Here is a 230686-nt window from a genome sequence, read left to right as displayed (position 1 = left end):
CGCCGTTGCCACCCCCGACAAGCCCGCCGTCATCATGTATCCGTCCGGGACGGTGGTCACGTTCGGCGAGTTGGAGGCCAGGGCCAATCAGCTTGCGCACCTGTTCCGGGATGCGGGTCTGGTCGAGGGTGACGCCGTCGCGATCCTGATGGAGAACAACCACCACATGCACGCCGTCATGTGGGCGGCGCGACGGGCCGGGCTGTACTACGTCCCGATCAACACCCACCTGACGGCGGCGGAAGCCGCGTACATCATCGACAACAGCGCGGCCAAGGCCATCATCGGCTCGGCCGCCCTCACCGAGACCCTCGCGGGCCTGGCCGCCGAGCTGCCCGGCGGGCTGCCGGGTCTGCTGCTGATCGCCGACGGCGACCTCGATGGCTGGCAGCGGTACCCGGAATGCGTTGCGGATCAACCCGATACCCCGATCGCCGACGAGATCGAGGGTGATCTGCTGCAGTACTCGTCGGGAACCACCGGCCGCCCGAAGGGCATCAAGCGCGACCTGCCGCACGTACCGCCGTCGGAGTGGCCCGGCCTGATGGCCGCCCTGGTCGGGTTCTGGATGCATCCCGACACGGTCTACCTGAGCCCCGCGCCGCTCTATCACACGGCGCCCTCGGTGTGGTCGATGCAGACGCAGGCCGGTGGCATCACGACCGTGGTGCTGGAGAAGTTCGACGCCGAGGGCGCGCTGGACGCGATCCAGAAGCATCGCGTCACGCACGGCCAGTTCGTCCCGGTGATGTTCACCCGGATGCTGAAACTCCCTGAGAGCGTGCGCAATTCGTACGACGTCTCCAGTCTGGAGCGAGTCATGCACGCGGCGGCGCCGTGCCCTGTGGAGATCAAGAAGCAGATGATCGACTGGTGGGGTCCGATCGTCGACGAGTACTACGCCTCCTCCGAGGCGATCGGTTCGACGCTGATCGTGGCCGAGGACTGGTTGAACCACCCCGGTTCGGTCGGCAAGCCGATGGCGGGGGCCATCCACATCCTCGACGAGGACGGCAACGAGTTGCCACCGGGTGAGGCGGGCGAGATCTTCTTCGAAGGCGGCATGGACTTCGAGTACCTCAACGATCCCGGTAAGACGGCGTCGTCACGCGATGAGCGCGGCTGGAAGACGGTGGGGGACATCGGCTACGTCGACGAGGAGGGCTATCTCTACCTCACCGACCGGCGTCACCACATGATCATCTCCGGTGGGGTGAACATCTACCCGCAGGAGGCGGAGAACCTGTTGGTGACGCATCCCAAGGTGATGGACGCCGCCGTGTTCGGCATCCCCGACGACGAGATGGGCCAGCGGGTGAAGGGCGTGGTCCAGACCGTCGACCCGGCCGACGCGACCGAGGCGTTCGGGGAGGAGTTGCAGGCCTGGCTGCGAGACCGTCTAGCGCATTACAAGTGTCCGCGGTCGATCTCGTTCGAGGCCGAGTTGCCGCGCACCGACACCGGCAAGCTCTACAAGCAGGGGCTCATCGAGAAGTACTCGTGACGGTCGAACTCGCCGGGGGAGTGCTGGTGGGAACCGGAACCCCCTCCGACGAGGCGACTTTCACGCTCACCGAGGAGCCGATCGCGGATCGCCGGGCGGTGATGGTGCCGTCCGTGGCCGACGCGCTCGCGGTGCTGACCGAGCGGTGCCTGCGCTGGCCGCAGGCCGCGGCGGTGTGCGACGACGTCCTGCGAGCGGTGGACGTCGCCGCACCGGCCTTCGGCGGCGTCATCACCGAGTCGCTCGCGTACTCCACGCTGCAGTCCGGCCCCGAGTTCGCCCGCTGGCTGGCCGAGCGCGGCCCGAAAACGGTTCCTGCGCTGCCGGACCCGGTCGTCGCCGACCGGGTGGACGACGTGCTGCTGGTGAACTTCAACCGGCCGACGCGGCACAACGCCTTCTCCACCGATGCGCGCGCCGCCCTGCTCGAGGCACTCGAGGTGGCGCTCGTCGACCCGTCGGTGACCGAGGTCGTACTCGGCGGCAACGGGCCGTCCTTCTGCAGCGGAGGCGATCTCGCCGAGTTCGGCTCCTTCGCGGACCCGGCGAGCGCGCATCTGGCCCGCACCCGGCACAGCCCGGCACTCGCCCTCGACGCGCTCACCACCCGGCTCGGTCCGCGGTGTCGCGCCGAGATCCACGGTCAGGTTCTCGGCAGCGGGCTCGAGATGGCCGCGTTCTGCGGGCACGTCACGTGCGCACCCGATTCGACGCTCGGCCTTCCGGAGCTCGAGCTGGGGTTGATTCCCGGCGCCGGCGGCACCGTGAGCATCACCCGTCGCATCGGCCGTTGGCGCACCGCCTACCTGGTGCTGTCCGGGGAGTTCATCGACCCCGTGACCGCCCTGGACTGGGGCCTCGTCGACGCCCTTGCCGAAATCACCGGAGGCCAGAACGCCGCAAGGTGACGCGGTAGGTGTACTGCTCGGGCAGGAAGTGGCTGACGGCCAGTTCGACCGGAGTGCCGGTGGCGTCGGAGTAGAGCCGGTCGACTCGCAGCATCGGGTGGCCCGCCGCGCAACCGACACCGCCGGCCACCTCGTCGTCGGCGGGCGCGACGGTGATCGACTGCGCCGCTTCGGTGATGGGTGTGCCGAGGTGCGGCTCGAGCAGCGCGATCACGGTGGTGGTGCTGACGGCGCCGGTGCGCAAGTCGGCGGAGTCGACGACCGACTGCGCGACGGGCTCGGGCAGATGCACCCGCGTGACGACGAACGGCACACGGGAGTGCAGCCGCCGGAACGTCACGGTGAACACCACGTCGTCGTCGAGGCGCAGCCGGGCCGCCGCGTCCACGTCGACGCGGCGCTGCAGCCCGGCGAGCACCTCCATCGAGGTGTCGTCGGACAGGCTCATCAGGTCCTCGATCGAACCGAGCTGGCGCAGATAGCGGCGGCCCGACTCGGTGGCGTAGGTGCCGCGGCCGGGCACCCGGTAGACGACGCCCTCGGCGACGAGATCCTGAAACGCTCGTCGCACGGTCTGGCGGGACACCCCGTGCTCGGCGACGAGTTCGGATTCGGTGGGCAGCCGGGCACCCTCGCGGTAGGTCCCCGCCGCGATCTCCTCGCGAAGTCGTTGCGACAGCGTCTGATACGCGGGAGCAGCTCGCACGAGTCAGATCCCGCCGCGCGCCACCAACTGAGCGGCGATGACGTTGCGCTGGATCTCGTTGGTGCCCTCGCCGACGATCATCAGAGGCGCGTCACGGAAGTAGCGTTCGACGTCGTACTCGGTGGAGTAGCCGTACCCGCCGTGGATCCGGACGGCGTTGAGCGCGATCTCCATCGCGATCTCGGAGGCGAACAGCTTGGCCATGCCCGCTTCCATGTCGGCGCGTTCGCCGCTGTCGTACTTCTCGGCGGCGTGCAGCGTGAGCTGCCGCGCCGCGGTCAGCTTGGTCGCCATGTCGGCGAGGTAGTGCCCGATGGCCTGATGCTTCCAGATCGGTTGGCCGAAGCTCTCGCGGTACTGTGCGTAGGCCAGCGCGTCCTCGAGCGCGGCCGACGCCACGCCCAGCGCGCGTGACGCCACCTGAATGCGGCCCGTCTCAAGGCCTTTCATCATGTGGCCGAAGCCCTTGCCCGGCACGCCGCCGAGCACCGCGGAGGCGGGCACGCGGCAGTCGTCGAAGGACAGCTCGCAGCTCTCGACGCCCTTGTAGCCGAGCTTGGGCAAGTCGCGGGACACCGTCAGCCCCGGTGTGGGGTTGTCCACCAGCACCACCGAGATGCCCCGGTGCCGCGGCTCGGCGTGCGGATCGGTCTTGCACAGCAGCGCGATCAGTCCGGACCGCCGCGCATTGGAGATCCACGTCTTCGCCCCGGTCAGCACCAGGTCGTCGCCGTCGGTGTGGGCGGTCGTCGTCATGTTCTGCAGATCGGAGCCGCCACCGGGTTCGGTCAGCGCCATCGTGGCCCGCACCTCACCGGTCGCCAGCAGCGGCAGGTAGCGCCGCTTCTGTTCCTCGGTGCCGAACAGGGTCAGCAGCTTGGCGACGACGGTGTGCCCGCCCATCGCCCCGGCCAGGCTCATCCACCCGCGTGACAACTCCTGAGTGACGTGCACGTAGCAGGCCGTCGACACGGGGGAGCCGCCGTACTCCTCGGGAACCGCGAGACCGAAGATCCCGATGTGCTTCATCTGCTCGATCCACGCCTCGGGGTAGGTGTTGGCGTGCTCGACGTCGCGGACGGTCGGTTTCACGTCGCGGTCGATGAACGACCGGACGGTGTCGACCAGCATGACTTCTTCGTCGGTGAGTCTCATAATGTACGGCCATATTGACACGCTCACGGCGATACTGCCAGCATGTGACCCTGTGACTTTGTACGGCCAAATCCCCGGCGGTCCCCACTTCGAGGATCTGCGCGTAGGTCGGGTGTACGACACCGCGCCGGCGATGACGCTGACCTCCGGCGCCGCCGCCGTGCACCAGAGCATTCTCGGCGACCGTCTCCGACTGCCCCTGGACGCGGAGTTGAGTCGCGCGGTGACGGGTGCCCACCTCGCCAACCCGGCTCTGGTGTGCGACGTCGCGATCGGGCAGAGCACGCTGGTGACGCAGCGCGTGAAGGCCAACCTCTTCTACCGCGGGCTGCGGTTCCATCGCTTCCCCGCCATCGGCGACACCCTGCGTACGACGACGGAAGTGGTTGGCCTGAAGCAGAACTCGAGCAAACCCACCGGCCTGGCGGCGCTGCGGGTGACGACCGTCGATCAGCAGGGCCGACTGGTGCTCGACTTCCACCGGTGCGCCATGCTGCCGCTGCGCGACCCCGCCGCCGACACCGGGCACGCCGACGACCTCGCCGCCGTCGGCGCGGACATGGCCGCACCGTCGGACCCCACCCGCGACTGGGACGCCGACGCCTACCGGGCGGGGGCGCCGGGCCCGCGCTTCGATCCCGAACTCAAGGGCACCGTCATCGCCACGACCGCCGACGTCGTCAGCAGCGCCCCCGAACTGGCCCGCCTGACCCTCAACATCGCCGCCACGCATCATGATTCGCGCGTAGGAGGGCAGCGACTGGTGTACGGCGGGCACACCATAGGCCTCGCGCTCGCGCAGGCCACCAGGGTGCTGCCGAATCTGGTGACTGTCCTCGGCTGGGAGTCGTGTGACCACACCGGTCCGGTGCACGAGGGCGACACTCTGTACAGCGAGGTGCACGTGGAGGGTGCCACGCCGCTCGGCGCCGGCCGCGGAGGTGTGCTGCGCCTGCGCTCGCTGGTCTTCGCCGCCGCCGAGGAGCCGCGCCAGGTACTGGACTGGAGATTCTCCGCCCTGCAGTTCTAGCGACCGCCACAATAGGGGGGTGGATGCTGCTGCGCGGGGCTGGGCCGCGAGCGGCCTCGCTCATCTCACCGGCGAACCCGACGGACCCGCCGACTTCTCCCGCGCGGCCGTCCTGAGCCGTGCGCGTGCCGCCGCCGAGCAGTTCAGCGCATACACGGGGGTGGCCGTCGACGCCGCGGAACTGCTGGCCGGCCGCGCCGCCCTGCTGGGACTGACGCGGCGCGGGCGCGTCTCCGCGGGCGGCGCCACCCGACTGTTCTCCGCGCGCGACGGCTGGTGTGCGCTGACGCTGTCGCGCCCCGACGACGTCGACGCTGTCCCGGCCCTCGTCGAGGCCGACCCGGCCGATCCCTGGCCCGCGGTCGAGACGTGGGCGCGCACCCGTTCGGCGGCCGACGTCGTCGGGCGCGCCCGGCTGCTCGGACTGCCCGCCGCGGTACTCGGTGAACATCGCGGGGCCGCGGTCGAACGGACCGCGCTCGGCGACCGCGCGGAACCCGATGACCTCCTCGTCGTCGACATGTCGTCGATGTGGGCGGGTCCGCTGTGCGGGCAGCTACTGCGTCGTGCCGGTGCCACCGTGGTGAAGGTCGAGAGCCCGCAGCGGCCCGACGGCACCCGCCGCGGTGACGCCGCGTTCTTCGACTGGATGAACAGCGGAAAGCTCTCGTATGCGGTCGATTTCGCCGACACAGGGGCGCTGCACGACCTACTGGGTGCCGCCGACGTGGTACTCCAGTCGGCGCGGCCCGCCGCGATGGCCCACCGCGGGCTGGGCCCGGACGACGTGCCCGCACGTCCCGGCCGGGTCTGGCTGCGCATCACCGGCTACGGGGCCGTCGGCGAGCCCGCGAACCGAGTGGCGTTCGGTGACGACGCCGCGGTCGCGGGCGGCCTCGTCGGCACCGCCGGCGGCGTCCCGGTGTTCTGCGCCGATGCCGTCGCCGATCCACTGACGGGTCTGCACGCCGCGCTCAGCGTCGTCGAGTCGTTGCGCGCGGGCGGCGGGGAACTGATCGACGTCACGCTGGCCGGGGTGGCCGCCGAGTACGCCGGGCTTCCACTTGAGGAGAGCGAGAATGATTGTCCCGCAACGGTTCCCCGACGACCACCGCAGGCCAACCCCGCCGCGGTCCTCGGTGAGCACAACCACGACATCGCCCGACTCATCGACGAGAGGCTTCGAACACCGTGTTGATCCAACGCGCCACCCTGCTGGACGGCACCGTCGTCGACGTTCGCGTCGCCCACGACATCGGTGAGGTGGCGGCACACCTCGACGCCGCACCCGGCGAACAGGTGCTCGACGCCGCGCACCGCACCCTCATCCCCGGTCTGCACGACCACCACGTCCACATGCACTCCGCCGCAGCGGCACTCACGTCGGTACCGGTGGGCCCGCGGGAGGTCGCCGACCGCGACGCGCTGCGCCGGGCCCTGACGACGGCGACCGTCGGCGAGGACGGCTGGATCCGGGCGATCGGCTACCACGAGGCGGTGGCGGGCCCACTCGATCGGCACGCCCTCGACGAGGTGTCACCCGCGGTGCCCGTCCGCGTGCAGCACCGAAGCGGCGTGCTGTGGACGTTGAACTCGCCGGGCCTGGAGCGTGTCGGTTTGCCCGATCACCCGGACGGGAGGTTGCGCAGCGCCGACCCGAACTGGTCGAACAGCCTGCAGCGCAGGGAAACCGGGCTGGAGGCGGTGGGCCGCAGGCTGGCGTCGTACGGAGTCACGGGCGTCACCGATGCGACTCCCGACTTCGGGCTCGACGACGTCGTCAAGTTCGCCGAGGCACACCAGCACGGCGAACTCGCACAGCGCGTGCACTGTCTTGCGCCCGGCAAGGTGATCCTGCACGACGACGGTCTCGACGTCGACGGGCTCGCGCGGTGGATCGGCGGCAGGCACGAGGCGGGCGGCACCGTCGCCGTGCACTGCGTGACGGCCGCGCAGCTGGTCGTGACGCTGGCGGCGCTTCGCGCGGCGGGCACCCGGCCCGGCGATCGCATCGAACACGCCGCCGTGGTGCCGGATGACTGCCTCGCGGACCTGGCCGGACTGGGGGTCACGGTGGTGACGCAGCCGAACTTCGTCGCCGAGCGCGGCGACCAGTACCTGCTCGACGTGCCCGCCGATGAGCAGCCTCAGCTGTGGCGGTTCGCCTCGCTGCTCGCCGCCGACGTGCCGGTCGTCATGTCGACGGATTTCCCGTTCGGCGACGCCGATCCGTGGGCCGCGATGCGCGCCGCGGTCCGTCGCCGCACCGCCACCGGAGCGGTGCTCGGCGCGGACGAGGGCGTCCCCGCGCGCACCGCGTTGACGGGGTTCTTCGGCTCGCCAGAGGATCCCCGGACACCCCGTTCGGTGTCAGCAGGCGAGATCGCCAACCTGTGTGTGCTCGCGGGTTCGCCCGAGGACGTGCTGCACGAGCTCGACGCCGAGATGGTCGCCGTCACCGTCGTCGAGGGCAGGGTCGTGTACGAGCGAGAGGGCTGAGGGGTTTCCAGCCGCCTGCAGCAGGCGGCCCGAGCTCAGGCGCCCGCCGTTTCCGTCTGCGTGAGCGTCCGTCGGAGGAAGTCGAGCTGGCTGCCGAAGAACGCCCGTGACACAGGCGCTTTCGCGGCGATGCCGTCGAACCCGTGGAACGCGCCCTCGACGACCTCGACGTCGCAGGGCACTCCCGCGGCCCGCAGTCTCTCGGCGTACTCGAGGTCCTCGTCGTGGAAGAGGTCGAACGTGCCGACGCCGATCCAGGCCTGCGGCAGTCCGCTGAGGTCCTGGCGCCTGGCGGGAACCGCGACGTTCGGATCGGCGTCGCCGAGGTAGCTGCGCCACCCGTACCTGTTGCTGGACCTGGTCCACAGCCGGAACTTCGAATCGTGCTCGCCGACCCGGTCGCTGGACCTGTCGTCGAGCATCGGGTACACCAGCAATTGCGACGCGACGGGCACCTCGGCGCGGTCACGGGCGAGCAGCGCCAGCGCCGCCGCGAGTCCGCCGCCCGCGCTGGCACCTGCGATCGCGATGCGCTCGGGATCCACGGCGGGCAGGCCGTGCAGCCAGGTGAGCACGGAGTAGCAGTCCTCAAGCGAACTGGGATAAGGGAATTCGGGTGCGAGCCGGTAGCGCACCGCGGCCACCGTCGCGCCCAACTCGCGGGCCAGCACCCGGCAGGCGGCGTCGTCCTGAGCGGGTGTGCCGATGAGGTAGCCGCCACCGTGGATCCACAGCACGGCGGGCCCCGGCCCGGTGCCGAACGCCGGACGGTGCAGTCTGACGCCGGCCCCGGACGGCAGTGTCAGCACCTCGATGTCGGGCGGCACCCGCCTGCTGAACAGCCGCTGCGCGCCGCGGATCATCGGCAGCGTCTTCGGGTTGATCATCGTGCGGGGGCTGAGGCGCGCCGCACGCTGCAGGTCGGGGTGGAAGTCGGGGCGAGCGGAGCGACGGGGGACATTCGAATCAGCCACGATCCCGACGTTACCGGCCGTCAGTCGCGGTCGGTGAGAGACGCCTCGAACGCGACGCGGTCACCGCGATAGAGCGCGCGCACCACCTCGATCGGCCCGCCCTCGATGTCCAGCGAGCGGCGGTGCAGACGCAGCATCGGCATCGCGGTCGTCGACTCCAGCAGCGCCGCCTCGCGGGGTGCGGCCAGCACCGTCTCGATCCGCTCGACGGCGGACCCGAAGTGCACGCCCGTCGCACGCACGGCGGCGTACAGCGACGTCGTCGGGTCGAAGGTCTCCCGGAACCCGCCGAAGCGCGCAACCGGCAGGTACGTGCTCTCCAGACCGATCTTCTGACCGTCGGCGAGCAGCACGCGCTCGAGGTGCATCGCCGCATCGCCCTCGGCGATCCCGAGTGCCTCGGCGAGGTCCGCGCTCGCGGCGACGTCCTCCCAGGTGACCAGCAGACGCCCCGGCTTGCGGCCCATTCGCAGCGCGCCCTCGGTGTAGGACTTCAGCGAAAGCGGTTGCACCAGTTTGGGTGTCGACACCACGGTGCCGCGGCCCCTGCGCTCGATGCGACCCTCGACGAGCAGCTCGTGCAGCGCCTGCCGGACGGTCTCCCGCGCCACGCCGAAACGCGTTGCGAGTTCGCGTTCAGGTGGGAAGGGATCGCCTTCGACCAATCCGTCGAGCAGCCCGTCGAGTTCGGTGCGGATCGCGTGCGGCTTGCTCACGGCCCGGTCACATCCTTTGCCCCACAATCCGTTCCGCGATCACCAACACGTCCTCGATGGTAGCGCTCGCTGCGCCGGGCACTTTCGCGGCGTCGTCGTAGCGGCGCAGTCGCAGTGCGTCCGGCCACCACGGATGGGCGATCCGCGCCGCGTCGACCCCGGCACCGCCCTGCGCGCGCAGTGACACGACCGACGTCGGCGACAGTGCCGCGGCGTACGCGGGGTCGGTGTCGGCGAGGTAGCGCTTGGCGGCGACGTGGGCACCCGCCAACCAGCCCACTCGAGGGCCGAACCGAGGGGTGAGCCAGTCCTGAGCGAACCGGTCGTGGGCGGGCGGCGAGTCGAACAGCGGGCTGTGTGCGAGGTCGTGCAGGGCCGACGCCAGCACGAGTTCGTCGTCCGCGGCGTCGTCGATCGCGCGCGCCGCGGCCTGCAGTGCGTGGTCGAGTTCGTCGACCGCTTCCTCATCCCATACGCCTCGCAGGGAACGGAGTAGCGCCTCTGTTGCGGCGAGCACGGTCATGCGCGAAACTTTACCGCAATTGGTCTATACCAATTGTTAACCCGCTGTTCCCGCAGGCAACACCACACGGTTGAGCCGCGGATGCAGTGACTCTGAAAGGTGCCTGACCATGCGTGTGACGATCATCGGCGGCGGGATTCTGGGAACCGCCCACGCGCTGGAGGCGATCCAGCGCGGCCACCACGTCACCCACCTCGAACGCGAAACCGAAGCCCGCGGCGCGACCGTCCGCAACTTCGGTCTGGTCTGGGTGTCCGGGCGCTCCGAGATCGAACTCGACGCCGCGCTGCGGTCCCGCGAACTCTGGGAGCGCTACGGCGAGCATATCCCCGGCATCGGCTTCCGGCCCGCCGGGTCACTGACGCTGCTTCGCACCCCGCGCGAGATCGCCGTCGCCGAGCAGGCGGTGGCCCGCACCGACGCCGCGGTTCGCGGGTTCGAACTGCTCGATCCCGACCGGGTCCGCGCACTCAACCCGGCGCTGCGCGGCAAGTTCCTCGCCGGTCTGCACTGCTCGCGCGACGCCGCCGTCGAGTCGCGGCAGGCGCTGCCGGCGATCCGCGCCCACCTCGACGCCAGCGGGCGCTACGACTTCCGGCCCGGCACTGAGGCGCGGGCGATCGACGGGCGGGTGGTCCGCGACGACCGCGGCGCTCGGCACGAGAGCGACCTGGTGCTGGTGTGCCCCGGCGCGGCGCACGGCGGCCTCACCCGCGAGATCGCAGGTGAGCTCCCGGTCCGCCGCGTCCGGCTGCAGATGATGCAGACCGAACCGCTCGACGAACCGCTCACCACGGCGATCGCCGACGGCGACAGCTTCCGCTACTACCCCGGCTTCGCAGGCTCGGCATTGGATGCCCTGCGGGACAACGAACCTCAGGATCCGGTGGCCCACGACCAGCGCATGCAGCTGCTGTGCGTACAGCGCCTGCACGGCGGACTGACCATCGGCGACACCCACGAGTACGACGAGCCTTTCGCGTTCGACGTGTCCGAGGGCCCGTACGCCTATCTCGTCGCGCTCGTCGAGGAGTTCCTCGGCCGTCCGCTCCCGCGCGTTCGGCAGCGGTGGGCGGGCGTCTACAGCCAGTGCGTCGATCCGCAGCAGCTGGTGTGCCGCACCGAGGCCGCCGACGGGGTCTGGGTGATCACCGGGCCCGGCGGCCGCGGCATGACCCTTGGCCCGGCCATCGCCGAGCAGACCGCCGAGCTGATCCAGCTCTGAGAGGAATGACATTGTCCAGCAGCAGTATTCAACTCGCCGTCATCGACATGGCGGGCACGACCGTCGCCGACGACGGACTGGTCGTCGCATCGTTCGAGGCCGCCGCGACGGCCGCGGGCCTTCCGGAGACCGGGCCGCAGCGCGAGCAGGCCCGCCAGTACGTGCTCGACACCATGGGTCAGTCGAAGATCGTCGTCTTCCGCGCCCTCTTCGGTTCCGAGGACGTCGCGCAACGGGCCAACGTCGCGTTCGAGGCGGCCTACGAGGCCGAGATCGACAACGGCCGCGCCACGCCGATCGACGGTGCCGCTGAGGCGATCTCGCGGCTGCGGGAGGCTGGTATGAAGGTCGCGCTGACCACCGGGTTCAGCGGCGGCACGCAGGAGAAACTGCTTGCAGCGCTGGGTTGGCAGACGATCGCCGACCTGGTGCTCGCACCGGGTGACGGGGTGCGCGGCCGCCCTTACCCCGACCTGATCCTCACCGCGCTGATCCGGCTTCAAGCCGACTCCGTGGCGAACGTCGCCGCCCTCGGTGACACGAGCAACGACGTCGACAGCGCGCTGCGAGCCGGCTGCGCGATCGCCGCGGGCACGCTCACCGGCGCGCACGACGAGGACCAGCTACGCGCCGCGGGCGCCACCCACGTCGTCGGCTCCGTCGCCGACTTCGCCGACCTCCTGCTCTCCACCTAACCCGAAAGGCACACCCATGACACTGCGCACGTTCCTGGCTGCGCTCACGGTCGCCGCCACCGCGATCACGATGACCGCCTGCGGCGGCACCGGATCGTCCGGCTCCGGCGGCGGCGAGACGTTGACCGTCTACAGCGCCGACGGCCTGGCCACCTGGTACGAGGGCCAGTTCACGAAGTTCACCGAGGAGACGGGCGTCAATGTCAACCTCGTCGAGGCGGGGTCGGGCGAGGTGGTGTCGCGGGTCGAGAAGGAGCAGTCCAACCCGCAGGCCGACCTGTTGATCACGCTGCCGCCGTTCATCCAGAAGGCCGAGCAGTCCGGGCTGCTTCAGCCCAGTGGCGTTGACGCCGAGGGTATTCCGGACGACCAGGTCGGCCCGGACGCCAGCTACCTGCCGATCGTCAACAACGCGCTGAGCTTCATCGCGAACCCCGGTGCCAACCCGCAGCCCGCCACGTGGGACGACCTGCTCCGGCCGGAGTTCAAGGGCAAGCTGCAGTACTCGACACCCGGCCAGGCAGGCGACGGCACCGCCGTGCTGATCCTGCTGCAGCACCTCATGGGCAAGCCCGGCGCGCTGGACTACCTCACCCGGCTGCAGGCCAACAACGTCGGCCCGTCGTCGTCGACGGGCAAGCTGCAGCCCAAGGTCAGCAACGGCGAACTGCTGGTGGCCAACGGTGACGTCCAGATGAACCTCGGTTCCATCAGGGACGACGGCTCGAAGTTCAACATCTTCATCCCCGCGTCGGCCGACGGGAAGAAGGTCACCGTGTCGCTGCCCTATGTGGCGGGTGTGACCAAGGGTGCGCCGCATGCGGATTCGGCCAAGAAGCTGCTGGCGTTCCTGGTCTCCGAGGACGTCCAGAAGACCGTCGGGCCCGATGCGCTCGGCATCCCGGTGCTGGACTCGCTCGCCACGGTGACCGGTGAGGCCGCGGGCCCGAGCACGCCTGAGGGTGTGTTGAAGGACGCCGAGGTGTGGGTGCCGGATTGGAACACCGTGCTCGCCGAGCTCGACGCCGACGTGGCCGCCTACGAGAAGGCCACGGGCAGCTGACATGACCGAGGCTCGACTGGGCCGAACGAAGGCCGCAGCGCAGATACTCGACGAGTCCACCGAGAGCGGGCCGCCCGCAATCACGTTCGACCGGGTCGGCGTCTCCTACGGGCGCGGGAGGAAGACGACGGCGGCACTGGTCGACTTCACCCTCCGGGTCGCCGGCGGTGAGACGGTGGCGCTCCTCGGGCCGAGCGGGTCGGGCAAGTCGACCGCGCTCAACGCGCTCGCGGGTTTCGTGCGGCCCACGTCGGGCTCGGTCCGGTTGGGGGGACGCGATGTCACCAACCTGCCGCCCGCCAAGCGCGGGATCGGGGTGGTCCTGCAGTCCTATGCACTGTTTCCGCACATGCGGGTGTCCGACAACGTGGCGTTCGGCCTCAAGTCGCGGCGGGTGCCGCGCGCGGAGTTGACCGCGCGGGTCACCGAGGCACTCGACATGGTGGGTATGTCGGCGTACGGAAAGCGGCTTCCCCGTGAGCTTTCCGGTGGTCAGCAGCAGCGGGTCGCGATCGCGCGGGCACTGGCGATCCGGCCGGGTGTGCTGCTGCTGGACGAACCGCTCGCGGCGCTGGACGCGCAGTTGCGGCAGTCGATGCTCGCCGAGCTGCAGCGGCTCAAGGAGGCGCTGCCGGACACCGCCATGCTGTACGTGACGCACGATCAGGCCGAAGCGCTGGCGCTGGCCGATCGCATCGTCGTCATGAACAACGCGCGGCTGATGGACGTCGACACCGCCGAGAACCTCTGGAAGCGGCCCCCGACGAGCTTCACCGCCGCATTCCTCGGCGGTGCCAACCTCATCCCGTGCAGTGTCGGCCGCGTGATCGGCACGTCGGCGCTGGTGTCCTTCGCAGGAAAGACGGTGAGCGCCGAGGCGCCCCAGCCCGCGGTGGGAAAGGCGGCGTGGGCGCCGAAATCGGAAGCGCTGCTGTGTGTCCGGCCGCACGCGCTGAGGATCGGCGCGCTCAAGGAGCGCGGCGCGGTGCGGGCCACGGTCAACGCGGCCGTCTGGCGCGGCGCCACCACGCGGCTGGTGCTGGCCGTGACCGACCTGCCCGATCAACTCCTCGAGGTCGACGTGCCAGGGCACGTTCGGTACGACATCGGCAGCGACGTCGGCGTCCACTTTCCCGACCCCGCAGGTGTTCTGGTGCAGGCCGCCCCGTGACGGCGACGCTGGATCGGCCCGGCACCGCGCCGCCCGACACCGCCGGGGCGCCTAGATCGGTCGCGGTGTGGTGGGTGCTGCCGCCGCTTCTGATAGTGGCGTTCGTCGTCGTGTACCCGCTGGTGCGGGTTGCGCTCGAGTCGCTGGCGCCGACGGATTCCGGTGGTGGCGCGCAGACCTGGACCGGGGTGCTGACGTCCGGGGTGTTCCTCGACGCGCTGTGGCGCACGGTCGCGATCGCCGTCACCTCCACCGTCGGCTGCCTGATCCTCGGTACGTTCCTGGCGATCGTTCTCGCCTTCGTGCCGTTCCCCGGATCGCAGCTGGTGGGCAGGCTCATCGACACCGTGCTGGCGTTGCCGTCGTTCCTCATCACGCTGGCGTTCACGTTCCTCTACGGCACGGCGGGCGCGGTGAACGCCCTGCTCGCCGGCATCACCGGAGCGGACTCGCCGATGCTGAACTTCCTGTACACGCCGGCGGGTGTCATCGCCGCTGAGATCACGTTCTTCACGCCGTTCGTCATCCGGCCGCTGCTCGCGTCGTTCTCGATGCTGCCGCGGGCTCAACTCGACGTCGCCGCCAGCCTGGGCGCGTCACCGTGGCGGGTGCTGCGCACCGTCATCGTGCCCGAGGCGTGGCCCGCGCTGATGGCGGGTGGCAGCCTCGTTCTCCTGTTGACGCTCAACGAGTTCGGCATCGTGCTGTTCACCGGTGCGAAAGGGGTGATCACGCTGCCGGTGCTGATCTACACCAGGGGCATCGTGACGTTCGACCTGCCGGGTGCGGCCGTCATCGCGACCGTGCAGATCGCGTTGTCGCTGTCGCTGTACGTCGCCTACCGGGTGATCTTCGCCCGCGTCATGACCGCGCGCGGAAAGGGGGATTCCGATGTTGTTGTGGACCCCGCGAAGTAGAGCCGTCCTGATCGGCATCTTCGCCCTGGTCGTCGGGGTGGTGTTCGTGCTGCCGCTGGTGACCGTGGTGCTCGCCGGACTGGCGGGTGCGTGGAACGGCCCGCTGCCGTCGGATCTCGGGTTCACCCGGTTCGACCGCGCTCTGTCCGGGGAGAACGTGGCCAGCCTGTCGGTGAGCCTGCAGACCGCGTTCGTGGCGGGCGGTATCGCGCTGGTGCTCGGCACCTGGGCGGCGCTGGCGGCGCGTGAAGCGCCGATGTGGTTGCAGCGCATCACCGATGCGGTGTTCCACCTGCCGATCGCGGTGCCGTCGGTCGCGATCGGTCTCGGCCTGCTGATCGCGTTCAACGAGCGCCCGCTGCTGCTCGGTGGCACGCGGTGGATCGTCATCCTCGCGCACGCGGTGCTGGTGCTCGCGTTCGCGTTCAGCGCCGTGTCGGCGGCGCTCGATCGACTCGACCCCGCCTACCGACAGGCCGCGGAGTCGCTCGGCGCAGGCCCCGCCCGGGTGCTGGCCCGCGTCACGCTGCCGTTGCTGCTGCCCTCGCTCGGGGCGGCGGCGGGCCTCGCCGTCGCGCTGTCGATGGGCGAGCTGGGCGCCACCGTCATGGTCTATCCGGCGACGTGGAAGACGTTGCCCGTCACCATCTTCGCGCTGACCGACCGCGGTCAGGCGTTCCAGGCCGCGGCCTGCACGACCCTTCTGCTGCTCGTCACGCTGCTCGCGCTGGTGCTGCTGGGCCGGATCCGCGGCCGCGCCGCTCTCCGCTGACCCATCCCTTTCGCGCGAACGTTGGTTACCGCTACGCGAAACCGCGCTTTGGCGTAGCGGTAACCAACGTTCGGCGGGGAATCAGGGCGCGGGCGGCGGCGGTGGTGGTGGGGGTGGGGGAGCGAATCCCGGCAGCGTGATCGGCGGCAGGCCGGGCACCAGGATGACGCCGGGTGGGGGCGTCTCCTCGGGCAGCGGTTCACCGGGCGCGGGGCCGGGCGGCGGACCCAGTTCGGGCGGTGTCGGGGACGTCGGGGTGCTCGGCGTGGTCGCGGCGGGCGACGCGGGAGCGGGCGACTCGGCCGGCGGCGGGGGAGCCGGAGTCGCGCTGGTGACCACGGGGGCCGCCGTCGTGGTGGTGGTCGTCGCCGCGGGAGGGGGCGGTGCCTGTTCGGTGGTCTCCGGCGGCGGTGGTGGCGGCGGCGCCTGGTCACCGGGCGCCGGGTTGCGCACACTGCCCACCAGCGGGTTGAGCCCCTGCTCGCCGGGCGAGACGAGTCCGCACGACACCTGGCGGCTGCCCGCGTTCCAGCTGGCGGGCGCCAACGTGCTGTAGTTCAGCGCCAGCCCGGTGGCCTGCAGCGGGACCGGCGCGAGGTAACCCTCGGTGAGGCGGGTGCACAGATCGCGGATGTAGGCGTCCTGCTCGGGCTCGGGCGGCGGTCCGCCGGGGAAGCGTTCGGCCAGGCCGACGGAGCCGGTGACCTCCACGGCGTGCTCCTTCGCGCAGTCGACCGGGATGTCGGTCGAGCGGCGCGCGGCGGTGTCGATGCCCAGGCACGTGCCCGGGATCCACACCTTGGACTGGTCGAGTTCGGCGACCGCGCCCTTGAAGGCCGTGGGTTTGCCGTCGATGCCCAGAAGCTGCAAGCCGCACAACAGGTTTCGAGACCCCTGCGCGTCGCCCGCCCACAGCACGCCGATGGTGAACCGGCTGTTGGGGTCGTACCTCGGCCCGAGGTAGGAGCGCACCGCCGCCTGGCACGGCTCGCCGAAACTCGACATGTCGACGGACTTGGCGACCTCGAACATGTGGTCCTCGCGGCACTGCACGAACGACGGCCGATCGGGCGCGTCCGGCGGCCAGCCCAGGCAGGCCCCGGCCTGCGCGTTGCCGAAGACGACGGCGGCGCGGCTGCCGGTGTTCGGTTCGTCGCGCAGATCGGGCGTGACCGTCAGCACCTGGATGACACCGGCGATCAGCAGGAAGACCAGTGCCAGGCCGAGGGTGGCGCGGCGGTTGGAGCGCGCCGAGCGCACCGGCTCCTCGGCCACCGGCCGCGCGATGGGCCCGGACGGATCGCGCCGCTGGATGGCGGCAAGCGCCGACTCGAGGTCACCCGTGTCCTCGGTCGATGCGGTCGAAGACGATGAGTCCGTCACCGTCAACGACGCCCCCAGCGTTTGCTAGCCACGACCATCAACCCTGGCACAGCTGCCCGGATCCTGCTACGCGGGGCATCAGACGGCTCCCCGAATGTGGCCGTCCCGTTACTTGAGCAGGGGATCTCTGGGCAGGCCGAGGATGCGCTCGGCGATCGTGTTCCTGGTGATCTCGGAGGTGCCGCCGGCGATGGTCATCGCGCGGTTTCCGAGATACGCCTGTTCGACCTGCGCGGCCCCGCCCACCACGGCGGCGGTGCCCGCCAACTCCATACCCAGCTCGGTGAGCCGCTGGCACTGCTCGGCCACCAGCAGTTTCGTCACGTTGCCCTCGGGCCCCGGCTCGGCGCCCTCCAGCGCGCGGGTCACCCGCCGCAGGTTCAGAAGCCGCAGCGTGTGGCCCTCCGCGATCACCTCGCCGGCCTGCCGGACGTGGGCCGCCGCCGTCTCGACGGGCGCGTTGTCGAGGAGTTTGATCAGGTCGTCGGCGGTGAACCCGGTCGGCGCTCCCGAGCCGCCGCCGATCGAGATCCGCTCGTTCCCCAGTGTGGCCCGTGCGACCAGCCAGCCCTTGTTGACGTCTCCGACGACGTCACCGTCCGGGACGAACACGTCGTCGAAGAACACCTCGTTGAAGTGGGCGTGGCCGGTGATGCCGCGCAGTCCGTTGATCGTGACGCCGGGTGCCTTCATGTCGATGGCGACCATCGTCACGCCCGCGTGCTTCGGCGCATCGGGGTCGGTACGCACCGTGGCGAGACCCCACTGGCATTCGTGGGCCAGGCTGGTCCAGACCTTCTGGCCCGTGATGCGCCACCCGCCGTCGACCTTCTTGGCCGACGTGCGCACCGCGGCCGCGTCCGACCCCGCACCCGGCTCGGAGAACAGCTGGCACCACATGACCTGGCCGCGCAGTACCGGCTCGACCCACCGCTCGCGCTGGTCGTCGTTACCCGCCTGCGCGATGGTCAGCGTGACCCAGCCCGTGATGCCCATGTCCGGCCGCTTGATGTCGGCGAACTCCTCCTCGATCACCAGCTGTTCGAGGACACCCGCCGCGCGTCCCCAGGGCTTCGGCCAGTGCGGCACCAGATATCCGGAGTCGACGAGGTAGTCCCGCCGCTTCTGCTCGTCGAGGCCGCGCGCCGTCGTCGCCGCCTCGCGGGCGGCTGCACGGAACTCCTCGGCCTCGTCGGGCAGGGCGAACGACGCCCCCTGGGCCCGGCCACTGCGCTGGCCTTCGACGACGTCGAACAGCGGGTCTGCCCCGTCGCCGATGAGGGCGGCCAGGGTGCGCGCCCGTCGCAGATAGAGGTGCGCGTCGTGTTCCCACGTGTAGCCGATCCCGCCGTGCAACTGAATGTTGTACTGCGCGTTGAAGATCTGGGTGCGGATTGCGTGCGACGCGGCGACGGCCGCGGCGAACCAGGCGCCGTCGAGGTCGTCCGCTCGCGCGGCGTCCCAGGTGGCCGCGGTGGTCTGCTCGGCGTTCACCAGCATGTTGGCGGCGTGGTGCTTGACGGCCTGGAACGTCCCGATGGTGCGGCCGAACTGCTCGCGCACCTTGGCGTACTCGACCGACATCTCCAGGGTCGCCCAGCTGATCCCGACGGCCTCGGCCGACGCCAGCGTGCGGAACACCGTGCGCGCCCGCGTCGCGGCGCCCGGCAGCGTGGTGACCCGCGCCCCGTTCAGCGTGACCGAGCCGATGCTGCGGGTGGTGTCCGTCGAGGTCAGTGGGGTGACGGTGACTCCGTCGGCAGTCGCGTCGACGACCACGACGTCGTCGCCCCCGAGCAGAACCAGCACATCGGCGTCGGGGGCGCCCAGCACGGCGGGCCATTCGCCGGTCCCGTCGGCCAGCGTTCCGGCCAAGCCGAGCCCGGCGACGGTCGAGCCGTCGGCGAGGCCCGGAAGAAGTTGGGCGCGTACGGAATCCGGTGCACAGCGATCGATCACCACCGCGGCGGCGACGGTGGGGAGGAAGGGGCCGGGACTCAGCTGACGCCCCTGGGCCTCGAGCACGATCGCCAGTTCGGCGAGCCCGAACCCCGATCCGCCGTGCTCCTCACCGATGGCGAGGCCCTGCCAGCCGAGCTGCGCGGCACCTGTCCAGAGATCGCTCGGGTGGGAGGAACCGGCGTCGAGGGTGGCCCGTGCCGAACCGAGGGCGTTCAACCGGGTCAGCAGACCCGTCGCGGATTCGGCGAGGGCGCGGTGTTCGTCGGTGATGGCGAGGGCGGCGGTGACCATAAATCCACATAACCACGCCGAACCCCAGGTCAGTACCTGTGATACGAGTCACAGTCCTGTCGAGGCGGTGACGATTGGTAGACAAGTTCGCTGAAGTGTCGATTACCCGTGGGTAACCGCGGTACAGTCGCGCGATGACGGCACGACCGGACACCCGGTACCCCGGTCCGACGCTGACCACCCGCATCAAGTGGCTGATGGACGCGAGCCCCTCCGATTATCTGCTCGCGATGAGTGTCGGCGCCACGTCGCTGCCCGTGATCGGTAAGCACCTCGAACCTCTCGGCGGCATGACCGCGATGAGCATCTGGGGAATCCGGCACATGCCGGATTTCGTTGGGGCCGCGGCGAAGTCGTTTCTCACGCCGGGTAACGGCGAGCAGAAGCAGCGGGACCGAGATCAGACCAACGAGGTCGTCGAGTCAGCGCTGCGCGGCGTCGTCGCTCCCGAGGCGCTCGACATCGACTGGCCCGCGCCGGATTCCACGCCACCGGTCTGGAAGGCGTTCGAGCACCGCCGCAGGATCTACCGCACCTCGGTGCGGTACGGCGACAGCCCGGCGCAGTTGCTGGACGTGTGGCGGCCGAAGGAACTGCCCGCCCAACCGGCGCCGGTGATGATCTTCCTCCCCGGCGGCGCGTGGGTGCACGGCAGCAGGATCCTGCAGGGCTACGCGTTGATGTCGCACCTCGCGGAGATGGGCTGGGTGTGCCTGTCCATCGACTACCGCGTCGCGCCGAATCACGCCTGGCCGAAACACATCACCGACGTGAAGACGGCGGTCGCGTGGGCGCGGGCGAACGTCGACAAGTTCGGCGGCGACCGCAACTTCGTCGCCGTCGCGGGCACGTCGGCGGGCGGCCATCTCGCGGCGCTGGTGGGGCTGACGGCCGATGACCCCGACCTGCAGGGTGACCTCCCGGAGGGTTCCGACACGTCGGTCGACGCGGTCGTCGGCATCTACGGCCGCTACGACTGGGAGGACCGCTCGACGGTCGAGCGCGCCCGCTTCGTGGACTTCCTCGAGCGCGTCGTGGTCAAGCGCAAGATCGCCAAGCACCCGGAGATCTTCCGCAAGGCCTCACCGATCGCACGGGTGCGCCCGGATGCGCCGCCGTTCCTCGTCGTGCACGGTTCCGGCGACACCGTCATCCCGGTGCAGCAGGCCCGCGACTTCGTCGAGAAGCTGCGCAGCGTCTCGAGTTCATCGGTCAGCTACGCCGAACTGCCGGGTGCCGGCCACGGTTTCGACATGACCGACGGTGCCCGCACGGGATCCACCGCGACCGCAATCGGCTTGTTCCTCAACCAGGTTCACCGAAACCGGACGCTGGTCGGGGATCAGCAGGTTATATAGCCCCGTGAAGAGGCTCAGCGGTTGGGACGCCGTCCTGCTGTACAGCGAGACGCCCTCAGTGCACATGCACACGCTGAAGCTCGCGGTGATCGACATCTCCGAACTGAAGGGGCGTCAGTTCGGGATCGACGAGTTCAGGCGGGTCATCCACGGCAGGCTCTACAAGCTCGACCCGTTCCGCTACGAGTTGGTCGACATCCCCTTCAAGTTCCACCACCCGATGTGGCGCGAGAACACCGAGGTCGACCTGGACTACCACGTCCGGTCCTACCGGGTGAAGAGCCCCGGCGGTCGGCGCGAACTCGACGACGCGGTCGGCGAGATCGCCAGTACACCGCTCGACCGATCGAAGCCGCTCTGGGAGATGTACTTCATCGAGGGTCTGGCCGGCGGCCGGATCGCGGTGCTCGGCAAGATCCACCACGCGCTGGCCGACGGGGTGGCGTCGGCGAACCTGCTGGCGCGCGGAATGGACCTCACCGCCGATCCGCAGAGCGACCGCGACTCGTACGCAACGGATCCCGCGCCCGGTCGAGCCGAGTTGGTACGCACCGCGTTCGCCGACCACATGCGGCAGATCCGGCGCATCCCCGGTGTGGTGGCGTATACGGCGAAGGGACTCAACAACGTCCGCAAGAGCACCAGGAAGCTCTCGCCGGAGTTGACCCGACCGTTCACCCCGCCACCGTCGTTCATGAACCACCGGGTCGACGCGCAGCGGCGCTTCGCGACGGCGACGCTGGCCCTGGCCGACGTGAAGGAGACCGGTAAGACGCTCGGCGCCACGATCAACGACATGGTGCTGGCGATATCGGCGGGTGCGCTGCGGCAGCTGTCGCTGAAGTACGACGGGCACGCCGACCATCCGCTGTTGGCCTCGGTGCCAGTCAGTTTCGACTTCTCCCGCGATCGAATCTCGGGTAACTACTTCACCGGCGTCATGATGGTGGTGCCCATCGAGATCGAGGATCCGCTCGAGCGGGTCCAGGCCGTGCACGACGGAGCCGTCGAGGCCAAGGAGACCCACCACCTGATGGGACCGGAGTTGGTCAGCCGGTGGTCGGCCTACTTCCCGCCCGCGCCGGCCGAGAAGCTGTTCGGCTGGCTCGCCGAGAAGGACGGTCAGAACAAGGTGCTGAACCTGCCGATCTCCAACGTGCCGGGTCCGCGCGAGCACGGCCGAGTGGGCGGCGCACTGGTCACCGAGATCTACTCGGTGGGACCGCTGACCACGGGCAGCGGCCTGAACATCACCGTGTGGAGCTACGTCGACCAGCTCAACATCTCGGTGCTGTCAGACGGTGCGACGCTCGCCGACCCGCATGAGCTCACCGACGCGTTGATCGAGGCGTTCATCGAAATCCGCAGAGCAGCAGGGCTTTCCGAGGAGCTGACCGTGGTCGAGTCCGCGATGGCCCAGTAGTCAGCCCGTCTTCGCCCGCACCCAGTTCAGGAAGTTCTCGACCGCGTCGGCGGTGTAGTGCCCGTGCGGCGAGCCGAAGAAGTCGAATGCGTGCTGCGCGTGCGGGATCTCGGAGTAGATCACCGGATTGGCCGACACCTCCTTGAGGGCCGCGGCGAAATCGCGGCCCTCCTGCACCGGGATGATCGAGTCGTCCTCGCCGTGCAGGATGAAGAACGGTGGAGCGTCGGCGCGCACCCTGGTGATCGGGGACGCGTCGAGGTAGATCTGGCGGTTGTCGGCGAAGCGCTTCTTGACGATGAAGCGCTGCAGGATCGAGATGAACTCGGGCCGACCCGAGCCCTCGTCGGTGTACCAGTCGTAGCGCCCGTAGATCGGCACCGCCGCGGCCACCGAGGTGTCGGCGTCCTCGAAACCCGGTTGCCACACGGGCTCGTTCGGCGTCAGCGCCGCCAGCGCGCAGAGGTGTCCGCCCGCCGACCCGCCGGTGACCGAGATGTTCTCGGGATCGCCGCCGTAGTCGGCGATGTTCTCCTTGATCCACGCCAGCGCGCGCTTCACGTCGACGATGTGGGCGGGCCACGTGTTGCGCGGGCTGATTCGGTAGGCCATCGAGACGCAGATCCAGCCGCGCTCGGCGAGATGGCTCATCAGCGGATAGGCCTGCGGCCGCCGCATGCCGATGGCCCACGCACCGCCGGGGATCTGCAGCAGCACCGGAGCCTTGCCGTCCAGCGGCAGGTCGGTGCGGTGCCAGATGTCGGCGACGTTGACGCTGTGCGGGCCGTAGCGGACGGTGTCCGACTTCTTGACGTACTGCCGCCGCGACCACCCCGTGCGGAACACTCCGCCCGGTCGCCGTTTGCGTTCCCGTTCGGCGACCACCTCGTAGTTGTCGCCCAACTCCTTGCGCAGCGGCTCCTCGAAGGATGGCCGGGACTTCGCGTTGCGCCCGTAGACGTAACCGAGCAGCGCCCAGCTGGCGGCAGTGAGAAGCAACGCGATCCGGCCGCGAGGCCCCGCGAAGTCGCCGCGCCTGCCGCGGCGCAGCGCGTCGAGCATCGAGGCTCCGACCACCACCGGGGCGGCCTCGCCGGTGGGCCAGCCGAGGAAGAACACCGGGATCGTGGAGTAACCGTCGCGGGCCAGCGGGTGGGCCGCGTTCGCGGCGTTGGCCAGTTCGGCCGTCGCCCGCAGCAGCGGAAAGCGCCGACGGGACTTAAGACTCATCAACGAGTTCTTGAAGCTCACGACGAAGGATCTTGCCAGTGCTGCCCCGCGGCAAACTCGTCAGCACTGTGATGCTGCGCGGAACCTTGTAGTTGGCGAGATTCCCCCGCACGTGCGCCTTCAGGTCGTCGGGCGTCGCCGCGGAACCCGATGTCAGCACGACGAATGCCGCCAGTCGCTGTCCGTACTGCTCGTCCTCGACTCCCATCGCGTGGGCTTCGGCGACGGCGGGATGCGCGGCCAGCGTCTTCTCCACCTCGATCGGGTAGACGTTCTCGCCGCCGGAGACGATCATCTCGTCGTCGCGGCCGACGACGAACAGCCGCCCGGCCGCGTCGAGGTAGCCGAGGTCGCCGCTCGACATGTAGTCGTCGTGAAAGTCCTTGGTGGCGCCCGAGGTGTAGCCGTCGAACTGCGTGCTGTTGCGTACGAAGATCGTGCCGGTCTCGCCGGTCGGCAGTTCGCGGCGGTCGGCGTCGAGGATCTTGATGTCGGTGCCGTCGGCGGGCCTGCCCGCGGTATCCGGCGCGGCGCGCAGGTCGGCGGGCGTGGCGGTGGCGATCATGCCGGCTTCGGTGGCGTTGTAGTTGTTGTAGATGACGTCGCCGAAGCGGTCCATGAAGGCGGTCACGACGTCGGGGCGCATCCGCGAGCCGGAGGCGGCGGCGAAGCGAAGGGTCTTGGCGCTGTAGCGGTCGAGGATCTCGGGCGGCAGGTCCATGATCCGGTCGAACATGACGGGGACGACGCACAGGCCGGTGGCCCGGTGCGTGTCGATCAGCGCGAGCGTGGCTTCGGGGTCGAACCTGCGGCGCGTGACGATCGTGCACGCCATCGAGGCGGCGAAGGCCAATTGCGAGAATCCCCACGCGTGGAACATGGGGGCGACGACGACCGTCACCTCCTCGGTATGCCACGGCGTGCGGTCGAGGATCGCCTTCAACGTCTCGGGACCGCCGCCGGAGTGCTTGGCGCCCTTGGGTGTTCCGGTCGTACCGGACGTCAGCAGGATGGTGCGCGACTTGGTGTTCGAGCGCTGCGGCTGCGCGCCGTCGTGCGAGCGGATGAGCTTCTCGACGGTACGGCCGGGCTGATCTGAGTCGGTCCACGCGACGATCCGCACGGTATCGGGCGTCTCGGCGAGCGCCCGGTTGACGGTCTCGGTGAACTCCTCGTCGTAGATCACCACGTCGGCACCCTCGCGTGCCACGACGTCGGCCAGCGCGGGACCCGCGAACGACGTGTTGAGGAGCAGAACGTCGGCGCCGATGCGGTTGGCGGCGATCAACGACTCGACGAAACCGCGGTGGTTGCGGGCCATGATCCCGATCGTGCGGGTCTCGACGGGCAGCGACTGCAGTGCGGCCGCGAGCGCATCGGCGCGTTCGTCGATCTCACGCCAGGTGAGCGAGCCGAGCTCGTCGATCAGCCCGATGCGGTCCGGGCACCGCTGCGCCGCCGCTGCGAAACCCGATGTGATGCCCATGTTCTCGCGCGCCATGGCGGCGCCGATGCGGACGTACCGGTCGGGGCGCAGCGGTGCGATGACGCCCGCGCGCACCATCGTGGAAACCAGGCCGAAGCCGCCGCCCCAGCCCACGATCAGCGCTGTCTCTTCTTCGCGCAAGCGCTCATCAGCGCTGTCTCTTCTTCGCGCAAGCGCTCATCAGTGCTGTCTCTTCTTCGCGCAAGCGCTCATCAGTGCTGTCTCTTCTTCGCGCAAGCGCTCATCAGCCGATCACCGGCAGCTTGCGTTCCTTCGCCAGCTCATCGAGCGCGACCTGCATGACGTGCCGGACGTGCGCGTCGACCTCGTCGACATCGGGGTCCTCGCCGAACTCCGCGACGATGTCGATGGGCTCGAGCACCCTGGTGACGATCTTCGTCGGCAGCGGCACGTTGACGGGCAGCACCGCGGACAGGCCGAACGGGAACCCGAACGAGATCGGCAGGATCTTGGCCCGCAGCAGCTTGTCGAGGCGCAGGAGCTTGGCGACCTCGGTGCCTCGGCTCAGGTAGAACTGCGATTCCTGGCCGCCGATCGACACCGACGGCACGATGGGCACGCCCGCGTTGAGCGCGGCGCGCACGTACCCGGTGCGTCCTCCGAAGTCGATCGTGTTCTGCGACAGCGTCGGTCGGTACACGTCGTAGTCACCGCCGGGGAACACGACGACGACGCCACCCGAGCGCAGCGCCTCGTCGGCGTTCTCGTGGTTGGCGCCGATGAAGCCCGTCTTCCGGAAGAAGTCGCCGGTGGGTCCGGTGAAGATGATGTCGTGCGACAGCGTGTAGACCGGCCTGCCGTAGCCGAACTTCTCGTAGAAGCCCGTCGCGAACACCGGCACGTCCATCGCGAAGAGGCCGCCGGAGTGGTTGCCCACGACGAGCGCCCCGCCGGCCGGGAAGCCGTCGAGACCGCGCACCTCGGCGCGGTGATAACCCTTGATGATCGGGCGCAGCAGGCCCATCACCTTCTCGGTCAGGGCCGGATCCCACTTGGTGATCTCGGACGTGGTGATGTCGTTCGCGCTCACGGGACCCCTCGGTGAAATTGGAACGTGTTCTAGTTTGAGGGTACCGCCAGGTCCGCCGTCTGGGAAATCTAGCCGGTCAGCGACTGTATTTCGGCGGTGACGTTGGCACGGGCGCGGTCCTTCCACAGCTCGCGGCCGCGCGCGGTGTGGAACATCGCCCCGTCCGACAGCGCCGTGAGCAACCGCGCGCGGTCGAACGCCGGGCCGTCGTCGGCGAGGGTGGCCGCAGCGGCGAGCACGTCGTACAGGTGCGCGACGTTGTGGTGCCTGCGGTGGGGTTCGGACCAGCGCGTCAGCAGCTCGGTCCGCAGTTCGTCGGACAGCGTCACGGCTACTCCGGGCAGACCTCGCGCACCCACGGATCGATGTGGTCGGTGACCAGGTCGAAGTCGGGGCCGTCGAACTTCACGCCGCCGGCCTCGACGATGTGGTCGACCGCGTCCTGGACGTCCGCAGGCGGGCTGTACTCACCGAACACGCCCGCGGCCGCTCGGGCCTGCTCTCCGCTCGTCGCCGTGGCGAGGTCGAGGTTCGCGTCGGTCAGGTTGGCGCACGCGGCGGAATCCAGCGTGGCGGCACCCGCAGCCTCGGTGGACGTCGGCGCATCGGCATCGCTACCGCAAGCTGTGAGCACCAGCGCGAGTGCCGCGGCGAGTGTGACGATCCGGCCGTACGAGATGTTCCGCTGTTCTCCCTATTCGACGACGCCTCAGTGCCGCCGAAACGTAGCAGGGCGCACCCCCGCGCTCCCAATTCAGAGGGAGGCGATGAACTCCGTGGTGTAGAACTCCTCGGGAGTCTGTGAGTACGCGGAGGGCCGTTCGACGATCACCCAGGCGCCGGTCTTGCCCGATTCGACGGGTCCCTGCAGCGTCACCGAACCGGCCCCGACGCCGTCGGTCTGGATGCTGCCGGTGAGGACGCCGGCCTGGCCGGGGGCGCAGCCCAGCGACGGCCGCGGGGCCTGGATGACGCGGACGTCGTAGCGGGTGTTGGGCACGGCGGTCGCGATGTCGACCTTCGCGACCATCGAACCGTCGCCCGCCGGACCCACGTAGGCGATGGGGCGGGCGTCGCCGACGGCGTCGACCCACTTCAGCTGCGAGAAGTCGCAGGCGCGCCACTTGCTGGACATGGGCATCGGCGAGGCGGCGGAGGCGGTCGCCGTTCCGAACGCTGTGCCGGCAACCGTCAACGCCGCCGCGACGGCGGCAACTTTCGAGAACGTCAATTTGGGCATGAGTCCCATAGTGCTCTTTCTTGAACACCTGTGCAGTAGCGGGGGTCACAAATTCGTTGTGACTTTCGGCCCCGATCCCGCCTGACGCCGCAGGATGGGGTTCATGAGCGACGTTGCCGAATCCGTTGACCCGGCCGCCTACTTCGCCCGCATCGGCTACAGCGGCCCGACCGATGCGACGGAAACCGTTCTGCGCGACCTGGTTGCCGCGCACGGCCGCACCATCCCGTTCGAGAACCTAGATCCACTAATGGGTGTTCCGGTGGATTTGCTGGGCCCTACTGTCCTCGCCGAGAAGCTCATCGAACGGCGGCGCGGGGGGTACTGCTACGAACACAACGGACTCGTCGGGTTCGTGCTCGAAGCGCTGGGTTACGGCGTCGAGCGTCTCGCCGGCCGGGTGGTGTGGATGCGCGACGAGGACGCCGCGTTGCCCGCGATGACCCACAACGTGCTCGCCGTGACAGTGCCCGGCGAGGCCGAGCGCTTCCTGGTCGACGTGGGGTTCGGCGGCCAGACGCTGTCGTCGCCGATCCGACTGGTGTCCGGTCGCGTGCAGCGGACCCGCCACGAGCCCTACCGGATCGTCGACGCCGGCGCGCACCTCGTGCTGGAGGCGCTGGTGCGCGACACGTGGCTCCCGCTGTACCTGTTCACCACCGACCCGCGTCCGCGCATCGACCTGGAGGTCGGCAGCTGGTACGTGTCGACGCACCCGGCGTCGACGTTCGTCGTCGGTCTCAGCGCGGCCCTGGTCACCGACGAGGCGCGGTACAACCTGCGTGGCCGCAATCTGGCGATCCACCACCCCGACGGCAGCGAGCGGATTCGGTTCGACACGGCGGGCGAGGTGCTCGACGCTCTCGGGGAGCGCTTCAACATCGACGTCGACGACCTCGGTGAGCGCGCTGTCGTGGAAGCCAGGGTGACGCAGGTGCTCGACAACTAGACCCGGCCGACGACCAGCTCCCACGGATCGTCGGAGGTGAGCGCCGCACGCCCGAGCGCCCTGGCGTGCTGACCGGGCGTGCCGAACTCGTCGGCCCAGCTGCGCGCTCGCATGGTCGCCCACCACAGGTCGTGCTCGATCGTCACGCCGATGGCGCCGTGCAGCTGATGGGCGATGGTGCTGACGGGGTCGACGGCACGGCCGACGGCCACCTTCGCGAGCGTCACCGCGTACTCGGCTTGCGGGCTGTCGAAGCCGTAGTCGCACACCGCGGCCGTCGCCAGCGCCGCGGCGGCCCGCGCCCGCTCGAGCTCACCCGCCATCGTCGCCAGCGAGTGAGCCACTGCCTGAAAAGCGTTGAGCGGCTTACCGAACTGGACCCGGTCGCGGGTGTGCGCGACGGTGAGATCCGTGGCCTTCTCGAGAGCGCCGACGATCTGCACGCAGCGTGCCCAGGCCCCGCGGAGAGTCAGTTCGCGGAACACGTCGAGGGGGAGTTCCACGGTGTCCGACAGGTCGACGACGATCGTCCCGCGCGGCTCTCCCGCCAGGTTGTGTCCGTCGACGACGTCGGGGCGGTCGAGCCAGCCGACGCGCAGCGCATCCGCGGTTCGGGCGGCGAGGAGAACCCGGCCGTCGTGCGGCCACGGCACGTCGTACGCCGTCGCTCCGTCGTCGGCGATCGCGATCGTGAGCGGTCCGGCCGCCGGCACCTCGAGACCGGCCTTCGCCGCCAACCACGCTGCCAGCACGTCGGTTTCGGCTGCGGGCACCGCGGCACTCCAGCGCGCCAGCCCACCCAGCACGACGGCCGCCTCAGCGAGTCCGGCGTCCTGCGCCGAGGTGAGGCGACTCAACCCGGTGTCCTCCAGCGCGCGCCACAGCACGTCGTCGAAGGCGTTGGGCAGGGTGCGCGGGCCGGTTTCCGCTGCGCGCCTGCCGATGTCGTCGACGAGGAGGCGCAGTTCGTCATCGGGAGTCTCGGTTCCACCACGCGCCAGGTCCTTCGCGACGACACCGCGCAGCACCTCGTTGGTTCCGCCGCGGAGGGTGAACAGCGGCGAGTGCACCCTCGCGGCGGTGAGCATCGCCCGCAGGTGGCCGTCGTCCTTCGCGTACTCGAGCAGCTCGGCGGCGATCTCGACCGAGTCCTGTTCGAACCGGGTGCCGAGATCCTTGACCAGAGCCGCCCGTGACGCGGCGTCGTGCCCGGCGGTGAGCGCGCGGGCCACTGAGATCGACAGCTGTCGCAGCGACGCCATCCGTGCGATCAGGTCGCCGACGGCGGTGGGGTCGGCATCCGGGTCGAGTGCGTCGATGATCGCGAAAAGCAGTGTGGCGGTGGACAGGATGCGTTCCGGGCCGCTGCGCTCGAAACCGAGCTCGGCGGTCACCTGATGCCACCCGTCGCCGATCTCGCCGAGCTCGTCGGCCTCGGTGAGCACGACGTCGTCGAACTGCACCTCGTTGAAGTGGTGCTCGCCGTTCATCAGCACGATCGGGCTGATGGTCACGCCCGCGCGGTCGGTCGGGACGATGAACTGGCTGAACCCCGCGTGCCGGTGCTGGGGGTCGAGCGGGCTGGTGCGCGCGAGGACGACGACCTGGTGTGCGAGGTGGGCCCCGCTGGTCCACACCTTGGTGCCGTTGAGCAGCCAGCCGGAGTCGGTTCGCGTGGCGCGGGTCTGCACGGCGGCGAGGTCGGAGCCCGCGCCGTGCTCGCTCATCCCGATCGCGGAGTACAGCCTGCCCTGCGCGATGAGGGGGAGCAGTCGGCTGCGCTGTTCCTCGGTGCCGTAGGCGAGCAGCGCCGGTGCCACCTGCCGGTCGGCGATCCAGTGCGCGCCGACCGGTGCGCCGTGCGCCAGCAGTTCCTCGGTGACGACGTAGCGGTGCAGGTAGCCCAGTCCCCGCCCGCCGTACTCGGCGGGGATGGTCAGCCCCACGTAGCCGGCGTCGGCCAGCCGGGTGCTGAACTCGGTGTCCCATCGGGAGAGCCAGCAGTCGACGGCGGGCTGCCAGCCGTGGCGTTCGCGGTCGTCGGCGAGGAAGCGCCGCACCGCCGAACGCAGTTCGGCCAGATCGGCGTCGTCGGCGCGGAGGGAGTCGTATTCGGTCACTGGAAAGTCGAGTCTAGTGCGGCGCGCTGGAGAGCAGGAAAAGTCATGTCCGCGCTGAGCTCACCGTTGCGATACTCGGTGACTGTGAGCGATGGACCGGCGAGGCGCGACCGCCTGAGGGAACTGCTCGATGCAGTGGTCGACTCCGGTAACGCCGACGTCGCGGACATGGCGCGCAGCAGCTTCGCCTCGGAGTTCCACTTCTCCCGACAGGTCAGCAGGCTCACCGGCGAGCCGCCCGCCGCACTGCGCAGGCGGGTGATGCTCGAACGGGCCGCGTGGCGGCTGCAGCGCGGCGAGGGGGTCGCGACGGTCGCGGCTGACGAGGGCTGGTCGTCGCCGGAGGTGTTCTCGCGTGCGTTCCGGCGGTCGTACGGGGTGCCCCCGTCGCAGGCCGCCGACGTCGACTTCTGGCTGGCCGCCCCCAACGGGTTGCACTTTCATCCGCCCGAGTCCCTGTGGCTGCAGGACACCGGGGGCGCTGAGCCGCCCGACGTCTCGCAGCTCATGGTGGCGCACGACGTCGCCGACACCGAGTACCTGATCGGCCGGGCGGCGGAGCTCACCGAAGAGCAGTGGGCCGAACCGCTTTCGCCCGGCCAGGTCGTCCTCGACTGGGACGGCGAGGAGCCCAGCATCGCGGCGGTGCTCGGCGCGATCGTCTGGACGAAACGGGTGTGGCTGGCCAGCATCGTCGGTGCCGACCAGCCGGAGCGCGGGTCGGTGGGCACGGCGGCGGAGCTGGCCGAGGAGCACCGTGCGGTGTCCGCTCGATGGACGACGATGATCGCCGACTGCGCGGCGCAGGGCCGGCTGGGCGACACCGTCATCGACGCGCTGTGCGATCCGCCCGAGTCGTTCCAGCTGTACGGCATCATCGCCCACGTTCTCACCTACTCGGCGCACCGCAGGGGTCTGGCGCGCGCGATGTTCACCCGCCACGGCCTCGTCGTCGGCCGTGGCGACCCACTGGAATGGATGAGAGGCGATAGCTCGTGAGCTGCATCTACTACACCGCGTCGAGCCTGGACGGATACGTGGTCGACGAAGCCGACAGCCTGGACTGGCTGATGTCGCGCGACGTCGACGCCGACGGTGCGTTCGGATACGAGGCGTTCGCGAAATCCGTTGGGGCGCTTGTCATGGGCTCGGCGACCTACGAGTGGATCGTCAAGAACGAACCGGGTGACTGGATGTACGAGCAGCCGAGTTGGGTGCTGACGTCGCGTCCGGGCATCGTCGTCGACGGTCACCCGGTGCGGACCGTCTCCGGTGACGTCGCCGAGATCTACCCCTCGGTGGTCGAGTCCGCCGGTGACAGGGACGTGTGGCTGGTCGGCGGGGGCGTCGTCGCGGCGCAGTTCGCGGCGGCCGGCCTGATCGACGAGATGGTGGTGACGTACGCGCCGTGCACGCTCGGCAGAGGCGCACCGGTGCTGCCGGTCCGATCCGAATGGGCGCTGCACGAGGTCGCGCGCAACGCCGACTTCGTCTGTGCGCGGTGGGCCAGAGCCGCTTAAGCCGTCTTGACGAGCTGGAACGGCCGGTTCAGTGCCTGCTCCGCCGATCGGCCGCAGCCGTCCCCGGTGGTGGTCGCGACGGCGTCCCCGGCAAGTGATTCGGCGTTGAAGGTGTAGGTCATGACCACCGGTACGTCGCCGCCACCGACCGGACACGGAATCCGGTGCGGGCCGCTGTAACTCCACGTGCCGTCGACGAGCTGGAAACGCCAATCGGACACGAAGCTCGAACCGGGCGAACTCGCCAGGGTGCAGTCGACGCCGCAGGGTGTGAACTGCCAGGCGATGGACTGTCCGTCGGCGTAGCGGATGTCGTAGGTCCCCGACGGCACCTCCGGCTCCGCCGACGCGACCGCGGGCGTCAGACCTCCGACGACGGCGAGCGCCCCGGCGAGCAGTACGGCCCGGAACGCCATCAGGCGGTCCTGGTCAGCTGGAAGGGTCGCACCATCGTCTTGCCAAGGGGCGCACCGCAGTTGTCAGTCGCCAGCGTGGCCTGCGCCTGGCCGGTGAGGGTCGCCGCGTCGAACCCGTAGACCACGGCGATCGGGGCGGTGTCACCGGCGGGACAGTTCAGCACGTTCGGCCCGCTGTAGTTCCAGCGACCGTCGGCCAGCTGGAAACGCCAGTCCGTGACGAACGGGTCGCCCGGCGCACTCGCGGCCGTGCAGTCGGGTCCACAGGGGACGAAGACCCAGTTGCCGGTCTCGCCGTCGGCGTACCGGATCGAATAGGGACCGTCGGGAACGGAAGGCTCGGCGGCGGCCGTTGGCGCACCGACGACGCTCACGGCGCACAGTGCACCGACGACCAGGCTGCGAGCGAACACGTCAGCGAGCTTACGACGGCTTGTGCGGCATCCCGTAGCGCTTGATGAACTCCCTCGATTTGACCAGGAACTCGATCTGATCGGCGACATCGTGCAGGGGTGCGACACTGCCGCCCGCCCGGCACAGCACCACGGCGCCCTCCAGTGAGGCGATGCAGGTGACGGCCAGCGACCGCGCCTCCGACTCGTCGAATCCGTCGGCGACGAACGCTCGGCCGAGCGCAGCGCGCCAGTGCCCGAAGATCTCGCCGGCCGTTGTTCGCAGCGCGGGATCGTCATCGGGCGACGACCCGATGGCGGCCGCGACGACCGGGCAGCCCGCCGCGAAATCGCTGTCGGCGAGCGTGCGCTCCCAGAAGGCGACGAACTCGCTCACCAGCGCGGCGCCGCCGCGGTGGACCGCAGCGTCGATGAGCGAGGTGATCGAGTCGCCCGCGAATTGCAGCGCCTCGGTGATCAATTGGGCTCTGCCGTCGGGGAAGTGGTAGTACACCGAGCCGCGCGGTGCGCCGCTGCGGGCGAGCACCTCGTCGATGGTGACCCCGGCGGCACCGCGTTCGCGCAGCACCTCGGCGGCGGTCACCAGCATCCTGCGCCTGGTGGAGCCCTTCGCGGATGCGGTCGCCGCCGCCATCAGGCGGCAGCCCGCGGCAACGCGCGAATCAACTGCGTCAGCCGAGTCTGGACGGAGCGCCGCGTAGCGGGGAAGGCGCCCCGCCGGAAGTGCACCTCGCGCGTGAATCTGCGGCCCGGGATGTTGATCTCAACGAGCCACATGGCGGCGCCTTTCGTCTATGCCTTCGAGCATAGAATCCACAACACACGTGTGCAATAGATGTATTCCCCATCACATCCACGGGGCGTCGGCATCGCTCGATTATGGTCTCTTGCATAATCGCGCGGGCAGGAGTTCACTGCTGACATGACCACCCCGCACGAGGACCTCCCGGCCCTCGACACCGTGACGCTCGAGCGGGACGGACACGTGCTCGTCATCGGCCTCAACCGGCCGGCCAAGCGCAACGCCTTCACCGTCGCGATGCTTCAGGACCTGTCGAGGGCGTACGCACTCCTGGAAACCGACGACACGCTCCGGACCGGCGTGCTCTTCGCGCACGGCGAGCACTTCACCGCCGGTCTCGACCTCGTCGACGTCGGGCCCTACCTCGCCGACGGCCGCGACCCGATGCCCGACGGCGGCCGTGACCCCTGGCGCCTGGACGGCGCGTGGACCAAACCCGTCGTCGCCGCGGTCCAGGGTCGGTGCCTGACCCTGGGCATCGAGTTGCTGCTGGCCGCCGACATCCGAGTCGCAGCGGCCGACACCCGATTCGCTCAGTTGGAAGTGCTGCGCGGGATCTATCCCTTCGGCGGCGCCACGGTGCGGTTCCCGCGGCAAGCCGGCTGGGGCGATGCGATGCGGTGGCTGCTGACCGGCGACGAGTTCGACGCCGAGGAGGCGTTGCGGATCGGCCTGGTGCAGGAGGTGACCGCGGATGCGGCGGGCGCGCTGGCGTGGGCGCGCGAGGTCGCGCACCGCATCGCGGATCGGGCGGCGCCGCTGGGGGTGCGCGCCACGCTGGCGTCGGCCCACCTGGCGGCGAGCGCCGGTGACGCCGCGGCGGTCGACGCCCTGCGGCCCGAGGTCACCCGGTTGTTCGGAACCGCCGACGCCGCCGAGGGAGTTCAGTCGTTCATCGAACGCCGACCACCCCGGTTCGCCGGTTGCTGACCCGTCTGCAGGGCTAGGCTCGGTGCCGCGGGTTCGCAGGTGAAGGCGCGACGGGAGAGCTCGATGGGCCACTACAAGAGCAACGTGCGTGATCTCGAGTTCAACCTCTTCGAGGTGCTCGATCTGGAGAAGGTCCTGGCGCGCGGCGAGTACGGCGACCTCGACGTCGACTCGGTCCGCGAGATGCTCGCGGAGGCGGCCCGGCTGGCCGAGGGGCCGCTCGCGGAGTCCTTCGCCGAGGCCGACCGTCATCCGCCGACGTTCGACCCGGATACCCACGCGGTGTCGATCCCCGAGCCCTTCAAGAAGTCGTTCCGCGCGTGGCAGCAGGGCGAGTGGTTCCGAATCGGCATGTCGGAGGAGGTCGGCGGGGTGCCCACGCCGTCCACGGTGGCGTGGGCGATCAACGAGTTCGTGCTCGGTGCGAATCCGGCCGTGTTCATGTACCTGGCGGCGCCGTCGCTGGGCAACATCCTTTACGGCATCGGTAACGAGCAGCAGAAGCGCTGGGCCGCAATGGCGATCGAGCGCAACTGGGGCGCGACGATGGTGCTCACCGAACCCGACGCGGGCTCCGACGTCGGTGCCGGCCGCACCAAAGCGGTGCCCCAGCCCGACGGCACCTGGCATCTGGACGGCGTCAAGCGGTTCATCACCAGCGGGGATTCCGACGACCTCTTCACCAACATCGTCCACATGGTGCTGGCCCGGCCGGAGGGCGCGGGCCCCGGCACCAAGGGGCTCAGCCTGTTCCTGGTGCCGAAGTTCCTCCTCGACCCCGAAACCGGCGAACCGGGCGAACGCAACGGGGTCTTCGTCACCGGTGTGGAGCACAAGATGGGGCTCAAGGTCTCGGCGACGTGTGAGCTGACCTTCGGACAGCACGGCACCCCCGCCGTCGGATACCTGGTCGGCGACACTCACAACGGCATCGCGCAGATGTTCAAGATCATCGAGTACGCGCGAATGATGGTGGGCACGAAGGCGATCGCGACACTGTCGACCGGCTATCTGAACGCGCTGGAGTACGCCAAGACCCGCGTACAGGGTGCCGATCTGACGCAGATGACCGACAAGTCCGCACCGCGGGTGACGATCCTGCACCACCCCGACGTCCGACGTGCGCTGCTGTTGCAGAAGTCGTACGCCGAGGGGTTGCGTGCGCTGTACCTCTACACCGCCGCGCATCAGGACACCGGCGCGGCGGCCGTGGTGTCGGGGGCCGACGAGCAGATGGCCGAACGCGTCAACGACCTGCTGCTGCCGATCGTCAAGGGCGTCGGGTCCGAGCGGGCCTACCAGTGCCTCACCGAGTCGCTTCAGACGTTCGGCGGGTCGGGCTTCCTGCAGGACTATCCGATCGAGCAGTACATCCGGGACGCGAAGATCGACTCGCTGTACGAGGGCACCACCGCGATTCAGGCCCAGGACTTCTTCTTCCGCAAGATCGCCCGTGATCAGGGTGTCGCGCTGGGCCACGTCGCCGGGCGGATTCAGGAGTTCCTGGACAGCGAGTCGGCACGACCGGAGCTGGCATCGAGTCGGGCGCTACTCGGCGGTGCGCTGGCCGATCTGCAGGGCATGGTGGCGGCGATGACCGGCTATCTGATGGGCTCCCAGCAGAATCCGCGCGAGCTCTACCGTCTCGGACTCGAGTCGGTGCGCTTCCTGATGGCCGTCGGTGACGTGCTCATCGGGTGGCTGCTGCTGAACCAGGCCGAGATCGCCCTGGCCGCACTGGACACCGACACCTCGGATCGTGATCGCGCCTTCTACCGGGGCAAGATCGCGGGCGCGGTCTTCTTCGCCGAATCGGTGCTGCCGCGGTTGGCATCCGACCGCAAGGTCGTCGAATCGGTCACGCTCAACGCCATGGAACTCGCCGAGGAGTCGTTCTAACCAGTGAGCCATTACCGAAGCAATCTGCGCGACCTCGAGTTCACGCTCTTCGAGATGTTGGACCTCGACAAGGTGCTCGCCACCGGGGCGTTCGGCGATCTGACCGGCGAAGGCGTCCGAACCCTGCTTGCCGAGAGTGCAGCCGACGCGGAAGGCGTTCTGGCGCGGGCCTATTCGGATGGCGATCGGCATCCGCCCACGTTCGATCCCGACACGCACGCGGTGACTCTGCCCGCGTCGTTCAAGGAGAGCGTGCTCGCCTGGCAGCGGGCCGGCTGGCTGCGCATCGGAATGCCGGAGGCGCTGGGCGGCCGACCCGCACCCGCTGCGGTGAAGTGGTCGATCAACGAGTTCCTCGTCGGAGGTCAACCCGCCGCGTTCTTCTACCTCGACGGCCCACCCATGATGGACGTGCTGTACAGCGAAGGCAATGCGCAGCAACGGCATTGGGCCGCGCTCGCCGTCGAACGGCACTGGGGCGCCACGATGGTGCTCACCGAGCCCGATGCGGGCTCCGATGTCGGCGCGGGCCGGACGAAGGCGGTGGAACAACCCGACGGCACGTGGCACCTCGACGGGGTCAAGCGCTTCATCACCTCGGGCGACTGCGACGACCTGTTCGAGAACATCGCGCACCTGACGCTGGCCAGACCCGTCGGTGCCGCGTCGGGCACAAAGGGCCTCAGCCTGTTCCTGGTGCCGAAGTACCTGCCGGATCCCGAGACTGCGGAACCCGGCGCGCGCAACGGCGTCTTCGTCACCGGCCTCGAGCACAAGATGGGCCTCACCGCCTCGGCGACGTGCGAGTTGACGTTCGGCCAGCACGGCACCCCTGCCGTCGGCTACCTGGTGGGCGACGTGCACAACGGGATCGCGCAGATGTTCAAGATCATGGAGTTCGCCCGAATGGCCGTGGGCTCCAAGGCGATCGCATCGCTGTCGTCGGGCTACCTCAACGCGGTGGCGCACCTTCGCGCGCAGCCGACGGGTCTGGCCGATCCCGAGGTGCGGCGCTCGCTGCTAACGCAGAAGTCTTACGCCGAGGGGATGCGCGCCCTCTACCTGTACACCGCCGTGCATCAGGATCCGGTGGCTGCCGCGGTGGTGTCCGGCGCCGACGAGGGGATGGCGCGGCGGGTAAACGATCTGCTGTTGCCGCTCGTCAAGGGTGTCGGCTCGGAGCGGTCGTACCAGTTGCTCGCCGATGCGCTGCAACTCTACGGCGCGGACGGTTATCTGCAGGACCACCCGATCGAGCAGTACCTGCGCGACGCGAAGATCGACTCGCTGTACGAGGGCACCACCGCGATTCAGGCCCAGGACCTGTTCTTCCGGAAGATCATGCGGGACAGGGGAGAAGCCCTCGGCTTCGTCTCGGCGCGGATCACCGAGTCCCTCGCGGGAGGGCGTGCCGAACTCGCGTCGGCGCGGGCGGCTCTGGCGACCGCGCTGGCGGACGTCACCGCGATGGTGGCCACGCTCACCGGGTACTTCGCGGGTGCGCAGACCGAGCCGCGCGAGATCTACCGCGTCGGGCTGAGCTCGGTGCCGTTCCTGTTGTCGCTCGGCGATCTGCTGATCGGGTGGCTGCTGCTGTGGCAGGCCGAAATCGCGCTGGCCGCACTCGAGCGCGGGGCGGCGGGCGACGACGCGGATTACTACCGGGGCAAAGTCGCCGCCGCGAAGTTCTTCGCGGCCAACGTCCTACCCCGGCTTTCGGCCGAACGTCGCATCGTCGAGCTGAGCGACCTGCAGGCGATGGACCTCGCGGAGGCCGGGTTCTGACGAAATCAGTGCGCGGACCGTGCTGGCAGCCCGCTTAGGGTCGTGATCATGGGATTGGGAATCGTCACGCTGCTCATCGGGATACCGATCGGGTTGCTGATGCTGTTCAGACCGCGTGAGGTGTGGAAGTTCACCGAGGGGTGGAAGTTCCGCAACCCGGAGGCCAACGAGCCGAGCGGCGTCGCGTACGCGCTGAGCGGCGTCGGCGTCATCGCCGTGACGCTCATCCTCGCGGGACTGGCGTTCACCAAGCCGGACGACAACGCATCGGTGGCGTCGACAACCACCCGGAGCAAGCCGCCGACCACCCGGAGCCAGCCGACGACTCCGTCGTACTCCAATGTTCCGCGACCGCCTGCGCCGTTTACGGCACCGAAACCGCAGAGTCGCGGCGCACTTCCCGTGATCGGCTACATGACGAATGACGGTGTCACGACGGTCTACTACTACGCACCGGTGCTCGCGTCGGCGACTGCGCCGCCGGACCGCGCCCGCCCGTGCGATGTCGCGCCGCGGATCGAGGGCGTCGATACCGAGCACGTCGTCGTCAATGTCGACCTGATGTGGGCGCCGACGCTGCAGGAGGACGTCCCCCAGGGCTGGAATTGCCGTGTCGAGAACAACGACGATCCGCTCGTCGCGCGGTCGCTGGTCATCGGCGTCATCTCGCCGACCGCCGAACTGATCACCAGCAAGCCGGTTCCGAACATGCGGCTGCCGAAACTCGCCGAGCCGCCCCGCCCGCTCGCGGATCCGCCGCCGGCGATCGCACCGTAGACAGTCAAACCGGCCCCGCTCGCGGAGGAGAGCCAGCTACTCCGGCTTGTACCCGAACGGCAGCAGCACGCTCTTGGCCTGGGTGTACTGCTCGATACCCTCGGGCCCGTTCTCGCGGCCGATGCCGGAGTTCTTGTAGCCGCCGAACGGCGCACCCGGATCGAACGCGTACATGTTGACCGCGTAGGTGCCGGTGCGGATCTTCGAGGCGATCTTCATCGCCTTGTCGTTGTCGGTGGTGAACACCGAGCCCGCCAGGCCGTAGGGGGAGTCGTTGGCGATCCGCACGGCGTCGTCCTCGGTGTCGTAGGGGATCACCGCCAGCACGGGTCCGAAGATCTCCTCCTGGGCGATCGTCATCGAGTTGTCGACGTCGGCGAACAACGTCGGCTCGACGAACCAGCCGCTTTCGAGGCCCTCGGGGCGGCCACCGCCGGTCACCAGTCGCGCGCCTTCTTCGACGCCCTTCTTGATGTAGCCCTCGACGCGCTCGCGCTGCTTCTCACTGATCAGCGATCCGATCATCGCGCCCGCGTTGTCGGGCAAGCCGACGGGCATGCCCGACACCGCGGCGGCGAGCTTCTCGACGATCTCGTCGTAGCGCGACCGGGGCGCCAGGATGCGGGTCTGCGCGACGCACGCCTGCCCGGTGTTCATCAGGCCCGAGAACACCAGCATCGGCAGCGTGGCGTCCAGGTCGGCGTCCTCGAGGATGATGGCCGCGGACTTTCCGCCCAGCTCCAGCGAACAGGGCTTGAGCTTCTCGGCGGCGATCTTGGCGATCTCCCTGCCGACCGCGCTGGATCCCGTGAACGTGAACTTGTCGATCTCCGGGTTCGCGGTCAGCGCGCGGCCCGTCTCGGGGCCACCCGGAACCACCGAGAGCACGCCCTCGGGCAGTCCGGCCTCGGCGAAGATGTCGGCCATCGCGAACAGCGACAGTGGCGTCTCGGCGGCGGGCTTCACCACGATCGTGCAGCCGGCGAGCAGCGCGGGCCCCAGCTTGTTGGCGGCCAGGAAGAACGGCACGTTCCACGCGGTCACGGCGGCGACGACGCCGATCGGCTCGCGCAGCACCATGGTCTGCCCGTAGGCGCCGTCGCGGAAGTCGCGCCAGGTGAACTTGTCGGCGGCGCCCGCGAAGAACTGGAACGACGCCATCGCCGCGCCGTACTGCATCATGTCGACGATGGTCGGTGGCTGACCGGTCTCGGCGGCCAGCAGGAACTTCAGTTCCTCGGCCCGCTCCTCCAGGATCTTGACGGCGCGGCCCAGAATCTCGGCACGCTCGGTAGGCGTCATATGCGGCCACGGACCCTCGTCGAAGGCCTTGCGGGCGGCCGCGCACGCGGCGTCGACGTCGGCGGCCGCCGCCAGCGGCACCTTGCCGACGAGCTCTCCGGTGGCAGGCGAGTGCACCTCGATGACCTCGTCGGTGGACGGCTCGACCCACTTGCCGCCGATGAACAACTTGTCCCACTCGGTCTTGAAGGCGGTGCTCTGTGTCATGGCCGTCACATTACCCACGAATAGCGGAAACGAGAACCTGTTGCAGTTCAGCCTTTCAGGACGGCTGTAACACCAGCACCAGATTGCTCACCGTGAATTCCCGCAGACCCGGCACGCCGACCATCCACCAGGCCCATCGCGGGTGGTAGCGCGGGAATGCGGCGATCAACGCGCCCGTGCCCGCAGCCCACTTCAGACCCGCCGACGCCGAGACTGCGAACAACGACGAGCCGTAGTCGTTCTTCGGTCGGTGGCCGTGTGCGCGCGCGTAGCGATCGGCGGCGCGCCGACCGCCGAGGTAGTGCGTCAGCCCCATCTCGTGGCCGCCGAACGGACCGAGCCACACGGTGTAGGACAGCACCGCCAGCCCGCCGGGCCGCGTCACCCGCAACATCTCCGCACCGAGCCGCCACGGCTCCCGGACGTGTTCGGCGACGTTCGACGACAGGCACACGTCGACGCTGTCATCGGCGAACGGCAGCGCCATCCCGGAGGCGCGGACGAAGGCGCCCGCCCCGCGCACGCCCGCCGGGCCCGCATGCATCTCGCGGGGATCAGGTTCGACGCCGAGGTAGTCGAAGCCGGCGTCGGCGAAGGCGTCGGCGAAGTAGCCGGGACCGCCGCCGACGTCGAGTACGGTGCGGCCGTCGGGCGACGTACCGCACGCTCCCGACCACAGCGATGCGACGAGGTCGACGGTGTCCTCAGCGAGGGCACCGTAGAAACGCGCGGGGTCGGTCTGCTCGAACCGGAACTCGCTCAGCAGCCGCACCGACCGTGCAAGGGTCGCCCGGTTGGCGAACGAGTCGGTCACGGCCACCCGGAGAGGGTAAGCCCGCGGGTTGACCTGAACTACGCTCGACAGCGATGTCCGCCCCCGTGAACTCCGTGCTGCTGCTCTGCTGGCGCGACACCGGCCACCCTCAGGGCGGCGGCAGCGAGACCTATCTGCAGCGGATCGGCGCCCAACTCGCGGAATCGGGTGTCGACGTCACGTTGCGCACGGCCCGCTACGACGGTGCGGCGCGCCGAGACCTCGTCGACGGCGTCCACGTCAGTCGCGGCGGCGGCCGGTACACCGTCTACATCTTCGCGATGGTCGCGATGCTCGCCGCCCGGATCGGCCTCGGACCACTGCGGCGGGTGCGACCCGACGTCGTGATCGACACCCAGAACGGCGTGCCGTTCCTGGCGCGGTTGGCGTACGGACGGCGGGCCGTCGTGCTCGTGCACCACTGCCACCGCGAGCAGTGGCCGGTTGCGGGGTGGCTGATGAGCCGGGTGGGCTGGTTCGTCGAGTCGAGGGTGTCGCCGCGCGCGCATCGCCGCAATCAGTACGTGACGGTGTCGCTGCCGTCGGCACGCGATCTGGCCGACCTCGGGGTGAATCCCCGACACGTCGCAGTCGTGCGCAACGGTCTCGACGAGGCCCCCGCCGCAACGCTCACGACCGCCCGCTCGGACACGCCGCGCATCGCCGTGCTCTCGAGGCTGGTGCCGCACAAGCAGATCGAGCACGCGTTGGATCTGGTCGCCGAACTGCGAACGACGCTGCGCGACGTGCACCTCGACGTCATCGGCGGAGGCTGGTGGGCGCAGCCGCTCGTCGAGCGCGCCGAACTGCTGGGCATCGCCGACGCGGTCACCTTCCACGGTCACATCGACGACTACGCGAAACACGAAGTGCTGCAACGCTGCTGGGTGCATCTCCTGCCGTCGCAGAAGGAGGGCTGGGGGCTGGCCGTTACCGAGGCGGCTCAGCACGCGGTGCCGACTATCGGCTATCGCACGTCGGGCGGGTTGACGGACTCGATCGTCGACGGGGTCACCGGCGTGCTTGTCGACGATCACGCCGGGCTGGTCGACGCAACCCGCGAGCTGCTGACCGACCGGGTGCTGCGCGAGCAACTGGGCGCCAAGGCGCAGGTGCGCAGCCTCGAATTCTCCTGGCGCATGAGCGCCGACGCGATGCGCGATGTGCTGGAGTCGGTCGCCCGCGGCGACCGCGTCAGCGGCGTGGTCTAACCGGCCTGTTGCTGCGGTGGATCCGTCGACGTCGGTGTGCCGCCGATGAAGTCGTCCCAGTGCCGCCGGATCGGAGCCCACCGGTCGTCGAACGCCGCGGCGCGCCGCTCAGCGCGAGCCTTCCTCTTCGGGCTGTAGCGCCAGCGGGCCCACGGCGACGTCGGGCGCGCCAGCCGGACGGCACCCACCCAGGCGACCGGCCCGATGAACAGACCGAGGAGCGCGGTGGGGTACTTGCCTTTCAGCGCGGTGATCGCCACCAGGACGAAGTTGACGAGCAGCACCGCCACCACCGCGGTGCGCACCGCCGTGACGTCGCGCGGCAGATCGTCGACGGGTGACACGCCCGCGACGGCCAGGCCGACGCAGGCAGCTGCCAGCGTCACCATGTTCACCGAAAGTTGGCCCTCCTGCGACCAATAGACGTCCTGCAGCCGGAAGATCATCGCGAACTCGTCCAGCACGAGCGACGCGCCGACGCCGATCAGCAGGCCGGCCAGATAGGTCCACGCCGACATCGGCGGTGCGCCGACCGCCGTGAAGCCGCCGGTGATCAGCAGCACGACGCCCGGAGTCGAGTGGTGCATGTGCACGCCGCCGCTGCTGATGTTGTGGAACGGACCCCTGCCCGCCCGGATCAACCGGGTGATGGTGCGGGTGGTCAGGAACGTCACCACGAACGCGGTGAAGCTCAACAGCAGCGGGCCCTTGTATCCGCCGACGACCTCGTCCTGCCACCATCCGCTCAGCCAGCTCACGACCGGATGCTACGGCGACGGGCCCACGCCGACCCGGCGATTCCGATGACGAGCGTCGCGAGCCAGACCAGGTGGGTCGCGATCATGAGTGCCCGGTGTGGGGCGGGAGCACCGGTCCCGCCGACTCGGTACAGCGCGATGTCGGCGTCGCGGTGCACCACGGGCAGATCCAGCGGCGCAGCGGCCCCCTCGACCACCACCCAGCCGACGCCGTTGCGCAACAACTCGTCGGAGTCGGCGCCGTCGGCCAGCAGACGTTGCACCGCGCGTGCTCGAGTCCCCTCGCCGGGTACGGTCTGCCCGCCGATGACGAGGTCGCCCGTCGTCAGCACGTCGGCGGACACCCAGCGCGGCAGCGGATCGAGCACGGGAGCGGTTCCCGCCCAGGCGAATTCGCGCATCACATCGGGCGGCAGCACGGCCACCGGCCGCGGATCGGCGTTGATCTCAGCGGCCACGGCCGCCCACCCCGGCGGATAGCGCACCGCCACGACCTTGCCGCCGACGCCCCACGCCAGGTCCGGCAGCACGGCGAGTAGCGCGGCGCAGCAGACCGCCGCCGCGGCGACCGGGGGTACTCGGCGTCGCAGCGTGAGTACCGCGGCGCCACCGGCCAGCGCGTAGCCGGGCGCAGCGAGTGCGACCCACTTCTGGCCGTCGCGCAGGACCCCGAGGCCGGGCACCGTGCGGATCAGCGCCTCCAGGGCCGCGAGTCCGGGCCCCGTCGCGGCGACTGCGGGAAGCACGACCGCCACGGCGGCGAGCACCAGGAACGGCACCGTCGCCGGTGTGCGCAGCGCCGTCGGCAGGCCGAGAGCCACCACCGCGAGCAGCACGGCGGTGCCGACCACGGCGAAAAGCGTTGTCCGCGAATCCGGTACGGCCTGGCCGTTCCAGATGCCAGCCAACCCGGCCAGGCTGCCGAGGGTCCCCAGGCCGGGCTCGGCCCTGGCGGCGAACGCCGTGACCCCGGTCGCCTGCGTCGACGACAGCGACCCCGCCGCCGCCGAGGCCACCAGCCACGGAGCCGACGACAGCACCGCCACCGCCAGGCTCACCGCCGCGCACGCTCGGCGCGACCGGCCCGTGCCCGGCACCGCGACGGCGACCAGGGCGACCACCGCCGCGAGCATCAGGCCCGTCGGGGTGAGCCCCGCCACCGCGATCCAGGCGACCAGTGGCCACCACCCGCCCAGCCCGGTACGCAGCCGCGTCACCGCGACGCCCACCCACGGCAGGCAGCCGTAGCCGACCAGCAGACTCCAGTGGCCCTGCAGCAGCCGCTCCGCGACGTACGGGTTCCACACCGCGACCGTCGCGGCGACGAACTCGCCGGGCACCCCCGCGGCGGGCAGCGCGGTCGACACCAGCCGTGCGGCGCCCCAGCCGGCGAGCCACAACCCCGCCACCAGCAGCGCCTTGACCACGACGCCGCCGTCCACCGCCCACGACGCCACGGCGATCGCGAAGTCCTGCGGCAGGGCACGCGGCGCCGCCTCGGACAATCCCAGTGCGGCGTCGGAGAGGTGGGAGCGCGGCGTCGACACCGCGTCGCGCAGCAGAAGATAGCCCGGTCCCAGCAGGGGGGCCGTCACCAGAAGCGCCAGTGCCAGCGCGTACGCAGGCACCGCCACGCGGTCGCGACGGCTCAGTGGCGGTCCGGGGGCCGCTGCGACGGCAGCTTCTCGGTCTGGGCCTCGGCAGCGGGCATCGGACCCGAGTCGGTGGGTCGGCGCCCGAAGAAGCCGTGGTCCGGCTCGTCGAGACCCGGATCGATCAGCGCCCGCTCGGCCCGCAGCGTGAATGCGCCGAGCAGGACGCCGCCGACCAGTGCGACGAGGCCGAGCGCGGTGAACGAGATGGGCAGGATGCGGCTCCACAGCGCCACCACGTCACCCTCGTCGCGTGCACTCGCGACCTGCGACTCCACCGTGTCCTCGGTGGATTCGACGGTGAAGTCGGCGAACGTCACCTCGGGCTTGAGCGCGTCCCGAGCGTAGTAGTGGAAGCCGTGTTCCTTGGACTTGACGATGGTGCCCGACACCGGGTCGACCCAGAAGGTGCGCTGCGCCGCGTAGTAGCGCGTCATCGTGATCGGCTCTTCGGGATCCTCGGCCTCGACGCCCCAGAGTGCGGCGCGGGCGGTGACCTGACCGTCCTCGTCGTTCTCGTAGAGCGATGCGTACTTCAGCGGGTCGGAGAGCTTCGCGTCGGGACCGTTGCCGTCGTACCCGACGTCCTGCGTGAACCGGTACGCCGCCAGTCCGTTGACGTCCTCTTCGCCGTCGTAGTTGGCGTCGTAGGCCTTCTGCGCGATCGGGTCGAACACCGGGTAGGTCTTCTTCTCCGTGTCGTACGGGAACCGGTAGGACAGACCGTCGTGCGGCAGCGCGATGTTGGTCGGCGGGTTCTCTTCCTCGATGCTCCGGGGCTTCTGCACCGCGCCACCGGGGTTGGTGTCGCTGGACACCGCCATCGCCGTCGAGCGGTCCAGCGTCACCGTGTCGACCATCGCGAGCAGCAGGCCGTTGTCCTGCTGCTGGTCCGTGCGGCGCAGCGTGTCGCCGACCTGCAGCGTGACCACGTCGGCGTTGGACGGGGCCTCCACCGTGATCTGCCGCTGCAGCACCACGGGGGTGTTCTCCGTGATGACGAACGGGTCGCCCGTCGTGAGAGACGTGGGGTCGAGCGCTGTCGCAGTGCCTTCACTGACCAGCGTGGTGTCGATGTTCAGCGGGATCTTGGCGACCCGGCCCGAGGTGTACATCGTCAGCAACAGGGCTGCCATGAGCAGGGCGGCGCCCAGTCCCATCAGCCCGCACGCCGCGATGCGCAGCGCCACAGCGCGGTTCAAACCGTGCCTCCTTCGCCTGCCGGACGGCAAAACCCGTCTGACCCTAACAGTCCAAACTAAGGTGCCTGCTTACTACGAGTCCCATCCGGCAGACTGTCGCGCATGACCACCGACGACCAGGACAGCACAGTCGGCGGTACGCGCGGTTTCCTGCCCGCCGTCGAGGGGATGCGCGCCTGCGCGGCGATCGGGGTCGTCATCACGCACGTCGCGTTCCAGACGGGCCACTCCACCGGCGTGACGGGGCGCCTGCTTGGACGTTTCGACCTGGCGGTGGCCGTGTTCTTCGCGCTGTCGGGGTTCCTGCTCTGGCGCGGCCACGCGGCGGCGGCGCGCGGGCTGCGGCACCGGCCGCCGACGGGGCACTACCTGCGGTCGCGCATCGTGCGGATCATGCCGGGCTACCTGGTGGCGGTGATCGTCATCCTGACGCTGCTGCCGGATGCCAACGCCGATGGCACCGTCTGGCTGGCCAACCTCACCCTCACCCAGATCTACGTACCACTGACGCTGACGGCCGGGCTCACCCAGATGTGGAGTTTGTCGGTCGAGGTCAGCTTCTATCTCGCGCTGCCGCTGCTGGCACTGCTGGCACGCAGGGTTCCCGCGCGCGGCCGGATCGCCGCAGTGTCCGCCCTGGCGGTGCTCAGCCTGGGGTGGGCGCTGCTGCCGTTCGACCCGCCGGTCGGCATCAACCCGTGGAACTGGCCGCCGGCGTTCTTCGCGTGGTTCGCCGCGGGCATGCTGCTCGCCGAGCTGACTGTCAGTCCCGTCGGCTGGGTGCACCGGCTGGCCCGGCACCGGGTGCTGATGGCGCTGATCGCGCTGGCCGCGTTTCTGCTCGCAGCATCACCGTTCGCGGGCCCGGAGGGGCTGATCCCCGGCACCGCGGGCCAGTTCATCGTCAAGACGACGTGCGGGGCGGTCGTCGCGGGCGCGCTGCTGGCGCCGCTGGTGCTCGATCGGCCCGACACCCCGCACCGGATCCTGGGCAGCGGCGTGATGGTGACGCTGGGCCGGTGGTCCTACGGGCTGTTCGTCTGGCACCTCGCCGCGCTGGCGATGGTGTTCCCCATGATCGGCGAGTTCCCGTTCAACGGCCACATGCCCGTGGTGTTGGTCCTCACCGTGCTGTTGGGCTTCGCGATCGCTGCCGTCAGCTACGCACTGGTGGAGTCGCCGTGCCGGAACGCGCTGCGGCGGTGGGAGAGACGCAACGATCCGTCACCGCTGGACAGTTCGGCTACCGACTCGACGGAGCCCGCCGCCGCGCGCTAGCTCGATTGCGCGGCCCGCGCGATGACCTCGTCGCGCACCGCCGTGCGGCGCGCCTTGCCCGCGTCGTCGCGCAGCGGCCGGTCGACGAACTCGACCGCGCGGGGAACCTTGTAGGCGGCCACCCGGTCGACGAGAAACGTGCGAATCGCGTCCTCGTCGAGTGCGGTCGAACTCTGCACCAGCGCGTGCGGGACCTGACCGAGGTCGTCATCCGGGACTCCGACGACCAAGCAGGACAGGATGTCCGGGTGCTCGGCGAGCGCCGCCTCGATCTCGGCCGGGTACACGTTGCGGCCGCCGACGGTGAACATGTCGACGCGGCGGTCGGACAGGTAGAGGAACCCGTCGGCGTCGAAGTGCCCGAGGTCGCCGAGGGAGTCCCAGCCGTCGCGACTCTTCGCGGTGACGCCGACGTACCGGTAGGTGGGCGCACTGCCGGGCGCGGGCCGCATGTAGATCTCGCCGACGACACCGGGCGGGCATTCGTTGCCGTCGTCGTCGAGTACCTTCATCTCGCCGGCCACGACGACGCCCACCGACCCCGGATGCGTCAGGTACTGGTCGCCGTTGATGAACGTCAACGCCTGAAGTTCGGTGCCGCCGTACAGTTCCCACACCGCCTCCCCGCCGAGGATCTCGATCCAGGCGAGCTTGATGACGGGCGGGCACGGCGCGCCGAGGTGCCAGAACCGGCGGATCGACGACAGGTCGTAGGACGCCGGATCCGCCCGGTACACCGGCAGCAGGCGCTGCATGACGGTGGGCACGGTGGTCAGGAACGTGACGCGGTGCTCGGCGATCAGGCCGAGGAACGCGTGCGGGTCGAATCGCGGCATCACCACCAGGTGGTGGCCCTGCAGCAGGCCGACGGCCGCCGTGGTGAACCCGGTGTTGTGGCTCAGCGGCACGGAGATCAGGTTGACGTCGCCCTCCTGCGCGCCGAGTGGATAGCCGATCGCCGCCGGGATTCGGCTGTCGCCGCCCGCCTCGATCAGCTTGGGCCGCCCGGTGCTGCCGCCCGATGTCATCGACTTCCACACCGGGGACACCGCGTCCGGCAGGGCGTCATCGGATAGGGCGGCGGGGGTGAAATCCATTGGCACGCTGGGGACCAGGCCCCGCGGGTCGGTGCGACCGACGATCAGGGCACGCGGCTTCAGATCGAGGATGCCGGTGAACTCGGCGTCGGGCAGCCGAGCCGACAGCGGTTGTGGTACCGCCCCGAGCTTCCAGCATGCGAGGATCGCCTGAATCCACTCGATCGAGTTCGGCATCGCGATCGACACGTAATCGCCGACCCCGACCCCGAACTCGGCGTACGCGCGCGCCAACCGGTTCGTGCTGCGGTCGAGTTCGGCACGGGTCAGCGTGCGTCCCTCGCAGGTGACCGCCGGGGCGTCGGGGTCGGTCCGCGCCAACTCCGAGACCTGCGCGCTGATCGGCGGAACCCCGGCGACCATCAGTAGCCGCCCGTCCGCTCGAAGATGCGGCGGGGGTTGTCCACCAGCATCGTGGTGAGTTGCTCGTCGGTGACGCCGCGGGCCTTCAGCGCGGGGATCACGTCGTTGTGGATGTGCAGGTAATGCCAATTCGGCAGCACCACCGGCAGAGTGGCCTCGGGCAGCGCGTCGAAGTAGCACGACGCGTCGTGGGACAACACCATCTTCTCCGCGTAGCCGCGCTCGCACATCGCGGCGACCGTCGCCACCCGGTCTTCAAACGGCAGGTAGACGTCGACGCCGAACCTGTCCATCCCGATGTAGGAGCCGGCCTCGATGAGTTCGGTCAGGTAGTCGAGGTCGGTGGTGTCACCGCAGTGGCCGATGACGACCCTACTCAGATCGACACCCTCCTCGGCGAACACGCGCTGTTGGTCGAGTCCGCGCCTGGTCTCGGCGTGGGTGTGTGTCGAGATCGGCACCCCGGTCTGTCGGTGCGCCTGCGCGACCGCGCGCAGCACGCGCTCGACTCCGGCGGTGAGACCCGGTTCGTCGGTGGCGCACTTCAGGATCGCCGCCTTGACCCCCGTGTCCGCGATGCCGTGCTCGATGTCGCGGACGAACATCTCGGTCATGATCTCGGGCCCGTCGAGCGGAGCGCCGGGGCCGCGGTAGTGGAAGTACATCGGCAGGTCGTTATAGGTGTACAGCCCGGTCGCGACGACGATGTTGAGCTCGGTGGCCGCGGCGATGCGGGCGATCCGCGGCAGGTAGCGGCCCAGCCCGATGACGGTCAGGTCGACGATGGTGTCGACGCCGCGGCCCTTGAGTTCGTTGAGACGGTCGATCGCGTCCGCCTCGCGTTTCGCCCCGTCACCCCACGCCTCCGGATAGTTCTCGAGGATCTCCGTGGTCATGATGAACACGTGCTCGTGCATCAGCGTGACGCCCAGATCGGCGATGTCGATGGCGCCCCGCGCCGTGTTGACCGTGCTCATGCGCTCACCGTGCTCACCGATGCGAGCATCGCACGAAGAGTTTTGTCCACGCGCTGAATTCAGGTCTTTCGACGGTCCCGCCGGCGTCGGCGTCGGAGTATCCGCGGCACCGATCACTGAGTCGCACGTAGCCCGTCGAGTGTCCGAACCGACCAACTGGGTTTGCTCCAGAAACTCCGACCCATCCCAAAATTGGGCAAGAACGTAAACAAAGATTTGCTGGACCAACTTACTGTCGGCAGCGTAAATTGTTGTGAGCACTCTCGGGGGGTGCGGCTGGACTGGTGACCTGGACGACGTTCGAGCGATACCGCGTCGGCGGTCTGCCTCAGTGGGCTACCACGGCAACGAGGCCTGCGTTGGACAGCTTTGCGACAAATGCGCTGCTCAAACTGGTCCCAGGCAGCAGAGGTGACACATGGACCCGTCGGCCCGCCAACGTGCGCATGGAAAGAAAGCCCGCCATCGCAAGGCCAAGGGGTTCACCGAACGCCAGGAGATCCAGCTGAGCTTTCGTCTCGGCACCGACGCCGCGGCCCCAATCGAACCTCTAATACCCGTTTGCGCTAATGGTGGAGCCGGTAAATACATCGGCCGAGTCGGAGCGTTAGCCGTCGCTCTCGGTGTTGGTGTGGCAATGGCGACCGGCCATGGTCTCGGGTTGGGCATCGGCCTTGGTGAGGCGCGCGCCGAAACCGATTCAGACGGATCGGAATCGTCGACATCCGATTCCGGTTCCTCCCCGCAATCAGGGGGCGCTCAGTCGGCGGAGGACCCCTCTGCCGCCGCGGAACCAACGCCGGATTCGAGTTCGACGTCGACCGCTTCGGCTGGTCAACCCGCGTCGTCGAGCGCTGCGGGTGAACCCGACACCTCGCCACCCGACATGCAGGTGGCGAACTCCGGCGGCGTGATCGATTCGACGAACGACGCGGGCCAGGCGACCGACGACGACACCTCCTCGCCGTCGGAACCCACGTCAGACCCGGTCGGCGACACCGAATCGCCGTCCACGGAGTCGACGAACTCGGACGTTGCCACAACCCCCGCAGAGGGCTCTGAGCAACTTTCCTGGCCAACCGACGAGTCACCCGTCGCGACCGCCCCGCAGGGCGACTCCTCGCCGAGCGGCGCGGCCGACACCGGCGATGCGTCGAGCCCCGACCCCGCGACGACGCCGGTCGTCACCCAGATCCCCGAAACGGAACTATCCGTCGCCGCGCCGGGCGATGAGCTGTCGCTCGCCGAACCCACGGTGGAGGGTCTCGCCTTCAGCTCGACCGCTGAGGGCTCCGAGCCGGAGACCACGGCGACGTCCGAGATGGTCGACGTCGCGAGCATGGTGGTGTCGGTGTATCTGTCGCCGTTCGCGGAACCCGGAGCACCGGTCAGTCCGGTGCAGCCCTCCATCGTGTGGGCGGTTCTGGCCTGGATCCGTCGGGAGATTCAGTACACCTTCTTCAACCGCACCCCGCAGGTGAGTCCGCAGGACATCACCCTCGTGCTCGGCCCCGGCGAGGTCAGTGAGCCGATTCCGTTCTACGGATACGACGCGGACGGCGATCACATCAGGTATCGGGTGCCCACCCGCGGTCATTGGGGCGGACCATCCCACGGCACCGTCACCGTCGACCAGATGACGGGGACGTTCACCTACCAAGCCGACGCGGGTTACACCGGACCGGACGAGTTCACCGTCATCGCCAGCGACGTCGCGAACTGCTTCCACATTCACGGACTACTCAGCTTCCTGAGCCCCCACTTCGCCCACAAGGACACCGCGGTCATCAGCCTGATGTCGTTCGCGCCGAACGCCGTCCCCGTCACCGTCGCGGACAGCTACACGACCAACGAGGACGGCACCCTGACGGTCAGTGCGGCTGCCGGCGTTCTCGCAAACGACAGCGACCCCGACGCCGAACCGCTGAGCGTCGCCGAACCGGGCGTCATCACCACCGCGCACGGATCGGTGAACCTGGCCGCCGACGGATCGTTCGTCTACACCCCGACCCCCGACTACGCCGGCTCGGACTCGTTCACCTACTCCGCCACCGACGGAATGGGCACCAGCGCCCCGGCTACGGTGACGATCACCGTCACGGCCATCAACGACGTTCCCGTCGCCGCCGGCGACACGGTGACTACCGCCGAGGACAACGCGGTCTCGGGCAACGTTCTGAGCAACGACATCGACGTCGACAACGCGCTGCTGACAACGTCTCTGGCGAGCGGTCCGACCCACGGCACCGTGACGCTCGGCCTCGACGGATCGTTCATCTACCGGCCCGACGACGACTACTACGGCCCGGATTCCTTCACCTACACCGCGAGCGACGGCTGGTCTACGAGTGCCCCGGCGACGGTCGCGATCACCGTCACCCCCGTCAACGACGCCCCGGTCGCGGTCGGCGACACCTTCACCACCACCGAGGACGACGCGGTCTCGGGCAACCTCGTGAGCAACGACACGGACGTCGACAACGCCCTGCTGACAACGACTCTCGCGAGTCAGCCGACGCGCGGCACCGTGACGCTCGGCCTCGGCGGCTCGTTCATCTACACCCCCACCGGGAACTATTACGGCATCGACAGTTTCACCTACACCGTCAGCGACGGGACGGTCAGCAGCGCGCCGGCCACCGTCACCGTCACCATCACCGCCGTCAACGACACCCCGGTCGCCGTCGGCGACACGTTCACCACCGCCGAGGACTCAGCCCTTGCCGGGCACGTGCTCGGCAACGACACCGACGTCGACAGCGCGATACTCACGACGACTCTGGCCGATGGACCCAGCCACGGCTCCGTCATCCTGGGGCCCGACGGGTCGTTCATCTACACTCCCGACGACGACTTCTACGGCTCCGATTCGTTCACCTACACCGCGAGCGACGGGACGGCCACCAGCAGTCCGGCGACGGTGACGATCACCATCACGGCGGTCAACGACGCCCCTATCGCCGTCGGTGACACGTTCAGCACCGCCGAGGACGTCGCCCTCGCAGGCAACGTCCTGGGCAACGACACCGACATCGACAGTTCCTCGCTCACAACAGTTCTCGCGAGCGGGCCGACCCGAGGGACCGTCGTGCTGGGGCTCGACGGCTCGTTCATCTACACTCCGCCCGACGACTACCGCGGCTTCGACTCGTTCACCTACACCGTGTCCGACGGGGCGATCACCAGCAGTCCGGTCACGGTGACGATCACCATCACGGCGGTCAACGACGCCCCTATCGCCGTCGGCGATACGTTCAGCACCGATGAAGACGCCGCCATGGCGGGCAACGTCCTCGGTAACGATCTCGACGTCGACAGTCCCTTCCTCACGACGAATCTGTCGAGTGGGCCCAGCCACGGCTCCGTCATCCTGGGGCCCGACGGATCGTTCATCTACACACCCGACGACGACTTCTACGGAAGCGATTCGTTCACATACACCGCCAGCGACGGGACGGCCACCAGCACGCCCGCCACCGTCACCATCACCGTCGCCGCCTTCAACGACACTCCCGTCGCGGCGGGTGACGGCTACGCCGTGGCGGAGAACGGCACCTTGGTCGTCATCACCGATGTCGGGGTGCTGGCCAACGACTCCGACGTCGACGGCGACACTCTCACAGCGACTCTGGTGAGCGGCCCGGCCCACGGCACCTTGACGTTCAACACGAACGGGTCCTTCACCTACACGCCCGACGCGGCCTTCAACGGCGTGGACTCGTTCACCTACCGGGCCTCCGACGGCCAGGTCACCAGCAACCTGGCCACCGTCTCCATCTCCATCACCGCGGTGAACGACACCCCGGTCGCGGTCGGCGACGCGTACACCGTCGCCGAGGACGGCACGCTCAACCAGGGCACCGGCACCGGGGTGCTGGCCAACGACACCGACGTCGAGAACAGTGCGTTGACAGCCACTCTGGTGAGCGGCCCGGCCAACGGCACGCTGACTCTCAACGCGAACGGGTCGTTCACCTACACCCCGACGGCGAACTTCAACGGCACCGACAGCTTCACCTACACCGCGACCGACGGTCAGGCCACCAGCACCGCGGCCACGGTCACCATCACCGTGACTGCGGTGAACGACGCCCCGGTCGCGGTCGGCGACTCGTTCACCACTAACGAGGACACTCAGCTGGCCGGTGGTGTCCTGGCCAACGACTCCGACATCGACAGCGGGTCGCTGACCGCATCGGTGGTCACCGGCCCCAGTCACGGCACGCTGAGTTTCAACACCGACGGGACGTTCACCTACAGCCCGAACGCCAACTACACCGGTGCGGACTCGTTCACCTACCGGGCCTCCGACGGCCAGGTCACCAGCAACCTGGCCACCGTCTCGATCTCCATCACCGCTGTGAACGACGCTCCCGTTGCAGTCGGCGACTCGTTCACCGTCGATGAGGACACCGAACTGGTCGGCAACGTCCTGGGTAACGACACCGACGTCGAGAGTAATTCTCTCACTGCGACTTTGGCGAGTGGTCCGGCCAACGGCACGCTCGTCCTCAACGCGAACGGGTCGTTCACCTACACCCCGGACGTGGACTTCAACGGCACCGATAGCTTCACCTACACGGTCTCGGACGGTCAGGCCACCAGTACCGCCGCCACCGTCTCGATCTCCATCACCGCGGTGAACGACGCTCCCGTTGCAGTCGGCGACTCGTTCACCGTCGATGAGGACACCGAACTGGTCGGCAACGTCGCCGGTAACGACACCGACGTCGAGAATAATTCGCTCACTGCGACTTTGGCGAGTGGGCCGGCCAACGGCACACTCGTCCTCAACGCGAACGGGTCGTTCACCTACACCCCGGACGTGGGCTTCAACGGCACCGACAGCTTCACCTACACCGTGAGCGATGGCACCGACGCCAGTGCCGCGGCGACCGTGACCATCACCATCACCGCGGTCAACGACGCTCCCGTCGCGGTGGACGATGCGTTCACCGTCGATGAGGACACCGAACTGGTCGGCAATGTCCTGGGTAACGACACCGACGTCGAGAATAATTCTCTCACTGCGACTTTGGCGAGTGGTCCGGCCCACGGCACGCTCACTCTCAGCGCCAACGGGTCGTTCACCTACACCCCGGACGTGGACTTCAACGGCACCGACAGCTTCACCTACACGGTCTCGGACGGCACCGATGCGAGTGATCCGGCCACCGTGACGATCACCATCACCGCGGTCAACGACACCCCGATCGCAGTGGACGACTCGTTCACCGTCGATGAGGACACCGAACTGGTCGGCAACGTCGCCGGTAACGACACCGATGTCGAGAACAGCACGTTGGCGACGACTCTGGACAGTGGGCCGGCCAACGGGACCCTGACCTTGAATGCGAACGGGTCGTTCACGTACACACCCGATGCGGACTTCAACGGCACCGACAGCTTCACCTACACCGTGAGCGATGGAACGGACGCGAGTGACCCGGCGACGGTGACGATCACGATCACCGCGGTGAACGACGCTCCCGTCGCGGTCGGCGATGCGTACACCGTCGCCGAGGACGGCACGCTGACCGTCCCGGTAGGAACCGGGGTGCTGGGTAACGACACCGATGTCGAGAACGGTTCTCTGACCGCCACTCTGGCGAGTGGTCCGGCCAACGGCACGCTCACTCTCAGCGCCAACGGCTCCTTCACCTACACCCCGGAAGCGGACTTCACCGGAACCGACAGCTTCACCTACACCGTCTCCGACGGCACCGATGCGAGTGATCCAGCCACGGTCACCATCACGATCACCGCGGTGAACGACGCTCCCGCGGCGGTCAACGACTCGTTCACTGTCGCTGAGGACACCGAACTGGTCGGCAACGTCCTGGGTAACGACACCGATGTCGAGAACAGCACGTTGACCGCGACTCTGGCGAGTGGTCCGGCCAACGGCACCCTGACCTTGAATGCGAACGGCAGCTTCACCTACACCCCCGACACCGATTTCAACGGCACCGACAGCTTTACCTACACCGTGAGCGACGGTACCGACGCGAGTGATCCGGCGACGGTGACGATCACCATCACGGCGGTGAACGACGCCCCGGTCGCGGTGGACGATTCGTTCACCGTCGATGAGGACACCGAACTGGTCGGCAACGTCCTGGGCAACGACACCGATGTCGAGAACGGTTCTCTCACCGCCACTCTGGCGAGTGGCCCGGCCAACGGCACCCTGACCTTGAATGCGAACGGCAGCTTCACCTACACCCCCGATGCGGACTTCACTGGCACCGACAGCTTCACCTACACCGTCTCGGACGGCACCGATGCGAGTGATCCAGCCACGGTGACCATCACGATCACCGCGGTCAACGACGCTCCCGTTGCAGTCGGCGACTCGTTCACCGTGGCCGAGGATACTCAGCTGACGGGCAATGTCCTGGGTAACGACACCGATGTCGAGAATAATTCTCTCACTGCGACTTTGGCGATTGGTCCGGCCAACGGCACGCTCGTCCTCAACGCGAACGGGTCGTTCACCTACACTCCGGATACGGACTTCGCTGGCACCGACAGCTTCACCTACACGGTCTCGGACGGCACCGACAGCAGTGGTCCGGCGACGGTGACGATCACGATCACGGCGGTGAACGACGCTCCCGTGGCGGTGGACGATGCGTTCACCGTGGCCGAGGATACTCAGCTGACGGGCAATGTCCTGGGTAATGACACCGATGTCGAGAACAGTTCGTTGACAGCCAGTCTGGTGGCCGGCCCGGCCAGCGGCACGTTGACCTTCAACGCCAACGGCAGCTTCACCTACACCCCCGACACCGACTTCACCGGGACCGACAGCTTCACCTACACCGTCTCGGACGGTCAGGCCACCAGCACCGCCGCCACCGTCTCCATCTCGATCACCGCGGTGAACGACGCTCCCGTTGCAGTCGGCGACTCGCTCACCGTCGATGAGGACACTCAGCTGACGGGCAACGTCCTGGGTAACGACACCGACGTCGAGAACAGCACTCTGACGGCGACTCTGGACAGTGGGCCGGCCAGCGGCACCCTGACCTTCAACGCCAATGGGAGCTTCACCTACACCCCGGATGCGGACTTCGCCGGGACCGACAGCTTCACCTACACCGTCTCCGACGGCACCGACGCGAGTGATCCAGCCACGGTCACCATCACGATCACCGCGGTCAACGACGCTCCCGTTGCAATCGGCGACTCGTTCACTGTCGCTGAGGACACCGAACTGGTCGGCAACGTCCTGGGCAACGACACCGACGTCGAGAACGGTTCTCTCACCGCCACTCTGGCGAGTGGGCCGGCCAACGGCACCCTGACCTTGAATGCCAATGGCAGCTTCACTTACACCCCCGATGCGGACTTCGCCGGGACCGACAGCTTCACCTACACCGTCTCCGACGGCACCGACAGCAGTGGTCCGGCGACGGTGACGATCACGATCACGGCGGTGAACGACGCTCCCGTGGCGGTGGACGATGCGTTCACCGTGGCCGAGGATACTCAGCTGACGGGCAACGTCCTGGGTAACGACACCGATGTCGAGAACAGTTCGTTGACAGCCAGTCTGGTGGCCGGCCCGGCCAGCGGCACGTTGACGTTCAACGCCAACGGCAGCTTCACCTACACCCCCGACACCGACTTCACCGGGACCGACAGCTTCACCTACACCGTGAGCGACGGAACCGATGCGAGTGATCCAGCCACGGTGACCATCACGATCAACGCGGTGAACGACGCTCCGGTCGCCGTCGACGACTCCTTCACCGTGGCTGAGGACACTCAGCTGACGGGCAACGTCCTGGGCAACGACACCGACGTCGAGAACAGCACGTTGACCGCGACATTGGACAGTGGGCCGGCCAACGGGACCCTGACGTTCAACGCGAACGGGTCCTTCACGTACACCCCCGACACCGACTTCACTGGCACCGACAGCTTCACCTACACCGTGAGCGACGGCGCGGATACCAGCACCGCGGCCACCGTCACCATCACCGTCACCGCGGTGAACGACGCCCCGGTCGCGGTCGATGACGGCTTCACCGTGGCCGAGGACACTCAGCTGACGGGCAACGTTCTCGGCAACGACACCGATGTCGAGAACAGCACGTTGACCGCGACATTGGACAGTGGCCCGGCCAGCGGCACCCTGACGTTCAACGCGAACGGGTCCTTCACGTACACCCCCGACACCGACTTCACTGGCACCGACAGCTTCACCTACACCGTGAGCGACGGCGCGGATACCAGCACCGCGGCCACCGTCACCATCACCGTCACCGCGGTGAACGACGCCCCGGTCGCGGTCGATGACGGCTTCACCGTGGCCGAGGACACTCAGCTGACGGGCAACGTTCTCGGCAACGACACCGATGTCGAGAACAGCACGTTGACCGCGACGCTGAACAGTGGCCCGGCCAGCGGCACCCTGACCTTGAATGCGAACGGCAGCTTCACTTACACCCCGGATGCGGACTTCGCCGGGACCGACAGTTTCACCTACACCGTCTCCGACGGCACCGATGCGAGTGACCCGGCGACGGTGACGATCACGATCACGGCGGTGAACGACGCTCCCGTGGCGGTCGGCGACTCGTTCACTGTCGCCGAGGACACCGAGCTGACGGGCAACGTTCTTGGCAACGACACCGACGTCGAGAACAGTTCTCTCACGGCGACTCTGGACAGTGGCCCGGCCAACGGCACCCTGACCTTCAACGCCAACGGCAGCTTCACCTACACCCCCGACACCAACTTCAACGGAACCGACTCGTTCACCTACACCGTCAGCGACGGCACCGACACCAGCACCGCCGCCACCGTCACGATCACCATCACGGCGGTCAACGACGCTCCCGTCGCAGTCGACGACGGCTTCACCGTGGCCGAGGACACCGAGTTGACGGGCAATGTCCTGGGTAACGACACCGACGTCGAGAACAGCACCCTCACCGCGACATTGGACAGCGGTCCGGCCAACGGCACGCTCGTCCTCAACGCGAACGGCTCGTTTACCTACACCCCGGATGCGGACTTCAACGGCACCGACTCGTTCACCTACACGGTGAGCGATGGAACCGATGCGAGTGATCCGGCGACGGTGACGATCACCGTCACCGCGGTGAACGACGCCCCGGTCGCCGTCGACGACTCCTTCACCGTGGCTGAGGACACTCAGCTGACGGGCAACGTCCTGGGCAACGACACCGACGTCGAGAACAGCACGCTGACGGCGACTGTGGCGAGTGGTCCGGCCAACGGCACGCTCACTCTCAACGCGAACGGCAGCTTCACCTACACCCCCGACGCGGACTTCACCGGCACCGACTCGTTCACCTACACCGTCTCGGACGGAACCGATGCGAGTGATCCAGCCACGGTGACCATCACGATCAACGCGGTGAACGACGCTCCGGTCTCCGTCGACGATGCGTACACCGTCGCCGAGGACGGCACGCTGACCGTCCCGGTAGGCACCGGGGTCCTGGCTAACGACACCGACGTCGAGAACAGCACCCTCACCGCGACATTAAACAGTGGGCCTGCCAACGGCACCCTGACCTTCAACGCCAACGGCAGTTTCACGTACACCCCGGACGCGGACTTCAACGGCACCGACAGCTTCACCTACACCGTCTCCGACGGCACCGACACCAGTGCCGCCGCCACCGTCACGATCACCATCACGGCGGTGAACGACGCTCCCGTCGCGGTGGGGGACTCGTTCACCGTCGCTGAGGACACCGAACTGGTCGGCAATGTCCTGGGTAACGACACCGATGTCGAGAACAGCACGTTGACGGCGACTCTGGACAGTGGCCCGGCCAACGGCACGCTCGTCCTCAACGCGAACGGCTCGTTTACCTACACCCCGGATGCGGACTTCAACGGCACCGACTCGTTCACCTACACGGTGAGCGATGGAACCGATGCGAGTGATCCGGCGACGGTGACCATCACGATCAACGCGGTGAACGACGCTCCGGTCGCCGTCGACGACTCCTTCACCGTGGCTGAGGACACTCAGCTGACGGGCAACGTCCTGGGCAACGACACCGACGTCGAGAACAGCACGTTGACCGCGACATTGGACAGCGGTCCGACCAACGGCACGCTCACTCTCAACGCGAACGGCAGCTTCACCTACACCCCCGACGCGGACTTCACCGGCACCGACTCGTTCACCTACACCGTCTCGGACGGCACCGATGCGAGTGATCCAGCCACGGTGACCATCACGATCACGGCGGTGAACGACGCTCCCGTCGCGGTCGGCGACGCGTTCACCGTGGCTGAGGACACCGAACTGGTCGGCAACGTCCTGGGTAACGACACCGACGTCGAGAACAGCACGTTGACCGCGACGCTGGACAGTGGTCCGGCCAACGGCACGCTCGTCCTTAACGCGAACGGGTCGTTCACCTATACCCCGGATGCGGACTTCGCCGGCACCGACTCGTTCACCTACACCGTCTCGGACGGCACCGACACCAGTGATCCAGCCACGGTGACCATCACGATCACGGCGGTGAACGACGCTCCCGTCGCGGTCAACGACTCGTTCACCGTCGCCGAGGACACCGAACTGGTCGGCAACGTCCTGGGTAACGACACCGACGTCGAGAATGATTCTCTCACTGCGACTTTGGCGAGCGGCCCGGTCAGCGGCACGCTCACTCTCAACGCGAACGGCAGCTTCACCTACACCCCCGATGCGGACTTCGCCGGGACCGACACCTTCACCTACACCGTCTCGGACGGCACCGATGCGAGTGATCCAGCCACGGTGACCATCACGATCACCGCGGTCAACGACGCTCCCGTCGCGGTCGGCGACTCGTTCACCGTGGCCGAGGACACCGAGCTGGTCGGCAACGTCCTGGGCAACGACACCGACGTCGAGAACAGCACCCTCACCGCGACTCTGGACAGTGGGCCGGCCAACGGGACGCTCACGTTCAACGCGAACGGCAGCTTCACCTACACCCCCGATGCGGACTTCGCCGGGACCGACAGCTTCACCTACACCGTCTCGGACGGCACCGATGCGAGTGACCCGGCGACCGTCACGATCACAATTGCCGCGGTCAACGACGCCCCCGTCGCGGTGGCCGATGCGTACACCGTCACCGAGGACGGCACGCTGACCGTCCCGGTGGGCACTGGCGTCCTGGGTAACGACACCGACGTCGAGAACGGTTCTCTGACCGCCACTCTGGACAGCGGTCCGGCCAACGGCACCCTGACCTTCAACGCCAACGGCAGCTTCACCTACACCCCCGACACCGATTTCAACGGCACCGACAGCTTCACCTACACCGTCTCCGACGGCACCGATGCGAGTGACCCGGCGACCGTCACGATCACGATCACCGCCGTGAACGACGTTCCGGTCGCGGTCGCCGACGCGTACACCGTCGCCGAGGACGGCACTCTCACTCAAACCAGCGGCACCGGGGTCCTGGCCAACGACACCGACGTCGAGAACAGCACCCTCACCGCGACATTGGACAGCGGCCCGGCCAACGGCACCCTGACCTTGAATGCCAACGGCAGCTTCACCTACACCCCGGATGCGGACTTCAACGGCACCGACAGCTTCACCTACACCGTCAGCGACGGCACCGACACCAGCACCGCGGCCACCGTGACCATCACGATCACCGCGGTCAACGACGCCCCCGTCGCGGTCGACGACTCCGTCACCACCAACGAGGACACCCAGGTCTCCGGCGGTGTCCTGGCCAACGACTCCGACATCGACAGCGGATCCCTGACCGCGGCGGTCGTCACCGGCCCCAGTCACGGCACGCTGAGTTTCAACACCGACGGGACGTTCACCTACACCCCGAACGCCAACTACACCGGTGCGGACTCGTTCACCTACCGCGCCTCCGACGGCCAGGTCACCAGCAACCTGGCCACCGTCTCCATCTCCATCACCGCGGTCAACGACACCCCGGTCGCGGTCGCCGACGCGTACACCGTCGCCGAGGACGGCACGCTGAACCAGGGCGCCGGCACCGGGGTGCTGGCCAACGACACCGACGTCGAGAACAGCGCGTTGACAGCCACTCTGGTGAGCGGTCCCGCCAACGGCACGCTGACTCTGAACGCGAACGGGTCGTTCACCTACACCCCGACGGCGAACTTCAACGGCACCGACAGCTTCACCTACACGGCCACCGACGGTCAGGCCACCAGCACCGCGGCCACGGTCACCATCACCATCACGGCGGTGAACGACGCCCCGGTCGCGGTCGGCGACTCGTTCACCACCACCGAGGACACCCAGCTGGCCGGTGGTGTCCTGGCCAACGACTCCGACATCGACAGCGGGTCGCTGACCGCGGCGGTGGTCACCGGCCCCAGTCACGGCACGCTGAGCTTCAACACCGACGGGACGTTCACCTACAGCCCGAACGCCAACTACACCGGGGCGGACTCGTTCACCTACCGGGCCTCCGACGGCCAGGTCACCAGCAACCTGGCCACCGTCACCATCTCCATCACCGCCGTGAACGACACCCCGGTCGCGGTCGCCGACGCGTACACCGTCGCCGAGGACGGCACGCTGAACCAGGGCGCCGGCACCGGGGTGCTGGCCAACGACACCGACGTCGAGAACAGTGCGTTGACAGCCACATTGGTTAGCGGCCCGGCCAACGGCACGCTCACTCTGAACGCCAACGGCAGCTTCACCTACACCCCGACGGTGAACTTCAACGGCACCGACAGCTTCACCTACACCGCGACCGACGGTCAGGCCACCAGCACCGCGGCCACGGTCACCATCACCATCACGGCGGTGAACGACGCCCCGGTCGCGGTCGGCGACTCGTTCACCACCACCGAGGACACTCAGCTGGCCGGTGGTGTCCTGGCCAACGACTCCGACATCGACAGCGGGTCGCTGACCGCGGCGGTGGTCACCGGCCCCAGTCACGGCACGCTGAGTTTCAACACCGACGGGACGTTCACCTACACCCCGAACGCCAACTACACCGGGGCGGACTCGTTCACCTACCGGGCCTCCGACGGCCAGGTCACCAGCAACCTGGCCACCGTCTCCATCTCCATCACCGCCGTGAACGACACCCCGGTCGCGGTCGCCGACGCGTACACCGTCGCCGAGGACGGCACTCTCACTCGAACCAGCGGCACCGGGGTCCTAGCCAACGACACCGACGTCGAGAACAGTGCGTTGACAGCGACTCTGGTGAGCGGGCCGGCCAACGGCAGTCTGACGCTGAACGCCAACGGGTCGTTCACCTACACCCCGAATGCCAACTTCAACGGCACCGACAGCTTCACCTACACCGCCACCGACGGTCAGGCCACCAGCACCGCGGCCACGGTCACCATCACCATCACGGCGGTGAACGACGCCCCGGTCGCGGTCGGCGACTCCGTCACCACCAATCAGAACACCCAGGTCTCCGGGGCTGTGCTCGCCAACGACACCGACATCGAAGGCACGACGCTGACCGCCGCGGTCATCACCGGCCCAAGCAACGGCACGCTGAGCTTCAACACCGACGGAACGTTCACCTACACCCCGAACGCCAACTACACCGGGGCGGACTCGTTCACCTACCGGGCCTCCGACGGCCAGGTCACCAGCAACCTCGCCACCGTCTCCATCACGGTGGTCGACAACGTTGCGCCGACTGCGGTCGGGGTGCAGACCACCAACAGCGGCACACTCGGGCGTGCCGAACAGAACGACACCATCGTCTACACGTTCAGCGAGCCGATCGATCCCGGCACGATCCTCGCCGGCTGGGACGGCAGCGCGACCAGCGTCGTCGTCCGGATCTGGGACGGTGACATCCTTCTCGGCATCCTCGGCGGCAACGACACCCTCCAGGTCTACGACGCGACCAACACCACGGCTATTGGACTGGGGACGGTCAGCCTCGGTGGTGATAGCTACGCCAACGGACTGCTCGGCGGACTACTGGGATCCAACATCCGCTTCGGCGCCACCGGGACTGCGTCGACGATGACGATGAGCGGTAACACGGTCACGATCGTGCTCGGGACCTACAGCTCATCGAACTCTCTGCTCGTCGGCCAAGGCACCGAAACGACCGCGGGGACGATGGTGTGGACGCCGACGACGGGGCCGGAGGACCTTGCGGACAACCCGCTCACGATCGCTACCGCGACCGAGTCCGGAGGCTCGGACAGGGAGTTCTGACGCCCCGACAGACGCCCAGTCAGCTCTTCGGCGGGTCGCGCCAGATCACCAGCGTCGACGCCAGCATCGCCACCGACGTCAACGCCAGCAGCTGTAAGCCCCAGTGGTGGCCGATGTATCCGTCCACCGAGCGCCACGGGTAACGGCTCAGCGTCGCACCGGCCAGGATGAGTCCGCCCGCGGTCACGCCGACGGTCACGCGGTCGCACCACGGTTCCCTCAGCGCCCGCCGCACGCCGAGCGCTGCCAGCACCACCACCGCACCGACCCAGCCCGAGATCATCACGCCCATGGCGACGACCCCGACGGAAAGGACTGCCGGAGCGGGCTGCCACGGCCGTGGTGTGGCCGTCGGAACACGCTCGCGGCGGACCGGCCAGAACGCCAGCAACAGCAGGACCGGCAGCAGCGCGAGCCCGCCGATGAGCCCGATGCGGTACGGCGTGTTCGACGCGAACTCCAGCGTGACCTGACCCGAAGTGCTCGGCGGCAGCACCCAGCCCTGCTGCCAGCCGTTCACGGTGACAGCCGTCAGTGCCGAGCCGTCGGCGGTGTGCGCCGTCCAACCGGGATTGACGCTCTCGGGCACCACCAGCACGCGCGACCGCTCCGATGCCGTGATGTCGACGACGCGCTCGTCGTTCGACCAGCGCGCCACCCCCACGGGCGTCGTCGGGGCGCTCGTCACGCCCGCGGCCTCGGGACCGGCCAGTTGGACGCCGTCGACCACGAACGCCGAGCCGGGGCTGATGAGCAGTTCCTGTGCGCCTGCGGGAATGGCGATCGGATCGGTGCGGCACGGCCGCGCGGGGATCGGCGCGCCGTCGAGAAGTGCGCTGACGGTGGTCGTGACCGACGTCTGTACGAACTGGCCGGCGACGCCGATGATCGGGCCCTTCCCGCACGGCAGTGCGATGGCTCGCTTCCGGTTGGCCGCCGCGTCGGCCGCGCCGACGGGGTCGCCGCGGTCGTCGAGCACCTCGACTTCGGCGAACCCCGGCGGTTTGACCTGATCGAAGCCGAGTGCGGTGCGGTCGATGACGTCGCGCCAGTCCAGAATCGACAACCGGACGGTGTCGGTGACGCGCGGGTGCAGCGAGACATCCACGGGCGCATCCGGATTCAGCCGCCGGACCTGAGGGCCGTCGCCGAGGTCGATCGCGACCAGCGTCGGGTGGGCGGGTAGGGGCGCCGCACTGGGTGTCAGCCGCAGTCCCGCGACGCGCGCCGGACCGGGCAGCTTCAGCACGAGGTTGGCGGGCGAACGGAACTGAGCCACCCGCTGCGGTGCGGTCCACGAGGTGCGCGGGTCACCGTCGGCTGCGGCGTAGGCCGAGCCCAGCACGTCGATGGGGTCGGCATCGCCCGTCGCGACGACGCTGCCGGGCGCGCGGATCAGGTCGGCGAGGTTGGGTCCCTGCCTGGCCCGCACCCACACCGTCGGGGTCAGCGTGGTCGACTCCGGCACGGTCAGCGTGCGACTGAGGTTGACGGGTTCCTCCGGCGACAGCGCCATCGTCGCCGCGCAGAGCACGGCATCGGGGCCGTCGGCGCAGCCGGCCCGGCCCAGCAGATCAGCTCCCAGGTCCCATTGGGCGACAGTCGATCCCGCCGGTGGTCCCGGCACGACGACGGTGTGTCGCAGGTTGACGGGCTGTGCGAAACCCGAGGCGTCGTACTGGGTGATGTTGAAGTCGGTGATGCCGAACTGGACGCCCGGTGAACCGTCGTCGGTGCCCGTCGCGGTGAAGCGCACCCAGGGCGTCTCGCCGTAGGGCAGCGCGACCGTGACCGGCTCACCCGGCTCGTCGAACCGCAGCGTGCTCGTTCCGTTTGCCGTCGACACCTCGATGCGGCGCACCTGCGCACCCACCGCGGTCGCGCTCGGCGTGATGGTGACGGCCGCGTTCGTGATGGGGCGGTCGAAGTCGACCTGCAGCCACTGGCCGAGCGCGGTCTGCAGCGAGTTGGACACCCAGCTCGTCGACGGATCGCCGTCGATCGCCGCAGCGGGACTCGCTGCGGGCGAAACATAGGGCAGCGCAGTGGAATCCGCCGCGGAGCTCGACACTGTGACTCGCCCGCCGGGCCACTTCCCGTAGACCAGGTCGGCACCGGGAGCGGGGTAGTCGATGACGCGGTTGAACGTCTGCCGCTTGTCGTCGGGTGTGCGCACGGCCGACGAGTGGTCGTCGACGCGGCCGTAGTCGGTCTCCCTGGCCGTCGGGGTGTCGGTGACCGTGACGAGCGGTACGGGCAGGCCCGCGCGCTGCGCATCGGACGTGAGCAGCATCGGACCCAGTGGCGGGCGGTTCAGCAGGCGCCGGCGTTCGTCGAGGCGCAGCAGTGCCTCGGGGGCGCCGTCGACGCGGGCCATCGCGTCGGTCTCGGTGAGGTAGGGCCGCAGGGCGTTCGCGGCGCCGTCGACCCGGTAGATCTCCACCGCCGGGTACCGCGGCCGCAGCCCGCTGTCGGTGATGAACCCGTCGAGGGTGCCCGGTCCCACGGGATCGCCGAACTGGGCCACCCTCGTCAGTCCCGGCGAGCCGTCGATCGCGCGGTGCACCAGCAGCGGCCGCGCCGACCGCGACGTCTCCGGATCGAGGTCGTTGCGCACCACGACGTACGAGATGCCCTGCCGCGCAAGCGTGTCCGCGAGTCCCGCGGACGGTCGGCCCGCCGCGAACAGGCGCTGCACCGAATCCAGGGCGCGGATGGTCGCGGGTGGTGTCAGCGGAATCGAGTCCCGAACCCCCCACGGGCTGTGCCCCAGCACCTGCAGCGGCTCGTCGTGGCTGTTGCCCCACGTCTGGGTGGCGAACGGCGCTCCGGGCGCGACCAGCACCCTGCCGTCGGAGCCGTTGTGCTCGTCGAGCCAGTCCGCGGCATCGTGCCAGTACTGCGGTATCGCGGTGAACGACCCCGCCGGACTGAGCCGACCCGTCCACGCCAACGAGGTGGCGGTGAGGATCGCGACGAGCACGACCATCCCGACGGCCACCCGCTTGTCGCGTTCGGGGTGGGCGAGCGCCGCGACCCACGTCGGCCGCGGCACGCTGCCCGGCAGCGGCACGCGGCTCAGCAGATGAGCCAGCCCGAGGACGAGCGGAAGTCGCAGCAGCGGTTCCAGTTTGTGCACGTTGCGCAGTGGTGTGCCCGACGCGTCGAGGAAGAGCTGCACCTGGTGGGCGATCGGTGAACCGAGGCCGCCGGAGTAGGCGAGCGCGAGCAGCGTCAGGCCGGACAGCAGCATCGCGATCAGCAGCCGGCGCGACGGCATGCTGCGCAGCGCCAGGCCGGCCAGCCCCGCGGCGGCCACCAGCGTGGTGGCGAGCACCGCAACCGAGCTGGTCACCAGCGACGAGCCCGCGGTCGCCGTCGGAGCGACGAACGGCGTCCAGGCGTAGGTGCCGCGCAGCACCTCCGTGAGCGACAGCCACCGCGTCGTCACACCCGAGGATTCGATGTAGTCGAGGAACGGCGGGCTGACGCGGCCGAGCATGCCCAGTGCCACGACCCACCAGGTGACCGCGAGCGCCGAGCACAGCGCCCACCATCCGGTGAAGCGCCACCACAGCCGGTTGGGCCGGTGGGCGGCCCACCACACGATCGCGGCCAGGCACCCGGTCAGGGTCGCGACGGCGTTCACCGCGCCCATCAGCGCAACGGCGAGCGCCGAGCGGGCCGCGAGCACCCGGATGTTTCCCTCACCGCGCAGGGCCAGGATCACCGGAAGCAGCACCCACGGCGCGAGCATCATCGGCAGCGTCTCCGACGAGATGGCGCCCAGAGTGGTCAGCGCCCTCGGTGACAGGGCGAACGCCGTGGCCGCGACGACACGGGACGAGGTGGTGCCGATGCCGAGCGCCTCGGCGACCCGCAGGACGCCCCAGAATCCGACGATCAGCAGCAGCGCCCACCACAGCCGCTGCGTCACCCAGCCGGGCAACCCGAGGACGTCGCCCGCCAGGAAGAAGGCACCGTGCGGGAAGAGGTAGCCGTAGGCCTGGTTCTGCGTCTGCCCGAAGGGCAGCTCGCTGTTCCACAGGTCGGCGGCCCGCGCCAGGAAGCGCAGCGGATTGGCCGTCAGGTCGAGTTTGGTGTCCGGCGCGATCTCACCGGGGGACTGCGCGAACGCGCAGACGAGTGCTACACCGGATACCAACCAGAGCCAGCCCCTGGACAGGCGCTCGGCACCGGGATCAGGAACGGTCGCCGTACTCGACCCTGTTGAGCACCGACGACGCCGGGTCGCCCGCCTGCAGCGGAGGCTTGGTGTCCTGCTGGATCATCAGCGTCACACCGAAGACGGCGGCCGCGCCGAGTAGGAGCCCCACGACGATGCTTGCCGCGGCGGGCAGGGCGAACTGATCCACGCGGCCAACGTAGCACGGCGGGAACCGACGGCTGGCCGGCGCGTTACGATGCGGCGCATGTCGCCGCAGCGCAGTTCTTCGCCCCGCGCGCTCACGGTCGTCGGTGCTGTGCTCGCGATCCTGGTGGTCGTCGCCGTCGCCGTGTTCTTCTTCCGTGACCGCTACTACCAGAGCCACGCGGCCCCGCCGCCGGTCGACGTCATGTCGACGCCCGCCGCCGAGCTCCCGCCGCCGGGGCCGGCCGCGTGCGGTGAGGGTGACGCGCTGCTGTCCCAGATGTCGACCCGGCAGAAGCTCGCGCAGCAGCTGATGGTCGGTGTCACGGGCCTCGACGACGCGCAGTCGGTGGTGGCGCGCGAGCAGGTCGGCGGCATCATGATCGGCAGCTGGACCGACCTCACGATGATGGGCGCGCCCCTGCAGCAGCTCTCCGCGTCGGCGAGCCCACTGCCGCTGTCCGTCAGCACCGACGAGGAGGGCGGCCGGGTGTCGCGGCTCAAGGGCCTCATCGGGGTGCAACCTGCCGCGCGCGAACTGGTGGCTCAGGGCAAGACCGTCGACGAGGTCTACGCGATCGCGCGCGACCGCGGCGCGGCGATGCGAAACCTCGGAATCACCGTCGACTTCGCTCCTGACGCGGACGTCTCGGATCAGCCCGACGACACCGTCATCGGCGACCGGTCGTTCAGCGCCGACCCGCAGGTGGTCACCGACTACGCGGGTGCGTACGCACGCGGCCTGCGCGACGCCGGAGTCATGCCGGTGCTCAAGCACTTCCCCGGCCACGGGCACGCCTCGGGCGACTCGCACCAAGGCGGCGTGGTAACCCCGCCACTCGACGCGTTGCAGGACAACGACCTGGTGCCGTACCGAACGCTGGTCGCGCTCCCCGGCACGGCGGTGATGGTCGGCCACATGGACGTGCCAGGCCTCACCAACGGCGAGCAGGCCAGCCTGAGCCCGGCGGCCTACGGGCTGCTGCGCGGCGGATCCGGCTACGGCGCACCGCCGTTCGGTGGGCTGGTGTTCACCGACGACCTGTCGAGCATGGGTGCGATCAACCAGAGCTACACCGTCCCCGAGGCGGTGCTCAAGGCGCTGCAGGCGGGGGCCGACGTGGCGCTGTGGATCACCACTGACGAGGTGCCCGCGGTGCTGGACCGGCTGGAGGCCGCCGTCAACGCCAACGAACTGGACCCGGCGCGGGTGGACCAATCGGTGCTGCGCATCGCGGCTGCGAAGGGCAAGAAGCCGGACTGCGGGGGCTGACATGGCAGGTGGAACGAAGCGCTTGCCGCGCGCCGTCCGCGAACAGCAGATGCTCGATGCCGCGGTGCAGATGTTCTCGGTCAACGGCTATCACGAGACGTCGATGGACGCGATCGCCGCGCAGGCCGAGATCTCGAAGCCGATGCTCTACCTGTATTACGGGTCCAAGGAGGAACTGTTCGGGGCGTGCCTGGACCGCGAGCTGAGCCGGTTCGTCGAGTCGGTGCGCGCGGACATCGACTTCACCCAGAGCCCGAAGGACCTGCTGAGCACCGCCGTGGTGGCGTTCCTCAGCTACATCGACGCCAACCGGGCGTCCTGGATCGTGCTCTACACACAGGCGACCAGCTCACAGGCGTTCGCGCACACCGTTCGTGAGGGCCGCGAGAAGATCATCGACCTTGTCGGCAGGCTCCTGACGTCCGGCACGCGCCATCCGGAGCCCGGCACCGACTTCGACATGATGGCCGTCGCGCTCGTCGGTGCGGGCGAGGCGGTGGCCAACCGGGTCAGCACCGGCGACACCGACGTACACGAGGCCGCCGACCTGATGATCAACCTGTTCTGGCGCGGACTCAAGGGCAAGCCCACCGACAAGGACATCAAGGACACCCCACCGACTCCGGGTTAGTGTGGTCGAGCCGGGTCAAGATCAGTGTCGGGCGGAGGGCGATATGCGCGCGACGGCTCTGTTCTCACGCAGCCTGGGCATGCTTCGCAGCGTGCGCGGCATCATCGCGGCCTCGGTGGTGACCGGCGTGATCGCGTCGGCCCTGCCGTACGTGACCGCGGCCGCCTTCGGGCCCATGATGCAGGTCGTGGCCGACGCCGGGACGAGCGGGAACATCAGCGGGGTGTGGGACTTCGAGGGACCCCTGGTGGCCCGCGAGGACGGGTTGTTGAAGTCGCTCGCCGGCCCCGTTCCGTTCGCCGTGCTGCTGACGGTGTGGGCGGCGTCGCTGGTGCTGACCCAACTGATGTACTTCGTGAACGCCTGGGTCGGGACGAAGGCGGAGCAGAGGCTCGCCATCGACGTCCGGCAACGCGTGCACGATCACGTGCTGACGCTGTCGGGCGACTTCTTCGCGTCATCGCGCAGCGGGGAGTTGATGCAGCGCGTGATGCGCGAATCATCCGGCGTGCAAAGGCTTCTCACCGACTGCCTGCTGCCGCCGATGATCGACGTGGTGGTGTTGGTCGTCGCACTGGCCTATCTCATGGCGATCTCCTGGCAGATGACCGTCGCCGCACTGGTGCTCACGCCGCTGGCGTTGCTCGTGCTGCGGTTCGCCGGCGGTCACGTCCAAGCCGAGGTGGAGGGGGAGATGCTCGCCGACCGGGCGATGGGTTCCGAACTGGAGCAGACGATCAACGGCATCGCCGAGATTCAGATGCTCAACGCGCAGTCGTTGCGCAGCAGAAGATTTCGTGGGGTATCCGAGCGCGCCGCCGAATGCTCGGCGCGGACCACCGTGTGGATGCAGGCGACGGCCAACGGTTCGCAGATCTTCGTCGCGCTCAGCACGGTGCTCGTGCTCCTCGTCGGGATCGGATTCAGCGATCGCTTCGGACTGACCTTCGCGGCCCTCATGATCTTCGCGGGAATGGTCCCGACCATGTTCGGGGCCGCCCAGCGCGTGATGGGCGCCTACACCACCTACCAGGCGGTGGCACCCAACGCCCGCTCGACGTACGAATTGCTCGATACCCGTCCGTCCGTTCGGGATCGGGACGACGCGACACCGCTCGGCGCGGTGCACGGCAACGTGGTGTTCGATGACGTGCGGTTCGGCTACGCGCCGGGCCGGCCGGTGCTCGACGGGCTGACCTTCTCGGTGCGCGAAGGCGAAACGGTGGCAGTGGTCGGCGGAATCGGATCGGGCAAGTCGACGGTCTTCAACCTGCTGCTGCGCTTTCTGGAGCCCCAGGGCGGCCGGATTCTGCTCGACGGCCACGATGTCACCGCGGTGACCATCGACTCACTGCGCGATCAGGTGTCAAAGCTCGCGCAGTTCCCGTTCTTCGTCAAGGACACGATCCGGGAGAACGTCCGGTTGGCGCGCCCCGCCGCCGACGACGCGGCGGTGGCACGGGCGTGCGCGCGGGCGAATATCGACTCCGTCATCACCGATCCTGAGCGGATGCCCGCCGGCTACGACACGGTGGTGGATGTCCAGGTGCCGTCGGGCGGGCAGAAGCGGCTCATCGCGTTGGCGCGCTCCCTGTTACGGGAACCGGAGGTGCTGCTGCTCGATGAGCCGACCGAGAACCTCGACGCCGACGAGCGGGCTCGACTGACCGGGGTGATCCGCGGCTACGCGAAAGACCGAACCTGTCTCGTCATCAGCCACGACATGGACTTCATCGCCGCGGCGGCGGATCGCATCCTGGTGCTCGAACACGGTCGCATCGTCGCCGACGGCGACCACGCCACCCTGATCGCGCAGGGCGGCCTCTACAAGCGGCTGTACGAAGCGCAGAACGCGACTAGCGTCCCGTGACCGTCGCGGTCAGGTGCGGGTAGCCCTTCGACAGGTTGCGCAGCGTCAGATCCCAACCCGAGCCGGTCCGTTCGACGTACAGTCCGGCCTTGGCGGGGAGGACCACCGGCTTGCCGAACCGCACCGAGTAGTCCACCTCGGAGGGCAGCTGCCCTTCGATGTTGGCGAGAACGGCGGCAGCGCTGAACATCCCGTGAGCGATCGCCGTGGGGAAGCCGAACAGCTTGGCGCCGATCGAGCTGGTGTGGATCGGGTTGTGATCGCCACCGACCGATGCGTAGTGCCGGATCTGGCCCGGCGTGATGGTCAGAATCGCGTTGGGCGGCGGGAGCTTCGGCTGTTTCTGCTGTTCCGGCTTCGGTTCGTCGGACAGGCTGGTGCGCTGCTGATGCAGGAACGTCGCAACCTGGTGCCACGCCAGGTCGTTGCCGATCCTGATGTCGGTGACGGCGTCGACCAGCAGTCCGCGCCGGTGCTCACGCAGGTTCTCGGCGCGCACGTCGACGTCCAGCACGTCGGTGACCGCGATCGGCCGGTGTCTGGTGATGCGGTTCTCCAGATGCACCGAACCCATTGCCGCGAAGGGGAAGTCGAAGCCGGTGATGAGCGACATCATCGCGGGAAACGTCAAGGCGAACGGGTAGGTGAGGGGGACGGTGTCGTCGAAGCGCAGTCCGGTCACCGACGCGTACTCGGCGACGTTGGCGGGGTCGATGCTCAGGTCCTTGACCGTCACCGTGCGCGTCGACAGCCCGGCGGGACGCGAGACGAACGGCAGCGCCCCGGCCGCCGCGCGGGCCAGGTTCAGCAGGCCGTTGGGTTGACCCGCCACGTCAGGCTCCCAACATCATTTGACCGCAGACCCGGATCGTGTTGCCGGTGACGGCATTCGAGGCGGGGCTGGCGAAGTAGGCGATGGCCTCGGCGACGTCGACGGGCTTGCCTGCCTGGAACAGCGAGTTCATCCGGCTGCTCACTTCGCGGGTGGCGAGGGGAATCGCCTCAGTCATCTTGGTGGCGATGAACCCCGGCGCCACCGCGTTGATCGTGATGCCCTTCTCGGCGAAGCCCGGTGCCAGCGCATCCGTCATGCCGATCATCCCGGCCTTGGTGGCGGCGTAGTTGGTCTGGCCGCGGTTGCCCGCGATACCCGCCATCGAGGACAGGCCGACGATGCGGCCGCCCTCGCCGATTGCACCGCTGTCGACCAGGCCCTCGGCGAGTCGTTGCGGGGCAAGGAGATTCACGGCGACAACGGAATCCCAGCGGGCGTCATCCATGTTCGCGAGCAGCTTGTCTCGGGTGATGCCCGCGTTGTTGACCAGCACGTCGGCCCTGCCGCCGTGGTGCTCGGTTAGGTGCGCGGTGATCTTCTCGACCGCGTCGGGGGCGGTGACGTCGAGGGTCAGTGCCGTCCCGCCGACCTTCGCGGCGGTGTCGGCCAACGCCTCGCCGGCCTGTTCGACGTCGATCGCCACCACGCTGGCGCCGTCACGCGCGAAGACCTTCGCGATCTCCGCGCCGATGCCGCGCGCGGCGCCGGTGACCAGCGCCACCTTGCCCGCCAGCGGCTTGTCCCAGTCGGCGGGCGGGGCCGCGTCGTCGGCCCCGACGTAGAAGACCTGGCCGTCGACGTAGGCCGACTTCGCCGACAGCAGGAAGCGCAGGGTTGACTCGAGACCGGTCGCCGCCGGCTTGGCGTCGGCGGCGAGGTAGACCAGACCGATCGTGGCGCCGCGCTGCAACTCCTTGCCGAGTGAGCGGGTGAAGCCCTCGAGGGCCCGCTGCGCGATGCGCTCGTCGACGCTGCCCGTCTGCTCGGGTGTCGTGCCGACGACGACGACGCGGGCGCACGGCGCGAGGTTGCGCAGAACCGGGGTGAAGAACTCGTGCAGCGCCTTGAGCCCCTCGGGGGTGGTGATGCCGGTGGCGTCGAACACCAGCCCGCCGAACGTGTCGGCCCAGCGGCCGCCGATGTTGTTGCGCACCAGCTCGTAGTCGTCGGCCAGCGCGCTGCGCAGCGGCTCGGTGACCCGGCCCTCGCCGCCGATCAGCAGGGAGCCGGGCAGCGGGGGATCACCGGCGCGATACCGCCGCAGTTCCTGCGGTTGCGGGACGCCCAGCTGCTTGGCCAGGAACGAGCCGGGCCCGGAGTTGACCACGGAGGAGAACAGGTCGGAAGCCACGTCGCTGCCTTTCGAATCATTGTCGTGTCGGTCACCGAACTTACTCCAGAGTAAGAACGGTGGGTAGTATGACCCTCGACACGCTTCACCCATACCCGTCGAACACAGAGGTACGCAGTGGCTGACACCAGGAACACTCGCAGAGTCGCGATTCTCGGCGGCAATCGGATCCCCTTCGCGCGGTCCGACGGCGCCTACGCCAACGCGTCCAATCAGGACATGTTCACCGCGGCGCTGGACGGCCTCATCGACCGCTTCAACCTGTCCGGTGAGCGGCTCGGCGCCGTCGTCGGCGGAGCCGTGCTCAAGCACAGCCGCGACTTCAACCTGATGCGCGAATGCGTGCTCGGCAGCGCGCTGTCGCCGTACACGCCCGCCTACGACCTGCAGCAGGCGTGCGGCACCGGGCTGCAGTCGACCATCGCCGTGGCCAACGCGATCGCGCTCGGTCAGTACGACTCGGCCGCGGCGGGCGGGGTGGACACCACGTCCGACGCCCCGATCGCGTTCGGCGACGACCTTCGCCGCGTCCTGCTCGGGCTGCGCCGCGCGAAGTCCAACGTCGATCGGCTCAAGCTCGTCGGCAAGCTGCCTGCGGCCGTCGGCGTCGAGATCCCGACTAACGGCGAACCCCGCACCGGCCTGTCGATGGGCGAGCACGCCGCGATCACGGCCAAGAAGATGGGCGTCAAGCGCGTCGACCAGGATGAGCTGGCCGCGGCCAGCCACCAGAACATGGCTGCCGCCTACGACCGCGGCTTCTTCGACGATCTCGTCACGCCGTTCCTCGGGGTGTACCGCGACAACAACCTGCGCGCCGATTCGTCGGCCGAGAAACTCGCCAAGTTGAAGCCGGTCTTCGGGGTCAAGAACGGCGACGCCACGATGACGGCGGGCAACTCGACGCCGCTGACCGACGGCGCCTCGGTGTCGCTGCTGGCGAGTGAGGAGTGGGCCGCCGAGCGCAACCTGCCGGTGCTCGCCTACTTCGTCGACGGCGAGACCGCTGCGGTGGACTACGTCAACGGCGACGACGGCCTGCTGATGGCGCCGACCTACGCCGTTCCCCGCCTGCTGGCCCGCAACGGCCTGACCCTGCAGGACTTCGACTTCTACGAGATCCACGAGGCGTTCGCGTCGGTCGTGCTGGCGACGCTGGCCGCGTGGGAGTCCGACGAGTACTGCAAGGAGCGGCTCGGCTTGGACACCGCGCTGGGCTCGATCGACCGGGCGAAGCTCAACGTCAACGGCTCGTCGCTGGCCGCCGGGCACCCGTTCGCCGCGACGGGCGGCCGCATCGTGGCCCAACTGGCCAAGCAGCTGGCCGAGAAGAAAGTCGAAACCGGTAAGCCGGTACGCGGCCTGATCTCGATCTGCGCGGCCGGTGGCCAGGGCGTGACCGCGATTCTGGAGGCGTGAGGATTTCTTTCGAAACCGTGTAACGCTCCGCGGAGAACCGTCGATACGTAAATAGCCCCGTGCTGCCGTCTGACCCCCCGACCCGACGACAGTACGGGGCTCTTACGTGTTCTGGGGCTGGTCCTTGCTGGCCTTGATGGGCCCGGCGGGCGCCGGCTTGAACAGGCTGCCCGCGACGCTGCCGCGCGCGGTTCGCACCGCCACCAGTCCCCAGGTACCCAGCAGCGCCACGTAGGCGATCACCGCGGCGATCTCGAACGCGGGTAACCCGGTGTGCTTGGCCAGCTGCGTGGTGCCCGTCACGAAGGTGCCCACCGGGAACGTGAGGCTCCACCAGGTCAGAGCGAACGGCATGCCGCGCCGCAGTGTCCGCACCGTCAGCTGAGTGGCCAGCGCGATCCACAGCACCGCGAATCCCCACACCGGCACCCCGAACAGCACGGCGAAGACGTTCATGGCGCTGGCGAGTTCGGCGGGCACCGCGAGGTATGCGACCCCGCCCAGCAGGCCGGCCGCGGTGATGCCCTGGCCGAGCGGACCGAGCACGATCCACAGCGTCGGCACGCGTGCCGTTCCCGAGGTCCCGTACAGCGCGAGCCTGCTCCAGATCATCGTGATGATGATCAGCGCGGCGATGAGCGAGAGCCCGAACATGGCGTAGCAGCCGTAGAGCATCGTCGTGCGCCCGGTACCGGGGGCCATGTGCGGGAGCAGCAGTGCCCCCGACGCCGCCGACACCATCGGCGGGACGACCGGCATCAGCCAGCCGCCGAACGCCGCGTCGGGTTCGACGTTCAGCTGGGTGAACATCAGGAACGGGATCGTCGCGGCGGTGAACAGGCCGCCGATGGTGCCCGCCGTCCACAGCACCCACGCGAGGTCGACGGCCAACCGCTCGCCGATCAGATCGGAGCCGCTGAGCAGCGCGCCCGAACCGACCGTCATGAGCGCCATCGGCGCGGCTCCGTAGAAGTGCGCCATCTGCGGGTTACGGCTGTGGCTGCGCGCGACCGTCGGGTGCCGGACGCGCTGCACGGTCACGGCCACCACCAGGACCACCAGCAGCACCGCGGCCACGACCCACACCACGTGTGAGAACCCGCGCAGGCCCGGCACGTGCACGGGCAGCCCGGCCCCGGCGGTGGCGACGATGCCGGTGCCCATCACCGAGGCGAACCAGTTCGGGCCGAAGTGTTGCAGCCGAGCCGCCTCGCCGGTGTCAGCCGTCATGGTTCGATACCAGTCATGCGGGTCAGTATGTTCGGGCAGCTCAGTGGAACGGGCGAGGAATCGCCGATCGACGTGACGATCGCCAACCTCGCCATGCTTCGCGACGAGGGTTTCGGCCGCGTCTGGATGAGCCAGATGCCTTACGAGCCGGACCTTCTCACGATTCTGGCCGTCGCGTTGCGCGAGGTCGACACCATCGAGGTGGCCTCGGGTGTGGTCCCCATTCAGAACCAGCACCCGATGAACCTCGCCCAGCGGGCACTGACGGTGAGCCTCGCATCGGGCGGCCGGTTCATCCTGGGGTTGGGCATGACGCATGCCCTGGTGACCGAGGGCATGTGGGGCATTCCCTGGGACAAGCCGGTGCGCAGGCTCAACGAGTATCTCGACGGGCTGCTGCCGCTTCTCGCGGGTGAGGCGGCGGCCGCCGAGGGGCAGACGGTGACCACTCGCGGGGCGCTCGCGTTCGCAGCGCCGCGGCCCGAGGTGTACATCGCCGCCCTCGGCCCGCAGCTGTTGAAGATTGCCGGTAAGCGGACCTCGGGCACCTGCACGTGGATGACGGGGCCCGCGACGCTGGCGGGACACGTCGTACCGACGCTGCGGCAGGGCGCCGCCGCTGCCGGCCGCGCGGAGTCCGACGTGCGCGTCGCGGCGTCACTGCCCATCAGCGTCACCGACGACGTCGACGCCGCACGCGCGCAGGCGGCCGCCCAGTTCGCAATGTACGGCCAGCTGCCGTCCTACCGCGCCATGCTCGACCGCGAGGGCTACGCCGGACCGGAGGACGCCGCGATCATCGGCGACGAGGCCACCGTGCGCGCGCGCCTGGACCAGCTGCGCGATGCGGGAGTCGACGAGTACGTCGCGGCGACCTTCGACGCCGACCCCGAGGGCCGGGCCCGAACCCGCGCGCTGCTGCGCGAGTACGCGGGCTGACCAAAGCCGCTGACAAGACGCAAAAGCCCCTGAATCGCGTGGATTCAGGGGCTTTTACGTCTGCTCGCGCAGGAACTAGAAGGAGGCCTCGTCCAGCTCCATGACCTCGTTGTCGATGGTCTCGATGATGAGCTTGGTGCTGGTGAGCAGCGGAAGGAAGTTCTTCGCGAAGAACGACGCGCTCGCGATCTTGCCCTCGTAGAAGGACTTCTCGGAACCGGTGGCGCCCTCGTCGAGCTTGGCGATCGCCACGACGGCCTGCTTCTGCAGGAGCCAGCCGAGCACCAGATCGCCGACGCTCATGAGGAAACGCACCGACCCGAGGCCCACCTTGTACAGGCTGGCCGGCTCCTCCTGCGCGGCCATCAGGTAGCCGGTCAGGGTGGCGGCCATGCCCTGCACGTCGGCGAGCGCCGTTGCCAGCAGCTCGCGCTCGGCCTTCAACCGGCCGTTGCCCGACTCGTTCTTGACGAAGGTGTCGATCTCGTTCGCGATGTACGCCAGGGCCTGGCCCTTGTCCCGGACGATCTTCCGGAAGAAGAAGTCCTGGGCCTGAATCGCCGTGGTGCCCTCGTAGAGCGAGTCGATCTTGGCGTCGCGGATGTACTGCTCGACCGGGTAGTCCTGCAGGAAGCCCGAACCGCCGAAGGTCTGCAGGCTCTCGGTCAGCTTGGCGTATGCCTGCTCGGAACCGACGCCCTTGACGATCGGGAGCAGCAGGTCGTTCACGCGGGGCGCCAGGCTGGGCTCGATGCCGTGGACGGCCTCGGCTACGGACGCGTCCTGGAACGTCGCGGTGTACAGGTACAGCGCGCGCAGCCCCTCGGCATAGGCCTTCTGCGTCATCAGCGAGCGACGAACGTCCGGGTGGTGCGTGATGGTCACGCGCGGCGCGGTCTTGTCGGTCATCTGGGTCAGGTCGGCACCCTGCACGCGGTCCTTGGCGTACTCGAGGGCGTTCAGGTAGCCGGTCGACAGCGTCGCGATGGCCTTGGTGCCCACCATCATTCGGGCCTGCTCGATGACGTCGAACATCTGCGCGATGCCGTCGTGCACCTCGCCGACGAGCCAGCCGACGGCGGGGGTGCCGTGCTGGCCGAGCGACAGCTCACACGTCGCCGAGACCTTGAGGCCCATCTTGTGCTCGAGGTTGGTGACGTAGACGCCGTTGCGCTCGCCGAGCTCGCCGGTCTCCTTATCGAAGTGGAACTTCGGCACGAAGAACAGCGACAGACCCTTGGTGCCGGGGCCGGCGCCCTCGGGGCGGGCCAGCACCAGGTGCATGATGTTCTCGAACAGGTCGTCGGAGTCACCCGAGGTGATGAAGCGCTTGACGCCCTCGATGTGCCAGGTGCCGTCGGCCTGCTGGGTGGCCTTGGTGCGGCCCGCGCCGACGTCGGAGCCCGCGTCGGGCTCGGTCAGCACCATGGTGGCGCCCCAGCCGCGCTCGGCTCCGAGGACCGCCCACTTCTTCTGCTCGTCGGTGCCGTTGTGGTAGAAGATCTCGCACATGCCGGAACCCATGGCGTACATGTAGGCCGCCGGGTTGGCGCCGAGCACGTGCTCGATCAGGGCCCACTGCAGTGCGCGGGGCATCGGCATGCCGCCGAGTTCCTCCGCGAGGCCGACCTTGTCCCAGCCGCCGTCGAGCAGCGCGCGCATCGACTTCTTGAAAGCCGCGGGGAGCGTGACGGTGTGGGTCTCGGGATCGAATGTGGGGGGATTGCGGTCACCGTCGGCGAACGATTCGGCGATCGGTCCCTCGGCCAGTCGGGCGATCTCGGCGAGCATCTCGCGGGCCGAATCCTCGTCCAGATCGGCGAACCCCTCGGTTCCGAAGACCCTGTCGATGCCGAAGACCTCGAAGAGATTGAACTCCTGGTCACGGACGTTGCTCTTGTAATGGCTCACGATGTCTCCTCGCTGAGATGCCGTCTTCGGTTGGGTACTTCCGATAAGTTACCCACCAGTAACTGCGGCTAACTATACCGGCCGGTAACCCCGCCGCAAAGCCGTCTAGAGCAAATTGCTGCCAGCTAATGGGCCGACACCCGCGTAGGCCCTGCCCAAACGGTTGGTTGGGAGCGGTGACCTGGTATTTCGTCCAGATGTGATGTCTGCCACGAGGGGCCGCAGCACGCCCGCTAGGGTAGGCGAAATGACACGTGTTGCAGTTTGGGGAACCGGCAATATGGGGGCTACCGCGATCCGGTCCACGGTCGCGTTTCCGGGCCTCGCGCTCGCGGCCGTCATCACCTTATCGGACGAGAAGGCCGGAAAGGACGCGGCGGAGTTCGCCGGCTTGCCCGATCCCACCGGCGTGCCGGCCACCACGGACGTCGACACGGCGCTGGCCGAATCCGACGCGGTGGCCTACATGGCGTCCGGCGATATCCGGCCCGACGAGGCGATTGCGGACATCGAGCGCTGCCTGCGCGCGGGCAAGCACGTCGTCACACCCTCGCTGTACTCGCTCTACGACCCGGCGTCCGCACCGCAGGAGTGGGTGGACCGGCTCACCGCCGCGGCCGAGGAGGGCACGGCCACGCTGCTGGTCAGCGGCGTCGACCCCGGCTGGGGCAACGACGCGCTGGCGGTGACGGCCGCGAGCCTCTGCACCCGCATCAACACCATCACCTGCCAGGAGATCTTCGACTACTCCACCTACAACCAGCCGTTCGCGGTCAAGGTTTCCTGCGGCTTCGGCGGATCGATGGACGAGACCCCGATGATGCTGCTGCCCACGATTCCGACCATGGTGTGGGGCGGCAACGTGCGGCTCATCGGCCGCGGGCTCGGCATCGAGATCGACGAGATCACCGAGGAACTCGAGCGACTTCCGCTCGAGGAGACCGTCGACACCGTGATGGGGCCGTTCGAGAAGGGCACCCAGGGCGCGTTCTTCCTCAAGGTCATCGGCTGGTCGGGAGGCAGGCAGCGGGTGATCATCGAGCACATCACCCGGATCCATCCGTCATGTGCTCCGCACTGGCCGCAGCCGGACCAGGGCGCGGGCGATCACCGGGTGATCGTCGACGGGGACCCGCAGCTCACCATCACGACCCGCGCCGACCTGGTGGGCGGCAATCGCGCCGACGGCGGTAACACGACCGCCGCCAATCGGCTGCTCGGCGCACTCAACTGGCTCGCGGACCAGAAGCCCGGGATCTACGACGGCCTCCAGGTGCCGCTGCGCTCGGTGCTGCCCGCCGAGGCGGAAGCCGCCCGCTGGGCGTAGGGTGCTCAGGCGTTCAGCCGCCACACCGCGAAGTTCAAGCACAGGGCGAAGGCCGACCACGCCACGTAGGGCAGTAGGAGCGCTCCCGCGACGACGCTGCGCCGCCAGAACGTGATCACCGTGGCGATCAGTACGACCAGCAGGGTGGCCAGTTCGAAGAACGCGATGCCGCGCCAGCCCAGGCCGAAGAACAACGGCGTCCACGCGGCGTTCAGCACCAGTTGAACGGCGTATAGGGTGAGCGGCCTGCGGGTGTCGGACCAGGGTCCGGACCGCCAGACCAGCCACGCGGCGACGGCCATCAGCAGGTACAGCACCGTCCACGTCGGCCCGAAAACCCATGCGGGCGGCGCGAATCCGGGCTGTTGGAGCCGACCGTAGTCCTCAGCCGTGGTACTCGACGCCAGCCCGCCGAGCCCGGCGACGATTGCCACCAGAACGACGGAACCCGCCAGCACCAGCAGCGACGTCGGGCGAGCACGCGGAGAATCAACGACCATGCACCGCAGGCTACCGGCTCAGACGGACGCCTCCTCCTTCGGTACTTCCGCGTCGGGCAGCTGACCCACCAGGTACTCGGCCAGCCCGCCGATGGTCGGGTAGTCGAACACCGCGGTGGCGTTGATGGTGAACTTGCCGCCGAACTGGCTGTGCAGGCGGTTGCGCAGTTCGATCGCCATCAGGGAGTCCGTGCCGAGGTCCAGGAACCGACTCGTCGCGGCAGGCGGTGATGCCAGCCGCAGGAAGTTCTGCACCTCGCGCTGCAGGAACTCGGTGACGAACCCGGCGCGCTGCGACACCGGAATCTCCATCAGCTGCTTGAGCATCTCGCTGTCACCGGCCAACTCGCCGACCGCGCTCGGCAGCACCAGGTCGAGGATCGGCGGACGCGAGGTGCCGAGCACCTTCGCCGCACGCTGCCAGTTCGCCTTGATGACAGTGGCCTGACCGGTGCCGTTGGCGACGACCTCGGCGAGAGCGCTCAACGCCGCCGACGGGTCCAGCGGAATCAGGCCCTGCGCACTGATGTTGGCGGTCGCCGCCTCAGATGACGCCATGCCGCCCCGAGCCCAGGGCCCGAAGTTGACGCCGGTCGCCGGTAGACCCTGCGCACGCCGCTGCGCGACGAGGCCGTCGAGCAGTGCGTTGGCGGTCGCGTAGTTGGCCTGGCCCGGCGAGCCGAACAGGCTCGACACCGACGACGACACGATGAAGAAGTCCAGGTCGTCGTCTCTGGTCAGCATGTCCAGATGACCTGCGCCGAAAGCCTTGGGCGCCAGGGTCGTCCGGAATCGATCCACACTCTGCTGACCCAGCAGCGCATCATCGAGCACACCGGCCAGATGTACCACGCCCGCCAGTGGCGGCAACTCGGCGCGGATCCGGACCAGCAGGGCCGCGACGTCGGATTCCTCGCCGACGTCCGCTGTGAAGACGTGCACGCGCGTCTTGTAGCGCTCGGTGATCTCGTCGATCGCCGACTGCGCGTCGGCATCGGCGGGCCGCCGACTCGTCAGAACGACGTCACCGGCGCCGAGCTGGGCGAGGTACGCCGCGGTGTGCAGGCCGATCGCGCCGAGCCCACCGGTGATCAGGTAGCTCCGATCGGCCTTGGGCTGAAGCGGATTCGGGATCTGCACCACGATCTTCCCGATGTGCCGCGCCTGCTGCATGCGGCGGAACGCGGCCCTCGCCTCGGTCAGCGGGTAGATCTCGGCGGGCAGGGGGCGCCACTCGCCGTTGGCCAACCCCTCCGACACCTCGGTGAGCAGGTCGCGAATGCGATCGGGTTCGGTGAACATCACCGTGTCCAACGCGACGATCTCGTACGCGACATCGGGCCGGGCGTCGGCCATCTGCGCGTGCGTCCAGATGTCGCGCTTGGCGATCTCGGCGAAGCGGCCGTGTTGTGCGGTGGCTTTCAGCGTCGCCTCGATGAACCCCTCGCCGGTCAGGGAGTTCAGCACGACGTCCACCCCCGCGCCGTCGGTGTCCGCCAGGATCTGATCGGCGAAATCCGTTGTGCGCGAGTCGTAGACGTGCTTTACACCCAGCTTGCGCAGCGTTGCACGCTTGAAGGTGCTGGCCGTGGCGAACACCTCGGCGCCGAACTGCTGGGCCATCTGGACGGCCGCCAGTCCGACGCCGCCGCTGGCGGCGTGGATCAGCACCTTGTCGCCCGGCTTGAGTTGCGCCCAGTCGAACGACAACCGCACCGTGAGCGCGGCGGCGGGGATCGTCGCGGCCTGAACCGCGCTCACCCCGTCCGGGATCGGCGCCAGGAACTGGGCGGGCACGTTGAACCGGCTGGCGAACGCACCCTGCATGGAGCCGTAGACGCGCTGGCCGACCTCGAGTCCGGTCACACCCTCACCCGACTGCGTGACGACACCCGCGAAATCTCCGCCGATCGGTCCGGGGTCGCCGGGATAGAGGCCGAGCACGTTCAGCACGTCGCGGAAGTTGAGGCCCGCGGCCTCCACTCGCACCTGCACGTAGCCCTCGTCCGGCGGCGGGACCTCGGTTTCGGTCAGCCGCAGGTTGTCGATCGCGCCGCGTTCGGTGGGCGCCAGCACGTAATCGCCCCCGCGCGGCACCGTGAGGTGGCCACTGCGCGCCCAGGGCAGCAGCCGGGACGCCAACAGCTTCCCCTGCCGCACAGCCAGTTCCGGCTCCTCAACGGGAGTCGCCAGCAGGTTGGCGACAGCCTGCACGGCCTCCGGCGACCCGTCGACGTCGACGAGTCTGGCGCGCAGCGCCGGTTCCTCGTTGATCGTGGTGCGCCCGAATCCCCACAGAGCGGCCTGCACCGGGTCGACCGGCTCACCCGATTCGGTGGCCACGGCCCGCTCGGTGACGATCCACAGCCCGCCGGGCAGCTTGACCGCACCGCTCTGCACCGCGTGGACGGCGCTGAGCAGGTTGGCGATCTCGGTCTCGATCCGCTCCTCGACGTCCGAACCCGACTCGTTGCCGGTCGGTCCCGCGCTGCGCCAGACGACGCCGGAGAAGCCCGCACCGGAGTCATGGGCGTGGGTCAGCACCTGCCCGAGGAGTTCCGGATCGACGGTCCGCTTCAGCGGAACGCAGCCGGGGACCTCGGCGGCCAGGTCGTCGAAGCCGGCGATCAGCCAGTTGCCGCTCACGCCCGAGCCGGTCTCGCCCGACACCGGTACCTCATGCCAGCCGAGGGTGTAGAGCAGCCGGGTGGCGTCGCCGCCGAGGCCGCGCAACAGGGCTTCGCGGGGGGCCCGCTTGACCGTGAAATCGCGAATCCCGCCGAGCTGGTTGCCATCTCGATCGAGGTAGTCGAGATCGAACACCTGAGTCTCGTTGTCCAGGGCGTTCTCGTGCCACCGCGCGCGGCAGTAGAACCGACGCGGCATCTTGTCCCGCAGTGTCACCCGCCCGTACCTCAGCGGCAGGAACAGATCGCTCACGCCCTGCTCGGCCGCGAGCAGCGCGGGGAACGCCGGGAAGGCGACGCCGGTGCAGAGGTCCATCAGCACCGGGTGCATGGGTTCGGTGCCGAGCTGTTCGGCCAGTTCCTCGCCGACGAGGACGTCGCCGATCGCCTCGCCGTCGCCGAGCCACAGTGACTTCAGCGAACCCGACCACGTCGGTCCCCAGGCGAGTTCGAGGTCGGCGAACGTCTCGAACAACTCCTGGGGGCGCATCCGCTCGAGCCGCTCGACGGCTTCGTCGACGGGCTCGCTCTCAGCCGCCGGGGGTTCGGAGACGCCGCCGATCACCGTGCCCTCGGCGTTCAGAGCCCACTCGGCACCGCGCTCACCGTAGCTGCGGCTGTGCACCCGGAACGTCCACTGGCCGTCCTGCTCCAGCGGATGCAGGGTCAGCTGCACCTCACGGGAAGCCTTCTCCGGCAGGATGATCGGCTCGTAGAAGAACACGTCCTCGGCGTGCGCCGGGGTACCCACCGCAGCAAGGGCCATCGCCGCGTACGTCGCGCCGGGAACGACGACGGTGCCGTAGATGACGTGGTCGGCGAGCCACGGCTGCGACTTCACCGAGATCCTGCTGGTATAGACCGTGTCGCCGGACGCGAGTTCCTTGGCACTGCCCAGGATTCCGGAGACGGCGGGACCGACACCACCCTCGACGGCCATCCCCGAGGACTTGGGCCAGAAGCGGCGCCGCTGGAACGGATAGGTGGGCAGGTCGAGAACCCGGCGCGGTCGATGTGCCAGCGCAGCGAAATCGGGCCGATGTCCGCCGACGTAGGCCGCAGCCAGCGCATCGGCGATCTGACGCCGGTCGCCGACGCCCTTGCGCAGCGAGACGATCGCCCGCGGCGCGGCGAGGTGCTCGGGCCACACCTGCACCGCCGCCCCGGTGAGCACGGGCTGCGGGCCGATCTCGACCAGAACCGAGCAGCCGAGCGCGGCCGCGGTGCGCACGCTTTCGGCGAACTGCACCGGCTGGCGCGAGTGCCGCCGCCAGTACCGTGCGTCCATCGGGGTCTGCGCCGTGAGTACCGCGCCGGTGCGGTTGCAGACGAGCGGCAGTGTCGGAGCGGCGAACTCGACCTGCGCGGCGTAGGCCTCGAATTCGTCGAGGACGGGTTCCAGCAGTTCCGAGTGGAAGGCGTGGCTGGTCTCCAGCCAGGTGCAGCGAATGGCCTCCTCCTCGAACCGGGAGACGACCTGTTCGAGGTCCGCACCGGGACCCGACAGCACGGTGTTGGGTCCGTTGTAAGCGCCGACCGACACCCGCGGGAACTCGGCGGCGATCTCCTCGACCTGCTTGGGGTCGGCGAACACCGCCACCATGCGTCCGCCGTCGGGGAGGCTGCCGAACAGCCGGCCCCGCTCGGCGATGAGCCGGGCGCCGTCCTCGATGCTGAACACCCCCGCTACGCACGCCGCCGCGTACTGGCCCACGCTGTGGCCCAGCACCACGTCGGGCTCGACACCCCACGACTGCCAGAGCCGGGCCAGACCCATCTCGACCGCGAACAGCGCGGGCTGCGCGAACGACGTGTGCCGCAGCACCTCGCCGGCCTTGCCGCCGGTTTCGCGGTCGGTGGCGAACATCACCTCGAGAAGCGGACGGGTGACGATGTCGCTGACCGCCTCCGCGCAGCGTGTCACGGTCTCCGCGAAAACCGGTTCGGCGGCGAACAACTCGCGTGCCATGCCGGGGTACTGACTGCCCTGCCCGGTGAACAGCCACGCCGTCGTCGGATGGTTCACGTGCTCGCCCCGGATCACGCCGGGCCGCAGCCGGTTCTCCGCCAGGTCGGCGAGGCCCGAACGCGCGCCGTCGATCGAGTCGACGACCAGTGCGGCACGGTGCTCGAAGTGCGACCGGCCGGTCCCCGCGGTGGCGCAGACGTCGGCGAGGTCGGAGTCCGGGTTGGCGGTCAGCCACGCCTCGTAGCGCTGCGCCAGCGCGGTCAGCGCTTCAGGGGTTCGGGCGGACAGCGGGAGCACGTTCACGGTGTCGCCAGGGGTCTCCGCGTCGGCCGGGATCGCCGGCGCGGGTGCCTCTTCGATCAGCACGTGCGCGTTGGTCCCGGTGAAGCCGAAGGAGCTCACGCCTGCGCGCCGCGGCCTGCCGTCGGCCTGCCACGGAGTCGCCTCGGACACGACCCGCACCGGCAGTGAGTCCCACGGGATGTGCGGTGACGGGGTGTCGAAGTGCAGGCTCTTCGGCAGCACGCCGTGCTGGAGCGAGAGCACCACCTTGATCAGACCCGCTGCGCCGGAGGCGGATTCGGTGTGGCCGATGTTGGTTTTCACCGATCCCATCAGCAACGGCCGGTTCGCCTCGCGCGCGTCGCCGTACGCCGCCGCTGCGGCTTGCACCTCGATCGGATCGCCCAGCGGGGTGCCCGTGCCGTGCGCCTCGAGGTAGTCGACGTCACCACCGGTCAGCCCGGCGCGCGCCAGGACCGTTCCGATGAGGCGCTGCTGCGCACCGCCGTTGGGGACGGTCAGACCGCTGGACGCGCCGTCCTGATTGACCGCGCTGGCCGAGATGACCGCGTGGATCCGGTCGCCGTCACGCTCCGCGTCGCTGAGTCGCTTGAGCACCAGAATGCCGCAGCCCTCGCTGCGCACGTAGCCGTCGGCGGACGCGTCGAAGGTCTTGCAGCGTCCGACGGGGGAGAGCATCCGCGCCCGCGAGGCGGCGATCACGGTGACCGGGCTCAGCAGGACGTTGACCCCGCCCGCCACCGCCAGGTCGCAGTCACCGGACCGCAGGGCCTGGCACGCCTGGTGTACGGCCACCAGCGCGGAGCTGCAGGCGGTATCGACCGCCATGGCGGGACCCTCCAGTCCCAGCGCGAAGGCGACGCGGCCGGAGATCGCGTTGAGCGCGTTGCCGGTGATGAAGTACGGCTCGATCTTGTCGAGCGATTCGGCGGATAGCAGATGGGCGTACTCGTTGGCCGCAACGCCGGCGAAGACGCCGGTTCGGCTGCCGCGTAGGCCGGCCGGCGCGTAGCCCGCGCGTTCGAGGCCCTCCCACACGGTTTCGAGCATCAGCCGCTGCTGCGGCTCGATCCACATCGCCTCGCGCGGCGAGATGCCGAAGAACTCGGGATCGAATCCGTCGATCCCGTCCAGGAATCCGCCGAACCGCGTGTAGGTCTTGCCGGCGGCGTCCGGGTCGGGGTCGTAGAACTCGTCGATGTCGAAGCGGTCCTCGGGCACCTCGCGGATCGCATCGACGCCGCCGGCCAACACCTCCCAGAAGGCCTCCGGGTCGGGCGCACCGGGGAACCGGCACGACACCGAGACGATGGCGATCGGCTCGTCGGCGCTCGTCGTGGCCACCGAGGCGGTCCGTGTCGCCGCCGGAGCGTCTTTCAGTTCGAGCACGTCGCCGAGCAGGTAGTCGGCGACGTCGGACAGCCGGGGGTGATCCATGACCAGCGTGATGGGGATCTCCCTGCCGACGCCCTGCTCGATGCGCCGCCGCATCTCGACGGCCATCAGCGAGTCCATGCCGAGGTCGAAGAAGCCCGCGTCCTCGCGGATGTCGGCGACGTCGACGCGCGTCACCTCGGCGACCGCGGTGAGCAGGTAGTCGGTGAGCAGTCGTTTACGCTGCTGCACAGGGGCGTTCACCAGCCGTTCGACCAGCTGGGTGCGTCCCGACGGCGACACGGCGGGCACGGCGGCCGGCACCTCGCGCTCCAGTTCGGCCAAGAACGCGCGTCTGCCCGCCTGTTCGAAGAGCGGCAGGAAGCGGGCCCAGTCGATCCGCGCGACGACACCCTGCGCAGTGGGCGCCGCGGCGGCGTCGGTGAGGCCCGCCAGCGCATCGGCGGGCGACAGCGTCTGGACCCCGCGCTGCTCGAGCCGCGCGCGGGACTCCGCATCGGCCATGCCCGCGGCCCACGGTCCGAAGTTGACGCTGGTGCCTGCGACGCCGCGCTCGCGCAGACGCCAGGCCATGCCGTCGAGGAACGCGTTGGCCGCGCCGTAGGCGGTCTGGCCGAACCCGCCCCAGACCGACGCGATCGAGGACGTGCTGATGAAGAAGTCCAACTGCAGATCGTCGATGGTCTCGCTGAGATGCCATGCACCCCAGACTTTTCCGGCGAAGACCCGATCCACCTCGGCGTCGTCCAGCGTTGCCAGCGGGGTGGTGCCGATCTCGCCTGCCGCGTGGACGACGCCGGCCAGTGGCGGGAGTTCGGCCCGCACACCGGCCAGCAGTCGTGCCACGTCGTGTGCGTCGGCGACGTCGGCGGTGACGACGCGGATATCGCAGGTGTGCTGCGCGGCCAACGTGTCGATGCGCTGCCGCACGGTGTCGTCGGGGCTGCGGCGACTGGTCAGAACGAGGTGTCCGGCACCGTGGGCGGCGAGGTGGCCTGCGATCTCGAGTCCGACGGCCCCCAGTCCGCCGGTTACCAGATACGTTGCATCGGAGCGGATTTCGATCGATGCACCGCTCGTCGTCTCCGTTCGGCGGACCAGCCGGGGCACGTACACGATCTGCTCCCGCACTGCGACCTGGTCCTCCCGAACGGGGGAGTCCGAGGTCGTGGCGATCCGGCCGATGAGTCGTGCCCATTCGTCGGTCGACCCGACGGACAGGTCCGCGAGCCCACCCCAGACCTGAGGATGCTCCAGCGCCGCGGCGCGGCCGAAGCCCCACAGCGCCGTCTGCTCCGGCGCCACGGTGTCGGTGTCCGTGACGCGTTGTGCGCCACGGGTGACGATCCAGATCGGGGTGCGCAGGTCGGCGGCGACGGCCGCGCGGAACAGTCGACGCGCGCCGCCGAGGGTGTGGTGCTGTAGGCGCAGGAGTGCTCGGGTCGAGGAGGCGCCGTCGGCGTCCACCGCGGCGAGGACGATGCGCAGCCCATCGGCGGCGGCGGCACGCAGGGTGGCGGCGAGTTGTTCCTCGTCGGCGTCGGACGAGGGAAGGCCGACGAATCGATGCCGCTGGTGTCGAGCGGCGATCGCGTCGACCAACGGCTGCACCGCGGGAGACTCGGCGCCGACGAGCACCCAGCTGGCGTCCTCGCCGGCCGCGGTGAGCGGGGTCGGGGACTTCTCCCAGCGGATCTCGTAGCGGTCCTCGGCGATCGACTGGGTGGTCAGTTGCCGATTGTGTTGTGCCGCAAGCCTGGTCAGTACGTCGACGGTCTGCCGGTCGTCGGCGGCGCTTCCGAGCAGTGCAGCCAGTTCCTCGACGCGGCCGTCCTCGAGAAGCCGTACGGCGTGCGTGCGCGGTGCGGACGGGTGCTCCTGCTGCGGCTGCGCTGCGTCATCGCGGTTATCGGAGAACCAGTAGTGGCGGTGTTCGAACGGGTACGTGGGCAGGTCGAGCTTCTTCGCGTTCGCGTGCTGGACGGCACCGAAGTTTGGCAGGTGACCGAGGACGTATGCGTCGGCGACGGCTTCGGTGATCTGCCGTTGGCCCGCGGTGTTGCGACGCAGGGACGCGATCGCGCGCGGCGCGGTGGCCGCGTCGGGCCAGGCCCGCAGCGCCGTCGCGCTGAGCACCGGTTGCGGTCCGATCTCGAGCAGCACCTTGCAGTTCAGCCGGGCCAGGGTCGCGACGCTCTTGGCGAACTCCACCGGTTGCCGTGCGTGCCGGCGCCAGTAGGCGCCATCGAGTTGCACGGTCCAGCCGAGTTGGTCTCCGGTGCGGTTGTCGATCAGGATCCGTTGCGGTACCGCGTAATCGAACTTCTGCGCATACGCCTCGAACTCGTCGAGGATCGGGTCCAGCAGCGCCGAGTGGAACGCGTGGCTGGTGTCCAGCCAGTCACATCGGACGCCGTCGGCGGTCAAGCCGGCCACCGCGCGCTCCAGGTCGTCGGCCGGGCCCGACAGGACGGTGTTGGCGCCGTTGTACGCCGCGACCGACAGGGCGGGCAGATCGTCGGTGACGCTCTCAACGCGCTCGGCGTCGGTGAACACCGCGACCATCCGGCCGCCTCCGGGCAGGCTGCCGAACAGGCGGCCGCGTTCGGCCATCAGGCGGGCACCGTCCTCGAGGCTGAACACGTCGGCGACACAGGCCGCCGCGTACTGGCCGACGCTGTGGCCCAGCACCACGTCCGGTTCGAGACCCCACGACTGCCACAGCCGGGCCAGGCCCATCTCGATGGCGAACAGCGCCGGCTGTGCGTACGACGTCTGCCGTAGCGTGTCCTCGTTCTCGAGATCGAAGATCACGTCCAGCAGGGGGGTGTCGAGGGCGCCGTCGACCGCCGCCGCGCACCGGTCCACCGTTGCGGCGAACACCGGCTCCGCCCTGTACAGCTCCTCGGCCATGCCCGCGTACTGGCTGCCCTGGCCCGTGAACAGCCACGCCGTCTTCGGGGCCTCGTGGGATTCGCCGCGAACCAGGCCCGGTGCCGGGCGGTCCTCGGCGAGCGCGCGCAGCAGGTCGATCGCGGCGTCCCTCGAATTGACCACCAGCGCGGCCCGGTGTTCCAAGTGGGCGCGCCCGGCCCCGGCGGTGAAGCACACGTCGGCCAGGGCGGCTTCGGGATGGGCATCCAGCCAGTTGCGGTACCGATCGGCGAGCTGGACCAGCGCCGCGGGAGTGCGCGCCGAGAGGGGAAGCACCGTGAACCCGTCCGACTGCTCGGCGTCGGTCGGCACGGCCGCCGGCGCCTCTTCGAGGATGACGTGCGCGTTGGTGCCCGCGAAGCCGAACGAGCTGACGCCCGCGATACGCGGCCGATCCCCGCGCTGCCACGGGGTGGCCTCGCTGACGACCTGCACGGGAAGGCTGTCCCACGGGATGTGCGGCGACGGGTGCTGAAAGTGCAGGTGCTGCGGCAGCAGTTCGTGCTCGAGCGACAGCACGACCTTGAGCACGCCCGCGATGCCGGCGGCGGCTTCGAGATGCCCGATGTTCGTCTTCACCGAGCCCATCAGCAGCGGGTCGCCGGCGTCCCGTCCGGCGCCGAACGCCGCACCGGCGGCCTGTGCCTCGATCGGGTCGCCCAGCGAGGTCCCGGTCCCGTGCGCCTCCAGGTAGCTGATGTCGCGGGGTTCGAGATCGGAGCGCTTCAGCGCATCGGCGATAACCCGTTGCTGTGCAACACCGTTCGGCACCGTCAGGCCGCCCGACGCGCCGTCCTGGTTGACGGCGCTACCGCGGATGACGGCACGGATCCGGTCACCGTCCCGGACGGCGTCCTCGAGGCGCTTGATGACGATGACGCCGCAGCCCTCGCCGCGCACGTAGCCGTCGGCGGCCGCGTCAAACGTCTTGCACTTGCCGTCGGACGACAGCATGTGCGCGTGCGAGAACGTGATCATGGTCGCCGGGGTGAGCAGCACATTGGCGCCGCCGGCGAGCGCCAGGTCGCATTCCCCGAGGCGCAGCGCCTGGCAGGCCTGATGGATCGCCACCAGGGACGAACTGCACGCGGTATCGACGGCGACCGCCGGACCCTGCAGGCCCAGCCGATAGCTGATCCGACCTGCCGCTGCGGCGTTCGACGTGCCGATTGCCAGATACGCCTCGATCTCGGGATAGGTCAGCGCGTCGGAGGCCATACCCAGGTAGTCGTGGGTCGCCAACCCGATGAAGACACCGGTGTTGGTGTTCGCCAGATCCGTTGGGGCGGTACCCGAATGCTCCACCGCGCGCCACGCCGTCTCGAGCAGGATCCGATGCTGCGGATCCATCATCCGGACCTCGCGCGCCGACATGCCGAAGAACGGGGCGTCGAAGCCCGTCACGTCGGCGACGAAGCCGGCCCTGCGGGTGACGACCTTGCCGGGCACTCCGGGTTCGGGATCGAAGAACTCGTCGCTGTTCCAGCGGTCCGCGGGGACCTCCGACACGGCGTCCCGGCCATCGCGCAGCACGTTCCAGAACTCGTCGACGTCCGGGGCGCCCGGAAAGCGCGCGGCGTAGCCGACGATCGCGAAACGCGGGGCGGACTCGTTCGGATTCTCGCCGGATCCCATGCCGGATTTCCTTCCTTACTCCGCGGTCAGTTAGACTTGCTCAGCGGTCAGGATTACACGCGGGGCGAAAAATTGTTGGGCTGGGGCGGCCAACGTCGACGCACAACTATGGCACGGCATCCAGGGCTGCGGGGGACGTCGCCGTCGGGCTCCGGTCCGGTGCCGGGCCGCAGTAGGTGATGCGCAGGTATCTTGTACCCGCAACGCGCGATGCCGGATCGAGGTGCCGGCAGCAGCGGGGAGAACGGGAGAGGACCAGGTTTTGCGCATCGGCAAGATAACGGTTGGCGCACTTGAGGAGTGGTCGCTGACCGCCGGTACGGTCACCTCCTGGCACCCGACGCCGGCAGCTCTGGCGAAGGCCGCGCGAGCAAATGTAAGTTCCGTGCCTGTCAGTTACATGCAAAGCCAGCATCTGCGCAACTACAGCGAGCGTGCGGCGGCGGGGCTGAACTTCTCCCGGCAGATCATCGCGAGCTGCGAGGTAGCGGGCCAGTGCGACATCGCCGCCATGGATCACGCCGTCAACGCCTACCTGCGCAGGCACGACACCTTTCGGAGCTGGTTCTCCCGAACCGATGACGGCGGCTTCGTCAGGCACGCGCTCGACGACCCGGCGGATATCGAGTTCGTGCCGGTTGAGCAGGGCCACCTGAGCGTCGACGAGATCCGCGCCCACGTCGTCGACATCCCGAGCCCGCTCGAATGGGGGTGCTTCACGTTCGGCATCGTGCAGAACGACGATCACTTCACCTTCTTCGCGGCGATGGACCACGTCCACGGGGACGCGACGCTGATCGGCACCACGATGATGGAAGCCAACGGCATGTACTCGTCGATGAGCGGCACCGGGCAGGCCCTCACGTTGCCCGAGGCCGGCAGCTTCGACGACTTCTGCGTCCAGGAGCGGCAGTACACCGACACCCTGACGATCGATTCGCCGGGCGTGCAGAACTGGCTCGACTTCGCGGAGAACAATCGCGACGGCTTCCCGGAGTTCCCCCTGCCGCTGGGCAATCCGAACGAGGCGATGACCAGCGCCTGGTCTTCGCATGTCCTGATGAGCAACGAGCAGACCGAGCGCTTCGAATCCGCCTGCGCGGCGGCGGGTGCGCGCTTCGTCGGTGGCCTGTTCGCGTGCCTCGGTCTGGTGGAGCACGAGTTCACCGGTGCCGTGACCTACTACGGGCTCACGCCGAGGGATTCCCGCACCGCGGGCGCCAACTACATGACGCAGGGCTGGTTCACCGGCCTGATCCCGATCACCGTGCCGGTGGCGGCGACGTCGTTCGCCGAGGCCGCGGCCGCAGCGCAGGCGTGCTTCGACTCGAGCCTCGACATGGCGCGCGTGCCCTACTACCGCGTGCTGGAACTCGCGCCGTGGCTGAAGTGGCCGCAGCCGAACTTCCCGGTGTCGAACTTCCTGCACGGCGGGGCCGCACCGCTGAATGCGATCCTCGCCGCGGGTGAGATGGGCCTGGCGAACAACATCGGGATGTATCCCGACAACCGGTTCTCCTACCAGCTGACGATCTACATCTTCCGGTACGGCGAGGGCACGGTCATGGCGATCATGCACCCCGACAATCCGGTCGCCGCGAAATCCGTCGCCCGATACATGGAGGCGATGAGCGCCGTGTCGGTGCGCGTGGCCGACAGCGGCCACTGGGGCCGCGTGGCGTAGTGATGGAACGCGCGATATGAGACGGCTGGCCGATCTGGTGGTCCGATGGCCACTGGCGGTGATCGGGATCTGGGTCGCGCTCGCGGTCGCCCTGCCGTTGACTTTCCCCTCGCTCGGCGAGATGGCCCAGCGCAACCCGCTCGCGATCCTGCCCGGCGACGCGCCCTCGAGCGTCACCGCCGCGAAGATGACCGAGGCTTTCCGCGAGCCCGGTAACGACAACCTCCTCGTCGTCGCCCTCATCAACGAGAACGGCCTGACAGCGGCCGACGAGGCCGAGTACCGAGGACTCGTCGACGCCATTCGCGACGACGTGACCGACGTCGTGTCGGTTCAGGATTTCGTCAGCACGCCGCAGTTGCGGCAATTCCTGACGAGCGAGGACAAGACGACGTGGGTGCTGCCGGTCAGCCTCGAGGGCGAGCTGGGCACGCCGCGGGCGTACGAGGCGTTCAACCGGGTCTCCGACATCGTCGCGCACAACACCTCGGACGGTCCGCTCGCGGTGCACGTGACCGGTCCGGCGGCCACGGTCGCCGACCTCACGGTGGCAGGCGAGCAGGACCGCCTCCCGATCGAGATCGCCATCGCGGTGCTCGTGCTGCTGGTGCTTCTCATCGTCTACCGCAGCCTCGTCACGATGCTGCTGCCACTCGTCACCATCGGCTCCTCGTTGGTGATCGCGCAGGGGCTCGTCGCGGGATTTTCTCAGCTGACCGGGGCGGGCGTCTCGAACCAGTCGATCGTCTTCCTCAGCGCGATCATGGCCGGTGCGGGCACCGACTACGCGGTATTCCTCATCAGCCGCTACCACGACTACATACGAGCCGGCTACGACGAGAAGAAGGCGGTCGTGGCGGCCGTCATCTCGATCGGGAAGGTCATCACCGCGTCCGCTGCGACGGTCGGCATCACGTTCCTTCTGCTGAGCTTCGCGAAGATGGGCGTTTTCAAGACCGTAGGAACATCGTCGGCGATCGGGATCGGCGTCGCCTACCTCGCTGGCATGACGCTGCTCCCGGCGATCCTCGTGCTGGCGGGCCCGCGCGGCTGGGTGAAGCCCCGGCGCGAGCTCACCGCGACGTTCTGGCGGAAGTCCGGGATCCGCATCGTGCGAAGGCCGGTGCCGCACCTCGTCGCCAGTCTGCTGGTCCTGGCGATTCTCGCCGGGATCGGAACGCTCGCTCATTTCAACTACGACGACCGCAAGGTCGTCTCGGCGTCCGCTCCGAGCTCGATCGGCTACGCCGCGATGGAGAAACACTTCCCGATCAGTCAGGCGATCCCGGAGTACATTCTGGTCCAATCGCCTCGCGATCTGCGCTCACCGCAGGCGCTCGCCGACCTCGAACAGATGGCGTCGCGCGTCGCCCAACTGCCGAACGTGGAGATGGTCAACGGCATCACGCGGCCGCTCGGCGAGGTCCCGCAGGAGTTCAGGGCGACGTTCCAGGCGGGCATAGTCGGTGACCGGCTGGCCGACGGGTCTGCGCAGATCGACAAGCGCAGCGGAGATCTCAACAAGCTGGCCGCCGGCGCCGATACCCTCGCCGACAACCTCAGCACCGTGCGCGCTCAGGTCAACCAGATGGCGCCGAGCATCCAGGGCCTTCTCGACGCGTTCTCGTCGGTGAAGACCAAGGAGGGCGGCGACAAGCTGGTGCGTGACGTCGAGAACGCCGCCAAGCTGGTTCAGGCGGCGAACCGGCTCGGTAACGCGATGGGCATCAACTTCGCGAACGTCAGGGACATGTTCGCGTGGATCGGGCCCGTCCTGACGGCGTTGCAGGGCAATCCCGTCTGCAACGCCGACCCCTCCTGCACCGACACCCGCAACCAGTTCGAGAAGATCGCGGCGGCGCGCGACGCCGGGGCGCTCGAGGACTTCAACGAGGCCGCGCGCCAACTCCAGGGCTCCAGCGACAAGGAGACGCTCACCGCGACGGTCAGCAAGCTCAACAACGCGATGGCGAGCATCTCCAAGGCGGCCAAAGCCGCGGGACTCGACCGGCCCGGCGGCCCGCAGACCGGCCTCGCTCAGTTGCAGCAGGGGGCCAACCGCCTCGCCGGTGGCAGCCGTGAGGTGGCCGGCGGCGTGGACGAACTGGTCCAGCAGGTCAAGGTGATGGCCGACGGGCTCAACCAGGCGTCGTCGTTCCTGTTGACGATGCGCAGTCAAGCCGCCGACCCGTCGATGGCCGGGTTCAACATCCCGCCCGAGGTGCTCGGCCTCGCGGACTTCAAGAAGGTGTCCGCGGCGTTCATCTCGCCGGACGGGCACTCTGTGCGGTACCTGGTGCGGACGAAGCTGAGCCCGTTCAGTTCCGAGGCGATGGACCAGGTCAACGAGATCAACGACGTCGCCAGGGGCGCCCAGCCGAACACCACGCTGTCCGACGCGACGATCTCGATGGGTGGTCTGCCCGCGGCGCTGCGCGACACGCGCGACTACTACCAGCAGGACATCCGGTTCATCATCGCCGCGACGCTGGTCGTCGTGCTGCTGGTCCTGATGCTGCTGCTGCGCTCCGTCATCGCACCCCTGTACCTCGTCGGGTCGGTGGTGGTCTCCTACTTCGCGGCGATCGGGATCGGCGTGCTGGTGTTCCAGGTCCTCCTCGGCCAGGAACTGCACTGGAGCGTGCCGCCACTGGCGTTCGTGGTGCTCGTCGCGGTGGGCGCCGACTACAACATGCTGTTCGTCTCGCGAATGCGTGACGAATCCCCGAACAGCCTGCGCTACGGCATCATCCGGACGCTGAGTACGACGGGCGGCGTGATCACCGCCGCGGGCCTGATCTTCGCCGCGTCGATGGCCGGCCTGATGTTCTCCAGCATCGGCATCGTGGTGCAGGGCGGTTTCGTCATCGGCGTCGGAATTCTGCTCGACACCTTCGTGGTTCGGACCATCACGGTGCCCGCCGTCGCGACGCTGGTCGGTCGCGCGAACTGGTGGCCGTCACGTCCCGACGGCCGCAGAGTCGCGCCCGTCGAGTCAGCGAACGTCGGATGAGCGAGGGTCTGCGATGCGGATGAAACTACGAAAGACGGGGAGGGACTCGTGACGCCGGCACCCCAATCATCGGTGATCTCCATGCTTCACGGACGCGCCAGCATGCGCCCCGACGACGCCGCGCTGACGTTCATCGACTACACGCACGATCCGGCGGGAGTCGCCGAAACGCTCACGTGGTCGCAGCTGTCGCGCCGCACGCTGGGCGTTGCGCGCGAGCTCAGCCACCACGCGTCGGTCGGTGACCGGGCGGTGATCCTGGCACCGCAGAGCCTCGACTACGTCACCGCGTTCCTCGGTGCCATGCAGGCCGGGCTGATCGCGGTCCCGCTTCCCCTGCCGCATCGCGGCTCGACGCACGACCGCGTCAGCACGGTGTTCGAGGACACCTCACCCGCCGTCGTGCTCACGACGGCAGAGGTCGCCGGGGACGTCGGCGACTACGTCGACCAGTCGCGGTTGGACACGGCACCGAAGCTCATCGAGGTCGACAGGGTGGCGCAGTCCCAAGAGGACGGAGCCGGTCCCGCGGGCCCGCTGCCCGCCGACCTGCCCAGCGTCGCGTACCTGCAGTACAGCTCGGGTTCGACTCGGTCGCCCGCCGGGGTCATGCTGTCGCACCGCAACCTCACGGCGAACTTCGACCAGTTGATGCGAAGCTTCTTCGCCGAATCCAAGGCTCCCGCTGACATGACGATCGTGTCGTGGCTGCCGTTCTACCACGACATGGGTCTGGTGCTCGGAATCTGCGCACCGATCCTCGGCGGTTTTCACGCCGTGTTGACCAGTCCCGTTGCGTTCCTCGAGAAGCCGTCCCGCTGGGTGCGCGCGCTGGCCGAGTATCCGCACGCGTGGTCGTCGGCGCCGAACTTCGCGTTCGACCTGGCGGCCAGGAAGACCACCGACGCCGACCTCGCCGGACTCGATCTCGGAGGTGTGCGCGGCATCATCAGCGGCGCCGAGCGGGTCGAACCCGCGACGCTGCGGCGGTTCGTGGATCGGTTCGCGCACTTCAACTTCCGTGACGACATGATGCGCCCCTCGTACGGCTTGGCGGAGGCGACGGTCTTCGTGACGAGTGGAGTGTGGAACGACTCGACCGCCGAGGCCCACTTCGACGTCGACGCGCTGGCGGCGGGCCGAGTGGAGCCGACCACGCGGAGAAAGGGCACGTCGCTCGTCAAATACGCTGTGCCGCAATCCCCGTCGCTGCGCATCGTCGACAACGAAACGCGGCACGAGGCCGCACCGGGCCTGATCGGTGAGATCTGGGTGTGCGGCGAGAACGTGGCGGAGGGCTACTGGAAGAAGTCGCCGCAGGAGCAGTTGTGCTTTGGCGCAGAGATCGTCGATCCGTCCACGGGCACGCCGACAGGGCCGTGGCTGCGCACCGGCGATCTCGGGTTCGTTCACGACGGTGAACTGTTCATCGTGGGCAGGATCAAGGACCTGCTGATCGTGCGCGGCCGCAACCACTATCCCGAGGACATCGAGGCGACGGTGCAGGAGATCACCGGTGGCCGGGTCGCCGCGCTGGCGGTTCCGGTGCGCGGCACCGAGGAACTCGTCACCGTCATCGAACTCAAGATGCGCACCGACGGCAACGGGGATCCGGTCAGCTGGCTCAGCGGGGTCAAGAACGACGTCACGTCGGCGATCTCCAATGCGCACGGCTTGAACGTCGGGGACCTGGTGCTGGTGCAGCCAGGGTCGATCCCGACCACGACCAGCGGCAAGATCCGGCGCGCGGCGTGTGCCGAGCAGTATCGGCAGGACCAGTTCGAGCGGCTGGACGCGTAGGGTGGCTTCCGTGGACGCTGTGAAACGCTTCGCGCCGGTCGCTGTGCTGGTAATCGGCGGCGCTACAGGCCTTTTCGGTGCAGGCAGCGCCGTCGCGGACGACCCGCCTGCGCCGCCGCCCCCGGCACCGGCGCAGATCGGCACGCCGGGCAAGGGGTACGCGCTCGGCGGAGCGCATGTGCTCGGAATCCCCTACGACCAGTACATCATCGACACCGGCAAGAACTGGTTCCCTGGAAACCAGGAGCAGAAGCAGATCGTCCGCTATCCCGCGGGTCAGGTGCAGGGCCACACGCTCGAACGTCTCTTCCCCGGTATCGGCGCCGTCGGGGAGCAGATCCTGCCGGGACTGGGCCTCGACGGTCCCAGCGTCGAGGAGTCGATAAACGAGGGCGCGCCGCACACGATCGCGCAGATCAAAGCGGGTGGACCCGGCACCGTGATGGGCCTGTCCGAAGGCGCGATGGTCCTCAACGAGGTGCAGGCGCAGCTCGCCAACGACCCCGATGCGCCGCCACGCGATCAGCTGAGCTTCGCCATGTACGGCGACCCGGTGGGCAAGCACGCGTTCGGCGAGGGCTTCCTGACGCAGATGTTCCCCGTCGGCGCCGTCGTGCCGTCGCTCGACTACCGGATTCGTCCTCCGGTCGAAAGCCAATACGACACTTATCAATTCGTGTCGCCCTACGACAGCATCGCCGACTGGCCGGATCAGGCGGACCAGAGCTGGATGAGCGTCGTCAACGCGGTGTTCGGTCTCGCGACCGGCCACACCGCGGTGGCGTTCACCGACCCGAGCAATATCAGCGTGCCCGCCCGCAACATCCGTACGACGGTGAACTCCAAGGGTGCGAAGACGACGACCTACATGGTGCCCGAGCAGCATCTGCCGATCGTGATGGGATTCAAATACCTCGGCGTCGACGAGGGCACGCTGAACAAGCTCGACTCGGTGCTGCTGCCGATGGTCGATGCGGGCTATTCGCGCAACAACGATCCGGCGACGGCCCCGATCACGGTGGATCCGGTGCACGGTTACGACCCTGCTGAGGTCACCGCTCCGTCCACCGACGCGTCGTTCGGCGGTGGTGCCACCGACCCGATTTCGCAGCTGCTCGCCGGCGCGCAGTACGTGTTGAACAACCCGCCGAAGCCCGCGCCGGGCGGTTAGAGGCTCACCAGCCCGACCGTGATGAGGATCGCTCCGACGATTCCGAGCAGTGCGGCCACCTCGCGGCGCCTGCGGCACCGGATCCAGTTGTTGAGGGACGTCATCGCCGCTAGGGTGCGTTGCGGCGCAACGAGATACGCGACCAGCGGGAGCTCGACGAGCATGAACGCCACGACCTGGAACAGCGCCAGCGCCGCCACTTGAGTGGCCGCACCCGCTCCGGACGCCAGGATGACGGCCAGCACCGCGAGGAAGTCGACCGACGGCAGTGCGATCGCCAGCCCGGCCGCCGCGGCGACCCACAGCGAACTGCCGCGCGTCACCCGGTCCACCAGCCGGGACATCCAGCCGTCCCCGTCGCGGCGGGCGGGTCCCGGCCGCAGCGCGAGGTAGGCGCCGATCGCCAGCGCCAGGCTGCCGATCACCAGCTGCACCCGTGGCAGGGTGAAGTGCGCGTTGTCGACCAGATGCTCACGGAGGCCGAACAACACCACCAGACCGACCGTCGTACCCATGGCGAACCCGCCGCACAGGAAGGCGAACAGCTGCAGTTGAGGCCGCGGCCGGCTGAGCATCAGCACCGTCATCCCGATCCGGAAGGGCTCAAGGCCGATGGCGATCGCCATGACCACGACGGTGATCCACATGTCGCGCGACACGTTACCGCTCACGCCGATTCGGAACCTGGCCGCCGGCGCCGACCTCGGCGATCATGGGTGGGTGTCCACCGTCCTGACCGCGCTGCCGATCGTCGACCTGCGCGATGACGACACCGTGCTGCGCTCGCGGCTGCGCGAGGTCGCCCACGAGGTGGGGTTCTTCCACCTCACCGGCCACGACGTTCCCGATGCGTTGACGCGCCGCCTGCTGGCCGCGTCGCGGGCGCTGTTCGCGCTGCCGCAGCCCGCCAAGGACGCCGTGGCGATGACCAACAGTCCGCACTTCCGCGGCTACACCCGGCTCGGCGGCGAACTCACCGGCGGCGAGACCGACTGGCGCGAGCAGATCGACATCGGCCCCGAACGCGTGCCGCTGGTCGACCCGACGGAGGACTACCTGAGGTTGCAGGGCCCGAACCAGTGGCCCGCGGGGTTACCCGAACTGCCCGCGGTGATCGCCGAGTGGGACGCCGCGCTCGCCGATGTCGGACGGCGGCTGCTCCGCCACTTCGCGGCATCGCTGGGCAGCCCGGCGGACGTCTTCGAGGCGGCGTTCGCGCAGACGCCGGCGACCCTGATCAAGGTGGTGCGCTACCCGGCCGTCGCGGACTCCACCCAGGGCGTCGGCGCGCACCGCGACGCAGGTGTGCTGACGCTGCTGCTGGCCGAACCGGGCACGACGGGCTTGCAGGTCAAGGGGGCCACCGGCTGGATCGACGTCGACCCGGTGGCGGGGGCGTTCATCGTGAACATCGGCGAGATGCTCGAGATCGCGAGCGGCGGCTACCTGCGCGCCACCGAGCACCGCGTGAAACTGTCCAACGCCGAGCGCATTTCGGTGCCGTACTTCTTCAACCCCCGGCTCGACGCCACGCTGCCCGTCCTGACGCTGCCGAGCGAGCTGGCGGCCGGGGCCCACGGGGTGACGGCGGACCCGTCGAACGAGCGGATCTTCGCGGTGTACGGCCGCAACGCGTGGAAGAGCAGGCTGCGTGCGCACCCGGACGTGGCCGCTGCCAACGGGTACGTGTCAGGATGAACTGGTCATGAGTAGCACTGATTTGAGCCCGGCCTCGCTGCGCGAGGCGTTCGGCCACTTCCCGACCGGGGTTATCGCGATCGCCGCCGAGGTCGAGGGTGTTCGCGTCGGCCTCGCCGCGAGCACGTTCGTCCCGGTGTCCCTGGACCCGCCGCTGGTGTCGTTCTGCGTGCAGAACAGCTCCGAGACGTGGCCGAAGCTGAAGGACCTGCCCGCTCTGGGCATCAGCGTGCTCGGCGAGGCGCACGACGCCGCGGCTAAGACGCTGGCGGCCAAGACCGGGGACCGCTTCGCCGGGCTCGACACGGAATCGCGGACGAGCGGTGCGGTGTTCGTGCACGGCACCAGCGTCTGGCTGGAGAGCGCCATCGAGCAGTTGGTGCCGGCGGGCGATCACACCATCGTGGTGCTGCGCGTGCACGAGATCACGGTGCACGACGACGTGGCGCCCATCGTGTTCCACCGGAGTACCTTCCGGCGGCTCGGCGAATAGCTCAGCTAGGGCCGCGCGCCCAGTTCGGTGCGGTAGCCGTCGACGCGCTGCTCGAGTTCCGCGGCGTCGGCGTCGCGGCCTTCCTTGCGGGCCAGTTCGGCGCGTGCGCTCAACTCCCGGATGGCCGTGCGAATGTCGTTGACGCTCTGGGTTTCTCCAGTGCTCATGGGGTGTGCCCCTTTCATCGTCGAAAGGTCGAACATGGGTGCACACCCCACCGTACGCCGCGCTACCGCCTCGTGAAGCGCTCTACTTCTTCTTGAAGAGCACCTTGCCGAGCCACACCACCGGGTCGTACTTCCGGTCGGCGACGCGCTCCTTCATCGGAATCAAAGCGTTGTCGGTGATCTTGATGTGCTCGGGGCACACCTCGGTGCAGCACTTGGTGATGTTGCACAACCCGAGGCCGTTCTCCTCCTGAGCCATGTCGCGGCGATCGATGGTGTCCAGCGGGTGCATCGACAGCTCGGCCTGACGCATCAGGTACCGCGGCCCGGAGAACGCTTCCTTGTTCTCCTCGTGATCGCGCATGACGTGGCAGACGTTCTGGCACAGGAAGCACTCGATGCACTTCCGGAACTCCTGGCTGCGGTTCACGTCCTCCTGCTGCATGCGGTAGTCACCGGGCTGCAGGTCCTTCGGCGGCGTGAACGACGGGATCTCGCGCGCCTTCGTGTAGTTGAACGAGACGTCGGTGACGAGGTCGCGCATGACCGGGAACGTGCGCAACGGCGTGATGGTCACGGTCTCGTCCTGGTCGAACGTCGACATTCTGGTCATGCACAGCAGTCGCGGCCTGCCGTTGATCTCCGCAGAGCACGAGCCGCACTTGCCCGCCTTGCAGTTCCACCGCACGGCCAGATCGCCGGCCTGGGTGGCCTGCAGCCGGTGGACGATGTCGAGCACGACTTCGCCGTCGTTGACCTCGACGGTGTAGTCCTGCAGGTCGCCGCCCTCGGGGTCCCCGCGCCAGACCCGGAGCTTCGCGTTGTAGGGAGCCATGATCAGGCCTTCCGTTCCGGGTGCTCGAGCAATTGGTCGTCGGTGTAGTACTTCTCGAGTTCGGAGAGCTCGAAGGTGGCCAGCAGATCGGCCCGCATCTTCGGCTGCTCCTCCGCCACGACGTCGACATCGGGCACCACTGCGGCGACTCCGTCTTCGGCGGGCTCGGCGACCTTGCACACCAGCAGCTTGTTGCGCCAGTGCGAGTCCATCTTCGGGTGGTCGTCGCGGGTGTGGCCGCCGCGGCTCTCGGTGCGCTGCAGTGCGGCCTTCGCCACGCACTCGCTGACGAGCAGCATGTTCCGCATGTCGATGGCGAGGTGCCAGCCGGGGTTGAAGACGCGGCCGCCCTCGACCACGACGTTCGCGTAGCGCGTCTTGAGTTCGTCGATCTTGGCGAGCGCCTCTTGAAGCTCGCCCTCCTTGCGGATGATGCCCGCGAGGTCGTTCATCGACTGCTGCAGTTCGGCGTGCAGGGTGTACGGGTTCTCGCCGTTCTCCTTGGGCTCGAACGGATCGAGCGCCAGCTTGGTGGCCTCGTCGACCGCCGCGTCGGACACCCTCGGCCGGGTGTCGTCGGACAGCGCCCGCACGTAGTCGGCGGCGCCGAGACCGGCACGACGCCCGAACACCAGCAGGTCGGACAGCGAGTTGCCGCCCAGCCGGTTGGAGCCGTGCATGCCGCCGGAGCACTCACCGGCGGCGAACAGGCCGGGGGTGGCCGCGCCGCCGCTGTCGGGGTCGACCTCGATACCGCCCATGACGTAGTGGCAGGTCGGGCCGACCTCCATCTCGTCCTTGGTGATGTCGACCTCGGCCAGCTCGATGAACTGGTGGTACATCGACGGAAGCCGGCGCTTGATCTCCTCGGCGGGCATGCGCGAGGCGATGTCGAGGTAGACGCCGCCGTGCGGGGTACCGCGGCCGGCCTTGACCTCTTCGTTGATGGCGCGGGCGACCTCGTCGCGGGGGAGCAGGTCAGGCGTGCGGCGTGCGGAGTCGTTGTCCTTGAGCCACTGGTCCGCCTCCTCCTCGGTTTCGGCGTACTGACCCTTGAACACGTCCGGGATGTAGTCGAACATGAACCGCTTACCCTCGGAGTTCTTCAGCACTCCGCCGTCGCCGCGCACGCCCTCGGTGACGAGGATGCCCTTCACCGACAGCGGCCAGACCATGCCGGTCGGGTGGAACTGGATGAACTCCATGTTGATCAGGCCCGAACCCGCGCGCAGCGCCAGCGCGTGGCCGTCGCCGGTGTACTCCCAGGAGTTCGACGACACCTTGAACGACTTGCCGATGCCGCCGGTGGCCAGCACGATGGCCGGCGCCTCGAACAGCACGAAGTTGCCGGTCTCGCGGTAGTAGCCGAACGCGCCTGCGATCTTCCCGTCGGTCTTGATCAGATCGGTGATCGAACACTCGTGGAACACCCGGATGCGGGCCTCGTAGTCGCCGAGTTCCCTCTTGTCCTCCTGCTGCAGCGACACGATCTTCTGCTGCAGGGTGCGGATGATCTCCAGGCCGGTGCGGTCGCCGACGTGCGCGAGTCGCGGGTAGGTGTGCCCGCCGAAGTTGCGCTGGCTGATCTTGCCGTCCTTGGTGCGGTCGAACAGCGCACCGTAGGTCTCCAGCTCCCAGACCCGGTCGGGCGCCTCCTGCGCGTGCAGTTCGGCCATCCGCCAGTTGTTGAGGAACTTGCCGCCGCGCATGGTGTCACCGAAGTGCACCTGCCAGCTGTCCTTGGTGTTGACGTTGCGCATGGCGGCCGCGCAGCCGCCCTCGGCCATCACGGTGTGCGCCTTGCCGAACAGCGATTTGGTCACCACCGCGACGCGCAGGCCGCGCTCGCGGGCTTCGATCACCGCGCGCAGTCCGGCGCCGCCGGCACCGATCACGACGACGTCGTATTCGTGCCGTTCCAGGTCAGTCATTGATCAGTGCCCTCGTTCGTTCGTGAATTGAGCTGTCTGCCAACCGGATCAACCGACGAATCGGAGATCGGAGATGGTGCCGCTGGCGACCAGCATGACGTAGAAGTCGGTGAGCATCAGCGTGCCGAGCGTGATCCACGCGTACAGCTTGTGCCGGGTGTTCAGCTTGCTGATCTGTCCCCACATCCAGTAGCGCACCGGGTGCTTGGAGAAGTGCTTGAGCCGACCGCCGACGACGTGGCGGCAGGAGTGGCACGACAGCGTGTAGATCCAGAGCATCACGACGTTGACCACGAGGATCACGTTGCCCAGGCCGAAACCGAAGCCGCCGGGGCCCTCGTCGGAGTGGAACGCGACGATCGCGTCGTAGGTGTTGATCACCGAGATGATCCCGGCGATGTAGAAGAAGTACCGGTGGGTGTTCTGGATGATCAGCGGGAACTTCGTCTCGCCGGTGTAGTGCGCACGCGGTTCGGCCACCGCACAGGCGGTCGGCGACTGCCACACGGAGCGGTAGTAGGCGCCGCGGTAGTAGTAGCAGGTCAGGCGGAAGAGCAGCAGGAACGGCAGCGACAGGAACGCGTACGGGATCAGCGATAGCGGCCCGGTGGCGGGCAGCAGCTGCGGCCAGAAGTCGCTGGCCTCGCCGCACGCCTGGCTCAGGCACGGCGAGTAGAACGGCGTCAGGTAGTGGTACTCCGGCACGAAGAAGTGATCCCGCTGGAAGGCGCGCACCGTCGCGTAGATCACGAAGGCCGCGAAGCCCAGGTCCGTCAGGATCGGCGACTTGAGCCAGTTGTCCGTGCGCAGTGTCTTCTGCTTGATCTGCGCTCGGCTGGGTGAGAAGACGCCTGTGCCGGGGCGGTTCGCGGCTGGTGCGCTCACTGCGGTTCCTCTATTTCGTTTGGGCTGTTGCTTTGGGACGTTAACGAAGCGCTGAAATGCGCCCGAAGTCAGCGGACCCTAAGTTGGCTAGCGAACTCCACCGAGACCCTCGTCGTCCACGTCACGCCAGAAGTCGCTGGCGTACTGGGTGTCCGGAATGGCGATCTTCTCTCCCACATGGTGGTGGCTTACCCCGCGGGTGAGTTCTAATTCCTCTGCATCGATGTCCAACCGGTCGATGTCGTTCATGATTCGCTCGGCGTCGTTGACGATCCTGCGCATGGCGGGGGTATCGCCGTAGCGTGATGACAGCGAGGAGACGCAGCGACGCAGGCCGCCGATCAACTCGTGCAGCTGGGCGAGTTCGGTGGTGTTGGAAGATACGGACAAGAGGCTGACCTCCTCGGGCTGAAGGGTGTCGCGAATCACATTACGACAATTAATGCTAGCCACATCATGGCTTCGAAGTGAGACAGGTCACGTAGCAGTAAGGAGTAGGTAAGTGGTTTCTCAGGCCCTGCAGGAGCGCGCGACCACGTTGTTGGCGCTACACGTACCCGGCAAGCCGGTGGTTCTGCCCACGGTGTGGGACGCGTGGTCGGCCACGGTCGCCGTCGACGCCGGCTTTGCTGCGCTGACGGTCGGCAGCCACCCGGTCGCGGACTCGGTGGGCAAGGAGGACGGCGAGGGCATGTCGTTCGACGACCTCACCACCCGCGTCGCGCAGATCACCGGCGCGGTCGACGTCCCGATCTCGGTCGACGTCGAGTCGGGTTACGGCGAGTCGGCGCAGCGGCTGATCGACGGTCTCCTCGAGGCGGGTGCCGTCGGCCTCAACATCGAGGACACCGTGCATAAGGACGGTGGTCGCATCCGGTCCGACGAGGATCACGCCGCGCTCATCGGCGAGCTGCGCAAAGCCGCCGACGCCGCCGGCGTACACGTCGTCATCAACGCGCGGACGGATCTCTTCCTGCGTCAGATCGGTGACGAATCCGACCGGTTCGAACGCGCCGTGCGGAAGCTGAAACTGGCCGCGGAAGCGGGTGCCGACAGCCTGTACCCCGTCGGCAGGCACGACGACGACACCTACCGGCGGCTCGCCGATGAGTTGCCGCTGCCGATCAACGCCATCGCCCTGCCCGACACCGACGACCCGGCGTCGTTCGGTCCACTGGGCGTCGGCCGGATCAGCTTCGGGCCGTTCTGGCAGCGCGCACTGACCGCGCGATCCGAGGAGATCCTGGCCCGCTGGAAGTAACCGGCCATACGATCCGGCGGTGGAAGACGAGTTCCGGCTCCCGGAGGACTGGCACAACAGCCCACCCGTGGCGATCGCGGGCGGCATCGCCGCGGCAATCCTGCTCTGCATTCTGATCTACGCCGTGGTGAGCGTGTCCGACGACTCCGTGACACCACCCCCCGCGCCGTCGTATCCGGTGTCGTCGACCGCGACGACGACGTCCTCGCTGCGCACACCCGCGTCGACGTCGAGCTATTCGCCGCGCACGACGACGTCGACTACAACGACGACGACGACGACAACGACGACGACGACGGCCGAGGAGACCGAGACCACCTACGAGACGACCGACGAGGAGACGTCGGACACGCTCACAACGACCACCGACACGCCGTGAGCACACCGTGACGGCCGCTTCACACGACGCGACACTGTGGCAATCTGCGCTGCCTAGCCTTCGGTCATGCACTATCCGAGACGTGTGGTCGTCGTGGGCCACGGCATGGTCGGACACCGTTTCGTCGAAGCACTGCGAGCGCGCGACAGCGACGGGACGTGGCAGGTCACGGTCATCGCCGAGGAGGCCGACGCCGCGTACGACCGGGTGGGGCTGACCGGCTACACCGAGCACTGGGACCGCGGCAGGATGGCGCTCGCGGGCAACGGCTACGAGGGCGACGACCTGGTCGAGGTCGTGTTGCGCGACAAGGTGACCCGGATCAACCGCGCGTCGAAGTACGTGACGACGGTGCTGGGCCGGCGCTTCGGTTACGACGCCCTCGTCCTCGCGACCGGGTCGTACGCGTTCGTGCCGCCGATCCCCGGCCACGATCTGCCGCACTGTCACGTCTACCGCACGCTCGACGATCTGGACGCCATCCGGGCGGGAGCGCTGGCCGCGGCCGAGTCCAAGACGCCGGTCGGTGTGGTGATCGGCGGCGGGTTGTTGGGCCTGGAGGCCGCCAACGCCCTGCGCGGTTTCGGCCTGACGACCCACGTACTGGAGATGTCGCCGCATCTGATGGCGGCCCAGCTCGACCCGGCGGGCGGCGCGCTGCTGAAGCGGATGATCGCCGCGCTCGGCATCGAGGTGCACACCGGTGTCGGCACGGAGAGCATTCAGCCCTCGCAGCGGAACACACCGTTGCGGAAGTCCGATGCCGACGACTCGGTGCGGTTGTCGCTCAACGACGGCAGCAGCATGACCGCGGGCCTGGTGGTGTTCGCCGCGGGCGTCCGACCCCGTGACGAACTGGGTCGGCAAGCCGGTCTCGACGTGGCGCAGCGAGGTGGTGTGCTCACCGATCTGTCCTGCGTGACAAGCGATCCGGACGTCTACGCGATCGGCGAGGTGGCCGCGATCGAGGGTCGCTGCTACGGCTTGGTGGGGCCCGGCTACACCAGTGCCGAGGTGGTCGCCGACCGTCTGCTCGGCGGCGAGGCGCAGTTCGGTGAGGCGGACATGTCCACCAAGCTGAAGCTCCTCGGGGTCGACGTGGCCAGCTTCGGTGACGCGCAGGGGCGGACCCCCAACAGCCTCGACGTCGTCGTCAACGACGCGGTGAAGCAGACCTACGCCAAGCTGGTGCTCTCCGACGACGCCAAGACGCTGCTGGGCGGCATCCTGGTCGGCGACGCATCCGCGTACGGCGTGCTGCGCCCGATGGTCGCCAGCGAGCTCCCCGGCGACCCGCTGTCGTTGATAGCGCCGGCGCAGGAGGGCGGCGCGGCAGCCCTCGGGGTGGGGGCGCTCCCGGACATCGCGCAGATCTGCTCGTGCAACAACGTCACCAAGGGCGACCTCAGGGAGGCCATCTGCGGTGGCTGTGCCGACGTCGCGGAGCTGAAGAAGTGCACGCTGGCGGGCACGTCATGTGGCTCGTGCGTCCCGCTGCTCAAGCAGCTCCTGGAGGCCGAGGGGGTCGAGCAGTCCAAGGCGCTCTGTGAGCACTTCGGGCAGTCGCGGGCCGAGCTCTACGAGATCATCTCGGCGACCGAGATCCGGACGTTCTCCGGGTTGGTCGAGAAGTACGGCAGCGGAAGTGGTTGCGACATCTGCAAACCCGTCGTCGCGTCGATCCTGGCGTCGACGAGTTCCGATCACATCCTCTCCGGTGAGCAGGCCTCGCTGCAGGATTCGAACGACCACTTCCTGGCCAACATCCAGAAGAACGGCAGCTACTCGGTGGTGCCGCGGGTGCCCGGCGGCGACATCACACCGGAGCAGCTGATCCTGATCGGGGAGATCGCCCGCGACTTCGGCCTGTACACGAAGATCACCGGCGGCCAGCGCATCGACATGTTCGGTGCGCGAGTGGATCAGCTGCCGCAGATCTGGGCGCGGCTGGTCGACGGCGGCATGGAATCCGGTCACGCGTACGGGAAGTCGCTTCGCACGGTGAAGAGCTGTGTCGGTAGCGACTGGTGCCGCTACGGCCAGCAGGATTCGGTGCAGATGGCCATCGACCTCGAAATGCGCTACCGCGGCCTGCGCGCGCCGCACAAGATCAAGATGGGCGTCTCGGGGTGTGCCCGCGAATGCGCTGAGGCGCGAGGCAAGGACGTCGGCGTCATCGCCACCGAGAACGGGTGGAACCTCTACGTCGGGGGCAACGGCGGCATGACCCCGAAGCACGCCGTGCTGCTGGCGGGAGACCTCGACGACGCGACGCTGATTCGCTACATCGACCGGTTCCTGATGTTCTACATCCGCACCGCGGATCGCTTGCAGCGCACAGCGCCGTGGGTCGAGGCGCTCGACGGCGGCATCGACCACTTGCGTGAGGTGGTGTGCGACGACTCCCTCGGTCTGGCAGCGGAATTCGAGGCGGCGATGGAGCGCCACGTCGACGGTTACGCCTGCGAGTGGAAGGGCGTCCTCGACGATCCCGACAAGCTCGGACGCTTCGTGTCGTTCGTCAACGCACCCGAATCACCCGACCCGACCGTCACGTTCACCGAGCGCAACGGCCGGATGGTGCCGATGGGATTGCCGAGCTTCACGATGCAGGAGACGTCATGACACTCGTGGACGATCGGGAAACCGATTCCCGCGCAGACGATTCCAGGTGGACGACTGCGTGCCCCTACGATCGACTGCTGCCCGGTCGCGGCGTCGGCGTGCTGATGCCCGACGGTGCTCAGGTCGCGCTGTTCCGGCTCGACGACGGTTCCCTGCGGGCGATCGGCAACATCGACCCGCTGTCGGGTGCAGCGGTGCTGTCCCGCGGCATCGTGGGGGACCGCGGCGGCCGCGTGTGTGTCCAGTCACCGATCAAGAAGCAGGCCTTCGCTCTCGACGACGGCACGTGCCTCGATGACGACGCCGTACGGGTGCCGGTCTACCGCACTCGGCTCACGGACGCCGGCGAGGTGCAGATCGCGGGCTGAAAATTTGTCGTACCGGCGTGCCAGTATGGGGTCATGTCCACGGCGGCAGCGTCTTACGGGCCCGACCTCAGTCGCGGCGAGCGCCTCGACGCGTTGTTCGCCGAACTCGCCGAGATCACCGGACAGCGCAACGCCCTCGACGGCCGCATCGTCGACATCGTCGCCGAGATCGACGGCGACGGCGTCTACGGCCTCTGGGGAAACACCGGCTGCCGCTCGATCGCCGCACTGGTGGCCTGGAAGACCGGCTGCTCGCCGCGCAACGCCGAAACCGTCGTCGCGGTCGCCAAACGCGCCTCCGAGTTCCCGCAGTGCACCGACGCCCTACGCGAGGGCCGGCTCTCACTCGATCAGGTCGGCGCGATCGCCGAGAAGGCCGGCGACGGTTCCGACGCCCACTACGCCCACCTCGCCGACAGTGCGACCGTCACCCAACTGCGCACGGCCATCAGCCTGGAATCCACACCCGACAAGCCGGCACCCGAACCGAAGCGCTCCATCACGAAGTCCGAGCACGGGGATCACACCACCTGGAAGATCACCCTCCCCAAGCTGGACGCCGCCCGGTTCGACGCCGCGCTGGGCTCGCACCGAGACGCGCTGATCGCCGACTGGACACGCGATCACGCCGACCGCGAAACCGGGCAGACCCCGCCGATGCCCACCACCGTCGATGCGTTCATGAGCCTGGTCGACGCCGGCTGGGACACCGACGCCGCGGCCCGCCCGCACGGGCAGCGCACCACCGTGGTCGCGCACCTCGACGTCGACAAGCCCGCCGCATCGCTGCATCTGGGGCCGCTGCTGTCCGACGAGGAGCGCCGCTACCTGCTCTGCGACGCCACCTGCGAAGTCTGGTTCCAACGTCACGGCCGGGTGATCGGCACCGGGCGGGCCACCCGCACCGTGAACCGCCGCCTGCGCCGCGCTCTCGAGCACCGCGACCACGGCACCTGCGTCGTCCCCGGCTGTCACGCGACCCGCGGACTGCACGCCCATCACATCAGACACTGGGAGGACGGCGGACCCACCGAACTCGACAATCTCGTCCTGGTCTGCCCGTACCACCACCGCCTGCACCACCGCGGTGTCATCACCATCGGCGGCGACGCCCACCACCTCACCGTCACCGACCGCCGCGGCCGAACACTGACCAACGCCTCCCTCGCCCGACCACCCACACAACCCCCACCCGCGGTCGCCCCCTACAAAGGGCCGACCGGCGAACGCGCCCACTGGTGGTGGTACGACCCCTTCAAACCGAACCCACCACCGGCGACTGATTAGCCGGGACACTAGAGAGCCTTCAGTACGTGTTCCTCACCGGCGGTGCAGGATTGGTGCTCGGCGCTGTCGGCCGGCGGGTTCCACTTCTCGACGGTCTGCACGGCCCAGTAGACGAAGAACTCGGCCAGCAGCACGATCTCGACGATGATGACGACGTGGCTGAACTCGCTCAGCGCGTAGTGCGCGACGACGGCGGCGATCAGCGTGATCGCCATGACGACCGCTATCCACCGGTAGAGCCATTGGTAGAGAGCGGGATTCGGGCTGTCCACCACGCCCTTGTCCGCGACGAACGCGGTCAGGAAGACCGTGGCGATGATCGCGGCGAACAACGCGACCGCCGCGATGCCGTGCGCATTCGCGACGAACCAGTGCGGAGCAGCGACGAGGGTGACCACGCCGGCGAGTAGTAGGAGGCGTTGCATCCACATCGCGGCCCGCGCGATCGGCCCGAGGTCGGGTGCGGTCCGTGTCCGCCGGTACAGCGCCCACGACGCGATGCGGGACACCAGCAGCGCCACCGTCAGCGCCCACACGTTCGCGGTGACCGTGGCATCGGGCACCAGACCGATGGCCACCTCGGGCTCTGGTCGCGTCGTCGGGACGAAGGCGACCACGAACGCCAGGACCCCCGCCAGGTTCAGCAGGACGTCCTCGGTCGGTTTCACGCCTCGGTAGACGATGAGAAGTGTTCCCATCGCGCAGATGCTTCCGATGAACACGGCGTGTGCCGACGTGAAGTAGTACGCGCTGATCGACGTCAGCCAGTGGCCCGTCCGAGCGACGTCGATGGCGATCGCGACCCCGAGCATGATCAGCATCACCGGGATCCCACCGCGCAGGTACCGGTAGGTGTCCAGCGCCGCGTCGCGATCCATCGCTCGAATTTACTCGCGAGGTTAAGCGGCCATCGGAATCAGGGCCCGGCGGAACCGTGATGCGATGAGTCGCACCACGCCGGGGTGATTGCCGAGCGGGGCGCTCACCACGTCGGCGCCCGAGTCGCGTAGGCGGTCCTGAAAGAGCCCGTCGGCCAACAGGTACGACGCGACCGCGACGCGGCGGGCACCAGCGGCTCGGAGGTCGGCGACCGCAGCGGCGACGCCCGGTTCCCCCGTCGCCGCGTAGCCTAGTTCGACGCGGGTTCCGATCGCCGCCGACAGCATCGCCGCGGTGACCCGCAGGTCGCGCTGTGCGCAGGGGTCGGATGATCCCGCGGCCGCCAGCACCACCGAATCGGTTGGCCGCCAGCCGGATTCGATGAGTCGGTCGACGATCACCCGAACCATTGAGGTGGATGGTCCCAGCGCCTCGGTGACGACGACGTTCGGGTGCCCGCTTGCGGCCACGTGGGCGGGGATGTCGCTACGCACGTGATACCCGCTGGAAAGGAACGCCGGCACCAGAACGGCGGGAACGTGTTGGGGGAGTGTGTGCAGCACCTCGGCGGGGGTGGGGCCCAGCACGTCGACGAACGCGGTGCGCACCCGCGTGCCGAGCACGGCGCTCACCCGGTCGGCGAGGTCGCCGATCATCGCGACGCCAGGGGCCTTCCGTGTGCCGTGGGCTACCAGGATCGGGTTCACGCGGCACCGATCGGGTAGGGGTCGTCGACGGCCAGTCGGTAGCCGCGTTTCACGACCGTGGACACGATCTGCTTGTCGCCCAACGCCGTTCGCAGGCGCAGTACCGCGGTCTCGACCGCGTGGGTATCGGAGCTGGAGCCGGGCAGCGCGCTGAGCAGATCGCCGCGCGACACCACGGAGCCGGGCCGAAGCGCGAGTGCGCGGATGGTCGCCATGCCGGTGGGGGACAACTCCTTGACCTCGCCGTCGACCATGACGCAGGTGCCTCGGATCTCGAGGCAGTGCCCGGCGACCTGCACGGTGCGCGCCTGCAGCAGCGGTAGCTCGTCGGTGATGTGCCGGGCGAGCGCGCCGAGTCGCATTCGCTCGGGAGCGCTCGTCGGTACGCCGAGACGCACCAGCGGACGCGCGGTCACGGGTCCGACGCACATCGCGTGCACCTCGGTGCGCAGCGCCGACAGCACCTTGTCCTCGACACCGAGGTCGACGGCGCGCATCAGCAGGGCGGCGACCGCGGGTGCCGACGTGAAGCTCACCGCGTCGAACTTCCGCTCGGCCACCGCCGTCACCAACTGGTCGAACGCGCCGTCACGCGGCACGGGGTGCCAGCGGTACACCCGGATCGGGACCACCTCCGCGCCCGCTGCGCGCAACTCGTCGAGGAACTCGGGGAACGGATCCCACTCCGCGGTCGCGCCGTGTAATTGCACGGCGATCCGCAGCCCCTCGATGCCGCCCTCGCGCAGGTAGTGCAGCACCTCACGCGACGACTCGGAATCGGGCGACCACTCCTCGGGCAGCCCGGCGGCGCGCAGTGCGCCGGTGGCCTTCGGTCCGCGGGACACGACGCGGGCGCTCCCGAGTGCCGTCAGAAGCTGCTCGTCCAGTCCCCAGCCATCGGCCGCGGCGATCCACCCGCGGAAGCCGATGCCGGTGGTGGCGACGACGATGTCCGGAGGTGCGGCGATGAGCGCCTCGGTGTGCGCGCGCAGTTCGTCGTCGTCGGGCAGCGGCACCATGGCGATCGCGGCGGCGCTGGTCACGCTCGCGCCGCGTCGGCGCAGCAGCGCGCTCAGTTCGTCGGCACGTCGTGCCGAGGTCACCGCCACTCGGAATCCGGTGAGGGGTGCCCAGCCGGGCTCACTCATGCCGTCCAGTGAAGGCACTGCGTGTTTCGGGTTCGTTACCCGGTCATTGCCCCCCGGTGTCGTCACACGTCAGTCGCGAAGGAATTCGTGAACGTGCGCTCACCGCACGGGTGACGTCGGTGTGAGGTGATGTCAGCAGGTCACCACGGGTCGCCGGGGCGCCAGTCGCAGGCCAGCTCGGCCTCGGTGTCGAGCTCGACGGCGATCGGCAACACGTACACCGAGCCGTCGTCGTCGGGAGTGCGGGTGAGCCCGCTGGGGGCGAGCACCGACGTCGGCCCGCGCCACGGCAGCCAGCCGCGGGACAGGTACAACGGCGTGCCCGCCTCCGACGCGCTGAGCGCACCCACCTGGTACGCACCGCGCAGTACCTGCTCGAGCGCGTCCATCACCGCCATCGCCAGGCCCTGTCCGCGCCAGTCCTCGCGAACCGCGACGGCCTCGAGGTAACCGCAGCGCAGCGCCGCGCCGTCGTGGATCAACCGGCGCTGCACGACCGCGCCGTGCGCGATGAGATGGCCGTGGCGACAGATCAGCGCGTGCATGCCGCCGAGCGCGTGCTCCCAGTCGGCCTCGGTGAAGTCGACCTCGGAGCCGCCGAACGCGTCGATCACCATGCGCCGCGCGCCTTCGCGCGTTTCGGCGTCGAGGTCGGAGGTGTGGATCAGCCGTGCGGTGTGGACCACACCAATGGTTCTACCAGTGTCAGCGCGTGAACGGACGCCGTGGACGCGACCAGTGGAACCGCACCGGTTGACCCGGCCGGATCTGGGCGACCTCGTCGATATCGCAGTCGGCGACCACGCCGATGACGGGGTAGCCGCCCGTGACCGGGTGATCGGGGCCGAGGATGACGGGTAATCCGTTGGGCGGCACCTGAATCGCACCTCGCGTCGCGCCCTCGCTGGGCAGCTGGCGATCGGGCCAGCGGATGTGCAGCGGGCGCCCCGACAGCCGCATTCCGACGCGGTCGCTGCGGTCGGTGGCGATCCACTCCTCGTGCACCAGTCGGTCGGGTTCCGTGAACCAGTCGTCGCGGGGGCCGGGCACGACGCGGAGTTCGAGGACGTCGTCGGTGATCGCGGCCACGGGCGCCTGCTCGAGTTCGGGGAACTCCGCCGAGTGATCGCCGATGGGCAGGACGTCGCCCGGTCGCAGCGGCCGAGGGCCCAGCGCCGACATGACGTCGTAGCTGCGCGACCCGAGTACCGGCTCGACGGCTATCCCGCCGCGCACGGCGAGATAGCTGCGCAGTCCGGAGTGCGGCGCGCCCAGCGATATCACCTGACCATCTCGAGCGTAGTGAATACTGTTGGTGCCGAACGGGATTCCGCCCACGGATGGATCCGCGTCGGCGCCCGTCACGGCGATCGCGACGTCTCCGCCGCGCACCCTGGCCGAGAACCCGCCGAACGTCACCTCGATGGTGGCGTGCTCGTTCGGATTGGCGACCAGCCTGTTGGCGAGCGTGTGCGAGCGCCGGTCGGCGGCGCCGGATCGCGTCACGCCCATGTTCGCCAGCCCCGGCCTGCCGAGGTCCTCGACGATGGCCAGCGGTCCGGTCTTCAGGATTTCGAGTGTCGCGCCCACGAGCTAGCCGATCGCCCGGAACTGCACCCACGCGCCGGGAGTCAGCAGCGCTGGTGGATCGCGGTCCAGGTCCCACAGCACGGCGTCGGTACGGCCGATCAACTGCCAGCCACCGGGGGACTCCCGTGGGTAGACGCCGCTGAACTCACCGGCCAGCGCCACCGAACCGGCGGGCACCTTCGTGCGCGGCTCGCCGCGCCGCGCCACGTGCAGTCTCGGGTCGCCGCCGATGAGATAACCGAAACCCGGTGCGAAGCCGCCGAATCCGACGCGCATCGGCGCCGCGGTGTGGGCGGCGACGACCTCCTCGACCGTCATCGCGGTCAGCCGCGCCACCTCGTCGAGATCCTCGCCGTCATAGGTCACGTCGATCACGACGTCGGCGACCCGGTCCAGTGGATCGACCGCGGCGGCCACGTCGGCTGCGGCGACGCGCAGTGCGGCCAACCGCTGTCGGTTGGGTTCGCGGTAGCGCGAGGCCGCGAACTTCAGTAGCACGGTCCGCGACGCGGGCACCACGTCGAGGACACCCAGCAGGTCGGCGCCACGCAGGGCGTCGGTCCACGCCAGCACCTCCGCGGTGCTGTCGAACTCGAGAAGCAGCGCATGATCGCCGTAGTCGTGCACGGCACCGAGGGCGATCTCGTCCACCGTGTCCACCGTCACTGTCATGCCCCTAAGCTACCCGCGAGTAGCAACGTTGTCGGCGACCTTCAGGGACTCGCCAGAAGAGCCTTAGCCGGGTCTTACAACGCTGCCTGGTAGGTCGGCTCGCGCTGCTTGATGACGGCGATCACCCGGTACGTGACGGGCAGGAACAGCACCTCGACCGCGGTCTTGTAGGCCCAGCCGAGCGCCGCGTAGACGACGAAGTCGCGGAACGTCCTGATGCCGATGACGTGTCCGGCGATCGCGCAGAACACCAGGGTGTCACCCAACTGGCCGGCGAACGTCGACCCGACGAGGCGCGCCCACAGGTGCTTCTCCTTGGTGCGCTCCTTGATCAACACGACCACCCCCGCGTTGATCGTCTGCCCGACGATGAAGCCGGCGAGGCCCGCGATGATGAGTCCGTAGTAGGCGTTCGCGACGTTCTCGAAGTGCTCCTGGTTCTCGTAGAAGTCAGCGGCGGGCAGATGCACTGTGGCCCACAGGGCCACGGCGGCGAGGATGTTCATCAGGAAACCGAGGATGATCGCGCGTCCCGCGGCCTTGAACCCGTACACCTCCGACAGCACGTCCCCGATGATGTACGTCAGCGGGAAGACGATGAAACCGCCGTCGGTGAGGATCGGGCCGAACGCGACGCCCTTCGTCGCGGTGAGGTTGGAGACGATGACCAGCGCGGTGAAGACGGCGACCAGGATCGGATAGTAGGTCGACCCGACGCTGGCGAAGACGGGTCGATCGTCGGATTCGGGTCTTGTCACCCGGCCATCCTGTCAGGTCAGCACCTTGGCCAGCATGGCCGGGAGCTGATCGGCGACCAGCGGATACGACAGCAGCGACGCGAACGCGATCGCACCGGCGAGCTCCTTGCCGGTGAGCACGTTGCGGTTGGTTGTGGTGGTCTTCAGTGCCGCGAAGACGGGGTCGGCCAGCAACGCCGCCTGTTCCTCGTCGCTCTCGGTGGTCCAGATCAGCACGTCCGCGCTGTCGAGCACCTCGGCCATCCGGTCGCGCGGGACGAACGCCTGCGTGCCGTCGCTGAACTCGCCGACCGCGTCGGGGATAGCGAAGCCGAGCTGGCTGAGGAATTCGGTGCGCCAGCCCGCCGGGGTGACCACCGCGGCCCCGTCCTCGAACACGCCGCGCACCAACAGGGCCTTCTTGTCCTTGAACGACGGGTTCTGCTCACCGGTTTTCGTGAACCTGTCGTCGATGGCCGCGATGAGGCCGGTCACGTCCTGATACTTGAAGACCGCCTGGCCGATGGTGGTGGCCTGGTCCTTCCACGGCTCGAAGAACGCGTCGCGCCCCGACTGCGCGACGGTCGGAGCGATGGCGGAGAGCTTCGCGTAGGTGTCGGCGTCCAGGCCGGCGTTGGTGGCGACGATCAGATCGGGTGTCAGCGCGGCGATGGCGTCGACCTGAATGCCGTCGACGAGGTTCAGTACCACCGGTTGCGCACCGCCGAGTCTCGCTTGCGCCCAGGGCCATACGCCGAACGGCTCCCCTCCGAACCAGTCCGTGACGGCGACCGGTACGACACCGAGCGCCAGCAGATCGTCCTGGTCGGTGTAACCGGCGCTCACCACGCGGGTGGGCGGGCGGGCGATCCTGGTTTCGCCGAACACGTGCTTGACCGTGACCGACCCGTCGTCGGCGACCGTGCCCGGCTCGTCTGAGCTGCACCCCGCGGTGAGCGCGACAGCGCCTGCGCTCAGTGCGAGGAAACGACGGCGCCGGCGCGACAGCGGCTGTGGACGCACCGGCCGAGCGTAACCGCTAACCGACTGTGAAGCTCCCGAACAGGATCAGCGCCAGGCCGAGGGCCACCACGATGTTGACCACGGTCGCCGAAGCGAAGACGGCAACCGGCCGCCAGCCCGCCTCGCGCAGGCCCTTGACACTGAACTCCAAGCCGATGGCGACGAACGCGAAGATCAGGAACCAGGTGCGCAGGTCGTCGACCGTGGCGAGCGTGGCCTTATCGCCGCCCCACTGCAGGTAGAGGGTGCCGATGATCGACGCGGCGACGAAGCCGAGGACGAACTTGGGGAAGCGCTCCCAGAACTGCCCGAGAGTCGGGCGGGCCGCGCGTGCGTCCTTGCGCTCCACCTTCAGGGCGAAGTACGCCGTCAGCGCGATCGCCACGAAGCCGATCAACGCGTTCTGCGTCGTCTTCACGATGGTCGCGATCTTCAGCACGTCCTCGCCCGCCAGCGTGCCCGCCGCGGTGACCGCCGCGGTGGTGTCGATGTTGCCGCCGATCCACGCGCCCGTGACGGCGTCCGGTAGACCGAAGACACCCGCGAGCCAGGGCAACAGGAAGATCGACGGCAGGGCGAAGACGATCACCAGGGAGGCCGCGTAGGCCAGCTGCTCCTTCTTCGCCTGCACCGCGCCCGCAGCGGCGATGGCGGCGCTGACACCGCAGATGGACACTGCGGACGCGAGCAGGGCGCGTAGCTTGTCGTCGATTCCCAGCTTGCCGCCGAGCCACCACGTGAACCCGAAGACGATCGAAATCAGCAGCAGCGCCTGCAGAATCGCGGGTCCGGCCGCGGTGACGAGGAGCTTGAGGTTGATCGAGGCACCGAGCAGCACCAGACCCGTCTTAATGAAGAACTCGGTGCGGAAGCCGGGTGAGAGTGCATCGCGGACGGCGAGTTTGGTGAGCACGACGTTGCCGATCAGGCCGAGCGCGATCGCGTAGATCGGAAACTCGATCGACTTCCCGATGCCGGCCAGCGCGGTGCCCTTCGTCCACACGGGCACCTGCACCGAGAGGTACCGAGTCGCGGCGCCTAGCAGTAGTACGACGAGCACGCCGACCACGGCGTACACCACGGTGGGCTTGCGCTCGACGACGGTCACGGGATCACGCTGCCGGGAAGCGCGCCGACCAGTACGAGTGCGAGCAGCGCGAGACCGACGATGACGGCCAGCCAGTCCTCATTCACGCGTCGCGACGGTACCGCCCGCTACCGGCGAGTGCGCGGGTTGTGCTCAGCGCGAGCGCAACCCGCGCACAGTCAGCCGAAGGCCGTGGCCAGCTCGTCGTAGTCGCGGACGGCACCGCGGAGCTCGTCACGGGCCCGGTCCCACGACGCGGTGACGTCGCCGCGCACGGTCTCGCGCTTGGCCGTCAGCGCGGCGCGCTCCCGGCCGATCGTCTCCCGGACGTCGCCACCCTGCGTGGCCGCCACGGCGACCGAGAACGCGGTGTTCACAGCTGTTGCGGCGACGGCACCCTGAGCACGCAGGACGGTCTCGGCGATGTCGGCGGCACCGACGACGACGGCGTTGGGCAGCGCGGCCTGCGTGCCGACGTACTCGCCCACCGCGGCGCGGGCCTGCTGCCCTGCAGTGCCGACAGCCTCGCGGACCGAGCTCCCGCTGCGGCTGATCGCCGTGGGAAGCGTTGCACCACTGCGGATCTCGGTGACCACAGTGGCTGGGGCGCGGGTCACGGCGACCGAGGCGTCGGTGGCCGCCTCGACGAGGCGTGTGCTCAGATCCTGCCCGGCCGACAGCTGGCGCTGCGCGAGGTGGCGGATCGCGAGGCTGCGCGCCCTCGCCTTGACGTCGTGTGCGGTGTCGTCGGCGTCGTCCTCGGTGCGGACGACGCCGACCTCGACGTCGACGACCTCGTCGCGTACTTCGTGGGTTTCCGTCTCTGGCATGGCGGCCATTGCACTCGCCCCGTCGGTCGCGGAGCCGTCGCAGAGGTGACGAGAAGGGTTCGAGCAGTGAAAGTCTGGTGTCACCGCTTGTCAGGACACGACGAGCGAGACGCCCAGCGCGATCATGAACGCTGCGATGAATCCGTCGAGCAGTCGCCACGTGCGCTGCGTCGCGAAGAACTTCGCGAGCCGTTTGGCGCCGAATCCGAGGCCGGTGAACCAGAGCGCGCTGGCGAGGACGGCGCCGAGGCCGAAAAGCCAACGCCCGTCACCCTGTTCGTTAGCCAGCGCGCCGAGGAGGACGACGGTGTCGAGGTACACGTGCGGGTTCAGGAACGTCAGCGCGGCGCAGGTGGCCAGCACCGCGCCGAGGCTGGCGGGCGCCGCATCGGCGGGCGTCAGAGTCGACGGCCTCCACGCTCGCCGCGCCGCGAGCAGTCCGTAGCAGAGCAGGAACGCCGCCCCGCCGAACTTGGCGACGGCGAGCGCGCCGGGATGGGCGCTGATCAGGGCGCCGATGCCGGCGATTCCCGCGGCGATCAGGGTCAGATCGGAGACCGTGCACATCACGACGACCGGCAGGACGTGCTCGCGACGAATCCCCTGGCGCAGGACGAACGCGTTCTGGGCCCCGATGGCCGCGATCAGCGCGAAGCAGGCGAGGAAGCCGACGAGCAGGGGTGAGGTCACGAAGTCGACGCTAGGGCGCTCGCCTTCTGCAGTACAGCTAATGATTCTTCAGATGCATTAGCCATTCTGATGACATCAGTGCGGCCGGAAGGGTTTGCATGCTCGGTGGATGGCTACGTTGACTGGGTGACCGGTCACCTACTCGCGGGGCGCTACGAACTGCGCGGTGTCCTCGGCCGGGGCGGCATGGCCGAGGTGCGGGACGGCTGGGACACGCGGTTCAACCGCCCGGTGGCGGTGAAACTGCTGTACCCGGTCTTCAGTGAACGGTCCGACTTGCGTCGTCGCTTCGCTGACGAGGCGCGATCCGCTGGATCGCTCTCGCATCCCAACATCGTGACGGTGTACGACTCCGGCGAGGACCGCGGCGCACCGTTCATCGTGATGGAGCGATTGTCGGGCGACACGCTCGGCGATCTGATGGCGGCCGGGCCGATGGACCCGCCACGCGTGCGTGCGGTGCTCGACCAGGTGCTGGCCGCTCTGCAGGCGGCGCACGCGGCCGGGGTGCTGCATCGGGACATCAAGCCGGCCAACATCCTGCTCTGCCCGAGCGGAGTGAAGGTCGCCGACTTCGGCATCGCCAAGTCGAGCGGTTCCGCTCCCACCACGACCGGCCAACTCGTGGGCACCATGTGCTACCTGAGCCCGCAGCGAGTGCTCGGCGCCCCGGCCTCGGCGGCCGACGACCTCTACGCTGCCGGTCTGGTCGGGTACGAGGCGCTGCTCGGCGCGCCGGCGTACCAGCAGGACAACCTGGCGGCGCTGGCCCGCGCGATCACCGACGAACCGCTGCCGCCGCTCACCGGGCTTCGCGGTGACGTCGATCCGCTGCTGGCCGAGGTCGTCGATCGCGCCCTCACCCGCGATGCGCACCATCGGTTCGCGAGTGCCGGACAGATGCGCGCCGCGCTGGCGGGCGACCGAGCGGCGCTGGCCGCCGTCACCCCCGCGCGCCGACCGGCTACGAAGGTGATGGATCAGCCGCCGGTGTCATCGGTGTACCCTGCGCCAGTCGTTTCGCAGGAAAAGCATTCGCGTGCAAGGCGATTCGCGTTCGTCGCCGGGATAGTGGCGGCCTTCGCGGTGGCGGCGTGGGCGCTGGCGATGATGGGGCCGTTCTCGTCGACACCCGAACCCGAGCCAATCAGCACCAGCACCTCGACCACTCCGCCGCCGCCACCGACTACCACCAGCCCGACACCGACCGTGACACCGGTGACGCAGGCGCCCGAGCCGCCGAAGGAGAAGAAGCCGAAGGGTGAAGGTCGCCCCGGACGCGGCAACGGGAACGGAAACGGCAGATCGGGGTGATCCCGTTCGGCGTGGCCGCTCGCTTTGCCAGCTGAGACGTGGTCACCTTGAACTCGATGATCAGGCGATCGCAGGTGCGGAACGCGGCCACCGCGGCAGCGGTGCTGGCACTGCTCGCCGCCGGGACGCAGCAGGCGCTCGCCGCGCCCGCCATCGACGACCAGGGTTTCGTGGACTCCTGGGCCAGTTGCGCCTCGCCGAGCACCGCGGTTGCCTTCGGTAGTACCGCGACGTCCCGCGTGGCGGTCTGCAAGTCGTCCGACGGTCAATATCAATACCGCGGGGTGCGGGTCCGCGACGGCGCCAAGCTCGCGGTCGACGCGGAGCCGTCCGGAAACAACGGGTTCGTCGCCGAGGGAGACGGCGTCTCCTACACGGTGACACCGTCGGCGCTGCTGGTGAGCGTGGGCGAGAAGGTCATCCGCGACGAGCCGTGGCAGACCTACAGCGGGCCCGAGGCGCCGGCGAGCGCAGCGCCCACGGCGGAGTCGTCGTCGGAGCCGTCGACCCCGCTGCCGCCGCCGCTACCCGCGGAGCAGGGCCACGGCTGATCAGTGGTCGGCCTTCTTCTTGCCGAACGGCAGGACGTGGACGATGGTCGCCACGATCGCGCCGATCACCAGGCCGAGGACCGCGGAGATGCCGGTGTTGACGAGCCACGGGACGACACCGCCGGCACTTCCGATCGCATGTGCGACCGCTTCCTCGGCGTGGTGCACCAGGTCGTAGGGCGCAGTGAAGCCGGCTTTGTCGCTCTGCGCGATGAGGATGTGACCACCCACCCACAGCATCGCCACGGTGCCGACGATCGACAGCGTCGACAGCACCTTGGGCATCGCCGCCACCAGACCCCGGCCGACCTTCTGCGCGACCGTCGACGAGCGCTGAGCCAGCGCCAGTCCCGCATCGTCCATCTTGACGATCAGCGCGACAACGCCGTACACCGCGGCCGTGATGATGAGGGCGACGACGATGAGGCTGCCGAGGCGAAGCCAGAACGTCTGATCGGCGACCTCGTCGAGTGCGATCACCATGATCTCGGCGGACAGGATGAAGTCGGTGCGGATGGCACCCGAGGTCATCGTCTTCTCGACGTCTTCGCCCTCGACGGCGGCGGGTGCGGCGTGGGCATCGGAGCCGCTGATCCAGCCCCAGACCTTCTCGGCGCCCTCGAAACACAGGAACGTCGCGCCGGCCATGAGCAGATAGGGCAGCGCCCACGGCGCGAACACGCTGAGCAGCAGCGCGACGGGCAGGATGAACACCAGCTTGTTGCGCAGCGACCCGATCGCGATGCGCTTGATCATCGGGAGTTCACGGGACGCGGCGATGCCGTGGACGTACTGCGGTGTCACTGCCGTGTCGTCGATGACGACCCCGGCGGCCTTCGCGGTGGCCTTGCCCGCTGCCGCGCCGACGTCGTCGATCGACGCCGCGGCCAGTCGCGCCAGCGCGGCGACGTCATCCAGAAGTCCGAACAGACCTGCGCTCATCGCGTCCCCGCCATGACTCCGAAGGCTACCCGCCGAGGGTGGACCCGGCGCGGCGCGTTCTGTGAAGTAGCCCCACCCTATTAAGGAATGCTGAAGATCTTGCGCGACGATTAGAATCGCTCACCATGCACAACGGCCGGTTGGGTGCGGATCAACTCGCGGCGTTCGCCGCGGTGATCGAGCACGGCAGCTTCGACGCGGCCGCCGACCGGCTGCACGTCACCCCGTCGGCGGTGAGCCAGCGGATCAAAGCACTCGAGCAGCGCGTCGGGCAGGTCCTCGTCGTCCGCGAGAAGCCCTGCAAGCCAACGGCGGCGGGCATCCCGCTGCTGCGACTGGCCGCGCAGACGGCCCTGTTGGAATCCGAGGCGCTGGCCGAAACCGCGGGTGACGGTACAGGCGAACGGACGCGCATCGCTCTCGCGGTGAACGCCGACTCCGTTGCGACGTGGTTCACCGCCGTCCTCGGCACGCTGCCCGACGCGCTGTACGACGTGCGGATCGAGGACCAGGACCACTCCGCCCGACTGCTCCGCGAGGGCACGGTGATGGGTGCGGTGACCACCGAGCGCGCACCGGTGGCGGGCTGCCGGGTGCACCCCCTCGGCGTGATGCGCTACATCCCCGTCGCCAGCCCCGCCTACGCCGAGCAGCAACTGGCCGACGTGTTCACCGTCGACACCGTCGCCAGCGCGCCGTCGCTCGCCTGGAATCGCGACGACGCCCTACAGGACATGTTGGTGCGCAAAGCCTTTCGGCGCACTGTGCCACGGCCGGTGCACTACGTGCCGACGGCGGAGGGCTTCGCCGCGGCGGTGCGCGCGGGCCTGGGCTGGGGGATGTACCCCGAACAGGTCGCCGAGCGCGCGATCGCCGACGGCGCGTTCGTCCGGGTATCCGACGTGCACCTCGACGTCCCGCTGTTCTGGCAGTGCTGGAAGATCGACAGCGCGCTCGTCGCCGAGGTCACGGCTGCGGTGGAAGCGGCGGCCGCCGCGAAGCTACGCCATTAGGCCGCGTCGTGGAACACCAGGCCGAGGGTGAACCGCTCGCCGGTCCGCACCGTCGACACCCCGTGCCGCACCGGGGCCGCCGACCAGCCGCGTGCCGAGCGCACCGGACGCTCGCGCGTGGTGAAGACGTAGCCGTGGCCCTGCGGTATCGACTGAGCCGTCCCGCGTGACTGGGCGCGCGGCCGCTGTTCGACGAGAAGGAACTCCCCGCCGGTGTGATCGACGCCCGGCGCGCTCAGGTTGACGACGACCTGTAGCGGAAAGATCAAGTCGCCGTACAGGTCCCGATGCAGCGCGTTCCAGTCGCCGCTGACGTAGCGCAGCAGGATGGCCGTCGACTTCGGCTGCCCGGCCGCGTGGCAGATGTCCAGCCAGTCGGCGAGGTCGTCCGGCCACGGCGCCGGGCGGCCGAGCCGGGTCCACCAGTCCCGCGCGATCGGCAGCAGCCGCGGGTAGAGCGCCTGCTTGAGGTGCCGCACCGCGTCGGGGTACGGATGAGCGAAGTAGCGGTACTCGCCCGACCCGAAGCGGTACCGCGCCATGTCGATCGTGCTGCGGAAACCGGGGCCGTCGTACAGTCCGCGCAGGGCGGCGGCCTCGGCGGGCGTGACGAGCTCCGGTAGCAGGGCGCCACCGTGCTCGTCGATCTCGGCCGTGACGGCCGCCCAGTCGGCGGTCGCGACGCGCTGCGCCCAGCGGTCGCTCATGCGGCCCGCTCCAGGCTCAGCAGCGTCGACTTGGCCGCTTCCCCGCCCACGTAGCCGCCGAGGCTGCCGTCGCTTCGCAACACCCGGTGGCACGGGACGACGACCGGCAGCGGGTTGGTTGCGCAGGCGGTGCCGACGGCGCGAACGGCGTTCGGGTTGCCGACGCTCTCGGCGACGTCGCGGTAGGACGCCGTGTGCCCGTAGGCGATGCGGGGCAGGTAGTGCTGCACCGTCCTCCGGAATCCCGCCGACAGCGCGAAGTCCAGTGGCACGTCGAACTCGCGGCGGGTGCCCGCGAAGTACTCGTCGAGCTGTCGGGTGACCGCGTCCAGACGTCCGGGTGCGGACAGGATGCGCGGGCTCACCTTCGCGGCGACGACGTCGAGCACGCGGTCGAAGTCCTCGCGCTCGTAGGCCACGCGGACGAGGCCGGCGCCGGTGGTCGCGAGCAGCAGGGTGCCGACGGGCGAGTCGACGGTGCGGTAGGCGACGTCGAGCAGGCCGTCCGACGCGGCGCGGTCGACGAGGGCGGAGTGCAGTGCGTTCAGGTATGCGTCCCCGATGGGGAACAGGTCGGTGTCGGTCACGGTGTGCTCTCTTCTCCTTCGGCCGCTGCGCGGTAGGACCTGCGCAGCGACTTGATGCCGTCGGCGGCGGCACGGCGTACGGATGTCGCGTTGCCGCCGATCAGTTCTGCGGTCTCGGCGTGCGGGAGTCCGCCGAGGTAGTGGTAGGCGATGGCCAGGCGCTGCCGCTCGGGCAGTTCGGCCACCGCGCGCCAGACGTCGCCGTCGCCGGAGGCCCGCGGGGCGGGCCGGTCGGGTACGTCGGCGGCGGGCACGGCGCGACGGGCGCGGGCGCGGGTCACGTCGAGGGACTTGCGTTGCGCGACCCGGACCAGCCAGGCCTCGACGTTGGCGTCGTCGGCGAGGTCGGGCCAGTGCCGGAGCGCCGCCAGGAAGGTGTCCGACCAGGCGTCGTCGGCGTCCGGCCCGGCACCCAGCACGGTCCTGCACACTCGCAGCACGGTGGCGCCGTGGTCGTGGATCGCCCGCTCGAACGGAATCTTCGCTGTCATCGCATCGGCGTCAGGATAGGCGCGCGTGTTGCGCGGCGTGCGTCGTTCATACACGGTAGACGCTCGCCGGGCCGCAAACGTGAGGTCGTTAGTCTTGCGCCGTGAGCGACAACCCGTTCGACCTGCACGGCCACGTCGCCGTGGTGACCGGTGGTGGTTCCGGTATCGGCCTCGGATTGGCCGGTGGGCTGGCGCGGGCGGGCGCCGCGGTGGCGATCATCGGCCGGTCGGCCGAGCGCCTCGCATCTGCACAGGAGACGCTGCTGTCCTTCGGCAACCCCGTGTTGAGCGTCGCGGCCGACGTCGCCGACGAGGCCGCGGTCGGGGCGGCGATGCAGCGGGTCCGCGACGAGTTGGGCGGCCTGGACTCGTGTTTCGCGAACGCGGGGGTGGCCGGCTACTACTCGCCGCTGCTCGACACCTCGCTGGACGACTTCCGTGCGGTGACGGCGATCAACCTCGACGGCGCGTTCGTCACGTTGCGGGAGGCGGCTCGTCAGATGGTCGACGTCGGTCGCGGCGGCAGCCTGATCGCCGTGTCGAGCATGGGCGCGCACCAGGGGATGCCCCGCCAGCACGCGTACGCCGCGGCCAAGGCGGGCGTCGTCGCACTGGTGAACAGCCTCGCGGTCGAACTCGCCCGGTTCGGTATCCGGGCCAACGCCATCGAACCCGGCTGGGTGTCGACGGAGATGATCGACGCGCTGCTCGCCTCCGACCGTTTCGCCGAACGCGTGCTGCCGCGAGTTCCGCTGCGGCGCTGGGGAACCGCAGAAGACCTCGCCGGCGTCGCGGTGTACCTGGCCAGTTCGGCGAGCAGCTATCAGACCGGCGACGTTTTGCTCATCGACGGCGGCTACGGCAAGTTCTAGCCATGACCTGGTCGCAGAATCTCTGGAGCGGCATCGAGCCGATCTTCGCCGCCACCCTGGAGCACCCGTTCGTCCGCGGGCTCACCGACGGCTCGCTCGACTCGGAGGTGTTCGGGCACTACGTCGCTCAGGACGTGTACTACCTGCGCGAGTACGCGCGGGCGCTCGCCGTCGTCGGAGCCAAAGCGCCAACCCTCGCCGACACCGCGGTGTTCACTCGGCACGCGGCCGACGTCTTCGACGTGGAACTGGGGTTGCACACCACGCTGCTGCCCGAACTGGGCCTCGATCCCGCGCTCCTAGCGCAGATCCCCGTCGCGCCCACCACGCGGGCCTACACCAGCTACCTGATCGCCACGGTGTACAGCGGCACGTTCGCCGATGGCCTGGCAGCGGTGCTGCCCTGCTACTGGATCTACGCGCGGGTCGGAGAGGCCCTGCTGGCCCGCGGTTCCACCGATGCGCGCTACCAGAAGTGGATCGACACCTACGGGGGCGAGGAGTTCGCCGACACGGTCGCCGAGGTGGTGGCGCTGACGGATCGGGTGGGTCCGACGCTGACCCAAGCGGACGAATCCGCAGCTCGAGAGCACTTCACGACCACGTCGCGCTACGAGTGGATGTTCTTCGACGCCGCGTACCGGCGAGAGGCGTGGCCGGTCTGAAAATAGCTGGTTTCACCGGTCTGCACGGGGGGTAACTCCCGGCCAGCGCTGGAGACGACGGCGCACGATGACCCGTCCTCACGAGGTGTGCAACATGCTCGAATACATCTGTCCCCGGTGCGGCACGTTCGATCTGGAGAGCTCGGCGTGCGCGTCGTGCGAACTCCCGGCCGATCAGACTCCTCGCGAGTCGGTGGTTCTGTGAGGCTGCACCCCCTCGATCTCGCGCTGGCATCCACCCGGATGTACTCGTCGCTGCCCGTGATCGGTAAGCATCTCGAACCCTTCGCGGGTCTGACGGCGATGGCGCTGTACGGCGGCCACTACGCCGGCCCCGCGGCCAAGGCCGCGATCAGCAGGCACTTCGGCGAGTCCGTCGCCGGTGTGATCGACAACGAGGACGTCGACCGCATCCCGCCGTTCCTGCGGGCCAGCGGTCAGCGCCGAAAGAACCTGTACCGCAAGTCCGTTCAGTACGGTGATCATCCGGCGCAGCAACTCGACGTCTGGCGCCGGAAGGATCTGCCCGGTGGCCCCGCTCCCGTCCTGCTGTTCGTGCCGGGTGGCGCCTGGGTGCAGGGCACCCGAGTGCTGCAGGGGCACACGCTGCTGTCCCACCTGGTCGAGAAGGGCTGGGTGTGCCTGACCATGGACTACCGGGTCTCCCCGGTGCACCGCTGGCCGCGGCACATCGCCGACGTCAACGCGGCCATCGCCTGGGCGCGATCCAACGTCGACAAGTTCGGTGGCGACCGGAACTTCGTTGCGATCGCCGGGTGCTCGGCAGGCGGTCACCTCGCGGCGTTGGCCGCCCTGACGCCGGGTGATCCCGCCTTCCGAGGCGAGCTGACGGAGAGCGCCGACACCTCGGTGGACGCGGTCGTCGGCATCTACGGACGCTACGACTGGCAGGACCGCTCGACCCCCACTCGGCGGAGCTTCACCGGGTTCCTCGAGCGAGTTGTCGTGGGGCGCAAGCAGAACCGTCATCCCGAGATCTACGAGGCCGCGTCGCCCATCATGCGCATTCACGACCAGGCGCCGCCGTTCCTGCTGATCCACGGCGACCACGACAGCATCATCCCCGTCGACGAGGCGCGGCAGTTTCGGGACGCGCTGCGCGCTCGCGGCAACGGTCGAGTCGACTACGTCGAACTGCCGAAGGCGGGGCACGCCTTCGACCTCGTCGACTCGTCGCACGCTCGCCGGTGCGCGGTGGAGAGCACGCGGTTCCTCGAGTCGACCTACCGGGAGTACGTGCACCGGGGGGCCTGCGCCGTCGTCGCGGCTGTCTAGTCGCGGTTCGGTGGCATCCTGGGTTCGTGGGTCTCGTCTTCCGATTGGCCGAGCTGTTGCTCCTGCTGGTGCCGTTGGCCGGTGCCATATGGGCGGCGTCCGCCGCGCTGCGGCGGGGTAAGCGGTCGCCCGACACCGAGGTGGCGGCGCCCGACGTCGCGCCTCGCGATGTGGACGGCACGCACGCGCAGGCCGGGCTGTGGCGCAGCATCACCAGGACCGTTCAGCAACACGACCACACGGACACCCGCTGGCTGGGCTACGAATTGGATGCGGCCAAGCTCCTCGACTTCCCGCTGATGACCGATGTCGGCAACGAGATGGTGATGCGCTTCCACAAGGCGAAGCTGCGAGCGGACGTGCTGCGACCGGAGCGGGCGGAGGACCTGCTCGACGACCGCGAATCGGCCAACGCGTACCTGGCCGCCGTCGAGGACTACGTGACGGCGTTCAACGCGGCCGAGTCCGAGGCGCTGCGGGTGCGCAGAAGCGACTTCTCCCAAGACGCGCAGCAGCGGATCGCGCGGGCGCAGAGTCTGCTGCGGGTCGCGGGTGACTCCACCGCCACGCCGCCGGAGCGGATGCAGGCCTACGAGCTCGCGGGCAGGGAACTCGCCGGCCTCATCGTGCTGCCGGAGCCGACGCGGCTCGGTCTCGAACGCGGCATCGCGGGCGAACTCGGCGGTTAGCCACCGACGAGCGCTTGCGCGAGGAGCCGACTAACCGGTGACGTGCTTGTCCGCGATCGTCAATGCCGCGTCGAGCATCTGCAGGCCCTCGTTGACCTCGGCGTCGCTGACGTTGCACGGGGGCACCGCGTGGATGCGGTTGAAGTTGGCGAACGGCAGCAGACCGTTGGCCTTACACGCCGCGAGCACCTCGGCCATGGCGGGGCTGGATCCGCCGTAGGGGGCCAGCGGCTCGCGCGTCTGCTGGTTGGCCACTAACTCGATCGCCCAGAACACGCCGAGCCCGCGTACCTCGCCCACCGACGGGTGCTGCGCGGCCAGCTTGTGCAGGCCGGGCCCAAGGACGTCGTCACCGATGCGGGCGGCGTTGTCCACCATGCCCTCGTCCGCCATGGCGGTGATGGTGGCGACGGCCGCGGCGCAGGCCAGCGGGTGCCCCGAGTAGGTGAGTCCGCCGGGGTAGGCGCGCTCGGCGAACGTCTGGTAGATCGCGTCGCTGATGGCGACACCGCCGAGCGGCACGTAGCCGGAGGTGACACCCTTGGCGAAGGTCAGCAGGTCGGGGATGACGTCGAAATGCTCGATGGCGAACCACTTTCCGGTGCGCCCGAAGCCCGCCATCACCTCGTCGGCGATCATCACGATGCCGTACTTGTCGCAGATCGCGCGGACACCCGCCATGTATCCGGGCGGGGCGACCATGATGCCCGCGGTGCCGGGCACGGACTCGAGGATGATCGCCGCGAACGAGGACGGGCCCTCGTGCTGGATCAGCCGCTCGAGGTACTCCAGCGCGCGCTCGGATTCCTGCTGCTCGTCCTCCGCGTAGAACGACGAGCGGTACAGGAAGGGACCGTTGAAGTGCACGACGCCCGCGCTGGCGTAGTCGTTCGGGTAGCGGCGGGGGTCACCGGTGAGGTTGATCGCGGTGTCGGTGCCGCCGTGGTACGAGCGGTAGCGCGACAGCACCTTGTAGCGGCCGGTGTGAAGGCGGGCCATCCGGACCGCGTGCTCGACGGCGTCGGCGCCGCCGTTGGTGAAGAACACGTGGTTCAGATCGCCGGGCGTGCGCTCGGCGATCAGGTGCGCGGCCTCCGAACGGGCGGCGTTGACGTGCTGCGGCGCGATCGTGCAGAGTTTGGCCGCTTGTTCGGCAATGGCCGCAACGACTTTCGGGTGCTGGTGGCCGATGTTCGTGAACACCAGCTGCCCGGAGAAGTCGAGCAGCTTGTTGCCGTCGCCGTCCCACACGTAGGAGCCCTCGGCGGCCAGGACCGTCATCGGCTTGAGGGCGGCCTGGGCCGACCACGAGTGGAAGACGTGCTGCCGGTCGAGCTCGTAGGCGCGCTTACCCTCGGCGATCGCGGACTCGACGTCCTGGCCGTTGGGCAGGGTCTTGGTCTCGGATGAAGCAGTCATGCCATGACCGTATCCCCGGTGGCGGCGCGGAGCTAGCGAGGGTCGTCGGCTCGCAGCATCAGACCTTCCAACCGCTCGCGCGCGTCCTGTGGAATCTCGGTCGGGCCGTGGTCATCCAGCACCACCAGCACGGTGTCGCACAGGCTCACGCACGCGTCGTCGAGGAAGAGCGCGGTGGCCACCACGTACGACGTTCGGCCGATACGGCCGACACCGCCCGCGGTCTGGATCGTCGCGGGCCAGTGCGCTTCGCGCAGGAAGTGCACGACGTGGTTCGCCGCCACCAGTCGGTACCGCCGCGTCGCGTTCTCGTAGACGCCGGGAAAGGCGCCGCGGTTGAGCGTCGCGCGGGTGTTCTCGTGCATCGCCTCGAGGGCGATGTTGTTGAGATGCCCGTTGGAGTCCATGTCGGCGTAGCGGGCCTCGAGCGGATTGCACACCGGATACGTGGTGAACTCCAGGCGCGCCGGATGCGGACGCGGAACCGAACTGACGAGACTCATCGGCCCAACTTAGACAGTGCGCGCGTGCGGTTGCGCGGGCCACGGCACCGGGCGCGGTCGCTGCCTGACGATCTGCGGCCACCAGAACCACCTGCCCAGCAGCGCGGCGATCGACGGCATCATCAGCGACCGCACCACCAGGGTGTCGAACAGCAGGCCGAGGCCGATCGTCGTGCCGACCTGCCCGATCACCGTCAAATCGCTGACGGCCATCGACATCATCGTGAACGCGAACACCAGACCGGCTGACGTGACCACCGAACCGGTGCCGCCCATCGAGCGGATGATGCCGGTGTTGAGGCCGGCGTGGATCTCCTCCTTGAACCGCGCCACCAGCAGCAGGTTGTAGTCGGCGCCGACCGCCAGCAGGATGATGACCGACATCGGCAGCACCATCCAGTGCAGGTCGATACCGAGCAGGTGCTGCCAGATGAGCACCGAAAGGCCCAGCGACGCACCGAGAGACAGCACGACGGTGGCGACGATCACCGCCGACGCGACGACGGCGCGGGTGATGATCAGCATGATGATGAAGATCAGCGCCAGCGCGGCGACGGCCGCGATCATCAGGTCGTACGTCGAGCCGTCGGCCATGTCCTTGAACGTCGCCGCGGTGCCCGCGAGGTAGATCGTCGACCCCTCCAGCGGCGTGCCCTTGACCGCCTCCTTGGCAGCCTGCTTGATGGCGTCGATATGCGAAATGCCCTCGGGCGTCAGCGGATCGCCCTCGTGCGACACGATGAACCGCACCGACTTGCCGTCCGGCGAGATGAAGTTCTTCATGCCGCGCTTGAAGTCCGGGTTGTCGAACGTCTCCGGCGGCAGGTAGAAGGAGTCGTCGTTGCGAGCGTTGTCGAACGCCTCGCCCATTGCCGACGAGTTCTCCGACGCGGCGGCCTGCTGATCCTGCTGGCCCTTCTGCGTCTGATACTGCGTCAGCATCATCGTCTTCATCGACTTCATGGTCGCGATCTGCGACGGCATCAGCGCAACCAGTTGCGGCAGCAGCGCGTCGAGCTTCTCCAGCTCGGGCACCAGCTGCTGGATGTCGTCGGTCAGGGTGTTGATGCCGTCGAGCGTGTCGAACACCGAACGCAGCGCCCAGCAGCCGGGGATGTCGTAGCAGTGCGGTTCCCAGTAGAAGTAGTTGCGGATGGGCCGGAAGAAGTCGTCGAAATTCGCGATGTTGTCCCGGACTTCGGCGATGTCGACCGTCATCGCCTTGGTCTTGGCGACCATCTCGTGGGTGACTGCGGCCATCTGCTCGGTGAGCGCCGACATCTTCGTCAGCGAGTCGATAGTGCTCTGCATCTCGTCGGCCTGCTTGAGCATGTTGGCCATCATGTCCTGGTTGTACTTCTGGTTCATGATCTGCGTCGTGCTCTGCATCGACAGCTGGAACGGGATCGTGGTGTGCTCGATCGGCTTGCCCTCGGGCCGCGTGATGGTCTGCACCTCGCTGATCCCCGGCACCGCCATGACGGCCTTGGCGATCTTGTTGATGACGAGGAAGTCCGCCGAGTTCCGCAGATCGTGGTCGGTCTCGATCATCAGTAGTTCGGGGTTCATCCGCGCGGGGGAGAAGTGCCTGTCGGCGGCCGCGAAGCCCTGGTTCGCGGACACGTCGGAGGGCAGGTAGAGCCGGTCGTTGTAGCTGTTCTTGTAGCCGGGCAGGGTCAGCAGGCCGACGAGCGACAACGCGATGGTGGCGATCAGAATCGGACCGGGCCAGCGGGTCACGGCCGCGCCGACCCTGCGCCAGCCGCGCTTCTTCATCGCGCGCTTCGGCTCCAGGATCTTCCCGAACCGGCTCGCCACGGAGATGACGGCAGGCCCCAGTGTCAGGGCGGCCAGAACGCAGACCACCATGCCGATGGCGAGCGGCACGCCGAGGGTCTGGAAGTACGGGAGGTTGGTGAACGACAGGCAGAACGTCGCACCGGCGATCGTCAGGCCGGAGCCGAGGATGACGTGTGCGGTGCCCTCGAACATGTCGTAGTACGCCGCCTCGCGATCCTCGCCCGCACCCCGCGCTTCGTGATAGCGGCCGATGAGGAAGATCGCGTAATCCGTTGCGGCGGCGATGGCCAACGTGACGAGCAGGTTGGTGGCGAACGTGGAGAGGCCGATTATCTCGTGGAATCCGAGGAAGGCCACGACGCCTCGCGCCGCGGCCAGCTCGAGCACCACCATCACCAGGGTGATGAGCACGGTGACGATCGATCGGTAGACCAGCAGCAGCATCACGATGATGACGGTGAAGGTGACGGCCTCGATCAGTCGCATGCTGCTGTCGCCGGCGGTCATCTGGTCGGCGGCCAACGCTGCTGCACCCGTCACGTACGCGGTCACGCCTGGCGGCGCCTGCACGCTATGCACGATCTGGTTGACGGCCTCAACGGACTCGTTGGCCAGCGACTCACCCTGGTTACCGCGGAGGTACACCTGGACGTAGGCGGCCTTGCCGTCGGCGCTCTGCGAGCCCGATGCGGTGAGCGGGTCGCTCCAGAAGTCCTGGATGTGTTCGACGTGCTGGGTGTCGGCCTCCAGCTTGTCGATCAGCTGGTCGTAATAGGCGTGCGCCTCGGGGCCGAGGGGCTTGTCGCCTTCGAGGACGATCATCGCGGCGCTGTTGGAGGTGAACTCCTGGAAGTTCTCGCCGATGCGCTTCATCGCGATCATCGACGACGCCTGGTCGGGCGTCATCGACACCGAGCGCAGCTTGCCGACTTCCTCGAGCTGCGGCACCACGACGTTCAGCACCGCGATGACGAGTACCCAGCCGATGATGATCGGTACGGCCAGAGTGCGGATCATGCGGGGGATGAACGGATGCGCAGAGTGCCTCGCGGGCGGGATCACGTCGGTGGCCGGGTCACCTTTGCTTAGCACACGTATATAGTAGGGCTAATCGTTATACGTGCAAGTCGCACCCCATTCGGCCGGAATCGGGCGTGATGTGCGTTACACACCTTGAAGGACAACGGTTTACGTCACATCGTGAGACGCATGAGGTCCCGGTCGCACGATGTGTGCGGCCGGCCCCCGCACGTCGATCATCGTCGATGCATAGTGCCGTGATGTATTTTGCGTCCGTGGCCCTGGATGACGACGTCGAGGCGATACACGACGCGTTCGCGCAGACGACGATGCTGATGACCCGCTACCTGTTCGATCGCGCCCAGCTGAGTCCGACCGCGTCGGCGGTGCTCTACCGGCTGCACGCTGAGGGGCCGGTCCGGCTTACCGTGCTCGCCGCTCTGGTCGACATCAGCCAACCGTCGATGACCCAGCTGGTGCAGCGTCTGGAGCGTCGTGGCCTCGTCGAGCGGTCGGTCGACCCCGCCGATCGGCGGGCCGCGCTCGTGACGATCACCGACGGCGGCCGCGAGCTGGTGCTCGAGCAGGAGAACGCCGTCCGCGCTCGGCTGCGGGACGCGGTCGAGGGGCTCTCGGTGCAGGAGCGCGACGGCCTACGGCTCGCCGCGCACGTCGTGCTGCCGATCGTCACCGGGCTGGTCGACGCGGAGGCCTGCCGCTAGCTCAGCCCGCCACGTCCAGTTCGCGAGCGATGACGTCGAGTGCGCACGCGGTTCGAAACGCCTCGGTCGGCTCGACGGCGGCAGCGGGCAGCGCGGCGGCGAGCAGCGCCTGGAACTTGAACGCGAGCGCGGCCCCGCTGAGGCGGTGCGTGACGGACCGTACGGCGCCGAGGTCCGCGGCCGTTCCCCACAGGAGGACCTCGGTGGTCTTCGTCGCGAGCGCCGCGTCGACCTCCGACCGGATGGAGCGGTCGGTCGTGTACAGCGCTGCGGAGGTCAGCAGCGCGGTGCGCAGGTCCCGCTCGGGTGCGCCGTCCTCGATGTCCGCGCCGAGCACGCGCAGCGGCCGCATGTCCGCGCCCGCGGGCACCCGAATCGTCACCCGCCAGCCCTGTCGGACCCGATCGCAGATCAGCCCGCCCGCCGACTCGACGACGTCGTGCGCGTCGGCCCGAGCACCGCCAGGTACGGGCGCAGCACAGCGGGTCTGTCCGTCACGGTACTGAATATACAACGGTAAGCCATACGAAAACGGCGCCGGAACCGGCGGTGCCGTTGAGGCGTTGCACGGCCATGACCGTTCTCGACTCGCCGCTCCCTCGATTCCACCTCGCCGTGCCGGTCGACGACCTGGCCGCGGCCATCCGGTTCTACGGCGACGTACTGGGCCTCGACCGCGGACGCAGCGCCGACACGTGGGTCGACTGGAACCTGCACGGCCACCAGTTCGTCACGCATCTGGCGCCGGAGCGAACGCGGTCGGTGCACAACCCCGTCGACGGGCACGACGTCCCGGTTCCGCACTTCGGGCTGATCCTGACCGTCGACCGGTTCCACGAACTGGCCGGCCGGCTACGCACCGCCGGGGTGGAGTTCGTCATCGAACCGTATGTGCGCTTCGAGGGCGAGACCGGCGAGCAGTGGACCATGTTCCTGCGCGACCCGGCGGGAAACGCGTTGGAGTTCAAAGCCTTCGCCGACGATTCGCAGGTGTTCGCGTCATGAGTGGTCGCATCGTGATCGCCGGCGGCCACGGCAAGATCGCCCTGCTGCTAGAGCGTCTGCTCGCTGACCGCGGTAACGCCGTCACCGGACTCATCCGCAACCCCGAGCACACCGCCGACGTGCAAGGGGCGGGTGCCGACGCCGTCGTCCTCGATCTGGAGAGCGCCACCGTCGACGACGTCGCCGATCGACTGCACGGGGCCGACGCCGTGGTGTTCGCCGCCGGGGCGGGCCCCGGCAGCGGCGCCGCACGCAAGGACACCGTCGACCGCGCCGCGGCGGTACTGCTGGCCGACGCCGCGATCGCGGCGGGCGTGGTGCGCTACGTGATGGTGTCGGCGATGGGCGCCGATCGCCGTGCCGACGACGAGACCTCGGATCCGGTGTTCGCGGCGTACCTGCGGGCCAAGGCCGAGGCGGACGACTACGTGGTGAGTCGCGACGCGCTGCGCAGCACGATCGTGCGGCCGGGTCTGCTCACGGATGACGCGGGGACCGGCCTGGTTCGGATCGCCGAGCAGACCGGACGGGGGAGTATCCCGCGGGCCGATGTCGCGGCGGTGTTGGTTGCGGTACTGGACAGTCCCGGCACCGCGGGCCGCACCTTCGAGTTGATCGGCGGTGTAACCCCGGTGCGCGACGCCGTCGCGGCGCTGTCGGATTAAGCGGCCGCGGCCCTCTCGAGGGCCGGGCGGTGGGCGGTGAGCGGCTTGCGGCCCCGAAGGACCCGCATCAGCCAACGAACGTCGAGCAACATGATGTTCCTCTCTCAGGCGGTCTTGGCGAGCATGGGGAGCAGGCGGCGCCGGGCGGCGGTCGCATCCGCGAAGTGGTGCAGGGCGTCGGGCACCGAGTCGACGGTGTGGAAGTCGGCGGGGTTTCCGTAGTGGCGCATGGCGTCGAGTACCGCGGGGCTGGCGACGACGGCCCATTCGACACCCTCGTCGAAGCTGGCGTCGTCGATCGCGTACAGCAGCGCGATGGCGCTGTCGGAGAACTCCTCGACGTCACCCAGATCGAGCACGAAAGGCTTCTCGCACAACACATATCGGGTGGCGTACTCGGTGGCGCGGGCAACGTTGGTGTCGTCCAGCACTCCGCTGATCGACACCACGGTGGCGAGTTGTCGGCACAGTGCGCTCATCTGGGCGAGGTCGCATGCCTGTGCCGGATTCCCATATCGGAAGCCATGAACGTTGTCGGTCACGGTGCACTCCCTTCAGTCCGGTGGATTGGCTGCGACGGCAACGTCGCTTGCTTCTGTTACTGAAGGTATCCACGCAAGTTGGCCTACCCTTGAGTAGCGACTAATACTTCGCTAAGAACTATTTGTGGCAAATCTCTGGCAAAGGCTGCGCGCGCGTTTGACTCAGCGCTGCCACTGGGCGCCGGAGTAGTTCTCCCAGGGGCTGTAATCCGCGATCAGATCCTCCTGCGGGGGGCGCTGAGCCTCGGGGACGTGCTGGAGGTTGATCCGGATGCGATACCAGATCGAACTCGGCCCGCGCATCCCGTCGACGAGCACGTCGACCGGCTCCAATCGCTCGGCCACCGCCGGATGGCGGGCACGCCAGACGTCCAGCGCGGCCATCGCCTCGTCCTTGGTCTTGGTGCGGGCGATCTCGATCAGCGGCTTGGAACTCTCCCGGCGCCCGGTCCCGCTGGATTTTTCGGACGCCTTCACTCGCTTTTCTGATGGACCCAGCTCCTCGGCCCGCCCCAGCAATCCGTCCAAGCCACCGGGGGCGTCGTTCATGCCCGCCCACGGATCGCCGAGTTCGGCGTAGCGGGCGGGCACCGTCGCGACCGTGAACGCCTCGGGCCTGCAGCCGGCCACCTCGTCCCAGAAGAGCGGCGTGGAGACCCGCCCATCGAGGCGCGACCGCACCGAGTAGGCGGATGCGACGGTGCGGTCCTTCGCGTTCTGGTTGAAATCGACGAAGACGCCCTCGCGCTCCTCTTTCCACCACTTGGCCGTGGCGAGGTCGGGGGCCCGCAGCTCGACCTCACGGGCGATCGTCTCGGCCGCGAGCCGCACCTGTCGGTACGGCCAGTTCGGGTGGATGCGCGCGTAGATGTGGAAGCCGCGGGATCCGGACGTCTTCGGCCACGCGGTCAGCCCGTAGTCGGCGAGCACGTCCCTCGCGACCAGTGCCACGTCGACGATCTGCTGCCATTCGACGCCGGGCATCGGATCGAGGTCGACGCGCAGCTCGTCGGGATGCTCGAGGTCCTCGGCCTGCACCGGGTGCGGATTGAGGTCGACGCAGCCGAGGTTCACCGCCCATACCAGCCCCGCCGCTTCGCGCAGCACCGCTTCCTTGGCCGACGTCCCCGAGCGGTACTTCAGCTCGGCGACCTCGATCCACTCGGGCCGCTTCTCGGGTGCGCGCTTCTGGAAGATCGCCTCCTCCGCGATGCCCTTGACGAAGCGTTTGAGGATCATCGGCCTGCCCGTGACCCCGCGCAGCGCGCCGTCGGCGACGGCGAGGTAGTAGTCGATGAGGTCGCCCTTGGTGACGCCGGCGTCCGGGAACACGATCTTGTCCGGGTTGGTGACCTTCAGCGTTCTACCGCCCACCTCCATGGACAGCGCGGTCGCCATGACGCCATGTTAGTTGTGACCACTCACAGCTGTCGGCTCCTCGCGCGAGCGCTCGTCGGTGAACCGGGCCGAGACTCGACACCGGTCACATAGGGTGGGCGACATGGTGAACGTCTCAGACCTGCTGCCCGCGAAGGTCCTGCAATACGCGGACCGCGGTGCCGCCGAACTGCACTACGCCCGCAAGATGTTCGAAGCGGGCGCGTTCAAGCTGGAACCTCCGCAGAACCTGCTCGTGATGGCTGATGCCATCCGCAAGTGGGGCGAGTTCGGCATGATCCCGGCGCTCAACGCACGCCGGACGCCGCATCGCACGGCCGTCATCGACGACGACGGCGAGATCACGTTCAAGGAGCTCAACGACGCCATCAACGCGGCCGCCAACGGGCTGCTGGCGCTGGGGGTCCGAAACGGTGACGGCGTCGCCCTGCTGATTCGCAACCACCGCTGGTTCCTGATCGCGTTCTACGCGGCGGCCCGGACCGGCGCCCGCATCATCCTGCTCAACAGCGAGTTCTCCGGCCCGCAGATCAAGGAGGTGTCCGAACGCGAGGGCGCCAAGCTGATCATCCACGACGACGAGTACTCCGCCGCCGTGTCGGCCTCCGACCCGCCGCTCGGCAAGCTGCGGGCGCTGCCGACCAACCCCGACAAGGACGGCCCGTCGGAGAGCACCGACGAGACGCTCGCGGACCTGGTCAAGCGCAGCAGAACCGATCCGCCGCCGAAGAGCGACAAGCACGCGAAGATCATCATCCTGACGAGCGGCACGACGGGCACCCCCAAGGGCGCCAACCGCAGCACCCCGCCGTCGCTGGCGCCCATCGGCGGCGTGCTGTCGCACGTGCCCTTCAAGGCGGGCGAGGTGACGTCGCTGCCCGCGCCGATGTTCCACGCGCTCGGCCTGCTGCACGCGACCATCGCGATGATGCTCGGGTCGACACTCGTCCTGCGCCGTCGCTTCAAGCCGGCACACGTGCTCGAGGACATCGAGAAGCACAGCGTCACAGCGCTCGTGGTGGTGCCGGTGATGCTGTCGCGCATCCTCGACGAGCTGGAGAAGACCAGTCCGAAGCCGAACCTGTCGAGCCTGCGCATCGTCTTCGTGTCCGGGTCGCAGCTCGGCGGTGAGCTCGCCACGCGGGCGATGAAGGACCTCGGTCCCGTCGTCTACAACCTGTACGGGTCGACGGAGATCGCGTTCGCCACGATCGCGCGCCCGCAGGACCTCTCGAAGAACCCGGCCACCGTCGGCCCCGTCGTCAAGGGCGTCAAGGTGCGCCTCTTCGACGACAACGGCAAGGAGGTCCCGCAGGGGGAGGTCGGCCGCATCTTCGTCGGCAACACCTTCCCGTTCGAGGGCTACACCGGCGGCGGCCACAAGGCGATCATCGACGGGCTGATGTCGTCGGGAGACGTCGGCTACTTCGACGAGCACGGTCTGCTCTACGTCAGCGGCCGCGACGACGAGATGATCGTGTGCGGCGGCGAGAACGTCTTCCCCGCCGAGGTCGAGGACCTCATCAGCGGTCATCCCGAGGTCATCGAGGCGACGGCGCTCGGCGTCGAGGACAAGGAGTGGGGCCACCGGCTGCGCGCCTTCGTCGTCAAGGCCGACGGCGCGACCGTCGACGAGGACACCATCAAGTCCTACGTCAAGGACAACCTCGCCAGGTACAAGGTGCCGCGTGAGGTCATCTTCATCGACGAACTGCCGCGTAACCCCACCGGCAAGATCCTCAAGCGCGAGCTCGCCAAGCACGAGGTCGACGGCCAGACGGCCGAGGTGAAGGGCGAGAAGGTCGAGCCCGACGAGAAGGCCGAGTCGGAATAGTTTCGGCGCACGGGTGGTAGTCAGAACCCGTGAACATCGATCTCTCGGGTAAGACCGCACTCGTCACCGGCTCGACGCAGGGCATCGGCTTCGCCATCGCCAAGGGGCTGGCCGACGCCGGCGCGAAGGTCGTCGTCAACGGCCGCTCCGCCGATCGCGTCGACACCGCGGTCGCGCAGATCCGCAAGGCGACCGGTGCCGACGTGGTCGGAGTGCCTGTCGACGTGGCAAGCGCGGAGGGTGTCGATGAACTGTTGAGCCAAGTGCCCCGCGTCGACGTGCTGGTGAACAATCTCGGCATCTTCGAAGCGGTGCCGGCCGGCGACATCACCGACGAGCAGTGGCGCACCTACTTCGAGGTGAACGTGCTCGCCGCGGTGCGCCTGATCCGGACCTACCTGCCGGGCATGGTCGAACGCGGCTGGGGCAGGGCCATTCAGATCGCGAGTGACTCGGCCATCGTGACGCCCGCGGAGATGATCCACTACGGCGTCTCCAAGACCGCGCTGCTGGCGGTGTCGCGCGGCTTCGCCAAGGACGCGGCGGGCACGGGCGTGACGGTGAACTCGGTGATCGCCGGGCCGACTCACACCGAAGGCGTCGAGGACTTCGTCTACCAGCTTGTCGACAAGGATCTGCCGTGGGACGAGGCGCAGCGCGAGTTCATGCGCAAGCACCGCCCGCAGTCGTTGCTGCAGAGGCTGATCGAGCCCGAGGAGATCGCCAACATGGTGACCTACCTGGCCTCGCCACTGGCATCGGCGACGACGGGCGGTGCCCTGCGCGTCGACGGGGGATACGTCGACTCGATCCTGCCGTAGGTCAGTACTGAATCGCCTCGATCAAGGGACCCGGCTCGTCCATCAGCGCCCAGAAGCGGTCGCGGATGGCGACGGTCATCGGGCCGGGCTCGCCGTTCCCGATCGCCTCACCGTCGAGTGAGTTGATCGGGGTGACGCCGCCCGCGGTGGTGACCGCCATCAACTCATCGGCTTCGTAGAGTTCGTGGCTGGTGACGTCGCGCAGGGTGGCTTCGATTCCCATGGCGTCGGCGATCTCGAACACCGTCTTCCGGGTGATGCCCGGCAACGCGTTTCGCGACGGCGACGCCAGCTTGCCGTCCTTGACGATGCACACGTTGAAGCCGGGGCCTTCGGCGACGCAGCTGTCGGAGTCGAGAAGGATCGCGGTGCGTGCGCCTCGGTCCTTGGCTTCGAAGCTGGCCGCGGTGAGGTCGCCCCACTGGTAGTTCTTGATCGTCGGGTCGACGGTGTTGCGGCCGGCCCGGCGCACGTGGCGCGGGACGATCGCCGTGGTGCCGAAGATCTGCTCGGCGGGCGGGAAGGCCCACAGGTACGGAATCGCGTAGATGTACACCTGGTGGGTGAGCTTGGATAAGTCCTTCTCGCCCTTCTTCTTCCCGTACCCGCGGGTGACGGTCAGGTTGACGAACGATTCGCGAAGCTGCGACATGGAGATGCACTTCTTGGTGATCTCGGCGAGTTCGGCTTTGGACATGCCTGCGTCGAGGCGCAGCTTGGCGGCGCCGTCGAGCAGTCGGTCCAGGTGGTCGCCGAGCCGGAAGACGTTGCCGTGCCACACGTGTGCGACCGTGTAGGTCAGGTCGGAGTGCCCGAAGCCGGTGTCGAAGATCGAGATCTTGGCTTCCTCGGCGGGCATGTACTCGCCCTCGATCCACGCCACGCCACCCGCGAACGGACTGGTCGTGTCGAGTTCGTAGTCGCTGTACTGGATCACCGAGCCGGGTGGGGTGTCCTCCCGGATGGCGCCGGGTTCGACGGCGACCAGGTTGGAGGTTCCGAGTGTCGGGGTGATGGTCATGAGAGGTGTTGCCCTTTCAGGTGATTCAGGTTCAGAGATGGTTCTTGGCGAAGTCGGGTCCCGCCTCGCCGTTGGCCAACCGCTTGCGCAGCCCGGTGACCGCCCAGAGGCCGGCAAGGGCGACGAGGCCGAGGAACACCCACTTGTTGCCTGCGAACTGCGGCAGGAAGAGCAGCGCCGCACACACGAGGGAGAACGCGATGAGCCCGACGATGTAGATCGGCATGCGAGCCCGGCCCAGATCGAACGTGCCCGGTTCGGCGGCGGGGATGGAACCTCGGCGGTGTCCGATGATCAGCGCGACGGTCTGCAGCACGTAGGTGGCGAAGACCGCCAGTGCCGACAGGCCGAGAATGAGGAAGAACGCCTTCTCGCTGACGAGGGCCAATAGAAGCAGCAGCGTGGAGAAGCCGAACAGTCCGAGCACGGCGTAGGTGGGCGTGCGGTTGCTCGGGGACACGTGTCGCCACACGTTGGAGAACGGCAGCATGTTGTCGCGGGCCATCGAGTAGGTCAACCGCGTCGCGACCAGGATGTTGGCCAGGATGCATGCCATCACGTTTGTGAGCGCCACCGCGACAACGATTTTCGTGACCACGGGTCCGAGTTGCTGGGTGATGATCTCCTCGATGGGAGCGGCGCCGTTGGCTTCGACGGCTGCGGCGTCCTTGATAGCCAGCACGTAAACGACGTACATGAGGAACTCGATGACGATGGAGGCGGTCAGGGCGTAGAACATCGTCCGTGGGATGACGTGCCGAGCGTTCATGGTCTCCTCGGCGACGTCGGCGCTGGCCTCCACCCCGATCAAGCCGAAGAACGGTCCCAGGGAGGCGGCCAACCACGCCAGCACGTAGGGTGTGCTGCCTTCGGAGGTCCCGCCGGTGAACAACACCGAGAACGGTTGGTGATTGTCCGGCGAGGAGAAGGCCACGATCGCAACCAGGATCGTGGCGCCGATGGTGATGACGAACTCCAGGCTGACGCCGATGTTGTTGACCATCGTCGCGAACCGCACGCCGTAGAGGTTGACGAGCATGCAGACGGCCATCACGGCGATGGCGACGAGGATCTGCGTGGTCTGGGTCATGGCGAAGCCGAAAAGTCCCCCGAGATAGCCGGAGAGGATGAATCCGACGCCTGTCATGCCGCAGATCCAGCCGCCCAGGGCCATCACTCCGGTGAACCAGGCGAGGTTGGAGCCGTGGATGCGGCTGGTCCACTGGTACGCGTAACCGGCCAGCGGGATCTTCGCAGTGAGGTCGGCGGCGATGACGACCCAGATGAGGAACACCGCGGCGGCGAGCAGCAGGGTCCAGACGAACGGGGCGCCTGCGGTGAAGTACCCCGCGCCGAAGCCGGTGAAGACGGCGGTCGTCGCGCTGATCGTCGCGAACCCGATGGCGAAGGACGCCATCCGGCCGACGGAGCGGTCGAGTTTCTGCGTGTAGCCGAACTGCTCGAGCTTGGCGTCCTCGGCGTTGAGGGTCGGCGGTGGAGAATCGGTGGGGCGGACGGGGGTGTCGGTCATGAGGACTCCAAAGTCAATCCGGTGGGATAGCGACTGATGACAGACAAGCCCCGGCTGGCGTTCACCGGAAGTTCAATGTTTTGATCTGCTCATAACGTCCGTTTATCAGTCTGCGTCGGCAGGGGGCTGATCACCGAAGTTCCAGTGTTCTTGGACGTGGCTGACCAGGGCTTCCGCTTGTGGAGTCAGCACGGTGGGGTTCCACGCCAGTGCGGTGTAGCTCGGCGGCCGATCTGTTATCGGCACGTAAACGATGCCGGGCCGGTCGTAGAACCGAGCCACCGAAGACGACGTGAAACTGATGCCGAGACCGCGCGCGATGGACGTGGTCTCGGCTTCGTAGGTCGCCGCGACGGCGGCGATGGTCGGTGGGCGGTTACCGCGCACGTCCATCGCCATCCAGTAGTCGCGCCAGGTGCCCGCGGTCAGCGGTGCGCACACGATGGGGTCGTCGAGTAGTTCGGCGACTGCGACCTCCGTCCGATGCGCCAGTCGGTGATCGCGCGGCAGACACGCCACCCATGATTCGGAATCGAGCATGATGAGCCGGTGATCCGGTAGGTCGACGGGCGGCCGGATGATCGCCACCTCGGTGGTCCCGCTCGCCAAACCCGCTGTGGGGTCGCCGAAGTCGAACTCGATCGGCTCGACGGTGACGTCCTGGTACGCGGCCTCGAAGTGCCGAACCAATCGGAACAGCAGATCGGCGCCCGTCCCGATCAGGTAACCGAGCCGCACCACGCCCTGCCGAGTGCCCGACAACATGACGAGGTTGTCCACGACGGCGTCGACACCGGCGAGCGCCTGCCGCACTTGCGGCAGCCACGCCGCACCGAGGTCGGTCAGCGACACCTCACGGGTGTTTCGGGTGAAGAGCTGCACGCCGAAGGTGTGCTCGAGCTGCTTGATGGCCGTCGAGAGCGCGGGCTGCGTGATGAACAGCCGTTCGGCGGCGCGCCGGTAGTTGAGTTCCTCTCCGAGCACGGCGAAGTACCGCAACTGACGCAGCGTGACTTCGGCGCTCATCCGGATAAGAGTGTCACGCCGGGCTGTGCGGGATCCACCGGACCGACTGGCGGTCTACCCGACCGTTGTTCTCGCCCACAGCCCGTCGATTGCCGCCTCCGCATCGGCGAGGCTCTGGTCCGCCAGCGGGCGGAGCTCGGCCATCGCCGGGTTCCGGTCGGCCAGCGTCAACTCCGCGGTGATGAACCGCGGTTCCAGGCCCGTCATCGACACGCCGTGCGGTAGCCAGGTTTCGGCGTGATCCCAGCCGTCGCGAGGCGTACCGGGTCCGTAACCCCCTCCGCGCGAGGCCAATACGACGAACTGGGTGCCACCGAGGTGTCCGTTGCCCGACTGCGGATCGAATGACAGTCCCGCCGCGACGAGGTGATCCACCCAGGCCTTGACCGTGCTGGGCGGCCCGAAGTTGTACAGCGGCAGCCCGAGCAGGAGGACGTCGGCGTGCGTGACCTCGCCGATCAGTTCCACGCTGCGGGCGTAGGTGGCCGCTTGGGCCGGGGTGTGCTCGGCGGGCGGGATCATCAGCGCCAGTCCACCCTCGGCGTCGAGGTGCGGAATGGGATCGACGGCGAAATCTCGGTAGGTCACCGTTCCGTCGGGATGCGCGGCGCGCCACCGATCCGCGGCCCTCGCGGTGAGTCGGCGGCTGACCGACTGGTCGCCCTGGATTGACGTGTCGATGTGGAGAAGGTGGGCCATGACTGATCCTTAGTTAATGGTTTGTGTAGTACAAACTATATCCAACACGTAGACAGTCGATTCATTCCCTACGATGTGGGAATGGTTGAGCTGCCGATCGTCTCCACGGGTCGGCACCTGTCGGGGCCGTTGATCGATCATCTGGCTCGGCGACTCCGCACCGAATCGGAGGCTGAACTCGAGCGCTTCGGCCTGCGAGCGCGGCACCTCATTGCGTTGACGCTGCTGCGTGGTCTCGGCGCGCGACCGCAAGCCGAGCTTGCGCAGCTGTTGAGCATCGATCCGACCAACGTGGTCGGATTGCTGAACGAACTCGAATCCGACGGTCTGGTCGAGCGGCACCGGTCACCCGAGGACAGGCGGCGGCACACCGTGGCGTTGACGCAGGCGGGACGCGAGAAGCTGGACGCCGTCGAGGACGTCCTGATCACCGTCGAGCGACGCGTGCTCTCGTCACTCGATGACTATCAGCGGGGGACGCTGCACGCCCTCCTCCAAAGGGCCGTCGGTGAGGCCGACGGCCAATGGGCCGGCCACCCGGCAGAAGACGTTGTGCGCCTTACGGATCCCGCGGCAGTCCGAGCAGACGCTCGGCGATGATGTTGAGCTGCACTTCGGACGTGCCGCCGTAGATCGTGGTGGCACGGCCGGCGAGCAGGTACTCCGACCACTTGCCCGACAACTCGCCCTGGTCGCCGATCGCGGCGTCGGTGCCGAACGACGAGACACCGAACTCGGCGTAGCCCTGGCCGGTCTTCATCGACAGCAGCTTGCTGATCGCCGCGGCCGGCATCGGATCACCGCCGGCCAGCGTCAGCAGCGTGGAGCGCATGTTCAGCAGCTTCGCGGCGTGGCCCTCGGCGATCAGCTTGCCCGCGTCGTGCTGCTCGATCTGGTCGAACTGGCCCGTGGAGAGGAACTCCACGAACTGGTCGAGGCTGGCGAGGAACGGCGGCTCACTGCTGCCGATCGACACGCGCTCGTTGGTCAGCGTGTTGCGGCTGACCTCCCAGCCGCGGTTGACCTCACCGAGCACCATGTCGTCGGGCACGAACACGTCGTCGATGAAGACGGTGTTGAACATCGCGTTGCCGGTGAGCTCCCGCAGCGGCTTCACCTCGACGCCTTCGGATTCCATGTCGAGCAGGAAGTACGTGATGCCCTGATGCTTGGGCGCGCTCGAGTCCGTCCGGGCGAGCAACGCACCCCACTGGGAGAACTGCGCGCCGGTGGTCCAGATCTTCTGCCCGGTGATGCGCCAGCCGCCGTCGACCTTGGTGGCCTTCGTCGTCAGGCTCGCTAGATCGGAACCCGCACCCGGCTCGGAGAACAGCTGGCACCAGATCATCTCGCCGCGGAACGTCGGCGGCAGGAAGCGCTGCTGCTGCTCGTCGGTGCCGTACGCCACGATCGACGGGATGATCCACGCCGCGATGCCCATCTGCGGTCGCTTCACCCGCCCGGTCGCGAACTCCTGGGCGATGATGATCTGCTCGATCGGCGCCGCGGCCCGACCCCAGGGCTTCGGCAGGTGCGGCGTCACCCAGCCGCCCTCGGCGATGGCGGTGACGCGCTCGTCGCTCGGAATCGCCTTCAGCGCCGCCACTTCCGCGCGGATCTGCTCGCGGAGCTTCTCGGTGTCGGGGTCGAGGTCGATGTTGATCGGGCGCATGCCGGTGGACGTGGCGACGTCGACCACCTGCTGTGGGTAGTCGGCCGCACGGCCGAAGCAGGCCGCGAGCACGATGGCCCGCCGGTAGTACACGTTGGTGTCGTGCTCCCACGTGAACCCGATGCCGCCGTGCACCTGGATGCAGTCCTGTGCGGTGTGCTGTGCGGCGGCGGGAGCGAGGGTGGCGGCGACCGCCGCGGCGAACTCGAAGTTGCTGTCCGCGGGGTCCTCGTCGAGGGCGCGCGCCGCATCCCACACGGCTGCCGTCGCACGCTCGGTCTCGGCGATCATGTTGGCGCACTTGTGCTTGATCGCCTGGAACTGGCCGATCGGCCGACCGAACTGCTCGCGGATCTTCGCGTACTCGGCCGCGGTGGTGGTGGCCCAGCGGGCGACGCCCACGCACTCCGCGGACAGGAGCGTCGACATCACCGCACGCGCGCGGGTGCGGCTGAGGTTGGAGAGCACGCTGTCGTCGCCGACCTCGATGGCGTTGGCGCGGACGTGAGCGACCGGGCGCAGCGGGTCGACGCTGGCGACGGGTTCGATCTCCACCTGGTCGGCGTCCAGCACCACCCACTCCTCGCCACTGTCGATCGCGACGGGCAGGACGAGCAGCGACGCCTGGGCGGCGGCGGGCACGGCGCGCACCTCACCGCGGATGACGAGCCCTTCACGCTGCCGGGTGGCGGTGAGGCCGGAGTCGATGGCGTACGCCGCGATGACGTCACCGGAGGCGAGGCCCTCGAGACGCTTGTCGTCGGCGTCGTTGGCCGAGATCAGCGCGCTCGCGATGGCGGACGGGACGAAGGGGCCGGGCACTGCGCCGTAGCCGAACTCGGCGAGCACTATGGCGAGTTCGAGGATGCCGAAGCCCTGTCCGCCCACCGCCTCGGAGAGGTGGACGCCCTGCAGGCCCTGCTCCGCGGCGGCCTTCCAGTACGGCGGCGGGTTGGACACCGGCGTTTCCAGCGCCTCGTGCAGGACCTCGGACGGCGCGACGCGCTTGACCAGGTCTCGAACGGAATCCGCCAGGTCGTTGTGCTCGGAAAGGATCGCGATGGGCATTGGTACCTCTTCGTACTCGGCTAACCGGTCGGTTGGTCCGAGACTACCTCGCCACCTGGTTTACCAAGTTCGCGAGGTGCCGGCCGTCACGAAGGCGTTCGCAATTGTCGATCGCGACCTCGAGGTAGCGCCGCATGGTGTCGGCGGTGTACCAGGTCACGTGCGGCGTCACGACCACGTTGTCGAGCGTCAGCAGCGGGTTGTCGGCGGGCACCGGTTCCTCGGCGAACACGTCGAGACCGGCGGCGGCGATCCGGCCGGTTCGCAGCGCGTCGATCAGCGCGGGTTCGTCGACGATCGGCCCGCGGGAGGTGTTGACCAGGACGGCCTGCGGCTTCATGGCGGCCAGTTGTGCGGCGCCGATGAGCCCCGCGGTGGCGTCGGTCAGCGGCAGGTGCAGCGAGACGATGTCGCTCGCCGCCAGCAGATCGGTCAGCGATCGCCAGCCGGGATGCCCGTCGTCACGGGTGCTGGTGTGCAGAACGTCGGCGCCCAGGGTGGCGACGATCGTCTCGACCTGCTTGGCCACGTTGCCGTACCCGACCAGGCCGACGGTGCATCCGCCGATGTCGCGCACGGTCTCGCCGAGGGTCGGATCCGACGGCCAGCCGCGGCCCGCCTTGGTCTCCCGGTCCAGGACCGGCAGTCGGCGTAACGCGGCGAGCATCAACAGCAGGGTGCCCTCGGCGACCGACGGAGCGTTGGCACCCGGCATGTTGGCGACGCCGATCCCGAGGCGGGTCGCCGCGTCGACGTCGATGGTGTTGACGCCTGCGCCCAGCTTGTGGACGTACCGGCAGCGCGTGGCCCGCTCGAGGTCGGCCCCGGAGAGCGGGCGCAGCACATGCCAGATCACCTCGGCATCGGGAAGCAATTGGTGGAAGGTGTCGTCATCGTCCTCTGCGCAGTACCGCACGTCGAGCCAATCAGAGTGCGGTGCAAGTAAGTTCAGCACCTTGTCACCGGGCGTGAAATGGGCCAGGACTGTTATCGCCACCGCTTCGCTATCCACTTGGCGATCATGTCAGCTTTCTCGCTCCGCGCGCCGGGGGTGGTGAAGTAGTGGTCGGTGTCGACCGCGCACAGCGTCTTGTCGGTGCCGGCGAGCGCGTCGTGGATGCGCTGGGCGTCGGACGGGTACACGCCCGTGTCCTGTTCGGCGTTGATCACCAGGGCCGGGCAGTCGATCCGCGCGAGGTGCGGTTCCGCGCGGGTCTGAGCCGTGCGCAGGCTCCACATGCCCAGCCAGTTGCGCAGGGTGCACGCCGCGGCGATACCGTACGCCGACCGGTTGGCGTTCACGGGGGTGCCGGCGTAGCAGGTGTTGGCGGGGCGCTTCGTCGGTTCGAGCGCGGGGTCCACCATGCGAGGGTCGGCCCAGGTCCGGTGCACCGTGAAGGGTCGATCCGAGAAGCCGGCTTTCCGAACGCGTTTCAGTTCCTTCACCACCCAGTCGGTGATGGCGTTGTTGCGCTTCACCTGGGCGGCGCGATAGCGCTTGACGAAGTCGGCCGAGAACGGCGGGCCGTTCTGTTCGGCGAACAGATCGAGCGTCGAGTCCGTTGCGACGGGGTCGAGTTCGTCCACGACGGAGCCGTCCATCCACGCCGTTAGCACGTCGGGCCTGCCGGGGTGGGCGGCGCTCGCGATGTACCCGTCGGCGGGCAGCAGTTCGGTGAGACCCGTCGCGGGCCGCATCCCTTCGAGCGGCGTGACGTTGGGCTCGACGGCCTGCGACTGGTAGGCCGCCATCAGTGAGCCTCCGCCTGAGTTACCGAGCAGCACAATCGTTTCCACGCCCTGGACCTCGCGCAACCACCGGACCCCGACACCGAGGTCGACGAGCGCGTGGTCGAGTAGGAAGCTGGTCTCGTGCCCGCGGAACCGGGTGTTCCAGCCGAGGAAGCCGATGCCCCGAGTCGCCATGTAGTCCGCGAGGTAGTGCTCGGAGAAGTCGATCTGATAGTGCGCGGCGATCATCGCCACCTTCGGCTTGCGGCCGACGCCGCGGTAGTAGACGCCCTGGCACGGATGCCCGCCGGAACCGGCGCGGCGGGCCGTCGGGGAGTCCATGCCGATGAACTCCCGCGTCACTCCCGGCGTCGAGCTGCCCGAGTTCTTCTGCGTCACTTCCCGTCGCTCCGCTCGCCCAGTTGTCATAACGGAATCCCCCGGTGGTAGATGGTGCGGTGGAAGACCTTGGCCAGCGTGGCGATGCACGCGTCGTCGTCCGCGGTCTCGGCGCCGGTCCCGCTGAGTTGCGTGTAGCAGAACTGGTTGAGCATCGAGACCAGGGCGACCGCGGTCAGGTGCGGGTCGTCGTCCGGGCAGAAGCCCCGTTCCTGGGCTTGCTGAATCATCGAGGTGATCAGGCTGATGGGCAGTTCACAGATCTCGGCCCAGTAGTGCGCGAAGTCGTCGTTGACGGTGGCGAGTTGCGATACCGCGATCATCTCGGCGAGGCGGTGCCGATAGGTGGTCCAGTGGGCGGCAGCGGCGCGGTGGGAGCGTTCGGCGTCGGTGAGATCGGGTTCCCCCGCGGCGCGGGCGCGCTCGCGGGCCTCCTCGCGGAAGCGCACGGCCCAGTCGCGGACCATGGCCTCTTTCGAGTCGTAGTAGTTGTAGAACGAGGCCGTCGACCGGCCGGCCTCGGCGGCGATGTCGGCGATCGTGGTGGCGAGGATGCCTTTGCGGGCGACGACCACGCGCGCTGCGGTGTCGATGGCCGCCCTGGTCTGTCGGCCGCGGCTCGTCGGTAGCCGATCACCGGGGGCAACGGTCATCGACGGCCCCTTTCTCCGATCTGAATCTGATGTTAGATTCAGATCCTGATCTTGACCAGACCTCAGCCCATGGTGATCGAGGAGTTGCGACGTGATCAAGCCCCACAACGAGAATCGCGAGTTCGAACTCGGCGGCATCAACCACGTGGCGCTGGTCTGCGCCGACATGGAGAAGACGGTCGACTTCTACACCAACATCCTCGGCATGCCGCTGGTGAAGTTGCTGGACCTGCCCGGTGGCATGGGCCAGCACTTCTTCTTCGACGCGGGTAACGGCGACTGCGTGGCGTTCTTCTGGTTCGCCGCCGCGCCCGACGGCGTGCCGGGCATCTCGGCACCCGCCGCCATCCCCGGAATCGGCGAGATCGTCAGCGCCGTCGGCTCGCTCAACCACCTGGCGTTCCACGTGCCCGCCGAGAAGTTCGACGCCTACCGGCAGCGGCTCAAGGACAAGGGGGTGCGCGTCGGCCCGGTGCTCAACCACGACGAGAGTCCGGCGCAGGTGTCGGCCACCGTGCATCCCGGCGTCTACGTGCGATCGTTCTACTTCCAGGACCCGGACGGCATCACGCTCGAGTTCGCCTGCTGGACCAAGGAATTCACCGAGAGCGACATCGTCACGGTGCCGAGGACTGATGCGGACCGACGGCCGCCGGTAGCCGCGACCTGAGCCGCTAGTCGCGCAGCAGATGCGGCGACGCGAGGCCGTCGAGAATCCGGGCGAGCTGCCGGACCAGCTGGTCCTCGTCGAGGTCGACGTCGCCCGACACCCAGGCGCTGATGGTCTGGCCGACGCCGCCGACCACGAAGTGGGCCAACGCCGTCGTCGCGCCGTCGTCCGGTAGTTCGTAGGCGCTCGTCACGTGCTGGCCCGACAGCAGGGCGAAGAAGCCCCCCATCTCGGCACGCTTGCGCGCGAGCACGGCGTTCGACAGTCGCGGGTTGAACAGCAGTCGGCCGATGCGGGCGTCGCCCGCGATGGTGTGCACCAGGTTCGCGATGCCCGCCCGGTTCTGCTCGTCGCGCGGCGCGGCGGCGACGGCGGCCTGCGTCGTCGCGGCGATGTCGGCGGTGACGCCGTCGAACACCGCCGCGACGAAGACGTCCTTGTCGGCGAAGCTCTCGTAGAAGTAGCGCGCCGCCAGGCCGGCCTGTCTGCACAGGGCGCGAACCGTCAGTTCAGGCGGATCGTCGGCGCCGCCGAGCAACTCGACGCCCGCGTCGACGAAGCGGCGTCTGCGCTGTGCGAGACGTTCGTCGGCGTGCACGCCGCGGTACGGACGGTCCTGAGGCACCCGACCATCTTGACACCCGTCGAGTGTGCCGGGCAATATCTGCTCACACGTGTTAGCAGATTTGTGAGCAAGGGAGCGACGATGCCGGTCGACCACGTTGGACGCGCGATCAACGACCCCGCGCTGCCCGGTGGCCGCCGCCCACCGCGGCGCCTGGCGTCCTCGGAGGAGGCCATGCTCGGCATCGGACTGCTGTCGGGCCCGGCCAACGTGATCATGGAACTGGCACGGCCGGGGGTCGGCTACGGAGTCAAGGACAGCCGCGTCGAAAGCGGGCGCGCGGACCGGCATCCGATCAAGCGGGCCAGGACGACGTTCACCTACCTCGCCGTCGCGCTGGCGGGCACCGACGAGCAGAAGGCGACCTATCGGCGCGCGGTGAACCGATCGCACGCCCAGGTGCACTCGCTTCCCGACAGCCCGGTGAAGTACAACGCGTTCGACAAGGACCTCCAGATGTGGGTGGCCGCGTGCCTCTACAAGGGGTTCATCGACGTGTATCGCATCTTCGTCGGCGAGATGGACGACCGGACCGCCGACGATCATTACCGCAAGGGCATGACGCTCGGCACCACGCTGCAGGTGCCCGCCGAGATGTGGCCCGCCGATCGCAAGGCGTTCGACGAGTACTGGCAGCAGTCCCTCGAACTGATCCACATCGACGACGCGGTGCACGCGTACCTGTGGCCGATCGCCGCCGGGCGCATCGGCAACGTCGCGCTGCCGAAACCGATACAGGGCCGGCTGGACGCGATCAACCTCTTCATGACGACGGGCTTTCTGCCGCAACGCTTCCGCGAGGAGATGCGGCTGGCGTGGGACGACGACAAGCAGCGCCGGTTCAACCGGATCATGGCGACGGTCGGTCGGGTCTACGTGCTGATGCCGCGGCCCGTACGGCGATTACCGTTCAACTGGATGCTCCGGGATCTGGACTGGCGAATCCGAACCGGCCGTCCGCTGGTGTAGGCGTAGCCTCGCGCGCATGCGCACCGACGGCGACTCCTGGAACATCACGACCAGCGTGGGATCGACGGCACTGTTCGTCGCGGCGGCCCGCGCACTCGAGGCGCAGAAGCCCCAGCCGCTCGCGGTCGATCCCTTCGCTGAGGTGTTCTGTCGTGCCGCGGGCGGCGAATGGGCCGAGGTGCTCGACAACACCACCCGTGGACCGGGGCCCCGCCGGCTGCGCTCCGGCTTCGGCGAGCACTTCACCTCGTTCCAGGGCGCACGCACCGCGTACTTCGACGCGTACTTCCGCGACGCGGCAGAGGCCGGCGTGCGCCAGGTCGTGATCCTGGCCGCGGGCCTCGATTCCAGGGCGTACCGATTGGATTGGCCCGCGGACACCGTCGTCTACGAGCTCGACCAACCGCAGGTGCTGGACTTCAAACGGCGGGCGCTCGCCGACGAACCTCCGCGCGCCGACCGCCGCGAGGTCGCCATCGATCTGCGGGACGACTGGCCACGGGCGCTGACGGACGCGGGCTTCGACCCGTCCCGACCGTCCGCATGGCTGGCCGAGGGTTTGCTCATCTACCTGCCCGCCGCGGCTCAGCAGCAACTCTTCGACGGCATCGACCGGTTGGCGGCGCCGGGAAGCAGGGTGGCGGTCGAGGAGGGCACGCCCATGCCCGCGGCGGCGTGGGAGGCGAAGAAGGCCGAGGAACGCGCGGCGGGGGAGGACGGCTCCTTCTTCACCCTCGTCTACAACGAGCAGCACGCGCCCGCGGATCGGTGGTTCGGCGAGCACGGCTGGCGGGCCGAGCCCACCCCGCTGCTCGACTACCTCGACCGGCTGGGTAGGCCCATCCCGACGGACGACCCCGATGCGGGGCCGATGGCCGCGTCGATCACCCTGGTCAGCGCCATCAAGGGGTGACGGGCCTCACCGGCCGTCGCTGACCCGTGAGTCTCGACAGCTAAGTTATGCGATGCTAACTTCTGCAAGTTAGCTTAGGCATACATAAGGGAGAATACGGGGGCCGCACCGCTTCCGTGACACAGACACATGGGTAGTGACACTCTCGCGGCCGTCGACCGTGATGTGCTCAGTCGGTTTGCCACGTGCTGCCGCGCGCTGGGCCTCACAGTGCACGATCGACGTCGCCCGGCCGACCTGACGACGGCCCGCTCCGGGTTCGCCGAGCTAACCCGAATCGCCCGCGAGCAGTGTGACGCGTGGACGGGTCTGGCCGCCTCCGGTGACACCAGCCCGAGGGTGATCGAGGCGATCTGGACCACCGTGGCAACAGCGGGTGTGCTGCAGCGGCAGCTCGGTCTCCCACCTGGCGACCTGTCGTTCGACTACGACACCGGGCTCTATCTCCGGTTCGCTGCCGCATCGCCCGACGACTTCCAATTGGCCTACGCGACAACGCTGTGCGATGCGGGCCGGTTCGCAGCCGCCGACGAACTCGTCGCAGCGCTCATCGCGCGGCGGCCGAAGTGGCTGCAGGCCCGCTGGGTGCGCGTCGTCATGTGTCACCGCACGGAACGCTGGTCGGAGGTCGTCCGGCTGCTCAACCCCATCGTGAATCAGGTGGGTGACGACTCCGCCGCGGGTGAGGAGATCGCACACGCCGTCCGGGTCGCCCTCGGGATCGCGCTGGCACGACTGGGGATGTACGCGCCCGCGCTGTCCTACCTCGAGGACGCCGGCGGCCCCGTACCCGTCGCGGTGGTCGACGGCACCCTGACGAAGGCGCTGTGCCTGCGCGCGCAGGGCGAGGACCTCGACGCCACCGACGTGCTCGCCGAGCTGTACGCGGCGAACCCCGAGCACGACCAGGTCGAGGCCGCACTGTCCGACACGTCCTACGGCATCGTGCCCACGACGGCTGCCCGGATCGACGCCCGCACCGACCCGTGGGACCCCGCCACCGAGCCGACGGAGTCCGACTTCGTCGATCCCGGCGCCAAGGAGCGCAAGGCGCATCTGCTCATCGAGGCGGAGGCCGAACTCGCCGAGTTCATCGGCCTCGACGAGGTGAAGTATCAGGTCGCGCGTCTGAAGAGCTCGGTCGCGATGTCGATCCGCAGGCAGGAGCGCGGCCTGGCGGTGGCGCAGCGCACCAACCACCTGGTGTTCGCCGGTCCACCGGGAACCGGCAAGACGACGATCGCCCGCGTCGTCGCCAAGATCTACTGCGGCCTCGGCATTCTCAAGAAGGAGACCGTTCGCGAGGTGCACCGCGCCGACCTCATCGGCCAGCACATCGGTGAGACGGAGGCGAAGACCAACGGCATCATCGACAGTGCGCTCGACGGCGTGCTGTTCCTCGACGAGGCCTACGCGCTGGTGTCCACCGGCGCCAAGAACGACTTCGGTCTCGTCGCCATCGACACGCTGCTTGCCCGCATGGAGAACGACCGCGACCGGCTGGTCGTCATCGTGGCCGGATACCGCAAGGACCTGGACAACTTCCTCGACACCAACGAGGGACTGCGATCGCGCTTCACTCGCAGCATCGACTTCCCGTCCTACTCCTCGCACGAACTCGTCGAGATCGCGGTGCGCATGGCCGAGAAGCGCGACAGCCTCTTCGCCGGTGCCGCGCTCGACCACATGGAGACCCTCTTCGCGCACCTCGCGAGCGCGACGACACCCGACGCCGCCGGTGTCGAACGGCGCAGCCTCGACATCGCGGGTAACGGCCGCTTCGTCCGCAACCTCGTCGAGCGCTCGGAGGAGGAGCGGGAGTACCGCCTCGACCACTCCGACGCCGATGACTTCACCGACGACGAGTTGATGACCATCACCGACACCGACGTCAGCAATTCCGCCATTCCGCTGCTCCGCGGCCTCGGCTTGCGGGTGCCCGAATGACGAATCAGCCGCGCCGCGAGTTCACCTCGCGCACCCCGACCAACGAGAACCCCGACCACGTCCGGTACCGGCGCGGATTCGTCACGCGCCATCAGGTCTCCGGGTGGCGATTCGTCATGCGGCGCATCGCATCCGGCGTCGCGCTGCACGACACCAGGATGCTCGTCGACCCGTTGCGAAGTCAGTCGCGGGCGGTCCTCGTCGGCGCCCTGCTGCTCGCCACCGGCGTCGCGGGCTGCTTCATCTTCTCGCTGATCCGCCCGTCCGGCGTGGCCGGTGACAGCGCGATCCTCGCGGACCGCGAGACGTCGGCGCTCTACGTCCGGCTGGGCGAGCAACTGCATCCGGTGCTGAACCTGACGTCAGCTCGGCTGATCGCGGGTCGCCCCGAGAACCCGGACATGGTCAAGGGCAGCGAGCTCGACGCGTTCCCCCGCGGCAACCTCGTCGGTATCCCCGGTGCCCCGGAACGCATGGTGCAGAACACCTCTCGCGATGCGGACTGGACCGTGTGCGACGGCATCTCCGGACCGGCCACCGGCACGACCGTGATCGCGGGCCCGCTGAGCGACGGTGACGAACGCGCCGCCGTCCTGCCGAGCGGCACCGCGGTACTGGTGGACAACGCCGCCGGGCCCGACGGCGGCAGCTGGCTGCTGTGGGACGGCAAGCGCAGCCCGGTCGACCTCAGCGACCGCGCCGTCACCACCGCCGTCGGGCTGGGGGCCGAACCCCCTCCGGCGCCGACGATTTCACCGGGTTTGTTCAACGCGCTCCCGGAAGCCCCGGCGCTGCGGGTACCGCCGATAGCGGGTGCGGGTGGCGCGCCCGGCTACCCCGTGCCGTTTCCCGTGGGGTCGGTCGTCACGTCCTTCGACGCCGACAACACGCTGCGGCACTACGCGATCCTCGCGGACGGGCTGCAGCCCGTGTCCCCGGTGGTCGCGGCGATCCTGCGCAACGCCAACTCGTACGGTCTCGATCAACCGCCTCGTCTCGGCGCCGACGAGATCTCCCGGCTGCCGGTCGCCGATGCCATCGACGTCGGGGCCTACCCCGCGGAACCGGTGACACTCGTCGAACCCGAGGCGGCGCCGCTGACGTGCGCGCAGTGGTACCGCACCGCCGACGCCACCAGCGCCACCGTGGTGCTGCGGTCCGGCGTGACTCTGCCGATCGACGACGATCTACGGGCCGTCTCACTGGTGGGTGCCGGCACGGGCGCAACGGCTGACCGGGTCGTCATCTCCCCCGGTCGTGGCTACCTGGTCGACACCGGCGGCGCCCGCTTCTGGGTCAGCGACACCGGTGTGCGGTACGGCGTCGACGACGAGCACGACGACAAAACCGTTGCCGCACTGGGACTCACCGGTCCCACGCTGCCCATCCCGTGGTCGATCCTCAGTCAGTTCGCGGAGGGGCCGACGCTGTCACGTGGTGACGCGCTGCTCGCCCACGACGGGCTCGCCGCCGACCCCCGCCCCGCCGTTCTCATGCAGGAGAATCCGTGAGCCGCATCATCTTCGAGGCGCGCCGCCGGATTCCGGCTCCGGCGACGCGCAAGGGCACCATCACGATCGAACCACCCCCGGAGTTGCCGAGGGTGATCCCGCCGTCGCTGCTGCGCCGGGTACTGCCCTACCTGATCGTCATCCTGGTCGTCGGCATGATCGTGGCTCTGGTGGCCACCGGTATGCGGCTGATCTCGCCGACGACGCTGTTCTTTCCGTTCGTGCTGCTGCTCGCGGCCACGGCGCTGTACCGGGGGACCGACAACAAGATGCGCACCGAGGAGGTCGACGCCGAGCGCGCCGACTATCTGCGCTATCTGTCGGTGGTCCGGGACAACGTGCGCGCGCACGCCGCCGAACAGAGGGCGTCCGCCGAGTGGTCACACCCCGACCCGGCCCTGCTGGCCGACGTGCCGGGCACCCGTCGCCAGTGGGAGCGCGACCCGCACGACGCCGACTTCCTGGTGCTGCGCGCGGGTCTGCACGATGCGCCGCTGAGCGCGACTTTGAAGGTCAAGGACGCCGCCGACGAGGTGGACCTCGAACCGGTGTCGCACAGCACGCTGCGCGGTCTGCTCGACGTCCAGCGCACGGTCCGCGACCTACCGGCGGGCATCGAGCTCGGGAGGCTGTCCCGCATCACGCTGGTCGGAGATCCCGAGGAGATCAGGGGTGCGCTGCGCGCGTGGCTCCTGCAGGCCGTCGTGTGGCACGACCCGGCGGTGCTGGGTGTCGCCGTCGTGGCGCCCGATCCGGAAGCCGATGACTGGTCGTGGCTGAAATGGTTGCCGCACAACGATGTTCCACACAGCATCGACGGAGCAGGCCCGGCCCGCTATCTCTCCTCCAGCCCGGCGCGGTTGCGCGAGCTGCTCGATCCCGTGCTCGACGATCGCGCTCCGTTCGGCGTCACCGACGAGGGTGCCAGGCACCTGGTGATCGTCGTCGACGACGCGGAAGCCGATATCGAGACGCTGGTTCCGCGGGGCGGGCTGGCGGGGGTCACCCTGATTCACCGGAGCGACGACGAGCCGCATCGCGAGCAGTACGCCGACCCGGAGCGCCCGGTCCTGCGCGTCGTCGGTTCGGCGGGCAGGAGCGCAGCGACCGGGGGGTCGAGTTGCACTCTCCAGCGATGGCAGCAGGGCGGCTGGCAGCCGTTCGTCGACACTGCCGATCACGTCGACGTCGCGCACGCACGCCACATCGCGCGCAGGCTCTCACGGTGGGACTCCAACCCGACCCACGCGCGGACCAGCAACGCCGGCATCGCGACGTTCTCGAAGCTCATCGGCATCCCGGATGCCGCGGCGCTCGACGTCGCGAGCCTGTGGGCGCCGCGCACCAGATTCGACGAACTGCGGGTTCCCATCGGCGTCACGGCCACCGGCGAGCCCCTGCTCTTCGACCTGAAGGACGAGGCCGAGGGCGGCATGGGCCCGCACGGCCTGATGATCGGCATGACCGGTTCCGGCAAGTCGCAGACGCTGATGTCGATCCTGTTGGCGCTGTTGACCACTCACTCGGCGGACCGGCTGATCGTCATCTACGCCGACTTCAAGGGTGAGGCCGGCGCCGACATCTTCCGCAACTTCCCGCAGGTCGTCGCCGTCATCTCGAACATGGCGGAGAAGCGCTCACTCGCCGACCGGTTCGCCGACACTCTGCGCGGTGAGGTCGCCCGGCGGGAGCAACTGCTGATGGAGGCGGGCAGGCGGGTCCAGGGCAGCGCGTTCAACTCGGTGCTCGAATACGAGGGCGCCATCGCCGCGGGCCACGACCTGCCGCCGCTGCCGACCCTGCTGGTGGTGGCCGACGAGTTCTCGCTCATGCTGGCCGACCACCCCGAGTACGCCGACCTGTTCGATTACGTTGCGCGCAAGGGCCGGTCGTTCCGGATCCACATCCTGTTCGCGTCGCAGACGCTGGACGTGGGCCGGATCAAGGACATCGACAAGAACACGTCGTACCGCATCGGCCTGAAGGTGGCGAGCCCCAGCGTCAGCCGTCAGATCATCGGTGTCGAGGACGCGTTCCACATCGAGGCGGGCCCCGAACACAAGGGCGAGGGTTTCCTGGTGCCGACGCCCGGCGCGCTGCCGGTCAAGTTCCGCAGCACCTACGTCGACGGCATCTACGACCCGCCCCGTATCGAGAAGTCGATTGTGGTGTCGGCGGTTCCGGAGCCGGTCCTGTTCACGGCGCAGCACGTCGAGGGGGCTCCCGACACCGTCGTCGTCACCGAACCCGCTGTGCACGACGAGCGGCCGCCGCGCAAACTCGTCGCCACGATCGGCGATCAGCTCATGCACTACGGGCCGAAGGCGCCGCGGCTGTGGCTGCCGCCGCTCGAGGAGTCGATCCCACTCGACGAGTTGCTCGCCCGCTCGGAGATTTCGGAGCGGCAGTGGCGTTGGCCGCTCGGCGAGATCGACCGGCCATTCCATATGCGTCGCGACCCGCTGGTGTTCGACGCGACGTCCGCCGCGTCGAACGTGGTGATCCACGGGGGGCCCAAGTCGGGCAAGACCACGGCGTTGCAGACGTTCATCCTCTCCGCAGCCGCCCTGCACTCGCCGCGCGACGTCACGTTCTACTGCCTGGACTACGGCGGCGGTCAGTTGGGCGCCCTCGAGGATCTCGCGCACGTCGGCAGCGTCGCCTCTCCGCTGGAACCCGAGCGGATCCGCCGCACGTTCGGTGAGCTCGAGCAGCTGCTCCGTGCGCGCCGGGCCCGCGGCCAGAACGGAGACAACCGTGGGGAGCGTGACCCCTACGGCGAGATCTTCTTGGTGATCGACAACCTGTACGCGCTCAGCCGCGATAACACCGACGCCTTCAACACGCGTAACCCGTTGCTGGCGAGGGTGACCGAGCTCGCGAACACGGGGATGTCCTACGGAATTCACGTGCTGATCGCGACGCCGAACTGGCTCGAGGTGCCGCTGGCCATGCGCGACGGTCTGGGCCTGCGACTCGAGCTCAAACTGTCCGATGCGCAGGACAGCAACGTGCGGGTCGTCGGTGCGCTGCGTCGGCCCGCCGACAGTGTGCCCGCCGACCAGCCGGGCCGAGGCCTGACGATGGCGGCCGAACACTTCCTCTTCGCCAAGCCGTCCCTAGAAGACGTCGCGGTCATCAATGCGCGCCACCCCGGCCTGGAAGCACCCCCGGTGCGGCTGCTGCCGAACGATCTTCCGCCGGCTGTCGTCGCACCCCTGTACCCGGCACCCGAGCGCATCGTCATCGGCCAGCGCGAGGAGGATCTGGCCGCGGTGTCGGTCGACTTCGCGCACAATCCGCTGCTGATGGTGTTCGGCGACGCGAAGTCGGGCAAGACGACGCTGCTGCGTCACCTGATCCGTACGATCCGGGTGAACTCGACCGCCGAGGAGGTCGCGTTCACGGTGATCGATCGCAGGCTGCACCTCGTCGACGAGCCGATCTTCCCCGACAACGAGTACACCCCGAACATCGACCGCGTCACCCCGGCCATGCTCGGGTTGGCCGCTCTGCTCGAGAAGCGCCGCCCGCCTGCGGGTTTGACGCCCCAGGAGCTCAGCGGGTGGCGTTATCGGTCCGACCGGGACGGGCAGGTGCACTACCTGATCATCGACGACGTCGACCAGGTACCGGATGCGCCGGCGATCAGCGGCCCGTACGTCGGGCAGCGGCCCTGGACCGGGATCATCGGATTGCTCTCGCAGGCAGCCGAACTGGGGCTGCGCGTGATCGTGACCGCGCGTGCGACCGGTTCGGCACATGCGCTCATGACGGCTCCGCTGCTGCGTCGCATGAACGAGTTGCAGGCACGGACGCTGATGATGTCGGGGAACCCACAGGACAGCGGCAAGATCCGCGGGCACCGCTTCACGCGCCTGCCCGTCGGCCGCGCGATGCTGCTCGACGACGGCGACGAGCCCGAGTTCCTGCAGTTGGTCAACCCGTTCGCGGATGAGGGCGCAGTGCCCGGAGGGCCGGGCTACCCCGGAAACAGAGGAAGGGAGTTCACCTGATGACCCTGCGCGTCGTTCCCGAGGGGCTCGCCGCGGCGGCTTCGTCCGTCGAGGCGCTGACCGCTCGCCTTGCAGCGGTACACGCCGCCGCGGCTCCGCTGATCAGCACCGTCCTGCCACCCGCGGTCGACGCCGTGTCGTTGCAGACCGCCGCAGGTCTCAGCGCACACGGAACCCAGCACAGCGCGCTGGCCGCCCTCGGCGTCGAGGAACTCGGCCGGTCCGGTGTCGGCGTCGGCGAGTCGGCCACCAGCTATGCAGCGGGCGATGCCCAGGCCGCGACGTCCTACCTGGTGGCTGGTACCTGATCATGACCGCCCCCGTGTGGATGGCCCTCCCTCCCGAGGTGCACTCCGCGATGCTGAGCAGCGGCCCTGGCCCCGGGGCACTGCTGGCGGCCGCGGGGGCGTGGCAGTCGTTGTCCACCGAATACGCCAGTGCGGCAGCTGAACTCACCAGCCTGCTCGGTGCGGTTCAGGCCGGCGCCTGGGAGGGGCCCAGTGCCGAGCAGTACGTGGCGGCGCACGCCCCGTATCTCGCGTGGCTGGCCCAGGCGAGCGCCAACAGCGCAGCTGCGGCGGCGCAGCACGAGACCGCAGCCGCGGCGTACTCCACCGCGCTGGCCACCATGCCGACGCTGGTCGAGCTGGCGCTCAACCACACGATCCACGGTGTGCTGGTGGGTACGAACTTCCTGGGCATCAACACGATTCCGATCGCGCTGAACGAGGCCGACTACGTGCGGATGTGGATCCAGGCGGCGACCACCATGGGTGTGTACCAGGCGGTGTCGGGTGCCGCCGTCGCGGCGACGCCGATGTCCACGCCCGCGCCGATGCTGCTGGCGCCGGGGGTCGGGGAGACTGGCAGTTCACTGGCGTCGGCTCGGCAGTCGCTGGCCCAGGTGCAGGCGGCCGACGCGGGCAGCGCGTTGCTCAACGCCGACGTCCTGCAGCAGTTGCTTCAGGCGCTGACGCAGTTCTACCAGGCCTACACCGAGTACACGTATTCGCTCTTCGAACCCATCCTCACGTTCTTCGAGGATCCCGTCGGCAACACCTTCCAGCTCATCACCGGACTGCTGACCAATCCGGGGCCGACGCTGGTGCAGTACGGTCCCTTCCTGTTCGCCGTTGCATACCAGGCGGTTTCGTGGGTCGGCGCGTCGCTGACCTATCCGCAGCTTCTGCTGCAGCCGCTGCTGGCGATCGGGTTGGGCATCGGAGTCCCCCTGCTGCAGGATTACCTCGCCAAGCCGGACCCCGAGCCGGCTCCCGAGCCCGTTCAGGAGGCGGCGCCCGCACCCCAGCAGAGCAGGCCGGTCGTGCAACCCGATCTGGGCGGCACCACCGTGTCCCCCACCGTTCCCGGTCCGTCGGGTGCCGCCCCGGCGTCGACGGTGGCCGGCGGTGCGCCCCCGAGCGGGGCGCCCGCCACCCCCGGTGTCGGTGCCGCGGTGGCCTATGCGGTGCCGCCGTTCGATCCCGGCGGGGAGTCTCCGACCTTCCGCGAGGGCACCGGCGCAAAGGCGCCCGCGGCGGACCTCATCGCCTCGTCGGCCGCCGCGGCGGCGGCGCCGTCGCTGGCGCAGCGCAAGTCGCGGCGTAAGCGCAAGCAGACCGTCCAGGAACGCGGCTACGCCGACGCCTACATGGACTACGAACCCGAGGCCGATCCCGAACCCGCCCCGCCGGCCCGACCGCACACCAGTGCGTCGGCGCACGGTGCGGGCCCCATGGGGTTCGCAGGCACACGCTCCGAAAGTGATTCCAAGGCAGCCGGTTTGACCGAGCTGGCGGCGGATTCCTTCGGAGGCGGACCCGTCAACCCGTTGCTCCCCGGCGACTGGGAAACGAAAACAGATAAGGAGTTATCATGAGCATGCTCGACGCTCACATCCCACAACTCGTCGCGTCCGAAGCGGCGTTCTCGGCCAAGGCCGCGCTGATGCGCAGCACGGTCGCTCAGGCCGAGCAGGCCGCTCAGAGCTCGCAGGCCTTCCACATGGGCGAGTCCGCCGCCGCCTTCCAGGCCGCGCACGCCCGCTTCATCGAGGTGTCGGCGCGCGTCAACCACCTGCTGGACGTGGCACAGGCCAACATCGGCGACGCCGCATCGACCTACGTCGCCGAGGACGCGGCCGCCGCGTCCACCTACACCGGCATCTGATCCGACCAACGAGCCGAAAGGATTTCACGATGTCTCAGATCATGTACAACTACCCGGCGATGCTGGCGCTGTCGGCGGAGATGAACGGTTACGCGGGAGCGCTGCACGCCGTCGGTTCCGACGTCGCGAGCGAGCAGGCGGCGCTGTCGGGCGCCTGGCAGGGCGACACCGGGATGACCTACCAGGCGTGGCAGGCTCAGTGGAACACCAGCCTCGAGGAGTTGGTGCGCGCATACCGCGCCATGGCCGCGACGCACGAGACGAACACCCTGTCGATGAGTGCTCGCGATGCGGCGCAGGGCGCCAAGTGGGGCGCCTGAACGCCGTCGAGCTGACCGCCGATCAGGCCTGGTTCGTCGCCGATGCGGTGAGCGCCGGGAGCATTCCGTGGGTGCTCGCCGTCACGCCGCCCTACAGCGACACCGCCGCCCGCGCGGAGGTGGTCTCTCGGCTGACCGCGGAGCTGACCGAGCTCGGGGTGGTGGTCGACGGCGCTGTCAACTCGGCTGTCCGCCAGTGGATCACGGTGACGTGCCGGGCTCGGCGCTGGCTCGAGCTCCGCTTCGTCAGCGGCCCCGGCCGCATGTTGCGGGGTCTCGTAGCCCGCACCGACGGCACGACCGTCGTCGCTCTGCGCAGCGGCGGGTTGGTGACGTTCACCGAGGTGGACGTCGACCACCCGGAGGCGCTGGTGCCGATCCTGACCGCGGGGCTGTCGCGCCGCCCACCCGCCGTGTTCGACGACTTCGCCGTTCCCGCCCGCATCGGTGCGCGCGCCGACGAGAACCTCCGCGACGGAGCCGATCTCGTGGACGTGCTCGACTTCCTCGGTATCCCACCGTCGGCGCACCACGTGGTCGAGGCCGCCTACGCACCCGACCGCAGCTACGTCGAGATCGTCGCGGGTGATCACCGCGACGGACACCGAATCAGCACCGACGTCGGCGTCAGCGTCGTCGACACGTCGGCGGGCCGGATCCTGGTGTCACCGTCGAAGGCGTTCGACGGCGAATGGATCTCCACCTTCACCCCCGGCACCCCGCTGGCGATCGCCACCGCGGTCGAGCGGCTCACCGCAACGCTTCCCGATGGGCCCTGGTTCCCGCACACGCACTTGATTCGAGATTTCGACCAGAGAACGGAATACGTGGAATGTCACTCACCACTCACACCCCACGCGCGTCGGTGATGCCGATCGTCCGCGTCGCCGTCTTGGCCACCGGCGGCTCGGACGGTCAGGCCGGCGGTCGCGTCACCGACATGGCACTGCCCACCGAACTGCCGCTGCGCGAGATCCTGCCCACGGTCCGCAGGTTGGCACTGCCGCCGAGCGACGACGATGACGACGCGACTCCGATGACGCTCTCGCTCGCGCCGGTCGGCGGTGCTCCGTTCAGTCTCGACGCCACGCTCGACACCGTGGGTGTGGTCGACGGCGACCTGCTGGCGCTGCAGCCCGTTCCCGCCGGACCGGCCGCGCCGCGCATCGTCGAGGACATCGGTGACGCCGCGGTGATCTTCTCGGCCGCGCGCGAGAAGCCCTGGGGGTCAACACACATCGGTCGATTCGCCGGGGTGGCCCTGGTCGGACTGATCGTGGTGGCCACCGCGCTGGCGGCTCTCCACCGCGCGAGCACCGGAGGCAGCGCGGCGCTCGTGGTCGCCAGCGCTGTCGCCGTCGCCACGGTCCTCGGGGCGCTGATGGTGCGGGCGGCGTCGCAGCACCTGTCGACCGCACTGTCGGTTGCCGCGCTGGCTCCGATCGCTGCGGCTTTCGCATTGGCGGTGCCCGGCGACTTCGGCGCGGCCCAGGTGTTGCTCGCCGCCGCCGGAGTGACGGCGTGGTCGATCGTCAGCATCACCATCGCCGAACGGGCGATCGCCGTCTTCACGGCGGTCTCCGTAGTCGGCTTCGGGGTGATCGTCACCGCGGGAACGTCGGTGCTCTGGGAACCGAGCACGTCCGTCGTGGCCGCGATACTGATCGTGCTGGCACTGCTGGTGACCGTGCAGGCGCCGCAGCTGTCCGCGCTGTGGGCGCGCTTCCCCGTCCCGCAGATTCCGGCGCCGGGCGATCCGACGCCGTCAGCGCCGCCCATCGGGGTGCTGCGCGATCTGCCGCGCCGGGTTCGCCTCAGCGATTCGCATCAGACGGGTTTCATCGCCGGCGGGGTGCTGCTCGGCACCGCGGGTGCAGTGACGATCGCTGCGCCGCAGGGTGTTTCGTACTGGTCCTGGTACGTCGGCGCAGCGGTGGCGCTCGGCGCCGTGCTGCGGGCCAGGGTGTGGGACTCCGCACCGTGCAAGGCGTGGCTACTGGCCCAGCCGTTCCTGATCGCGCTCGGATTCCTGGTGGCGTTCATCGCCGAGGGCCGGTTCACCGCCGCCTGGTGGGTCTTGGGCGCGCTGGCCGCGTTGACCGCGCTGTGGGTCGTCGCCGCGCTGTTCCCGAAGGTGGCCTCGCCGGACACGTACTCGCTGCCGACGCGTCGACTGGTCGGCTTCCTGTCGTCCGGTGTCGACGCGTCGCTGATACCGGTGCTCGCCTTCCTCGTCGGACTCTTCGCGTGGGTGCTCAATCGGTGACGCGCCTTTCGACGCGCAGGGGACTCGCGGTGCTGACGGCCGTTGCCGCCGTCGCGATGACCGCCTGCCCGGCCGCTGGAGCGATCACGCCGCCGAAGGTCGCGCCGGGGGTGGCCCCGCCACCGGGTGCCGCTGGCCCGGTGACCACGTACGCACAGCGGTCGCCGTGCGCGGTGGCGGGCGTGCTGCCCGGTACCGACCCCGGTGCTGCGGGCCCGAACCAGCCGATGCTCACCCTGCCGGAGGCGTGGGAGTTCAGCAGGGGCGACGGGCAACTCGTCGCGGTCATCGACACCGGGGTGCGGCCGGGTCCGCGGCTGCCGAACGTCGAGCCCGGCGGTGACTTCGTCGAGTCGACCGACGGTCTGACCGACTGCGACGGCCACGGCACGCTGGTGGCGGGCCTCATCGCGGGACAGCCTGGCCCGGATGGGTTCTCCGGGGTGGCGCCCGGCGCGCGCGTGCTGTCGATTCGGTCGACGTCGGCCAAGTTCTCGCCGCGGGATGCGTCCGCAGCGGCGCGGCAGGACCCCGTCGTCACCCGTGCCGTCGTCGACGTCACGACGTTGGCGCGGGCCGTCGTTCGCGCCGCCGACCTCGGCGCCCGTGTCATCAACGTGTCGTCGGTGACGTGCTTCCCCGCGGGAGTCGACGTCGACCAGAACCCGCTGGGCGCCGCGCTGCGATACGCCACCGTCGAGAAGGACGCCGTCGTCGTCGCCGCGGCCGGAAACAATCAGGCCGGGCTGAACCCCGGCTCGGCGTGCCCCTCCAATCCGCTGTCGGATCCCGGCAGGCCCGAGGACCCGCGCGACTGGGCGGGCGTGACGTCGGTGTCGATCCCGTCGATGTGGAACCAGTACGTGCTGTCGGTCGGTTCGCTCACCCCGACCGGCCGGGCGTCGGCGTTCACGATGGCCGGACCGTGGGTGGGCATCGCCGCACCCGGTGAGTTCATCGCCTCGGTCGGCAACGGTGACGACGGCGGTCTGGCGAACGCCCTGCCCAACGATAAGGGTGAGCTCTTCCCTCTGTTGAGCTCGAGTTTCGCGGCGGCCTACGTGTCGGGCGTCGTGGCGTTGGTGCGCAGCAGGTTTCCCGAGTTGAAGGCGCAGCAGGTGGTCGATCGGATGACCGCGAGCGCCCGCGGCGCCGCTCGGGCGCCGTCGAACCTCGTCGGCGCCGGAGCGGTTGATCCGACCGCGGCGCTCACGTGGGACGTCAGTGCGGTGGCCGAGGACGGCGGCGCGGTGGCGTCCGAGGCGATCGCGGCGCCCGCCGAACCCGCGTCCGAGGACCACACCCCGCGAGCCGTCGCGCTGGCGGGCACCGCTGTGCTGGTGCTCGGAGCGATTGTGACTGCGGCGGTCGCTGCGAACCGCCGGAAGGAGACCCTGTGACCATCCGAATCTCGTTGGCGCTGTTGGCCGTCGTGCTGGCCGCCATGGCGTACCCGTGGCAGTCGGTGATCGACCGCTGGATCGTCGGGGGCGCGGTCGCCGTCATGCTGATCACCTTCGCGTGGTGGCGTGGACTGTTCCTGACGACGATGCTCAGCCGTAGGATCGCGATGTGGCGCAGGCGCGGAACGACGCCCGCTCGCCGCCACGCCGATCGGATGATGATCCTCCTACAGGTGGACGATCCTGCGGGAGTGGATCTTTCGCTGCCACTGGTCGCGGGTTACGTCGACCGTTTCGGTGTGAGGTGCGCCAGCGTGCGCATCACCAGCCGCGATCGGGTCGGCGCTCGCACGACGTGGATCGGGATGACGCTGGACGCGGTGGACAACCTGGCGGCCCTGCGGGCCCGGTCGCCCGACCTGCCGCTGTACGACACGACGGAGGTCGTCGGCCGCCGGCTCGCGGACCATCTGCGCGAGACGGGACTGGAGGTGACGGCCGTCAACGCCGCCGCTGCGCTGCTCGGCCAGTCCGGCAGGGAGACGTGGACCGGTGTCGACGACGAGTTCGGGTTCGTCTCCGCCTACGGCCTTCGCGTCGACGACCGGCTGGGAGATCGGCTCGCCGAGGTGTCGGCCCAGCCCACCGAGACGTGGGTGACGCTGGAGTTCAGCGGGACTACGGCGCGCCCGACGGTCGCGGCGGCATGTGCCGTCCGGACCGCCGAACCCGTGCGCGGCGCGCCACTGGACGGTCTCGTCGTGCACCGCGGAGCGCAGCGTCCACTGCTGACCGCGCTGGATCCCACGTCGGCTGGGCGGTTGGGTATCGCCGAGGTCCCGGTACCGGACGGGCTGCTCGAGCGCATCACGTGGCGGGTCGGGTCGACGAAGTCGGCGCCGGTGCAGCAAAGCCACTTGTAGTATCGCCGCATGGCGGGGCCACACCCCGGCGAAGCGCGAGGTGAGTTCGAGTACCTCTTCGAGCCCGTCGCCGGCGATACGACGACGACCGAGGTTCCGGTGGAGGGGCCGGTGGCCGACGAGTCTGCGGGGGACCGGCGCGGCCGTTCGGTCGGGTTGCTCGCGGTCGCAGCGGTCGCGGGTGTCGCGATCGGCGTGGTGCTGATGTGGCCGGATCCGGGCCCGACCGGTCCGGTGCCGGAGACATCGTCCACCCGTCCCACGCCGGCTCAGGTCAGCACCGGTCAACCCGTCGCGGAAACGCCGCCGCCGGCTCCGGCGCCGCCTCCCGATGCGCCGGTGCCCACCGCCGTGCCGGTGACCACGGCCGTGCCGGCGAATCCGCGGACGACGGCGGCGGTGTCCACGCCGACGCCGACCCCGGCCCCGCCGCAGTCGCGGCAGGCACCGACCCCCTCGCTGCGCACGCCGATCAGCGTGAGCCCGTCGTCGCGGGTGCCGTTCCCCAATCAACAGGCTCCCGCGCCGGGGGACACGCCGCCCGGCGGCCTGCTCGGCGGCGGCGGGATCCTCTGAGTGGCTACTGGACTTCTGCACCAGGGTGGTCGGTGGTGACGCGATGCACGACCCCGGTGCAGAAATCAGTGTCGACAGCGCCGAGTGCTGCACGATGGCTGTGTTGTGACGCGATCAATGACCCTCGTGCAGAGTTGGGTGACACCCGTGCCGAGTTCCGCACGAGGGTCGTCGGTGGTGACGCGTTGCACGACCCAGGTGCAGAAAACGGCTACTCGAACATGAACCCGCGTAGGAACCGCGTCATCCGGCGCAGGTAGTCGGGTTGGCTGACGTGCAGGATGTGGTTTCCGGGGAACCAGTGGAACGCGCAGCGATCCCAGTGCCGCCACAGCGCCTCGGCCTGCTCGGGCGGGGCCAGCCGATCGCCGAGCCCGGTGATGATGAGCCTGCGGTCCTTCGGTACCAGCGGAGGGTAGTTCAGCGGTGAGTGGTAGCGCGCCGCCGCCGACGACAGTTCCGGATCGGTACCCGCGATGCGGTTGCCGAGCTTGACGAGGAGATTCGCGGGAAACCACTCGTCGAACTGCGACTCCGGAGTCACCACAGGCACATTCGGGATGACGGCCTGGATGCGGTCGTCGACGCCGGCGATCAGCGCCGAGGTGTAGCCGCCGAGTGACATCCCGGTCAGGGCGATGCGATCCACCCCCGTGTACTCGAGATAGTCGAGAACCGACCGGAAGTCGTGCACGGCCTGGGCCATCGACTCCGCGAAGCCCGCGAACCCGTCGGCGAAGAAGCCGTAACCGCTGAAGGGCGAGTGCTTCTCGGCCCTCCGACCGTGAAACGGCAGTGTGTACAGCAGCACGTCGTATCCTGACCGGTAGAACCACGGCAGCGAGAAGAACAACCCGTTGAAGAGGTAGGCCGAACCCATGAAACCGTGGATCAGGCACAGCGTGGGGTGCGGTCCGTCGTCGTGCCGCCAGTGCTGGGCGTGCACCACGTTGTTACGCTCATAGCCCCGACGACGTTCTCGCACAGCGGGATTGACGGCTTCGAAGCTGCTTCTGAACCTGATGTCGTGCACGCTGCCGTGAGCGAGCCACTCGGCCACCGGGTTGGCGGGCCGCGACGCGACGCGCGGGGGCTCGGACGGGGCGGGGAACGACAGCGCCGGGTCCCTGGCGGCACCGAGTTCGGCGTAGAACCGAAGGGCATCGCGCTCGGCACGGGAGTCCTCAGGCCGCAGCAGGGCGCCCGCGATCGTCGGCAGCATCGCCGTTCCGACGATCGACGCGATCGCGGTGCGCAACCCGATGTCCGCGACAGCGGAACCGTCGACGATGACCTTCTGCTTCCATGTCAGGTCCTGGCGCCGTGGCAGGCCGCGGGCGGTCGCATCGGCTCCGGGAACGTCGGGAACCGGGATGGGCGGATAGACGGGAACGCTCGACGACTCTCCGACCACAGCCCGATGTTAACCCGCCAGCTCGAACAGCCGGGCCGCGTTCCGGTACAGCACGCCGCGCAGCCAGTCGTCGTCCATCCCGTCGAGCCGGGTCAGCACCGTGATCGCCTCGAGGTATCCGTACGGGATGTTGGGGAAGTCGCTACCGAACAGAACGCGGTCGCCGTGCTCGCGCAGCCGCGGCAGCGCGTCGGGTGGAAACGGCATGGTCTCCTCGGCGAACGGCGTGAACGCCATGGTCGTGTCGAGTCGGACCTCGGGGTGGCGATCGCACAGATCGAGGAACTCGACGTATTCCGGCATCCCCAGGTGGGCGACGACGAGTCGCAGCCGCGGATGCTCGGCCAGGACGGCCGCGATGGGCTCGGGGCCGGTGTGCAGGCCGGGTGCGGGGCCCGAGCCGCAGTGGATGACGACCGGGACGCCCGCATCCTCGAGGACACCCCATACGTCGCGCAGCAACGGGTCGGTTGGGTCGTAACCGCCCACCTGCACGTGCGCCTTGAACACCCTGGTGCCGCGTGCGATGGCGTCGGCGACGTACGCGGCGGCACCGGGCTCGGGGTAGAACGTGGCGGTCGGCAGGCAGTCCGGCGTGGTCGCGGCGAACTGGGCCGCCCACTGGTTGAGCCATGCCGCCATGTCCGGCTTGTGCGCGTAGACCAGCGACGTGAACGCCTGCACGCCGAAGCCGCGCAGGGTGTCGAGCCGGTGCGCCTCGTCGGTGCGGTAGGTGATGGGCCACGCGCGGCCTACCAGCGGCCCGGCGGCGTCGAAGTACTGCCAGACCTTGTCCATCACGCGCTTGGGCATGAAGTGGGTGTGCACGTCGACGAGGCCGGGCAGCCCGAGATCGGTCCAGATTCCGCGTACCGCTTCTGATTCGTCCATCGTGTTCGACCATAGGCACATGTGGAATCCCGATGTGTACCTGGCCTTCGCGGACCATCGCGGGCGACCGTTCTTCGATCTGATCGGGAGGGTGCGCGCCGAGTCGCCGCGCCGCGTCGTCGACCTCGGCTGTGGACCGGGGAATCTGACGGCGACCCTCGCGCAGCGCTGGCCCGACGCCGCGCTGGAGGCCGTGGACAGTTCCGAGGAGATGGTGGCCGCGGCGCGGGACCGCGGGATCGACGCCGTCGTGGGCGGGATAGCCGAGTGGACGCCGAAACCCGACACGGACGTCGTGGTGTCGAACGCGGCGCTGCAGTGGCTCCCCGACCACAGGGCGATCGTCACGCGGTGGGCGAGCGAACTCGCGGCGGGGTCGTGGATCGCGTTCCAGGTGCCGAACAACGTCGAGCTGCCGTCGCACCGGGCGATGCGCGAGGTGGCTTGCCGCCCCGAGTTCGCAGAGCCGTTGCGCGACATGCCGTGGCGACAGGGGAACTCGGTCGAACCGCCGGAGAGTTACGCGGGCGCGCTGACCGACGCGGGTTGTGCAGTCGACGCGTGGGAGACCACCTACGTACACCAGTTGACCGGTGACACACCGGTGTTGGACTGGATCACCGGAACCGCACTGACTCAGGTGAGGAGCAGGCTCACCGACGACCAGTGGGAGAGCTACCGGCAGGCGATGATCCCGGTGCTGGCCGAGGCGTACCCGATGCGGCCCGACGGGACGACGTTCTACCCGTTCCGGCGGATCTTCGTGGTGGCGCGCGTCGGCTAGCGCTTACTGCGCAATAACTCGAGCACCTGCACCACCAGGTCGTCGATGTTCGCGCCCGTGGTGTCGACCACCAGGTCGGCGCTCTCCGGTGGCTCGTACGGCGCGTCTATTCCGGTGAGCCCCTTGAGTTCTCCGGCGCGGGCGCGCTTGTACAGGCCCTTCGGGTCGCGGCGTTCGCACTCCTCGACCGACGTCGACACGTACACCTCGAGGAACGGCAACTTGGCGGCGTCGTTGAGCGCGCGGGCGATCTCCCTGTCGGACCTCAACGGCGACACCAGCGACGCCAACGCCACCACACCCGCGTCGGCGAACAGTCGCGTGAGATGGCCGACGCGACGGATGTTCTCGGCCCGGTCGCCCGCGGAGAAGCCGAGATCGTCGGACAGCCCGTGCCGGATGTTGTCCCCGTCGAGCAGGTATGCGACGTCGCCGGACTCGACCAGCGCGCGTTCGACGGCTACTGCGAGCGTCGACTTTCCGGAGGCCGGCAGCCCGGTGAACCAGATCGTGGCACCGCGCTGCTCGGTCCTCCCCCAGCGGTAATCCCGATCGAGTGACGACGGGTGCCAGCGGATGTCGTTGCGCGTCTGCTCACCCGGCTTGACCTCACGGGCTTCGGTGATGGTGCCCGCGCCGACGGTGTCGTTGGACGTCTCGTCGATGAGGATGAACGCGCCGTTGTCGCGGTTCTCCGCATAGGGGTCGGCGACGACGACCGAGCTCGTCCGCAGTGTGACGGAACCGATGTCGTTGAGCCCCAGCTCGACCGGCTGATCGAGGTCGTCCAGCGTCTCGGGATCCAACCGGGTGTGCAGCGCCTGTACCGTCGCCCGGACCGTGCGGGTGCCCTGCTTGAACGCCACACGATCGCCCGCGCGCAGCGGGGTTTCGGTGAACCAGCACACCGTGGCGTCCACCTCCCTGGCGAGCACAGGGTGTGCGGCATCCTCGGCGCCGCTGACGAACACATCGCCGCGGCCGACGTCGATGTCGTCGGCCAGTTCGATCGACACCGACAGCGGCGCGACGGCCACCTCGCGAGCGTCGTCGAGAGTGTCGAGCCTGGTGATGGTCGACGAGGTGCCCGCGGGCAGCGAGACGATCGGATCGCCGACGCGCAGCGTGCCCGCCGACAGCCGACCGGTGTAGCGACGGCGATCGTCGGCGGTGGGCCGCGACACCCACTGCACGGCGAGCCGCAGATTCGCCGCCTCGGGATGGGGTGCCGAGAGTTCGATGTCCTCGAAGTACTCGAGCAGGGTGGGCCCGTCGTACCAGGGGGTGTTGTCCGACCTCTCGACGATGTTGTCGCCCAGCTTGGCCGCGACCGGGATCACGGTGAGCTCCGGTAGGCCCAGCCGGTCGGCCAGCAGCCGCAGGTCGGCCTCCACCTCGCTGAAGCGGCCCTTGTCGAAGTCGACCAGGTCGATCTTGTTCACCGCGGCGACGAAGTGTTTAATGCCAAGCAGTTTCGCGATGCGGGCGTGTCGACGGGTCTGGCGCAGAACGCCGGCGCGGGCGTCGACCAGCAGCGTCGCCACGTGGGCGTTGGACGCGCCGGTGAACATGTTCCTGGTGTATCGCTCGTGGCCGGGGGTGTCGGCCAGGATGTAGCTCCTGCTCTCCGTCGAGAAGAAGCGGTAGGCCACGTCGATCGTGATGCCCTGTTCCCGCTCGGCGCGCAGGCCGTCCGACAGTGCCGCCAGATCCGCGATGCCCTCGTCGTCGGTGACCGCCTCGAGGTGGTCGAGCGGCAGGCTGTCGGTGTCGTGCATCAGCCGGCCGATCAGGGTGCTCTTGCCGTCGTCGACGGAACCCGCGGTGGTGATGCGCAGCAGTTGCCTCGTCATATCAGAAGTAGCCTTCCCGCTTGCGGTCTTCCATCGCGGCCACGGACGTGCGGTCGTCGGCGCGGGTCTCGCCGCGCTCGGACACCGTCGCCGCCGAGATCTCGGAGATCACGCCCGTGATGTCGGTGGCGCGGGACCGCACCGCGCCGGTGATGGTCAGGTCACCCACGGTGCGATAGCGAACCCACTCCACCGCCGAGATCTCGTCGCCCTGCGGCTGAACGTATTCCGACACCGCCAGCAGGATGCCGTCGCGCTCCAGCACCTCGCGCTCGTGCGCGAAGTAGATCGACGGCAGCTCGAGGTTCTCCAGCTCGATGTAGCGCCAGATGTCGAGCTCGGTCCAGTTGCTCAGCGGGAACACCCGGACCTGCTCTCCCTTGCGGATGCGCCCGTTGTACAGCGACCACGGTTCGGGCCGTTGCGCCCGCGGGTCCCACTGGCCGAACTCGTCGCGGAAGCTCAGGATCCGCTCCTTCGCGCGGGCCCGTTCCTCGTCGCGCCGGGCGCCGCCGAACGCCGCGTCGAAGCCGCCCGCCTCGAGGGCGTCGAGCAGCGTGCGGGTCTGCTGCCGGTTGCGCGACGCTCCCGCGCCGGGGTCGGCGACGCGACCGCTGTCGATGGTCTCCTGCACCGAGCCGACGATCAGCTTGTGGCCGTGTTCGTTCAGTCGCCGGTCGCGGAAGTCGATGACCTCGGCGAAGTTGTGGCCGGTGTCGACGTGCAACACCGGGAACGGAAGCGGTGACGGCCGAAACGCCTTCTCCGCCAACCGCAGTAGCACGATCGAGTCCTTGCCCGCGGAGAACAGCAGCACCGGGCGCTGCAGTTCGGCCACGACCTCCCGGATGATGTGGACGGCCTCCGCCTCCAGCAGCCGGAGTTCGTCGACGTGAACGTCGTCGAAGGTGAGCGTCATACGGGCAGTCCCTCTCTCGCCGCGTCGGCCTTGTAGCGCTCCACCCACTCGTCGGAGCGTTGGTCGGCCTGGCGCTCCAACACCGGCGCGGGGGCCAGTCGGCGGTCGAGGCCGAGGGCCTCCAGCACGTCGCCGACCACCTGAGTCAGGTTGCGCCACAGCACCGGGTACGGAACGTCGATCGGCGTCACGCCCTCCTCGGCGAACCAGTTGCGCCAGCCCTCGTCCTGGGCGCGCAGCATCGTCACCACGTGGGCGATGGCCCCGGCGTGATACTCGGCGCGCGCGTCGCGCACCGGGTCGGGACGGCCCCGCCAGACCCTGGTCTGCACGGCGCGCCAGAACGACACCGCCTGCGAGATGACGTCCGGCCGATAGACGTGGATGAGCACCGGGTCGCTGCCGACGACGTCGCGGATGGCGGCCAGCAGGCCGGTGCCGGAGCGTTCGGACTCGGGCAGCCCGCTCACCCGGTCGAGCAGCAGCGGCGTCTGGTTCCACATGAGCTTGCCGCCCCACACTCCGTTGGGGGTGCGGCCGACGGTGCGGATGTAGTCACGCCAGATTCCGGCGGGGGCGATGTCGGGCTTGCCCTCGTCCAACGGGTCGAGCAGTCGCAGGATCGACTCGTCGCCGACGCCCGCGAACCACTGCCGGGGCTGAGGCGACTGACTGGTGGTGGGCAGGTACTGGAAGAACTCCTGCGGCTCACCCGCGACGCCCGTCGCGCGCAACGACTCGACGAGCAACGTGCTACCGCTGCGCTGTGACGCGAGCACCAGATAGGCGGAGGGGGCCATGGCGTGCAGCGTAGCCGGTGATGAAAACGCCTGCTAGATAGGCATTTTACTCAGCACGAGCAGAACTATTGGCCGTCGCGGACACCGCGCTCCGAGGCGAGCGCCGAGCGGCTGGGCAGCGGTTGTTCGAGCAGGCTCAGGTAGGTGTGCGTATAGCGCTCGGAGATCCGGGTACCCGCGAAATCCGAGGGGATCACGTCATTGGTCTTGTCGCGCCAGTCGTTGAGAAGCAGGGCGAGGTCGGTGGCGACGCGCTCGTGCTCGTCGGACGGATCCTCGAGCAGGTTGACGGCTTCCGTCGGGTCCGCCGCGAGGTCGTACAGTTCGCGAGCCGGCCGTGGGCCGCGGGTCATCGGGCCGACCACCTGACCGGGTGCACTGTCGGCGATGTCCCACGGGAGATCGAGCATCGGTCGCGGCGCGTAGTTCTCGATGTAGCTGTACTCCTTCGTGCGAATCGCGCGGATCGGGTCGAAGGAGTCGTGGTAGGTCTTCGTGGTGTAGACCTCGGTGCGCGCCGGGGGTCCTCCGGCGGCGGTGAGCCGATGTGCATGCGAAACACCCTGCACCGCATCGGGAATGGTAACGCCGAGCAACTCGAGCAGAGTGGGTAGCAGGTCCACGCCGCTGAACAACTCGTCGTACACGCTCGGGGGGACCGCCCGGCGGCGGGGCGGCCGCACCACGAAGGCGATACCCGTGCCCGCGTCGTACAGCGTGGACTTCGCCCGCGGCAGGGCCGGCCCGTGGTCGGTGACGAAGACTACCCAGGTGCTCTCGTCGAGGCCCGTGCTCTCGAGCGTGTCGAGCAGCCGGCCGACCGCGGCGTCGGCCACGGTGATCGAACCGTAGAAGTCGGCGAGGTCCTGGCGGACGTCGGCGGTGTCGGGCAGGTAGTCGGGGAGATCGACGGAGCCGGAATCCGCTGGGGTGTAGCGATCGTGGGGATACGGCCGATGCGTCTCGAAGAACCCGGTGGTCAGCAGGAAGGGTTCCGCGGGCGCCTCGGCCAACCATCGGGTGGCGTGTTCGACCACGTATTCGCAGTAGGAGTTCGACACGTCGTAGGAGTCGAAGCCCAGGCGATCCGGGTACGACGTCTCATGCTGCATCCCGAACAGAGCTGTGTGCCAGCCTGATTCGGACAGCAGGTCCGGGAGGGTGCGAACGTCGGACTTGTACTCCCAGCCGTGGTGGGCCAGACCGATCAGCCCGTTGCTCTGCGGGTAGCGGCCCGTGAACAGCGATCCCCGCGACGGCGAGCACAGCGGCGCGGTGGCGTGCGCCCTGGTGAAGCGGATGCCCTCGGCTGCCAGCGCGTCCAGGCGCGGACTGGCGACGTCCGGGTGGCCGTAGACACCGAGGTAGCGGCCGAGGTCGTGCCAGTGCACGAGGAGAACGTTGTCGGGCATCCGTACGAACTTAGCCACACTTTCGCGCCGAGCGTGCACTGAGGGCGGGATTCCGGTCATTTCCCCGCCCTGTGCGCACACTCGGTGATACTGAGCCCATGATCAGAGCGGCCGCCGTCGCTGTCGTCGGCGCACTCCTCGTCGCCGCGTGCAGCACGTCGGCACCGGACCGCGCCGGGGATCGGGCCGCCATCGAAGCCGCGCTGCGGCAGTGGCCGTCGGCGTTCAACGCGAAGCGCATCGACGACGTGTGCGGACTGTTCGCCGACGATGTGGTGCTGGTGTACCCCGACAGCCCGGATCGCGATCACCGCGAGTTCTGCGATCAGATGCGCGCGTTGTTCGCCGACCGGTCGAAGTCCTTCACGTACGCAGAACCCGATATCCGCGAGGTCAGGGTCGACGGTGATCTGGCCGTCGTGCGAGTGATGTGGACGTTGACCGTCCGCGACGCCGCCGGGAGGGTAGTCGAGACCGTCGTCGAGGACGGCGTCGACGTGTTCAGCCGGCAATCCGATGGAAGCTGGAAGATCCATATCTCCCATGCCTTTACGAAGGAGTGAGCACCTAGCCCCGTGGCACGCCGACCACGGAGTAGACGAACTTCGGCGGTACGTCGAAGGCGAACGACCGCTGCGGCAGACGCAGCAGCACGCCGTCGGCGAGAGCGGACTTGTAGTGCAACGACAGTGAGCCCGCGAATGCGGGATCGACAACCGAGAGGTCGGGTACGTCCAGCGTGAGCCCGGAGTCGTCGAGGGTCGCCGTGACCATCGACCCCGGCTCGGCGTGCCACTGGTGATCGACCGTGCGGCCCGCCTTCTTCGGCACCGTCGACAGTGTTCCGAGCACCCGCCGATTCGTGATCGCCAGTGCGCCCACGTAACTGCGCAGGTTTCCCTTCGCGGTCTTGCCGGGCACCCTGCCGGAGAACCGGTACGTCACCGGCACGCATTCCTCGAGGTGGAGCACTCCCTCGGACTCGACGGCGGCCCGCATGTCGTCCGGCAACCTGCCGATGCCCAGCAGCTTGCGCAGGAAGACGGCCATAGCCACGGAGGATAGTGGCTACGGCCGCCTTCCGGGGTCGCTCTTCGGACTAGGTCTGCGCAGGCAGGACGTGTTCGCCCGACTTGTCGGTGCTCAAGCACAGCGAGCAGATGAAGCCCTCGTGGACGGCCGACTTGATCATGTCCGGGCGCTCGTACTCGTGATGGCAGACGTGGCAACGCAAGTGGTCGTCGGCCGGGTTGCCGTGCTGGTCGAACATCGGCAGATCGATGCCGTCGTCCGTGCGTCGCAGGTAGTACCTGCCCTTCGTCGCGATCGCGATGACGGGCGGCAGCACCAGGCCGAGCACGATCGCGACGAGCGGCGAGTACGGCCGGATGGCCTCCCCGAGTCCGCCGAAGAACGCCAGGATCGACACGCCGGCTGCGATGAGCATCGAGCCGAACCCGACGGGGTTGAAGTTGTAGAGCATGCCGCGACGGAACTCCGGCTGCATCGGCGAGAGCTTCAGCAGGAACTTGTTGAACACGATGTCCGAGGCGACCACGACCACCCACGCGATGCCGCAGTTGGCGTAGAAGCCGAGGATCGTGTTGAGGAAGTCGAACATGTTGGCTTCCATCAGGATCAGCGCGATCAACAGGTTGAACGCGAGGAACACCAGCCGACCGGGGTAGGTCTTCGTGACGCGGGTGAACGAGTTGGTCCATGCCAGCGAACCGGAGTACGCGTTGGTGACGTTGATCTTGACCTGACTGATGACCACCAGCACCACGGCCAGCGTCATGGCCAGCCACGGCGGCAGGAAGTTCTGATAGATCTCCAAGAACTGGTGCACCGGCTGGTTCGCGATGCCGGCGCTGTCCGCCACGTTGGCGATCAGGTACACGGCGAGGAACAGGCCGACGATCTGCTTGATGGCGCCGAAGATCACCCAGCCGGGACCGGCGAGGAACATCCAGGTCCACCAACTGCGCTTGTTCTCAGGCGTTTTCGGCGGCATGAAGCGCAAGTAGTCGTTCTGCTCCGCGATCTGGGCGATGAGCGACAGGCAGACCCCCGCGGCCAGTAGCGTCGACCCGAGATCGAAGCCCTCGACGCCGTTCTCACCCTGGTAGGCCATGAACTGCCCGACCGACTCGGGATGGCTCACGACGAGGTACACGAACGGCGCGACCATCAGGATCAGCCACAGCGGCGTCGTCCACACCTGAAGTGTCGACAGCACTTTCATGCCGTAGATGACGAGCGGGAAGATGATGACCGTCGACGCCAGGTAACCGAGCCACAGCGGTATCCCGAGGCCGAGTTCGAGGCCCTGGGCCATGATCGAGCCCTCGAGCGCGAAGAAGATGAACGTGAAGGTCGCGAAGATGACGTTCGTGACCACCGAACCGTAGTAGCCGAATCCACTTCCGCGGGTGACGAGGTCGAGGTCGATGTTGTACCGCGCCGAGTAGTAGGCCACCGGGAAACCGGTCGCCATCACCACGACGGCGAAGATGAGGATGCCCCACAACGCGTTGGTGGTTCCGTACGCGATGCCGATGTTCGCGCCGATGGCGAAGTCGGCCAGATACGCGATACCGCCGAGAGCCGAGATGCCCACCACCCTCGTCGACCACTTGCGGTAACTACGTGGCGCGAAGCGGAGGGTGTAGTCCTCGAGGGTCTCCTTCGTGGCCGTCATCTGGTCGAGGTCGGCTTCATCTACCTCGGGATCGGGGGGCGTTACAGCCTCTTGAGTCATGGGTAGCAAAGCTAAAGGGGCGTTGTTTCGTCGCCGTGACGGTTTGTGACGACGAGGTACCGGCGAACTGTGAACGCCCGTGTTGCCGCCAAGAGTCGGGGTTTTTGTGGCGGCAGCACGGGCGCTTGCGATGTACTTCGAAACTCCTGTGCAGTGTGTTACAGGTGGTACAGATGAAGATGTGAGTGTCGACCGCCGGTGGCTGATCGCGACCGCTGTACTGGCTGCCGGCGTCTACGCCGCTACATGGATCGGCTGGTCAACGCCCTGGCCGTGGGTGGCGTCGGTCGATGATGCGGCACTACGCGTCACCCACGGCTACGGCGTCGAGCATCCGACCTGGGTGCTGGCCTGGGACGTGCTCTGCTCGGTCTTCTCCCCAGTGGTTTTCCGGCTGGTGACGCTCGGCGTCATCGTCTGGGCGGCGATACGCAGGAAGTGGCGGTTGGTGGTGTACCTCGCCGTCGCGGTGGAGATGTCGGGCCTGCTCACCGAGTTCGCGAAGGGACTGGCCGATCGGGCGCGACCGGACACCGCACTGGTGGGGGCGTCGTCGTCGTCGTTTCCGTCGGGTCACGCGCTCGGCAACACGGCCATCGTCCTGTCGGCGCTCGTGCTGGTCCTGCCGCTGGTCCGGCGCCGGGTCCGGCCGCTGCTCATCGTGCTGGGAGCCGCGATCGTACTGGTCATCGGCGTCGGCCGGGTCGTCCTCAACGTGCACCATCCGTCGGACGTCGTGGCCGGCTGGGCGCTCGGATACGTGTGGTTCGTCGTGACGCTCGCGCTGCTGCCCCCGCGCCCCGCCGATGTCACGGCAGAGGACGGAACACGGGTAGCCCGCGGTAGTTGACCTTGAAGTGCGCCTCGTCGAGGTGCAACTCGACCTCACCGTCGTGGGCGAGCGCGGTGGGCCCGTCGAGCGACTTGAACTGGAACTCCGGCACCCGCATCTCGTGGTAGAGCGGGCTGCGTACCAGGCGGCCCAGCGCCAGCGAGGTGACGAGGCGAAGTGTCGCGAACGGACGGCCCGTCTCGAGGATGCGGACGTCGATCAGCCCGTCGTCCATTCGGCTGCGCCGCGACGGCGCGAAACCCGAGGGCAGGTACACCGAGTTGCCCAGGAAGAACAACGACGTCTGCAGTTCCTTGTTGTCGTAGGCGATGCGCACCGGCGCCTCGCGCCGCAGCGTGTGGAAGATCGCATACGCCCCCGCAAGCGGCTTACCGATCTTGTGTTCCAGCTTCTCGCGCGTGCGCACGAACGCCGGATACGCGCCGATGCTCGCGGTGTTGATCACCGTGTCCTTCTCGTTGAGCGTGATGACGTCGACGCAGCCGATGCTGCCCGCCCGGATCGCGGCGACGGTCTTCGCGACGGTGTCGCAGCCGACGTCCTTCGCGAAGTGGTTGAAGGTGCCGCCGGGGAACACCGCGAACGGCTTGCCCGCCTCCAGCGCGATACCCGCCGCGCACGACACCGTGCCGTCGCCGCCGCCGACGGCCAGCACCTCGGCACGTGCCGCGGCGTCGCGCAGCACCGCCCCGATGTCGTCGTCGCCGTCGAGTTCGATGATCTCCGCCTCGGGTAGCGACTCCTTCACCTCGTCGATTACGCGCGCACCCGTGCCGCTGCCGGACGACGGGTTGATGACCAGGACGACGCCTGCGCCGTCGGGGCGTTCCGGGGTCTCGACGCGCAGGGGGTCGGCGGTGGGCAGCTTCGCCTCGACGATCGGCGGCACGATCCGACCGCCGAGGACGGCGACGGCCGCGCCCACTCCGAAGCCCGCCAACACGTCGCCGGGGTAGTGGGCTCCCGTCGCGACGCGTGAGATGCCGACCAGACCTGCCAGCAGCGCCAGGCCGAGGCCGACGGACGGGCTTTCGAGACCGACGCCGACGGCGAAGGCCGCCGCGCTCGCCGAGTGCCCCGACGGCAGCGAGTTCGACGTCGGCATCCGGCGCGACCGCCGAATCAGCGGCACGGTCGTGTAGTTGGGTCGCTGCCGCTTCCAGACGCGCTTGGCGACCTGGTTGGTCACCAGGCTGGTGACGGCCAGGGTGGCGACGCCGCGGGCGGCGCCGCGTTTGGCCGACGTGCTGCCGACGGCGCCGATCGCGGCGGCGAGGGCGAACCACAGTTTGGAGTGGTCGGCGGCGCGGGTGAGGCGCGGCATGAACGAGTCGAGCAACGGGCTCGGCGACTCGGCGATCGCTTCGAAAACCTCGCGGTCGAGTGTGCCGAGGCCCTCGCCGATCTGCTCTATGCCGCGGCGGCTGCGTCGTAAGTCCATCCCCCCAACCTAACGGGGGCTTGACAGACTTTCTTGTCAAGGCCACTATCGGGGACGTGCTCGATGTGGAGGTGATCGACGACCCCGCTGCCGCGGTCACCGCACTGGACCCGATCCGCAGCAGGCTCCTCGCCGAACTCGGCGAACCCGCGTCCGCCGCGGCGCTCGCGACACGCACGGGTCTGACCCGGCAGAAGATCAACTACCACCTGCGCGCGCTAGAGAACCGCGGCCTGGTGGTGGCCGCGGGGGAACGGCGGTGGGGTGGCCTTCGGGAACGGCTGCTGGTGGCGTCGGCGTCGTCCTACGTCGTCTCACCGGGCGCGCTCGGTGAGGTGGGCGCGGACCCCGGCCGGACCGGCGACCGGCTGTCGGCCAGCTACCTCATCGCGCTGGCGGCGCGCGCGGTGCGGGAGGTGGGCGGGATGTGGCGGCTGGCCCGTGACACCGACAAGCGACTGGCGACGCTGTCGATCGACACCGCCATCCGGTTCCGCACGCCCGCGGAGAGGTCCCGCTTCACCGAGGACCTGTCCGACGCCGTCACCGCCCTGGCCGCGCGCTACCACGACGAGACCGCCGAGCACGGCCGTACCCACCGACTCGTGCTCGTCGCGTACCCGATGCCCACCGACACCTAGGGGAAGTGAAATGCCCGTTCATGCAGACGATTCCGGCAACCGCTGGGTGGAGATGGAGTACGTCGTCCCCGGCACACCCGAACAGGTATGGGATGCCGTCGCGACCGGACCGGGCATGCGGGCGTGGTTCGCGAAGGTCGACGTCGACGAGCGCGAAGGCGGCAGAATCGAGTTCCACTTCGGGCCCGACACCACCACCTCGGGACCGATCACGGTGTGGGAGCCACCGGTTCGGTTCGGCTACGAGGAGCACGGCTGGAACGGCGACGCGCCCGTCATCGCGACCGAGATCACCGTCAGGGCGCGTTCGGGAGGCGAGTGCGTCGTCCGCATGGTCCACACCATGACCACCGACTCCGAGGACTGGGACGGCGAACTCGAGAGCTTCGAGAAGGGCTGGCCAGGCTTCTTCGACGTCCTCAGGATTTACCTGCGGGACTACGCCGGTCGTCCCGCGGCCATCGCCGGTGCCATGGCACCGCTCGAGATCGACGTCGCGCGGTCGTGGTCCGCACTCATGACGGCCCTCAACCTGCACGGCGCCGATGTCGGAGACCGACGCGAAGCCCCAACGGGCGGGCCTGAACTCGGTGGTCGTGTCGCGATCACACATCAGGACACCGACAACCGTTACGTGCTCGTCCGCCTCGACGCGCCGCACGACGGCGTGGCGGTGATCGGCGTCTGCGACGGCGGCGACGGGCGCGGCATGGCGAGCGCGTCCCTGTACTTCTACGGCGAGGGTGTGGACCGAGTGGCCGCCGAACAGGATGAGGTCTGGACGGCCTGGTTGCCAGATCGTGTCCGAACCTTGTCTTGACCGCGGTGTCGTGGTGTGCGAACCATGGACGGGTGCGACGACTGCTCACCCTGCTGTGTGCGGCGGCGGTGGCGATCTCGGTGGCACCGTCCGCCCGCGCTGACCTCACCCCCTGGTTCGCGAGCGAGGTCGGCTCCGCGACGCAGGTGATTTCCGTTGTCGGCGTTGGTGGTACGGACGCCAAGGTCGACGTGTACGAGCGCGGGGCAGCGGGGTGGCGGGCCGTCGCGGCGGCGATCCCGGCCAAGATCGGCGAGAACGGCATGTCCGCGGATCATTACGAGGGTTCGGGGATGACGCCGATGGGGATCTACCCCCTGGACTTCGCCTTTGGCACGCAACCGAATCCGGGCGGCGGACTGCAGTACGTCCAGGTGGGGTCCAACCACTGGTGGGACGGCGACGTGAAGAGCCCCACCTACAACACGATGCAGGTGTGCGAGAAAGCGCAGTGCCCCTTCAGCACCTCGGGTGGCACGGAGAACCTGGACATCCCGCAGTATGCCCACGCGGTCGTGATGGGGGTCAACAAGCAGCGGGTCCCCGGCAAGGGCAGCGCCTTCTTCCTGCACAGCACCGACGGCGGACCGACGGCGGGTTGCGTCGCGATCGACGACGCGATGCTGGTCACGCTGATGAAGTGGCTGCGTCCCGGTGCGCTGATCGCGATCGCGAAGTGACGCTCACTGCTTGACTGCGCGCCCGACCTTCACCTTGAAATCCAGCGCCTTCAACGACATCTGCGCGTCGTACGTTCTGTCGTAACCGGTTTCGCTGATCCGCCAGCCGTCGGCGGTGCGGCGGTAGCGGTCGTGATAGAAGCCCGCGCCGATCAGCATGAAGTCGAACTTGGGCACGATCACCTTGTCCTGGAGGTACCAGGTGCCGGTGGCCTCGTCGCCGTCGACGGCGATCTCGGGGTGGGTGACGCGGTGCTCGGTGATCAGGTCGGGTCCCATCGACTTCTCCATGAACGCCATCAGGTCGTCCCGGTTGTCGAACTCGTGGGTCTCGCCGATGGACTCGCCGTACCGTCCGATCACGTCCTCGGTCAGCGTCGCGGCCATCTCATCCCAGTGTTTGGTGTCGAGCGCGCGCAGATACCGGTACTTGACTTGCTGAATGTCGTCGATGTCACCCATCGCCACATTGCAACACACACCGTGCAACACGGCATAGAGCACGGCCACGAAATGATTGACGGCGACGTCAACTTCGGCTCCGATGAGGGCGGACGGTGTTTGCCAGTCGACTCGTCGGGTTGCCGTCGTGGGCCGATTCCACAGCCAAAACATAGTCGGGGCAACACTGTTCACAGGTTCGCCAACGGAGTGTCAGCACGGCCGGCCCGGCGAACCCGGTTATCGTGGTGCCGATATGAGCGACCCAATGGGGTTGTCGATCGGGACGACGAACCTGGTCGCGGCTCGCGTCGGCAACCCACCAGTGATACGCCGCTCCGTCCTGACCCTCGCCGGGCAGGCCATCGGCGGCTTCGTCGAGCGCGTCGGCGACCCGGTTCCGTTGATCACCGCCGACGGCGCCGCGCACTCGGCTGACCAACTGGTGGTCGAGGCACTGTCCGCGCTCGTCGGGGACGAGCCATCGGACCGGTTGGCAGTCGCCGTACCCGCGCACTGGACCGGCGCCACGCTGCGAACGCTGCGCGCCGCGATGCGGGAGAAGCCGAACCTCGCCCCGAACGGTTCGCCGCCCCGGCTGGTGTCCGACGCGGTCGCCGCGCTGACGGCCCTGAACGCGAACCCCGGCCTGCCCGCGGCCGGGGTGGTGGCGCTGCTGGACTTCGGCGGAGGCGGCACCAGCATCACCCTCGCCGACGCCGCCGCGTCGTTCGAGCCGATCGACACCGTTCGGCACGCGGACTTCTCCGGTGACCACATCGACCAGGCTCTCATGACGTTCGTTCTGGAGCGGGTCGCCGACGCCGGCGGTGTCGATCCCGCGGGCACCGCCGCAGTAGGTTCGCTCTCGCTGTTACGCGAGGAGTGCCGTCGCGCCAAGGAGGCGCTCTCCGACGCGCAGGCCGCCGAGGTACGCGTCGAGCTGCCAGGGCACTCGACGACCGTCGACGTGACCCGTGCGGACCTCGAATCGTTGGCGGAACCGCGACTTTCCGAGGTGCTGTCGGAGCTCGACGATGTGTTGCAGCGCAACAGGATCGCGCAGTCGGACCTCACGACGGTCGCACTGGTCGGCGGTGGCGCCAGGATGCCACTGATCGCTCAGCGGCTGGCGAGCCACACCGCCGCCGCGCTGGTGACCACACCCGCACCGGCGTTGGACGCCGCAGTGGGTGCGGCCGTCTTCGCCGCGTACGCCGCGGACGCCGAGGCCGCCACCGGGGTGGCGCCGACTGCCCAGGTCCCGCCCGACGTCAGCGCCGCCGAACCCGGCTCGGCGACATTCCGCGCGCTGGCGTGGTCGCAGGCCGACGAGGTGACCGACGACTCCCTGCTGTACGTCGACGACGGGGAGTACGTCTACGACACGGGTACGACGCGCGCTGCCGCACAGTACGTGCCACCGACCGGGCCCGTCGACGTCGTCGAGGACCGGCCCTGGCAGCGGTTGCCGCAGTTGGTGTTCGGGCTCTCGGCGGTCGTGGCACTGGTGGCGGTCGGCGGAGTCGCGGTGGTCCTCACCAACGCCGTCGACGACTCCTCGCCGACGCCGACCACGGCACCGGTCACGGCGACGTCCGTCCCGCAGAGCAGGGTCGAACCGCCCCCGTCGCCCGAGCAACTGATGCCCACCACTCCCGAGCAACTGCCGCCGAGCATCGTGACCGTCACCGAAGCGCCGCCACCCCCGCCTGAGCCGACCTACGAGCCGCCCGTCACGGTGATCACGACCGCGGAGACCACGACCCCTCCCACGACCACGACCACCACCACGACCACCACCACCACGACGACCACGACGACCACGACGACAACCCCGACCACCACAACGACGACGACCACGACCACGACGACGCCGACGATGACGACGAGTTACCTCACCGTCCCGTTCGTGCCGGTGCCGATTCCGATCCAGGTGCCGAACTCGGGTACGACGACCAACCCGTACCAGCCGCAGTACCCGCAGTACCCCCAGCAGCCGCAGTACCCGTACTGAGTTGTGTAACGGTTCGACCGGAACTGCACACGAACGGGTATGTCATCGACCCCCGCTCGTCGCCTGCCCCGTCTAGTCCTTCTGAGTCTGGCGATTGTCGTCGTCGGTGGACTCTCCCTGGGCGCCTACTGGTTCCAGCCCTGGAGATTGATCACCGACACTACGGTCGCCGAGACGCTTCCGGGCCTACCCGAGGCGGGTGCGGACACTGCCCCGCAGGGACCGGTGGTGCTGGCGCAGGGCAGGCTGATCACGCACGAACACGACACCGCGGGCCTCGTCCGGTTGATTCGCAACTCCGACGGCACCCTGATCGTGCGGATCCAGGGGCTCGAGACCAGCGACGGCCCCGACCTCCACGTCCTCATCAGCGATGCCCCCGTGCTCCCCGGCACCGAAGGCTGGCATGTGTTCGATGACGGTCGGCACGTCGATCTCGGCGCGCTGAAGGGCAATCGCGGCGACGCGAACTACCCGGTCCCCGCCGGCGTCGACATCTCCGGACTGGCCAGCGTCAGCATATGGTGCGACCGATTCAATGTCTCATTCGGCGCGGCCGCAATGACTCCGGTCCTGTGATCAGATCATCAGTGGGACTGCAGATTGCGGGGGTGATGGCACGCCGCGACGTGTTCCGGCTTCAGTTCGCGCAGTACCGGATCGTCGTCGACGCACACGTCGGTGGCCCATGGGCACCGCGTGTGGAAGTGGCACCCCGCGGGCGGGTCGATCGGACTCGGGACGTCGCCGTCGAGGACCAGCCGCTCGCGTGCGACGTTGGCCTTCGGGTCGGGGATCGGCACGGCTGAGAGCAGCGCGTTGGAGTACGGGTGCAGCGGGTGCTCGTAGAGTCGGCTCGCCGTGGCGCTTTCGACGATCCGGCCGAGGTACATCACCGCAACGCGGTCGGATACGTGTCGGACGACACCCAGGTCGTGCGCGACGAACAGGTATGACAGCCCCATCTCGGACTGAAGATCCTTGAGCAGGTTGACGATCTGAGCCTGGACCGAGACGTCCAACGCGGAGACCGGCTCGTCGGCGATGATGAGCTTGGGCCGCAGCGCGATTGCCCTGGCGATGCCGATGCGCTGTCGTTGGCCACCGGAGAACTCGTGCGGGTAGCGATCGCCGTGCTCGGGTTGCAGACCGACGCGGTCGAGGAGATCGCGAACCCGAGTGTCGACGTCCCGCCCGCTGGCGATGCCGTGCATCTCCATGGGTTCACCGATGATCCGGCTGACCCGCTTGCGTGGGTTCAGCGATGCGTACGGATCCTGGAAGATCATCTGAATCTGCCTGCGGATCGGGCGCATCGCGCGGCGGGATCGCCCCACCAGTTCGTCACCCGCGAACGTGACCGACCCCGACGTCGGCGTCGTCAGCTGCAGGATCACGCGGCACAGGGTGGACTTGCCGCATCCGGATTCGCCGACCAATCCGAGGGTTTCGCCCTCGCGAATCGTCAGGCTGACGCCGTCCACCGCCTTGACGCGGCCGACCTCGCGGTCGATGACGACACCCGACTTGATGGGGAAGTGCTTGACGAGATCCTTCACCTCGAGCAGCACCTCGTTTGTCATGCGCGATCCCGCTTCGCTTCTCGCTGAACCGTCACGAATTCACCGCCTTCCGCAATCCGATCCGGCCGTCGACCTCGCGCAGCTCGCGCTTGCGGTCCGGGTTGAGCCAACAGCGGTTCCCGTCCCGAAGCGGGGGCGGTTCGGCGCAGCGATCGAACTCGTGCGGGCAGCGCGGAGCGAACCGGCAGCCCGACGGCGGGTTGGCGAGCGACGGTGGCATCCCCGGAATCTGCTCCAGCCGAACGGGTGTCGGCTGGTCGAGCCGCGCGAGCGAGCCAAGCAGACCCCAGGTGTAGGGGTGTTGCGGGTTGTAGAACAGTTCGTCGAGGGTGGCGTCCTCGACGATCTGCCCGGCGTACATGACCGCCACTCGGTCGGCGACCTCGGCGACGACGCCCAGGTCGTGGGTGATCAGCACGACGGCGAGCCCGCGCTCGGTGTTCAGCCGTTGCAGCAGGCTCAGAATCTGCGCCTGGACGGTCACGTCGAGGGCGGTCGTGGGCTCGTCGGCGATCAGCACGTCGGGATCGAGGGCGAGTGCCATCGCGATCATCACCCGCTGTCGCATGCCGCCGGAGAACTCATGCGGGTAATCCCGAACGCGCCGTTCGGGATTGGGTATTCCGACCGAACCGAGTAGCTCGACGGCGCTGACGCGGGCCTCCGCCTTGGACACGGCGCGGTGGGCGCGGATCATCTCGACGATCTGATCCCCGACCCGGTAGACGGGGTTCAGCGACGTCATCGGATCCTGGAAGATCATCGCGATCCGCTCGCCGCGCACGCCCCGCAGCCCCCGGTCGTCCATCGTGGTGAGGTCCTGGCCGTCGAACGTCACGGACCCCGTGATCGTGGTATTCGGGGAACGGGTGAGACCCAGCACGGTCTGGGCGGTCACGCTCTTGCCCGAACCGGATTCGCCGACGATGGCGAGTATTTCGCCCTTGTCGAGAGTGAACGAGACACCGTCGACCGCGTGCACCGTGCCGCCGTCGGTGGCGAACCGCACGCTGAGGTTCTCGACTGACAACATCATGCGGGTGCCGCCTGTCCGAGTCGAATTCGGGGGTCGAGCAACGCGTACAGGACGTCGACGATGGTGTTGAAGAGCACGATGAAGAACGCGCCGAACATCGTCACGCCCATGAGTGGCGGCAGGTCGAGGGCGCCGATGGCCTGCCCGGCGTAGAGTCCGACGCCGTTGAGATTGAACACCGTCTCGGTGAGGATGGCGCCGCCGCCGACCACCATCCCGAAGTCCAGGCCGAACAGCGTGATCACCGGGATCATCGAGTTACGCAGGACGTGCTTGATACGTATCTGCCTCTCGGACAGTCCTTTCGCGCGCGCTGTGCGCACATAGTCCTCGTTCATCACGTCGAGCATGTTGGAGCGCAGCAACCTGCTGTAGAACCCGACGTAGAGCACCGCCAGGGTGATCCACGGCAGCACCAGGTGGTAGGCCCATTCCAACGGGTCCTTGGAGAACGCGACGTAGCTGCCCGTCGGGAACAGTTCGACCTTGAAGCTGAAGAAGTACAGCAGGATGGCGGCCAGCCAGAACACCGGCATCGAGATGCCGATGAGCGCCAGCACCGTCAGCGTGCGATCGGTGAACCGGCCGGCGCGCACGGCCGACAGGTATCCGAAGAGCACGGCGACTGCCATCCACAGGACGGCCGCGCCGATGCACAGGGACATCGTGGCGGGCAGGCCCTTCCAGATCTGCTCGGCAACGTTCTGCGAGCTGGCGTACGACGTCAACTGTCCGGTGAAGATCTGCTTCATCATCGTGACGTACTGCACCGGCAGCGGCTGGTCGAGCCCGAGATCGGCACTGACCCTGGCGATCAGCGCGGGGTTGGCGTTCTTGCCCGCGATGCGCTGGGCGGGATCGGAGTTGGGGATCACGTTGAAGATGAGGAACACGATCACCGAGATCGCGAACAGCACCGCGAGCATCCCGAGGATGCGTCGAATGACGAAACGAGCCATCGGTCTAGTGCTCCAGCCTGATCTTCGCGCGCGGATCGAGCGCGTCACGCAAACCGTCGCCGAACACGTTGAGCGACAACACCGTCAGCGCGATCATCGCGCCGGGAACGATCGTCAGGTGGGGTGCGGTGTAGATGTTCTGGTACCCGTCGGCGATCATCGTCCCCCACGACGCGTTGGGCGGCCGGACGCCGGCGCCGAGGAACGACAGCGCCGACTCCAGCAGCATGTTGTTGGCGATGTTCAGCGTGAAGAAGACGATGAGCGTCGACGCCACGTTCGGCAGCAGTTCGGACACCATGATCCGCAGCGGCCCCTTGCCCTGCGCCACCGCGGCCTCGATGAACTCCTTCTCCCGCAGCGCCAGGATCTCGCCTCGGATCGGTCTGGCCATATAAGGCACGTACACCAGGCCGATGATGAGGATCGGAATCCACAGCGAGTCGCCCGCGACGACGAGACTGCCGATCTTCACACCACCCAACGCCAGCGTGGTGCCGAGCGCGATGCCGAGCAGCAGCACCGGGAACGCCCAGATGACGTCCATCACCCGGGACAGCACCGCGTCGACCCAACCGCGGTAGTACCCGCAGAGCAGTCCGACGAGAACGGCGAGCACCGTGGTGACCCCGGCGGCCAGTGCGCCGACGAAGATCGACGTCCGGCCGCCGTACAGCAGTCGCACCATGACGTCCCGGCCGTTCTGGTCGGCGCCGAGTAGGTACTGACCGTGCAGGCCGGGTCCGATGGGCGTGCCGTCCGGAGAGACGACGTAGGTCTCCTGCCCGTCGCGCATCACCTTGTCGGTGATGTGATTCTGGTTCGGTCCGGTGTGGGCGACGTGATCCGCCCACAGCGGCGCGGCGAGGCAGGCGATGACGACGGCGACGAACAGCGCTCCGAATCCCAGTGCGAACTTGTTGCGCCGCAGGCGCATCCACGCGAGGAACCAGGGACTGCGCCCGCGAATGTGTTCAGCGGAGACGCCGACGGGTAGCGGTGGTACATCCGATACCTCGACGTCCCCCAGCGGGGCGCCCATCTACTTCAGTGCCAGTGCCGAGTAGTCCTGATTGAACAGCACGTGACTGTAGGCCTTGTCGAAGTCCATCCGCTCCGACACGAACGTCGCGAACTCCTCGTTGCCGTACGGCGCCCAGACGGCCTGCTCCATGTACGCCTTGTCCAGCGCCGCGTACTGCTTCTCGAGGTCGTCGGACATCTGCTGGGTGGCCAGCTCGTTCATCTTCTTGTCGAGCTCGGGGATGTTGGCCCGCGAGTAGTTGTTGCCGTTGGTCGGCAGGATGCTCGCGCCGTTCAGTAGCGGCCGGAAGAAGTCGTCCGGGTGCGGGAAGTCCTGGAACCAGTCGGCGAAGCCGGTGTCCACATCGGGCGTCGACTGGTTGCCGATGGTGGCCCAGTAGACGTCGCCCGCGATGACCTTGAGGGTCGCGTTGAAGCCCAGCTGAGTCAGCAGGTCGTGGTAGTACTCGCCGATCCGTTTGCGGTCGGGTTCGTCGTCGGTCCACACCGTGATGTCGCGATCGGCCGGATTGGCCTCGGCGATAAGCGCTTTGGCCTTCGCCATGTCCGGTCCGGGGTACAGCGTGAACTCCTCGTAGCCCGGCATCCCCGGCGGAAGGATCTGCTGCGTCGGGTGCAGTCGGCCGCCGAAGACGCGGTTGAGCGCCTCGGGGTCGATCGCGTAGTTGATCGCCTGCCGGACCTTCAGGTTGTCGAACGGCGCCTTGCTGGTGTTCATGAAGAAGTAGTAGGTGTTGATCGACTCCTCGAGCCGGAATCGGTCGCCGTACTTGGCCTTCACCTCGGGCAGGCGGTCGGCGTCCGGCGGGTCGAACATGAAGTCGACCTGGTTCTGCTGCACCGCGGTCACCTGTGCGGAGTTGTTCTTGTTCTGGGTGATGGTGATCTTGTCGACCTGGGCGTCGGCGACCTCGCTCGCGCCCGCGTCCTTGACGGTCGTGAAGTTCGGGTTGCGTTCCATGGTCATGGTCTGCGGCCGCTCGACCTTGGTGATCATGAACGGCCCACTGGTCGGCGGCGGGTTCTCAGTCGCGTCGGCGTCGAGTGGCGTGCTCGGTGGCACGGGCGCCGAGAACGACAGCGCCAGCAGGTTGTCGAACGTGCCGCTGGCCTCGGTCAGCTTGATGGTGATCGCGCCGGTGGCGTCGTCGGTGGTGATGCCGCTGATCGAGTCGGCCTTGCCCTCGGCGTACTCGGTTGCGCCGATGATGGTTTCGTAGAACACCGACCCGCCGGAATTCGCCTTGAACAGACGCTGGATGGCGTACGGGAAATCGGAGGCCTTGATGTCCGTGCCGTCTGAGTACTTCATGTTGGGGCGGAGTTTCAGCGTGTAGGTCCTGCCGTCAGGGGATACCTCGGGCATCGCCTCGGCGAGCGCGGGCACCACCTCGGCGCCGTCAGCGCCCTTGGCGTGCTTGTACGTCAGCAGCGGGATGTAGGTGTTGTACATGACCTCCCAGCCCTCGACCGTGTAGGAGAGCTGCGGGTCGATGTAGTCGGGGAACGACGTCATCGTGATGTTGATGTCGCCGCCTTCGCCCGATGCGCTGTCGTCGGAGTCGCCACCGCACGCTGTGACCCCGAACGCGGCCAGTGCGGTGATACAGGCGGTGATCAATATCTTTCGCGGCGTTCTCATGTCACTCCTGGGGATCTGTTCACGGGCTGTTCCATAGCTGTACGCCACTTGTCGCGGGCTGCATGCATCTTTTCCCAAATCGAGCGCATGGCAAGTCGGTGTATTCAGCCTGCTGACAGGGTTTGCACAGGGTCGTCGGCAGCGTCAAATGCGCTGCCGAGTCACCCCTCGGCGGGCCGTCGACTTCGCTCGGCGTCGACCTCATCGACGTCGGTCCCCTGCGGTGGAATTGCCCGATCGGGCTGTACGGGGCGGGCGGCAACGTGCGCGGCTTTGCCGGAAGGTTCGGCACCCACGCCGGATTCGACCGGAAAATTTCTGGCGATACGGCGCGCCGCACGATGATTTTCGGGCGATGTCGTCGGAATGCGACACCGGAAACCTCCCCGGCGGATCGCCGGGGAGGTTTCTGGCACCTTGGTGCGCTTCAGGCGCCGGGCATCGTGAAGTTGACTGCCGACGTGGGGTCGAGCAGTGACGGGTGATGCCGGTGCCACCAGTTGCCGGGCGTCGCGTTCGGGGCGGGGTGGGCCGTGGTCTGCGGTACGGCGACGACGGCCGGACCCGACGGCGACTCCGCTGCGGACGCGTTCGCCGCGCCGGAGAGTCCGAGCGCGACGCCGCCTGCGATGCTCGCCGCGGCGACGGGCATGATGACGATTCGGGCGATCCGGCTCTTGCTCTGTGCGTTCATTGAAAACTCCTGCTTTCCAGTGTCTTTCGGGAGTTCTCCCGAGGTGTCCAGCCGATGGTTTCGGCCACGGGATAACGATCTCGCCGCCGGCGGCGGTTGTCTGTCGCGCGAACGGGCGGTGCGCAGGATGAATCCGGTGTCGTCCGAATGGACGACACCGGCTGGGGGATAGACTCCGCCTGTGCGTCGCGACGGCAGCGCGGAACCGCGGGCAGCGGGCGGATTCTGGGCCAGTCTGGTGGTGCCGCCGGTTGCGACGGGACCGGCGGGAAGCGAGGCCGTCCGCGACATCTACGTGATGTTCAACCGACAAGCGCAGCGGCTCCGCAGCATTCTGCGGCTGCTCCTCGTCGGGGTGATGCTCATGCTGGTGTGGAGTGGCACATCGCGGGGCGAGTGGCCCGCGCAGTTGACGCTGATCACCTGTTACGCCGCACTATCCGTGGCGGCCGCGTGGGCGGTGGCACGACATCCCCAGCGAGCCCACCGGTTACGCGCACTCGAGCCCATGGTTCCGGTGGACGTTGCGGCGATCTGCGTGCTGCAGTTCCTCTCGACGGGCAGCTACCTGGTGCTCGGCCTGCTGTCGTTTCTGCCCTTCTTCATCGCAACGCAGGCAGGCAGGCGCGCGGCGGTGATATCGGTCGTCGCGATTGTCGGTGGTGGCTCGGCTGTGGTGGCGGATCCCGTTTTCCGGCAACAGATGTCCGCGCCGATGGTGATCGCGTTGCTGACGATGCTGGCGCTGCTGTGCCTCTGCTCGTACACGGTCTCGCGCGTGCAGCAGCGCAGGCTCGCCGCGATCGCCGAGCTGACGGCCAGCCGGTCGCTCTTACTCGCCGACGTGATGTCCGCGGAGGAGCGGGAACGCCGACGGATCGCCGAGACGCTGCATGACGGCGCCTTGCAGACGGTGCTCGCGGCTAAACAGGATCTGCGGGAAGCGATTCGGAACGGCGGTGCGGCAGACGGGGTGGTCCGTGCCAGCGAGTTGCTCGGCGACGTCTCGCGCGACTTGCGTCAGGTGACCCGCGAACTGCACCCGTCGGTGCTCGACGAAGCCGGTCTGGCGGTGGCGGTGCAGACCCTGGCGGAGACGTTCACCGGACGCACGGGCGTGCCCGTGCGCTGCGACATCAACTGCTCGCGTGCCCATTCCGAGGCGCCGACGCTCTACGCCGTCGCGAGGGAACTGCTCGGCAACGTCGCCAGGCACGCGGGTGCGGGCCGGGTGGACCTGGAATTGCGTGATACCGGGGACCAACTGATCTTGACCGTGCAGGATGATGGTGTCGGGCTGGACCCGGCGTCGCTGGCGCAGCGCCTCGCAGAGGGGCACATCGGCCTGGCATCGCATCGTGCACGTATCGAAACGCTAGGGGGCACATTGGAGTTCCTTCCGGCGGACCGCGGCACCCTGGTCCGCGCGACGGTTCCCGCGAGGACGGCACCGTGAGGCCCGTGCGGGTAGTGGTCGGAGACGACCATCCGGTGTACCGGGAGGGTGTGGTCCGCGCCCTCGACCTGAGCGACCGCATTGACGTCGTCGCCGCGGTGGGTGACGGGCACGCGGCGCTTGATGCGATTCGCGAGCACAGTCCCGACGTGGCGCTGCTGGACTACAAGATGCCGGGGCTCGACGGCATCGCGATCGCCCACGCGGTCGTGCGGGACAAGCTGCCCACCAGGGTGCTACTGCTGTCGGCGACCACTGAGGGACCGGTCGTCTACCGGGCGATCCAGGACGGCGCCGCGGGATACCTGTCGAAGGAGTCCGACCGAGACGAGATCGTCGCAGCGGTCGTCGCGTGCGCCAGGGGTGAGAACGTCCTGCCGCCCGAGCTGGTGACGTCGTTGACGGCGCAGGTGCGCCGAAGCGCCCAGTCGGCGGCGCCGTCGCTCAGCGAGCGGGAACGCCAGATCCTGCGGATGATCGCCGACGGCAAGTCGGTTCCGGAGATGGCGGCGGAACTCTTTCTCGCGCAGACCACCATCAAGACCCACATCCGCAGGCTGTACGAGAAGCTCGAGGTGTCCGATCGCGGGGCCGCCGTCGCGAAGGCGATGCGCAACCAGCTGCTGGAGTAGTCGTGTCATCCGTTTGAACGACACCGGATTCATCCCCTCCGTCATCCGATGGAATGCTGTCCCGTTGTCCCGTTGCGGCGCAGGCTGATCCGCATGACAACTCACACCACCACCCCCACTGCGTCCACCCCGATCATTCACCGGCCGGCGGCCAAGTACGCCACCGAGGCAATTGGGACACTGCTACTCGTCTTCACCGTCGGCGGCTGCGTCCGCATGGGCGGCCCGCTGGCCCCGCTCGGAATCGGCGCCGTCCTCATGGCACTCGTCTACGCCGGCGGGCACGTCTCCGGCGCGCACTACAACCCCGCCGTGACGGTGGCAGCGTTCGTGCGGGGTCGCGTCGACGCACGGGATGCCTTCGCCTACTCATCGGCGCAGGTGATCGGCGGTCTCGTCGGCGCGGAACTGCTCCGCCTGGTGCTGCCCGGCGGCGCGGCCCCTGCGGTGGTTCCAACAGGCCATCAGATCGTCGCGGCGTTCATCGCGGAGTCGGTGTTCACGTTCGCGCTCTGCTATGTCGTTCTCAGCGTCGCAACCAGTAGGGATCACGTCGACAACTCGTTCTACGGCGCGGCGATCGGGTGCACCGTCACCGCGGGCGCCGTCGCCGTCGGCGGTGTCTCCGGCGCGGCGTTCAATCCGGCCGTGTTGATCGGCGGTGCCACGCTGGGCCCGTTCGCCGGGTCGACGCTGTGGGTCTACCTACTGGCCCAGCTCATCGCGGGCGTAGCCGCCGGCGCCGCGTTCCGGACGCTCAATCCGGGCGACTGCTGACCTCGCAGATCCCTCGACCCTCCCCTCGACCGAGGGGAGGGTCAGTTCTGCATCGGGAAGGAGCCGGAGAAGATGCTCGCCCGGCGACCACTGGCCTTGGCGGCGTACATCGCGGCGTCGGCATCCCGCAGCAGCGTCGCGGCGTCCCGTTCGTCCTTCCGATCCGTCCGGATGACGCCGATGCTGGCGCCCAATTGCAGAGTGCCGCCGGGTATGTCGATCGGCTCGGTGAGAACGCGGTGGATCCGATCGACGGAGCGTTCGAGCGCACCGTTGGCCAGTTCGCCGGTCAGCAGCGCGACGAACTCGTCCCCTGCGAAGCGACCGACGATGTCGTGTCGACGGACCGCGCCCCGCAGTCGATCGGCGCAGGCTTGGATCACGGTGTCGCCGACGTCGTGGCCGAACGTGTCGTTGACCGTCTTGAGGTCGTCGAGGTCGATGAACATCACGGCGGTCAGCATCCCGGCGTCGCGCTGCAGGGCGTTGACCGTCTCCAACAGGTGGGCGCGGTTGGGGAGCCCCGTCAGCACGTCGTGGGCCGCTTGGTGCGCGAGCGCCTCGGTGGCCGCGCGCTGGGAGGTGATGTCGGTGAACGAGGCCAGCACGGGCGAGTGGTCGTGGGAATCCGGATGCAGCAGTTGACAACTCATGGACACCCACACGCGGCGGCCGTCCGGCCGGTCGACGCCGAACACCCGGCCGATGACCGGCAGTCCGGTGGCGAACGTCTTGGGGACCGGACGCTCCTCCGCGCTGAGCAGCACGCCGTCGGAATCGTAGACGGGTAGGTCACGGAGACGGTCGCCGTGCTCTATCTCGTGCTCGCCCAGCCCGAGGATGCGGCGAGCCGACGGGTTGATGGTGAGCAGCCAGCCGTTCCGGTCGATGACGACCACGCCCTCCTGCAGCGTGTTGACCACGGTGCGCAGGTTTCGGGCGGCCCGGCGAAGTGCCGTCTCATCGGAGCAGAGGAGGACGTAGCCGTTGTCGAACTCGGTCGCCGAGACCCGCATGGTGCGGACCGACCCGTCCATCGCATAGTGCGTGCTGTGGACGACGCCACCGGCCTCGGCGATGGCGTGCACATCCACCGGCGCCCCGACGGCGACGTCGATCGGCAGTGCGAGCGCCCGGTGCGCCGGTCTCCGGTAGATGCGCTCGGCGGCCGGATTCCAGCTCGTCACCATGCCGGTTCTGGTGATCGAGATCATCGCGTCGCTGGCGTGGTCCACCAGCGCGGCCTGGTGAGCGAGCGTGTCGTGAGTGGCGCGGTGCTCGGTGAGGTCGCGGAAGATCAGTTGGTAAGCGGCGGCGCCCTGCCACGTGGTCAGTACGGACACCGCGTCGACGTCCAATTCGGAGCCGTCGAGGCGCACCACGGTAGCCCGTGCCGCTGCGGATACATCGCCCGGCCTTCGCAGTGTCGCCGTCTTGGCGAGCAGGTGCGGAATCGAGCGCGCGTGGACGAATCGTGACACGGCGTGGCCGATGAGTTCGTGAGCGGTGCGCGCGCCGAGCCACCGCACAGCTACCGCGTTGAAGTAGACGAAGCGCCCGTCCTGGTGGATGCAGATGGCGTCGGGACTGTGGTCGACGATCTGGGCGAACGCGTCGTGGCCGATCCGGGGCGGACCTTCGCGGTGACCGTTGGTCGAACCATTCCGGTGCGGATCGGGGTGCGCCGCGACGAAACCCGTGCTGGGGTCTGCATCGCCGACGAAGGGCTCACGGTGTCTCATCGAGACACCCCGAATACCACTGTCGCCATCATCATGCCCCGACACCTGATGTTTCGCTCCAACTGCCAACTCGATTTGCTATCGATGTGCAGCTTCGCGACCTTGAAGTTTGCCCGAAAGCTGAACATTCTCGATTGGCAACTGGCACTTTACCGGATCGGCCTCGGATTTACCCCTGGGGTGGCAATTAATGTTTCACGTGTAGATAATTAGCGCGACTGACATATCTTCGCTAGTACTGCATCTGCCGGTCGTGTTGCCATTGGCCTAAACGATCCGCCGGCGCCGAATCCCGTGGTGAGACACGGTGGCTGCAGCCCAGCAACACGGCCGGGCGGCCCGTAGCTAACGGTGGACGGCGATCCAGGTTCGAGCCAGGCCAGGCGGGGGAGGAGTTGCTCCGCCCGAGCGCGGTAGTGATGCAGGAAGCGCGAGTGCCCTGCGAAAGATGGTGCACTGGAACGCAATTCGGATTTCCTGCGCGGCAACGCCGGCCAGGGGACGGTTCCCGGTGCCCATTCGCTCCCGGAATCGGACACAGGGCAGGGGGCGGCGCCACCGGCGGGGTGCGCGCACCGTGAGTGTCGCCTAACCCAGCAAATAACGTTGCTATAACGAGAATGTGACGTAGAAGATGCTGGTCAAGCCTCTTTCATACTGTTAGTATGATGTAGCTAAGTCCGTCTCCGGGTGCCGTCCGAGACAGCGCAGTCCGCGCTTTCCCACGACAGCAGGAGCACCCGCAGGCTATGACCAGCATCGAACTGGCCCCCACGTGCCTCGACCTCGCCGATTTCACCCGTGTCGCCTGCTGGGATCCGGTCGCGGAGACGTCGATGATCATGGCGACGCCCTCCGCCGAGCCGGAACTGTTCGAGCGCTATCACCGAGGCGCGGTGGCGAGCTACCGCCGGTTCGGCGTGAGCGGCGCCATGGACGCCGACGTGGCCAGCTGTGCCGACGACACGGCCGTCTTCTGGGCGCTGACCGATATCCGGGGTGAGATGGTCGGCGGTGTTCGGGCGAAGGGGCCGCTGCTCACCCCTGACGATTCCCACGCCGCCGTCGAATGGGCAGGGCAACCCGGCGAGACCGACCTCCGACGGGCCATCGCCGAGATGGTGCCGCTGGGAGTCGTCGAACTCAAGGGCGCCTGGACCGACAAGGAGTCGGGGGGCACGCGGCACCGCTCGCAGATGATCGCCCGCTGCGGCTTCCACGCCATGTCTGCGTTCGATCTGACCTACTTCATGGCCACCTCGGCGGCGCACATCCTGGAGCAGTGGCGATCGTCGGGCGGCGTGGTGGCCGACATCCCCGCGACGCCTTATCCCGACGAGCGCTACGAGACCAAGATGATCGTCTGGGATAGGCGCACGTTCACCGTGCACGGCGCCGCCGATCAAGTCGGGGCGATCTTCCGGGAGATGGCTCAGGTCCAGCGTGGCCTGCGCGTGCAGCGGGTGCCGGGCCTCGCCACTGGAACGTCGCCATACGAGTCCCTGGCGTTGGCGAGCTGAGCGGTAGCTTCCTCGCTGTCAGTACGGTGATCCTGTGCGGATAGCCGGCGGGAACATCTCGGTCGAGGTGCGCGACGGCGTGGTGCGCGCTCGCGGGCTGCCGTACGGCCGGGTCACCCGCTTCGCCGCAGCCGCGCCGGCCTCCGCCTGGTCCGGTGAGCGCGACGCGACCCGATCCGGCCCGGTCTGTCCGCAACGGCCGTCGCGACTGAGCTTCGTCACCGGTCCGGTGCTCGGCGATCTGGTGTTCGACGAGGACTGCCTGGTGGTCTCGGTGACGGCTCCGACGGACGCCGACGACCTGCCGGTGATGGTGTGGTTTCACGGTGGCGCGTACGTGGCGGGCGGCGGGGAATCACCGAAATACGATGCGGGAGCGCTGGTTCGCGAAGGCGGCGTCGTGGTCGTCAACGTGACCTACCGGTTGGGTGTCTTCGGCTACCTCACCCCGCCGGGGGCCGGAGGCGACGACAACCTCGGGCTGCACGACCAGATTCTCGCGCTGCGCTGGGTGCAGGACAACATCGCGGCGTTCGGCGGCGACCCGGACAACGTGACGGTGTTCGGGCAGTCCGCGGGCGGCGACAGCGTGCTGGCGCTGATGCTGTGCGAGGAGACCGACGGACTGTTCCACCGCGCGATCGTGCAGAGCGCACCGCTGGGCATCGGCACACAGAATGCGGGCGTCGGCGCCGACCGGGCGGCGATGGCGACCGCCCTGCGGGAGGTGATGGCGACCTCGCTGGCCGGCGTCGCACCGGGGGACGCGTCGCGCGCGCAACTGCTGACCGCCGAGGGCCGTGCAGTCGCGTCGGCGCAGCGCTTCGGGATGCTCGGCGGGATGGCGTTCGCGCCGCTGCTCGGCCGGGCGCCGCTGCCGGCACCCGACGAGATGCCGGCGCGAATCGCCGCCGCCGCCACCCGCATCGAACTGCTGATCGGGCACACCGGGGACGACGCCTCGCCGTTCATCGCGATGAGCCCGCGACTGAAGAGGCTGGCGCGTGTCAAACCCGTCGAGCGGCTTGCTGTTCGGTCATTGGCGCCGAAGGTCACTGCACGCATGTTCGGGGACCCGGTGGACCCGTTCGTCGCGACCTGGCGCGCGCACGGTGGCCGGGTGTCGACGTATCGGTTCGACTGGCACCCCGACCGCGCACCGCTGGGGGCCTGCCACTGCATGGAACTGCCGCTGCTCTTCGAGTCCGGCGACGTCTGGTCGGACGCCCCGATGCTGGGGCCCGGCGGGGCGATCGACCGGGCACTCGCGGCACGCCTCCGGGCGGTCTGGACCGGCTTCGCGCACCGTGGAGTCGACGGTCTCGCCGCTACGATGCTCTTCACGTGACCCCGCGGTAAGGATCGGTGCGTGGCTGAGCCAACCATTCAGTTCCGTCGGCTCGCCGAGCAGGTCGCCGACCAACTGCGCCGACGGATCCTCTCCGGCGAGCTCGCGGACGGCAGCATCCTGCCCAAGGAGGACGAGCTGCTGCGGGAGTTCCCGGTCAGCAAGCCGTCGCTGCGCGAGGCCATGCGGATTCTGGAAGCCGAGGGACTGCTGCGCGTCCGTCGCGGAAAGCTCGGCGGGGCCGTCGTTCGTCGGCCCACCGCTGCCAACGTCGCGTACACCATCGGCCTGGTTCTCGGGTCGCAGGAGGTCGGGCTGTCCGACGTCGGGCGGGCGCTGCTGCGGGTCGAGCCGGCGTGCGCGGCGCTCTGCGCCGAGCGCACGGATCGCGAGCGCGCGGTGGTGCCGACGCTGCGCGCGCTGCACGACGAAGCGGTCGCGGTGGTCGAGGACCTCGCGTTGGTGACGGCCGCGAGCAGGCGGTATCACGAAGCGCTGGTGGCCAATTGCGGCAATCAAACCATGATCATCCTCGCGGGCGCCCTGGAGATGCTGTGGTCGGCGCACGAGACGTCGTGGTCCAGCCGGGTCGCCGACGGCAGCATCGTTCCACTCGCCGAGCGGCTCGCGGTGCTCGAGGACCACCGGCAGGTCATCGATGCGATCGCGGCGGGCGACGGGCGTCGAGCGCATGATCTGTCGGCCGCGCACCTCGTCGACGCTCAGCACTATCCGGGCTCGGCGGGGGTCGTCGACCCGACGATGGTGCGGGCTTGGCAGCCCGACCATTGACCGGGCTCCTCATTTTCATATGATTTGGTGATGGGCGTCGAAGCAGCCGCCGCGACCCCCGCGGAAGCCGCGCAGTACCGCGAGGCGGGCTGGTGGTCCGACGTCACGCTGTCCGACTGCGTCCGCCGCAACGCGACCGCGACGCCGGACGGTGCCGCCTATACCGATTTCGCTGCCGCCGGCCGTCGGCTGACGTGGGCGGAGTTCGACTCCGCCGCCACCAATCTGGCGCACCGGCTCGTCGCACTCGGGGTTCGGCCGGGGCAGCGGGTTGCCATGTGGCACAACGACACCGCCGCCATTCACGTGCTCCTAGTCGCCATCGAACGGTGCGGTGCGGCGGTCATCGGTCTCGGCGCCCGTGCCGGTGTCCGCGAGACCGCTGAGATCCTGCGGACCTCGGAACCGGCGCTGCTGGTGTGCGACCCCGAACGACAGGTACCGGCCGCAGAGCTGGGGCAGCGCGTCGTCGTGTTCGGCGACGGTGCCGAACTGGAGATCGACACCCGTCCCGCCGCCGACACCGGGCTGGCCCCCATCGGCGCCGACGACGTCTTCCTCATCAACTCGACGTCGGGCACGACCGGCCTACCGAAGTGCGTCGTGCACACCCAGAATCGCTGGCACTACTTCCATCAGAAGGCCGTCGCCAACGGTGGGCTGACGAGCGACGACGTCTTCCTGCCCGTTATCCCGACGCCGTTCGGCTTCGGCATCTGGACCTCGCATACAACGCCGATTCACCTGGGCGCCAGCACCGTTCGCATGGACCGCTTCGACGCTGCGGACACCTGTGCGGCGATCGAGCGGCACCGTGCGACCGTGCTGTGCTGCGTCAGTACGCAGTTGGCGATGCTGTTGGCCAACAGTGCGTCGCGTGAGCACGATCTCTCGAGCCTGCGCGTCGTGTTCACCGGCGGCGAGCCGCTGCCGTACACGCAGTCGGCTCGCTTCGAGGAGTTGACCGGCGCCACCATCCTGCAGTTCTACGGGTCAAACGAGACCGGCATGCTCAGCGCCACCACGCTCGACGACCCGCTGCACCGAAGGCTGCGCACCGCCGGGCGCATCGTGCCCGAGATGCACGTACGACTGTTCGACGGCGACCGCGACGTCACGGCGACCGGCCGCGGCCAGCCCGCGTGCCGAGGCCCGGCGCTGAGCCTCGGATACCTGGGCGGCGCCGACCACGACAAGCTGTACACCCCGGACGGCTGGATGCGGATGGGCGACATCTGCGATCTAGACGACGAGGGGTTCCTCACCCTGGCGGGCCGCACGTCGGACTTCATCCTGCGGGCGGGCAAGAATATCAGCGCCGTCCAGGTGGAGGACGTGGTGGCGACACATCCCGCGGTGGCCGTCGCCGCCGCCGTCGCAATGCCGGATCCGCTGTTCGGGGAGCGAGTGTGTGCCTACGTCGAGCTCACCGACGGCGCCGCGCTCGACCTGCCGACGCTGGTGGAACATTTGCTATCGCAGGGTGTTTCGAAGGAGCTGCTGCCCGAGCGACTCGAGGTGCTCGACGAGCTACCGCGATCGTCTGGAGGCAAGATCGCGAAAGGGCGGCTGCGGGATGAGATCCGATCGAGACTGGAGTCACGATGACGACTGACGACGTGAGACCAGGCGGACTCGCGGTGTGGGCGCCGTCGAAGACGCCGCCCATCGGCGTCGACCTGACCGAGGAGCAGATGCTGGCGGTGGCGTTCCGGCACCTCGCCGACCTCGGCTTCGCCGAGAACATGGCGGGTCACATCACCTGGCAGCTCGACGGGCGGACCGACATGCTGGTCAATCCGTGGGGACTGTGGTGGAAGGAGCTGACGGCGTCCGACATCTGCGTCGTCGACGAGGACGCGCGAGTCGTCCGCGGGCGCTGGGACGTGACGCCCGCCATCCACATCCACACCGAACTGCACCGGCTGCGGCCCGACGCCAGGGTCGTCATCCACAACCACCCGTACTACGTCAGCGTGCTGGCCGCGCTCGGTGTGCTGCCCGAGCTGATGCACCAGACGGGAGCGCTGTTCCTCGACGACATGCATCTGGTGCCGACCTACGACGGTGAGATCGACGCCCCCTGGCGGGCAATCGAACTCGCGAAGGAAGTGGGATCGGCCAACATGATCCTGCTGGCCAATCACGGCGTGATCATCACGGGCGGCACCCTGGCCGAGGCCGTCTACCGGGCCGCGTCCATCGAGCGGGTCTGCAAGCTCGCCTACGACGTGATGCTCACGGGCCGAACGCCTTCGGCGATGAATCGCGGCGACCTCATCGGCATGAAGGCCTCGCTGATCGAACGCGCCGCCGACGTGTACTGGGCCGGGGCGGCCCGCATGACCATCAAGGCCGACCGCGCGGTTCTCGACTGAAGGAGATCAGGCCATGGGTTCCATCGACGAGATGTCGGCGAATCTCGGTTTCACGACCGCCAAAACGGGGGCCGACCGGTCGGTCACCTTCCTGGCCGAACCGGAGCGGGCCGACCGTCTGTACACCGTCATCTCCGTCGACGATCACATCGTCGAGCCGCCCGATACGTTCGAGGGCCGGGTTCCCCGGAAGTTCGCCGACCGCGCCCCGCGGGTGGTCGACACCGACGACGGCGGCCAGACGTGGCTCTTCGACGGCAACTCGCTGCCCAACGTCGGCTTCAACGCCGTGGTGGGGCGGCCGGTCTCCGAGTACGGCTTCGAGCCGACGCGGTTCGACGAAATGCGCCGCGGCGCATGGGACATCCACGCGCGTGTCGCGGACATGGACCTCAACGGCGTGTACGCGTCGCTGAACTTCCCGTCGTTCCTGCCGGGGTTCGCCGGGCAGCGTCTGCAACAGGTCACCACGGACACCGACCTCGCGATGGCGTGCGTGCGGGCCTGGAACGACTGGCACATCGACGCGTGGGCGGGCGCGTACCCGGACCGCATCATCCCGTGCCAGCTGCCGTGGCTGCTGGATCCCGAGATCAGCGCGAAGATGATCTACGAGAACGCAGACCGCGGCTTTCACGCCGTCACGTTCAGTGAGAGCCCCGCGCTACTGGGACTGCCGACCATCCACTCCGGGTACTGGGAGCCGATGCTGGCGGCGTGCGCCGACACCGGGACGGTGGTGAACCTGCACATCGGGTCGTCGGGTACGTCGCCGTCGACGTCAGCAGACGCGCCGCCCGACGTGCAGGGCGTGCTGTTCTTCGCGTACGCGATCACCGCGGCCGTCGACTGGCTGTACTCGGGTGTGTGCACGCGCTACCCCGATCTCAAGATCTGCCTGTCCGAGGGTGGAATCGGCTGGGTGGCCGGGCTTCTCGACCGTCTCGACCACATGCTCAGCTATCACGAGATGTACGGGACGTGGGCGGCGCTGGGGGAGACGTTGACACCCGCCGAGGTGTTCACGCGCAACTTCTGGTTCTGCGCCGTGGAGGATCAGTCGTCGTTCGTGCAGTACAAGCGGATCGGCGAGGACAACATCCTGCTCGAGGCCGACTATCCGCACTGCGACTCGACGTGGCCGCACACCCAGCGCACCATCCACGAGCAGATCGCCGGCCTGCCGCCGGAGATCATCCGCAAGGTGACGTGGGAGAACGCCGCTCGGCTCTACCAGCATCCGGTGCCGGTGGCGGTGCAGAACGACCCGAACGCGTTCTAGCCGAGTCCCAACCCTCCGGTGACCTTCTTCAGTCCGCCGGTCAGACCGCCGGTGACGCCACCGACCGCGTCGGTGACGCCGCCGGTGACGCCGCCCACGGTGTTGGTGACGCCGCCGGTGACGCCGCCCACGGTGTTGGTGACGCCGCCGGTGATCCCGCCGACCGCGTCGGTGACGCCTCCGACGACGCTGCCCACCGGGCTACCGGGCGCCCTCGGCGTCGCCGACATTCCGGCCGGCCTGGGCACCGACGACGTCCGTGTCTCCTTCGTCGGCTCGGGTTCGGTCTCTTCGACCGCCTCGGGCTCGGGGACACTCTCCTGCTTGGCCGGCGCGACGTTGGTGTAGGTCGGTTCGTTGAAGGTCGTCGTCATCGGCGCGGGCTTCGCCTCGGGCAGCGCGCCGACCTCCTTCGTCGCGGCTGCGGCGAGCGGATTCATTCCGCCCACAACGGCCTTGATGATGTCGTCGAATCCGCCGAAGCCGATCCCGCCACCCCCGAGGATCTTCGAGAGCAGCGTGAACACGCCGGTGATCGCGTTAGGCGTCGACGGTGTCGGATTGCCGCTGAAGAACTCCTTCTGGATGCCGTTTATCAGCGACTGGACGATGTCGCCGGGAACCCTGCCCCAGTCGACATCCGGGAACGACATGAACGCGGTCGGGTCGCCGGCTTGATCGAGCGTTCGGGTGTACGTCCCATCCGGGTTCCGCACGACGTCGGTGTACCCGAGATTGACCAGGCTGGTCAGCGCGGGCGCGAGGGCGTTCGCCAAGGTGCCCAGGGGATTCGGGAAAGCCCCCAGCGTCATGATGTTCGTCAGGTCGGTCAGCAGGTACAGCGGCTCGAGCAACGGCAGGCTGTTGGCGGGCAGCGTGAGATACAGGTTGAGCGCGAGCGGGTCGGCGCCGAGGCTGCTCAGGATCTGCTTGAGTTGGGCCTCCATCTGCGGGGTGAGGTTCGACGTGTCGACGCCGCGCAGGACGTACGTCGGTAACAGGAACGCCATGAGGTTGTTCGCGACCGAGAACGGGTTCGGCCACGCCGCGAAGTCGGACAGCAGGTCGTACTGCACCGTCGCGTCGACCTTGATCGGGATCAGGTTGGCACCGCCGAGCGAGAGTCCCGTGGTGCCGATCGGCACTCCGCCGCTGCTGGTGACCTGAGTGTCGGGCGTCACGGTGTCGATGCCGAAGAGTCGGGCGATCGGATAGAACCGGGCGAACAGGCCACCGTTGGCGCGACCGGGATTGCGCAGCAACAACATCGGCAGGATCGTCAGACTGCCCAGCAGGGGATCGGTCGCCTTGGTCGGCGACTTCGCACCGCCGGGTTGGTACTGCAGGTCCTCGACGATCTTCGGGTAGGCGGCACCCGCGGCGAACGCGCCGAGGCCGAAGCCGACGACGATCGGCACACGCAGGTCGATCAGATCGAGTCGGGCGGGAATGGCGTCGACGACGTTGTCGAGGAGACCGTCGAGTGAGCCGACGAGGCCGCCGAGTCCCAGCAGTGGATTGTCGGCCGAGAGGATCTGAAGCCGGTCGAGCACCGTGCTGAGCAATCCGTTCACACCGAGCGGCAGATACTCGGTGCTATTGACCTCTGCTGCAACCGAATTCGGCAGCGCCGGCACCCAGCCGAGGTCGAGGCCGAGCAGCTTCAGCAGTGTGAAGGGCGGGCCCGTGGTGATGATGTTCAGCCCCGGCACGTCGAGATTCGACAGGTTCAGCGGATCGCTGAGGTCGAGTCCCAGGAGTTGTAGCAGCTTCGTCACGGTCGTCATGCCGGTGCCGTCGGTGATCCCGAGCGCTTTCAGCGCGGGTCCGAGGATGCCGTTCGCGGCGTCGAGTCCGACGAGATTCGCGAGCAGCGGCGACAGGTCGATCGGAATACGATCCAAGACGCCACGGAGCAGTTCGGGCGACAGACCCTGGAGGAAACTCGCCGGGTCCATCCCCGACGCTTTGGCCAGTGCCATCAGGTTGATGTTGTTCATGATCGCCTCGAGAATCGCTGCCGCGATCTGCTGGGCGAGGTCGTATCCGGCGGTGCCGAGGCCGCCGGTCAAGTCGGGGATCTCGTCGGGCGGCGGAGCGGTCTTCACCGCTGCGGCGAGTGCGACGTCGCGGTTGAGCATCTCGTCGGTGGGCGGCGGCACCAGGCCGACCGTCAGCGTCGCCGCGGTCATGATCGCGACGGCGGCGACGGCCAGCTTCCCTGGCCGGAAGCCGACGCTGACCCGCGTGCGGTCCCGTTGGAGTTGATGATCGCCCGCCATTCGGACACCCCTTCGGTCGCGCAACGGTGACATCACGTCCCTCGGAGCATATGTCACCGTGAGCTACATCACATAAGATTGCCAGCAACGCCGGGTTCGGCCTTGTAGAGCGCCGAAACAACCAAGCTGTACGGCAGTGAACTGGACCGGGCGCTCGTTGCGGGCGGTGGTGCTGATGTGACGTCAGGTGCTGCTGATTGAGGTATCAGCAAAGTTCCGGCCACGGTTGAACTTGGATAGCCGGATCGTTTGCTCAGTCCGCTCGCGCCCGATGCCGCGGGGATTCCGTCACGGGCCTGTGAACTGGGCTTTATTCATCGGTAACACTGCCGCGGGTGACTGAGCCCGCGGGATGCAGCGGATGCCGTGGTTAGCCCTGCGGGAAGGGCCGCGGGTGCCGGCTCATCGCTCGTTGCTGTACAGATCACGTTTTGATAACTATGTTGCTCTTCGTGGGTCGGCATGCGTTAGCCAGCAGGCAGCGAACGTCGTCCGTGTTGATGACCGCGGCGGTCGGCCCGATCGCGGTCCTCCTCGCGGTCGGCGGTGACGCGTGGTCGGCGACCGCCGCCCGCAGCGTCGCACCCGCCGCGGACAACCCGCCCCCCTGCTGCGTGGAGATCGTCGCCGTCCCGACGGCGTTCCCGTCGGGCCCGCTGGCCGGGACGGAGGCGGGCGATTCCGCTCCGGCCGAAGTCGTCACGGCCGCGTCCAGGATGCGCACCGCCGTCGCACCGGCGATGAGGGTGGTTCTGGGCGCCGGAGACGCCCCGGAGCAAGGCCTGCAAGTCAAGACGATTCAGGTGTCGCGCAGCATCAGCGCGATCTTCCCCGAGATCACCAGCATCGGCGGCGTACGTGCGGACGCGCTGCGGTGGCATCCCAACGGCTTGGCGCTCGACGTCATGATTCCGAACGCGAACTCCGAGGCCGGTATCGCCCTCGGGAACGAGATCGTCTCCTACGTGCTGAAGAACGCCAAGCGGTTCGCAATCCAGGACGCGATCTGGCGCGGCGTCTACTACACGCCCGGAGGATCGCGCGCGGGCGGCTACGGCCACTACGACCACGTGCACATCACGACTCTCGGTGGCGGCTATCCCACAGGGGACGAGACGTACTACCGCTGAGCGGAACGTCGTCGTCTTTCGCTAGCGTCGACTGCTCGTACGGAGCGGTCCTCATCACCGGTCTTTCCGCTCGCGGACCGTGCTACTCGGGTTATGTTGTGCGCTCAGCAGCAGCTTCCGGGGAGGCCGACGTGGATGGCACGCCGTTTGGGCGTTACCGATTCATCGAATTGCTGGGTCGCGGTGGAATGGGTGAAGTCTGGCGCGCGTACGACACGGTGACCGACCGCGTCGTCGCGGTCAAGGTACTGCCCGTCCATCTGGCGAGCGACGAGCGATTCCAGCAGCGCTTCCGGCGGGAGGCGAAAGCCGCGGCCAGCCTGACCAATCCGCACGTCGTGCCGATTCACGACTTCGGTGAGATCGACGGCAGGCTGTTCGTGGACATGCGACTGATCGAGGGGCGCGATCTCGACACCATGCTCGCCGACGGCCCGATCGAGCCGACGCGCGCCGTCCGGATCGTCGAGCAGATCGCCTCCGCGTTGCAGTCGGCGCATCGCATCGGCCTGGTGCACAGGGACGTCAAGCCGTCCAACATCCTGGTGGCCGAGGACGATTTCGCGTATCTGATCGATTTCGGCATCGCCCGTGCGGCCGGAGAGAGCGGTTTGACCGAGACCGGCGGCGCGGTGGGCACCTGGGCCTACATGGCTCCCGAGCGGTTCGGTTCCGGGGACGCCGACGCCCGGTCGGACGTCTACGCGCTGGCGTGTGTGCTCTACCAGTCGCTGACGGGTCGGCAGCCGTTCCCCGGCGATTCGTTCGAGCAGGTCGCCACCGCCCACCTGATGACGCCGCCGCCGCTGCCGTCGACCTCATCGCCGCGGTTGTCCCCGTCGCTCGACCACGTCATCGCCACCGGGATGGCCAAGCAACCGGAGCAGCGCTACGCGACCACCCGCGATTTGGCCGCGGCCGCGCGGGATGCCGTCACGGAACCGCTCGGCCCGAAGACCCGGTCGAACCCCGAGCCGGCCGCACCGACCATCGCGGCCCCGCAGGGTGGTGGCGCCCCGACCGTGCGTCACCCGGCCGTGGTTCCCCCGCGCCCGCAGCAGCCGCCGCCCAGACCGGTGCCGCCGCCGCACCCGCCGGGGCCGCAGGCGGCGCCCACCCAGGCGCGGCCGCCGTCGTCGCCGCCCCCGCCCGTCATCCCGCAGGCCCCGCCCGCGGCGGCGGCTCCCACCCCCGCCGCCCCGTCGAAGGGCCGCGGGAAACTCCTCCTCGCGGGTGCTGCGGTCGTCGTCGTCGCGGTCGTAGCGGTCACGGCGATCATGCTGACGGGTGGGGGTGGTGACGAGACGGCGGCCCCGTCCGCGTCTCCGTCACCGTCGTCGGGTGGGCCCTCGCCGGGTGGGACGTCGTCGGCTCCCGGCGCGACCGGCGGCGGGATCTTCAGTGGCGCGCAGCCGTGGAACCTTGACGTCTCCGGAGCGGCGGTGTCCGACCGCAGCGAAGCGATCATCAGCACGCTCAGCGGAATGGGCGGCTGGGGGACTGACAACGCGCTGCAGACCGACTTCTCGATACCGGTGTTCTTCGCGGACGCCAACACACCGCGGATCCAGGTCGTCGGTGTTGAGGATTACTGCGGCGGAGGGCCGGACTGCGACCCGGTACCCGCGGAGATGCCGGTGCCGGAGAACGCCAACATCGAGGGGTCGACGAACTTGGAGTGCGATATCTCGGGCAGCACTGAGAGCCAGGGCGACTGCCATCTGCTCGTCGTCGACCGTGAAGGCGGCAAGCTGTACGAGACGTACCAGGCGAATAAAGACGGCGAGAACCTCACCGTCCAGGGATTGTTCGTGTGGGACCTGAACAAGGAATATCCCGACAACCTGCGCGGGGAGCAGTGCACGAGTGCGGACGCCGGTGGGTTCCCGATCTCCGCAATGCTGGTCACCGCCGACGAAGTCGCCTCCGGCTCAATCGATCACGCGATCCGGTTCGTGCTACCCAACGACCGGATGAAGGCGGAGACCTACGTGCATCCGGCGAGCCACGCAGGTGGCCCGCAGAGCACCGACCCCAACGCACCGCCGTACGGCGTGCGGTTCCGGCTCAAGCCGGACTTCGACGAGTCGAGTTTCACCGACTCGCAGAAGGTGGTGCTGAAGGCGATGAAGACCTACGGGATGCTGCTGTCCGACGGCGGCCAGGTTCCGCTGACGTTCGCCGACGATCGGACCAGCACCGCGAAGTGGGCGGACCTCGGGATCGACGCGCAGTCGTTCAGCGCGATCACCAGCGACCAGTTCGAGGTCGTCGAACTCGGTGAGGAGATCCCGCTCACCTACGACTGCGTGCGAAACCCCTGAGCTACTTGAGGATCAGGACGACGGCGTACCCGTCGTGATCGCCGGTGGTCGTGGTCGCCGTGGTGTAGGCGTTGTCCAGCGGGACCATGCCGCCGTACGTCGCCCGGCCGCTGAGGATGAGTCGCATCGCGAGCGCGTTGCGCGCCGTGTTCGACGAGACGTACGTGTGCCCCGGCAGGAAGCCGTGCACGATGCCGAACTGCTCGGTGCTGAACGCGCCGCTCCAGACGTACCCGCCGGCGGTCTCGACGGGATCGGGTCCGAAGATGCGGCCGTGATCGTTCGGGAACACGAAGAGGTTGTTGGAGTAGCCGAACAGCGGCAGGTTCGGGAGTTGCCCGTAGGTGATCTCGTCGATCGTGCCCTCGAAGCCGCCGGTGTGGATCGGCTGAGCCGGGAAGCCCGACCAGAACATCGCGGTGTCGAGCTTCGACGCGGCCTGCGCCGGTGAGGTCGACGTGGGGTCGACGATGACGATGTTCACCGCCTCGAGCAGCGTCTTGCCGCCGTACGGCTCGCCACCGTAATCGGCGATCCGCCCGTCGGGCTTGAGCATCCACTTCCCGATGTCGCCGTACGCGGTGTCGGCTTCGTCGGAAGGGTCGGGGATGGTCGCGGAGGTCGCCGGGGTGGCGTTCGTCAGCCCGGTCGTCGTGGTCAACGGCCAGGTGAGCTGCAGCGTGATGTTCTCGATCTCGCGGCGCACCAGCTGCAGCACACCGAGGATGATCGGCATCGGCGCCGTCGGCGTGCCGTCCGGGGTGCTCGCCGACGGCGGGAAGCCCAGCGCGGACAGCAGTCCGGAGACCAGGGTGACGACGGGGTTGACGAAGACGAGTTGCGGTGGCGCAGGCGCGACCGGGGCCGCTGCGGCGAGGTCGCTCACCGACGCCGAGGTGAGTCGTGCACCCGGAGCCGGAGGTGTCGGGGCGGTCGTGGGGGCGGCGACGTGCCTGACCGCGTCAGCGGTGTCGGAAAGCATGCGCGCGTACGTGCCTGCGGTGTCGTCGGTGGTCGCGTCGGTATCGGGTTCGGCTGTCGGTGGGGTGCTCTCCCGTGCGCGTTTCCCCGACACGACCGGTGCGTCGGAATCCTTTGTCGCGGATGCCTTCTCGGGGAGGTTCGGGATCGACTCCGGTAGCGCGGCGGGATCGTTCTCCCCGGCTTCCTCCGCGGGAGCGGTGCCCAACTGCATCGTCGGCACGGTGGGCGCACCGGGCTCGTGGTCTTCGGAAGTCGTGGAAGCGGTGGGGGAGTCCGCACCGGTGGGCGCGGTGGCGGTGTCGTCGCCGGTCGACGGGCTCGACGACGTCTGTGCGCCGGCACCACCGGCTCCGCCGGTCTCGTCGGCGCGCGCGATTCCGGGACCGCCTGCAACGGCTGCACCGATGCCCAGCGCCAGGGCCAGCGCCCCGACCCGACCCACGAACGCCGCAGCGGGTCGAGCGGAAAGACCTTGTTGCGCATCGATGTACGCGATGCTGTGCCTACCCATGGCCATCTCCCCACTACCAGCTACCTTCGGCGGACGAAGTGTATACGCCTGACCGCCGCAACCGCCAAACTCCTCGGAGTCCGAGCAACCCCACTGGACAGGATTCGCCACGCCGCTGTCGGAGGCGGTAGGCAGGATGGCCGCCTGTGAACTCCTTGACGTTGACGCGTACCGCGGCGGTCGTGATCACCGTGGGCATCGGGATCGCGAGCTTCGTGCTGTCCTTCACGGCGCTCGCGGATCTCGCAGCCAGGGCCGGTATCCCCGAGAGCTTGGCGTGGCTGTGGCCGCTGATCGTCGACGGCACCATCCTGCAGGCCACGATGGCGGTGGTCGCACTCGCCGGCCTCGAGGGTCAGCGGCGCAATCGGCGTTACTTCTGGATCGTGTTGTCGACGTCAGCCGCCGTCAGCGTCGTCGCCAACGGCTGGCACGCCGTGCTTCCCGATTCCGCGCCGGTGAGTCCCTGGCTGGCGGCGGCGATCGCAGTGGTGGCGCCCGTCAGCCTGTTGGCGTCGACCCACGGGCTGAGCCTTCTCACCAGGGTTTCGGCGTCGCGCCCTCGGGCGATCGCCGACCCGCCGCTGCGCGCACCGCTCGTGGATGCGGCGCCCGGACTGCTCGACGAGGCGGAGATGCCGACGCCGCCGCCGGTGGACCCGGCGCTCCTGCCGTGGGCGGACGTGGCCGACGTGATCGTGGCGCGGGGCGGCGACGCCGACGCCGACACCGTGGCTGCGGTTCTGCACCTCTGTTTCGAGCGCGACCTCAGCCCGAAGACGATAGGGCGACAACTCGGGGTGGAGCAGCGGGTGGTTCACGACATCGTCGCCGTCGGAGACGAGTTGCTGAGGTCGGGCGACGTCAGCGTCGAGCGGGTGGCGGTCTGACGCTTCGCCGCCGCCGATTGGCGAATTGACCCCTTGGCAGATTCCTCCCGCGGCGTGGCCCACAGCGTCCTAAGCTGTGCCCCAGGGCTACCCTCGGGGGAGAGGCATGGATCACGACGAGTCCATGGTCGGCAGACGCTTCGGCCCGTACGAACTGATCAGGTTGCTCGGCGCGGGCGGCATGGGCAGCGTCTACGAGGCGCGCGACACCAATCTGGACCGGGTCGTCGCACTGAAGCTGATCTCGGGTCCGTACGCTCAGGACCCCGCGTACCGGCAGCGGTTACAGCGCGAGGCGCGCATCGCAGGGCGGCTTCAGGAGCCGCACGTAGTGCCCATCCACTCGACGGGTGAAATCGACGGTCACTCTACGTCGACATGCGCCTGATCAACGGCACCGATCTGGACACCCTGATCAAGCGGTCGGGGGCGCTGCCGCCTGCTCGCGCGCTGGCCATCGTGCGTCAGGTGGCGTCGGCACTCGACGCCGCGCATTCGGTCGGCGTGCTGCATCGCGATGTCAAGCCGGCCAACATCCTGGTGACCAACGACGACTTCGCTTATCTCGTGGACTTCGGGATCGCCAACGCCGAGTCCGAGCAGAAGTTGACGCAGATGGGCGACGTAATCGGGACGTGGACATACATGTCGCCCGAACGGTTCTCCGGCGAAGTGGATCGGGTCTCGTCACGTGCCGACGGATACGCCCTGACGTGTGTGCTTTTCGAGGCGTTAACCGGAGCGCCCCCGTACTCGGGTGACCGGGTCAGCCTGATCGGTGCACACGTGTCCGCTCCGATCCCGCTGGCCAGCAACAGGGTCGGGCTTCCCAGTGCGATCGACGCCGTCATCGCGAAGGGGATGGCCAAGCGACCGGAGGATCGGTACCCGACATGCGGTGACCTCGTCCGCGCTGCGGACGCCGCGACCACCGGAGTCGGCCAGCCGACGATGAACTTCACACCGTCGACTGCTCCGCACGTCCAAGCCGCCTATCCGGCACCGAGGGCGCCTGCAATGCCGCCACCGCCCGGTAGCTGGGATCCCAATGTGCATGCCATGCAAGTGAACTCGGGGCCTCAGTCGCCGCTCGGGGGATGGTCCGCGCCACCGCGGGAGCCGGCCCCGAAGCGGCGGGGGATGTGGATCGCGATCGCGGCGGCCGTCGTGCTCGTGGTCGCACTCGTGACCTCGGTCGGTGTCTGGCAACTGACGCGTGACGAACCCGTCCAAACGGATGCCGCTGCCGCAGTGGACCTCTCGGCGCTCGACGTCGGTCGCTACGATACCGAGCCGCATCGGATCCCCTCGACCGGCGACAAGGAGCAGGGCCGCTTCGCCGAGGCCTCGCGGTTGGCCGAGGGCATCGCGAACCCGTACGAGGTCTTCCCCAACCTCTCCTACTTATACGGTGGGCCGCTTCCCGATCCAGCCCTCGCCGCGACCGCGATCTCCGGTACCGGAGTTGCAGTCGTACAGCCGGTTCTGGAGAAGTACGGCATGATCAGCGCCTTCCTCGTGCAGGGTTTCTCGAAGCGACGTGCCGACTTTCTACGGGATGGTGACGGCGATGAATTGATCGTCATGCTGACGAGCTTCCCCAACCCCGACTTCGCATCACGCGCCGCCCAGGAAATGGACGCCACCGACATGGCGGTGAATCCGAACAACCAGCAAGTCGACATTCCCGGCTATCCCGATGCGCACGCGCACTACACACCGGGCAACGTGTCGATCGCGGCGACGTTCGCCCGTGGTTTCGTGGTTGCGTCCATCTTCAGCGTGAGACAAGACGCCACCATCGTGAGCAGGATGACGAAGAGCATCCAGACCGTTCTCGACGGGCAGGCTCCGTTGATGAAGGACGTCCTCGTCAGCGCCGACGCGGCGCTGACAACTCTGCCACTGGACCCGGACTCGATGCTCAGCCGGGCGTTCATCTCCGGAGACGTCCCACCGTTGTCGGCGGGGTTCATGACCATCGGCCCCAGGGCGGTGATGGTGTGCGGCAATGCCCAGGAGACCGAGAACGACCTGCTTGTGGATGCCGGTGTCGACCGATGCGCTATCACGTCCGACGGGCTTCTGCTCAGAGCCAAGGACGAGGACGCTGCGACGGAGCTCCGTACGAAAGCTCATGACGCCGTCAAGGTGGACACCGTCGAGCAGGACATCGATCCGCCCACCGGCTTCGACGGCGTCAACTGTTTTGAGGCGAAATCGGAGTTCTGGGCGGATAACGACAACGCGCGATATCAGTGCCTGTTGTCCTTCGGCCGGTACTACGCGGGAGTGATCAGCAACGAGCAGGACGACGTCCGGCAGCGCGCATCCGCTCAGTACGCGCTGCTCGTCAACAGCGACTAGCCCGCTGATCGCGGCGGCGTGCTCGTCAAGATTCCATCAAGGATCTGCCAAGCCCTCTCGATGAAAGTGGTCTCGTACCCACCGAGAGGACGAGACGATGACCACCACTCTGACGGCCGAGACCCCCCGTTCGATTGCGCAGTTGCCGACGTCTCGCACCCTGCCCGCCGCCACGACGGTGCGGCTGATCTGCTTCCACCACGCCGGTGGGGGCGCCACGTCGTTCAACCTCTGGAAGCGCGGCCTCGGGGCCGACGTCGAGGTGATCGCCGTCGAGATCCCCAACCGCGAGCGCTTCGCCACCCTGCGTGACCTCGTCGCCGAGGTCAACGATCAGCTCGGAGCGACGCTGGACGAGCCCCACGTCTTCTTCGGGCACAGCTTCGGCGCGCTCGTCGCCTACCGGTTGGCGAGCATGCGGGCGGCGGCCGGGCTGTCGCAGCCGCAGGCGCTGATCCTGTCGTCGTTCACCCCGCCGCACCTCCCGACGTCGATCCCGATGGTGGACGAGGTCGACGACGAGCAGCTGGGCAAGATCCTGTCCGACATCGGCGGGCTGCCGGTCGAGCTCACCCGCTGGCCGACGCTGCGCGAGAAGGCCGTCGCGCTGGCTCGCATCGACCTGCGGATCGCCGCGACCGACGACGACGCCGACTCGGTCGCGCTGATGTGCCCGATCCACGTCATCGGCGGCGACGAGGACATCCTCGTCAGTGAGTCTGATCTTCGGCAGTGGCGCTCACGGACGCTGGCGCAGTTCTCGCTGCAGATGCTCGAGGGCGGCCACTTCCACGTGAGCAACCGGCAGCAGCTGTTCGCGGCCTTGCGGCCCATGCTGATGGACTTCGGCTCGCCGCACGCCAACGTGGCCTGATTCGGCAATTCGCTGACCCGTCGGGGCTGGGATCACTCGCAAAGCGACCGTGACCGAATGCTGACGTGATGAACCGTTCGCCCACCGCGCGCGTGTCACGAACGTCTACTGGCGAGAAGCCGGCCGCGTGCCGGACGCCCCGATGGAGGACCGGTCATGGCACGTATCGGAATCTGGTTTCGCGGCTCGTTCCTGATCGCGATCGTCGCGGCCCTGGCGTCGGTGGTGTTGGTCAGCCCACCCGCTGCGCTCGCCGACGATCGACTGCAGTTCACCGGAACCACCCTGTCGGGTGCGCCGTTCAACGGTACGTCGCTCGAGGGTAAGCCCGCGGTGCTGTGGTTCTGGACGCCGTGGTGCCCGTTCTGCAACGCCGAGGCGCCCAACGTCAGCGCGGTCGCCGCCGCGAATCCCGGTGTCACGTTCGTCGGTGTCGCGGCCCGGTCGGACGTCGCGGCTATGCAGGGCTTCGTCGACAAGTACCGGCTCGGTTTCACCACCCTCAACGACGCCGACGGGTCCATCTGGGCGCGCTACAACATCCCGTGGCAGCCCGCGTACGTGTTCTACAAGGCCGACGGATCGTCCACCTTCGTCAACAATCCCACCTCGGCGATGTCCCAGCAGGAACTGGCCGACAGGGTGGCGGGCCTCCGGTAGTCCGTGCAGTCAGCCGATCTCGCACTGGCTTTCGCCGCCGGCCTGGTAGCCGCCCTCAACCCGTGCGGGTTCGCCATGCTGCCCGCCTATCTCGCGCTGGTCGTGCGGGACGTGGACACCACCCGCGCGACCGCACTGGGCCGGGCGCTGGCCGCCACCGTGGTCATGACACTCGGATTCGTCACCGTGTTCGGGGTGTTCGGTCTGCTGACGACGGCGGCCGGGTCGGCGGTGCAACGCCATCTGCCGTGGGTGACGCTCGGCATCGGGGTGGCGCTGGCCGCGTTGGGGTGCTGGCTGCTGGCCGGCCGGGAGGTCGCGGGGCCGGGCCGAAACCCGTTGGCGGCCAGCACGTCCTGGGCACCGACGGCTCGACTCGGATCTATGTTCGGCTACGGCCTCGGTTACGCGCTGGCGTCGCTGTCCTGCACAATCGGTCCGTTCCTCGCCGTGACCGGGATCGGGTTGGCGGGAGCGTCGGGCGGGCTGCAGGCATTCCTCGCCTACGCCGCGGGGTTCACCTTGATCGTGGGCACGCTCGCCGCCGCAGCGGCGTTGGCGGGTGCCGCGCTGATCGCCCGACTGCGGGCGGTGCTGCCGTACCTGAACCGGATCAGCGGCGTGATCCTGATCGTCGTCGGCGCGTACGTCGGCTACTACGGCTGGTACGAACTCGGGCTGCGGTCGGCGACCGGTGACCCGAACGACCCGGTGATCAACGGCGCGGCCAGGATTCAAGGCGCCGTGGCCGGGTGGGTGTACGGGCACGGTCCCTGGCCGTGGCTCATCGCCTTGGCGGTACTGGCGCTGACGGCGCTGACGTGGGCGCGGCGATCGCGGCCGTCTGAGTGAATCCGGACGCGGCCGCGCTGACCGAGCTCGAGGTTCAGTAACGCGTCTCCACGAGTTCGGCGAGTTGCCGGGTCACCGTGCCCCAGCCGTCGTGGAAACCCAGCTGTTCGTGCTGATCGCGGTCGGCGACGTTGCGATGAAGGGCGGACGCGGTGTACTCGGTGCCGTCCGGGTGATCGCGCATGACGATGACCGCCGTCATGAACGCCGCGTCAGCCGGGCGCCAGCCGGCGACGAGTGCGTCGGTGAACACGATGCGCTCCAGCTCGTCGACAGCGAGGAAGCAACCCGTGATGTGCGGGCCGAATTGCCCTCCGCCCTCGCTGATTTCGGTGCGGAACGACCCGCCGGGGCGCAGGTCCATCGCCTGCACCCGACAGATCGTCGGCTCGGGGACCCACCACTTCTCGAAGCTCGCAGGATCAGTCCACGCATTCCAGACCGCAGAGCGCGGCGCCTTGATGATCCGAGACACGGTGAGGTCCAGGTGCGGATGCACGGTTGCGGTCATTCTGATGATTCCTCCTGGTCGGTGACGAAACGTTCGAGTCGGTCGGTGCGGGCTTCCCAGATGCGGCGCTGTTCGGTGAGCCAACCGTCGACGTCCTCGAACGACTCGTGTCGGAGGGTGCAGGTACGCACCCGGCCGGTCTTGCGCGTCCGTATCCATCCGGCGTGCTCGAGGTGGTGAATGTGCTTCATGAACGACGGCAGCGCCATGTCGAACGGTGCCGCCAACTCGCTCACGCTCTTCGGTCCCGCGCCGAGATGGCTGAGCACGGCGCGCCGAGTCGGGTCGGCGAGAGCCTGGAACGCGTCGTCTAGCCGCGATGAATACTTAGCCACACGGCTAAGTTATATCGGCGTCAACGGTTAGCGCAAGAGCTAAGTATGGGTCGGATCCCTCACCCGATGACGCGGTAGCGCAGGTGCGCCACTCCGGGAGCCTCGAGCACGCGGACGAGTTCGAGCGCGGGGGTGCCCGCGGCGAAACCGTCGAGCAGCCGCTCGCCCGACCCGAGGACGACCCCGCTCACCTGCAGGTCGATCTCGTCGACGAGGCCCGCCGCGAGCGCCTGCCGAGCGCAGGAGGCGCCGCCGGCGATGGAGATGTCGCGTTCTCCCGCAACGGACTTCGCCTGCGCATACGCGGCGTCGATGCCGTCGGTGACGAAGTGGAACGTGGTCCCGCCCGCGAGCTCGATCGGGTCGTGTGCGTGGTGGGTCAGGACGAAGACCGGGCAGTGGTACGGCGGCTCGTCACCCCACCAACCGGTCCAGTCCGAGTCGCCCCAGTCGCCACGCACCGGCCCGAACATGTTGCGACCCATGATCGTCGCGCCCATCCCGTCCATCATGTCCGCGACCACCCGCTGATTGACGGGATGGTTCTTGGCCGGTCCGAGGTGCCAGGCGTGCAGCGCTTCACCGCCGACGCCGAGCGGGTGCTCCTCGGACTGATCGGGTCCCGCGACGTACCCGTCGGCCGAGATCGACATGGAGAGGTTCGTTCTGGTCATGCACGTGCAGACTGCCGCGACCGCCGAAAGTCACCGACGACTAGGAGCGGTCGGCGTCCGCCAGTCGCCGGGTCCACCGGTACAGGCCGGCGATGATCGCCACGAAGACCACGACGCCGAGGATCTCGCCCCAGTTCGCGAACCCCTTGCCGACGATCGCCAGTGGCGAGTCGGAACCGGAACCGGCGACGATGCCCGCGTAGATCACCCCGAACAGGCTCTCCCCGACGATGAGCCCCGTCGCCATCAACACCCCGAGACGCTTCTTCTGCTCTGTGTTCTCGGCGGAGCCGCCCCTACGCTCGGCCCACCTGTCGTAGAAGCGGCCCAGCAGCGCGCCGAACGGGATGATGAGGGTCAGCGACATCGGGAGGTACATGCCCATCCCGACGGCCAGCGGCGGCAGGCTGACCTTGGTCCGCAGCCTGAGCACCTCGTCGATCACGATGACCCCGACGCCGATGGCGGCACCGAGGCCCAGCAGCTTCCAGTCCAGATCGGCACCGAAGACGCCCTTGGCGAGCGAGGAGATCAACGCCGCTTGCGGTGCGGCGAGAGCGTTCTCGCCCGCACCCGGCGCACCGGCGAAGCCGAACGCGGTGTTGAGCAGGCTGAGGACGGGAGGTATCACCAGCCCGCCGAAGACGACGCCGATCACCAACGCCACCTGCTGTCGCCACGGTGTCGCGCCGACGAGTTGGCCAGTCTTGAGGTCTTGAAGGTTGTCGTTCGAAATGGTGGCGATGCCGAACACGATCGCGGTAGCGAACAGCGCGTAGGCCACCAGCGCCAGCGTCTGTCCGGCGTCGTCACTGCGCCCGTGCACCAGCACCAGCACCACCGACGCGATGATGACGACCAGGATTCCGAGGCCCGAGATCGGGCTGTTGGAGGAGCCGATCAGACCCGCCATGTAGCCCGCGACGGATGCGAGGACCGCGCCGATCACGACGACGAACAGCAGCGTCACCCCGATGAGGAGCGGCCTGTTGCCGGCGATCGGGGTGCTCTCGAGGAACCACCACAGCAGCAGCCCGATGGGGATCAGCGACACCGCGATCGTTCCGCCCACGATTCCGATGGGGAGGTCGCGTTCGGTGAGTTCGACCTGCTCGCCGCTGCGGCGCGTCTTGGTCGACGCGGCCGCGGCGCGGATGCCGCGCACGATGGGGCCGAGGATCTTCAGCAGCGTCCAGATGGCGGCGACGGCGATGGCGCCCGCGCCGACGAAGCGGACATCGCTGGAGAACGTGCTCGAGACGACGTCCTCGAGTGCGCCGCCATCGGTGACGTCACCCCACGTCAGCGTGGGGAGCAGGATGAAGTACGAGATCACCAGGCCGACGATCATCGCGAAGCCGACGGTGACACCCACCAGGTGGCCGACGCCGATCAGGGCCAGTGACAGGCTGGCGCCGATCGTCGATCCACCGGCGCCGACGCGGAAGTAGACGGCGATGTCGCTGAGGATCAGTTTCGTGGCGGCGAGCAGCGACATCGCCGCCGCCGCCAGTGATCCCACGATGATCGCGCGCAGGCTCCGCTTGTTTCCCTCGCCGCCGTCCTCGGCGGCCTCGCCGACCTTGAGCACCTCGGCCGCGGCGACGCCCTCGGGGTAGGGCAGGTCCGATCCCGTGACGAGGGCGCGGCGCAGGGGAACGGAGTACATCACGCCCAGGACGCCGCCCACGATGCACACCGCCACCGTGATCCAGTACGGGAAGCCGGTCCACCACCCGATCATGATCAGGCCGGGCAGGACGAAGATGATCGCGGCGAGTGTGCCCGCTGCGGAGGCGATCGTCTGCACGATGTTGTTCTCGAGGATCGTGTGGCCGCGGAAGTAGCGCAGAATCGCCATCGAGATGACGGCCGCCGGGATTGCTGTGGCGAACGTCAGGCCGACTTTCAGGCCCAGATACACGTTGGCGGCGGTGAAGATCAGCGTGATGACGCCGCCGAGGACGATGCCCCGAAGGGTGAGTTCGCGAACTGACGGAGCGGTGTGTTCGACGTCGGCTTTCGTCACCCGGGGGATGTTAGTCCGTGCGCCAGCGGTTTTTGTCGACGCTTCAGACGCCGCCCGAACCGCCCGATGCGCCGCCATCGGTTGAGGAGTTCGTCGCGTCACGCGTGTCGATACCTGCACCGCCCGCGTCACCCTCGGCCGCGACGTTGCCCGCAGCAAACTGTATTCTACGTAAGCGTTATTAGCTGATGTATTCCCTGTCGGACCGTTGGCGCGGTAGATTCTTCAGGAATCAAGTACGTTGTCGACGCCGGATTAGGGATTTCATGAACGCGACCAGGCTTTTGTTGGCCAGTACCGGTATCGGAGCCGTTAGCGCGGGCGTGTTGCTAGCCGCTCAGATGCAGAGCCCTGCCGCAACTTCGAACGATCCGACGGGCCGCGACGTGCAACTTGCCGCTGCGCCGTTCGAGTTCAACGTCAGTCAGGTGTTCCCGTTCGCAGCCGGTCCGAGTACCGGTGCCGTCGCCGTGTCGGCACTCAGTGACCTGACAGACCCCGCTGCCGTCGCCGCGGCAGCGGCCCTTCAAACCGCGAATCAGTACGGCCCGCTGTCCTTCGGCCTCAATTCGATCAGGTCCATCGGCGTCGCGCAGACGGTGCCCGGTACCAACAACACTCTCGGCACCGTCAACAGCACGGATCAGTGGGCGGCCGGGCTTGCGGGCATCGTCAACAGCACGGGAGCGGTCGGATTCACCGAGGCCGCCGCCCAATACGACCCCTTCATGGCCAACCACGCGGGCTTCCTGCAGACCTCGAATCAATTCGGCCCCGCCGTCTTCGACCTCAACGTGCTGAAGGCCATCGGTTTCTTCCAGGCGCCGAGCGGGACGCTGCTCGCAAGTGGCTACCCCGACAACGTCAGTGCCGTCGACATCGGCCGCTGGCGCGGAGGGATCCCCGGCCTGATCATGAACACCGGGACCACCGGCTTCGTGGACAACGCGGATATCGGCCCCGGCCCGTTTCAAGCGAGCGCGGTCGGCGGCCTGCACACCACGACCCAGATCGGCTCCACGACGTTCGACCTCAACGTGTTGCCAACGGTCGGCGCGGGAATCATGCCCTACAGCTTCTCGTTCGGCCTTGCGCCGGACATGACCGCCGGTGGCACTCCCTTTGCGCCGATCACTCCACCCGCGCCCGGAATCATCGCGCCGCCTCCGCCGGTGACCTCCCCGCCGCTGGCTCCGGCGCCGACTCCACTCGTCGCCGCATCCGCGACCGAGTCCGAGGAGCCGGTTGTCAAGACGGCCCGAAGCGCGGAGGCCGATCCGGAGCCGGTGATTCCCGGCGTCAACGGTGCTCCGCTCGACAAGACGCCCAAGACGAGCACAACCGGCGCGGGCGGGACTCGGTTCGATCCGTTCAAGCCCTTGAAGCCGTTCTCCGACATGGTTACAAGCGGGATCAGCTCGTTCACTGGCACCACGCCAGCAGCGAGTGGATCCGCTGCGGGTACCGACGCTGACGGTGATTCCGGGAGCGCCAGCGGCGGCGAATAGGCCGGACACCCGCGGGGGCTAGGATCGCGCTCCGTGCCCACGCCCACACCACCGCGCACCGTCACCGAACCGAGCCGCGAGATCGACGTCATCCACCAGACCGATGTGCTGGTCGTCGGCTCCGGTCCGGGTGGACTAGCGGCCGCCCTGGCCGCCGCCCGTGCCGGAGTGGACGTCGCGCTCGTCGAGCGGTTCGGCTGCTTCGGCGGGAACATCACCGCCGTCGGCGTCGAGGGCTTCGCCTGGTACCGCCACGAGCAGACCGTCGAGGCGGGCGGCATCGGCTGGGAGTTCGAAGAACGCGCGAAGGCGATGGGCGCCGCCGTACCCGAAAGCCAGTCCCTGTCATATGAATTGGATTCCGAGGGGTTCAAGCTCGTCGCCGACCGACTGGTCGAGGAAGCCGGCGTTCACGCGATGCTCCATCGGCAGTTCGTCGCGCCACTGGTCGACGGGGACACCGTCATCGGAATCGTCACCGAGTCCAAGGCCGGCCGGGAGGCGATCCTCGCTCGTCGTGTGGTGGATGCGACCGGAGACGCCGACGTCGCGACGCGGGCGGGCGCGCCGGTGCATCGGACGCCGGTCGAGGACATGATGGCCGCGTCGGTGATGTTCCACCTCGCCGGGGTCGACAAGGCGGCGTTCCTCAAGGGCGTCGCCGACGACCCCCAGACCTACCGCGACTGGGCGGCAGGCGAATTCGCCGCGGACGAGATCGACGAGAAAGACGCCGACCGCTACTCGCCGTATCTGGAGAAGCCCTTCGCGAAGGCCATCGCCGACGGTGTGCTACCCGCCGCTCTCAACACGATCGGCGGCACCTGGGGTGCCATGCACGACACCGGCGAGCTGACCTACATGAACCTCGTCCACCTCGCCGGCTGCGACGGCACCGACCCCGACAGCCTTACCCGCTTCGAGATCGAGGGCCGCAGGCAGGCGATGCTGGCGATCGAGGCGCTCCGCCGCTACACCCCCGGCTGCGAGGCCGCGCGACTGCGCAACTTCGGGATGACGATCGGCATCCGCGACACCCGCAAGATCGACGCCGTCTACAACCTCACCGAGCACGACGTACGCGAGCAGGGGCGGTTCGACGACAGCATCGGCATCTATCCGGAGTTCATCGACGGCTACGGCGTTCTGGTGCTGCCGACCACCGGGCGCTATCTGCAGATCCCGTACCGGTCGCTGTTACCCAAGGCGGTGCGCAACCTGATCGTCGCCGGCCGCGCCACCGGGGGAGACCGCATCGCCCACGCCGCGACGCGCAACATGTCGTGCTGCGCCGTCACCGGTCAGGGCGCCGGGGTGGCCGCCGCGCTGTCGATTCGCTCCGACCGTTCGTTCGACGACGTCGACGTCTCAGCGGTCCAGGCGGAACTCACCCGCCAGAACGTCCGCATCTCCTAGCGATTCGTGCACGTTCGGGAGCGCCCACCGCTCCCGAGCGTGCACAAGTCACAACTAACCGATGACTTTGGCCCAGTTGGCGCCGAGGTACTCGGCCATCTTCTTGCTCTGCTCGTCGGTGGCCACGACCGGCTCACCCGTGACCTCCGGCAGGGCGGCCAGCAGCGCCGCGTCGACGGTCCCCGCCTTCTCCATGGCGTCCGCGCGGACCGGCCGGGCCAGCCCCTTCAGGAACAGGTTCTGGCCCTCGTCGCTGTAGAGGAACTCCTGCCACAGTCGCGCGGCGGCGGGGTGCGGGCCGTCCTTGTTGATGGCCTGGAAGTAGTAGCCGCCGACCAACGCATTCTGGGGGACGAACACCTTCCACGTTGGGACCTTCTTGGTCTCGGCGGCGTTCAGGTAATCCCAGTCGATGACGACGGGGGTCTGGCCGGACTCGATGGTCGCGGGTGTCGGGTCCACCGGGATGAAGTTGCCCGCCTCTTTGAGCTTGATGAAGAACTCGACGCCGGGGGCGATGTCGTCCACCGACCCGCCGTTGGCGATGGCGGTCATCAGCACGCCGTTGGCGGCCGCACTCGCCGTCGTCGGATCGCCGTTCAGCGCGACCTTGCCCTGGAACTCCGGCTTGAGCAGGTCCTCGACGCTCGTGATCTCGGGCAGCTTCGCCGAGTCGTAGCCGATCGACGTGTAGCCGCCGTAATCGTTGACCCAGGTGCCGTCGGGATCTTTGAACTGCTCGGGAATCGAGTCGAAGGTCGCCACCTTGTACGGCGCGAACATGTCGGTGTTCGCGATGGCGATGGCCTGGCCCAGGTCGAAGACGTCGGGCGCTGTGCTTTTGCCCTTCTGCTGGTTAGCGGCGTTGATCTCGTCCTGGCTGTTGGCATCGGGCTGAGCCGAGTTCACCTTGATCCCGTACTTCTTCGAGAACGTGTCGATGATCTCTGCGTAGTTGGCCCAATCCGGCGGCAGCGCAATGACGTTGAGTTCCCCCTCGGCCTTCGCGGCCTCGATCAGCTTGTCCATGCCGCCGAAGTCCTCCGCGGAGGTGGCCTCCCTGGCGCTCACCCCGGACTCCGTTTTGCTGCCGGTGTCCTCTTTCTCCGGCGGCGCGCAGGACACCAGTCCCAGGACGACGAGGGTGGACGCGGCGACGGCGAGGAGCCGTGAGTTCTTCATGCCAAACCTTCCGATCGAGGAGGGGCGGAGAGTGAGCGAACGTGGCGCTCGAACACTATCGCGTGGGTGCCTCGACGGCGGCGGGTTGATGGACAGCGGTGCGCGACCATCGCCGGGATATAGGGGGTTTCCCTACGTTTTCCGTGCGTGCGGGGTGTTCTCGACGGAAACCGCCGCAGCGTGTGCGCGGGCGATCAGACTCACCTCATGGCGTCGCTGGTGTTCACCGAACTGCTGGGCGGTGGTGTCTTCGAGATCGACGCGGGCCTCGACGAGTCGTCGCTCAGGACTCTCGGCGGCGGTGGCTTACGCGGCCCGTCCGGCCCCGGCCGCGACCCGTCCGGTGCGGTGGTGGTCGCCGAGATCACCGGCGACGGCATCGCACTCGCCGACCAGGGCGGCGCCTGGACGCTCTTCGGCACGTCCGGTGCCGGCGACGGACAGTTCCGACGGCCGGCGGCCGCCGCGTTCACAGGTGGCGGAATGGTGGTTCTCGACAGCGGCAACTGCCGCCTGGTGTTCCTCGACGACATCGGCGGATCCGGTTGGAGCACATACGGGCACCGCGGCATGCCGTCGGCGACCAACCCGGCAGTGGGCGCGTACGCCGATCCCCGTGGGCTGGCTGTCGACTCGTCCGGCCGCATCTGGGTCGCCGACCCCGGCTCACAGCGTCTGACGAGAATCGACCGAAGCGACGGCAGCGGGTGGTGCCGTATCTCGTTGCCACCCGCATCGGCGCCCTCGCTGCCCTACGGACTGTGCGCGTTCCGCGACGGTGTCCTCGTCCTCGATGTCGGCAACCGGCGGGTGCTCGTGGTGGACGACGTCGACACGGTGGAGGTGGCGCTCGACGATCCGTCGATCGTGTCGCCGGGTTTCGTCGCCGCGGTCAACGACGACGACATCGTGCTGGCCGATCTACGGGCCAACGAGTTGCGTCTGGTGCAGTTCGACGGCGCGGGCTTCGTCGACGTCGCCAGACTTCGCGGCAGCCCACCCGATGTCGTTGTACCCCTATTCGATTCGATCGGAGGTGTCGGGGCGTGAGCGATTCGATGCGCATCCTCACCTACAACGTTCAGATGCGGTCGGCGCTGATGGAGATGGGCGCCCCACCGTCGATCCCCCCGGTGTACACCGCGCCGCAGCGAGCGGCGCTGATCGCACAGGCGATTCTCGACAGCCCCGAGGAGATCGACGTCGTCTGCCTCAACGAGGTGTTCGACGAACCGGCCCGTGTCGTCCTCAGCGACCTGCTGAGTACCGAGTTCCCCTACCAGGTGGCGAAGGCCGACACGTTCCACACCCGCATCGTGCGGCCACCCGCATTCGTCGGCGACATCGTCGAGGACGTCTGGACACTCACGCTGGGCGAACTTCCCAACCTGGCCGGCCTCGCCCTCGGCAAGTTCGAGGACAGCGGGCTGTTCCTGGCGAGCCGATTCCCGTTCGCGACCGTGCCCGCACCTCCAGCGGTGATTCCGCTGCTTCCAACGGTTTTCGGGCGCAAGGTTCCAGTGGTGCGGTTCCTGATGTACCGAGACGCGTCCGACAACGACAAGTTCGCCGCGAAGGGCGTGCTCTACGTGCGCCTGCAGCCGCCCGATGTCGACGAGCGCCACGTGTTCATCAGCCACACGCAGGCCGACACAGATCGCGCGGGCGAGAACGTCGGCGACCGACGCAAGCAGATGCAAGACGTCGCCGGGTTCGTGGAACGGTGTGTCGAGGAGAGCCCGCCGTTCGCGAAGGAGGTGTTCTTCCTCGGCGACCTCAACGTCGTCGGCTACGCGGACCTCGACGACGCGTCGCATCCCTCGGGACCGGACCCCGAGTGGACGACGTTGTTCGGACGACCGGGCGCACCGCTGTACGAGCAGCTCGTCGACCGGTGGGGCCGCGACCAGTGCCCCGGACTGGTCAGCGGACGCAACGACCCCGGTTTCACCGCCGACGCTGTGTACACGCCGTATCGGCAGCGCCTCGATTACGTGTTCAGTTCGGCGACAAGCAGACTCGTCGCGCAGCACGTGCGCATCGACCGCGCGTTGGCCGATCCGCACGGGGTCCTGCCGTACCTGAGTGACCACCATCCGTTGCGCGCCGACTTTCACTCGGACGAGCCGTTTCGCACGCCCGCAACCGCGTTCGACATACCGAACAGGGTGGACTTCACTCGCAGCTCGTCGCTCAACGCGGGCCGCGTCGACTGGTACCGCGTCGACGAGGCGGGCACCTACGACATCGACCTCTTCAACACCTCCGCCGAGGTCGTGTTCGAGGTGTATCTCGGCGACGACTTCTCCACGCCGCAACCGCCGTACCGCGTCGACGACGATCCGGAACGTGCTCCGCGGTTCGTGCTCGTCGCGCCGTTCTTCATCAAGGTCTTCCTGCCGGACCGGCACGGTGAGAGCAACTACACGCTGCGCACCCATCGACACGAGGGCAGGACGTGGCGTGACGCGATCGTGCTGGTCCCCGAACAGTCGCGCACGGAGTGGTTTCCGAACCGTCGCTTCAACCTCAACACCGCCGACGCCGACTGGGACGACAGTGACAGCAAGTGGTTCCTGGTGGAGACGCCGCGCATTCCGCTGCCGAATCCGGTGGAACTGTCCGTCGACGTGCAGTTCGCGGTCGTCGTCGACGCGGGAGTGCCCGCCGACGTTCAGCTGACCGTCGGCCACTGGGATGGGGTCACCCCGCCGGCGACGCTCCTCACTGAGGCCGATCCGGGTAGCGATCCGCGGGTCGTCTGGGAGGCGAAGGAGAACGAGCACTTCTTCGTACTGGTGCGGCGGCTCACCGACGTCTCGAAGAAGGTCAGCTTCACCATCGTGCACCGCGCACCGATCAACCTGCTGATCGCCCGGCCGGCCGTCGACACCACGCTGACGTGCCAGAAGGAGACGTCGGGCTGGGGCGCCGACGACATCGCGCTGCGGGTACGTGCCGACGGCACCGTGATCGCCGACGTCCCCAACTCGATCATCGGCGACTTCGAGGACGACTCGGTGCGTACCGTCGGCGACAAGATCGCCGAACCGATCACCACGTACCTCGAGGGCATCGAGGTCGACGTG

The 230686-nt window shown here is 68.5% G+C and carries 189 protein-coding genes and 2 pseudogenes (2 of these 191 only partly in view); 98 read left to right on the top strand and 93 right to left on the bottom strand.

Going from position 1 to position 230686, the window contains the following annotated elements; genetic code table 11:
• Positions 1–1504 carry the 3' portion of a fatty-acid--CoA ligase FadD4 gene (gene fadD4 / locus NM203_RS09250; protein WP_255059547.1) on the top strand. The gene continues 17 nt to the left of window position 1, outside the view, so 1504 of the gene's 1521 nt are visible here — the last part of the coding sequence; its start codon lies off the left edge, out of view; it ends in the stop codon at positions 1502–1504.
• Complete coding sequence (locus NM203_RS09245; protein ID WP_255059546.1) at positions 1501–2412, top strand: enoyl-CoA hydratase/isomerase family protein; 912 nt, start codon at positions 1501–1503, stop codon at positions 2410–2412. The genes fadD4 and NM203_RS09245 overlap by 4 nt, the downstream gene beginning before the upstream one ends.
• On the opposite strand, the gene NM203_RS09240 is transcribed toward NM203_RS09245, so the two are convergent.
• Complete coding sequence (locus NM203_RS09240; RefSeq protein WP_255059545.1) at positions 2384–3118, bottom strand: GntR family transcriptional regulator; 735 nt, start codon at positions 3116–3118, stop codon at positions 2384–2386. The two genes, NM203_RS09245 and NM203_RS09240, sit on opposite strands and share 29 nt — an antisense overlap.
• Positions 3119–3121: 3 nt before the next feature.
• Positions 3122–4273 (bottom strand): acyl-CoA dehydrogenase family protein, encoded by a 1152-nt coding sequence (locus NM203_RS09235; protein ID WP_255059544.1) that lies wholly within the window; start codon positions 4271–4273, stop codon positions 3122–3124.
• Positions 4274–4325: 52 nt separating this feature from the next.
• Between NM203_RS09235 and NM203_RS09230 the strand changes: the two genes are divergently transcribed.
• The 3 genes from NM203_RS09230 to NM203_RS09220 are packed head-to-tail and all read left to right on the top strand — an operon-like array spanning position 4326 to position 7802.
• Entirely contained in the window at positions 4326–5303 is a 978-nt protein-coding gene (locus NM203_RS09230; protein WP_255059543.1) for a MaoC family dehydratase, read from the top strand.
• A 19-nt stretch (positions 5304–5322) separates the two neighbouring features.
• Positions 5323–6501 (top strand): CoA transferase, encoded by a 1179-nt coding sequence (locus NM203_RS09225; RefSeq protein ID WP_255059542.1) that lies wholly within the window; start codon positions 5323–5325, stop codon positions 6499–6501.
• Positions 6495–7802, top strand: coding sequence for an amidohydrolase family protein (locus NM203_RS09220; RefSeq protein WP_255059541.1), 1308 nt, complete (start codon positions 6495–6497; stop codon positions 7800–7802). Before NM203_RS09225 ends, NM203_RS09220 begins: the two co-directional genes overlap by 7 nt.
• A 35-nt stretch (positions 7803–7837) precedes the next feature.
• On the opposite strand, the gene NM203_RS09215 is transcribed toward NM203_RS09220, so the two are convergent.
• The 3 genes from NM203_RS09215 to NM203_RS09205 form a co-directional block, all read right to left on the bottom strand.
• Entirely contained in the window at positions 7838–8689 is an 852-nt protein-coding gene (locus NM203_RS09215) for an alpha/beta hydrolase (RefSeq protein WP_255059738.1), read from the bottom strand.
• A gap of 107 nt (positions 8690–8796) precedes the next feature.
• Positions 8797–9492: a GntR family transcriptional regulator gene (locus NM203_RS09210; protein WP_255059540.1), complete on the bottom strand. Its 696-nt coding sequence runs from the start codon at positions 9490–9492 to the stop codon at positions 8797–8799.
• A gap of 7 nt (positions 9493–9499) precedes the next feature.
• Complete coding sequence (locus NM203_RS09205) at positions 9500–10015, bottom strand: HD domain-containing protein (protein WP_255059539.1); 516 nt, start codon at positions 10013–10015, stop codon at positions 9500–9502.
• A 109-nt stretch (positions 10016–10124) separates the two neighbouring features.
• On the opposite strand from NM203_RS09205, the gene NM203_RS09200 reads away from it, so the two are divergent.
• The 6 genes from NM203_RS09200 to NM203_RS09175 are packed head-to-tail and all read left to right on the top strand — an operon-like array spanning position 10125 to position 15858.
• Positions 10125–11240: a TIGR03364 family FAD-dependent oxidoreductase gene (locus tag NM203_RS09200; RefSeq protein ID WP_255059538.1), complete on the top strand. Its 1116-nt coding sequence runs from the start codon at positions 10125–10127 to the stop codon at positions 11238–11240.
• 5 nt (positions 11241–11245) lie between these two features.
• A complete protein-coding gene (locus NM203_RS09195; RefSeq protein ID WP_255059537.1) occupies positions 11246–11935 on the top strand; it encodes a phosphonatase-like hydrolase in 690 nt (229 codons plus the stop codon).
• Positions 11936–11951: 16 nt separating this feature from the next.
• Positions 11952–12998 carry a 2-aminoethylphosphonate ABC transporter substrate-binding protein gene (locus tag NM203_RS09190; protein WP_255059536.1) on the top strand — a complete coding sequence of 349 codons (1047 nt, stop codon included), beginning with the start codon at positions 11952–11954 and terminating at the stop codon, positions 12996–12998.
• A 1-nt stretch (position 12999) separates the two neighbouring features.
• Positions 13000–14169: an ABC transporter ATP-binding protein gene (locus NM203_RS09185; protein ID WP_255059535.1), complete on the top strand. Its 1170-nt coding sequence runs from the start codon at positions 13000–13002 to the stop codon at positions 14167–14169.
• The gene (locus NM203_RS09180; RefSeq protein ID WP_408633322.1) at positions 14166–15086 is read left to right on the top strand and encodes a 2-aminoethylphosphonate ABC transporter permease subunit; all 921 of its coding nucleotides are present in this window, start codon (positions 14166–14168) and stop codon (positions 15084–15086) included. Before NM203_RS09185 ends, NM203_RS09180 begins: the two co-directional genes overlap by 4 nt.
• Positions 15061–15858 (top strand): ABC transporter permease, encoded by a 798-nt coding sequence (locus NM203_RS09175; protein WP_255059534.1) that lies wholly within the window; start codon positions 15061–15063, stop codon positions 15856–15858. The genes NM203_RS09180 and NM203_RS09175 overlap by 26 nt, the downstream gene beginning before the upstream one ends.
• Before the next feature lie 81 nt (positions 15859–15939).
• Here NM203_RS09175 and NM203_RS09170 read toward each other — a convergent pair whose 3' ends face one another.
• Both NM203_RS09170 and NM203_RS09165 read right to left on the bottom strand, forming a co-directional pair.
• Complete coding sequence (locus NM203_RS09170) at positions 15940–17241, bottom strand: septum formation family protein (protein WP_255059533.1); 1302 nt, start codon at positions 17239–17241, stop codon at positions 15940–15942.
• A 108-nt stretch (positions 17242–17349) separates the two neighbouring features.
• Positions 17350–19494, bottom strand: a complete 2145-nt coding sequence (locus tag NM203_RS09165; RefSeq protein WP_255059532.1) for an acyl-CoA dehydrogenase family protein — start codon at positions 19492–19494, stop codon at positions 17350–17352.
• A 134-nt stretch (positions 19495–19628) separates the two neighbouring features.
• On the opposite strand from NM203_RS09165, the gene NM203_RS09160 reads away from it, so the two are divergent.
• Both NM203_RS09160 and NM203_RS09155 read left to right on the top strand, forming a co-directional pair.
• Positions 19629–20852: an alpha/beta hydrolase gene (locus tag NM203_RS09160; protein ID WP_255059531.1), complete on the top strand. Its 1224-nt coding sequence runs from the start codon at positions 19629–19631 to the stop codon at positions 20850–20852.
• Between the two features lie 4 nt (positions 20853–20856).
• Positions 20857–22275, top strand: a complete 1419-nt coding sequence (locus NM203_RS09155) for a WS/DGAT/MGAT family O-acyltransferase (protein ID WP_255059530.1) — start codon at positions 20857–20859, stop codon at positions 22273–22275.
• Here NM203_RS09155 and NM203_RS09150 read toward each other — a convergent pair whose 3' ends face one another.
• The 6 genes from NM203_RS09150 to NM203_RS09125 form a co-directional block, all read right to left on the bottom strand.
• A complete protein-coding gene (locus NM203_RS09150) occupies positions 22276–23505 on the bottom strand; it encodes an alpha/beta hydrolase (protein ID WP_255059736.1) in 1230 nt (409 codons plus the stop codon).
• Positions 23495–25069: an acyl-CoA ligase FadD12 gene (gene fadD12, locus NM203_RS09145; protein ID WP_255059735.1), complete on the bottom strand. Its 1575-nt coding sequence runs from the start codon at positions 25067–25069 to the stop codon at positions 23495–23497. The genes NM203_RS09150 and fadD12 overlap by 11 nt, the downstream gene beginning before the upstream one ends.
• Positions 25070–25235: 166 nt before the next feature.
• On the bottom strand, positions 25236–25976 hold the full coding sequence (locus NM203_RS09140; protein ID WP_303624401.1) for a 1-acyl-sn-glycerol-3-phosphate acyltransferase: 741 nt from the start codon (positions 25974–25976) through the stop codon (positions 25236–25238).
• Positions 25977–26110: 134 nt separating this feature from the next.
• A complete protein-coding gene (locus NM203_RS09135) occupies positions 26111–26371 on the bottom strand; it encodes a hypothetical protein (protein ID WP_255059528.1) in 261 nt (86 codons plus the stop codon).
• 2 nt (positions 26372–26373) lie between these two features.
• Positions 26374–26676, bottom strand: coding sequence for a hypothetical protein (locus NM203_RS09130; protein WP_255059527.1), 303 nt, complete (start codon positions 26674–26676; stop codon positions 26374–26376).
• 120 nt (positions 26677–26796) lie between these two features.
• On the bottom strand, positions 26797–27282 hold the full coding sequence (locus tag NM203_RS09125; RefSeq protein ID WP_255059526.1) for a hypothetical protein: 486 nt from the start codon (positions 27280–27282) through the stop codon (positions 26797–26799).
• Between the two features lie 94 nt (positions 27283–27376).
• Here NM203_RS09125 and NM203_RS09120 point away from each other — a divergent pair, with 94 nt between their 5' ends.
• Positions 27377–28231, top strand: a complete 855-nt coding sequence (locus tag NM203_RS09120) for an arylamine N-acetyltransferase family protein (RefSeq protein WP_408633321.1) — start codon at positions 27377–27379, stop codon at positions 28229–28231.
• Here the strand turns inward: NM203_RS09120 and NM203_RS33310 are convergent.
• Positions 28228–28683 (bottom strand): annotated as a pseudogene (locus NM203_RS33310) (acyl-CoA dehydrogenase family protein); the annotation flags it as partial. The gene NM203_RS09120 and the pseudogene NM203_RS33310 sit on opposite strands and share 4 nt — an antisense overlap.
• 546 nt (positions 28684–29229) lie before the next feature.
• Positions 29230–30351, bottom strand: a pseudogene (locus NM203_RS09110) (acyl-CoA dehydrogenase family protein); the annotation flags it as partial.
• 45 nt (positions 30352–30396) lie between these two features.
• Between NM203_RS09110 and NM203_RS09105 the strand changes: the two are divergent.
• Positions 30397–31350 carry a helix-turn-helix domain-containing protein gene (locus NM203_RS09105; protein WP_255059524.1) on the top strand — a complete coding sequence of 318 codons (954 nt, stop codon included), beginning with the start codon at positions 30397–30399 and terminating at the stop codon, positions 31348–31350.
• Entirely contained in the window at positions 31347–31871 is a 525-nt protein-coding gene (locus NM203_RS09100; RefSeq protein ID WP_255059523.1) for a dihydrofolate reductase family protein, read from the top strand. Before NM203_RS09105 ends, NM203_RS09100 begins: the two co-directional genes overlap by 4 nt.
• On the opposite strand, the gene NM203_RS09095 is transcribed toward NM203_RS09100, so the two are convergent.
• Genes NM203_RS09095 through NM203_RS09085 form a run of 3 tightly spaced genes read right to left on the bottom strand, consistent with a single transcriptional unit; the run spans position 31868 to position 33334 of the window.
• Entirely contained in the window at positions 31868–32287 is a 420-nt protein-coding gene (locus tag NM203_RS09095) for a hypothetical protein (protein WP_255059522.1), read from the bottom strand. The two genes, NM203_RS09100 and NM203_RS09095, sit on opposite strands and share 4 nt — an antisense overlap.
• Positions 32287–32700, bottom strand: coding sequence for a hypothetical protein (locus NM203_RS09090; RefSeq protein ID WP_255059521.1), 414 nt, complete (start codon positions 32698–32700; stop codon positions 32287–32289). Before NM203_RS09090 ends, NM203_RS09095 begins: the two co-directional genes overlap by 1 nt.
• A gap of 10 nt (positions 32701–32710) precedes the next feature.
• Positions 32711–33334, bottom strand: coding sequence for a TetR/AcrR family transcriptional regulator (locus NM203_RS09085; RefSeq protein ID WP_255059520.1), 624 nt, complete (start codon positions 33332–33334; stop codon positions 32711–32713).
• Between the two features lie 288 nt (positions 33335–33622).
• Here NM203_RS09085 and NM203_RS09080 point away from each other — a divergent pair, with 288 nt between their 5' ends.
• From NM203_RS09080 to NM203_RS09065, 4 genes are all read left to right on the top strand, one after another.
• Positions 33623–34432, top strand: coding sequence for a crotonase/enoyl-CoA hydratase family protein (locus NM203_RS09080; RefSeq protein WP_255059519.1), 810 nt, complete (start codon positions 33623–33625; stop codon positions 34430–34432).
• 63 nt (positions 34433–34495) lie between these two features.
• Positions 34496–36331, top strand: a complete 1836-nt coding sequence (locus tag NM203_RS09075) for an acyl-CoA dehydrogenase (protein WP_255059733.1) — start codon at positions 34496–34498, stop codon at positions 36329–36331.
• 3 nt (positions 36332–36334) lie between these two features.
• Positions 36335–38116, top strand: a complete 1782-nt coding sequence (locus tag NM203_RS09070) for an acyl-CoA dehydrogenase (protein WP_255059517.1) — start codon at positions 36335–36337, stop codon at positions 38114–38116.
• A 48-nt stretch (positions 38117–38164) separates the two neighbouring features.
• The gene (locus tag NM203_RS09065) at positions 38165–38893 is read left to right on the top strand and encodes a DUF6199 family natural product biosynthesis protein (protein WP_255059516.1); all 729 of its coding nucleotides are present in this window, start codon (positions 38165–38167) and stop codon (positions 38891–38893) included.
• 36 nt (positions 38894–38929) lie between these two features.
• Here NM203_RS09065 and NM203_RS09060 read toward each other — a convergent pair whose 3' ends face one another.
• On the bottom strand, positions 38930–40402 hold the full coding sequence (locus tag NM203_RS09060) for an aldehyde dehydrogenase (RefSeq protein ID WP_255059515.1): 1473 nt from the start codon (positions 40400–40402) through the stop codon (positions 38930–38932).
• A gap of 55 nt (positions 40403–40457) precedes the next feature.
• Entirely contained in the window at positions 40458–41222 is a 765-nt protein-coding gene (locus tag NM203_RS09055; RefSeq protein WP_255059514.1) for a class I SAM-dependent methyltransferase, read from the bottom strand.
• A 47-nt stretch (positions 41223–41269) separates the two neighbouring features.
• Between NM203_RS09055 and NM203_RS09050 the strand changes: the two genes are divergently transcribed.
• Positions 41270–42427 (top strand): glycosyltransferase family 4 protein, encoded by a 1158-nt coding sequence (locus NM203_RS09050; protein ID WP_255059513.1) that lies wholly within the window; start codon positions 41270–41272, stop codon positions 42425–42427.
• Here NM203_RS09050 and NM203_RS09045 read toward each other — a convergent pair.
• The 3 genes from NM203_RS09045 to NM203_RS09035 are packed head-to-tail and all read right to left on the bottom strand — an operon-like array spanning position 42424 to position 46039.
• Positions 42424–43185: a hypothetical protein gene (locus NM203_RS09045; protein ID WP_255059512.1), complete on the bottom strand. Its 762-nt coding sequence runs from the start codon at positions 43183–43185 to the stop codon at positions 42424–42426. The two genes, NM203_RS09050 and NM203_RS09045, sit on opposite strands and share 4 nt — an antisense overlap.
• Positions 43182–44813 (bottom strand): MmpA family trehalose lipid delivery protein, encoded by a 1632-nt coding sequence (locus NM203_RS09040; RefSeq protein WP_255059732.1) that lies wholly within the window; start codon positions 44811–44813, stop codon positions 43182–43184. Before NM203_RS09040 ends, NM203_RS09045 begins: the two co-directional genes overlap by 4 nt.
• A 20-nt stretch (positions 44814–44833) precedes the next feature.
• Complete coding sequence (locus NM203_RS09035; protein WP_255059511.1) at positions 44834–46039, bottom strand: cell envelope lipid trafficking protein PgfA; 1206 nt, start codon at positions 46037–46039, stop codon at positions 44834–44836.
• Positions 46040–46141: 102 nt separating this feature from the next.
• On the opposite strand from NM203_RS09035, the gene NM203_RS09030 reads away from it, so the two are divergent.
• The gene (locus NM203_RS09030) at positions 46142–47317 is read left to right on the top strand and encodes an acyltransferase family protein (protein ID WP_255059510.1); all 1176 of its coding nucleotides are present in this window, start codon (positions 46142–46144) and stop codon (positions 47315–47317) included.
• Here NM203_RS09030 and NM203_RS09025 read toward each other — a convergent pair.
• Together NM203_RS09025 and NM203_RS09020 are read right to left on the bottom strand one after the other, a co-directional pair.
• Positions 47314–48777 carry an AMP-binding protein gene (locus NM203_RS09025; protein WP_255059509.1) on the bottom strand — a complete coding sequence of 488 codons (1464 nt, stop codon included), beginning with the start codon at positions 48775–48777 and terminating at the stop codon, positions 47314–47316. The two genes, NM203_RS09030 and NM203_RS09025, sit on opposite strands and share 4 nt — an antisense overlap.
• On the bottom strand, positions 48777–49754 hold the full coding sequence (locus tag NM203_RS09020; RefSeq protein ID WP_255059508.1) for a phosphotriesterase family protein: 978 nt from the start codon (positions 49752–49754) through the stop codon (positions 48777–48779). The genes NM203_RS09025 and NM203_RS09020 overlap by 1 nt, the downstream gene beginning before the upstream one ends.
• Positions 49755–50664: 910 nt before the next feature.
• On the opposite strand from NM203_RS09020, the gene NM203_RS09015 reads away from it, so the two are divergent.
• Positions 50665–63951, top strand: a complete 13287-nt coding sequence (locus NM203_RS09015) for a cadherin-like domain-containing protein (RefSeq protein WP_255059507.1) — start codon at positions 50665–50667, stop codon at positions 63949–63951.
• 19 nt (positions 63952–63970) lie between these two features.
• Here the strand turns inward: NM203_RS09015 and NM203_RS09010 are convergent, their stop codons facing one another.
• Positions 63971–68116 carry an alpha-(1->3)-arabinofuranosyltransferase gene (locus tag NM203_RS09010; RefSeq protein ID WP_408633320.1) on the bottom strand — a complete coding sequence of 1382 codons (4146 nt, stop codon included), beginning with the start codon at positions 68114–68116 and terminating at the stop codon, positions 63971–63973.
• A 37-nt stretch (positions 68117–68153) separates the two neighbouring features.
• Entirely contained in the window at positions 68154–68327 is a 174-nt protein-coding gene (locus NM203_RS09005; protein WP_255059506.1) for a DUF2613 domain-containing protein, read from the bottom strand.
• 57 nt (positions 68328–68384) lie between these two features.
• On the opposite strand from NM203_RS09005, the gene NM203_RS09000 reads away from it, so the two are divergent.
• The 3 genes from NM203_RS09000 to NM203_RS08990 are packed head-to-tail and all read left to right on the top strand — an operon-like array spanning position 68385 to position 72097.
• The gene (locus NM203_RS09000) at positions 68385–69596 is read left to right on the top strand and encodes a glycoside hydrolase family 3 N-terminal domain-containing protein (protein WP_255059505.1); all 1212 of its coding nucleotides are present in this window, start codon (positions 68385–68387) and stop codon (positions 69594–69596) included.
• Between the two features lies 1 nt (position 69597).
• Entirely contained in the window at positions 69598–70227 is a 630-nt protein-coding gene (locus NM203_RS08995) for a TetR/AcrR family transcriptional regulator (protein WP_255059504.1), read from the top strand.
• Positions 70228–70270: 43 nt separating this feature from the next.
• Positions 70271–72097 (top strand): ABC transporter ATP-binding protein, encoded by a 1827-nt coding sequence (locus NM203_RS08990; RefSeq protein WP_255059502.1) that lies wholly within the window; start codon positions 70271–70273, stop codon positions 72095–72097.
• Here the strand turns inward: NM203_RS08990 and NM203_RS08985 are convergent.
• Entirely contained in the window at positions 72084–72929 is an 846-nt protein-coding gene (locus NM203_RS08985) for a MaoC/PaaZ C-terminal domain-containing protein (RefSeq protein ID WP_255059501.1), read from the bottom strand. The two genes, NM203_RS08990 and NM203_RS08985, sit on opposite strands and share 14 nt — an antisense overlap.
• Position 72930: 1 nt before the next feature.
• Complete coding sequence (locus tag NM203_RS08980; protein WP_255059500.1) at positions 72931–74283, bottom strand: 3-oxoacyl-ACP reductase; 1353 nt, start codon at positions 74281–74283, stop codon at positions 72931–72933.
• A 117-nt stretch (positions 74284–74400) separates the two neighbouring features.
• Between NM203_RS08980 and NM203_RS08975 the strand changes: the two genes are divergently transcribed.
• Positions 74401–75702, top strand: a complete 1302-nt coding sequence (locus NM203_RS08975) for an acetyl-CoA C-acetyltransferase (protein ID WP_255059499.1) — start codon at positions 74401–74403, stop codon at positions 75700–75702.
• A gap of 102 nt (positions 75703–75804) precedes the next feature.
• On the opposite strand, the gene NM203_RS08970 is transcribed toward NM203_RS08975, so the two are convergent.
• On the bottom strand, positions 75805–76932 hold the full coding sequence (locus NM203_RS08970) for a TDT family transporter (RefSeq protein ID WP_255059498.1): 1128 nt from the start codon (positions 76930–76932) through the stop codon (positions 75805–75807).
• A gap of 15 nt (positions 76933–76947) precedes the next feature.
• On the opposite strand from NM203_RS08970, the gene NM203_RS08965 reads away from it, so the two are divergent.
• Positions 76948–77871, top strand: coding sequence for a TIGR03564 family F420-dependent LLM class oxidoreductase (locus NM203_RS08965; RefSeq protein ID WP_255059497.1), 924 nt, complete (start codon positions 76948–76950; stop codon positions 77869–77871).
• A gap of 75 nt (positions 77872–77946) precedes the next feature.
• Here the strand turns inward: NM203_RS08965 and NM203_RS08960 are convergent, their stop codons facing one another.
• Complete coding sequence (locus tag NM203_RS08960; protein WP_255059495.1) at positions 77947–79782, bottom strand: acyl-CoA dehydrogenase; 1836 nt, start codon at positions 79780–79782, stop codon at positions 77947–77949.
• A gap of 247 nt (positions 79783–80029) precedes the next feature.
• Between NM203_RS08960 and NM203_RS08955 the strand changes: the two genes are divergently transcribed.
• Positions 80030–81109: an NAD(P)H-dependent amine dehydrogenase family protein gene (locus NM203_RS08955; protein WP_255059494.1), complete on the top strand. Its 1080-nt coding sequence runs from the start codon at positions 80030–80032 to the stop codon at positions 81107–81109.
• A gap of 5 nt (positions 81110–81114) precedes the next feature.
• Here the strand turns inward: NM203_RS08955 and NM203_RS08950 are convergent, their stop codons facing one another.
• Positions 81115–81609, bottom strand: a complete 495-nt coding sequence (locus NM203_RS08950) for a TspO/MBR family protein (protein ID WP_255059492.1) — start codon at positions 81607–81609, stop codon at positions 81115–81117.
• 18 nt (positions 81610–81627) lie between these two features.
• Positions 81628–92532, bottom strand: coding sequence for a type I polyketide synthase (locus NM203_RS08945; protein WP_255059491.1), 10905 nt, complete (start codon positions 92530–92532; stop codon positions 81628–81630).
• Positions 92533–92794: 262 nt separating this feature from the next.
• Between NM203_RS08945 and NM203_RS08940 the strand changes: the two genes are divergently transcribed.
• Genes NM203_RS08940 through NM203_RS08925 form a run of 4 tightly spaced genes read left to right on the top strand, consistent with a single transcriptional unit; the run spans position 92795 to position 100200 of the window.
• Positions 92795–94216 (top strand): condensation domain-containing protein, encoded by a 1422-nt coding sequence (locus NM203_RS08940; protein WP_255059489.1) that lies wholly within the window; start codon positions 92795–92797, stop codon positions 94214–94216.
• Between the two features lie 16 nt (positions 94217–94232).
• A complete protein-coding gene (locus NM203_RS08935) occupies positions 94233–97229 on the top strand; it encodes an MMPL/RND family transporter (RefSeq protein WP_255059488.1) in 2997 nt (998 codons plus the stop codon).
• A 48-nt stretch (positions 97230–97277) separates the two neighbouring features.
• Complete coding sequence (locus NM203_RS08930) at positions 97278–99029, top strand: AMP-binding protein (RefSeq protein ID WP_255059487.1); 1752 nt, start codon at positions 97278–97280, stop codon at positions 99027–99029.
• 10 nt (positions 99030–99039) lie between these two features.
• The gene (locus tag NM203_RS08925) at positions 99040–100200 is read left to right on the top strand and encodes a PE-PPE domain-containing protein (RefSeq protein ID WP_408633319.1); all 1161 of its coding nucleotides are present in this window, start codon (positions 99040–99042) and stop codon (positions 100198–100200) included.
• Here NM203_RS08925 and NM203_RS08920 read toward each other — a convergent pair.
• Positions 100197–100847, bottom strand: coding sequence for a GAP family protein (locus NM203_RS08920; protein ID WP_255059486.1), 651 nt, complete (start codon positions 100845–100847; stop codon positions 100197–100199). The genes NM203_RS08925 and NM203_RS08920 overlap by 4 nt on opposite strands.
• On the opposite strand from NM203_RS08920, the gene NM203_RS08915 reads away from it, so the two are divergent.
• Together NM203_RS08915 and NM203_RS08910 are read left to right on the top strand one after the other, a co-directional pair.
• Complete coding sequence (locus NM203_RS08915; protein WP_408633318.1) at positions 100825–101898, top strand: isopenicillin N synthase family dioxygenase; 1074 nt, start codon at positions 100825–100827, stop codon at positions 101896–101898. The two genes, NM203_RS08920 and NM203_RS08915, sit on opposite strands and share 23 nt — an antisense overlap.
• Positions 101899–101905: 7 nt before the next feature.
• Entirely contained in the window at positions 101906–102391 is a 486-nt protein-coding gene (locus tag NM203_RS08910; protein ID WP_255059485.1) for a flavin reductase family protein, read from the top strand.
• A gap of 5 nt (positions 102392–102396) precedes the next feature.
• Here the strand turns inward: NM203_RS08910 and NM203_RS08905 are convergent, their stop codons facing one another.
• The 5 genes from NM203_RS08905 to NM203_RS08885 all read right to left on the bottom strand — a co-directional run bounded on the left by NM203_RS08905 (position 102397) and on the right by NM203_RS08885 (position 106599).
• Positions 102397–102558 (bottom strand): hypothetical protein, encoded by a 162-nt coding sequence (locus NM203_RS08905; protein ID WP_255059484.1) that lies wholly within the window; start codon positions 102556–102558, stop codon positions 102397–102399.
• 82 nt (positions 102559–102640) lie between these two features.
• Positions 102641–103393 (bottom strand): succinate dehydrogenase/fumarate reductase iron-sulfur subunit, encoded by a 753-nt coding sequence (locus tag NM203_RS08900; protein ID WP_255059483.1) that lies wholly within the window; start codon positions 103391–103393, stop codon positions 102641–102643.
• 2 nt (positions 103394–103395) lie between these two features.
• A complete protein-coding gene (locus NM203_RS08895; RefSeq protein ID WP_255059482.1) occupies positions 103396–105324 on the bottom strand; it encodes a fumarate reductase/succinate dehydrogenase flavoprotein subunit in 1929 nt (642 codons plus the stop codon).
• Positions 105325–105372: 48 nt separating this feature from the next.
• Entirely contained in the window at positions 105373–106209 is an 837-nt protein-coding gene (locus NM203_RS08890; protein WP_255059481.1) for a succinate dehydrogenase subunit SdhC, read from the bottom strand.
• An 87-nt stretch (positions 106210–106296) separates the two neighbouring features.
• Positions 106297–106599, bottom strand: coding sequence for an Rv0250c family protein (locus tag NM203_RS08885; RefSeq protein WP_255059480.1), 303 nt, complete (start codon positions 106597–106599; stop codon positions 106297–106299).
• A gap of 112 nt (positions 106600–106711) precedes the next feature.
• Here NM203_RS08885 and NM203_RS08880 point away from each other — a divergent pair, with 112 nt between their 5' ends.
• From NM203_RS08880 to NM203_RS08860, 5 genes are all read left to right on the top strand, one after another.
• Positions 106712–107470 carry an isocitrate lyase/PEP mutase family protein gene (locus NM203_RS08880; protein ID WP_255059479.1) on the top strand — a complete coding sequence of 253 codons (759 nt, stop codon included), beginning with the start codon at positions 106712–106714 and terminating at the stop codon, positions 107468–107470.
• A gap of 19 nt (positions 107471–107489) precedes the next feature.
• Positions 107490–107849: a hypothetical protein gene (locus NM203_RS08875; RefSeq protein WP_255059477.1), complete on the top strand. Its 360-nt coding sequence runs from the start codon at positions 107490–107492 to the stop codon at positions 107847–107849.
• 66 nt (positions 107850–107915) lie between these two features.
• On the top strand, positions 107916–110474 hold the full coding sequence (nirB, locus tag NM203_RS08870; protein ID WP_255059476.1) for a nitrite reductase large subunit NirB: 2559 nt from the start codon (positions 107916–107918) through the stop codon (positions 110472–110474).
• Positions 110471–110842 carry a nitrite reductase small subunit NirD gene (nirD, locus tag NM203_RS08865; protein WP_255059475.1) on the top strand — a complete coding sequence of 124 codons (372 nt, stop codon included), beginning with the start codon at positions 110471–110473 and terminating at the stop codon, positions 110840–110842. Before nirB ends, nirD begins: the two co-directional genes overlap by 4 nt.
• Positions 110843–110875: 33 nt before the next feature.
• Positions 110876–112129 carry an HNH endonuclease signature motif containing protein gene (locus NM203_RS08860; protein WP_255059474.1) on the top strand — a complete coding sequence of 418 codons (1254 nt, stop codon included), beginning with the start codon at positions 110876–110878 and terminating at the stop codon, positions 112127–112129.
• An 8-nt stretch (positions 112130–112137) separates the two neighbouring features.
• Here NM203_RS08860 and NM203_RS08855 read toward each other — a convergent pair whose 3' ends face one another.
• From NM203_RS08855 to lysE, 11 genes are all read right to left on the bottom strand, one after another.
• The gene (locus tag NM203_RS08855; RefSeq protein ID WP_255059473.1) at positions 112138–113007 is read right to left on the bottom strand and encodes a hypothetical protein; all 870 of its coding nucleotides are present in this window, start codon (positions 113005–113007) and stop codon (positions 112138–112140) included.
• Positions 113008–113028: 21 nt separating this feature from the next.
• On the bottom strand, positions 113029–113715 hold the full coding sequence (locus NM203_RS08850; RefSeq protein ID WP_255059471.1) for a sirohydrochlorin chelatase: 687 nt from the start codon (positions 113713–113715) through the stop codon (positions 113029–113031).
• Positions 113712–114863 carry a uroporphyrinogen-III synthase gene (locus NM203_RS08845; protein WP_255059470.1) on the bottom strand — a complete coding sequence of 384 codons (1152 nt, stop codon included), beginning with the start codon at positions 114861–114863 and terminating at the stop codon, positions 113712–113714. The genes NM203_RS08850 and NM203_RS08845 overlap by 4 nt, the downstream gene beginning before the upstream one ends.
• A gap of 140 nt (positions 114864–115003) precedes the next feature.
• Positions 115004–115555 (bottom strand): GNAT family N-acetyltransferase, encoded by a 552-nt coding sequence (locus NM203_RS08840; RefSeq protein ID WP_255059728.1) that lies wholly within the window; start codon positions 115553–115555, stop codon positions 115004–115006.
• Between the two features lie 13 nt (positions 115556–115568).
• Positions 115569–116453 carry a 5-oxoprolinase/urea amidolyase family protein gene (locus tag NM203_RS08835; RefSeq protein WP_255059469.1) on the bottom strand — a complete coding sequence of 295 codons (885 nt, stop codon included), beginning with the start codon at positions 116451–116453 and terminating at the stop codon, positions 115569–115571.
• A 3-nt stretch (positions 116454–116456) separates the two neighbouring features.
• Positions 116457–117125: a 5-oxoprolinase subunit B family protein gene (locus NM203_RS08830; RefSeq protein ID WP_255059467.1), complete on the bottom strand. Its 669-nt coding sequence runs from the start codon at positions 117123–117125 to the stop codon at positions 116457–116459.
• A gap of 74 nt (positions 117126–117199) precedes the next feature.
• Positions 117200–117883, bottom strand: coding sequence for a queuosine precursor transporter (locus NM203_RS08825; RefSeq protein WP_255059466.1), 684 nt, complete (start codon positions 117881–117883; stop codon positions 117200–117202).
• A gap of 12 nt (positions 117884–117895) precedes the next feature.
• The gene (locus tag NM203_RS08820; RefSeq protein WP_255059464.1) at positions 117896–118885 is read right to left on the bottom strand and encodes an ABC transporter substrate-binding protein; all 990 of its coding nucleotides are present in this window, start codon (positions 118883–118885) and stop codon (positions 117896–117898) included.
• A 16-nt stretch (positions 118886–118901) separates the two neighbouring features.
• Positions 118902–119993 (bottom strand): YeiH family protein, encoded by a 1092-nt coding sequence (locus NM203_RS08815; protein WP_255059463.1) that lies wholly within the window; start codon positions 119991–119993, stop codon positions 118902–118904.
• Between the two features lie 158 nt (positions 119994–120151).
• Positions 120152–120802 (bottom strand): hypothetical protein, encoded by a 651-nt coding sequence (locus tag NM203_RS08810; protein ID WP_255059461.1) that lies wholly within the window; start codon positions 120800–120802, stop codon positions 120152–120154.
• A 90-nt stretch (positions 120803–120892) separates the two neighbouring features.
• Positions 120893–121492 carry an L-lysine exporter gene (gene lysE, locus NM203_RS08805; RefSeq protein WP_255059460.1) on the bottom strand — a complete coding sequence of 200 codons (600 nt, stop codon included), beginning with the start codon at positions 121490–121492 and terminating at the stop codon, positions 120893–120895.
• 126 nt (positions 121493–121618) lie between these two features.
• Here lysE and NM203_RS08800 point away from each other — a divergent pair, with 126 nt between their 5' ends.
• Both NM203_RS08800 and NM203_RS08795 read left to right on the top strand, forming a co-directional pair.
• The gene (locus tag NM203_RS08800; protein WP_255059459.1) at positions 121619–122806 is read left to right on the top strand and encodes a serine/threonine-protein kinase; all 1188 of its coding nucleotides are present in this window, start codon (positions 121619–121621) and stop codon (positions 122804–122806) included.
• A gap of 56 nt (positions 122807–122862) precedes the next feature.
• The gene (locus NM203_RS08795) at positions 122863–123357 is read left to right on the top strand and encodes a hypothetical protein (protein ID WP_255059458.1); all 495 of its coding nucleotides are present in this window, start codon (positions 122863–122865) and stop codon (positions 123355–123357) included.
• Here the strand turns inward: NM203_RS08795 and NM203_RS08790 are convergent, their stop codons facing one another.
• Positions 123358–124299, bottom strand: a complete 942-nt coding sequence (locus NM203_RS08790) for a DUF808 domain-containing protein (RefSeq protein WP_255059457.1) — start codon at positions 124297–124299, stop codon at positions 123358–123360.
• 125 nt (positions 124300–124424) lie between these two features.
• On the opposite strand from NM203_RS08790, the gene NM203_RS08785 reads away from it, so the two are divergent.
• Positions 124425–125312, top strand: a complete 888-nt coding sequence (locus NM203_RS08785) for a LysR family transcriptional regulator ArgP (RefSeq protein ID WP_255059455.1) — start codon at positions 124425–124427, stop codon at positions 125310–125312.
• Here the strand turns inward: NM203_RS08785 and NM203_RS08780 are convergent.
• The 3 genes from NM203_RS08780 to NM203_RS08770 are packed head-to-tail and all read right to left on the bottom strand — an operon-like array spanning position 125309 to position 127097.
• Positions 125309–126019 (bottom strand): 2OG-Fe(II) oxygenase, encoded by a 711-nt coding sequence (locus NM203_RS08780; protein WP_255059454.1) that lies wholly within the window; start codon positions 126017–126019, stop codon positions 125309–125311. The two genes, NM203_RS08785 and NM203_RS08780, sit on opposite strands and share 4 nt — an antisense overlap.
• Positions 126016–126606, bottom strand: coding sequence for a methylated-DNA--[protein]-cysteine S-methyltransferase (locus tag NM203_RS08775; RefSeq protein ID WP_408633317.1), 591 nt, complete (start codon positions 126604–126606; stop codon positions 126016–126018). The genes NM203_RS08780 and NM203_RS08775 overlap by 4 nt, the downstream gene beginning before the upstream one ends.
• Positions 126603–127097 (bottom strand): RNA polymerase sigma factor, encoded by a 495-nt coding sequence (locus tag NM203_RS08770; RefSeq protein ID WP_255059453.1) that lies wholly within the window; start codon positions 127095–127097, stop codon positions 126603–126605. The genes NM203_RS08775 and NM203_RS08770 overlap by 4 nt, the downstream gene beginning before the upstream one ends.
• Positions 127098–127198: 101 nt before the next feature.
• Between NM203_RS08770 and NM203_RS08765 the strand changes: the two genes are divergently transcribed.
• The 4 genes from NM203_RS08765 (at position 127199) to NM203_RS08750 (ending at position 130619) form a co-directional block, all read left to right on the top strand.
• Positions 127199–127969: an SDR family NAD(P)-dependent oxidoreductase gene (locus NM203_RS08765; RefSeq protein WP_255059452.1), complete on the top strand. Its 771-nt coding sequence runs from the start codon at positions 127199–127201 to the stop codon at positions 127967–127969.
• A 2-nt stretch (positions 127970–127971) separates the two neighbouring features.
• Entirely contained in the window at positions 127972–128634 is a 663-nt protein-coding gene (gene tenA / locus NM203_RS08760) for a thiaminase II (RefSeq protein ID WP_255059450.1), read from the top strand.
• Between the two features lie 243 nt (positions 128635–128877).
• Entirely contained in the window at positions 128878–129930 is a 1053-nt protein-coding gene (locus NM203_RS08755; protein WP_303624380.1) for an alpha/beta hydrolase, read from the top strand.
• Between the two features lie 26 nt (positions 129931–129956).
• Positions 129957–130619, top strand: a complete 663-nt coding sequence (locus NM203_RS08750; RefSeq protein ID WP_255059449.1) for a hypothetical protein — start codon at positions 129957–129959, stop codon at positions 130617–130619.
• Between the two features lie 30 nt (positions 130620–130649).
• On the opposite strand, the gene NM203_RS08745 is transcribed toward NM203_RS08750, so the two are convergent.
• The 3 genes from NM203_RS08745 to NM203_RS08735 are packed head-to-tail and all read right to left on the bottom strand — an operon-like array spanning position 130650 to position 135433.
• Entirely contained in the window at positions 130650–132038 is a 1389-nt protein-coding gene (locus NM203_RS08745) for an aspartate aminotransferase family protein (protein ID WP_255059448.1), read from the bottom strand.
• Between the two features lie 32 nt (positions 132039–132070).
• Positions 132071–132541 (bottom strand): acyl-CoA thioesterase, encoded by a 471-nt coding sequence (locus tag NM203_RS08740; protein ID WP_255059447.1) that lies wholly within the window; start codon positions 132539–132541, stop codon positions 132071–132073.
• Positions 132542–132550: 9 nt separating this feature from the next.
• Complete coding sequence (locus NM203_RS08735) at positions 132551–135433, bottom strand: MMPL/RND family transporter (RefSeq protein ID WP_408633316.1); 2883 nt, start codon at positions 135431–135433, stop codon at positions 132551–132553.
• A gap of 203 nt (positions 135434–135636) precedes the next feature.
• Here NM203_RS08735 and NM203_RS08730 point away from each other — a divergent pair, with 203 nt between their 5' ends.
• Positions 135637–136083 carry a MarR family winged helix-turn-helix transcriptional regulator gene (locus tag NM203_RS08730; protein ID WP_255059446.1) on the top strand — a complete coding sequence of 149 codons (447 nt, stop codon included), beginning with the start codon at positions 135637–135639 and terminating at the stop codon, positions 136081–136083.
• Between the two features lies 1 nt (position 136084).
• On the opposite strand, the gene NM203_RS08725 is transcribed toward NM203_RS08730, so the two are convergent.
• The gene (locus tag NM203_RS08725) at positions 136085–136597 is read right to left on the bottom strand and encodes a hypothetical protein (RefSeq protein ID WP_255059445.1); all 513 of its coding nucleotides are present in this window, start codon (positions 136595–136597) and stop codon (positions 136085–136087) included.
• Between the two features lie 59 nt (positions 136598–136656).
• Here NM203_RS08725 and NM203_RS08720 point away from each other — a divergent pair, with 59 nt between their 5' ends.
• Positions 136657–137088: a VOC family protein gene (locus tag NM203_RS08720; protein WP_255059443.1), complete on the top strand. Its 432-nt coding sequence runs from the start codon at positions 136657–136659 to the stop codon at positions 137086–137088.
• Complete coding sequence (locus NM203_RS08715; RefSeq protein ID WP_255059442.1) at positions 137085–137753, top strand: NAD(P)H-binding protein; 669 nt, start codon at positions 137085–137087, stop codon at positions 137751–137753. Before NM203_RS08720 ends, NM203_RS08715 begins: the two co-directional genes overlap by 4 nt.
• Before the next feature lie 104 nt (positions 137754–137857).
• On the opposite strand, the gene NM203_RS08710 is transcribed toward NM203_RS08715, so the two are convergent.
• Both NM203_RS08710 and ligD read right to left on the bottom strand, forming a co-directional pair.
• A complete protein-coding gene (locus NM203_RS08710) occupies positions 137858–138295 on the bottom strand; it encodes an STAS domain-containing protein (RefSeq protein ID WP_255059441.1) in 438 nt (145 codons plus the stop codon).
• 162 nt (positions 138296–138457) lie between these two features.
• A complete protein-coding gene (gene ligD, locus NM203_RS08705) occupies positions 138458–139693 on the bottom strand; it encodes a non-homologous end-joining DNA ligase (protein ID WP_255059440.1) in 1236 nt (411 codons plus the stop codon).
• A gap of 103 nt (positions 139694–139796) precedes the next feature.
• Here ligD and fadD2 point away from each other — a divergent pair, with 103 nt between their 5' ends.
• Entirely contained in the window at positions 139797–141527 is a 1731-nt protein-coding gene (gene fadD2 / locus NM203_RS08700) for a long-chain-fatty-acid--CoA ligase FadD2 (protein ID WP_255059439.1), read from the top strand.
• A 29-nt stretch (positions 141528–141556) separates the two neighbouring features.
• Positions 141557–142348 carry an SDR family NAD(P)-dependent oxidoreductase gene (locus NM203_RS08695; RefSeq protein WP_255059437.1) on the top strand — a complete coding sequence of 264 codons (792 nt, stop codon included), beginning with the start codon at positions 141557–141559 and terminating at the stop codon, positions 142346–142348.
• 1 nt (position 142349) lies between these two features.
• On the opposite strand, the gene NM203_RS08690 is transcribed toward NM203_RS08695, so the two are convergent.
• The 4 genes from NM203_RS08690 to NM203_RS08675 form a co-directional block, all read right to left on the bottom strand.
• Complete coding sequence (locus NM203_RS08690; RefSeq protein WP_255059435.1) at positions 142350–143369, bottom strand: aminotransferase class IV; 1020 nt, start codon at positions 143367–143369, stop codon at positions 142350–142352.
• A 31-nt stretch (positions 143370–143400) separates the two neighbouring features.
• Positions 143401–144900, bottom strand: coding sequence for an APC family permease (locus NM203_RS08685; RefSeq protein ID WP_255059434.1), 1500 nt, complete (start codon positions 144898–144900; stop codon positions 143401–143403).
• 105 nt (positions 144901–145005) lie between these two features.
• Positions 145006–145926 carry a LysR family transcriptional regulator gene (locus NM203_RS08680; protein WP_255059433.1) on the bottom strand — a complete coding sequence of 307 codons (921 nt, stop codon included), beginning with the start codon at positions 145924–145926 and terminating at the stop codon, positions 145006–145008.
• Positions 145927–145980: 54 nt separating this feature from the next.
• On the bottom strand, positions 145981–146625 hold the full coding sequence (locus tag NM203_RS08675) for an FMN-dependent NADH-azoreductase (protein WP_255059432.1): 645 nt from the start codon (positions 146623–146625) through the stop codon (positions 145981–145983).
• A gap of 81 nt (positions 146626–146706) precedes the next feature.
• Between NM203_RS08675 and NM203_RS08670 the strand changes: the two genes are divergently transcribed.
• Positions 146707–147225, top strand: a complete 519-nt coding sequence (locus NM203_RS08670) for a MarR family winged helix-turn-helix transcriptional regulator (RefSeq protein ID WP_255059431.1) — start codon at positions 146707–146709, stop codon at positions 147223–147225.
• Here NM203_RS08670 and NM203_RS08665 read toward each other — a convergent pair.
• From NM203_RS08665 to NM203_RS08650, 4 genes are read right to left on the bottom strand one after another with little or no spacing between them, the layout of a single operon-like run.
• Positions 147185–149365 (bottom strand): acyl-CoA dehydrogenase family protein, encoded by a 2181-nt coding sequence (locus tag NM203_RS08665; protein ID WP_255059430.1) that lies wholly within the window; start codon positions 149363–149365, stop codon positions 147185–147187. The genes NM203_RS08670 and NM203_RS08665 overlap by 41 nt on opposite strands.
• 43 nt (positions 149366–149408) lie before the next feature.
• On the bottom strand, positions 149409–150356 hold the full coding sequence (locus NM203_RS08660) for a 2-hydroxyacid dehydrogenase (RefSeq protein WP_255059725.1): 948 nt from the start codon (positions 150354–150356) through the stop codon (positions 149409–149411).
• Complete coding sequence (locus NM203_RS08655) at positions 150353–151525, bottom strand: alpha/beta hydrolase (protein ID WP_255059429.1); 1173 nt, start codon at positions 151523–151525, stop codon at positions 150353–150355. The genes NM203_RS08660 and NM203_RS08655 overlap by 4 nt, the downstream gene beginning before the upstream one ends.
• Positions 151522–152148: a TetR/AcrR family transcriptional regulator gene (locus NM203_RS08650; RefSeq protein WP_255059427.1), complete on the bottom strand. Its 627-nt coding sequence runs from the start codon at positions 152146–152148 to the stop codon at positions 151522–151524. The genes NM203_RS08655 and NM203_RS08650 overlap by 4 nt, the downstream gene beginning before the upstream one ends.
• A 91-nt stretch (positions 152149–152239) precedes the next feature.
• Here NM203_RS08650 and NM203_RS08645 point away from each other — a divergent pair, with 91 nt between their 5' ends.
• Positions 152240–152818 (top strand): VOC family protein, encoded by a 579-nt coding sequence (locus NM203_RS08645; RefSeq protein ID WP_255059426.1) that lies wholly within the window; start codon positions 152240–152242, stop codon positions 152816–152818.
• 4 nt (positions 152819–152822) lie between these two features.
• Here the strand turns inward: NM203_RS08645 and NM203_RS08640 are convergent, their stop codons facing one another.
• A complete protein-coding gene (locus NM203_RS08640) occupies positions 152823–153443 on the bottom strand; it encodes a TetR/AcrR family transcriptional regulator (protein ID WP_255059425.1) in 621 nt (206 codons plus the stop codon).
• A gap of 81 nt (positions 153444–153524) precedes the next feature.
• Here NM203_RS08640 and NM203_RS08635 point away from each other — a divergent pair, with 81 nt between their 5' ends.
• From NM203_RS08635 to NM203_RS08570, 14 genes are all read left to right on the top strand, one after another.
• Positions 153525–154412, top strand: a complete 888-nt coding sequence (locus NM203_RS08635) for an oxygenase MpaB family protein (protein WP_255059424.1) — start codon at positions 153525–153527, stop codon at positions 154410–154412.
• A 16-nt stretch (positions 154413–154428) separates the two neighbouring features.
• A complete protein-coding gene (locus NM203_RS08630) occupies positions 154429–155325 on the top strand; it encodes a class I SAM-dependent methyltransferase (protein WP_255059423.1) in 897 nt (298 codons plus the stop codon).
• 129 nt (positions 155326–155454) lie between these two features.
• A complete protein-coding gene (gene eccA, locus NM203_RS08625; RefSeq protein WP_255059422.1) occupies positions 155455–157272 on the top strand; it encodes a type VII secretion AAA-ATPase EccA in 1818 nt (605 codons plus the stop codon).
• Positions 157269–158783 carry a type VII secretion protein EccB gene (gene eccB, locus NM203_RS08620; protein WP_255059421.1) on the top strand — a complete coding sequence of 505 codons (1515 nt, stop codon included), beginning with the start codon at positions 157269–157271 and terminating at the stop codon, positions 158781–158783. The genes eccA and eccB overlap by 4 nt, the downstream gene beginning before the upstream one ends.
• A complete protein-coding gene (eccCa, locus tag NM203_RS08615; protein ID WP_255059420.1) occupies positions 158780–162799 on the top strand; it encodes a type VII secretion protein EccCa in 4020 nt (1339 codons plus the stop codon). Before eccB ends, eccCa begins: the two co-directional genes overlap by 4 nt.
• Entirely contained in the window at positions 162799–163107 is a 309-nt protein-coding gene (locus NM203_RS08610) for a PE family protein (RefSeq protein WP_255059419.1), read from the top strand. Before eccCa ends, NM203_RS08610 begins: the two co-directional genes overlap by 1 nt.
• Positions 163108–163109: 2 nt before the next feature.
• Positions 163110–164678, top strand: coding sequence for a PPE family protein (locus tag NM203_RS08605; RefSeq protein WP_255059418.1), 1569 nt, complete (start codon positions 163110–163112; stop codon positions 164676–164678).
• Complete coding sequence (locus tag NM203_RS08600; RefSeq protein WP_255059417.1) at positions 164675–164968, top strand: type VII secretion protein EsxS; 294 nt, start codon at positions 164675–164677, stop codon at positions 164966–164968. Before NM203_RS08605 ends, NM203_RS08600 begins: the two co-directional genes overlap by 4 nt.
• Before the next feature lie 29 nt (positions 164969–164997).
• On the top strand, positions 164998–165288 hold the full coding sequence (locus NM203_RS08595) for a WXG100 family type VII secretion target (protein ID WP_255059416.1): 291 nt from the start codon (positions 164998–165000) through the stop codon (positions 165286–165288).
• Entirely contained in the window at positions 165276–166157 is an 882-nt protein-coding gene (locus NM203_RS08590; protein ID WP_255059415.1) for an ESX secretion-associated protein EspG, read from the top strand. Before NM203_RS08595 ends, NM203_RS08590 begins: the two co-directional genes overlap by 13 nt.
• Complete coding sequence (gene eccD / locus NM203_RS08585) at positions 166121–167554, top strand: type VII secretion integral membrane protein EccD (protein ID WP_255059414.1); 1434 nt, start codon at positions 166121–166123, stop codon at positions 167552–167554. The genes NM203_RS08590 and eccD overlap by 37 nt, the downstream gene beginning before the upstream one ends.
• A gap of 56 nt (positions 167555–167610) precedes the next feature.
• Entirely contained in the window at positions 167611–168954 is a 1344-nt protein-coding gene (gene mycP, locus NM203_RS08580; protein WP_255059724.1) for a type VII secretion-associated serine protease mycosin, read from the top strand.
• Positions 168951–169880, top strand: a complete 930-nt coding sequence (gene eccE / locus NM203_RS08575; RefSeq protein ID WP_255059413.1) for a type VII secretion protein EccE — start codon at positions 168951–168953, stop codon at positions 169878–169880. The genes mycP and eccE overlap by 4 nt, the downstream gene beginning before the upstream one ends.
• A gap of 9 nt (positions 169881–169889) precedes the next feature.
• Positions 169890–170456, top strand: a complete 567-nt coding sequence (locus NM203_RS08570; RefSeq protein WP_255059412.1) for a hypothetical protein — start codon at positions 169890–169892, stop codon at positions 170454–170456.
• Positions 170457–170667: 211 nt separating this feature from the next.
• On the opposite strand, the gene NM203_RS08565 is transcribed toward NM203_RS08570, so the two are convergent.
• Positions 170668–171870, bottom strand: a complete 1203-nt coding sequence (locus tag NM203_RS08565; RefSeq protein ID WP_255059411.1) for an alpha/beta hydrolase family protein — start codon at positions 171868–171870, stop codon at positions 170668–170670.
• Between the two features lie 9 nt (positions 171871–171879).
• Entirely contained in the window at positions 171880–172761 is an 882-nt protein-coding gene (locus tag NM203_RS08560) for an amidohydrolase family protein (RefSeq protein ID WP_255059410.1), read from the bottom strand.
• A gap of 19 nt (positions 172762–172780) precedes the next feature.
• On the opposite strand from NM203_RS08560, the gene NM203_RS08555 reads away from it, so the two are divergent.
• Positions 172781–173545 carry a trans-aconitate 2-methyltransferase gene (locus NM203_RS08555; RefSeq protein WP_255059409.1) on the top strand — a complete coding sequence of 255 codons (765 nt, stop codon included), beginning with the start codon at positions 172781–172783 and terminating at the stop codon, positions 173543–173545.
• Here the strand turns inward: NM203_RS08555 and cysC are convergent.
• The 4 genes from cysC to NM203_RS08535 form a co-directional block, all read right to left on the bottom strand.
• Complete coding sequence (cysC, locus tag NM203_RS08550; protein WP_255059408.1) at positions 173542–175398, bottom strand: sulfate adenylyltransferase subunit CysN; 1857 nt, start codon at positions 175396–175398, stop codon at positions 173542–173544. The genes NM203_RS08555 and cysC overlap by 4 nt on opposite strands.
• Before the next feature lies 1 nt (position 175399).
• Positions 175400–176317, bottom strand: coding sequence for a sulfate adenylyltransferase subunit CysD (gene cysD, locus NM203_RS08545; protein ID WP_255059407.1), 918 nt, complete (start codon positions 176315–176317; stop codon positions 175400–175402).
• Positions 176314–177117: a trehalose 2-sulfotransferase gene (gene stf0, locus NM203_RS08540; RefSeq protein ID WP_255059406.1), complete on the bottom strand. Its 804-nt coding sequence runs from the start codon at positions 177115–177117 to the stop codon at positions 176314–176316. The genes cysD and stf0 overlap by 4 nt, the downstream gene beginning before the upstream one ends.
• A gap of 65 nt (positions 177118–177182) precedes the next feature.
• Complete coding sequence (locus NM203_RS08535) at positions 177183–178529, bottom strand: sulfatase family protein (protein ID WP_255059405.1); 1347 nt, start codon at positions 178527–178529, stop codon at positions 177183–177185.
• Between the two features lie 98 nt (positions 178530–178627).
• Here NM203_RS08535 and NM203_RS08530 point away from each other — a divergent pair, with 98 nt between their 5' ends.
• Complete coding sequence (locus NM203_RS08530) at positions 178628–179092, top strand: YybH family protein (protein ID WP_255059404.1); 465 nt, start codon at positions 178628–178630, stop codon at positions 179090–179092.
• Positions 179093–179096: 4 nt separating this feature from the next.
• Here the strand turns inward: NM203_RS08530 and NM203_RS08525 are convergent, their stop codons facing one another.
• Together NM203_RS08525 and NM203_RS08520 are read right to left on the bottom strand one after the other, a co-directional pair.
• Complete coding sequence (locus NM203_RS08525; protein ID WP_255059403.1) at positions 179097–179579, bottom strand: hypothetical protein; 483 nt, start codon at positions 179577–179579, stop codon at positions 179097–179099.
• Positions 179580–179628: 49 nt separating this feature from the next.
• The gene (locus tag NM203_RS08520) at positions 179629–181290 is read right to left on the bottom strand and encodes a purine-cytosine permease family protein (RefSeq protein ID WP_255059402.1); all 1662 of its coding nucleotides are present in this window, start codon (positions 181288–181290) and stop codon (positions 179629–179631) included.
• A 181-nt stretch (positions 181291–181471) separates the two neighbouring features.
• Between NM203_RS08520 and NM203_RS08515 the strand changes: the two genes are divergently transcribed.
• Complete coding sequence (locus NM203_RS08515; protein WP_255059401.1) at positions 181472–182140, top strand: phosphatase PAP2 family protein; 669 nt, start codon at positions 181472–181474, stop codon at positions 182138–182140.
• On the opposite strand, the gene NM203_RS08510 is transcribed toward NM203_RS08515, so the two are convergent.
• Positions 182100–183584 (bottom strand): bifunctional phosphatase PAP2/diacylglycerol kinase family protein, encoded by a 1485-nt coding sequence (locus NM203_RS08510; protein WP_255059400.1) that lies wholly within the window; start codon positions 183582–183584, stop codon positions 182100–182102. The genes NM203_RS08515 and NM203_RS08510 overlap by 41 nt on opposite strands.
• A gap of 56 nt (positions 183585–183640) precedes the next feature.
• Here NM203_RS08510 and NM203_RS08505 point away from each other — a divergent pair, with 56 nt between their 5' ends.
• Genes NM203_RS08505 through NM203_RS08495 form a run of 3 tightly spaced genes read left to right on the top strand, consistent with a single transcriptional unit; the run spans position 183641 to position 185725 of the window.
• Complete coding sequence (locus tag NM203_RS08505) at positions 183641–184225, top strand: ArsR/SmtB family transcription factor (protein WP_255059399.1); 585 nt, start codon at positions 183641–183643, stop codon at positions 184223–184225.
• A gap of 10 nt (positions 184226–184235) precedes the next feature.
• Positions 184236–185045, top strand: coding sequence for an SRPBCC family protein (locus tag NM203_RS08500; RefSeq protein ID WP_255059398.1), 810 nt, complete (start codon positions 184236–184238; stop codon positions 185043–185045).
• A 32-nt stretch (positions 185046–185077) separates the two neighbouring features.
• A complete protein-coding gene (locus NM203_RS08495; RefSeq protein ID WP_255059397.1) occupies positions 185078–185725 on the top strand; it encodes a L,D-transpeptidase family protein in 648 nt (215 codons plus the stop codon).
• A gap of 3 nt (positions 185726–185728) precedes the next feature.
• Here NM203_RS08495 and NM203_RS08490 read toward each other — a convergent pair whose 3' ends face one another.
• A complete protein-coding gene (locus NM203_RS08490; RefSeq protein ID WP_255059396.1) occupies positions 185729–186187 on the bottom strand; it encodes a nuclear transport factor 2 family protein in 459 nt (152 codons plus the stop codon).
• Positions 186188–186422: 235 nt separating this feature from the next.
• Here NM203_RS08490 and NM203_RS08485 point away from each other — a divergent pair, with 235 nt between their 5' ends.
• Positions 186423–188183: an Hsp70 family protein gene (locus NM203_RS08485; protein WP_255059395.1), complete on the top strand. Its 1761-nt coding sequence runs from the start codon at positions 186423–186425 to the stop codon at positions 188181–188183.
• 147 nt (positions 188184–188330) lie between these two features.
• Positions 188331–188762 carry a DM13 domain-containing protein gene (locus tag NM203_RS08480; protein ID WP_255059394.1) on the top strand — a complete coding sequence of 144 codons (432 nt, stop codon included), beginning with the start codon at positions 188331–188333 and terminating at the stop codon, positions 188760–188762.
• 8 nt (positions 188763–188770) lie between these two features.
• Here NM203_RS08480 and NM203_RS08475 read toward each other — a convergent pair whose 3' ends face one another.
• The 6 genes from NM203_RS08475 to NM203_RS08450 all read right to left on the bottom strand — a co-directional run bounded on the left by NM203_RS08475 (position 188771) and on the right by NM203_RS08450 (position 195141).
• Positions 188771–189766, bottom strand: a complete 996-nt coding sequence (locus NM203_RS08475) for an ABC transporter ATP-binding protein (protein ID WP_255059392.1) — start codon at positions 189764–189766, stop codon at positions 188771–188773.
• A 31-nt stretch (positions 189767–189797) separates the two neighbouring features.
• Positions 189798–190802, bottom strand: a complete 1005-nt coding sequence (locus NM203_RS08470; RefSeq protein ID WP_255059390.1) for an ABC transporter ATP-binding protein — start codon at positions 190800–190802, stop codon at positions 189798–189800.
• A complete protein-coding gene (locus tag NM203_RS08465) occupies positions 190799–191761 on the bottom strand; it encodes an ABC transporter permease (protein ID WP_255059389.1) in 963 nt (320 codons plus the stop codon). The genes NM203_RS08470 and NM203_RS08465 overlap by 4 nt, the downstream gene beginning before the upstream one ends.
• A gap of 4 nt (positions 191762–191765) precedes the next feature.
• Positions 191766–192803: an ABC transporter permease gene (locus NM203_RS08460; RefSeq protein ID WP_255059388.1), complete on the bottom strand. Its 1038-nt coding sequence runs from the start codon at positions 192801–192803 to the stop codon at positions 191766–191768.
• Positions 192804–194447, bottom strand: coding sequence for an ABC transporter substrate-binding protein (locus NM203_RS08455; RefSeq protein WP_255059387.1), 1644 nt, complete (start codon positions 194445–194447; stop codon positions 192804–192806). It lies immediately after the preceding gene.
• 427 nt (positions 194448–194874) lie between these two features.
• Positions 194875–195141: a hypothetical protein gene (locus NM203_RS08450; protein WP_255059386.1), complete on the bottom strand. Its 267-nt coding sequence runs from the start codon at positions 195139–195141 to the stop codon at positions 194875–194877.
• A 181-nt stretch (positions 195142–195322) separates the two neighbouring features.
• On the opposite strand from NM203_RS08450, the gene NM203_RS33305 reads away from it, so the two are divergent.
• The 3 genes from NM203_RS33305 to NM203_RS08435 all read left to right on the top strand — a co-directional run bounded on the left by NM203_RS33305 (position 195323) and on the right by NM203_RS08435 (position 198006).
• On the top strand, positions 195323–196597 hold the full coding sequence (locus NM203_RS33305; protein ID WP_255059385.1) for a sensor histidine kinase: 1275 nt from the start codon (positions 195323–195325) through the stop codon (positions 196595–196597).
• The gene (locus NM203_RS08440) at positions 196594–197229 is read left to right on the top strand and encodes a response regulator (protein ID WP_255059384.1); all 636 of its coding nucleotides are present in this window, start codon (positions 196594–196596) and stop codon (positions 197227–197229) included. The genes NM203_RS33305 and NM203_RS08440 overlap by 4 nt, the downstream gene beginning before the upstream one ends.
• Positions 197230–197322: 93 nt before the next feature.
• The gene (locus NM203_RS08435; RefSeq protein ID WP_255059383.1) at positions 197323–198006 is read left to right on the top strand and encodes an MIP/aquaporin family protein; all 684 of its coding nucleotides are present in this window, start codon (positions 197323–197325) and stop codon (positions 198004–198006) included.
• 41 nt (positions 198007–198047) lie between these two features.
• Here the strand turns inward: NM203_RS08435 and NM203_RS08430 are convergent, their stop codons facing one another.
• On the bottom strand, positions 198048–199577 hold the full coding sequence (locus NM203_RS08430; RefSeq protein ID WP_255059723.1) for a diguanylate cyclase: 1530 nt from the start codon (positions 199575–199577) through the stop codon (positions 198048–198050).
• Here NM203_RS08430 and NM203_RS33300 point away from each other — a divergent pair.
• The 7 genes from NM203_RS33300 to NM203_RS08395 all read left to right on the top strand — a co-directional run bounded on the left by NM203_RS33300 (position 199491) and on the right by NM203_RS08395 (position 207068).
• The gene (locus NM203_RS33300; protein WP_255059753.1) at positions 199491–199961 is read left to right on the top strand and encodes a hypothetical protein; all 471 of its coding nucleotides are present in this window, start codon (positions 199491–199493) and stop codon (positions 199959–199961) included. The genes NM203_RS08430 and NM203_RS33300 overlap by 87 nt on opposite strands.
• 536 nt (positions 199962–200497) lie before the next feature.
• Positions 200498–201268 (top strand): hypothetical protein, encoded by a 771-nt coding sequence (locus tag NM203_RS08420; protein WP_255059382.1) that lies wholly within the window; start codon positions 200498–200500, stop codon positions 201266–201268.
• 34 nt (positions 201269–201302) lie between these two features.
• Positions 201303–202616 carry a carboxylesterase family protein gene (locus NM203_RS08415; RefSeq protein WP_255059381.1) on the top strand — a complete coding sequence of 438 codons (1314 nt, stop codon included), beginning with the start codon at positions 201303–201305 and terminating at the stop codon, positions 202614–202616.
• Between the two features lie 21 nt (positions 202617–202637).
• A complete protein-coding gene (locus tag NM203_RS08410; protein ID WP_255059379.1) occupies positions 202638–203408 on the top strand; it encodes a FadR/GntR family transcriptional regulator in 771 nt (256 codons plus the stop codon).
• A 30-nt stretch (positions 203409–203438) separates the two neighbouring features.
• Positions 203439–205016 carry a class I adenylate-forming enzyme family protein gene (locus NM203_RS08405; protein ID WP_255059378.1) on the top strand — a complete coding sequence of 526 codons (1578 nt, stop codon included), beginning with the start codon at positions 203439–203441 and terminating at the stop codon, positions 205014–205016.
• Positions 205013–205786, top strand: coding sequence for a class II aldolase/adducin family protein (locus NM203_RS08400; RefSeq protein ID WP_255059377.1), 774 nt, complete (start codon positions 205013–205015; stop codon positions 205784–205786). Before NM203_RS08405 ends, NM203_RS08400 begins: the two co-directional genes overlap by 4 nt.
• A gap of 13 nt (positions 205787–205799) precedes the next feature.
• A complete protein-coding gene (locus tag NM203_RS08395) occupies positions 205800–207068 on the top strand; it encodes an amidohydrolase family protein (protein ID WP_255059376.1) in 1269 nt (422 codons plus the stop codon).
• Here NM203_RS08395 and NM203_RS08390 read toward each other — a convergent pair.
• Positions 207065–209350, bottom strand: coding sequence for an alpha/beta hydrolase family protein (locus tag NM203_RS08390; RefSeq protein WP_255059375.1), 2286 nt, complete (start codon positions 209348–209350; stop codon positions 207065–207067). The genes NM203_RS08395 and NM203_RS08390 overlap by 4 nt on opposite strands.
• A 452-nt stretch (positions 209351–209802) precedes the next feature.
• Between NM203_RS08390 and NM203_RS08385 the strand changes: the two genes are divergently transcribed.
• Together NM203_RS08385 and NM203_RS08380 are read left to right on the top strand one after the other, a co-directional pair.
• Positions 209803–210480, top strand: coding sequence for a VldE C-terminal domain-containing protein (locus NM203_RS08385; protein WP_255059374.1), 678 nt, complete (start codon positions 209803–209805; stop codon positions 210478–210480).
• A gap of 131 nt (positions 210481–210611) precedes the next feature.
• Positions 210612–212804 carry a serine/threonine-protein kinase gene (locus NM203_RS08380; RefSeq protein WP_255059373.1) on the top strand — a complete coding sequence of 731 codons (2193 nt, stop codon included), beginning with the start codon at positions 210612–210614 and terminating at the stop codon, positions 212802–212804.
• A gap of 1 nt (position 212805) precedes the next feature.
• Here NM203_RS08380 and NM203_RS08375 read toward each other — a convergent pair whose 3' ends face one another.
• Positions 212806–214299, bottom strand: coding sequence for a hypothetical protein (locus NM203_RS08375; RefSeq protein ID WP_255059372.1), 1494 nt, complete (start codon positions 214297–214299; stop codon positions 212806–212808).
• A 146-nt stretch (positions 214300–214445) separates the two neighbouring features.
• Between NM203_RS08375 and NM203_RS08370 the strand changes: the two genes are divergently transcribed.
• The 6 genes from NM203_RS08370 (at position 214446) to NM203_RS08345 (ending at position 219942) form a co-directional block, all read left to right on the top strand.
• Positions 214446–215189, top strand: a complete 744-nt coding sequence (locus NM203_RS08370) for a DUF2637 domain-containing protein (protein WP_255059371.1) — start codon at positions 214446–214448, stop codon at positions 215187–215189.
• A 106-nt stretch (positions 215190–215295) separates the two neighbouring features.
• Positions 215296–215577: a protein kinase family protein gene (locus tag NM203_RS08365; RefSeq protein WP_255059370.1), complete on the top strand. Its 282-nt coding sequence runs from the start codon at positions 215296–215298 to the stop codon at positions 215575–215577.
• The gene (locus NM203_RS08360; protein WP_255059369.1) at positions 215568–217556 is read left to right on the top strand and encodes a DUF7373 family lipoprotein; all 1989 of its coding nucleotides are present in this window, start codon (positions 215568–215570) and stop codon (positions 217554–217556) included. The genes NM203_RS08365 and NM203_RS08360 overlap by 10 nt, the downstream gene beginning before the upstream one ends.
• Positions 217557–217653: 97 nt before the next feature.
• On the top strand, positions 217654–218430 hold the full coding sequence (locus tag NM203_RS08355; RefSeq protein ID WP_255059368.1) for a thioesterase II family protein: 777 nt from the start codon (positions 217654–217656) through the stop codon (positions 218428–218430).
• Between the two features lie 156 nt (positions 218431–218586).
• Positions 218587–219090: a disulfide bond-forming protein DsbE gene (locus tag NM203_RS08350; protein WP_255059367.1), complete on the top strand. Its 504-nt coding sequence runs from the start codon at positions 218587–218589 to the stop codon at positions 219088–219090.
• Between the two features lie 3 nt (positions 219091–219093).
• Complete coding sequence (locus NM203_RS08345; protein WP_255059365.1) at positions 219094–219942, top strand: cytochrome c biogenesis CcdA family protein; 849 nt, start codon at positions 219094–219096, stop codon at positions 219940–219942.
• A gap of 34 nt (positions 219943–219976) precedes the next feature.
• Here the strand turns inward: NM203_RS08345 and NM203_RS08340 are convergent, their stop codons facing one another.
• The 4 genes from NM203_RS08340 to NM203_RS08325 are packed head-to-tail and all read right to left on the bottom strand — an operon-like array spanning position 219977 to position 223500.
• The gene (locus tag NM203_RS08340) at positions 219977–220453 is read right to left on the bottom strand and encodes an SRPBCC family protein (RefSeq protein WP_255059364.1); all 477 of its coding nucleotides are present in this window, start codon (positions 220451–220453) and stop codon (positions 219977–219979) included.
• On the bottom strand, positions 220450–220788 hold the full coding sequence (locus NM203_RS08335) for an ArsR/SmtB family transcription factor (protein WP_255059363.1): 339 nt from the start codon (positions 220786–220788) through the stop codon (positions 220450–220452). The genes NM203_RS08340 and NM203_RS08335 overlap by 4 nt, the downstream gene beginning before the upstream one ends.
• Before the next feature lie 59 nt (positions 220789–220847).
• Positions 220848–221462: a dihydrofolate reductase family protein gene (locus tag NM203_RS08330; protein ID WP_255059362.1), complete on the bottom strand. Its 615-nt coding sequence runs from the start codon at positions 221460–221462 to the stop codon at positions 220848–220850.
• Positions 221463–221502: 40 nt separating this feature from the next.
• Complete coding sequence (locus NM203_RS08325) at positions 221503–223500, bottom strand: OPT family oligopeptide transporter (protein WP_408633326.1); 1998 nt, start codon at positions 223498–223500, stop codon at positions 221503–221505.
• 179 nt (positions 223501–223679) lie between these two features.
• Between NM203_RS08325 and NM203_RS08320 the strand changes: the two genes are divergently transcribed.
• On the top strand, positions 223680–224999 hold the full coding sequence (locus tag NM203_RS08320) for a hypothetical protein (RefSeq protein WP_255059360.1): 1320 nt from the start codon (positions 223680–223682) through the stop codon (positions 224997–224999).
• A gap of 33 nt (positions 225000–225032) precedes the next feature.
• Positions 225033–226415, top strand: a complete 1383-nt coding sequence (locus NM203_RS08315) for an FAD-dependent oxidoreductase (RefSeq protein WP_255059359.1) — start codon at positions 225033–225035, stop codon at positions 226413–226415.
• Positions 226416–226469: 54 nt separating this feature from the next.
• Here the strand turns inward: NM203_RS08315 and NM203_RS08310 are convergent, their stop codons facing one another.
• The gene (locus NM203_RS08310; RefSeq protein WP_255059358.1) at positions 226470–227597 is read right to left on the bottom strand and encodes an ABC transporter substrate-binding protein; all 1128 of its coding nucleotides are present in this window, start codon (positions 227595–227597) and stop codon (positions 226470–226472) included.
• Between the two features lie 147 nt (positions 227598–227744).
• On the opposite strand from NM203_RS08310, the gene NM203_RS08305 reads away from it, so the two are divergent.
• Both NM203_RS08305 and NM203_RS08300 read left to right on the top strand, forming a co-directional pair.
• Positions 227745–228647, top strand: coding sequence for an NHL repeat-containing protein (locus NM203_RS08305; RefSeq protein ID WP_255059357.1), 903 nt, complete (start codon positions 227745–227747; stop codon positions 228645–228647).
• Positions 228644–230686 carry the 5' portion of an endonuclease/exonuclease/phosphatase family protein gene (locus tag NM203_RS08300; RefSeq protein WP_255059355.1) on the top strand. The gene runs 198 nt beyond the window's last position, so the window shows 2043 of its 2241 coding nt (coding positions 1–2043); the start codon lies at positions 228644–228646; the stop codon falls past the right edge of the window. Before NM203_RS08305 ends, NM203_RS08300 begins: the two co-directional genes overlap by 4 nt.

This window comes from Mycolicibacterium arenosum (assembly GCF_024320865.1).
In the GTDB taxonomy this organism is placed as follows: domain Bacteria; phylum Actinomycetota; class Actinomycetes; order Mycobacteriales; family Mycobacteriaceae; genus Mycobacterium; species Mycobacterium arenosum.
The sequence above is the reverse complement of the archived record's forward strand: the minus strand, read 5'-3'. Positions and strand labels throughout refer to the sequence as shown.

Bases quoted from the DNA above. Each gene is read 5' to 3' on its own strand.
- NM203_RS09235 (WP_255059544.1), bottom strand. From the start codon at position 4,273: ATGAGACTCACCGACGAAGAAGTCATGCTGGTCGACACCGTCCGGTCG.
- NM203_RS09215 (WP_255059738.1), bottom strand. From the start codon at position 8,689: ATGATCAACCCGAAGACGCTGCCGATGATCCGCGGCGCGCAGCGGCTG.
- NM203_RS09205 (WP_255059539.1), bottom strand. From the start codon at position 10,015: ATGACCGTGCTCGCCGCAACAGAGGCGCTACTCCGTTCCCTGCGAGGC.
- NM203_RS09200 (WP_255059538.1), top strand. From the start codon at position 10,125: ATGCGTGTGACGATCATCGGCGGCGGGATTCTGGGAACCGCCCACGCG.
- NM203_RS09195 (WP_255059537.1), top strand. From the start codon at position 11,246: ATGACATTGTCCAGCAGCAGTATTCAACTCGCCGTCATCGACATGGCG.
- NM203_RS09190 (WP_255059536.1), top strand. From the start codon at position 11,952: ATGACACTGCGCACGTTCCTGGCTGCGCTCACGGTCGCCGCCACCGCG.
- NM203_RS09185 (WP_255059535.1), top strand. From the start codon at position 13,000: ATGACCGAGGCTCGACTGGGCCGAACGAAGGCCGCAGCGCAGATACTC.
- NM203_RS09175 (WP_255059534.1), top strand. From the start codon at position 15,061: ATGTTGTTGTGGACCCCGCGAAGTAGAGCCGTCCTGATCGGCATCTTC.
- NM203_RS09165 (WP_255059532.1), bottom strand. From the start codon at position 19,494: ATGGTCACCGCCGCCCTCGCCATCACCGACGAACACCGCGCCCTCGCC.
- NM203_RS09160 (WP_255059531.1), top strand. From the start codon at position 19,629: ATGACGGCACGACCGGACACCCGGTACCCCGGTCCGACGCTGACCACC.
- NM203_RS09150 (WP_255059736.1), bottom strand. From the start codon at position 23,505: ATGAGTCTTAAGTCCCGTCGGCGCTTTCCGCTGCTGCGGGCGACGGCC.
- fadD12 (WP_255059735.1), bottom strand. From the start codon at position 25,069: ATGGTGCGCGCGGGCGTCATCGCACCGCTGCGCCCCGACCGGTACGTC.
- NM203_RS09140 (WP_303624401.1), bottom strand. From the start codon at position 25,976: ATGGGCCTGCTGCGCCCGATCATCAAGGGTTATCACCGCGCCGAGGTG.
- NM203_RS09125 (WP_255059526.1), bottom strand. From the start codon at position 27,282: ATGCCCAAATTGACGTTCTCGAAAGTTGCCGCCGTCGCGGCGGCGTTG.
- NM203_RS09120 (WP_408633321.1), top strand. From the start codon at position 27,377: ATGGGGTTCATGAGCGACGTTGCCGAATCCGTTGACCCGGCCGCCTAC.
- NM203_RS09105 (WP_255059524.1), top strand. From the start codon at position 30,397: ATGTCCGCGCTGAGCTCACCGTTGCGATACTCGGTGACTGTGAGCGAT.
- NM203_RS09095 (WP_255059522.1), bottom strand. From the start codon at position 32,287: ATGGCGTTCCGGGCCGTACTGCTCGCCGGGGCGCTCGCCGTCGTCGGA.
- NM203_RS09085 (WP_255059520.1), bottom strand. From the start codon at position 33,334: ATGGCGGCGGCGACCGCATCCGCGAAGGGCTCCACCAGGCGCAGGATG.
- NM203_RS09080 (WP_255059519.1), top strand. From the start codon at position 33,623: ATGACCACCCCGCACGAGGACCTCCCGGCCCTCGACACCGTGACGCTC.
- NM203_RS09075 (WP_255059733.1), top strand. From the start codon at position 34,496: ATGGGCCACTACAAGAGCAACGTGCGTGATCTCGAGTTCAACCTCTTC.
- NM203_RS09065 (WP_255059516.1), top strand. From the start codon at position 38,165: ATGGGATTGGGAATCGTCACGCTGCTCATCGGGATACCGATCGGGTTG.
- NM203_RS09060 (WP_255059515.1), bottom strand. From the start codon at position 40,402: ATGACACAGAGCACCGCCTTCAAGACCGAGTGGGACAAGTTGTTCATC.
- NM203_RS09050 (WP_255059513.1), top strand. From the start codon at position 41,270: ATGTCCGCCCCCGTGAACTCCGTGCTGCTGCTCTGCTGGCGCGACACC.
- NM203_RS09030 (WP_255059510.1), top strand. From the start codon at position 46,142: ATGACCACCGACGACCAGGACAGCACAGTCGGCGGTACGCGCGGTTTC.
- NM203_RS09025 (WP_255059509.1), bottom strand. From the start codon at position 48,777: ATGGTCGCCGGGGTTCCGCCGATCAGCGCGCAGGTCTCGGAGTTGGCG.
- NM203_RS09020 (WP_255059508.1), bottom strand. From the start codon at position 49,754: ATGAGCACGGTCAACACGGCGCGGGGCGCCATCGACATCGCCGATCTG.
- NM203_RS09000 (WP_255059505.1), top strand. From the start codon at position 68,385: ATGTCGCCGCAGCGCAGTTCTTCGCCCCGCGCGCTCACGGTCGTCGGT.
- NM203_RS08995 (WP_255059504.1), top strand. From the start codon at position 69,598: ATGGCAGGTGGAACGAAGCGCTTGCCGCGCGCCGTCCGCGAACAGCAG.
- NM203_RS08990 (WP_255059502.1), top strand. From the start codon at position 70,271: ATGCGCGCGACGGCTCTGTTCTCACGCAGCCTGGGCATGCTTCGCAGC.
- NM203_RS08970 (WP_255059498.1), bottom strand. From the start codon at position 76,932: ATGACGGCTGACACCGGCGAGGCGGCTCGGCTGCAACACTTCGGCCCG.
- NM203_RS08965 (WP_255059497.1), top strand. From the start codon at position 76,948: ATGCGGGTCAGTATGTTCGGGCAGCTCAGTGGAACGGGCGAGGAATCG.
- NM203_RS08955 (WP_255059494.1), top strand. From the start codon at position 80,030: ATGACACGTGTTGCAGTTTGGGGAACCGGCAATATGGGGGCTACCGCG.
- NM203_RS08950 (WP_255059492.1), bottom strand. From the start codon at position 81,609: ATGGTCGTTGATTCTCCGCGTGCTCGCCCGACGTCGCTGCTGGTGCTG.
- NM203_RS08945 (WP_255059491.1), bottom strand. From the start codon at position 92,532: ATGGGATCCGGCGAGAATCCGAACGAGTCCGCCCCGCGTTTCGCGATC.
- NM203_RS08935 (WP_255059488.1), top strand. From the start codon at position 94,233: ATGAGACGGCTGGCCGATCTGGTGGTCCGATGGCCACTGGCGGTGATC.
- NM203_RS08915 (WP_408633318.1), top strand. From the start codon at position 100,825: ATGACCACGACGGTGATCCACATGTCGCGCGACACGTTACCGCTCACG.
- NM203_RS08920 (WP_255059486.1), bottom strand. From the start codon at position 100,847: ATGTGGATCACCGTCGTGGTCATGGCGATCGCCATCGGCCTTGAGCCC.
- NM203_RS08910 (WP_255059485.1), top strand. From the start codon at position 101,906: ATGAGTAGCACTGATTTGAGCCCGGCCTCGCTGCGCGAGGCGTTCGGC.
- NM203_RS08905 (WP_255059484.1), bottom strand. From the start codon at position 102,558: ATGAGCACTGGAGAAACCCAGAGCGTCAACGACATTCGCACGGCCATC.
- NM203_RS08900 (WP_255059483.1), bottom strand. From the start codon at position 103,393: ATGGCTCCCTACAACGCGAAGCTCCGGGTCTGGCGCGGGGACCCCGAG.
- NM203_RS08895 (WP_255059482.1), bottom strand. From the start codon at position 105,324: ATGACTGACCTGGAACGGCACGAATACGACGTCGTCGTGATCGGTGCC.
- nirB (WP_255059476.1), top strand. From the start codon at position 107,916: ATGCACTATCCGAGACGTGTGGTCGTCGTGGGCCACGGCATGGTCGGA.
- nirD (WP_255059475.1), top strand. From the start codon at position 110,471: ATGACACTCGTGGACGATCGGGAAACCGATTCCCGCGCAGACGATTCC.
- NM203_RS08860 (WP_255059474.1), top strand. From the start codon at position 110,876: ATGTCCACGGCGGCAGCGTCTTACGGGCCCGACCTCAGTCGCGGCGAG.
- NM203_RS08855 (WP_255059473.1), bottom strand. From the start codon at position 113,007: ATGGATCGCGACGCGGCGCTGGACACCTACCGGTACCTGCGCGGTGGG.
- NM203_RS08845 (WP_255059470.1), bottom strand. From the start codon at position 114,863: ATGAGTGAGCCCGGCTGGGCACCCCTCACCGGATTCCGAGTGGCGGTG.
- NM203_RS08830 (WP_255059467.1), bottom strand. From the start codon at position 117,125: ATGACAGTGACGGTGGACACGGTGGACGAGATCGCCCTCGGTGCCGTG.
- NM203_RS08810 (WP_255059461.1), bottom strand. From the start codon at position 120,802: ATGCCAGAGACGGAAACCCACGAAGTACGCGACGAGGTCGTCGACGTC.
- NM203_RS08795 (WP_255059458.1), top strand. From the start codon at position 122,863: ATGATCAGGCGATCGCAGGTGCGGAACGCGGCCACCGCGGCAGCGGTG.
- NM203_RS08790 (WP_255059457.1), bottom strand. From the start codon at position 124,299: ATGAGCGCAGGTCTGTTCGGACTTCTGGATGACGTCGCCGCGCTGGCG.
- NM203_RS08785 (WP_255059455.1), top strand. From the start codon at position 124,425: ATGCACAACGGCCGGTTGGGTGCGGATCAACTCGCGGCGTTCGCCGCG.
- NM203_RS08780 (WP_255059454.1), bottom strand. From the start codon at position 126,019: ATGAGCGACCGCTGGGCGCAGCGCGTCGCGACCGCCGACTGGGCGGCC.
- NM203_RS08770 (WP_255059453.1), bottom strand. From the start codon at position 127,097: ATGACAGCGAAGATTCCGTTCGAGCGGGCGATCCACGACCACGGCGCC.
- tenA (WP_255059450.1), top strand. From the start codon at position 127,972: ATGACCTGGTCGCAGAATCTCTGGAGCGGCATCGAGCCGATCTTCGCC.
- NM203_RS08755 (WP_303624380.1), top strand. From the start codon at position 128,878: ATGTACTCGTCGCTGCCCGTGATCGGTAAGCATCTCGAACCCTTCGCG.
- NM203_RS08745 (WP_255059448.1), bottom strand. From the start codon at position 132,038: ATGACTGCTTCATCCGAGACCAAGACCCTGCCCAACGGCCAGGACGTC.
- NM203_RS08740 (WP_255059447.1), bottom strand. From the start codon at position 132,541: ATGAGTCTCGTCAGTTCGGTTCCGCGTCCGCATCCGGCGCGCCTGGAG.
- NM203_RS08720 (WP_255059443.1), top strand. From the start codon at position 136,657: ATGACCGTTCTCGACTCGCCGCTCCCTCGATTCCACCTCGCCGTGCCG.
- NM203_RS08715 (WP_255059442.1), top strand. From the start codon at position 137,085: ATGAGTGGTCGCATCGTGATCGCCGGCGGCCACGGCAAGATCGCCCTG.
- ligD (WP_255059440.1), bottom strand. From the start codon at position 139,693: ATGGCGACCGCGCTGTCCATGGAGGTGGGCGGTAGAACGCTGAAGGTC.
- fadD2 (WP_255059439.1), top strand. From the start codon at position 139,797: ATGGTGAACGTCTCAGACCTGCTGCCCGCGAAGGTCCTGCAATACGCG.
- NM203_RS08690 (WP_255059435.1), bottom strand. From the start codon at position 143,369: ATGACCATCACCCCGACACTCGGAACCTCCAACCTGGTCGCCGTCGAA.
- NM203_RS08685 (WP_255059434.1), bottom strand. From the start codon at position 144,900: ATGACCGACACCCCCGTCCGCCCCACCGATTCTCCACCGCCGACCCTC.
- NM203_RS08680 (WP_255059433.1), bottom strand. From the start codon at position 145,926: ATGAGCGCCGAAGTCACGCTGCGTCAGTTGCGGTACTTCGCCGTGCTC.
- NM203_RS08675 (WP_255059432.1), bottom strand. From the start codon at position 146,625: ATGGCCCACCTTCTCCACATCGACACGTCAATCCAGGGCGACCAGTCG.
- NM203_RS08670 (WP_255059431.1), top strand. From the start codon at position 146,707: ATGGTTGAGCTGCCGATCGTCTCCACGGGTCGGCACCTGTCGGGGCCG.
- NM203_RS08665 (WP_255059430.1), bottom strand. From the start codon at position 149,365: ATGCCCATCGCGATCCTTTCCGAGCACAACGACCTGGCGGATTCCGTT.
- NM203_RS08655 (WP_255059429.1), bottom strand. From the start codon at position 151,525: ATGACAACTGGGCGAGCGGAGCGACGGGAAGTGACGCAGAAGAACTCG.
- NM203_RS08650 (WP_255059427.1), bottom strand. From the start codon at position 152,148: ATGACCGTTGCCCCCGGTGATCGGCTACCGACGAGCCGCGGCCGACAG.
- NM203_RS08635 (WP_255059424.1), top strand. From the start codon at position 153,525: ATGCCGGTCGACCACGTTGGACGCGCGATCAACGACCCCGCGCTGCCC.
- NM203_RS08630 (WP_255059423.1), top strand. From the start codon at position 154,429: ATGCGCACCGACGGCGACTCCTGGAACATCACGACCAGCGTGGGATCG.
- eccA (WP_255059422.1), top strand. From the start codon at position 155,455: ATGGGTAGTGACACTCTCGCGGCCGTCGACCGTGATGTGCTCAGTCGG.
- eccB (WP_255059421.1), top strand. From the start codon at position 157,269: ATGACGAATCAGCCGCGCCGCGAGTTCACCTCGCGCACCCCGACCAAC.
- NM203_RS08610 (WP_255059419.1), top strand. From the start codon at position 162,799: ATGACCCTGCGCGTCGTTCCCGAGGGGCTCGCCGCGGCGGCTTCGTCC.
- NM203_RS08605 (WP_255059418.1), top strand. From the start codon at position 163,110: ATGACCGCCCCCGTGTGGATGGCCCTCCCTCCCGAGGTGCACTCCGCG.
- NM203_RS08600 (WP_255059417.1), top strand. From the start codon at position 164,675: ATGAGCATGCTCGACGCTCACATCCCACAACTCGTCGCGTCCGAAGCG.
- NM203_RS08595 (WP_255059416.1), top strand. From the start codon at position 164,998: ATGTCTCAGATCATGTACAACTACCCGGCGATGCTGGCGCTGTCGGCG.
- eccD (WP_255059414.1), top strand. From the start codon at position 166,121: ATGTCACTCACCACTCACACCCCACGCGCGTCGGTGATGCCGATCGTC.
- mycP (WP_255059724.1), top strand. From the start codon at position 167,611: ATGACCGCCTGCCCGGCCGCTGGAGCGATCACGCCGCCGAAGGTCGCG.
- NM203_RS08570 (WP_255059412.1), top strand. From the start codon at position 169,890: ATGGCGGGGCCACACCCCGGCGAAGCGCGAGGTGAGTTCGAGTACCTC.
- NM203_RS08560 (WP_255059410.1), bottom strand. From the start codon at position 172,761: ATGGACGAATCAGAAGCGGTACGCGGAATCTGGACCGATCTCGGGCTG.
- NM203_RS08555 (WP_255059409.1), top strand. From the start codon at position 172,781: ATGTGGAATCCCGATGTGTACCTGGCCTTCGCGGACCATCGCGGGCGA.
- cysC (WP_255059408.1), bottom strand. From the start codon at position 175,398: ATGACGAGGCAACTGCTGCGCATCACCACCGCGGGTTCCGTCGACGAC.
- cysD (WP_255059407.1), bottom strand. From the start codon at position 176,317: ATGACGCTCACCTTCGACGACGTTCACGTCGACGAACTCCGGCTGCTG.
- stf0 (WP_255059406.1), bottom strand. From the start codon at position 177,117: ATGGCCCCCTCCGCCTATCTGGTGCTCGCGTCACAGCGCAGCGGTAGC.
- NM203_RS08535 (WP_255059405.1), bottom strand. From the start codon at position 178,529: ATGCCCGACAACGTTCTCCTCGTGCACTGGCACGACCTCGGCCGCTAC.
- NM203_RS08530 (WP_255059404.1), top strand. From the start codon at position 178,628: ATGATCAGAGCGGCCGCCGTCGCTGTCGTCGGCGCACTCCTCGTCGCC.
- NM203_RS08525 (WP_255059403.1), bottom strand. From the start codon at position 179,579: ATGGCCGTCTTCCTGCGCAAGCTGCTGGGCATCGGCAGGTTGCCGGAC.
- NM203_RS08520 (WP_255059402.1), bottom strand. From the start codon at position 181,290: ATGACTCAAGAGGCTGTAACGCCCCCCGATCCCGAGGTAGATGAAGCC.
- NM203_RS08510 (WP_255059400.1), bottom strand. From the start codon at position 183,584: ATGGACTTACGACGCAGCCGCCGCGGCATAGAGCAGATCGGCGAGGGC.
- NM203_RS08500 (WP_255059398.1), top strand. From the start codon at position 184,236: ATGCCCGTTCATGCAGACGATTCCGGCAACCGCTGGGTGGAGATGGAG.
- NM203_RS08490 (WP_255059396.1), bottom strand. From the start codon at position 186,187: ATGGGTGACATCGACGACATTCAGCAAGTCAAGTACCGGTATCTGCGC.
- NM203_RS08485 (WP_255059395.1), top strand. From the start codon at position 186,423: ATGAGCGACCCAATGGGGTTGTCGATCGGGACGACGAACCTGGTCGCG.
- NM203_RS08475 (WP_255059392.1), bottom strand. From the start codon at position 189,766: ATGACAAACGAGGTGCTGCTCGAGGTGAAGGATCTCGTCAAGCACTTC.
- NM203_RS08470 (WP_255059390.1), bottom strand. From the start codon at position 190,802: ATGATGTTGTCAGTCGAGAACCTCAGCGTGCGGTTCGCCACCGACGGC.
- NM203_RS08465 (WP_255059389.1), bottom strand. From the start codon at position 191,761: ATGGCTCGTTTCGTCATTCGACGCATCCTCGGGATGCTCGCGGTGCTG.
- NM203_RS08460 (WP_255059388.1), bottom strand. From the start codon at position 192,803: ATGGGCGCCCCGCTGGGGGACGTCGAGGTATCGGATGTACCACCGCTA.
- NM203_RS08455 (WP_255059387.1), bottom strand. From the start codon at position 194,447: ATGAGAACGCCGCGAAAGATATTGATCACCGCCTGTATCACCGCACTG.
- NM203_RS08450 (WP_255059386.1), bottom strand. From the start codon at position 195,141: ATGAACGCACAGAGCAAGAGCCGGATCGCCCGAATCGTCATCATGCCC.
- NM203_RS08435 (WP_255059383.1), top strand. From the start codon at position 197,323: ATGACAACTCACACCACCACCCCCACTGCGTCCACCCCGATCATTCAC.
- NM203_RS08420 (WP_255059382.1), top strand. From the start codon at position 200,498: ATGACCAGCATCGAACTGGCCCCCACGTGCCTCGACCTCGCCGATTTC.
- NM203_RS08405 (WP_255059378.1), top strand. From the start codon at position 203,439: ATGGGCGTCGAAGCAGCCGCCGCGACCCCCGCGGAAGCCGCGCAGTAC.
- NM203_RS08400 (WP_255059377.1), top strand. From the start codon at position 205,013: ATGACGACTGACGACGTGAGACCAGGCGGACTCGCGGTGTGGGCGCCG.
- NM203_RS08395 (WP_255059376.1), top strand. From the start codon at position 205,800: ATGGGTTCCATCGACGAGATGTCGGCGAATCTCGGTTTCACGACCGCC.
- NM203_RS08390 (WP_255059375.1), bottom strand. From the start codon at position 209,350: ATGGCGGGCGATCATCAACTCCAACGGGACCGCACGCGGGTCAGCGTC.
- NM203_RS08375 (WP_255059372.1), bottom strand. From the start codon at position 214,299: ATGGGTAGGCACAGCATCGCGTACATCGATGCGCAACAAGGTCTTTCC.
- NM203_RS08365 (WP_255059370.1), top strand. From the start codon at position 215,296: ATGGATCACGACGAGTCCATGGTCGGCAGACGCTTCGGCCCGTACGAA.
- NM203_RS08360 (WP_255059369.1), top strand. From the start codon at position 215,568: ATGCGCCTGATCAACGGCACCGATCTGGACACCCTGATCAAGCGGTCG.
- NM203_RS08355 (WP_255059368.1), top strand. From the start codon at position 217,654: ATGACCACCACTCTGACGGCCGAGACCCCCCGTTCGATTGCGCAGTTG.
- NM203_RS08350 (WP_255059367.1), top strand. From the start codon at position 218,587: ATGGCACGTATCGGAATCTGGTTTCGCGGCTCGTTCCTGATCGCGATC.
- NM203_RS08340 (WP_255059364.1), bottom strand. From the start codon at position 220,453: ATGACCGCAACCGTGCATCCGCACCTGGACCTCACCGTGTCTCGGATC.
- NM203_RS08330 (WP_255059362.1), bottom strand. From the start codon at position 221,462: ATGACCAGAACGAACCTCTCCATGTCGATCTCGGCCGACGGGTACGTC.
- NM203_RS08320 (WP_255059360.1), top strand. From the start codon at position 223,680: ATGTATTCCCTGTCGGACCGTTGGCGCGGTAGATTCTTCAGGAATCAA.
- NM203_RS08310 (WP_255059358.1), bottom strand. From the start codon at position 227,597: ATGAAGAACTCACGGCTCCTCGCCGTCGCCGCGTCCACCCTCGTCGTC.